Below are 226,545 nucleotides of genomic sequence, written 5' to 3'. Positions count from 1 at the left end.
CGGCGCACTCGAGGAGCTCGGCGGGCAATATGCCGATGGTGCCGATCCTCTGGCGGTGTTGCGCGATCTGGCGGAAATCACCCATTGGGTCTCGGTGATCAAGATCACCCCCGCCGCCGCCGATGATCCGACCATCGGCCCGGACGAGCGCACGCGCGGGCTGACCATGGCCGAGAAACTGCCGATGCGGGTGCTGTCGCGCATGTGGCAAATGCTTCTGAAAGCGATCGAAGAGGTGGCCAATGCGCCCAACGCGATGATGGCCTCGGAAATGGCGATCATCCGGTTGACGCACGTGGCCGATCTGCCGCTGCCGGAAGATCTGGTGCGCAAGCTCAATGAACAGAACCCGCCGCCGCGCCCGCCGTCTGGCCCCGCAGGCGGCCTGACGGGTGGCGGTGCACCGGCGGGCGGTGGTTCCGTCAATGCGCAGGGGTCCGGTTCCATGGGCGGCGGTCAGATGGCCCACGCCCCGGTGATGCACGCCGGTAGCCATGCGGTCGGCTCTGGCGCAGCGACCGCCCCGGCCCAGGCGCCCGATGTGGCGCTCGCCCGCTATGCCAGTTTCGAGACGATCGTGAACCTGATCCGGGATCACCGCGACGCGAAACTGCTGATCGATGTGGAAAACCACGTCCGTTTGGCCAATTACCGCCCCGGTTTCATCGAGTTCCAGCCCTGGGGCGATGCCCCTGCCGATCTTGCCGCCCGGCTGCAAAGCCGGCTCTTTGCCTTCACCGGCCATCGCTGGGGCGTGACCATCGCCGAAGCCCCTGAGGATGTGCGCACAATTCGTGAGATTCGCGATGCCGAGGAGCTGGCGCTCCGCCAAGAGGCGATGCAACACCCGATGGTGGCGAAAGTGTTCGAGCTTTTCCCCGGCGCCGAGATCGCGACGATCCGCACCCCGGAAAAGATTGCCTCGGAAGCCGCGCAAGACGCGCTGCAAGAGGTCGAAGATGAATGGGATCCTTTCGAAGAGGACTGATCCCACTGACAGTTTACGCAGGAGAATAAGATGCTCAAAGGTCTTGGCGGCCTCGGCGATATGGCCGGGATGATGAAAAAAGCTCAGAAAATGCAGAAGGATATGGCCGATCTGCAGGAGAAGCTCGATGAAATGACGGTTGTCGGCGAAAGCGGCGCGGGTCTGGTGAAAGCCACGGCGACGGCGAAGGGCAAGCTCACCGCGCTCGACATCGACCCGTCGATTTTCCACCCGGATGAAAAGGAAGTGGTCGAGGATCTGATCCTCGCCGCGATCAAGGATGCCCAGGCGAAAGCGGCCGCCAAATCCGAAGAGGAGATGAAAGCCCTGACCGAGGGTCTGGGTCTTCCCGCCGATTTCAAGATGCCGTTCTGAAACGGGGATGAGCGGCATGTCCCTTGCATTGGGCGGCGAGACGCGCATTGGACTGCCCGTGGGATGGCGATCCCCGGGGGGACCAGTCGCGCTTTATAGCCGTCACATCCGGGGAACATCGGCACGTCGCGAAAACCTCCCCCAATCGCCAGCCCGCCGGGACGGGCAGGCGAATGCGCGGCGGCCTGAGGCCTTGTTCCGCGCATCGGGCACAGGAACAATGTGGAGGCGCGCATGAGCAGTCAGCAGGATATCGAGGATCTCATCGATCTGATGGCGCGTCTGCCGGGGCTCGGGCCCCGTTCGGCGCGCCGTGCCGTGCTGCATCTGATCAAGAAGCGTGGCCGGTTGATGCACCCGCTGGCGCAAGCGATGCAGCAGGTGGCCGAAAGCGCGCGCGAGTGCCTGCGCTGCGGCAATATCGGCACCGGCGATCTCTGTGATTTCTGCACCGACGAGCGCCGCGCCAATGGCGAGATCTGCGTCGTCGAGGATGTCGCCGATCTCTGGGCGATGGAGCGCGCCGGCGTGTTCAAGGGCCGCTATCACGTGCTGGGCGGCACGCTCTCGGCCTTGGATGCCGTGGGGCCCGAGGATCTGCGTATCCCGGCGCTGGTGCAACGCGTCGGCGACGAGCAGGTGCATGAGGTGATCCTCGCACTCAACGCCACGGTCGACGGTCAGACCACGGCGCATTACATCGCCGACGAGCTGTCCGGACGCTGCGAGGTGTCTTCGCTGGCCCAGGGCGTGCCGATCGGCGGTGAGCTCGACTATCTCGACGACGGCACGATCTCGGCGGCGCTCAATGCCCGCAAACGCAACGCATTCTAGCACGATCTCAGGCATGAAAAACAAAACCCCGGGAGACAACTCCCGGGGTTTATGCATTCAAATGCCCTGACGCAATTACTCGTCTTCTTCGTCGTCATGCGCCCCATCGGGCAGGTTGAAGAAACTGTCGGCATCCGGCACCGAGGTATCTTCTTTTTCTTCATCGTCGCCCGAGAGCGAGAAGGCCTCGAGGCCGGCGATGGCGGTGGGGATTTTCGGCTCTGCGTCAGCGGCCAGAGAATCCTCGGTCGAGAGCAGCTTGCGACGCTCGTCATCGGTCATGCCGGCATCGCGGTTCTTCGCGGCCTTTTGCACGGCGGCGTCGAGTTCGCTTTGCTTACACAGGCCCAGCGCCACCGGATCGATCGGCTGCATATTGGCGATGTTCCAATGGGTGCGTTCGCGGATCGACTGGATCGTCGGCTTGGTCGTGCCCACCAGCTTGGCGATCTGACCATCGGTCAGCTCCGGGTGGAATTTCACCAGCCAGAGGATCGAGTTCGGACGGTCCTGACGCTTGGAGAGCGGCGTGTAGCGCGGGCCACGGCGTTTCTCTTCGCCCTGGGCAGCAGCGTTGAATTTGAGCTTCAGCTTGTGCAGCGGGTTCTCTTCCGCGGTCTTGATTTCTTCTGCGGTCAGCTGGTTGTTGGCCACCGGGTCAAAGCCCCGCACGCCGCCCGCGACATCCCCATCGGCGATGCCCTGAACTTCCAGCTCGTGCAGGCTGCAGAAATCGGCGATCTGCTTGAAGCTCAGCGTGGTATTGTCGACCAGCCAGACAGCGGTGGCCTTTGCCATAATCGGTTTTGCCATGGGTCACACTCCTTAAAATGCGGCTCTCCCCGGATACAACTTTCCCGTCGCCTCAAGGGGCTTTCCCCGGCTGGGGACGGTTCTCGTTGTCGGGGAACTTGGCGGCTGTATAGTGCGGATCGCAATCAGAGGAAAGAGAAAATGCGTAAACGGATCGTGAGTGCCTGTCTGACCGCCGCCCTGTCTCTGGCCCCCCCGGCCTTTGCCGAGGGCGAGCGCGCCGGAGATTTCGACTATTATGTGCTCTCGCTCTCATGGTCCCCCACATGGTGTGCTCTGGAGGGCGAAGACCGGGGATCGCCGCAATGTGACGGCGACTATGGCTGGGTGTTGCACGGGCTCTGGCCGCAATATGAAAACGGCTGGCCGTCGTACTGCAATACGTCAGAGCGCGATCCCTCTCGACGCCAGACCGCCGCGATGCAAGACATCATGGGCACCGATGGCGCCGCTTGGTATCAGTGGAAGAAACACGGGCGCTGTTCCGGATTGCCGGCGCAGGCCTATCTCGACACGGCGCGGGCGGCCTATGAGAAATTCACCCGCCCCGAGGTGTTCCGCAAACTCACCAAGGATGTGAAACTCCCGGCCGCGCTGATCGAGGAAGCCTTCATGAAAGAGAATGACGGGCTCGACGCCAATGAGATCACCGTGACCTGCAAATCCTACCGCATTCAGGAAGTCCGCATCTGCCTCACCCCGGATCTCGAGCCACGCAAATGCGGCGCCGACACGATCCGGGACTGTACGCTGGACGATGCGCTTCTGGAGGCGATTGAGTAACTGCCTCCGTCAATCTTTGATCTCACGCTTCAGATCTTCAACACGATCTTGCCGATATGAGCGTTGGTCTCCATCAGCGCATGCGCTTGTGCCGCGTCTGCCAGATCGAATTCGGAATGCATCACCGGGGCGACGGTGCCCGCCTCCAAAAGCGGCCAGACCTTGCTGCGCAGCTCGTCGGCGATTTTTGCCTTGGCAGCATCCGACTGCGGCCGCAGCGTCGAGCCCGTGAGCGTCAACCGCCGCAGCATCACCTGCGCGAAATTCACCTCCGCCTTCGAGCCTTGCAGGAAGGCAATGTTGACCAGACGCCCTTCCATCGCCAGCGCCTTGATGTTGCGCGGGATATAGTCCCCACCGACCATGTCGAGGATGAGGTTCATCCCGCCCTCTTGTTTGGCGAGTTCGACGAAATCCTCCTCGCGGTAATTGATCGCGCGCTCGGCCCCCAGATCCGCACAGGCCTGACATTTCTCCTCAGACCCGGCGGTCGCGAAAACCCGCGCGCCAAAGGCCCGGGCCAGCTGGATCGCGGTGGTGCCGATCCCTGACGAGCCACCATGGACCATGAACCGTTCGCCCGCCTGAAGCCCGCCGCGCATGAACACGTTGGACCAGACGGTGAAGAAGGTCTCGGGCAGGCAGGCCGCCTGTTTCAGCGTCAGGCCCTCGGGCACCGGCAGGGCATGAGCGGCGGGTGTGGCGACATATTCGGCGTAACCGCCGCCCGGCAGCAAAGCACAGACCTGATCGCCGATTTTCCAATCGGACACAGCCGCGCCAATCGCCACCACCTCGCCCGCGGCTTCGAGCCCCGGCAGATCGGAGGCGCCCGGCGGCGGATTGTAAAGCCCGGCACGCTGCAACGCATCGGGGCGGTTCACCCCGGCATAGGCCACCCGGATCACGATTTCATCGGCACCGGGCCTCGGCACGCGACGCTCGCAAAGCTGCAAGACCTCGGGGGCACCGGGGGCGGAAATCTCGACGGCGCGCATCATGTCAGGCTGGCTCATTCTGCATTCTCTCCCTGAGAGGCGGTCTGCGTCCCGGGGACATCCCCACGACGGGTGCCTGCGGGCGCTTTCACCATCGAGAGCATCGCATTCGGCAGCGCGAACATCGCCGAGAGCGCCTTGTTCTCGCGCACGCTGGCCTTGGCCTTCTCAAACTGCATGACATTGTCGATCCGCCGGTCGATGAAGGCCTTGGTGTCGGTGAACCCGTCGCTGTCATCGCCCAGCCAGAACAGCACGGTCGAGGCAAAGACCCCCGACAAGGTAGCGCGTTTGGTGTACCAGTTCACATCTTCGGAGCTGTCGCCCAGCGCCGACCAGATCGCATCCGCGGTCTCCCACAGGAGCCGCGTCCCCTCTGGCGCCAGATGCGGCAAGGAAAACAGCGACATGCCACGGCGCACCGCCTCGCGATCCACCGCCTGAAGCCGCAGCCAGACCGCATGGGCGATCCGGTCGCGAAACCGCATATCCGAGAGATCCGCCTCTTCGAGCGCCTTGACCATCTCGCGATCGCCGCGTTTGTGATAGGCGGCGGCCAGATCGACCGAACCGCGCGGCGCCGCGACCTTGGCCAGCGCCTCCGAAACCTCCGAATCGGCCACGGCAGCACGGAAGGTTTCCGGCCCCCAACCGTCGAAAACCACATGGATCAGCGCCGCATCGAGCAGTTTTTCAAGGGTCGGATCGGGATAGGCGGTCATTGGCATGGCTTTCTCCTCATGAGTCAGCCCCCATAGTAGACAAGCCGTGATGACTTTGCTATACGGCGGCCTCCTGCAATTTTTGCAAATCTAACTTAGGAAGGTGGTGACACCACATGCAGGTTAGCGTTCGTGACAATAACGTCGATCAGGCACTCCGTGCTCTGAAAAAGAAACTTCAACGTGAAGGCGTTTTCCGTGAAATGAAGCTCAAGCAACATTTCGAGAAGCCGTCCGTGAAGAAAGCGCGCGAGAAGGCCGAGGCCATCCGCCGTGCCCGCAAGCTGGCTCGTAAAAAAGCTCAGCGCGAAGGTATGCTCTAAGATCTTTTGATCCGACGTACGAACGGTCCTCTCGAGGACATAAAAGAATACAACCCCCGGAAGCTTTCACGCCTCCGGGGGTTTGTTTTGGGAACTCGCTTTTGATCGAGACTATTCGAACGTTTCGAGTTCAGAGCGAAGCCGCGCATCTCTGACGCGTGCGGTTGCGATCCCGACCGCAGACCCTCTCACTTTATCCCGGCCACCTCCGGAAAACTTCGACACGGGACGCCAACCTCGCCAAATCGCAGCCGCATGGGGACGCGTCAGCGATGCGCGGCGGCCTATCGGCCTTGTTCCGCGCCAAATGCGACGTTCAAAAGCGATCTCGGAGGATGAGAAAGAGAGTTCTCGCGGCCCCGTCTACCGTTTCCGCACCGGCACCGCGTCACCACCCTTATGCGCGGCTTTGGCGCCGCCGCCCTTGCGGTGGGGTTTCTTGCCCTTGCCTGCCGGACCGGATTTCGCGCCAAACTTGCCGCCGCCCTTTTTATCCCAGGTTTCATTCGGGCGTGTCTCGTTCGGACGCGATTTTGCCCGTGGTTTGCGCGGTTTCCCCTCACCCGCAGGTTTGCCCTTCGGCTTCTCCTGCGTTTTTTCCCGACGCGGCGCTTTGGCGGGGGCATGCACCGCCTCATCGCGTTCCTTGCGCGCGGGTTTCACGTATTTCTCGGTCTTCTCACCGTCATGGCGCGGCTTTTCACCGAAGGACGCCTCACCGCGGGCCGTCTCACGCGGTTTGTCGTACTTCGGCCTGTCATATTTCGGCCTGTCGCCCCGGGGGCCACGCGGCTTGTCGAAACTGCGCGGTCCGCGCGGTTTGGCGGGGCCACGGCTGAATGTGGGCACGCCCTCGACCGGGGTCGCCTTGACCCCGTCTTCCAGCTCGCCACCGGCACCGAGACGGTCGAGGAAACCCGCGACCACCTCTTCCTTCAGTTCCACGAAAGTCTCGCTGTCTTCCATCTTGATCTTGCCAATGGCCGTCTTGTCGAGATTACCGGCGCGGCACAGCAGCGGTAAGAGCCAGCGCGGCTCGGCATTCTGGTCGCGCCCGACCGAGAGCGAGACCCATTTCGACGGGCCAAAGGCGGCACGCGGGTCTTGCGGCCGTTTGGCCGTGTGGACATTGAGCTCTTCGGGGGCGGACAGCCCGGCACGGTAGAGGCGCAGACAGGCCGCGGCGACCTGCTCCGCACTGAACCGCTCCAAGAGCTTCGCGGCAAAGGCGTGATCCGCGTCATTCAACTCCTCGGCCCAGGCCGGATCGTCCATGATCCGGGCCTCATCGAGGGCAAAGATTTCCTCCGCCGTCGGCGCGTATTTCCATTCGGCGTCGATCTTGGCCCATTTCAACAGCCGCGCGGCTTTCTTCGAGATGTTATCCGGCGCGATCAGCACCGAAGTGCCCTTGCGCCCGGCGCGGCCGGTCCGGCCCGAACGGTGCAGCAGCCCCTCGGTGTTGGTCGGAAGATCGGCGTGAATCACCAGCTCGAGATTGGGCAGGTCGATGCCGCGGGCCGCGACATCGGTGGCGACACAGACCTTGGCCCGGCCATCGCGCAGCGCCTGAAGCGCATGGCTGCGCTCGTCCTGCGATAGTTCTCCCGACAGGGACACGACCGAGAAGCCGCGGTTGGCAAAGCGCGCGGTGAGACGCGCCACGGCGGCGCGGGTGTTGGCAAAGACAATCGAGGTCTCGCTGTCGTGGAAGCGCAGCAGATTGATGATCGCGTGCTCGGCATCGCGCGGCGCACATTGGATCACCTCGTAGGAGATATCGCTGTGCTGGCTCTTTTCCGCAATCGTGGTGATGCGCACGGCGTCACGCTGATAGGTCTTGGCAATCTCGGCGATGCTTTTCGACACGGTGGCAGAGAACAAGAGCGTGCGACGGTCCTCGGGGGCCTCGCCCAGCATGAATTCGAGATCCTCGCGGAAGCCGAGATCGAGCATCTCGTCGGCCTCGTCCAGAACCACGGCGCGAATGGCAGACAGATCCAGCGCCCCACGCATGATGTGATCGCGCAGACGGCCCGGCGTGCCGACAACGATATGCGCACCACGCTCGAGGCTCCGCCGTTCATTGCGGGCATCCATGCCACCGATACAGGTGGAAATCCGCGCCCCCGCCTTGCCGTAGAGCCACATCAGCTCGCGGGCCACCTGCATCGCCAGCTCGCGGGTCGGCGCGACGATCAGTGCCAAGGGGCTGCCGGCATGCTCGAAATGCTCCGCCTCGCCCAAAAGCGTCGGCGCGATGGCGAGACCGAAGCCCACGGTTTTCCCCGAACCGGTCTGGGCCGAGACCAGCAGATCGGCCTCGGCAAGCTCCGGGGCCGTCACAGCGGTCTGTACATCGGTCAATTTGTCATAACCGCGCTCGGCAAGCGCGTCGGAAAGGGGCGTCAGCATCAAGGGAAATCCAGTCAGGGCGCGCAGAACGGCTGCGCAAGATAGGCCCACATAGCGGATCTATCTGACCATGTCCATCATTGAGCGATGTTTGGTAAAAAGCAGCACGAAGGCGCTCAGGCCTCGAGCGCCTGCCATTCCGCGTCACTGAACACCCGCGCCTTTGACAGGAAGCACATGCCGCGGCCGGTATCGAGCGAGAAACCGGCGCCATGGCCGGGGGCGGCATCCAGGATCATCTGGCTGTGTTTCCAGATCTCATAGAGGCTTTCGGAAATCCACACCGGGGTGCCGTCCACCTCGCCCAGTCTCACGTCACGCGAACCGATGAGGTAATCGCCATCCTTGAAACACATCGGCGAGGAACCGTCGCAACAGCCCCCCGACTGCACAAAGATCACCGGGCCGTGCTCTGCTTTGATCTCCGCCAGCAATTTGCGGGCGGCCTCTGTTGCGATAACGCGGGCGGGCAGTAGGTCGGGGGACATGTCGCTTCCGGCTTTCAGGTCGAAAAAGCGCGGGGCGCCTGTGCATCCCAAAGGGGGGAGGGAGGAGAACACGGGCGCCCCGCAGGACATAAGCTCGAAAAGGAGCCGAGCTTAACTCAGGCTGAGGATTTTCTTAGAAGAAGCCCAGCTTGTTCGGGTTGTAGGAGACGAGCATGTTTTTCGTCTGCTGGTAGTGATCGAGCATCATCTTGTGGGTCTCGCGACCGATGCCGGACTGTTTGTAGCCCCCGAAGGCGGCATGCGCCGGGTAGGCGTGGTAGTTGTTCACCCAGACACGACCGGCCTGAATGTGACGCCCGAAGCGGTAGCAGGTGTTCATGTCGCGCGACCACACGCCGGCGCCGAGGCCGTACATGGTGTCATTGGCGATGGCGAGCGCTTCTTCCTCGTCCTTGAAGGTGGTCACGGAGACAACCGGGCCAAAGATCTCTTCCTGGAAGACCCGCATCTTGTTGTGGCCTTTGAGGATGGTCGGCTGGATGTAATAGCCGCCGGCAAGATCGCCGTTGAACTTGGCGGCATCGCCGCCGGTGAGCACTTCGGCGCCTTCTTCGCGACCGATGGTCAGGTAGGAGAGGATCTTCTCCTGCTGCTCGGAGCTGGCCTGAGCGCCGACCATGGTGTTGATGTCACGCGGGTCGCCCTGAATGATCGCTTCGACGCGTTTGATGCAGCGGGCGATGAACTCTTCGTAGATGTCTTCCTGAATGAGCGCGCGGCTCGGGCAGGTGCAGACCTCACCCTGGTTGAAGGCAAAGAGCACGAAACCTTCGACCGCCTTGTCGAGGAAGGCGTCATCTTCGCGCATCACGTCGGAGAAGAAGATGTTCGGGCTCTTGCCGCCCAGCTCGAGGGTCACCGGGATCAGGTTCTCGGTGGCGTATTGCATGATCATGCGACCGGTCTGGGTCGAGCCGGTGAAGGCGATCTTGGCAATGCGCGGCGAACGGGCCAGCGGGGCACCAACTTCGGCACCATAGCCGTTGACGATGTTCAGAACCCCATCGGGCAACAGGTCGGCGATGAGTTCCATCATCACCATGATCGCGGCCGGGGTCTGTTCCGCCGGTTTCAGCACGATACAGTTGCCCGCGGCGAGCGCCGGGGCGAGTTTCCAGGCGGCCATCAGAACCGAGAAGTTCCACGGGATGATCTGACCGACGACGCCCAGCGGCTCATGATAGTGATAGGCCACGGTGTCCGCATCGATCTCCGACATCGAGCCTTCCTGACCGCGCAGCACGCCGGCGAAATAGCGGAAATGGTCGGAAGAGAGCGGGATATCGGCGGCCATGGTCTCGCGGATCGGCTTGCCGTTGTCCCAGGTCTCGGCGGTAGCGATGATCTCGAGATTCTCGTCGATGCGATCGGCGATTTTCAACAGGGTGTTGGAGCGCTCGGCAGCAGAGGTGCTGCCCCAGGCGGCTTTCGCGGCATGTGCGGCGTCCAGAGCCAGCTCGACATCGGCGGCGTCCGAACGCGCCACTTCACAGACCTTCTCACCGGTGATCGGTGTGGTGTTGTCGAAATAGCGGCCGTTGACCGGCGGGGTGAACTTACCACCGATGAAATTGTCATAGCGGGATTTGAAAGGCGAAGCGTATTTGGCGCTCGCGTCGGCTTGAACGTTCATTGAATTCCTCCTCATTGCGGCGGGCCGTCTCCCACGGCACGCCTGTAAAGAAGAATGTGGACACTCGTATGCCGTCGGTCACCCCCGACTTTGGTGCCGTGCCGCAGCAATGTCTCACCTCTGAGACAGGTCGGGATCAGTTTTCGCCGTTTTCCCCAAGCCCCAGCCGTTTCATCCGGCGATAGAGCGTCGCGCGACCGATTCCCAGTTCGCGCGCCGCCGCCGACATATTGCCGCCGGCCCTCGCGATGGCGCGTTTGAGCGCGGCACGCTCGGCGCGTTCGAGCGCCGAAGCTGAGCTGTCGCGCCCGAGAATGTCGGAGGCCGGGCGCGCGGTGAGCTGTGCCTCCAGCCCAAGCCCAAAGGCCCGCCGTGCCGCACGGGTCGCCCCGACGATCAGGTCGTCCTGATCCACGGCCAGAAGCACCGCGCCTTCGGGGCGCTCTTCGGGACCGGCAATGATCCGGGCTTTCGGGAAGGCGGCGCGGAAGGCCTCGGTCTCGATCTGTTTTGCGGTCTGAGCCACGACACCGGCGATGAGCCTGGCGTAGGCTTCGGTCTGATCGGCGCGGCAGGACGAGACATCGAGCGCCGCGATCAATTGCCCGTCCGGGCCGAAGATCGGCGAATCCATACAGGACATCACGGTGTTGCGGCTCATGAAATGCTCATTGCCATGGATCGTGATATGACGGGCCTCGGCGAGACAGGTGCCGATCCCATTGGTGCCCTCGGCGGCCTCGGACCAGTCACAACCCTGCCACAGGCCCCAGGCCTGAAAGGTGTCGCTGTCGGCCTCCTTCGAGCGCTGATCGAGGATGACCCCGTCGCGATCGGTCATCAGCACCGAACAGCCGGTGTTGCCGACCATCTGAAACAGCTGGTCGAGCTTTGGCGTGGCGAGATCCATGAACCCTTCGAGCCGGGCACGGCGTTCATGCACCTCCGCCTCGGTAAAGCGCCGCGGCCCCGGATCGCGCGAGGGATCCAGCCCGTATTTCTGCAATGAGCGCCGCCAACTCGCGGTCAGACGTGTCCCGACGGACCCCGATTCGACCACGGAAATGATGTGTTCAGAGTGGTTTGTGCGCATCTTGTGCCGCCTCCTCCCAAACGCGGCAGGGCTCAGCCTTAGCACAGGTGCGCGGATTTCGCCAAATTCCGCGCCGCGTCCCTCCTGTTACCCCGTCAGACCGGCAGGGCCGTGGTCTTGAAGACGGTGCGCATGGAGAAGGAGGATTGCATGGTCTGCACCCCGGGCAAGCGCACCAGTTGACGATGCAGCTCGGCGAAGTGATCGGTATCGGCGGCCACGACCTTGAGAATGTAATCCGCCTTGCCGGCCATCAGATGGCATTCGAGCACATCGGGCACATTGCGCACGGCTTTCTCGAAGGCGGCAAGAATATCGTCCGCCTGGCTGGTGAGCGTCACCTCGACAAAGACGGTCGAACGCCGGTCGAGCGCCCGGGGGTCCAGAAGCGCAACATAGTCCTTGATGATCCCCTCCGCCTCGAGCCGCTGCACCCGCCGGTGACAGGCCGAACTCGACACATTGGCCTCCTGCGCCAGATCGGCATTCGAGATCCGGCCACGTCGCTGCAAAATCCGCAGAATTCGCCGATCCGTTTCATCGATCTTGGTCATGACGCGCAATTCTTCCTCTGAGGCTCCGATCTGCGCGACAATCTTCCATAGTTATTTTTTTTGAACAAGTCGCGACGGAAACCCATTCATGCCCCGTATTACGATTGTGTCCCCGTTGGTGGCGCAAGTCACCACCAGCGAAAAGGCCCGTTGGAGCGATCCAACGGGCCGATTTTTCGTCCGGGTTCTGAAGCCGATCTGGCGCTGGTCACTTTTTCAGCGAGTCGCGGATTTCCAGCAGCACCTCCAGCTCGGTCGGCCCTGCGGGTTCTTCCACGGCCGGGGCCTCCTCTTCCTTCTTTTGTGCCGCGTCTTTCACCTTGTTGACGTAGCGCACCAGCATGAAGACGACGAAGGCGATGATCAGGAAATTGATCACGGCCATGATGAAGGAGCCATAGGCGAAGATCGATGCCCCGGCTTCGCGCGCCGCATCGAGCGAGGTGCCCGCCGCCACATCGCCGGAAATCACCACGAAACGGTTGGTGAAATCGAGCCCGCCGGTGAAAATGCCGATGATCGGGTTGATCAGGTCGGCCACCATGGATTTGACGATCGCCGTAAAGGCGGCGCCGACGATGATACCAACGGCCATGTCCATGACATTGCCCTTGGCGATAAAATCTTTGAATTCTTTGAGCATTTCTATCAGCCTTTTCAACTGTCCCACCTTATGCCGCATCTGCAAAACACGGCCTGCACATTGCTTAGCACATTGGCGCACACGCATTAGCGGTTTTTTTTGAGAATGCGAGGCTTAGGTTGGGGGGAATTCGACTGTTGTTCACCCGCGAGGACCCCTATGACCCAGCTATCCCACCCGATCACCGGCCGTTGGCCCGCCAACCACCCGGACCTCCTGCAGCTCTATTCCTACCCGACGCCGAACGGCGTCAAGGTCTCGATCGCGCTAGAGGAGATGGGGATCCCCTATGAGGCGCATCTGGTGACGCTTGGCGATGTCGATGTGAAAAGCCCGGAATTCCTCGCGCTCAATCCGAACAACAAGATCCCCGCGATCATCGATCCGAACGGGCCGGGAGGTGCGCAGATCGAGCTCTTTGAATCCGGCGCCATCCTGATCTACCTGGCCGAGAAAAGCGGCAAGTTTCTCTCACAAGATCCGAAGACCCGCTACGAGACGATCCAGTGGGTGATGTTCCAGATGGGCGGCATCGGCCCGATGTTCGGTCAGCTGGGCTTTTTCTACAAATTCGCCGGCGCCAAGATGGAGGACCCGCTGGCCCGCGACCGCTATATCAACGAGGCGAAACGGCTTCTGGCCGTGGTCGAGCAACGTCTCGAGGGCCGCGACTGGATCATGGATGACTATTCCATCGCCGACATGATGATCGCCCCCTGGCTCAACGCGCTGGATTTCTATGGCGCCAAGGAAGTGACCGGTTATAACGAGTTGAAAAACGTGACCGCCTATGTCGAGCGTTTCTACGCCCGCCCGGCGGTTGAGAAAGCCAAGAACGTCCCGCCGCGCCCGGAATGAAGCGATGGACCCTTCTGTGTCCAAAAGCTAGGGTGCGCCCAAGATTCATCATGCAAGTGCGCACCCTATGACACATATGTCTTCCGACAGCCTCCCCAGTCCGGTCCCTGCAAACACAGGCCGGACCACACGGCTGTTTTTTCTGATCATCACAGCCTATTTCGCCGGCCAGGTCATCCTGCGACTGCTGCTTGGCGGCGCACTGGAAACCGATGAAGCAGAAATGTTGTTGATGACGCCGGGGTTTCGCTGGGGCTACGGACCGCAACTGCCGCTGTACAACTGGATTCAGACGGGGCTCTTCTCGATCTTCGGGGAGACATTATTTGCCCTCTCCCTGCTCAAGAATATGCTGCTCTGGGCGACTTACGCGCTCCTGTTCCTCGGCCTGCGCGCCTATGTTTCCGCGCGGGTTGCCGCCCTCACGGCGCTGTCGCTCTTTCTCATCCCTGACATTGCCTGGGAAGCCGAACGTGCAACGACCCATTCCAATATGTTGCTTGCCACGATCTCCGCGAGCTTTGCCGCCTTTCTCTGGGCTCTGAAAACGCGCAACTGGCGCTATTGGGCGCTTTTCGGCCTGGCCATGGGCTTGGGCGGCATCGCGAAATACAATTTCTGGGCCATCCCGACGGGGCTAACCCTTGCGGCCCTCACCCTGGCTCCGCTGCGCTCCGCTTTGCTTTCACCACGCATCTTGATCTCGCCGGTTCTTGCCCTGGCGATCGTCGCCGGCCCCTATCTCTGGATGGCAAACAACCCCGACCTTGCGCTGTCCTCGGTTGGAAAAATGGCAATCTCGGAGCAAGTCTCTCCGCTGGTTCCAGAAGGTGTCCCGCTCTATTTTCAAGGCCTCTTCATACTCCTTCTCCTGCCCATGCTCGTCAGCGCGTTGATGTGGCTTGCCTCAAGGCATCGCCCCATGCAGTCCGGCACCCGCGAGATCTCGACGCTTTTCCTCCGCGCCGGCGCGATCCTCGCCATCATCGGTCTCGCGATCGTCTGGCTGGCGGATGTCGGCCATGTCACCCCACGCTGGCTTTTGCCGATTGTCATCCCGATCGTGATTGGCGTTTTCCTTCGCCTCACACCACGTCTCTCTCCGCTGGCAATGCGTGGGTATCTGGGCGCTCTTGTTCTCTTCGCCCTTCTCGTCTGCACCGGCCTGACCCTTGATCGTTATAAGGACAACGCCCGCCGCGATCTGGACTTCGCCCCGCTCGCGCAGGCCATCGAAGAGATGGCCCTGCCCGAAGACACCCTGATCGTCACGGATTTCTATATCGGCGGCAATCTGGCGCGGCTCAGACCGGACTGGACCATTCGCTCCGACCTGCCTGCTTCGGCTCGCTCTGAAACTGCGGTGCATATTCTGCTCATCAGCCGCGCTTTGCAGACGGACGCGCAACTGCAACGGCTTGCCACGCAGGTGGGTTGGCCTCATGCGGCGCAGGCCATCTATGACAGCGGCGAGCAGATCGCCCTGCCCTTCCATCATGGTGACCGCAGCCAACCGTTGCGCCTGCTCTACGGCGCCATGGAATAGACGATGGAAACCGTGGACACGCAGAGCTCGAAAGACCAGCGATACGCCAACATCTTTCTCTTCACCGTTTTCGCCTATTTTGCGTTGCGTACCGTTTTTCGGACAGCGCTTGGGGGGGCTTTCGAATACGATGAGGCTGAGATGTTTGTCCTCGCACCGTAAGCTTCCGAGCTTGGGCCTTTGACCATTGCCACCCTGCCCTATCGTTTCGAGGATGTGAAACCCTCACCATCGCCTATGCGGTGGTGAGGGTGATGGCTGAAGGCTGAGGACACCTACCCGGGCAGCGTACCGGTCAAGACATAGGTGAGGATCTGCACCACCTGCTCCGGGGTCTCGGTCACAGCCAGCGCGGCAGCATCGACCTCTTTCAGCGCATGCTGATGTTCGGCCCCGTGCATGACGATCAGCGCCTTGCCCAGCGCCGAAGCATAGCCCGCGTCAAAGGCCGCGTTCCATTGTTTGTATTTCTCGCCAAACCGCACGACGACAACATCCGCCGCCTCGATCGCATTGCGGGTACGGATGGCGTTCAACTTGGCGCCCTTGTGGTCATGCCAGAATTTCTGATCCTCGGCGCCCATGATCGCCACACCGCAATCGTCGGACGCTGCGTGATCGGTCACAGGCGCGGAAAACGTGACATTGAGCCCCTTGGCTCCTTCGATGATCTGATCGCGCCAATCAGTGTGAATCTCGCCGGACAGATAGACTTTCATGTTTGCTCCTTCCCTATGAAAAAGGGGGCCTGAGCCCCCTCCTTGGTCCTGTGATCGCGCACGCCTCAGCCGCGCAGCGTGCCTCCGGTGGCTTTTTCCACCTTGGCGATGATCTTTTGCGACAGCTCTTCGATGTCTTTCTCTTTCAACGTGCCTTCGGTCGGCTGGAGGCGCACGGTGATGGCGAGCGATTTCTTGTCCTCGCCGAGCGAGCCGCCGACGAATTCGTCGAAGATGCGCACATCCTCGATCAGCGCCTTGTCGGCGCCGCCCGCCGCATTGACCAGATCGAGCGCTTTCACGCTCTGATCGACGACAAAGGCGAAATCGCGTTCGACCGCTTGCAGATCGTTGGTGAAGAACGCCTGACGGGCGATTTTCTTGGCCTTCGGCATCGGCGCCTCTTCGAGATAGACGGTGAAGCCCACCGCCGTGCCTTTCACACCCATCTCTTTCAGCACTTTCGGGTGCAGCTCGCCAAATTCTGCGAGCACCTTTTTCGGCCCGAGACAGATCTTGCCGGAGCGGCCCGGGTGGAACCAGGGCGAACACTCGCGCAGGATCTGGGCCTTGGCCGGGGCACCGATGGCGGCGAGCACGGCCTCGGCATCGGCCTTGGCGTCATAGAGATCGACCACACGGCGTTCGCCATGCACGTCCTTGGGTCCCGTCGCGCCGACGCGAATGCCGGACAATTGCGCGCGCTGTTCGCCCGGCTCCCCGCCATGGAAGGCGGGACCGCATTCGAACAGGTTGAGATCGGCAAAGCCCCGCGCCTGATTGCGGGTCGCGGCGGCCAGAAGACCGGGCAGGAGATCCGGACGCATATGGCTCATCTCGGAAGAGATCGGGTTTTCGAGACGCGTTGCATCCGCGCCACCGCCGAACAGCGCGGCGGAGGCCTGATCGATGAAGCTGTAGGTCACGCATTCATTGTAGCCAAGCCCCGCGGCCTGATGGCGGGCGGCGCTTTCGCGCACCTGCATCGGGGTGAGGATCTGTTTCGCGACCCCCGAGGGGCGGGTCATCGGTTTCGGTTCCAGATGGGTCAGGCTTTCGACACGGGCGACCTCTTCGACCAAATCCGCCTCGCCCAACACGTCCGGACGCCAGGAGGGCACTTTCGCCATGTCGCCATCCATCTCGAAGCCAAGACTTTCGAGAATGGCCACCTGACGCTCTGCCGGAATGTCCATGCCGACGAGGCTCTGCACCCGGTCGGTGTCGAGATGATAGCTGCGCGACACATCCGGCACTTCGCCCGCGACGACCACCTCGGAGGCCTCACCGCCGCAAAGCTCAAGGATCATCGCGGTCGCATCGTCCACCGCCTGCAGGTTATAGGCCGGATCAATGCCGCGTTCGTTGCGATACCGCGCGTCGGAATTGACCTTCAGCGCGCGCCCGCCCTTGGCGATATCCAGGACGTTCCAGACGGCGGCCTCGACAAAGACATCGACGGTCTCGTCGGTACAGCCGGTTTCCTCGCCGCCCATGATGCCACCGATACTTTCGACCTTGCCGGCGGAATAGATCACCATGGCGCCTTCGGGCATGGTGTAGGTCTTTTCATCCAAGGCCAGCAGCTCTTCGCCGCCCTTGGCGCGATCGATCACCAGACCGTCTTTCACCGTCGCGGCGTCAAAGACGTGCAGCGGGCGGTTGCGGTCATAGGTGAAGAAGTTGGTGACATCGACCAAAGCCGAGATCGGCCGCAGACCGATGGCGGTCAGCCGATCCTGCAGCCATTTCGGCGAAGGACCGTTTTTCACGCCTTTGATCAGACGCCCGGCAAAGACGTGGCAACCGTCTTTCGCGGCCTCGGTAATTTCCACCGAAATCGGGTTCGGGAATTTGCCCTCGACCGTCGACGCTTTCAGCGGCTTGAGCGTTCCCAGACCGCGCGCCGCAAGATCGCGGGCGATGCCGTGGACACCCAACGCGTCGGGGCGATTGGGCGTGATGGCGATCTCGATCGTGGGGTCAACCTTGCTTGGATCATGCTTCGCCAGCCAGTCGGCAAATTCCATGCCGATCTCGCCATCTTCCAGCTCGATAATGCCGTTGTGCTCGTCGGAGAGCTCCAGCTCACGCTCGGAGGCCATCATGCCATGGCTTTCGACGCCGCGGATCTTGCCGACGGAAATGGTGATGTCGAGGCCGGGGATATACATGCCGGGTTTCGCCAAGACGGCGGTGATCCCAGCCCGGGCATTGGGCGCGCCACAGACGATCTGGGTCATGCCCTCGTCCGTCTCGACCTGACAAACCCGCAGCTTGTCGGCGTCGGGGTGTTTCTCGGCCTCTTTGACCTTCACGAGTTTAAAGCCCTTAAGCTTGTCGCGCGGGTTCTCGACGCCTTCGACCTCAAGCCCGAGATCGGTCAGCGCGTAAAGGATGTCATCGAGGGAGGCCTCGGTTTCCAGATGCTCTTTGAGCCAGGAGAGTGTGAATTTCATGTTCGGGTCTCCTTATGGGAGAAAGAATTCTGTTCAGAGACGAGCGTCGCGCCCGGCCCGGGGTGGGCGTCTCGCGCCCGCCCATGAGGCGGGTCGGGCGCGACGCGGGGCTGGCACCCCGCGAAATTTACCCGTGAATACCACCTGCAAGCGTCGGCGTACCCAGCGCACTAAACCCATAGTGCCGCAGCCAGCGCAGGTCAGAGTCAAAGAACGCGCGGAGATCCGGGATGCCGTATTTCAGCATTGCCAGACGGTCGATCCCCATGCCAAAGGCAAAGCCTTGCCACTCTTTCGGGTCGATGCCACCGGCGGTCAGGACTTTGGGGTGCATCATGCCGGAGCCGAGGACTTCGAGCCAGTCGTCGCCCTCGCCCACGGTCACGGTGCCGTTTTCCCATTTGCACTGCACATCCACCTCGGCGGAGGGTTCCGTGAAGGGGAAATGCGAGGCGCGGAAACGGGTTTTGACCTTGGTGCCGAAAAACGCGGTGTAGAACTCTTCGAGCACCCATTTCAGGTTCGCCATGGAGATGTCCTTGTCGATGGCCATGCCTTCGACCTGGTGGAACATCGGCGTGTGGGTCTGGTCGTAGTCGGAGCGATAGACACGGCCCGGCGCGATGATGCGGATCGGCGCGCCCTGATCGATCATGGAGCGGATCTGCACCGGCGAGGTGTGGGTCCGAAGGACATGCGGTGGGCGATTGTCGCCCTCGGCGCGGTGCATGTAGAAGGTGTCATGCTCCTGACGGGCCGGGTGGTTTGGCGCAATATTCAGCGCGTCGAAATTGTGCCAGTCATCCTCGATCTGCGGCCCTTCGGCGACGGCAAATCCGAGATCGGCGAAGATCGCGTAGATCTCCTCGGAGACGCGCGAGATCGGGTGAATGGTCCCTTGCGGGCGCTGGCGGGCGGGCAGCGAGACATCGAGCCATTCCTCGGCCAGACGGGCATCCAAAGCGGCGTCTTCCAGCGCGAGTTTCTTGGCGGCCAGCGCGGAGTTGATCTCGTCTTTCAAAGCATTGAGCTTCGGCCCCATGACCTGACGCTCTTCCGGGCTCATCTTGCCCAGCTCGCGCATCTTGAGCGCCACTTCGCCTTTTTTGCCGACGGCCTGAAGACGGATGTCCTCGAGCGTCGCTTCGTCTCCCGCCGCGAGAATGGCGGTGAGGTATTTGTTCTTCAGATCGTCCATCTGAACCCCTCGTATTCATTGGTCCCCGCCTCGATACCACGAGAGACCCAAAAGACAAGAAGCCGCGAGACCCCATGAGGTCCGCGGCTTCAAAAATGTTCGTTCTCTAGGAGAGAGTAGAGAGCTTACGCGAGCGCGGCCTTCGCCTTATCGACGATGGCACCAAACGCATCCGGCTCGTGGATGGCGAGATCGGCGAGAACCTTGCGGTCCACTTCGATGCCAGCCAGCGACAGGCCGTTGATGAATTTGGAGTATGTCAGCGCTTCGTCATGCGAACGCACAGCGGCGTTGATACGCTGGATCCACAGGGCGCGGAAGTTGCGCTTGCGGGCCTTACGGTCGCGGGTCGCGTACTGGTTCGCCTTGTCGACGGCCTGGGTCGCGGTGCGGAAGTTCCGGGAACGGGCGCCATAGTAACCTTTGGCGGCCTTCAGGACTTTCTTGTGACGGGCGTGGGTAACGGTACCACCTTTGGTGCGGGACATGTGTGTCTCTCCTCTTAGCGGTCGTAGGGCATGTAGGACTTCACGATCTTCGCATCGGGTGCGGAGAGCGTGGTCGTGCCACGTGCGTCACGGATAAACTTGGTGGTGCGCTTGATCATGCCGTGGCGTTTGCCGGCCTGCGCAGCCTTGACCTTGCCGGAGGCGGTCATTTTGAAGCGCTTCTTGGCGCTCGACTTCGTCTTCATCTTAGGCATTTCCATCTCCTTTGGTTTCGATGGTTCTTCGCGCGACTCGGCATGCCATATCGCCGGACGCGCACCATGAGGGCGTGCATCTACAGCCCAATCCGTCTTTTGGCAAGTGTGAACTGCGCCCTATTGCGACAGATGCCGGAAATAATGGGCCAGCACCCGGAAAATCACCTCGGGCAGGTCCTGAAGGCTGTACCCCCCGGGATGCGCCACCACCGCATAGATCACCGCACCGGCGCCCAGCGCCAGCATGATCAGGCCTGCGGTCGGGCGGCGCGCATCGGAATAGGCGCTGAGAAATGCGGGAACGGCGAGGCAGAGGATCGCCATTCCCAGAACCAGAAAGAGATCGGTCTCCATACCACCGCTCCCGGCAAAAACCTGAATTCGATCAGGCCATTATTCGGGATCGGTGTTGAAAATCAAGCGTTCCTCACAAGGCGCGACCCGCAGGATGTTGGTCGAGCCCGGCTGATTGAACGGAATGCCGGCGATGACGACGATCTTGTCGGCCTCGGTGGCAAAGCCCGAAGTTCGCGCCGCGCGGGCGGCATTGACCACGGCCATCTTGAAGCGCTCGACCTCGCCGGTCATCACACAATGCATGCCCCAGTAGAGACAGAGCTTGCGCGCAGTGTTTCGGCGCGAGGTCATGGCGATGATCGGCACATGCGGGCGTTCGCGGGCGGTGAGCGCCGCGGTGGTGCCGCTTTCGGAATAACAGACGACGGCTTTCACGTCGGTGGTTTCGGCGATCTCGCGCGCCGCCGAGACGATGGCATCGGCGGTGGTCTGCTTGGAAATCCCGGCGCGCGAAGCATCGAGCACATCGCGATACACCGTGTCGCTTTCGACCTCGACCGCGACGTTGTTCATCGTGGTTACGGCTTCGATCGGGTAATTGCCGGCGGCGGATTCGGCCGAGAGCATGATCGCATCGGCGCCCTCATAGATGGCGGTGGCAACATCGGAGACCTCGGCACGGGTCGGCATCGGGCTCTCGATCATCGATTCGAGCATCTGGGTCGCCACGATCACCGGTTTTGCCGCACTCCGGCATTTGCGGGTAAGGCGTTTCTGGATCGGCGGCACGGCCTGAACCGGCAGTTCGACACCGAGATCGCCACGGGCGACCATGATGCCATCGGAGACCTTGAGGATCTCATCGAAGGCCTCGACGGCGGAGGGTTTCTCGATCTTGGCCAGCACAGAGGCACGACCCTTGGCCAGGTCTTTCGCCTTGAGTACGTCCTCGGGACGCTGCACGAAAGACAGGGCGAGCCAGTCGACGCCGAGCTCACAGGTGAATTCGAGATCGCGCAGGTCCTTCGGCGACAGCGCATCGAGCGGCAGCACCACATCTGGGACGTTCACGCCCTTGCGGTTCGAGATGGTCCCGCCGACGATGACGACGCAATCGGCGAAATCCGGACCGCATTCCTCGACCTGAAGCCGGATCTTGCCGTCATTGACCAGCAGGTTGGCGCCCGGTTTGAGGGCGGCGAAGATCTCCGGATGCGGCAGTTGCACGCGATTGCCATCGCCCGGGGCCTCATCGAGATCGAGACGGAACTTGTCGCCCTCTTCGAGATCATGGGCGCCGGAGGCAAAGGTCCCGACACGGAGCTTCGGCCCCTGCAGGTCGGCGAGAATGGCGATCGGACGGCCGAGGTCGGTCTCGATTTTGCGGATGATCGCATGGCGGGCACGGATTTCCTCGTGATCGCCGTGGCTCATGTTCAGGCGGAACACATCGGCGCCGGCTTCGACGAGCGCGCGGATGGTGTCATAATCATTGGATGCCGGGCCCAGAGTGGCCACGATCTTCACGTTGCGAAGGCGTCTCATACAGCCTTACTTCCTTTCGGTCGGTTATCATTCGCGGTGGGCCACCCCCTCTATGGCGCAATCTCACGCCTGTCGCAACTGGCCCTTTGTCCTGAAACCGCGTATTCCGGGCATGACAGGCCAAGGTGACGCAAAAATGAACATCCCCCCATTTCAGATCGAAGGTGACACACGCCCCGGGCGCTGGCTGATCACATGTGATCACGCGACCAATCGGGTCCCGCCCGAGATCGGCGAAATGCTGGGCATTTCGGAGGCCGATATGGCGCGTCACATCGCCTATGACATCGGCGCGCTCGGGGTGAGCCGCCATCTCGCCGAAGCGCTCGACAGCCCAATGATCCACACCGACTTCTCGCGTCTGGTGATCGACCCGAACCGTGGCGAAGATGACCCGACACTGGTGATGAAACTCTATGATGGCACGATCATTCCGGCCAACCGCCTTGCTGATGAGGCCGAGGTGGAGCGGCGTCTCGAGCTGTTTCACCGCCCCTACCATGACGCCTATGAGGACCTTTGCGCCCGACGTGAACAGGGGATCATCTGCGCCATCCACAGTTTCACGCCGCAGCTCAAGGGACGTCCCCGCCGGCCCTGGCAGATCGGTATTCTCTCGGCCTATGACAAACGGTTCACCACGCCATTCATCAAAGCGCTGGAAAGCTCGGAGACGCTCGGGGCGGAGGCCGAGCGCCTTGGCGAACGTCTGGTGATCGGTGACAACGAACCTTACGACGGCCATCTGCCCGGCGACGCGATCGACCGCCATGCGCTGCATCACGGGCGGCTGAACCTGCTGATCGAGCTGCGCTCCGATCTCATTGAAACGCCCGAGGATCAGGCCCGCTGGGCCGCGCTTCTGGCCCCCATTCTCAAAGATACGCTTACAGAAACAGGACTCTGATCATGCCTCATGTTGTCATCGATTTTTCCGAAGGTCTCGAGCGGAGCCACGATATGTCCCGGCTCTGCAACGATGTCTTCGAGGCGCTCATTCTCGACGTCGAGATCAACGCGCCAGCATTGAAAATCCGTGCCCGTCCGCAGCCCTATTTCAAGATCGGCACAGAGCCCGCCACATTCGCCCATGCAACGCTCTATCTCCTCGAAGGTCGCGATGACGAGACAAAGGCGCGACTCTCCGATATCGTGCTACATGCGATGGACGGGGTGCTGCCGACGGTCGGCAGCCTCTCGGTCGATGTGCGCGACATGAATACGGCGGCCTATGCCAAACGGGTGAAAGGGTGATCGAGATGGACAAGATCAATGAGCAAACCATGGAGGAGATTGAAGCGGCGGCGTTTCGCACGCTGCGCGATCATCTGATGAACAAACGCCCGGATGTGCAGAATATCGACCTGATGAACCTCGCCGGGTTCTGCCGCAACTGCCTGTCGCGCTGGGTCCAGGAAGCCGCCGCCGAGCGCGGTATCGAGATGTCGAAGGACGAGGCGCGCGAACTTTACTACGGCATGCCCTATGACGACTGGAAAGCCCAGAGCCAGACCCCGGCCAGTCCGGAGAAACAGGCGGCGTTCGAGAAGGCCTTCGCCGATAACGTCGGCACGGATGCGAAGGAATGAAACCTGCGGAGCAGTTGGCGCAGTTCACGCGTGAGGCGCTGATCGAAGGTCAGAGCCGCGCGGAGATCGCAAGCGCCCTGCGCACGGCCGGCTGGGCCGAGACCGAAGTGCACGATGCGCTCTCGGCCTGGGCCGAAACGGATCACATCCCGCCGGTGCCGCGCCCGCGCCCCTATGTCTCGGCGAAAGAAGCGTTCTTTTACGCGTTGATGTTCGTGGCGCTCGGCATGACCGCCTGGAATATCGTCGATCTCGGCGTCGATCTCATCAACCGCTGGATACCCGAGACCGAAGGGCTGCGCCCGGGCTACAGCACCAGTTCCATGCGCTGGTCGATCGCCGCGCTGATCGTGTTCTTCCCGCTGTTCCTTTTGATGCAGCGCAGCGAGACGCGCGCCCTGACCCGCGACCCGAGCCGGAAACGCTCCGCCGTGCGCAAATGGTTCGGCTATATCGCACTGTTCTTTTCCGCCATCACGCTTCTTGGCGATCTCCTCGGCGCGATCTATGCCCTGCTCAGCGGTGATCTGACCCTGCAATTCATCCTCAAGCTGTTGCTGGTCGCGGCCGTGTCCGGGACAATTTTCGGCTATTTCCAGATCGCCATGAAGGACGCCGAGAACGATGGCTAAGCTCTGGCCGCTTCTTGCCCTTGCCCTGCTGACGGGCGCGGTGCTGATCGCCGGGCTGATCGCGGTCGGCAGCCCCCAAGCGGCCCGGGTGGCAAAGCGCGACGATCAGCGATTTCGCGAATTGCAGGATCTCGAGCGCTATGTGCAATGTCTGGCCCGCGCCGATGCCCGCAGCCCCGAAGCGCTGGTGGACACCCCGCTGTGCACCAGCCCTCTGAGGCCGGACGCCTTGCTGGCGCAGGAAGGCTACAGCTATCGCGCCACGGGACCGCAGACGTTTCAGCTCTGCGCGCAATTCGCCGATCTCGACGGGCTGCGCACCCGGGGCTGGCAAAACCGTCTCGACGCCGAGGGCTGTCTGAACGGGATTCTGAAATAGGCCGCGCTGCCCGCATCTGACCAGCCCCCCAGCACGATATGCCCCGAATGATCGAGATTCGATCTTCGTTCAATTTCGAGAAACAATCCGCGCCAAAAATGCATTTTGTGTTGATTGGGCATCCTTATCATTTACGGAAATTTAACGACGATTGACACTCCCCGATCCCGGAGGTCTAGTGCCCCGGAACGTGGCTCATTTCAGGGCCATGTTTCTGTTGCAGAAACGCATAGATTATTAACAAAGCTCAATTTTCCGGGGGTGGATATTATGTGGCTTTTACTTTTGGTGCCGGCCATGCTCGGCGCCGCATTCCTGATTGATTCAGACGACGACCACGATGACAATGAGGCAGAGACCGAGCCGACCCCGGATACGTCCGGCGACATATCCGACGATACGGCGACGGAGGACGGCTCGGACGATGTCAACGTCATCAATGGCGACGACAGTGACGACCTCCTCTATGGCAGCAATGCCGCGGACCGGATCAGCGGCGAGGGTGGCAATGACGTCATCTTTGCCGAAGGCGGCGCCGACACCGTCTTTGGCGGCGAAGGGAGCGATGGCATTCTCGGCGGTGACGGCGACGACCGGCTGTTCGGGAATAGCGGCTCCGACCTGATCGAGGGGGGCGAAGGCGATGACACGATATTCCTCGGCGATGGCGATGATGCAAGCGGCACGACCGTTTTCGCCGCCGAGAACGAGGAAGAGCTGTTCACCGCCCTCGACTTCCAGAATGGTGACGACCTGATCCGCGGCGGCGCAGGCAACGACTACATGATGGACGTCAGCGGCAGTAATACGCTCTACGGCGAACAGGGCGACGACACGCTCATCGCCTATGAATCCGGCTTGGAATCCACCAATACGCCCGACAGCCTCAATGGTGGCGCAGGGAACGATTTCCTCGGCGCCGACAATGGCGATGAGGTGACCGGTGGTCCCGGTGCGGATCATATCGTGGTTGCCGAGGATATCGACCAGAGCGAGGAGACGGTCACAGTCACCGATTTCGACCCTCTGGAAGACACCCTCACGATCGACGTCTATGGCAGCGACCTCTCCGGCATTGGCGCGGACGAGGACATCGTGATCACCGAAACCTCGGACGGCCTGATGCTCGAGTTCCTCGGGGAACAGGTCGCGCTGCTCCAGGGGCTGACCCTTGCCGATCTGCCCGCCGATACGACCGGGCTCTTTACCCTGACAGTCTAAGCATCGCGTAGGACATATCGTGTAGCACGATTGGAAAAGCCCGCCATATGGCGGGCTTTTTTAGGTCTGTCCAACAGATATCCCTGACGATCAAAGCGCGGTTTTCGGCATTTCTTCGATGTAGATCTCGCGCAGGCGTTTCGAGACCGGGCCCGGTTTGCCGGTGCCGACGGTCACGCCATCGATCTCCACGACCGGTTGCGAGAACCCGGTGGCCGAGGTCGCAAACGCCTCGTCGGCGGCTTGCGCCTCTTCGATGGTGAAGGGGCGTTCCTCGACTTTCATCTGCGCTTCCGCCGCAAATTTCAGGATCGCGGCACGGGTGATGCCGTGCAGGATGTCATTGGAGAGCTGGCGGGTGATGATCACGCCGTCTTTGACGATATAGACGTTGTTGGCATAGCCCTCGGTCACATAGCCATCTTCGACAAACCAGGCGTCGGTTGCCCCGGCTTTCTTCGCCTGCATCTTGGCAAAGGACGGGTACAGGAGCTGCGTGGTCTTGATGTCGCGACGGCCCCAGCGCAGATCCTCGATGGAGATCACCTTGATGCCCTCATCGATCGATTTGTTGGCGGTGATCTTTTTGGCGAAGGTGAAGAGCACGATACCGCCCTGGACCTCTTCGGGGTCCGGCCAGAGGAAATCGCGATCCGCCCCGGCACCGCGGGTGATCTGCAGGTAGATGCCGCCCTCGTCGAGATCGTTTTTCTCAATCAGCTGGTGATGGATCTCGAGAAGCTCGTCCATGGTGACGGGCGAGACCATTTGCAGCTCGCTGAGCGAGCGCTGAAGGCGCGCCACGTGGCCCTGAAAGTCCAGAAGCTTGCCGCCGAGAACCGAGGTCACCTCGTAAACGGCGTCCGCCATCAGGAACCCGCGGTCGAAAATGGATACTTTGGCCTCGGTTTCCGGCAGGTAGTCGCCGTTCACATAGACGGTGCGGGTCATCATGATCTCCTTAGATGAGCGGGTTGGATACGGGGTCAGCCCCAGAGTGCGCGTTTGGGCGGGTGAACACCCTCGGCGTCATAGTGCAAAGGTTCCGGACGGTCTTCGGCCAAAAGCAAAGGCCCGTCAAGATCCACGACACGCGCCCCCTGGGCCACGATCACCGCCGGCGCCATCGCCAGAGAGGTGCCGACCATGCAGCCGACCATGATGCCATACCCCTCGGCCCGCGCGGCTTTGCGCAGTTCCAGCGCCTCGGTGAGCCCCCCGGTCTTGTCGAGCTTGATGTTGATCACATCGTATTTGCCCTTGAGATCGGGGAGGCTCTTCCGGTCGTGACAGGACTCATCGGCGCAGACCGGAAGGGGTCTCTCAATCTCCGCCAACATGTCATCCTGTCCCGCAGGCAAGGGTTGTTCCACCAGCTCGACGCCAAGCCGCAGCAGGTGCGGCGCGAGATCCGCGTAGACCTCGGCCGTCCAACCCTCGTTCGCATCGACGATGATTTTCGATTTCGGCGCGCCGCGGCGCACGGCTTCGAGCCGGGCCATATCGTCGGGCGTGCCGAGCTTGATCTTGAGAAGCGGTCGATGCGCATGTTTCGCCGCCGAGGCCTGCATCTCTTCCGGGCTGGCCAGAGACAGGGTGAACGCGGTGATCATCGGCACCGGCGCCGGCAGCTCCAGAATTTCCCAAACCCGTTTGCCCGTTTTCGAGGCCTCGAGATCCCAGAGCGCGCAATCCACCGCATTGCGGGCCGCGCCGGGCTCCATCATCTCCTGCAGCGTTGCCCGGGTGATGTCTGCCGGCAGGGCCTCGATCTCCGCCGTCACGCTCTCCAGGCTCTCGCCATAGCGGGCATAGGGCACACATTCGCCCCACCCCGTCAATTCGCCTGCCGCAGTTTTGTCCGTGGCACGCACTGTGAGCACTTTCGCCTCGGTGCGCGAGCCACGGGAAATGGTAAAGACCTCGGCGAGGCGAAACGCCTCTGCCGTCACGTCCAGTTTCATGGGACCTCCGATATGATTTGGGATGAGTTTCTGAGCTTACGCCTTACGCCGCAAGCTCAGATGTCTTTCCCTCGAGCGCATCCACCAGACGGCCGGCGCCCTGACGGAAGGGATCGATCGCGGGCAAACCCATTTCCCCCTCGACCTTGGCGAGATAGGCAATCGCCTCTTCCTCGCTCAGGTGCTGGGTGTTGACCGAGATGCCCACGACCTCACACGCCGGGTTGGCGACGCGTGCCAGGGTGAGCGCGGTATCGCGCAGCGCCTCGAGCGTCGGCAGGTCATAGCCCGGCAGACCCCGCATATGCGCGCGGGTCGGCTCGTGGCAGAGGATCAGCGCATCCGGCTGACCGCCATGCACCAGCGCCATGGTCACGCCCGAGTAGGAGACGTGGAACAGGCTGCCCTGACCTTCGATCAGGTCCCAGTGATCTTCATCATTGTCCGGCGTCAGCCATTCGATCGAACCGGCCATGAAATCGGCCACCACCGCATCCAAGGGCACACCGTCGCCGGTGATCAGGATGCCGGTCTGACCGGTGGCGCGGAAGGTGGATTTCAACCCGCGCTCGCGCATTTCCTTGTCCATCGCCAGAGCGGTGTACATCTTGCCGACCGAACAATCGGTGCCGACGGCGAGGCAGCGCTTGCCGCTGCGTTTCACGCCATTGGCGATCGGGTATTTCACCTCGGGCACGCGCACGTCATGCAGCGCCCGGCCGCAAGCCTTGGCGACGGCGGCGAGATCTTCCTCGTCGCGCAACAGGTTGTGCAGGCCCGACGCGATGTCGAAACCTTCTTCCAGCGCCGCGACCAGAACCTTTTTCCAGGCCGGGCTGATCACACCACCGCGGTTGGCAACGCCGATCACCAGCGTCTTGGCACCCGCAGCCTTGGCGGCTTTCAGATCCATGTCCGGCAATTTCATGTCGGCCTTGCAGCCGTCCATGCGATATTGACCCAGCGCGAATTCCGGGCGCCAGTCCTTGATCCCCTGCGCCACTTTCGCGGCCAGTTGGTCAGGGGCGTCTCCGAGGAAAAGAAGATATGGTGTTTCGATCATGGTGCAGCTCTCCGGTTGCGTTTGAAAAATCATGACCGAGATTCGCCGCAAGGTGCTTCGCAAATTGCGTCAGGAAAGCTGACGGATTGGGAGAATATCCCGAATATATCCACAAAACTGGGACATATATTGAAATGATTACGTTTTGAGCAGTTTGAAAACTTATTTGAGAGGTTTTTTGGGGATATGCCGCAGACGCAAAATGTGGCTTGCACCACGCAAAGCAAGATAATAACAATGCTGGCGACAATTTCGAAACATCATTGCCGACAGGAGCCACCATGTCCTTCCGTCTTCAGCCCACCCCCGTGGATCGCCCGAACCGTTGCCAACTGTTCGGCCCCGGCTCCAACACCAAGCTGTTCCCGAAAATGGCGGCTTCGGACGCGGATGTGATCAATCTCGATCTCGAAGACTCGGTGGCGCCGTCGGACAAGGACGTGGCCCGCGCCAATATCATCGAGGCGATCAACACGATTGATTGGGGCAAAAAGACCCTCGCGGTGCGGATCAACTCGCTCGACACGCCCTACTGGTATCGCGACGTCGTCGATCTTCTGGAACAGGCCGGTGAGCGGCTCGACCAGATCATGATCCCGAAAGTGGGCTGTGCCGAAGATATCTATGCGGTGGATGCGCTGGTCACCGCCATCGAGCGCGCCAAGGGCCGCACCAAGAAGATCAATTTCGAAGTCATCATCGAATCCGCCGCCGGCATCGCTCATGTCGAGGAGATCGCAGCCAGCTCTCCGCGGCTCGTCGCCATGAGCCTTGGGGCGGCGGATTTCGCCGCCTCGATGGGCATGCAGACCACCGGTATCGGCGGCACGCAGGAAAACTATTACATGCTGCACGGTGACACCCGGCATTACTCAGACCCGTGGCACTGGGCTCAGGCCGCCATCGTCGCCGCTTGCCGCACCCATGGGGTGCTGCCGGTCGACGGGCCGTTTGGCGATTTCTCCGATGACGAGGGCTACCGGGCACAGGCGCGCCGCTCCGCAACGCTCGGCATGGTCGGCAAATGGGCGATCCACCCGAAACAGATCGCCCTGGCCAATGAAGTGTTCACACCCTCCGAGGAGGCCGTCTCTGAGGCGCGCGAGATTCTCGCGGCGATGGAGCAGGCCAAGGCCAATGGCGAGGGCGCGACGGTCTACAAAGGCCGTCTGGTCGATATCGCCTCGATCAAACAGGCCGAGGTGATCGTCGCTCAGTCCGAGTTGATCGCCAACAGCTAAGCCTTTCCCTCCGGCCGGGAGGAGGACCTGACCGTTGAGGTGACCGCGCCCCGGGGAGCAATCTCCGGGGCGCTTTCCTGTCAGGCGCAAGGCCTCATGCGATGGGCGCATGGATCAGTGTCACCAGATCCTCCGGCGCGGTGTCCATCGGCGAATTCAGGTAGATCTCGAACGGCGGCCCGTCGCGCGGCTCCTCGCCGCTTTCGGGCAACCATTTGCCGTAGAGATAATCATAGGCCTGTCGCAACCCGGTATAGGGGCCGATATGGCGCAACACGGCATAGCGCCCACCGGCGAGTGAAAAAGGTTCGAGCGGCGGCGCAAGATCCATCTCACCCGTCAGGACAAATCCAGCCATACTGCGCATCTCCTCGACCGGCACCTCGCCAGGGTTGGAAAAATACACGCCCACCATCGCCCCGAGCACCGGCCCCATCCCCCGCGACAAAGCGGTTTTTGCAGCCACCTCGAAGGCCTGGCCGATCTCCATGTAATCTCCCTTATGCGCCACACCTGCAAAAGCCGCGGGCGCCCGGTCTTCAACCGTGATCTCATACATTTCGTAATCTCCTCTTTCATTGAGCCGCAGAGGCGGCATCTCAACGCCACGCGCCCGAAAGGCGGTCGGCGTCAGTCCAAAGGCATCTTGAAAGGCACGGGTAAAACTGCGCGGATTGGGGTAGCCGCATTGCAGAGCGATGCGTTCGATTTCGTCCTCGCTGCGCAGCAGAAGATGCGAGGCCTTGGACAAGCGCACCCGCCGGATAAACCCCGCGACCGTTTCACCGGTCATCCCGGAAAACACCCGGTGGAAATGAAACCGCGACAGCGCTGCGACTTCCGCCAGCGTGTCGAGCGAGAGATCGCCATCGAGATGGGCATAGACGTAATCGAGCACCCGCAAGAGCCGATCTTCATAAGAGTGCCGCACCATTTACCTCGTGTCCTTTCAACAAGTCCTCGACCGCAGAGATACCGCTTCAGCAGATCACAAATCTTGCTGAGTTGCACCCAGACCCAAAAATCGCCATATACGGGATCGAAACCCGTTCGGAGGCCCCCCGTATGACTCATTATCTCGAATTCGAAAAACCGCTCGCGGAGATCGAAGGCAAAGCCGAGGAGCTGCGCGCTCTGGCCCGCGCCAACGAAGAGATGGATGTCGAAAAAGAAGCCGCCGCCTTGGACAAGAAGGCGGATGACATGCTCAAGGACCTGTACAAGGGTCTCTCGGCCTGGCGCAAATGTCAGGTGGCGCGTCACCCGGAACGTCCGCATTGCAAGGATTACATCGAGGCGTTGTTCACCGAATACACCCCGCTCGCCGGCGACCGCAATTTTGCCGATGATCACGCCGTGATGGGCGGGCTGGCGCGGTTCAACGATCAACCCGTGGTGGTGATCGGTCAGGAAAAGGGCCATGACACCACATCGCGGATCGAGCGCAATTTCGGCATGGCCCGGCCCGAGGGCTATCGCAAGGCGATCCGCCTGATGGAACTGGCGGATAAATTCGGCCTGCCGGTGATCACCCTCGTCGACACGCCCGGTGCCTATCCCGGCAAGGGCGCGGAAGAGCGCGGTCAGTCCGAGGCCATCGCGCGCTCAACCGAGAAATGCCTGTCTTTGAAAGTGCCGCTGATCTCGATCATCATCGGCGAGGGCGGCTCCGGCGGCGCGGTGGCCTTTGCCTCCGCCAACAAGGTCGCCATGCTCGAGCATTCGGTCTATTCGGTGATCACGCCGGAGGGCTGTGCCTCGATCCTGTGGAAGGATGCCGAGAAGATGCGCGAAGCCGCCGAAGCGCTGCGGCTCACCGCGCAGGATCTGCAAAAGCTCGGCGTCGTGGATCAGGTGATCCCCGAACCGCTGGGCGGCGCCCAGCGTGACCGCGAGGCGGCGATTGCCTCGGTCGGCAAGGCGATCGAAGCGCTCCTGACGCCGCTGATGAAGAAAAAGCCCGATGCGATCCTCAAGGACCGCCGCAAGAAATTCCTGGAAATGGGTTCGAAAGGTCTGGCGGCCTAAGCGCGCCAAGCTTTCAAAAAAAGACGTCAAGGCCGGGTTCTCCCCGGCCTTTTTTATTCCCCGTTCGAGCGGCGGCTTTGCGGGACGGAGCAGACATTGACCTTTTGGGCGCGGGACGAGGCGAAGCCGCCGCGCCTGCGCCTGCCCGTCCCGGCGGGCTGGCGCATTGTCATCCCCGTGCAAGAGATTGAGCTTTCACGGATTTGGTCAGGATAAAGCGCAGACCTCATGCGTCTTGGCGCCACCCCACAGGCAGGCTTGTCACGACTCGTGACGCTCTTAGATGAACGTGCACATCGGGCTCAAAGCCCCCTCACCACATCCGGGTCTTAGCGTACTCCGGATAGTTGGCATCATAGCTTTCCGCATCAAATGCGGCGTCTTGCTCGCGGTTGAAATCGCCGGAGCTCGGCAGGTCCCCGGCATCGTCGCGCCCCCAGAGCCCGGCGCGCATCACCGCCTTGGCGCATTGGTAATAGACCTCTTCGACGGTGATGATCACCACCGTGCGCGGATGCCTGCCGCGCTGTTCGAAGGTTTCGGTGACGGCGGGGGCGGCGGTAAGCTGAGCCCGGCCATTCACCCGCAGCACATTGTTGCTGCCCGGCACCATGAACATGAGCGCAATCCTTCCGTCGCGCACGATGTTGCGCAGCGTATCGATCCGGTTGTTGCCCCGCCAATCGGGCAGCCAGATGGTTTTCTCATCGACAATCCGCACCACCGGTCCGTCATCGCCACGCGGGCTGCCGTCGACACCTTCGGGGCCGACAGTGGAGACCACGACAAAGCGCGACGCCGCGATCCATGTGCGATAGAGCGGGGTCAGCGCCGGCGCGACCTTGGTCAGCGCGAGCGGGTTCGGCGCCTCGTAAAGCGCTTCGAGCTCGGCAATCGTTTCAACGGGTTTCGGCATCACAGGTCTCCTTTTCGAGAGACGTCCTAATCTCGCCCCATGACCTTTGCGTGACAGCTCAGGCCCAGAACCTGGCTCAGCCGCGCCCCCGGAACCCGGCCTCTTCCATCAACGCGTTGGATTTGGCTTCGACCACCTCTTCCAGCTCGCCCATGACCTCTTTCATGTCGCGCCCTGCGGCAATGCGAGGCAGGAATTCCACCACCGCCGTTCCGCGTTTGCGGTAGATGCCGTGGCGTGGCCAGAACACCCCCACATTGGTGGCGGCGGGCACCAAATCCTGTCCGGTTTGCTCATAGAGCACGCCCGTGCCGATCTTGTAAGGCAGATGCGCGCCGGCGGCGACGCGGGTGCCCTGCGGAAAGATGATCAGCTGGCCGGGCAATGCGGCGCCGGATTTTACATCCGCGATCATTTTCTTGATCGCCTGTCCGCGCTTGCCACGATCCACCGGCACACAGCCGATACGCTTGGCGTAATAACCGACGATCGGGGCCCAGACGAGCTGCTTCTTCATGATGAATTTCGGCCGCGGCACGGCAGAGACGATCAGGATGATGTCGAAAAAGCTCTGATGTTTGGCCCCGATCAGCACCTCGTCCGTCGGCACCTCTCCCCGGATCTCGGATTTCAGCCCGACAAGGACGCGAGCCGAAATCCGCACCCAATGGCAATAGGTCCAACAGGCGAGATAGGCGTAATGGCGGCGCAACATCGCCAGCGGCGTGAACACCACGGCCAGAAGCGCCATGGCCAGATACATCTGAACCACGAAGATCAGGGAGAGGAGCCACTGGATCGGATAGGGCATCACATCAGCCTCCGCAGGGTTTGTGCCGCCGCGATCCTGGTGGCGACATAGGCCACCAGCGCGGCCAGAACCGGAATCAGCATGGGCCAGAGCCATTCGGGACCGGCAAAGCCCAGCCCCGTGAGGAAACTCCCCGCTTCATCGGCATTTGGCAAGAGCGCGATGGCGACCATGCCGAAAAACGTGCCGATGAGAGCACCGGAAAAACCGCGGAAGGTGAAGCGATTGACAAAGGCACGCGCGACGAACCGGTCGGTTGCACCAACCAGCCGCAGGGTGCGAATAACCTGCGCATTGGCGGCGAGCGCAGCATTGGCAGCCAATGTGATCATCCCAGCGGTGACCCCGGTGATCAATACGAGAGAAATCACCCCCAGAAGCCTGATCCGTTCCGCCGCGCGCACCAGCGGACGGCGCCAGCGGCTGTGATCGTCGAGCACGGCGCCCGGGGCCTCGCCCGCGAGACGCAACCGCAGACCTTCGGCATCGAAGCCCTCCGAGGTCTCCTGCACATCGATCAGCGCCGGCAGGGCCAGATCATCGAGCGGCAGCGACGGACCGAACCAGGGTTCGAGCAGGGCGGTCTCCTCGTCCTTGGAAAGGAGACGCGCCTCGGCCACGCCTGGCGTGGTCTCGAGCACCTTGAGTGCTGCTGCGACCTGCGCCTCGATCTGATCTTCAGGCGCGGAGATGCGCACGGTCGAGCCACGCGCCAGTTCGGTACCCCAGCGGTCCGCCAGACGTCCGGTGGCCATCGACAAGGCTAGCGCGAAGACCGCGAGAAAGGCCATGGCGGCAGCGGTGATCACGGTGAGCTGCGCGGTAAACCCGGAGGGCGGCACAACCCGGCCCGACGCACTTTCGCTGAAAGTCAGAAAGGGCAACAGAATGGTTCTCACAGATCTGCTCCCGATTGCTGAATGCGGCGATTGGAAATCCTCAAGACACGCGCCTGGACATGCGACTTGGCCTGGCGGATCAAATGCAGGTCATGGGTGGCGATGACCACGGTCTTGCCCATGCGATTGAGTTCGATCAGGAGCTGCAAGAGCCGCAGCGACATGTCCCAATCGACATTGCCGGTGGGTTCGTCGGCGAGGATCACATCGGGCGACATGATCACCGCCCGGGCCAGCGCCGCGCGCTGCCGCTCCCCGCCCGAGAGTTCCGGCGGCAGAGCTTTGGCCTGTTCCGACAGGCCGACCCAGTTCAGAAGATCGGAGAGATCCTGATCATCGCGTTCACGACCGGCAACGGAAAGCGGCAAAGCGACATTCTCGGTCAGGTTCAGATGATCGAGAAATTGGCAATCCTGATGCACGACGCCGATCTTGCGCCGCAGGTTCGCCACCTCGTCGCGCCCCATCTCGCGGGTGTCCTCGCCAAAGATCGTCACCCGGCCGGCGGTGGCCTGCAACTCGCGATAGCAGAGTTTGAGAAAGGTGGTTTTCCCCGCACCCGACGGGCCGGTCAGAAAATGGAAAGACCCCGGCGCCAGCGTCAGGGACATCTCGGTGAGAAGCTCCCGGCCACCGTACCCGTAGCCTGCGTCATGAAACTCGATCACATGTCACCCCTGTCGCTCGTTCGCGACAGTTTTGCCTCACCGCTCAAAAGCTTTCAATGCAACTGTCGCAAAAACATGGACAATCTGACGTAGTGCGGTAAGAATTACCGAAAACAGCGCGGGAGAACCCGCGTGAACTGTGGTGGCAGGGGAAAAGCAGGGGAAAATATGCGGCTGATCTGTCCCAATTGTGGAGCCCAATACGAGGTCGATGCACGTGTCATTCCGGACGCGGGTCGCGATGTCCAATGCTCCAATTGCGGACATACCTGGTTCCAACAACCTGCCCATCTCGACAATGAACTCGCCCGGGAACAGGGCTACGAGCTTTCCTCCGCCGACGCGGCGCCGGACGAGGCTGGCTCGGAGGCGGAAGCTCCCCCCACGCCAGAGGCCGATGAGGACGCGTCCCCGGAACCCGAAGTCGAACCCGAGCCCGAAGTCGGGCCTGTGTCCGAGGCCGAGCCTGCGCCCGAGGCGGCCCCCGAACCTGTCATCGAAAAGGAAGCGGAGCCCGAGCCCGAGCCGACCTCTGAGCCTGTGGCGGAACCAAGCCCCGACTTCGCACCCGAAGCGGAGTCCGAAGCCGAGCCCATGCCCGAGGCAGAGTCCCTGCCCGATTTGGAGCCCGCCCCAGTGGAGCCCGAACCGGCCGTTGCGGAGGCCGTCGCCTCCATTCTCGAAGAACAAGACACAGCTGAGGCGCCCCTCCCCTCTGACTCGGATATTGCCGAAGAATATGAGGATGAAGAGCCCGCTACCGTTGCCCCGGTCACGCCGAAACCGGCGTCCGCGCTCAAGGATAGCGTGCGTGACATTCTGCGCGCCGAGGTCGAATTCGACCACTCGATGCGGCAACCCGAAAGCGATACGCTCGAGACCCAACCCGATCTCGGGCTGGAAGAACCGGCACAGGATGCCGCGAAGAAAAGCCTGCGCGATCGCATGGCGCGGCTGCGCGGTCTCGACCCGGCCGATCCGGGGATCGCAGCCGGAAGTGTCGCCGCCGCCGCAGGCAAACGCCGCGATCTTCTGCCCGATATCGAAGAAATCAATTCCACGCTCAGCGCCTCTTCCGAGCGCGATGACGATGGTACGGTGCCCGATGAGGACACCCGGCGTGCCCGGGCCGAACGGTCCGGCTTCCGCACCGGCTTCACGCTTCTGGTACTGATCGCCGCCATGCTGATCGTGCTCTATGTTCTGGCGCCGGTGATCGCCGAGAACGTGCCCTCCCTCGCCGGAACGATGGAAGCCTATGTCATACTGGCGAACGGCTTCAGGGCTTGGCTGGATCAGATCATGTCGGCGGCGAGCACCCGGCTGACCGCACTTCTGGGGCAACTCAACAGCTGAGCCGGCGCCCGCTCAAAAGCGGACCTGGCGTGCTGTCACCGATGCCCCCGCCTCCCCCTATCAGAATTGTTCGAGCAGACGGTTCAGGTAGTCGCGCTCCTCGGCCAGACGGCCCTGATCCTCGGAACGACGGCGGATTTCATCCAAGAGCTCCTCGGCCCGGCGATAGACATCCTCACCCTCATAGAGCCCTTCGTCGCTGCCGAACCGTCCGGTGTCACCGGGGGTGCGCCCCAGCGGATCGCGACCTTGCGGCTCGGCACCGGACTGGCCGCCGGCCTCGCCCTGTTGCCCGTCTTGATTCTGCTGGTTCTGGGCCTGCTGCTCGCCCAGTCGGCGCATGCCTTCGCGTAGCGCTTCCATTGCCTCGGCCTGGCTGTCCAGCGCGCCCGAGAGATCGCCCTCGCGCAGAGCTTCTCCCGCCTCGTCCATCGCCCGATCGGCGCGATCGAGCGCGCCACCGACGCTCTCATCGGAACCACCGCCGCCACCGGGGATATTCTGGCGCTGTTGACGCAGGGCATCGCGCAGGGCCTGCTGACGCTCGGACAGAGAGCCGGAGGGCTGATCGCCCTGCCCCGGCTGCTCACCTTCGCCCTGAGCCTGATCCTGCGGACTGCCCTGCCCTTCATTCTCCCCTTGCAGGCCTTGCTGCCCCTGACCGAAACGGTCCTGCAAATCCTCGAACGTATCATCGTTGAGCTGTTGCTGATCACGCAGCATATCCTGCAAACCCTGCATGCCCTGACCTTGGCCCTGCCCCTGACCCTCACCCCGGGTCACGCGCATGTTCTCGAGCATCTCGGCCAGCATATCCATGAGCTGCTGCGCCTCGGCCATGCGGCCCTGTTCCATCAGCTCCTGAATCCGGTCCATCAGCTGTTGCAACTGATCGCCGGTGATCTGCTGCCCGTTCTGCTGGCCCTGGTCCGGCATATCGGTGTCGTCGCCCTGATCGCCCTGTTGCTCGGCCAACTGCTGAATATAGTCCTGCGTTGCTTCGCGCAGCTCCTGCATCAGCCTGTCGATCTCTTCCGGCGTCGCACCGTCCCGCATGGCCTGCGACAGGCGCTCCTGCGCCCGGTGCAACCGGGCCAGCGCCTCTTTCAACTGGCCATCCTCCAGATCCAGCGCGATGTCCCAGAGCTCGGCGGCGATCTGCTCCACCTCCTCATCGGTGAGACGGACATTCCGGCCTTCGATCTTAGCGATGACCTCGCGCAGACGAAAATACCCGCCCATATGGTCGAAGACCTCGGAGGGATCGACGGAAACGGCGCGCAGCACCTCGGCGGTGCGCGGGGCGTTGTCGCGATTCCACAGCAGCTCGCGACGCTGATCGATCAGCGCGGCGGCCAGCGGGTCGAAGAACTTGCGCGTCGGCAGCACAGCCGCGCCAAGCGCCGCGGTGCTCGCCTGACCGGCTTCGTCCCAGGCGGTGAGCGACAGGTGCACCGGCAGGCCGGCAAAAGCATGTTCGGCAAGATTGTCGGCGATCTGACCCTCGATCCGGGTCCGGTCGCCGGTCTGCGGCAGGATCACCGGCACCTCGATCGCCGGACGCGGCTCCGGATCGAGGGTGAAGCCATAGCGGCGCGCGACGCTCTCCGTATCGCGGGTGATGCTCAGGGTCGCACGCGCCACGCCGAAATCATCGGCGAGGTGGAAATCCTGCCGCGCCTCGCCCGAGGGCGCGCGGGTCATCGGCCCGACCAGCTCGGCCACCGGCGGACGGTCGGGCTGCAAAGCCACGTCCCAGAGCCGCCCGGTCGGGCCATCGACCTCGATCTCACCGGCTTGTTGCACCGGGAAGTCCATCACCGCCAGGTCCTCTGCCGTGCTGTCGTCGCCGGAGACCGTCTGACGCAGGCGGAGCACCCCGTCCTCACCGTAGAAGCGCATCGACACGGCCGAGCCCTTCGGCACGGTGAATTCGGGATCGAGATCCCCGAGATACAACGTCGGTTTGCCGGAATAGGCGGGCGGCTGTACCCAGCCTTCCCAGATCGGACCGGCGGCGATCTCCGGCCCCGTAGCGGCCAGCGGGCTCAGAGTCCCCGCGCGTTCCAGCGAGCCGAACGCGACCCCGGCGCCGAATGTGGTCAGGGCAATCAGCCGCAGCGCATAGGGATCGCGCCCCGAGAGACGCAGCAGAGGCGCCACCGCGTGAATGCCGGTCAGCCGTGCCGCCATACGTTTGCGATGCGCCAGCCAAAGGGATTCGGACGCAGGATCACCGGCGCCGACGAGCGGCGCATCGTTCAGAGCCTGAAGCGGACGGCCTGGCAGATCGGCGTCGACCCGTGTCAGCGCCTCTGCGGCCTTGGGGCGTTCGAACCGCCGCAGCCCGAGCCCCAGCGCAACAAGCAGGCACAAGGCGAAAACCCCGAGACCGGCCCAAAGCGCCGAGAGCGGCAAAAGATCCTGAACCCCGAGCATCGCCAGACCGGCGAGAAACAGCACCAGCGAGACAAACGGCCAGAAGGCCTGGCCCAGCCGCTCGACAGCGAGACCGGCGCGGGTCAGGCCGAGCGCCCGTTTCACCCGCCGGGTCAAACGCGGTCCCAAGCTGTTTTCAAGCTGTTGGTCGAGTCTCATAGATCCTGCTCGCGATCCTACCGATGGCGCTCTGATCCACCAGCATCCGCATGATGCAGGTTTAGAGCCACGCCGGGATGCTATCGCGGTTTATCATTTCGTCAAAGCTCGGTCGCGCCCGGATGACAGCGAATTGATCGCCTTGCACCAGAACTTCGGGGATGAGCGGCCGCGAGTTATACTCGGACGCCATCACCGCGCCATAGGCACCGGCAGAGCGGAACGCCACGAGATCGCCCTCGCCCAGCGCGGGCATATTGCGGGCTTTGGCGAATGTGTCCCCGGTTTCGCAAACCGGACCGACAATATCCATCGGGCTTTGTTCGGCGGCGGCTTCCGGCTCCGTCACCGGGATGATGTCGTGATGGGCGTCATACATCGACGGGCGCACGAGATCGTTCATCGCCGCATCGACGATGAGGAAATCACGACCCTCGCCATGTTTCAGATAGATCACCGAAGAGACGAGAATCCCCGCGTTGCCGGAGATCAGCCGCCCGGGTTCGATCTCGATCTCGCAGCCGAGATGCCCGACGGTCTTGCGAATGACATCACCATATTCCACCGGCAGCGGCGGCGCCTCGTTGGAGCGCTCATAAGGAATGCCCAGACCGCCGCCAAGATCGAGACGGCGGATGTTGTGGCCATCCTCGCGCAGCGCTTCGGTCAGCTCAGCGACTTTGGTGAAGGCCAGCTCGAACGGCTCGAGCTGGGTGAGCTGCGAACCGATATGCACGTCGATGCCGACGACATCGATGCCCTCCATCTCGCCCGCGCGCCGGTAGACCTCGCGGCAGGTGGCGATCGGAATGCCGAACTTGTTCTCGGATTTGCCTGTGGCAATCTTGGCATGGGTCTTGGCATCCACATCCGGGTTCACCCGAAGCGCGATCGGCGCCTTGACGCCCAGCGACATGGCGACCTCGTTGAGGGCCTCGAGTTCTGGTTCGCTCTCGACATTGAACTGGCGAATGCCGCCTTCGAGCGCGGTGCGCATCTCCGCCCGGGTTTTACCAACGCCCGAGAACACAATGCGATCGCCGGGGAGACCGGCGGCTTTCGCCTTGAGATATTCGCCGATCGAGACCACGTCGATCCCGGCGCCCAGCTCGCCCATGAGCTTCAGCACCGCAAGATTCGAATTCGATTTCATCGCGAAACACACGAGGTGATCCATGCCCGAAAGCGCTTCGTCGAACAGCTTGAAATGCCGGGTCAGGGTGGCGGTGGAATAGACGTAGAAGGGGGTGCCGACCTGAGCCGCGATATCGCTCACGGCGACGTCTTCGGCATGAAGCATGCCGTCTTTGTAGAGAAAGTGATCCATCGGGAGGCTTTCGACTGCGGGCTGAACCTGTCTCGCGACTCAGTTCAGCGGGATATGAATATTGATGTCCGTGTCGGTATAGCTCCCGCCTTTCGAGTTGACGCCCACGGTGGTGGAAACACCAACCTCGGGTTTCACTGGGTCGCCATCGGCGCCACAGGCGACAAGCCCGATCATCATTGCGAAAGCCATAAAGACACGTGTCATCCGAGCACCTCTTTCCAACGGGCGATCTGCGCGCGGACCTGTGTCGGCGCGGTTCCCCCGTAGCTTGTGCGTGAAGCGACGGAATTTTCAACCGTCAAGACGCCGTAAACCCCGTCGGTGATGGCATCGTGAACGGCTTTCATCTCGGGAAGGCTCAGATCCGGAAGATCGACGCCCTTCTTCTCGGCCATGGCCACGAGCGCGCCGGTGACATGGTGGGCATCGCGGAACGGCAGCCCCGCCTCACGCACCAGCCAATCGGCGAGATCGGTGGCGGTGGAGAACCCAGACGCGGCGGCGGCGCGCAAATTGTCGGTATTGGCGGCCATGTCGGAGACCATGCCGGTCATCGCGGCCAGCGCCAGCATCAGGTTGTCGGCGGCGTCGAACACCTGTTCCTTGTCTTCCTGCATGTCCTTAGAATAGGCCAGCGGCAGGCCCTTCATCACCGTCATCAGCGCGACATTGGCGCCGAAAATCCGGCCAATCTTGGCGCGAATGAGTTCGGCAGCATCGGGATTTTTCTTTTGCGGCATGATCGACGAGCCGGTGGAGAAGCGATCCGAGAGTGCCACGAACCGGAACTGCGCCGAGGACCAGATCACCAGCTCTTCGGCAAAACGCGACAGGTGCATGGCACAGATCGAGGCGCTGGACAGGAACTCGAGCGCGAAATCGCGATCCGCCACGGCATCCAAGGAGTTGGCCGTCGGACGATCAAAGCCCAGCGCCTCGGCGGTCATGTGGCGATCAATCGGGAAGCCGGTGCCCGCAAGCGCGGCAGAGCCCAGCGGGCTTTCGTTCATCCGGGCGCGGGCATCCTTGAAGCGCGACAGATCACGACCGAGCATCTCGACATAGGCCATCATGTGATGGCCCCAGGTGACGGGCTGCGCGGTCTGAAGATGGGTAAAGCCCGGCATGACCCAATCGGCGCCGGCCTCGGCCTGATCCAGAAGCGCGCGGATCAGCGACTCAATACCAGCGATGGCGGCGTCATATTGCTCGCGGGTCCAAAGCTTGAAATCGGTCGCGACCTGATCGTTCCGGGAGCGCGCGGTGTGCAGACGCCCCGCCGCCTCGCCGATGATCTCTTTCAGGCGCGCTTCGACATTCATGTGAATGTCTTCCAAGGCGGTGGAAAAGGTGAACTCTCCCGCCTCGATCTCTGACAAAACCGTGAGCAGGCCTTCCCGAATGGCCTCGGCATCTTTATCGGTAAGGATGCCCTGTTTTGCGAGCATCGCAGCATGGGCGCGCGAGCCTGCGATGTCCTGGGAGGCCAGCCGCTTGTCGAAATCGATGGAGGCGTTGATGGCTTCCATGATGGCGTCAGGCCCGGCGGCAAACCGCCCGCCCCACATCGCGTTGGATTTCTTATCGGTCATGGACGTGTCCCGCATGCTGAAAAAACTGATTGCCGCAACCCTTTATACGGCCCTGAGCCTGGGTGCAATTCCCGCCACCGCACTGGACCTGAGCACGGCTGCGGCGCTGCGCGAGGGAAGCCTGCAGAAACTCGGCTTTCACTCGGAACCGAAAGAGGTCTCGGCCCTGCCCTTCACCGATGGTGACGGGGCGGAAGAAACCCTCGCGGATTACCAAGGGCAATGGGTGCTGCTGAACTTCTGGGCCACCTGGTGCGCGCCCTGCCGCAAGGAGATGCCGGCGCTCGACGCGCTCTCGGCGGAATTCGAGGATCAGGGCCTGACGGTGTTGCCGATCGCCACCGGGCATAATCCGCGCCCGGCGGTCGAGCGGTTTCTCAAGGAGGCGGAGATCACCTCCCTGCCGCTGCATCTGGATGCCACCGGCGCCATGGCGCGGGACATGGGGGTGCTCGGCCTGCCGGTGACGGTGCTGATCTCGCCCGAGGGCCAGGAGGTTGCCCGCATGACCGGCGACGCCGAATGGTTTTCGCCGTCGGCACAGGCCATTGTCAGGCAACTCTTGCAGGAGACTGCCACGACGGATCAGTAATCGGCCGATCCGTAGATCGACCCGGTGAGCGACCGTGGCATGGCCTCTTCGACCAGCGCCTTGATCCGATCCGCCAGTTTCATGATCTGCTCCAACGCGGCATCGATTTCGACATGGAACGTGTCAAGCTGGTTGATCACCGGGATCAGAGAGGCCGATTGCGCCCCGAGACGCCCGGCTTCGACCCGGCACAACACCCGAATGGAATCGAGCCCGGTCACCAATTGACGCAGATCTTTCGCCGAACGGGTGAGAGCGGTCACATCGGTGAAGACCGACGACAGCACCGAACCGGATTCGAGCTTGTAGCGATCCATCAGATTGGTAAGCACCTCGACCTCGGTCTGAAAGCCGTCGCGCTCGGTGTGTTTCAACAGATCTGCGCGGGCGACCTCGCGAACTTCTCGTTGCAGTCGCGATGTCGCCACCATGAACAGACCGTTGAACACCCGGGCCATGACTGATTCGGTCAGGCTGCGCTTGCCGCCCTCGACCCGAAAACCGCCGAGATGGTTGGTCACCTCATCCGACATCAGCCGGTAATTCTGCGAAATCGCCGAGATCGGCCCCCCCGCCGGTTCGAGACGCGAGGCCACGATCCGCATGTTCGACGGAATGCTGCGGATCTTGGCAAAGGATTCGAACAGGGAATTCTGTTGCTTGTTGAGCTCCTCAAGCGTCGGCAAAAGATCCTTGAGGCTCTGCAACCGCCCGTCGGCAAGGCGGCCGAGCGCCTTGTCACGGGCCTGCATTTCTTCCGTGACCGCCAGCGAGCTGAAGGCGCCGTAGCTCGAGAAGCCGAGGGTCTTGAGCGCCTCCCGAATGGCCGCGGCACTCTCCTCCGGACTGATTCCCTCTTCCTTCTCGCGCTTCAGCATCTCGGCGTAGAGCGCCCGCGTGGTTCCGAACACCTCGGAAGACGGTTTCATCCGGACCGAAACATAGCCGCCCTCGATCGGCGACACGATCGCATAGACCCAGTAGTACCGCCCATCCTTGGCCCGGTTCTTGACATAGGCACCGGTCGCCATGCCGCGTTTGATCCGCTCCCAGAGGATATAAAAGACGCCTTTCGGCATGTCCTCGTGCCGGATGATCTTGTGCGGCGCCCCCACCAGTTCATCCCATGAATAGCCGGCAACCCGCCGGAACACCTCATTGCCCGCCGCGATCACACCGCGCTCGTCCGTTCTGGAAAAGAAAATCTCTTCCATCTCGAAAGGAACTTCATGCTGGGCCGTCGTGAAGGTTGACTTGGAATAATGATGCGACATCGCAAATCCTATTGGCTCGTTTGTCGGCAGTGGACCAAAGCTTGCTTTCAATCTGGTTAAGCTTGTCGCCCGAAAGTGCCGAGAAAATCATCTGAGCCGCGGGCGAATGACGAAATATGGCGCCGATCAGCAGACGATCCGCCAGTTGCATGGGTTTGCCGGCCCTGCGCTCCGCACATTCCTTCCTCCGCGCGCCGGCCTCCAGTCACCGGCCCCTCCGCGATTGGCCGGCGACCGGCATTGCGCCGTCACGACCGATTCCCGCAGACCGGGGAAACCGGCCCTCTGCGCGCAAATGTCGCCACGAGTATGAAAGTAAAATTTAACGAAAAATCTGAAAAATATCGCTTACAAACGTGCATGAATTCATTTTTATCACATGAATTCAATAGCTTGAAAAATTACGCTCCTCTTCACATAAATCTTCCACCAACTCGGAAAATTTACCTGATGTTATCCGAACAGCGCGAAATTGGGAGCAACGCAAATGCGAACAGCTAGGTGACAGGATGAACGACTCTTTCTACGACCACAACGAATTGGGGAGCCCCCTGTCCGCAGCCATTGCCGACCGGGACCGCCACACCATTGAGATGGTTCGGGAAGCCCTGAAGAAAAAACAGGTCATGCTGGCCTATCAGCCGATCGTACAGACCCTGCGCCCGGATCGTCCCGCCTTTTACGAGGGGCTGATCCGCGTTCTCGACAAGACCGGGCGCGTGATCCCGGCCCGTGAATTCATCGAAGTCGCCGAAACCACCGAGACCGGGCGCCAGCTCGATTGTCTGGCTCTGGAAATGGGTCTCGACGCGCTTGGTGAAAACCCCGGCCTGCGCCTCGCCATCAATATGTCCGCGCGCTCGATTGGCTATCCGCGCTGGAAAGAGACCCTGATGGCCGGCCTGTCCAAGGACCAGACCATTGCCGAACGGCTGATCCTCGAGATCACGGAAAGCTCGGCCATGGTGATGCCCGATCTCGTCTCGGTCTTCATGTCCGACCTGCAATCGATGGGCATTTCCTTCGCGCTGGATGATTTCGGCGCCGGCTACACCGCCTTCCGCTATCTGAAAGACTTCTATTTCGACATGGTCAAGATCGACGGCGAGTTCATCCGCGGCATCGCCGACAATCCGGACAATCAGGTGCTGACCCAGGCGCTGGTCTCCGTGGCCAAACATTTCGACATGTATACCGTGGCCGAATTCGTCGAGACCGCCGAGGATGCCGCTTATCTGACCGAGATCGGAATCGATTGCATGCAGGGGCATTATTTCGGGGCCGCCACCATCGATCCGGTCTGGCGCGACCGCGAGACCCAGCGCAAAGCGGGCTGAAACCGGCCGCAAGCCGCCTCGCTCTCTCCCGGGCTGAGACGAATCCCGGCCCGAACGGGCGGCAAAGCGCCTCATCTCTCTCTTCAGGCTCTATTGAAGGTTGAAAATGCTGCGCTTGCAGCATACAGCTTCTTTGGGGAGTCGCGCAACTTTGTTGCAAATATCGCGACCTTTGGGCAATCTCCCCACAACCGCAATGGGAGAGAGAGTGTCATCATGACCAATGTCGTTATCGCATCTGCCGCACGGACCGCCGTCGGCAGTTTTTCCGGGTCCTTCGCAAATACGCCTGCACATGAACTTGGCGCCACGGTGCTCGAGGCACTGGTGGAACGCGCCGGCATCGAAAAGGGCGAAGTATCCGAAACCATTCTTGGTCAGGTGTTGACGGCCGGTCAGGGCCAGAACCCCGCCCGCCAGGCTCATATCAATGCCGGTCTGCCGATCGAATCCGCCGCCTGGAGCATCAACCAGGTCTGTGGCTCGGGCCTGCGCACCATCGCATTGGGCGCCCAGCACATCCTCTTGGGTGATGCCGAGATCGTCTGTGCCGGCGGTCAGGAAAACATGTCCATGTCGCCTCATGTCGCCAACCTGCGCGCCGGTCACAAGATGGGCGACATGAAATTCATCGATTCGATGATCAAGGACGGTCTCTGGGATGCCTTCAACGGCTATCACATGGGGATCACCGCCGAGAATGTCGCCAAGCAGTGGCAAGTCTCCCGCGAGATGCAGGACGAGTTTGCATTGGCGTCGCAGAACAAGGCGGAAGCCGCTCAGAAAGCCGGCAAATTCGCCGACGAGATCGTGCCCTTCACCGTCAAGACCCGCAAGGGCGAGACCATCGTGGATCAGGACGAGTACATCCGTCACGGCGCCACCATCGAGAACATGCAGAAACTGCGCCCGGCCTTCGACAAGGAAGGCTCCGTGACCGCGGGCAACGCCTCGGGCATCAATGACGGCGCCGCCGGTGTGCTCCTGATGTCCGCCGAGAATGCCGAGAAACGCGGCATCCAGCCGCTCGCCCGCATCGTTTCCTACGCCACCGCCGGCCTCGACCCGTCGATCATGGGCGTCGGTCCGATCTATGCCTCGCGCAAGGCGCTGGAGAAAGCCGGCTGGAAGCCCGAGGATCTCGATCTGGTAGAAGCCAACGAGGCCTTCGCCGCCCAGGCCTGCGCCGTGAACAAGGACATGGGCTGGGACCCGGCCATCGTCAACGTCAACGGCGGCGCCATTGCCATCGGTCACCCGATCGGCGCCTCGGGCGCCCGCATCTTCAACACCCTGTTGTTCGAAATGCAGCGCCGCGACGCCAAGAAAGGCCTCGCCACGCTCTGCATCGGCGGCGGCATGGGGGTTGCGGTCTGCGTCGAGCGCGACTGACATCCGCTCAACTGACATAAAATCTTCTTCAGGGGCCGTCTTTACGGCCCCTTTTTCTTTGTCCATGCTCAGGAGATCCCGACCTGAGGGAGACAAAATTTTCTGCATTTGCATAAGCAATATTGTTGCGAGTGCAGAATATTTTGAGTAACAAGATTTCGAAGCGAAATTTGATTGGGAGGAATATCATGTCCAGAGTCGCTCTTGTGACCGGTGGGTCCCGCGGAATTGGCGCCGCGATTTCGATCGCGCTGAAAAACGCCGGCTACACCGTCGCCGCCACCTATGCCGGCAATGATGAGGCCGCTGCGAAATTCACCGAGGAAACCGGCATCAAGACCTACAAGTGGTCGGTGGCCGATTATGACGCCTGCGCCGAAGGCATCGCCAAGGTCGAAGCCGATCTCGGCCCGGTCGAGGTGCTGGTGAACAACGCCGGCATCACCCGTGATGCGCCCTTCCACAAGATGAGCCGCGAACAATGGCAAGAGGTCATGGACACCAACCTTTCGGGTGTCTTCAACATGACCCACCCGCTTTGGCCCGGCATGCGCGAACGCAAATTCGGTCGGGTGATCAACATCAGCTCGATCAACGGTCAGAAAGGTCAGTTCGGCCAGGCCAACTATTCCGCCGCCAAAGCCGGCGATATCGGCTTTACCAAGGCGCTGGCCCAGGAAGGTGCGCGGGCCGGCATCACCGTCAACGTGATCTGCCCCGGCTACGTCGCGACCGAAATGGTCATGGCCGTGCCCGAGAAAGTGCGCGAATCGATCATCTCGACGATTCCGGTCGGTCGTCTCGGCGAACCCGAGGACATCGCGCGCTGCGTGGTCTTCCTCGCCTCCGATGATGCAGGGTTCATCACCGGCTCGACCATCACCGCGAACGGTGGTCAGTATCTGACCTGATCAACGCTGCAAAAGCCTTGCACAGGGGGATCGCCGGATGGCGCCCCCCTTTTTTGTTGCGATCCCCGAGGGTTCCGTCTTAATCACCGCATGACCCGATCGACCGCGACATTCATCGGCTTTATCGCCGTTCTCCTCTGGGCGCTTCTGGCGCTGTTCACCGTCGGCGCCAGCGAGGTGCCGGCACTGCAACTCAACACCGTGTGCTTCACCATCGGCGGCCTGATCGGCGTGATCTGGACCACGGCCACCGGGCGCTGGCATGAGCTCAGGGGCGTGCCGCTGTCGATCTACGCCTTCGGCACGGTCGGGCTGTTTGGCTATCACTTCCTGTATTTCTCGGCCCTGAAAGCGGCACCGCCCGCCGAGGCCGGGCTGATAGCCTATCTCTGGCCGCTGTTGATCGTGCTGTTTTCCGGGCTTTTGCCCGGCGAACGCCTTCGCCCGCTGCATCTCGTCGGCGCGGCTGTGTCCTTTCTCGGCGCCGCGCTGATCGTTGCCAAGGGCGCGAGCTTTTCCGGCGGCCATATGGCGGGCTACCTGCTGGCCGCGGCCTGTGCGCTCACCTGGTCGAGCTATTCGGTGATTTCGCGGAAATTCGGCGCCGTGTCGAGCATGGTCGTGACCGTCTATTGCCTTGCCACCGCCGCGCTGTCACTCGTCACCCATCTGGCTCTGGAAGAGACCGTCTGGCCCTCGACCCAGCTTGGCTGGGCCAGCATGATCGCACTTGGCATCGGCCCGGTCGGCGCGGCCTTTTATGTCTGGGATATCGGGGTGAAACGCGGGAATATCCAGCTTCTGGGGACGGCATCCTATGCGGCGCCCCTGCTGTCGACCCTAGTTCTGGTTGCTGTCGGGATCGCGGAGCCGCGTGCAACCCTCATTCTGTCTGCGGTGCTGATTACCGCCGGGGCCGGTCTGGCCGCCTTTCAAAGCCGCCAAACCGAATAGCTTCAAGAGATATTCTGGCGTCAGGTGGTGGACAGACGCGCAATTTCTTCCTTGATCCGGAGTTTCTGTTTCTTCAGGTCGGCGATCCGAAGATCATCGATGCCCGGCGAACGTTGAGCGGTCTCAACGGCCTCCGAGAGGGATTTGTGCTTTTTCTTCAGTTCCTCGATATGGGACGTCAAGCTCATGTCTTCTCCTCTCTGTTGGGTGCAGCTTTGTAAAAGCTATGTAACAACTGCACCATAGAATTTGAGTCGTGTCACGGCCTGTTTTGGCAACAATGTGACGCATGGTGAACGAAGCGCGAAAGATTGCCAAAAGCTCAGCTCGACCAGGGCAATTCCCCGCCATCTCGCAGGATTGTTGCGACCTGTGCGCGGTAGCTCTCGCCATCGTGTTCGTGGCGGAGCCCTTCGTGCATGATCAAGGCAGATTCGAGCACGAAACCCGCGCGCCCACCCTTGCGCGCCTGCACGATCACAAGCTCGGCCACACGCCCTTCGCGCGGCTGAATCGGGCGCACACGGATCGAACCGAGCCGCCCGTCCAGCGCCGCCAATGCAGTAATCAGATCCGGCAGGCGATCCGCTTTCTGGATCATCGTCAGATAGGCCTTGGGCTTGAGCCGACGAGCGGCCACATCGACCCAGTTCCCGAGCGGGGTCTCCCCGGCCAAAGCGACATCCCGTCCGGCATCCGCCGCAGCGGTCGAACGGTGCCGTTCGTAATACGGCGGGTTGGCGATGACATGATCAAAACTTCGTGCCCGCAGATCCCCGGGCAGATGCTGAAGATCCGCCGCGACAACCTGCATCGCCACGTTATTTTCCGCCGCGTTGCGCCGCGCCAATTCGGCATAGAACGACTGCAGCTCAACCCCGGTCAGCTCGAGCCCAGACACCCGGGTTGCAAGACAAAGCGAGGCCGCGCCCGCGCCACAGCCCAACTCCAGCACGCTCTGACCGTGACGCGCTGGCGTCGCAGCGGCCAGAAGCACCGGATCAACGCCGGCACGATAGCCCATGCGGGGTTGCCACAGATGCAGGCGCCCACCGAGGAATGCGTCCCGGCTCAGCTCGGACCCAGGCTCCGCCTCGGCGGTGCTCACAGCTCCTCCAGCTCGAAATCATTGTCCTTGAGAATGCGCCGGGCCTGCATCAGATCGTCATCCCGGACCATCAACCGGCGTGGCAAAATGCCAAGGCTGCCTTCGAGGACGCTCATATGGACGTCCATTTCAAAGCAGTCTATATCCTCTCCGGACAGGAGCGCTTTGGCATAGATGATCTGGGTCGGGTCGGTTGTGCGCAGAAGCTGTTTCATCAAGACGATTTAAGGGCAGACCGAAGGGTTTGTCGAGCCGGGGAAACCGCGAGGAGGGCAAATGGGTCTGGAAAAAGCCGTCGTCAAGCCGCATGAGAGATTGGCCGCCGCCCTGGCGCCGGAGCTCGAGGCCGTCAACGCCCTGATCCGCGAGCGGATGTCCTCGAAACACGCGCCGCGCATCCCGGAAGTGACCGCACATCTGGTCGAGGCCGGCGGCAAACGGCTGCGGCCGATGCTGACGCTCGCTGCGGCCAAGGCCTGTGGCTACGAAGGCCCCTATCACATCCATCTCGCTTCGACCGTCGAGTTCATCCATACCGCGACGCTCCTGCATGACGATGTGGTCGATGAGAGCGCGCAACGGCGCGGCCGTCCGACGGCAAACTTGCTCTGGGACAACAAATCCTCGGTTCTGGTCGGCGACTATCTCTTTGCCCGCGCCTTTCAGTTGATGACCGATGCCGACAATATGCGGGTCTTGCAGATCCTCTCGAACGCCTCGGCGACGATTGCCGAGGGCGAGGTGTTGCAGCTCACAGCGGCGCAGGATCTCAAGACCGACGAGAGCGTCTACCTGCAGGTGGTGCGCGGCAAAACCGCGGCCCTGTTCTCGGCGGCAACCGAGGTCGGCGGGGTTCTGGCCGAGGCCGATGAGCGCGTGGTGAAAGCCCTGTTCGACTATGGCGATGCGCTCGGGATTTCCTTCCAGATCGTCGATGACCTGTTGGATTACTGGGGCTCTGATCAGACCGGCAAGAATGTCGGCGACGATTTCCGCGAGCGCAAGCTGACCCTGCCGGTGATCAAGGCGGTGGCGAAAGCCGACGATGAGGAGCGCGCCTTCTGGGTGCGCACCATCGAGAAGGGCAAGCAGGAGGACGGCGATCTCGCGCATGCGATCGCGCTTTTGAACAAGCACGACGCGCTGGAAGAGACCCGCGCCGTGGCACTCGAATGGGCCGACAAGGCGAAAGCCGCGCTCTCTGCCGTGCCGCAGGGCGAGATCACCGGGATGCTGTCGGATATCGCCGATTACGTGGTGGCACGTCTGCGCTGACCGGACTCTTGCCGGGTGCGAAGAGCCGCCATTGGGCGAACAAACACTAGAGGCCGAGCGTCTGCGCTGGTCCGAGGGTGAGCACTCCCCCTGTGAGGCCTGCGCTTTATCTTTGCCAAGTTCGCGTGAACTCAATCCGTTGTCCGCGGGTGGAAGTGCGCTCGCCCGCTGGGACGGGGTTATGCCGGAGGTATGCTTTCAGCATGACGCAAGCGCGGCGGCTTCGCCGTGTTCCGCGCCGGATGGTACTTCGTCCGAACGTCCACTCCGCCCGCAAAGCCGACCCTGACACGGCTCACCCCGGCAGCGTACTCGCCGATTTCACCCACCACCACGGATTGCCCTCGGCCAGCTGATGCGCAGCCGCATCGGCCTTGCTCCGGTCATCATAGAGCGCGAAACAGGTGGCACCGGAACCGGACATGCGCACCATTTGTGCCCCCGGGGCGAGCGCCAGCGCGGTCAGCGCGGCGGCCACTTCCGGCACCAGATCGATCGCCGCGCGCTCGAGATCGTTGCGCTGCGTGCTCAGCCAATCGATGAAGGCCAGAGAGTCCGGCCAGCGCGGCAAGAGATCAGGCATTTCAAGATTGTCTTTCTTGGCCAGACGTTTGAATACCTCCGGCGTCGAGACCTCGACCCGTGGATTGACCAGGACCATGTGCAAAGGCGGCAGGTTGACCGGCTCGAGATGATCGCCGATGCCGCGCATCCGTACGGGTTTGGAGCCCAGACAGACCGGCACATCCGCGCCCAATTTGAGCGCATCGCAGCGCGACACCGGGGCGGCCCCCAAACGCGCCGCACTCCGCAAGGTGGCCGCCGCATCAGCGGAGCCACCGCCGATCCCGGAGGCCGGCGGCAGATGTTTGTCGAGCGTCATCGCCATCGGGAATTCCACCAATGCGGCGGCTTTCATCACCAGATTGCTCTCATCCGCGGGGACACCCTCGGCAAAAGGTCCGGTGACGCTGAGCGAGGCCGTTTTCGCGGGCTCGGCGATGATCTGATCGCCGAGATCGACAAAGACCACGAGACTGTCCAGAAGGTGATAGCCATCCTCACGCTGGCCCGTGACATGCAGGCTCAGGTTGATCTTGGCCGGGGCAAAGGTCTTAACCGTCATTCGGGCCTCGTGTCGGCTCCTCGCCTTCCTCGATCAAGACCCGGTCGAGACCGATCTCGAGCTTCTTGCGAATCCGCGTCGCTTCCTTGTCTTCCGGCTCGAAAGACAGGGCGCGCTGCCATTGGAAACGGGCCTCACGTTCGCGCCCCACGGCCCAGTAGACATCGCCCAGATGGTCATTGATGATCGGGTCGACCGGCATCAGTTCAACCGCACGTTCCATCGGATCGACGGCCTCGTCGTAGCGCCGCAGCCGGTACAGCCCCCAGGCGAGACTGTCGGTGATATAGCCATCCTGCGGCTGTGCCTTGGCCGCCGCGCGGATCATCTCCATCGCCTCGTCGAAATTGGTCTTCATCTCGAGGAAGGAATAGCCGAGATAGTTCAGCACCCGCGGCTGGCCCGGCTCGAGTTCGAGCGCCTGACGCAAATCGGCCTCCGCCTTGTCCCATGCGCCGATCCGCTCATAGGCAGTGCCACGGGTGAAATAGATCGGCCATTGTGCCCGGCCCGGCGGCTGATGGCGGTCGATCACAACAGTGTAGGCTTCGGTGGCTTCCTCGTAACGCTCCTGACGGCGCAGGGCATCGCCCAGAGCGATATGGGCGTCGTCGAGATCGGGATGCGAGCGGGTCAGCTGACGCAGGACTTCAAGCGCGGCATCTTCCTTGCCAGAGGCCCTGAGCATATCGGCGCGACCAAGGCTGGCAATCGGGAAAGCCGGGTCATCCTGGGGGATCGTATCATAGGCCGAGGTCGCCAGATCGTAATTGCCGAGCCGCTCCAGCAGCCCCGCGACGTTGAGCACATAGGCGGACTGATCCGGGCGCAATTCCTGAGCGATCCGCGCGTAAAGCAACGTATACGCGTCATCGAGCCCGCCATTGAGCGCCATGGCCACGGCGTAGAACACATCGGCTATGCCATCCCGGGCATCGCGCACCACGTCGAAAGGCACGGTCTTGCCCGCGGTCAGATCCGCCACGATTCCGTCGAGCTCCGCATCATAGGGCCCGTCGCCGAAACTGTCGGTCAGAAGCGCCAGCGCCTCGTCATTGCGTTCGAGCTGGCTGAGGATTTCCGCCTGCGCGATCACCGAGATCCGCGAGGCCGGCATATCCGGGTTGGACAAGGCGGCGAGGGCGCTTTCGAAATCCCCGACGAGCGCGAGGGCCAGACCCTTGTTGTAAGAGCCGAAATGCTCGAACCCCTGGCCCATGCCGGAGCCCCTGTCGAACAGCTCAAGCGCCGCGGACATGTCACCCTGACCGATATGAGCCCAGGCCAGCATGAGCCCGTCGACCACGGTGCTGATGCTTTGACCACCCTCCAAGGCGGCGACGAGAGCGTCGTAATCACCGTCGCGGGCCAGCACGGTCAGCCCGGCCATGGCGGCCATCTGATTGTCCGGTTCAAGCCCGCGCAGAACCGTGGCATAGGCTTTGGTCTCGTCGAATTCGCCCATGGAAATAAAGGCGGAGATCACGGATTCGAGCAGGACCGCATTCTTCGGATCGGTCGCCAGAGCCCGCGTGGCATAGTCTGAAAGCGTGCGAAAGCTGCGATCCATGGTGGCTTGCCGTGCGGCAAGATAGGAGCCGGCATCGGCATGATCCGGGTTCGAAACGGTGCCCTGCGCCAGCGCTGTCCCCCCGAAAAGCAACCCGATGGCGGTGAGGGCGGAAAGCATGCGGCCCGAGCGTGTTGTCACCTGTAATCTCCTTGGCCGTTTCGGCAGTTGTCTTGCCGCCGAGCCTATCGCCCTCCTCCCCCCACTGCAACGCAAACGGAGGCCGCATGGGCCTCCGCTGAGATGTTTCGAAAACACGTTGCCGTTACATGTTGGGGTAATTGGGCCCGTCGCCGCCCTGCGGCACGGTCCAGGTGATGTTCTGGCTGGCTTCCTTGATGTCGCAGGTCTTGCAATGCACGCAGTTCTGGAAGTTCACCACGAACTTCGGCTCCTGCCCCTCTTCGGTCAGGTATTCATAGACGCCTGCCGGGCAATAGCGCTGCGACGGGCCGCCGAATTCCTTGTAATCGACATCGATCGCCACCTGCGGGTCCTTGAGTTTCAAATGGCACGGCTGGCTTTCCTCGTGGTTCGTGGCCGCAAAGGACACGTTGGTCAGCCGGTCGAAGGTGATCACCCCATCGGGCTTCGGATAATCGATCGGTTTGAACTTCGCCGCCTTGCCGGTCGCCTGCGCGTCAGACTTGCCGTGCTTGACGGTGCCCAGAAGCGAGAAGCCGATCTGATTGGTCCACATGTCGAAGCCGCCAAGCGCCAGCGAGGCCACCATGCCGTATTTCGACCAGAGCGGTTTGACATTGCGCACGCGCTTGAGATCCTTGCCGACCGCGCCGTCGCGCAGCTCACGCTCGTAGCTCTCGAGCGTGTCGCCGGAGCGGCCCTCTTGAATGGCGGCAAAGGCATGTTCCGCCGCCGCCTTGCCAGAGAGCATCGCGTTGTGGTTGCCCTTGATCCGCGGCACGTTGACGAGCCCGACGGAACAGCCCAGCAGAGCCCCGCCCGGGAAGGCCGCTTTCGGCATCGACTGATAGCCGCCTTCGGAGATCGCGCGGGCACCGTAAGCCACGCGTTTGCCGCCTTCGAGCAGTTCCTTGACCATCGGATGGGTCTTGAAGCGCTGGAATTCCATATAGGGGAAGAGATAGGGGTTCTCGTAATTCAGGTGCACCACGAAACCCAGGTAGAGCTGGTTGCCCTCGGCATGGTAGACAAAGCCACCACCGCCGGCGTTCGAGCCCAGCGGCCAGCCCATCGAGTGCCAGACCTTGCCCTCTTTGTGCTTGTCCGGATCGATCTCCCAGATCTCTTTCATGCCGAGACCGAATTTCTGCGCATCGCGGCCCTTGGACAGCTCGTATTTGGCGATGATCTCCTTGGCCAGCGAGCCCCGCACGCCCTCGGAAATCAGCACGTATTTGCCATGCAGCTCCATGCCCGGCTCGGTGTCCGGCCCGATCGTGCCGTCGGGCTCAAGCCCGAAGACGCCCGCGACCACGCCCTTGACCTCGCCCTTGTCGCCATAGATCAGCTCCGAACAGGCCATGCCCGGGAAGATCTCGACCCCCATCTCCTCGGCCTGTTCCGCCATCCAGCGGCAGACATTGCCCATCGAGACGATGTATTTGCCATGGTTCGACATCAAAGGCGGCAGCGGGAAATTCGGGATGCGGATCGAACCCGCCTCGCCCAGCACGTGGAACTCATCCTGTTTCACCGCGGTGGTGATCGGCGCGCCACGCTCCTTCCAATCCGGGATCAGCGCATCGATGCCGACCGGATCGAGCACGGCGCCGGAAAGAATATGCGCGCCAACTTCGGAGCCCTTCTCCAACACGACGACGCTCAGATCCTCGTCCAGCTGCTTCAGCCGGATCGCGGCAGACAGGCCCGCAGGACCAGCCCCCACAATCACGACGTCATATTCCATCGCCTCACGCTCGATATTTGACATAAAATTTCTCCCTGGCTCAGGCGCTCTCCGGCGACTACCTAACCGGGAAGCGGGGGTAGGGTCAATTTGAGAAGCGGTCTTTCGTTGCGTCTATTAAGGTTTAGACCAGAAAATCGCCCGCGCCTTGGACAAATGCGCCAGTGACAGAAATTTCTGGACCGAATGAGAAAGCCGGTCTTGCCCCCTTGCAATATCCCCCCATTCCGGGTCAGGTAGTCCGACCAGAGACAATAACCCGAAGCACGTGGGGCGCGAGAACGCGCGCCGCCGTGCTTTTTTCGTGCAGATGAGTGCCCTGATGGAAAAGATTCTCATGACCCGCGCGGGCCACACCGCGCTGAACGACGAACTGAAAAACCTCAAGTCGGTGGAACGTCCGGCGGTGATTCAGGCCATTGCCGAGGCCCGTGAGCTTGGCGATTTGTCCGAGAATGCCGAATACCATTCCGCACGCGAGAAACAGAGCTTCATCGAAGGCCGGATCAAGGAGCTCGAGGGCATCCTGTCGCTCACCGACGTGATCGATCCGAAGACGCTTTCCGGCACCGTCAAATTTTCCGCCACCGTGACCATCGTCGATGAGGATACGGATGAGGAAAAGACCTATCAGATCGTCGGCGAGCACGAGGCCGACATCGAACGCGGGCTGTTGAACATCAAATCCCCGCTGGCCCGTTCCTTGATCGGCAAGGACGAGGGCGACAGCGTCGAAGTGCGCACCCCGGGCGGCGAAAAGGCCTATGAAATCCTCAAGATCGCCTATATCTGATCCCTCTACCTGAGGCGCAGGTTTCGCGTTACACTTGGCGCAAGTGATTGACGCGAAACCTTTGGCACCTATCGAGCGGCCGAGGCGGGCGTGAGTCCCATCGGTACGGGGTTAGGGCATTCGCATTGGAATGTCGCGGTCGTGGAGGCCCATTTGGCAGAAGATACCACTCGCAAGGTTGAACTCGGCGTCTATCAACGTCCGGAAGAAGAACCGAAGATCACGGCCACCGAAATGATTGCCGCGATCCTGTCGCTTCTGTGGCTGGCGATGACCGCCGGTTATTTCATGATCATGGGAACCGGCAAGGGCACGGGCGATTTCGATTCGATCCGTTTCGTGATGATGCTGATCGCGATTTTCATGCCGGTGGCGATGATCTGGGTTGGCGCGCTGGCCGTGCGCTCCGCGCGTACCATGCGCGAGGAGAGCCACAGGCTGCAGGCGGCGATCTCGGCGATGCGGCAATCCTATCTGGCGCAGCAGTCCGGCGGCACGGTGCAGGCGAGCGTCGAACAGAAGCTCGAGGAAATCGCCGCCGCGCAGCGCAAGACCCAGAACACCCTTGCCACGTTCACCTCGATCCGCCCGGGCCAGACTCCGCCGGAGGACAAGCTCGCCATCCCGGCCCCGGCGCTCATCGAGGAACAGGGCTCGCTGGCGCTTGGCACCCCGTCGGAAACCCTGGCCCCGCCGCTGTCGGTGGCCGATTTCATCAAGGCACTGAATTTCCCGGAAACGGCCGAGGACAAGGAGGGCTTCCGGGCGCTTCGCCGGGCGCTCTCGGATCGCAAGGTCAGCCAGCTGATCCATGCCGCACAGGATGTGCTGACGCTGCTGTCCCAAGACGGCATCTACATGGACGATCTGCGGCCCGACCGCGCCAAGCCGGAAATCTGGCGCCGGTTTGCCAAGGGCGAGCGCGGCCATTCGGTGGCCGCTCTGGGCGGGGTGCGGGACCGCTCCTCTCTGGCGCTCGCCAATGCCCGGATGAAACAGGATGCGATCTTCCGCGACGCGGTGCATCATTTCCTGCGCAAATTCGACAAGACCTTTGCCGAGTTCGAACAGACCGCCAGCGACGAGGAAATCGCCGCGCTCTCGGATTGCCGCACGGCACGGGCCTTCATGCTTCTGGGCCGGGTCACGGGCACTTTCGACTGAGCTATATTGAGCGCCCTCACAGAGGGCGGCTCATCGGCATCTGCAAGGCCCGTATTCACAAATCTAGATTGGTCATGGCCGCGACACTCTCTTAGGGTGGCGCGACCTTAAAACTCCCTATTTTCCGACGGCGTCATGTCTTACTCACCCGCAGCACAACAGTTCCTCAAAGGCGCCCGGGACGGGTTGCCCTTTCACATCGTGATCTGGCCCTTTGCCGCGATCTTCGGCGCGATCGCCACCCAGGCTGGGCTGAATGTGGTCGAGGTCATGGGGTTTTCGATTCTGGTGATCGCCGGCTCGGCCCAGCTCGCAGCGCTGCAACTGATGACGGAGAACGCGCCGACGGTGATCGTCATCGCCACGGCGCTCGCCGTGAACCTGCGCATGGGCATGTATTCCGCCTCAATCACCCCGCATCTCGGCAAGGCCTCGGTCCTGACCCGCGCCTTTGCCGCCTATATGCTCTATGATCAGCCCTATGCGCTCTCGACCATCAAATATGAAAAAGAGCCGGATCTGAGCCTGTCCGAGAAGCTCGGCTATTTCTTTGGTGCCGCGATCCCGATCGCCATCGCCTGGTACGCTCTGACACTCGCCGGCGCGCTTCTGGGCGAAAAGATCCCCACCGATATGGGCATGGATTTCGCCGTGCCGATCACGTTCCTCGCCGTCGTCGCCCCGATGCTCAAGACCCTGGCCCATGTCGCTTCGGCGCTGACCTCGGTCGTGCTGGTGCTGCTTCTGGGCTTCATGCCCTATGGCACCGGGCTCTTGGTCGCGGCGGCCGCCGCGCTCATCGTCGGATCTCAGGTGGAGCTCTGGATGGAGAAAAGAAAGGATACAGCCGCATGATCGAAGCCAGCACGACACAGGTCTGGATCATCATCCTCGCCATGGCCGCGGGCACATTCCTGATCCGCTTTGCCTTTCTCGGCTTCGTCGGGGACCGGCCCCTGCCCGGCTGGGCGTTACGCCTGTTGCGCTACACGCCGGTGGCGGTTCTGCCTGCGGTGGTTGCACCGATGCTCTTGGGGGCCAAGGCCGAGACCGACCCGCTGCGCCTGTTTTGCGCCGCAGTGACGATCATCATCGGGGTCTGGACCCGCAACGTGCTCTGGGCGATCCTGACCGGGCTCGGCCTGTTCTTCGGACTTGGGGCTGTGCTCGGCTGAGCCCGTTTCGCCAAGCCTGCTCGGCGACGCGTCTCAGTTCAGCTCAGGCCGCTATGATGCAGCAAGAGCGGCGGCGCCTGAATCAACTGACCGTTCTCATCCGGGCTGTCGTCGTAATATGTGCTCTCCGTCACCCCCGGCACGGTCGCAAACCAGGTCATCAGCTTTTTCGGCGACATGGTCTGGGGCGTGGCCTCGAACCCCGGCAGGTTCGCCAGGATCGATGACACGCTGGTCGCGCATTGCGCCTTGGGCACCGCCCCGTAGGCCTGAACCCGCGCCAGAGCGAGCGTAGCCACTTCCGGGCTGACGGTGATGTCCTGACGCACCACATGCCAGGTCACGCGCGCATGATAATCAATATAGAACTCGACCGCCGCGTCGGACATGCCGAAATGCACGTCGTTCCGTTCCGGCAGATGCGGATGATAGAAGGTCCCCGCCGGATCGAAGATCACCCGCTCTGCGGGCGCGTTGACCATCAGCGCGCTGTGACCGCCAAAGCCGCTCTTGTTGCTGATCACCGTAAACAACGTCAGCTGGTAGGGCGCGCCATGCACATAATGCGAGCGCGCCACCTCGGCGTCCGGGGCCCATTTCGGCTCGGCTGCCCCGCAAGCGGTCAGCACGGCAAAGCTCAGGAGCCAAAAGACTCGTTGCAGAATTCGCAAAATCTCGGCTCCCAGCCTTGGTAATCCGTCTTAGCTATTGAAAACGGCCATGAAGATCAGGACGAAAATCGCCGCGCCGGCCACCCAGGTTGCCCATTTGATAAACCCGTCAAAGGTCTTTTCCTGAACCGTGATGTCCATTTCGCCGTGCTTGTGATCAGCCATTGTGCGTGTTCCTCCACTGTCGCGTGTCACTGTTGTTTTTCTTTGAATTAGACGATTCAGACGCGCCTGTCACCTCTCGCCATGCGCTGTTTCGGCCTCAACAGGTGCCTCCTGTTCCAGATCGGCAACAAGCCGGAAGCCGATCCGGGCCGGCGCCTCGTCATCGACCTGTTTCGGCAGGGCGCGCAACATAACGTTGAGCTGGGTGACATGCTGGATCAGCTGGGTCTTCGCGCCGGTCTCGTCAGAGCCGTAAAAGGTGACGATATCCGGGTCGAAAAACCCGATCCCCTCGATCCGCATCACGCCGCTGTCGGAGCCGGCGAATCCCATGGCGATCTCATGATCACCGTCCAGCTGCTCTTCGAAATTCTGGATATAGAGGATGAGCCGTTCATAGGCCCATTCGGCCGGGCTCTTTTCCTCGACCGGTTTGCGGGCGATCGCTTCCGGCAGGGGTTTTTGCTCGGCCGAGCTGATGTCCGGATCGGCATGGACGACACGGGCATTGGGGCGAGCCTGCGCCAAGGCCGCCTCTTCATGTGCCTCTGCCGTCGTCCGGATCTGATCGCCACCGCTCATCTGTCGCCTCCTGTCGCCTGCCACAGGATCGCACCATCCTGTCTCGGCGTGCCGGAGACAAGCCCCAGATGTTCGAGATGGCGACAATGGGCCATGGCTTCGACCATGGCGAGCCCGTATTCGCCCGCTTTGATCGGGCGTTTGAACAAGACCTCGAAACAGTCGCAGGCCGTTTTGGGCTCCATCAAGGCGTCGGTCAGCCGCGCAAGCGCATGGCGGTGATTGTCGATCAGGTGACCTAGTCGCGCCGGCAAGCCAGTGTAGGGCAGCTTGTGCCCGGTCAGCACCAATTGGCTGTCACGGGCATGCGGCACGAATCTCTCGCAAGAGGCGAGCCAGTCGCCCACCGGGTCCGCCATCGGCTCGGTCGGCGAGACCCCGAGGTTGGGGGAAATCCCGCCCAGAAGCTGATCGCCACCGATCACCAAGGTCTCGTCGCGGGACCAGAAGGTGGCATGTTCGGGCGCGTGACCATCGCCGGTGCGGATATCCCAAAGCCGCCCGCCGATCTCGATCTCGCCGCCGTCCTGCAGCCGCGTGTAGCCCAGAGGCAGCGGCGCGACCGCATCGGCGGTGTTGAACGGGCGCTCGGAAAGGCGCGTTTCATAGACGTCCGGCGCCATGCCACAGCTGCGCCAGAAGGCAAGCATCTCGGGCGTCGGTTCTTCCTGCACGTCGAGGCGCAGCATCCGCGCCATCAGATAGGAGGTCCGTGTGGTCAGAAGCTCTGCGCCATATTCGGTCATCAGCCAGCCTGCGAGACCGATATGATCGAGATGGTGATGGGTGGCGATCACCCGGGTGATCGGCCTGCCACCCAGCGGCCCGGCCATCAGATCAGTCCAAAGCGTGCGGCTCTTGCCCGTGTCCACCCCGGTGTCCACCACGGTCCAGCCATCGCCGTCATCGAAGGTAAAGACATTCACATGGGCCAGAGGGATCGGCAGCGGCATGCGCGACCAGAGCACCCCCTCTGCGATCTCGACCACGCCGCCCATTTCGGGTGGCTCGAAGGGCGTGCGGATCGGATCATGCATCAGGCGGACAAGTCCTCGGGGCTCAGGGCATAGATATCATCGGCGCCGAGACGCGCCTGCGCCAGCAATGCCGTGTGTTCGGGCAGCATACGGTTGATGTAGAAAGCTGCAAGCCGCGAACGCGGACCGTCGCCGCCTTCGAAGATCGCGGCTTTCAAATGGTAGTAGCCGCCCAACACCCGGGCAAACGCACGCAGGAAAGGCACAGCCCCGGCAAACCGGTCGTTCATCTCGAGCGCCAGCATGGCCTCGACCCCTTCGCGCAGGGTTTCGGCGGCGTTCCACACGGCTTTCGCCCGGTTGGGCAGCGTTGCTCGGGCTTCTTCGGCAAAGGCCTCGATCTCGTCGAGGATGGCAAAGGCGGCCTCGCCGCCGTCCATCAGCTTGCGACCGACGAGGTCCATGGCCTGAATGCCATTGGTGCCCTCATAGATCGAGGTGATCCGCGCATCGCGGGCATACTGCGCCGCGCCGGTTTCCTCGATATAGCCCATGCCGCCATGCACCTGCACCCCGGTCTGGGCGACCTCGTGGCCGATGTCGGTGGAGAACGCCTTGGCGATCGGAATGAGGAAATTACCCCGCGCCAGGCAATCCTTGTCATCGCGACCGAGATCGAGTGCCACACCACAGGCTAGCGCAATCGCCCGGGCGACATAGGTATCGGCGCGCATGGTGGCGAGCATGCGGCGCACATCGGCATGATCGACGATTCCCGCGTCCTCGCGCCCCAAGGGCGATTTTCCCTGCACCCGGTCTTGCGAATAGGCCAGCGCCTTTTGCGTTGCCGCCTCGGCGATCCCGACGCCCTGCACACCGACGCCGAGACGGGCGTTGTTCATCATGGTGAACATGCATTTCATGCCCTGATGCTCTTCGCCGACGAGCCAGCCTTTTGCACCCTCATATTCCATGACACAGGTGGGCGAGCCGTGAATGCCGAGCTTATGCTCGAGGCTCACGACCTTGAGACTGTTGGCCTCCCCGAGGCTGCCATCCTCATTCGGGAGGATCTTCGGCACCATGAAAAGCGAAATGCCTTTGGTGCCCGGCACCCCGTCGGGCAGGCGCGCCAGCACCAGGTGACAGACATTTTCCGAAAAATCATTGTCGCCCCAGGTGATGAAGATCTTTTGCCCGGAGATGGCATAGGAGCCGTCATCGTTGCGCTCGGCCTTGGTCCGAAGCGCGCCGACGTCGGAGCCCGCACCGGATTCCGTCAGGTTCATCGTGCCGGTCCACTCGCCGGAGATGAGTTTCGGAATATAGAGCGCCTTGATCGCGTCTGAGGCATGGTGCTCCAGCGCTTCGATCTGACCCTGGGTCATCAAGGGCTGCAGCGACAGCGACAGGCAGGCGCCGGACATCATCTCATTCACCGCGGTCGCCACGGTCAAAGGCAGGCCCATGCCGCCATTCTCCGGGTCCGCCAGCATACCGACCCAGCCCCCCTCGGCCACCTGCCCCAGAGCATCGGCAAAGCCCGGCGAGGTGTTCACCACCCCGTCGACGAGTTTGGCCGGGCTGAGATCGCCACCGCGGTCCAGAGGCGCGATCACGTCGCTCGACAGTTTTCCGGCCTCTTCGAGAATCGCCGACACGGTGTCCGCATCCACTTCGGCAAAACTGTCGCTCTCGAGAACAGCGGCGAAATTCACGATATGATCGAGAATGAATTGGTAATCCGATACTGGCGCGCGATACGTCATGTCCGTCTCCTCCTGAACGCTGTCGCCCCTGTTCCGAAGGGATCAATGGCAGTGGGCAGCTTTGAGCATAGGGTAGCGAAGCCCTTCGGCTCTCCCAACCCCGGACGCTGCGTCACGCGTGACCGGCATCGCCGGAAAGCAGCGCCGGGCTGACCCCCATCGACAGGAGTGCGGCTTCCCATTTTTCGCCATCCGGCGTGTCGAAGACGATCTCCGGCGCCGCATCGCAGCTCAGCCAGCCATTGTCGGCGATCTCGCCCTCGAGCTGTCCCGGCCCCCAGCCGGCATAGCCGAGACACAACAGCCGCTCCATCGGTCCGACCCCCTGAGCCATATCGCGCAGAATATCGCGCGACGCGGTCATCGCAAACCGCTCGCCGACATGCATCGAGGCGTGATCGGCATTGTAATCGGTCGAATGCAAAACGAAGCCCCGGCCGATCTCGACCGGCCCGCCGAAATGCACCGGCAATGGGCGCATGTCCGGGGAAGGTCTGATCTCGAGCTGTTCGAGCACATCGGAGACGGCGATTTCCTGAGAGCGTTTGTTGATCATCAGCCCCATCGCCCCTTCGGGCGTATGGGCACAGATCAACACCACCGCGTTCGCGAAACGCGGGTCCCCGATCCCGGGCATGGCAATCAGGAGCTTGCCGGTGAGGTCAGACGATTGTGCTTCCATGGCCCCACCACACCGCAATGCCGGTCCGGGTGCAAGGCTTGGCGGCGGAAAATCGCGCCTCAAATGCAACACAGGGGCCACACAGATGCGCGATCACGCAAAGTTCCTGTAAATGTGAGTTTGTTCCGGGCCACCCCAGCGCCTATATCGGCATCATGATCTACCCTTTGCCCAAGCTGTTCACCGCCGCCACGACCGCGCTTCTGTTGGCAAGCGCCACACCTGGCTTTGCCCAGGACGACGCGGATCTGGCCAAGATCGACATCCTGCCCGGCTGGCAGATGTCGAATGGTCATCGCATGGCCGCGATCCGGATCCGGCTCGAACCGGGTTGGCACACCTATTGGCGTGCCCCGGGCGAAGCGGGCATTCCCCCGTCTTTCGATTTTGCCGGCTCTCAGAACCTCGCGGGCATCGCCCTGCATTGGCCGGCGCCGGATCTCTTTGCCCAGAATGACATGTGGTATCTGGGGTTCGAACACGAACTGATCCTGCCGGTGGAGCTCATCCCGACACAGGCGGGCGACATCACCCTCAAGGGCACCATGTCGCTCGGCGTCTGTCAGGACATTTGCATGCCCCTGCAAGCCCAACTGCAGATGCAGTTGCCGGAGGGGGCGACAGGTCCGATGACCACCGAGATCAAGGCCGCTCTGGCCGATCAGCCGAAACAGATTCGGAATGCCGCCTGCGACGCCGCGCCTTTGTCCGACGGCATGCGGCTCACCGCCACGCTGACCGTCCCCGATCTGGGGCCGGAGGAGGTGGCGGTGATCGAACATCCTGACCGCGACATCTGGGTGTCCGAGGCCACGGTGACCCGCAACGGCCGCCAGATTCAGGTCGAAAGCGATCTGGTGCCTGCAAATGCGCAGCCCTTTGCCATCGACCGCTCGGACCTGACCATCACCGTGATCGGCGGCGGTCAGGCCTATGAGGCGCGCGGCTGTTCCGCCGGCTGACCCGGATTAATCAGCATCTATCCCGCAGCATCTCTTGCACAGGTCTCATTGTGCAGGTTTCTTTCATTGTGCAGGTTTCATTGTGCCGACGCACGCGGCCCGGCGCCGGAGACTGAGCCGGAGCGCAGCACGGCGACCGCCGCATAGAGACCGGCAAAGACCAGTGCCACCCCGCCAAGGAACAGGACCAGCCCGCGCCCGAACGCCTCCGTACCGAACAGGTTCGGGATCAGGCCGGGCAACAGCAGCGGTCCGATGGTCAGGACAAACCAGATTGCCGCAAACAGCGTCGCGCCGATCAGGCTGCGCCCGACCGCACCGCTGCGACGCGGCTGCGCCAGCCCCCGGCGCAGCGCAGCAACCTGACGCCCGACATCGAGCTGCATGGCGAGAATCGCCGGCACCAGGATCAGCACGATCACCATCCCGAAACCGAGACCGTAAGCAAGCGTGATGACCGTCGGTTTCAGGAATTGCGCATCGGCGGAAGTCTCGTAGAGAAGGGGCGCCAACCCCAGAACCGTGGTCAGCGTGGTCAGCATCACCGGCCGCAACCGGTCCACCGCCGCGTCGATCACCGCCGGGACGAGCCCGCGATCCCGGGCATATTCATCGACGGTGGACACGAGCACGATCGAATCGTTGATGATGATCCCGGTCATGCCGATCAGGCCGACGATGGAGAACATCGACAGCGGCACGCCCCAGATCGCATGGCCATGGATCGCGCCGATCAGACCGAATGGGATCACCGACATCACCACCACGGGCCGGGTCCAACTCGAGAAAATCCAGGCCAACGTCAGATAGATGCCGATCAGCACGCCCGAGAGGCCGAGGAAAGCATCCGAGAGAAAGCGGTTCTCCTGTTCCGAGAGGCCGGAAATCCGGTGGGTCACACCGAATTCCTCATCGATGGAGGGCAGGATCACATTGCTGATCTCGTCCTGGATCTCTGTCGCCCGCGCCGCGTTATCCTCGCTCAGATCGCCGGAGACCGACAGGATGCGCAGGCCGTTTTCGCGCCGCACGGTGGAAAACCCGGTGGTGCGGCTGACCGAGACGATATCGGACAGCGGCACATAGTCCCCGGTCGCGGTGCGCATCTGGGTCTGGTTGAGGAAATCCGCGGTTAACTCGTCTTCGGGCAATTCGACCCGGATCGTCGCGGTGCGAATACCATCCGGGAAAGTGGCGGCCTCGATGCCGCCGAGCCGGTGGGTCAGCACCGATCCCAGCGTGTCGATCGAAAAGCCCAGCGCCTCGCCCTGCGGGGTCAGTTCGAGCGACAGTTCCTCCTTGTCGTAGGACAGGTTGTCTTCGAGCGCCGAGACTTCCGGGAATTGCGCCAGCCGGGTCTTGAGCGCCTCGGCCGCGGCCTTGAGCGTGGTGGAATCCGCACCATAGAGATCGACATCGATGGCGTCGCCCCCCGGGCCGAAATGGCCGCGCCGGAAGGACACGGTTTCCGCCAGTGGGTGATTGACCACCTCTTCCTGCAGATCGCTGACGAAGGCAAAGGAGGAATAGGGCCGGAGATCGGCATCGATCAATTCGATGGAAATCCCGCCGAGCTGGTAATTTTCCTTGGCGCTGGTGCCCGAAAGACCGCGCCCGGCATTGGAGCCGACCTGCGCCACCACATAGGCCAGCGGATTGGTGCCGTATTCCTCCTCATAGCGGGTCGCCACCACATCCGTGGCGCGCTGCAATTCCTGCATCATCGCCATGGAGTCACTGCGCACGGCGGTCGGTGCCATGGCGAAATTGCCGGAGATCACCGGTTGCTCGGGCGAGTTGAAGAACCGCCATTGCACCTGCCCGGTGATCAGCAGCGAGGCCTGAAAGGCCAACAACAGGAGGGTCGCCGCCGCCACCGGATAGCGCAGCTTGACCGCCCAGGTCACGATCCGGCGAAAGACCTTTTCCCGGAACACCCGGAACACCTTGTCGACCTGACGCGACGGCCAGTCGTACCAATGGGTTCGTGCGTGCGCGGCCAGGGAATGGCTCAGGTGATTGGGCAGGATGATGAAACATTCCACCAGCGAGGCAATGAGCACCACGATCACGGTAAAGGGAATATCGGAGATCATATCGCCGAACCGCCCCGAAATCGCGGTCAGGCCGAAAAAGGCGATGACCGTGGTGAGCGTCGAGGAAAACACCGGGGCGAACATCCGCCGCGCGGCATTCTCCGAAGCTTCCACCGCCCCCTCGCCCAACCGCCTGCCCCGGAAATCGGCATGCTCGCCGACCACGATGGCGTCGTCCACGACGATGCCGAGGGTGATGATCAGCGCGAAAAGCGAGATCATGTTGAGGGTGATACCGGTGGCATACATCAGCGCAATCGCGGTCAGCATCGCCACGGGAATGCCGGCGGCGACCCAGATCGCAGTGCGGGCATTCAGGAACAGGAACAACAGCGCCAACACAAGCCCGAGCCCCATGGCGCCATTCGACAACAAGAGATCCAGCCGGGCTTTGATCGCCTCGGCACGGGTGCGGTAGAGATCGAGCGTGACGCCTTCGGGCAGGGTCAACTCCATTTCGGCGGCGACCTCTTCGACAATGCCCTGGATCTCGATCGCGTCGCCCTGATCCGAACGCGCCACCTGCACAGAGAGCGCCGGGTTGTCGCCGACATAGAAGGCCTCGTCACGATCGAGCCCCTCGGTGCGCACGTTGGCGACATCGCCAATGGTCAGCTGCGAGCCATCCTCGTTGCTCTTGAGGACGATGGCGGCGATATCCGCGGCGCCGCGTTTTTCCACGCCGGCGCGCACCCGCGCCCCGCCGGAGCCGACGCTGCCCGCCGGGCTGGTGTCCGATTCCGCGGCGATGGCGCTGGCGATATCGGACATCGAGATATCGTGTTCGATCAGGTTCAGCGTCGGCACTTCGACAATGGTCTCGGGCGCAGCGATGCCCGAGATCGTCGTGCGGGTGACACCACGTGCAAACAGCCGCGCGACAAGTTCATCGGCAAACCGCGTCAGCTGATCGAGCCCCACCGGCCCGGTGATCGCCACATCGGTGACCCGGTCCGTCCAGCCGCCCCAACGCACCACCGCGTCATCGGCCCCGTCCGGCAATTCGGTTACCGTGTCGATGGCGGCATTCACATCATCGGCCGCCTTTTGCATGTCCCAGCCCGGCTCGAACTCGAGCGTGATATTGCCGCGGCCTTCAACCGAGGAGGCCGAGCTTTCGAGCACGCCTTCGACCGCCAGAAGCGTCGGCTCCAACACCTGGATGATGCCATTGTCCACATCCTCGGGGCCGGCGCCTTCCCAGGCGACCGAGACCCGCACCGTGTCGACCACGACATCCGGGAAGAATTGCGAGCGCATCCGCGGCAGCGCCGCCAGCCCGGCCACGATCAGGATCACCAGAACCAGATTGGCCGCCGTGCGGTGACGGGTGAAATACGACAAAAGCCCCTTGGCCTGATCCATACCTCGGCTCATGGCTTAGCTCCCCATCCGGCTCTCGAGCCGTTCGACCAGATCGGCAGGGACCTCGTCGGCGGCGAGCTGTTCGCGAATACGCGCCCGGGCCTCTTCCGGCATACGGTTGTTCGTGTTGACGAACTCCAGAAGGGCCGCGCGGCGTTCCGCGCTCAGCGCAACCGTGCTGGGGCCGTCCGTCGCCGCAGCGGCGCTCAGATTGTTCACCTTCACCCGGATGCCCGCACCCAGAAGCGGCGAGCGTTCGGAAACGATCTGACGCCCGGCGAGCCCGCTCGCGCGGATGATCACATCGTCGCCCTGACGGCGCAGCAGCTCGACCGGGACCTCCTCCAACCGGCTCATCTCGGTCACGACAAGCACCGTGCCATTGGCCCCCAAGGCGGTCGCGGGCACCAGTGCCACACCGGACAAGGGCGGTTCTTCGAGCCGCACGGTGACGAAATCGCCGGGCCGGAACCCGGTGGCGCCATCGAGCCGGGCGTAAAGCGTACGACCGCTTTGCCCCGCCTCGACCGCGGCGCTTTCACGCACGACCTCACCGGTCGCCGTCAGATCGAGCCCGGCGACATCGAGCGTCACCCGCACCTGCATGCGTGGCAACGCCCCGCGATCCAGCACCAGCCGGGCATATTGTTCGGTGGAAATCCGAAAGGCGACTTCGAGCTCGGAGGGATCGATCAGCACGGCGACCTGCTCATTGTTGCTCAAAAGCGTGCCCAGCGCGCCCGAAACGTCGCTCAGCACGCCGTCGAAGGCGGCGCTGACCGTCATGTCCGACAGGGTGCGTTCGGCCTCGTCGCGGTCGATCCCGGCGCGCAGCACGGCGGTCTTGCCACTGTCGACGGCGGTCTCTGCATTGGCCAGCGCCTGACGTTTCGACAGGACAGATTGCCCGGCGGCGGCATGGGCCAGCGCGGCATCCTCGACCGAAGAGGCGCTGCCGACACCACGGTCGAACAGGTTCTGCTGACGATCGAGCGCGGCCTTGCGCAGATCGAGCTGGGCGCGGGCGGCGGTGAGATCGTCGGCGGCAATTTCACGCGCGCGTTCGGCATCACGCAGCTCGGCCTGTGCCTCCAGCAGATCGGCCTCGGCCACCCGCAGCGCCGCATCGGCCTCGGTCGGATCGATGCGCAGGATCACGTCGCCGGCCCTGACCGCGCCACCATCCTCGAATCCTTCGGTCAGATCGACGATCCGCCCGGACGCCGGCGCGCGCAGCTCGAGACTGCGCCGGGCGGCCACCTGACCATAGCTCGTGAGTTCCGGAACGAGGCGGGTCGGAGTGACCTCGGTGACATTGACCGCGAATTGCCGCTCGCGTGCCTGCGGCGGGGTGGCCTCTGCGGCACGCCGGGCCTCGAAGGCGGAATAGATCTTGTACCCCGCGCCGGCGAGCAGCGCCAAGGTGGCGCAGGTGAGGAAAAGTCCGATCAAGGAACGGCGAAGAAATCGCATTCAGGGGAACCCTTTGAGTTGTTGGTTCATGACATATCGGCCCAAGCAAACTGGCCCTGGCGGTTCAAACGAAAGGCAGGATCAGACGGCGGTCCGGGACCGCTGCGCTGAATGGCCTGCCCTTTGAATGGATATATTACGCAGGCGGCGGCAAAATTTGTCGCGGTTTTTTGTCACTTTCGCGTCAGCTTCGTGCCAGGCGCATGGAATTGCGGCTATTTACGGCGTTTGTGCTCTTCGAGACGCGGAAAAATCTGCACGAAATTGCAGGGTTTGTGACGATAATCGAGCTGAAATTTCAGGATCTCGTTCCAGGCATCCTTGCAGGCTCCGGTCGACCCCGGCAGGGCAAAGAGATAGGTGCCGCCAGCCACCCCGCCAGTGGCACGCGATTGCACGGCCGAGGTGCCGATCTTTTGCATCGAGACCATGGTGAACACCGTGCCGAAGGCGTCGATTTCCTTTTCATAGACGTCGCGATGGGCCTCCACGGTCACATCGCGGCCGGTGAGCCCGGTGCCGCCGGTGGAGATCACCACATCGATCTCCGCGTCCTCAATCCAGGCCTTGAGCTGATCGCGGATGAGCGGGCGGTCATCGGTGACGATCTTGCGATCGGCCACCACATGGCCTGCCTCCTCGATCATCTTGACCAGGGTGGCGCCGGAGCGATCCTCATCGAGCCCCCGCGTATCCGAGACGGTCAAGACCGCGATCCGGACGGGAATGAATTCCAGGCTCTCGTCAATATGGCTCATGCGCGACGCTCCGTGGCAAGTTTCAGGGCGAGCAATCCGAAGACGGATGCGGAAAGGTAGCGTAACAGGCGTTCTGCGCGCTGGCTACGCGCCAAAACGCCGCCCAGACCGACGGCGAACCAGCCGACGGCAGCATTGATGAAAAAGCCCCCGCCCGAGATCACCGCGCCAAAAATCAGGAACTGGCCCAGAACGCTGCCACGCGCCGGGTCGACGAACTGCGGGATGAAAGCGAGGATGAACAGGATCACCTTCGGGTTCGACAGGTTGACGAAGACCCCTTCGCGAAAGGCACGACCGGCGGATTTCATCTCCTGTCCCGTGGCGCCGGGCACATGCGGACTGCGCAGGGTGCGGATCGCCAGCCAGACCAGATATGCGACCCCGACCCAGCGGATTGTCGCGAAAAGATGCGGGCTGGCCGCGACCAGCGCCCCGAGCCCCAGCCCGGCCAGGGTGACATTCACCAGCGACCCGGCAGAGATTCCCGCGCTCGCCGCCACGGCGGCCCGGCGGTTGCCCCGAAGCCCCTGCGCCAGGCAAAACATCATATCCGCCCCCGGTGTCATGTTGAGCGCCAGGGCGGCGGGCAGAAACGCGGCCAGGGTCAGGGGATCGACGATCATGAGGTGCCTTTGAGACGCGCCTGAATATCCAAGAGATCGGCCCAGGCGTCGCGTTTGGCGATCGGGTTGCGCAGAAGATAGGCCGGATGGGTCATCGGCATGGCGGGTTTGCCCAGCACGGTCTGCCAATGGCCACGAAGACGGGTGATCCCCGCCCGGCCCAGAAGCGCGGTACAGGCCCAATTGCCCATCAGCACGATCACCTCCGGATCGGCCAGTTCGATATGGCGGATCAGGAAGGGTTTCAGCATGGCGATCTCGGCCGGTGTCGGATCGCGGTTCTCGGGCGGCCGCCAGGGGATCGGGTTGGTGATATAGAGCGCATGTTCGCTGTCCGGAGAAGCCCGGTCGAGCCCGATAGCGGCAAACATCTTGTCGAGAAGCTGGCCGGACCGGCCAACGAAGGGCTTGCCCTGAATATCCTCGTCGCGCCCCGGCGCCTCGCCGACGATCATCACGCGGGCTTTCGGATTGCCGTCGGAGAACACCAGATTGCGGGCGCCGCGTTTCAGGGCGCAATGCTCAAACCCCGCGAGCGCCTCGCGCAGCGCCTCGAGCGAGCCGGCGGACTTGGCGAGTTTCACCGCCTCATCGGCGGGATCGGGTTTGGCCTCCGGCGGCGGCGCCATAGCCTTGCCCGGTTTTCCCTGCCCGGCTTTCGCAGCCGGTCGCGGCGCGGTCTCGGGGATCTCGTAGCGATTGACAGGCGTCTCGGAAATCGCCTCGGCCGCGCCGAGTTCGATTTGCCACTCCAAAAGAGCATGCGCCTGCCAATAGTCGATTTGAGTCTCCATGCGGCCGAAGCTACAGGGGCGAAGCGCCAAGGTAAATCGGGGAAAGGTGAGGGACGGTGATGCAACGCGCCATTGCCCGGACCGGCCGCCTTTCCTATAAGCAAGCCAAAGCGCGATCTCAGCACGTAAGGGGGCATCATGGCATTCCGGCAAAAACACCTTCTGGGGATCGAGCCGCTTCATCCCGATGAGATCACCGCCCTGCTCGACGTGGCCGACCGCTATGTCGATCTGAGCCGTCAGCCGAACAAGCACTCGGATGCATTGAAGGGGCTCACCCAGATCAACATGTTCTTCGAGAACTCGACCCGGACCCAGTCCTCTTTCGAACTGGCGGGCAAACGGCTTGGCGCCGATGTGATGAACATGGCGATGCAGGCCAGCTCGATCAAAAAGGGCGAAACGCTGATCGACACCGCGCTGACCTTGAATGCCATGCATCCCGATCTGCTGGTGGTGCGGCATCCGCATTCGGGCGCGGTCGATCTCTTGGCGCAAAAGGTCAATTGCGCGGTGCTGAACGCCGGCGACGGACGGCACGAACACCCGACACAGGCCCTGCTCGATGCGCTGACGATTCGCCGTGCCAAGGGGCGGCTGCATCGCCTCAACATCGCGATTTGCGGCGATATCGCGCACAGCCGCGTGGCGCGTTCGAACCTGATGCTCTTGGGCAAGATGGAGAACCGCGTGCGTCTCGTTGGCCCGCCCACCTTGGTGCCGCAGCAATTCCGCGAATTCGGATGCGAGATTTACGACGACATGGCCGAAGGCCTGAAAGATGTCGATGTGGTGATGATGCTAAGGCTGCAGAAAGAACGGATGGACGGCGGGTTCATCCCGTCCGAGCGCGAATATTTCTATCGCTACGGGCTGGACGCCGACAAACTGGCGCACGCCAAACCCGATGCCATCGTCATGCACCCCGGCCCGATGAACCGCGGCGTCGAGATCGACGGCACCATCGCCGATGACATCAACCGCTCGGTGATCCAGGAACAGGTCGAGATGGGCGTCGCCGTGCGCATGGCCGCGATGGATTTGCTCGCCCGCAACCTGCGCACCGACCGCGAGGCGAACAAAGGCGTGATGGTGTGAGGTTGGGACGGTGAGCAATCCGCACGACATTCCCCAATCCGGCCAACGCCTCGTCTGGGTCCTGTCCTATGACGGGCCGGTCGAGGATCTGAATGCCGAGCTGATCTCGTCGACGGGATTTGCCGAAGCGCTGGGGCTTTGGGTGCCGCCCGCCTCCGAGGCCGTGGAATGGTTCGATCTGGCGGCGATGACGGACTACGGTTTTGCCCGTTATCTCGAAGAGGCCAGCGGCTTCGACATCGGCGATGACGCCGAGAAGCTCGACGCGCTCGAAGGCGTGGTGGTGATGCTCTATTCCACGGGCCTGAACGCCAAGGAAACACGGCTTGCGCCGGAACCGCCCTTTGCCCTGATCGGACGCTACGGCATGCCGCTCGACCTGTCCCCGATAGAGAAGATCGAGAGCGACAGCGCCGCAGGGCTCCTGCCCCAGGGCAAGCCGCCGAAATCGCCGGCGCGGATTTCCGGCATGGTCGCCACGCTGGTGCTTGTCTTCCTCGCGGCCTTCGTCGCGCTTTTCGTCTGGATCGGCGGATGACCGAGGGCTGGGGCGATATCCTGTTCCCGGGCGAGCGGGTGCTCTGGCAAGGTCAGCCGGATCGCCGCATCGAATGGCGCGGGCCGCAATTGCCTTTCGCGTTTTTCGGACTGATCTTTGCCGGCTTTGCGCTGTTCTGGATGGTACTGGCCTATCGCGCCGGGGAATTCTGGCTCTTCGGATTGATCCATTTCCTGATCGGGTTGGCGATTGCCGTGGCGCCTCTGGTCATCGGACCGCTGATTGCCCGGCGCACCTGGTATTCGCTGACCACCCGCCGGGCGTTCTTTGCCAATGATCTGCCCTTTGCCGGCAAGACGCTTCTGGCGCTGGATCTGCGCCCCTCCTTGGGGGTCGAATACGACGGGCACGAGCCCGGCACCATCCAGTTTCACGACCGGGCGGCACCCATCCTCGGCGAGCGTTTCGACAGCGCCCCGGTATTTTCGCAAATTCACGACGCCCGGAACGTGTTCGGGCTGATCCGTGACATCCAGAGAGGCACAGCATGACGATTTTCACCAATGCCCGTCTGATCGACCCCGAGGCCCAGAGCGATGAGATCGGCTGGCTGCGTCTTGACGGGGATGTGATTGCGGAACGCGGGACCGGTACGCCTCCGGAAGGCACGCAGATCGACTGCGGTGGCAAATGCCTCGCACCGGGGATTGTCGATCTCGGCGTCAAGGTCTCGGAACCCGGCGAGCGGCACAAGGAAAGCTTTGCCTCCGCCGGGCGTGCCGCCGCCGCCGGGGGCGTGACGACGATGATCACCCGGCCCGACACACAGAGCGCCATCGACACGCCGGAAGTGCTGGAATTCGTCCAGCGGCGCGCCGCAACCGATGCCGCCGTCAAGGTCAAGCACATGTCGGCTCTGACCAAGGGGCGCGACGGGCGCGAGATGGTCGAGATCGGTTTTCTCCTGGACGCGGGCGCCGTGGCCTTTACCGATTGCGACCATGTGGTCAGCGACACCAAGGTTTTGCAGCGCGCGCTGACCTACGCGAAATCCTGTGGTGCACTGGTGATCGGCCATCCGCAAGATCCGGGCCTGTCGAAAGGTGCCGCCGCCACTTCCGGGAAATTCGCGGCACTCCGTGGTCTGCCCTCTGTCTCGCCGATGGCCGAGCGCATGGGGCTCGACCGCGATCTGGCGCTGATCGAGATGACCGGGGTCAGCTACCACTTCGATCAGATCACCACCGCGCGGGCGCTGCCGGCGCTGGAGCGTGCGAAACAGAACGGCTTCGATGTGACCGCGGGCGTGTCGATCCATCACCTGACGTTGAATGAGCTCGATCTCGGCAACTACCGCACCTTCTTCAAGGTCAAGCCACCGCTCCGCTCAGAAGACGACCGTCTGGCGATGGTCGATGCCGTCGCCTCCGGCCTGATCGATGTCATCAGCTCGATGCACACGCCGCAGGACGAGGAAAGCAAACGCCTGCCGTTTGAGGAAGCCGCCTCCGGCGCCGTGGCGCTGGAAACGCTGCTGCCGGCGGCACTGCGGCTCTATCATGCCGGTCAGCTCAGCCTGCCGCAGTTGTTCCGCGCCATGGCCCTGAACCCGGCCAAACGGCTCGGGCTCGACAGCGGTCGGCTGGCAGAAGGGGCGCCCGCCGATCTCGTGCTGTTCGATCCGGATGCGCCGCTTATTCTCGATCGTTTCACCCTGCGCTCGAAATCCAAGAATACCCCCTTTGACGGGGCGCGGATGCAGGGCAAGGTGCTTGGCACCTGGGTCGATGGCCAACAGGTCTTTGAGAGCTGAGAGATTGAGGGCTGCACCATGATGTTTCTTGTCACCGCCATTCTGGCCTATCTGCTGGGCTCGATCCCGTTCGGCATCGTGATGGCGCGGCTGTTCGACCTCGGCGACCTGCGTCAGATCGGATCGGGCAATATCGGGGCCACCAATGTGCTCAGGACCGGCAACAAACTCGCCGCTTTCCTGACGCTTCTGGGCGACAGCGGCAAAGGCGCGGCGGCTGTTCTTCTGGCCCGGGCGCTCGTCGGGGAACAGGCCGCCGGCATCGCCGGACTCTGTGCCATGCTCGGCCATCTGTACCCGGTGTTTTTGCGCTTCAAGGGCGGCAAGGGCGTCGCGACCTTTCTTGGCACGCTTCTGGCGCTGTCCTTCCCGGTCGGGCTTGCCGCCTGTGCGACATGGCTCCTGGTGGCCTTCATCACCCGTTATTCCAGCCTGTCTGCGCTGATCGCCGCGCTGATGGCGCCGATCTACACCGCGGCGCTGTATCACCTGCACGGGGCCATGGTCGTCTCGGTGCTGACCGCGCTGATCTTCATCAAGCATCGCGAGAATATCGTGCGGCTCAAGAACCGCACGGAAAGCAAAATCGGTCAAAAGGGCTGAGGTCGTAAAATCGCACTCTGGCCGCCGCATTCTCGCCGTCAATTGAGTTCAGGTTAACCACGGAAGGACCGCGATTACGGTCCCGATGATGATCAGCCTGGAGAGTGCTTATGGCCGGCCCGTTGAAAGCCATCGAAAATGGCTATTTCAGAGCTTTCAACTTTTCTGGACGCGCGTCGCGGTCCGAGTTCTGGTGGTTCCAACTCTTTACACTCCTTGTCACCGGCGTTCTGTTTCTCGATCTGGCGCAAGGCGGTCTGCTGATTGTCTGGTTCTACCTGCTGAATATCATTCCAAACCTGTCTCTTATCGTGCGGCGGCTGCATGACACCAATCGGTCCGGATTTTGGTTTTTCATCAGCTTCCTGCCAGCGGGGCAGTTTGTGTTGCTGTATTTCTATATCCTGCCCTCCTATCCTGACCAAAACCATTGGGGTGGGCCGGAAGACGGGCCAAAGATATATCGGAACCGGTTCTCCGGCAGCAATGCCCAGTCCGGCTACGCCGCGCTGATGCAGGTTCCGCCGGTCAATTCCGCGCAGCGCGAAGATTTCGAGGCCGCCCGCCGCGCCGAAATTCAGGAATACTACCGCACCCGGGTGCTCGGCCAAAGGAGCTGATGTCGCGACATCGGAAGCGGCAAAAAAATAAGGGGCCCGAAGGCCCCTTTTTCCTGTCGCAATCTCGCGCGAAATCAGTAGCTGTATTCGCCAAAGACGCGGGTCACGTCGCCCTGCCAATCGCTTTCGAACCGTTCGATCAGCTCGTCGGCGGGGGCATGCCCGGTCTCGATCGAGTCCTTCAGCGCGCTGAGGAAATGCGTCTCGTCGGGGATCAGGCCGCCGGCGCCTTCGCGACCGCGGGCCTTGAGCCCGGCTTCGGCAATCTCGACGCATTGGCGCGCCAGATCGATCATTTTCACACCGCCAACCTCGGCCTGAAGCGCATCGACGGAGGCCGCCACGCGCAGCTCTTCGCGGAACTCGGGCGTCCAGCCCTTGAACAGATCGGTGGCGGCATCGAGCGCGTTCTGATCGTACATCAGACCGACCCAGAAGGCCGGCAAGGCACAGAGCCGGCGCCAGACCCCGCCATCGGCGCCGCGCATCTCCATGTATTTCTTGATCCGGGCTTCCGGGAACAGCGTGGTGAGGTGATCGGCCCAATCATCGAGCGTCGGTTTTTCACCCGGCATGGCGGGCAACTCGCCCTTCAGGAAGTCACGGAAGGACATGCCCAGCGCATCGATATATTTGCCGTCGCGATAGACGAAATACATCGGAACATCGAGCGCATATTCGGTGTAGCGTTCGAACCCCATGCCGTCCTCGAAAACAAAGGGCAGCATGCCCGTGCGGGCCGGATCGAGATGGCGCCAGATATAGGAGCGCCAGCTCTTGTGACCGTTGAGCTTGCCCTCCATGAAGGGCGAATTGGCGAACAGCGCGGTGGCCACCGGTTGCAGCGCCAGACCGACACGGAATTTCTGCACCATATCCGCTTCGGAGGCGAAATCGAGATTGACCTGCACGGTACAGGTGCGCCGCATCATCTGTGTGCCGGTGGTGCCGACCGTGCCCATATAAGCGTCCATCAGCTTGTAACGCCCCTTGGGCATCAGCGGCATGTCCTCATGGGTCCAGTTCGGCGCCATGCCGAGACCGATGAAGCGCGCACCGACCTCGTCGGCCACGGTGTGGACCTCTTTGAGATGTTCGTTCACCTCGTCACAGGTCTGGTGGATATTGTCCAGCGGCGCGCCAGAAAGCTCGAGCTGACCGCCCGGTTCGAGCGAAATATTGGCGCCATTGAGCTCGAGCCCGATCAGATGTTCGCCCTCGAAAATCGGGTTCCAGCCGTAGCGGTCCTGCAGCCCTTCAAGGATCGCCTTGATCGAATGCTCGCCCTGATAGGGCAGCGGCTTGAGTGTACCTTCGAGATAGCCGAACTTCTCGTGCTCCGTGCCGATCTTCCATTTCTCTTTCGGCTTACAGCCATCGGTGAAATAGCCCACGAGGTCGTCATAGCTTTCGATCAGGCCGCCGCCGGATTGAGGGATGGACATGAGGGGGGTGCTCCGATGGGTTAGAATTCGTTCGGGTACAGTTGGGTCATGCAGGCGGCGAAGTCAATGCAGCGCTAAGTCTCGCCCCGCAGCCTCAGTGCAGAACCCGTGTGCGTTTCCGCCAGATCACGACCGGGTGATCCGGCGTCTGTTTGATCTGGCGCAGCATTTTTTCGGTCTCCAACCCGGGCAGGGAGACGAAGACATCGAACAGCGCCTCGGCGTTATGTGCATTGAGCGGAATGATGAGCGGGGCCTCACCCGGCGCTTCGATCTGCCAATGGGCATGGCCTTTTCCGGTCGGGATCAGGGTGACGGCGGTGATCGCCTCGATCTCCACCTGACCGCCGGTCAGCGGCGAAAAGAAAGACACGACGCCCTCATCCACCTCGACCGCGCCGAAACCGCCGCCCCCGCGGTTGAACCGGGCGCGCTGGATCGCCGCAATGGCGAACCCCACGGCAAGCGCCGTAAAGCCCAGCGCAATCCAACGCATGACACCGTAAGACGACGCGGCCCACCAGCCCATCAGGGCGACCACCAGGAGCGCGACGACGACCTCGCGCCAACGCCAAAGCATGTCGCGGACTTCCGGACGGGGAAAACTCATGCGGAGACCTCCAGCGTCAGCGGGGCTTTCGGAATGGCGAGCATGTATTCGCCGAGTTGCTCGAAGCCGATCTTCTCATAGGCCCGCGCAGCATCCTTTGACGCGGCAAAGAGGATCGCGCGCGTTGCCCCTTCGGCCCGCAGCTCCGCGAGCATAGCCGCCACAACACGACCGGCCAGTCCCCGCCCGCGCAGCGCCCGCGGCACGAAAACGCCGCCGACCTGCAAGGCCGTACCAGCGCGGGCATTCAGCGCGCTCATCGCGCAGGGCTTGTCCTCGGCATCGAGCAGGATGCGGATATCCGGATTGCTCATCGCCTCGTCCGCGCGCTCTTCGGCCTCGGACAACGCCTGAGCGCCGGAAGCGAGGCCGGTGTCTTCGAAATAGTGGTGAAACCAGGTGGCGAGCAACCCGCGGTCCCCGGGAAGGACCCGGCGGATTCGTGCATCAATCTGATGCAATAGCCCGAGATCCAGCGCGTAGAGCGGCTCGATCTCCTGCATTTGCCAGCGGGCCTGCGGCACCGGCAGGACCGAGAGGAAGCTCCGAAGTTGCGCCACTTCGCCGGTCATGCCGCGAAATGTCACGCCATCGGCCAGCGCGACGAAATCCCGGACCTCAGCCCCGGTGATACCCGGGAGCTGGCACATCAGAAATCCGCCGTTGGCAATGCCGAACACGCCGGTGATCTCCTCACCCGCGAGACGCAGGTAATAGGTCGTGGCATGCGGATGGTCGCTGCCGGACACTCCATGGGCCTCGAGATTGCCCAAGAGGAACATCGAGGTCTCGATATGGCGGGTGAGAAACTCGGTGAGCTGCGGGACATCCGCCGCAACCGCTTTGCGGATCATGTCGCGCTCCAGTCGCCAAGCTGCTGTTGCCAGACGGTGAGTGCCGCGACCGCAGCCGTATCGGCGCGCAGGATGCGGGGCCCGAGCGAGACGGCATGGGCATAGGGCAAGGCATGGAGGCGTTTGCGCTCCGCCTCCGAGAACCCGCCCTCAGGCCCGATCAGGATGGCCCATTTGCCCCCCCTCACCTCACCAAGCGCCTCGGCTGCACCGACAAGTGTCTCGTCGCAGAACATGATCTGACGTTCTTCGTCCCAATCCGCCAAAAGCCGGTCGAGTTTCATGAGATCGGCGACCTCGGGCACATAGGTGCCGCCGCATTGCTCGGCGGCTTCGACGGCATGGGCCTGCAACCGGTCCTGGCGAATGCGCTCGGAATTGGTGAAATCGGTGCCCACCGGCAGGATCCGGCGCGCGCCCATCTCAGCGGCCTTCTCGACGATGAAATCCGTCCGCGCCTTCTTGATCGGGGCAAAGATCAGCCAGAGATCCGGCGGCATCTGCAATTCCCGGGTCTTGGCGATACAGGTGAGCTCGCCACCGCGTTTGCCGGCCAGGGTCACCTCAGCGACGAATTCGCCGTCGCGGGAATTGAACAGCGCGACAGGAGCGCCCTCGGAGAGCCGCATCACCCCGAAAAGATAATGCGCCTGATCCCGTTCCAGAGGAATGGATTGCCCCTCGGCCAGAGGGTGATCTACATAGAGCCTGATCTTTGCTTCAATCATGGACCCTACATATGACCGATAAGCGCGTGACGCCAGAGCAGACAGCGGCAACCGCCGGACAAGTGGCCGACGCCGTCAAAGGCAATTGGGTGGACAGATACGCTCCGGCCTGGGCCTTGCCCTATCTGCGCCTGTCGCGGGCCGACCGCCCGGCGGGAACATGGCTGTTGCTCATCCCCTGTTGGTGGGGCGCGCTTCTGGCCTCTGCCGAGGCCGGGTCGCTCAGCCCACGCGCCATCTGGATCCTGATCGGCTGTTCGCTCGGCGCCTTTCTGATGCGTGGGGCCGGCTGCACCTGGAACGACATCACCGATCGCGATATCGACGACAAGGTCGCGCGCACCAAGAGCCGCCCGATCCCCTCGGGTCAGGTGACGGTGAAACAGGCGGCGATCTGGATGGTGGTCCAGAGCCTTGTCGCTTTTGTGATCCTTCTGAGCTTCGGCAAGCTGGCCATTGTCCTCGGCATCGCCTCGCTCCTGCCGGTGGCGGTCTATCCCTTTGCCAAACGCTTCACCTGGTGGCCGCAGGTCTTCCTGGGCATCGCCTTCAACTGGGGCGCGCTGCTGGCCTATGCGGCGGTGGCCGGTGAACTCACCATGGCCCCGGTGATGCTCTACCTCGCAGGCATCGCCTGGACGATTTTCTACGACACGATCTATGCCCATCAGGACAAGGAAGACGATGCGCTCATCGGCGTGAAATCCACCGCGCGGCGGTTTGGCGAGGAGACGCCCCGCTGGCTCAAACGCTTTCTCGTGCTCACTGTCGTGCTGATGGCCGGAGGCGTGATCGAGGCGCTCTCCGAACGCTCGGTGCTGGCGCTCGTAGTGGCACTTGGCGCGCCCTGGGCGATGGGGCTGCATATGACATGGCAGATGGCCAAGCTCGACACCGAGAACCCGGATGTCTGCCTGCGGCTGTTCCGGGCCAATCGCGACACCGGGTTCCTGGCTGCGCTGTTTCTTGCCGTCGCGATCTTCCTGTGATTGCAGACCAGCGGGGAACCGCCTAATAAAAGGCCCAAATCTCACAAACAGGCGTTTCATCCCCTGATGCGTATCTCACATATACTGCCGATTTTTGCCGCCATTCTTGCCGGTGTGGTCCTCAGCCTCGCCGGAGCGACCATCGGCGCAAAGGTGATCGAAACCACCTCGACCAAGGCCGTCGTGAACGAGTTGAATCTGCAAGGTTACGATTGGGTCGATGTTCAGGGCGACGGCTTGCAGATCGTGTTGACCGGCACGGCACCGGACGAGCAGACCCAGCTCGCGGCACAACGCGCCGCCGGCCATGTGGTCGATCCGGCCCGGGTGATGAACGTGATGAATGTGGTCCAGAAACAGGCGATTGCCGCGCCGCGTTTCTCGATCGAAATCCTGCGCAATGACAGTGGCATATCGCTGATCGGGCTGGTCCCCGCCGCCTGGGATCGCGAGGCTTTCGTCGAACGGCTCAAGAAAGCCAGCGGCACCGGCTCGGTTGCGGATTTTCTGGAACAGGCCGATTACCCGGCCCCGGAAAACTGGCCGGAGACGACGGATTTCGGTCTCGATGCCATGGCGCTCCTGCCGCGGTCGAAAATCTCGCTGGCCACGGATCAGATCACACTGACGGCCCTGGCGGACAGCAAGGCGCAACAGGCAAGTTTCGAGCGCGCCTTGACCAAGGCCCTGCCGGAGACCGTGCCGGTGGAGCTCAATATCTCGGCCCCGCGCCCGGTGATCACGCCCTTTACTGCGCGGTTCCTGATCGATGAGAGCGGGCCGCATTTCGACGCCTGTGTCGCCGAAACCCCGGCCGGTCACGCCCGTATTCTCGCTGCCGCCAAGGCCGCCGGCATCGACGAGCCGAATTGCACCATCGGGCTGGGCGCCCCGTCCGGCCAATGGGCGGCGGCGGTGGAAACCGGCATGCGCGCTTTGCAGCAACTGGGTCAGGGCAGCATCACCTTCAGCGACGGCGATGTCACGTTGATCGCCGCCGAAGGCACCTCCGAGGCGCTGTTTGACGAGGTGGTGGGCGAGCTTCAGGCCGATCTGCCCGCGACCTTCACCGTGCACAGCACGCTTCTGCGCCCCGAAGAGGTGGCCGATGAGGACAGCCGTCCCGAATTCATCGTCATCCGCTCTCCGGAAGGGCAAACGCAATTGCGCGGCCGGATCTCGGACGATCGCAGCAAACTGGCGACCGAAGCTCTGGCCAAGGCCGCTTTCGGCACGCAATCGCTCTACTCCGCCATGCGGGTCGATGAGGGGCTGCCCTCGGGGTGGTCGCTCCGGGCGATGGCTGCAATCGAGGCATTGTCCGAGCTGAATCGCGGCTCGGCCACCATGAGCGAAGACACGGTCGCGATCCGCGGCGAGACCGGCAACCCGGCCGCAAAGGCCAATATCGCAAGAATTCTGGCCGAGAAGCTCGGCGATGGCGAGGATTTCACCATCGATGTCACCTATGTGAAAAAGCTCGATCCGATCCTCAACCTGCCGACACCCGAAGAATGCGTCGCCCGGGCCAATGACATCGTCGCCGCCTCCAAGATCGTCTTCGATCCCGGCTCGGTCGAGCTGAACGTCGCGGCCAATGACACGCTGGACCGGATCGCCGAGGCGCTCAAGGATTGCGAAGAGGTCGAGATTGAAATCGGCGGCCACACCGACAGCCAGGGGCGCGAGACCATGAACCTGAACCTGTCGACCCAGCGCGCCAATTCCGTCCTGGACGGGCTGTTGATGCGGCGCGTCGCCGGAGTCGACTTTGTCGCCAAGGGCTATGGCGAGAGCGAGCCGATCGCCGACAACGACACCGAAGAAGGCCGCGAGGACAACCGCCGGATCGAATTCAAACTGTTGGGCGAAACTGCCCCGGAAGAGGCCGCGGCGGCTCAAACCGCGACCGGGCAGGACGCAACGGGTGACGAGGCCCCGGCCCCCAATGACGCGGTGGCGGAAACGACCGGCAGCGACGCCACGACAGCAGACAGCACCACGGAAGACACGACAGATAGCGCGCCAGAGGCGGACGGGGACACGCAATGAACAGAATCGAATTGATCATCGCCACGGCGATTGTGCTTTTCATCGCCTTTCTGGTGGGCTGGTTCGCCCATTGGCTGATCCACCGCTTCGTGCGCGTGGCCCAGGGCGAGATGACCGATCTCGACACCATGGCGCAGCAATTGCACGAGGCCGAGGAACAGCGCGAACAGGCCATCGCCTATTACCAGCAGCGCGAGGCCGAGCTGACCAATCAGGGCAACCAGACCGAAGCGGAACTCCGCGCCGCGATGGAAGGACTGCGCGAAGCCCGGCAAGAGGCCGAAGAGCTGCGCGCCTATATCGAACGGATCAACGCCAGCTGAAAAGCCGCGCGGAAGCGCAACACGCATGCATCCAAGTCAAGAAAACCCGGCGCAAACACGCGCCGGGTTCTTTTGTTTTCGCACGACAGTCCCAAATGGCCGCAGCACATCTGAATTCGCCAGCTGTCGCTCTGCGGCTTACCAGGGCTGGTTGGCCGGGCCGACGGTGAATTCGTTCACCGTGGTGTCTTCCGGCATGTCGAGTGCGAAGCTGACCACCTTGGCGATGCGATCGGGGGAGATACCGAAGGCGTCGTAGAGCCCGGCCATGCCAGCGGCGGCGCCTTCATCGGTGATGGTGTTCAACAACTCGGTGTTGATCGCCGCCGGGTAGAGGGTCGCGGTGCGGATGTTGGTGCCTTCCGTGGCCGATTCCATGCGCAGGCATTCCATGAAGTCCCGCACGAACCATTTGGTGCCGCCATAAACGGCCGTGCCCGGATAGGCCTTGATCCCGGCAACCGAGGAAATGGCGAGGATGTGACCGGATTTCTGTTCGGTGAATGTCGGCATGACCGCCGCAACCCCGTTCAGAACCCCGTTGATATTCACATCGACCATCTCTTTCCACTCACCGGTTTTCAGCGCCGAGACGTTGGAGACCGGCATGATGCCTGCGTTGAGCAGGATCGCATCGAGCCCGCCGAATGTGTCTTTCGCCAGTTTCACGATGGCTTCGCTATCTTCGACCTTGGTCACGTCGAGCACCTGATAGACGGCTTCGCCACCCGCGGCCTTGATGTCGTCGGCGATCTGCTTGAGCTTGTCCTCGCGACGGGCACCGAGCACGACTTTCGCACCTTTGGCGGCGAGTTCCTTGGCACTGGCTTCGCCGATACCGGAGGAGGCACCGGTGATGATGACGACTTTATCCTGAATCATGATTCTGTTCCTTTATGTGTTTTGGGAGAGGCGCGCTCAGGCGCCGTATTGTTCGTCGGAGACCTGTTCCATCCAGTCGACGCTCTTGCCGTCCTGGAGTTCCTGAATCGCCGTATGGGTCATGGCGCTGTCGTGAGCCGCGCCGTGCCAGTGTTTCTCGCCGGGGGCGAACCAAACGACATCGCCCGGGTTGATTTCTTCGATCGGGCCACCCCAACGTTGCACCAGCCCCTTGCCGGCGGTGACGATCAGGGTCTGGCCCAGCGGGTGCGTGTGCCACGCGGTGCGGGCCCCCGGCTGGAACGTGACATTCGCCCCGCCAACGCGGTCCTTGTCATGCAGGTTGAAAAGCAGTTCGACCTCAACGGAGCCGGTAAACCAGTCGGTCGGCCCGGCCATGGTCGGAAAGGTGTTTGCACGTGTGATATCCATTGTCCGTTCTCCTGAGCAGTTCGATTGAACGGAATATAGCGCTGGCAAGGCCATGCGATTAGACGCTATAATTTGCATGAACTTGTGAGTGGGATTCAGCAATGGCGCGGGACGAGATGGCCGAGCTGCGCGCGTTTATCGCCGTCGCCTCGGAAAACAGCTTCACCAAGGCGGCGGCAAAGCTTGGCCTGTCGCCCTCGGCGCTGAGCCATACCATCCGGGCGCTGGAAGAACGTTTGGGGCTTCGGCTGCTGGCGCGCACCACGCGCAGCGTCTCCACGACGGAGGCCGGTGAACGGTTGCTACAGGCCGTCGCCCCGCATTTCGACCAGATCCGGTTCGAACTCGATGCCCTGAGTGCCTTGCGCGACAAACCGTCGGGCACGCTGCGGATCAGCGCCGGGTCGCATCCCGTGGTCACGCTGTTGCGTGCCCGGCTGGCGCAGTTCCTGAAAGACTACCCGGATGTGAATGTCGAACTGTCGATCAATGACGGGTTCGTCGACATCGTCGGCGAGAAATTCGATGCCGGCGTCCGGCTCGGGGAATCGGTGAGCAAGGATATGATCGCGGTGCGGATCGGGCCGGACTGGCGCTTTCTGGTGGTCGGCACGCCGGCGTATTTTGCCCGACGCTCGGCCCCGGAACACCCGCGCGATCTGACCAACCACCAATGTATCAACCTGCGCCTGACCTCGGCGGGGGGGCTCTATGCCTGGGAATTCGAAAAGGACGGGCGCGAGCTCGAGGTGCGGGTGCACGGCCAGCTGACCTATGACGGGATCATCCCGGTATTGCAGGCGGCGGTCGACGGGCTGGGGCTGGCTTTCGTGCCCGAAGATCTGGCGCAGCCTTATATCGACAGAGGAGAATTGCAAGTGGCGCTCGAAGATTGGTGCCCGCCGATTCAGGGCTATCACCTGTATTACCCGAACCGGCGCCTGGCCTCTCCGGCCTTCAGCCGCTTTGTCGAGGCGTTCCGCTATCGGGGCTGACGTCACCAGCGCTTGAGCGCCTCCTCATCGGCATCTTTCGCGGCAACCCATTCGGCGCCCTCGCGGGTCACTTCCTTCTTCCAGAAGGGCGCGCGGGATTTCAGGTAATCCATCAGGAATTCGGCGGCTTCGAAGGCCTCGACCCGATGCCGTGCGGCGGTGGCGACCATCATGATCTGATCGCCGGGGCGGAGCTTGCCGTAGCGGTGGATCACCAGACAATCGGTCAGCGCCCAGCGCGTCCGGGCCTCCTCGGCAATCTTGCCGATCGCCGCCTCGCACATGCCGGGGTAATGTTCGATTTCCATATATTCCAGCGTGCCGCTGTCATCGCGCACCAGACCGGTGAACGAGACGGTCGCACCGGTGTTGGGGGCCTTGCCAAAGCCCTTCAGGACCTGGGCGAGATCGAAATCCTCGGCTTGCACAAGGATCTTCATCTCAGCCACCGGTCATCGGCGGGAAAAACGCCACCTCGCGCACGCCTTCAAGCGGGGCGTCGAAATCGGCAAGCTCCTGATCCAGCGACACGCGCAGAGATTTCAGATCGGCGAAAGCCAGCGCGTAATTCTCGTCCCGCGCTTTCAGCTCCTCGACCAGATCCATGACCGTCGCCGCCGTGGTCTCAATCTTCTCGCGCGGCACGCCGGTACGCTCGCGCACCCATGCAAAATAGAGCAGGTCCATCATTTCGGCTCCTCCCGCAGGAAAGGTAGGGCTTTCGAGAGGTAATCCCAGCCGGTCATCACGGTGAGCAGCCCGGCGATCCAGAAGATCAGAATGCCCAGAGTAAAGAGTGGTGCGAAATCCACCGCGCCATAGGCAAAGAGCGTGGCGATGGCGACCATCTGTGCCGTGGTCTTCCATTTCGCCAGTTTCGTGACCTTGAGCGTCCCGGCGGTATCGCCGAGGAATTCGCGGAGCCCGGACACGAATGTCTCGCGCAAGAGGATCAGCGCCGCCGGCACCACGATCAGCGTGTTCACCCCGTGCAACATGGTCAGCACCGCGATGGCGGTGACCACCATGGCCTTGTCGGCGATCGGGTCGAGCATGGCCCCGAATTTCGACATCTGGTCCCATTTGCGCGCCAGATAGCCATCGATGAAATCGGTCAACGAGGCGGTGATGAACAGCACCAGCGCCAGCCAATCGGCCAAAGGCCGCGGCAGGATCAGAAAGACGAGCGCCACACCCGGCGCGCAAAGCAGCCGGAAGACGGTGAGGATATTGGGAACGGTCCAGGTCATGTCGTTCTCTTTACGCCCTCAGCCCTGTTCATGGAAGAAGTCGTAGATGGTCTGGGCCACTTTCTCGGAAATCCCGTCCACGGCCTTGAGATCCGCGAGATTGGCGCCTTCGACCGCCTTGGCCGAGCCGAAATGCGCCAAGAGCGCGCGTTTGCGGGTGGCTCCGATGCCGGGGACATCGTCGAGCCTGGTGATCCCGATGGCTTTCGAGCGTTTCGCCCGATGCGTGCCGATGGCAAACCGGTGCGCCTCGTCGCGCATGCGCTGGATGAAATAGAGCACCGGGTCGTTGCGCCTGAGCGCCATCGGGCGATGACCGATGCGGTGGAATTCCTCTTTGCCCTGATCGCGGTCGATGCCCTTGGCCACGCCGATCATCGGCACATCCGTGACTCCATAGTCGCGCATGATCTCATGCACGGCGGAGACCTGACCGGCACCACCATCGATCAGCAGGAGATCGGGCCAGAGCCCCTTGTCGCGCTCCGGATCGTCCTTGAGCAATCGTTTGAAGCGCCGTGTCAGCACCTCTTTCATCATGCCGAAATCGTCGCCCGGGGTGAGTTCGTCGCCGCGAATATTGTATTTGCGGTACTGGTTTTTCATGAAGCCCTCAGGCCCGGCGACGATCATGCCGCCGACCGCATGGGCACCCTGAATATGCGAGTTGTCGTAGACCTCGATGCGCTGCGGCACATTGGGCAGGTCGAAGGCCTCCTTGAGCCCTTCGAGCAAGCGACCCTGCGCCGCGCTTTCGGACATCTTGCGCCCGAGGCTCTCGCGCGCGTTGCGCACAGCCGACGCGATGAGTTCCGCCTTTTCACCGCGCTGGGGCACGAGGATCTCGACCCTCTTGCCCGCGCTCTCAGAGAGCGCCGCTTCCATCAGTGCGCGTTCCTCGATGTCATGCGACAGGATGAGCTGACGCGGCGCTTCGCGTTTCTCGTAGAATTGCCCGATGAAGGCGGCCAGGACCTCTTCGGCCTCTGCCCCATTGACCTTGGGATAGAAATCCTTGTTGCCCCAGTTCTGATGCGCGCGGATGAAAAACACCTGAACGCAGGCCTGCCCGCCCTCCATATGCAGCCCGATGACATCGCCCTCGCCCACCGTGCGCGGATTGATGCCCTGCGCGGTCTGGACATTGGTCAGCGCCCGGATGCGGTCGCGCAGGCCTGCGGCCTTTTCGAACTCCATCGCATCGGAGGCCTCCTGCATTTCATGCGCCAGACGTTCCTGCAGCCCCTTGTCGCGGCCTTGCAGGAACCGCTCTGCCTCTGTCACCAGTTCGGCATACTCCGCTTTCGAGATCTTGCCGACGCAGGGCGCGGTGCAGCGTTTGATCTGATATTGCAGACAGGGCCGCGTGCGGGTCTCGAAATCGATGTCCGAACAGTTCCGCAACAGAAAGACCTTCTGCAACTGGTTCAATGTGCGGTTGACCGAGGAGGCGGAAGCGAAAGGACCATAGTAGGAGCCTTTGCGTTTCTTGGCGCCGCGATGCTTGGTGATCTGCGGGAAGTCGTGATCATGGGTCACGAGGATATTCGGAAAGCTCTTGTCGTCGCGCAGCAGCACATTGTAGCGCGGCTTGAGCTGTTTGATCAGGTTCTGTTCGAGAAGCAGCGCTTCGGTCTCTGTCCTGGTGGTCAGAAACATCATCTGCGAGGTCTCGGAAATCATCTTGGCGATGCGGGCCGAGTGGCCTTGCGGCCGGGCATAGTTCGACACCCGGTTGCGCAGGTTCTTGGCCTTGCCGACATAGAGCACGTTATGCTCCGGATCGAGCATCCGATACACGCCCGGAGACCCGTCAAGCGTGCGCAGATAGGCCTCGATCACCTTGTGACCGCGGGCGGGGGCGACAAGGTGTCGCTCCGAATTCGCGCTCTCGATTTCCTCGCTCATTTTGCCTCTCTGATTCCTCCCTATGGCTGCAACCTTCTGGCTCCAAGGGCAAGGGCTAACTCATCCACCATTCCTGTGGATAACCCTGCCGATAAGTTTTCGTGAACTGGATTTTTCCCTTGGATTCACGCCTTTTCGCCACATTGCCCAATTTATGATCACTTTCTCAATGCGCTGTTTTTAAAGGATAAAAAAATACCCTCCTCACAAAGCATTGATTTACTTTACATTTTGGTAACGGAATTGAAACAATCACGGCGCAGGTGCAAAACTTTCGCGTCCCGGCTTCGCTCCAGACTTCCCTAAGGTCACTCTCGCCCCATGACGTCTTCGGTTTCCCAAGCCAGATGCTGGCCGCTGTCCGGGCAGACCAACTGCCCTGTCACGGCGGGGGCGTTGAGCAAATAGGTCAGCGCCGCACAAACATCTTCCGGGTCAACCCCACGCTGCAGAAGCGTCGCCTTTTGCTGGGCGGCAAACGCCTCTTCGGACTGGCGCGCGCCTTGCAAGGTCGGCCCCGGCCCGATGCCATTGACACGCACCCTCGGTGCCAGCGCCTGCGCCGCGGTTTGGGTCAGGGTCCAGAGCGCCGATTTCGCCAGCGTGTAGCTCATGAATTGCGGCGTCAGCTTGCGGACCCGTTGATCGATCATATTGACCACCAGCCCCTGCGACAGCGGACGTCCATCCTTGGCAAGCAGCGGCTCGGCCACCTGTGCCGCAAAGCTCTGTGTCAGGACAAAAGGCGCCCGCAGATTGCTTTCCATATGCCGGTCCCAGCTCTCGCGCGAAACCGTCTCCAACCGATCCTCTTCAAAGATCGAGGCATTGTTGACCAGCAGGCTCAAAGGCCCATCCAGGGCTTCGACCGCACGCGGCAAAAGCTCTGAAACCTCGGTCTCGTTCAGGAAATCCGCAGTGAGAACTTCGGCCCTGCGCCCCATGGCGCGCAATTCCGCGGCCACCGCCCCGGCCTCTTCCGTCGAGCTGTGGCAATGCAGCGCGACATCGTACCCTTGTTTGCCCAAGGACAGAGCCATGGCCCGGCCGAGCCGGCGCCCAGCCCCCGTGACCAGCGCGTTTCGCCTCGTCATGTCTCCTCCCTCAGTTCAGGACCGCCAGAACGTAGAGGATATATAGGGTGGAAAGCACGACACCCCAAAGCCGGGTGATATCGATGCGGCGCAACACGAAAACACCGAGAAGGACGGAACAGCCAAGCATCACCCAGATGTCGAAATCCATCAGTTCCGGTTCGACCGGCAAGGTGCCGACCAGACTCGACACGCCGATGATGCCCAGAAGGTTGAACATGTTCGAGCCAATGACATTGCCAAAGGCGACATCCGCCTGTTTGCGCAGCGCGGCCATCACCGTGGTCGCCAGTTCCGGCAAGGAAGTGCCAAGCGCCACCAGCGTCAACCCGATCACGGTCTCCGAGACGCCGTAAGCGCGGGCGATATTGGTCGAGGCATCGACAAGGATCTCCGCGCCCAAGGGCAGACCGATGAGACCCAGCATCAGGAAGATCACGATCTTCCACCATGGCATGCCCGGATCGGCGCCCTCGACCTCTTCTTCCTCCATCTCCGCCGCCTCGGCTTTCGAAGCGCTGCGATGACAACGGGCCAGATAGACCGCATGGGCGAGCATGGCGAACAAGGCCAGAAGCAGCACGATGCCGGAGATCCAGTCGAACGTGCCGCGCATCGCCAGCAGGATGAAGAGCACGGAGGCACCGATCATCTGCAGATAGGAGGCCCGGGTCGAATTGTCGATCACATGCAGGGTCGAGATCAGCGCCGGAATCCCGAGCACCAAAAGGATATTGGCAGTGTTCGAGCCGATCACATTGCCGAGCGCCAGCCCCGGCACGCCCTCGGCGATGGCCGAGACCGAGATCAGCAGCTCCGGCGCAGATGTGCCGAAGGCGACGATGGTGAGCGAGACGATCAGCGCCGGCACGCCCAGCCGCAGCGACAGGTTCACCGCGCCCCGCACCAGCATGTCGCCCGCCACCAGCAAAAGCACGAGCCCGGCAATCGCAGAAATGAAATCCATCAGGGTTTGCCCTTTTCACAGGCGCAAGCGCCCTTGCCGATCCTGTAACGCCCGCAGCGCGGGCATTTCAGATCTTTGAGTTTTTGTTGTCCGGGAAAGCGCAGGCGACCGAAAATGGCCAAGACCATCATGAAGATCAGAAAGACAGAGATGATCTTGAATATCATAGGCTCACAACCCGTAAGCCGCCCAAAGCGCGCGTTCCTCGATTTGACCGCTCATCCCGGCCGCAAGCTCGGTGCCGAAACGGCGCAGGAGCGGACGTTTCGGACCGAAAACCGAAAGCCGCACCTTGTCGCCATAGATCTCTTTCATCATCGGAACGAGATGACCGATGCCGTCCGCGAGCCCCAGTTCGACGCCCTTTTGACCGGTCCAGAAGGTGCCATCGAACAACTCGATCTCTTTCGACAGCCGTTCTTCGCGCGAGGCACGCACATGAGCGATGAAGGCCTCATGGATCTCCGCCTGCAAGGATTTGAGCCGCTCGATGTCGGAGGGGTTTTCCGGCCGGAACGGGTCGAGCTGGCTCTTCGATTTGCCAGAGGTATAGACCCGCCGCTCGATGCCATGCCGCGCAATGAAATCGGTAAAGCCGAAGCCCGCCGAGATCACCCCGATCGAGCCGACGATAGAGCTCGGATCGACGAAAATCTTGTCGGCGGCACAGGCCAGCCAATAGCCGCCCGAGGCCGCGACATCCTCGACAAAGGCATAGACCGGGATTTCCTTTTCCTTGGCCAGACGTGAGATCCGCGCTGCAATCAGCGAGGATTGCACCGGCGAGCCACCCGGGGAATTGATCGAGAGCGCCACCGCGGTCGGTTTGCCCTTGCGGAATGCGCGTTCAATCGCCGGGGCGAGGCTCTGATCGTTGAGACCGCCCTGCCGTGTCATGATCGCGCCATTGAGACGGATAACATTGACCCGAGAGGGGGATTTCAGAAAAGGAATGCGGACAGTCATGCCTGTGGATGTAAAGCCCGCATCCGGCTCAAACAAGGGCATCGCCCCCTGCCCGCCGGATTTTTTTACCAGCCGGTCGCGGCCTTGGCCGGAGCGCCTGTCCTGATGGCAAGGCACGCCCGGCCCGGCATCGGGCGCCCCTGAACGGAGCGCCCTGTCGGTTCACTTGCCGGCACAGGCGAGGAAGGCCCCGGAGATCTCCTCCATCAGGGCCGTGTAGAACCCGGCGCCGGGCTCAAGAGCGGCCCCCATCGGGTCGATCACTTCGGTGCGGGCCTCGGTGCCGTCGAGCACGGTTTTCACCATACCGGGATTGAACTGCGGCTCGGAAAAGACACAGGTGACTTGCTGCGCCTTGATCGTGTCCTGGATCTCGCGGATGCGCGCCGGGCTCGGCGCAGAAGCGTCGGACAGCGAAATCGCCCCGGCGGCCGCGAGGCCGAAACGGTTCTCGAAATAGTTATAGGCATCATGGAAGACGATGAAGCGCATGTCGGAAATCGGCGCAAGCTCACCCTCGATCCGGGCGATCACCTGATCGAGCTCCGCCTGCGCGGCCGCGGCATTGGCGCGATAGCTGTCGGCATTCTCCGGGTCCGCTTCGGAAAGGGTCTCGGCAATCACCCCGAGCCACAGACGACCATTCATCGGGTCGAGCCAGGCGTGACCGTCGGTTCCCGACAGATCATGGTCGTCGTGATCATGTTCATCATGGCCGACCTCATCGTGATCGTGTTCATCGTCATGCGCCATGGTCTCGGCGTCCTGCGCGTCACCGTGTTCCTCCGCATGGTCATCATGCTCATCCGAGTGCTCATCATGCGCATCGGCCTGCTCCTCGCCATGGTCATCCGCATGTTCCTCCGCGTGCTCATCGCCCTCGTCGTCATGGATATGGCGTTCGAAGGTCGCGCCTTCGCGCAGAGCGAGCACGGTCGCGCCCTCGACCTCGGCCAGCGGGACGGAACGTGCATGTCCCGCCACCTTGTCGATCATCTCGTCGAGCCAGGGTTCGATTCGCGATCCGGTCCAGAACACGATGTCGGCGGATTGCAGCGCTTTCGCGTCCGACGGGCTCAGCGCATAGCCATGCGGCGAGGCCCCCGCCGGCATCAGCGCCACCGGACTGGCAAGATCACCCATCACCTGTTGCACAAGCGATTGCACCGGCGCCATATCGGTGAGGACATTGGGCACCTCGGCAAAAGCGCCCTGGGTGGCGGCAAGGATCGGCAAGGAAATAAAAGCGGAACGAAGGATCATGGAGGCCTCGACTTGATGCGTTATGTTATTACATGGTTGTGGCTCATACATGTCATAGTATAACATATCAAGACATTCCTTCCCCAAACCGCCACTCGCCATAAAAAGGGCCTGGAACAGATGCCGGAAATGGACCCGAACCCGATCGGATTTGCCAAACATGATCATAGCCATTGCGTCCAGGATGCGGTGGCCGCGGCAGACCGCATGTGTCGTGACGCCGGGTTGCAACTCACCCCGGTGCGTCAGCGGGCACTCGAGATCCTGCTCGAGGAACACCGCGCGCTCGGCGCCTATGACGTGTTGGCCCGGCTGTCCGAGGACGGGTTCGGCAGCCAGCCGCCGGTGGCCTATCGGGCGCTGGACTTCCTGACCAAACATGGGCTGGCGCATAAGATCGAGCGATTGAACGCGTTCATTGCCTGCGCGCACCCCGAGGATCGTCACACCCCGGCCTTTCTGATCTGCACCAGCTGTCACGCCGTAGCGGAGGCCGAAACCGATCCCTCTCACAGCCTGATGAGCCAGATCGCCGAGGCCACCGGTTTCCGGATCTCCCGGGCCGTGCTCGAGGCCGAGGGCACTTGCCCCAATTGCCTCGAGAAGGAAGACGCATGAGCCTGGTCTCCCTCGACAGCATCTCTTTGCGCCTTGGCGGGCGGCAGGTGCTCGATCACGTCTCCCTGACCCTTGAGCCCGGCGAAATCGTCACCATCGTCGGACCGAACGGTTCTGGCAAATCCACGCTGCTGAAAGTCATCATCGGCGCGCTTCACCCCGAGAGCGGGCGTATCAATCGCCAAAAGGGGCTCAAGATCGGCTATGTGCCGCAAAAGCTGCATATCGATCCGACCCTGCCGCTCACCGTGCGTCGCTTCCTGTCCCTGCCCAATCGCGTGAGCGATGAGGCCGCCCATGCGGCACTTGACGATGCCGGCGCCGGACATCTTTGCAATCATCAGATGACCGATCTGTCGGGCGGGCAGTTTCAGCGTGTGCTCCTGGCCCGTGCCCTGCTGACCGAACCGGAGCTTCTCATTCTCGACGAGGCCACACAGGGGCTCGATCAGCCCGGCTCCGCCGATTTCTATGCCCAGGTCGAGGCCCTGCGCCGCGACAAGGGCTGTGCCGTGCTGATGGTCTCGCATGAGCTGCATGTGGTGATGGCCGCCTCGGACCGGGTGGTCTGCCTCAATGGCCATGTCTGTTGTCACGGCGCGCCGGAACACGTCGCCTCGGCGCCCGAGTATCGCGCGCTGTTCGGCACCGGCACCCATGGGGCGCTGGCGCTTTACCGACACGATCACAATCACGACCACTGCGATCTCGATCATGACCACGAGGCCCATCATGGCCAGCAAGTGCATATGCACGATCACAGTCATGATCGCACTCATGGCGACAGCCAAGACCACCCGCACGACCATGGAGAGACGGCATGAACCTGTTGGATGATTTCCTGGTCCGCGCCATTCTCGCCGGGCTGGGCGTTGTGCTCGCGGCCGCCCCTCTGGGCTGTTTCGTTGTCTGGCGCCGGATGGCCTATTTCGGCGATGCCACAGCCCATGCCGCGATCCTCGGCGTGGCGCTGGCCCTGAGCTTCAACGTCTCGATTTTCGCGGGCGTGTTGGCGCTGGCCCTGATCATGGCGCTCACCGTGTCGAACCTATCGGGCCGCGGCTTTGCCATGGACACGCTTCTGGGCGTGACAGCGCATAGTTCGCTGGCCTTCGGATTGGTGGCCGTGTCCTTCGTCCCCGGGGTTCGGGTCGATCTCATGGCGTATCTGTTTGGCGATATCCTCGCCGTCAGCAAGGGCGATCTGGCAGTGATCTGGACCGGTGCGGCGCTGGTGCTGGCGCTGCTCTACTGGCGCTGGTCGGCGCTTCTGACGACAACGCTCAACCCGGATCTGGCAATCGCTTCGGGCCTCTCGCCAAAACGCGAACAGATGGTCCTGTCGGTGGCGCTGGCCCTGGTGGTGGCCGTGGCGATCAAGGTCGTCGGCACCCTGTTGATCGCCGCGATGCTGCTGATCCCCGCAGCCAGTGCCCGGAGCTTTGCCCGCACCCCGGAACGCATGGCGCTGATCGCCACCGGCATCGGCGCCCTGTCGGTGCTGGGGGGGATCGAGGCGGCGTTTGCCTTCGACACGCCAACCGGCCCGACCATCGTCTGCATCGCCGCGCTGATTTTCGCGCTGGCCAATCTCGCCCGCTTGCTCCGCCCTCAGACGAGATAGGCTTTCAACGCCGCCTCGACCCCTTCGGAATAGAGGATCGACAACCAGCGTGCGAAAGGCGCGGCAAAGCGTGGATCGTCCTGCAGATCGCCATAGATGTGCCGCATCGACAACCAGGCTTTCGGCTCCTCCTTGGCCTTGGCGGCCAGCGCCGTGAGATCGGACCAGAAGGGGTCGTTGGGCTCGATGATGGAGCCGTCTTCCATCGTGCCGAGGCAATAGCGCGCCCAAAGCGCCGAGACGAGCGCCAGCCCCACCACCGGCATGTCGCGATCGAGACAGGCGCGGATCGAGGGCACGAGAAACCCCGGATGCCGCGACGAGCCATCAAAGGCCACGCGGCGGGTGGTGTCGACGATCTTCGGATTGGAAAAGCGCTTCTGGATCAGCGCCACATAGGTCTGCGGCGTGAATTCCGGCACCGGTGCGACATGCGGCATGATCTCTTCGCGTTCGACTTTCTCGAACAGCGCCGAGATCAGCGGGTGGTCCATACAGGCGGAAATCGTCCCGACCGACAAAAGCTCACCGGGATCGGAGATCACCTGATGTCCACCATTGAGGATGCGGATCTTCATCGTCTCATAGCCATGGACATTGTCGGAGAAGGTCGCCCCCGCCTTGTCCCAATCTGGCCGCCCGGCGCAGAAGTCATCCTCGATCACCCATTGGCGGAAATTCTCATGGGTCACCGGCACCTGATCCTCGATGCCGAATTCGGCGGCGAGCGCCAGTTCCTTCGGCCCCGTCGCGGGCACGATGCAATCGACCATGGCATTGGGAAAGCTGCAATTCTGATCGATCCAGACGGCAAGATCCGGATCGGACATCTGCGCCAGCGAGACCAGCGTCTGCCGCAGGATCGCGCCATTGCCCTGAAGATTGTCACAGGACTGGCCGGTGAACGGCCCGACACCGCGATCGCGGCGCAGTTTCAGCGCGGCAATCATCGCCCCGAATGCCGTGCGCGGCTGCCACGGGTTTTCCGCGTCATGCAGAATGTCGGGATGGCTGGCATCGAAGCCCTTGGTCGCCGGGTCGATGAAATAGCCGCCCTCGGTCACGGTGAGCGCGACGATGCGGATGTCCGGCTGGGCCATGCGTTCGATCAGCGCGCCATTGCCCTCTTCGATCGGCACGTAATCGATCATCGCGCCGACCACCTCGGCGGAGCTGCCGGCCGGGTCCAACTCGATCAGCGTGGTCAGATAATCCTGCGCCGCGAGTTTGAGCCGCATCGCCTCGTCATAGGGGCGCACACCGGCACCGATGATGGCCCAGTCCTGCGCCAGGCCCTGTTGCATCAGCCGGTGCAGATACCAGGACTGATGCGCCCGATGGAAATTGCCCAGCCCGATATGGACGATCCCGGGCGTGAGCTTGCTGCGGTCATAGGTCGGCCGTTTGATGGTTTCAGGCAGCGCATTCAGCGTCGCATTCGAGAGTTTCATGTTCTTATCCTTTCAACGCAGCCAGCTCGATTTGGTCTCGCTCTTTTCGTCTCAGCTCATCCATTGCCCGCCATCGACATTGTAGGTCTGGGCGACGATGTAATCGGCCTCGTCAGACGCCAGAAAGATCGCCATACCGGTGAGATCCGAAGGCTTGCCCATGCGGCCATAGGGGACGGATTCGCCGACCTCCTTTTTCTTCTGACCCAGAGGCTTGTTTTCATATTTGGCAAAGAAGGCATCGACCCCGTCCCAATGCTCGCCATCGACCACGCCGGGGGCGATGGCATTGACGTTGATGCCGTGTTTGATCAGGTCGAGCCCGGCCGATTGCGTCAGGCTGATCACCGCCGCCTTGGTGGCACAGTAGACGGCGACGAGCGCCTCGCCGCGCCGCCCGGCCTGGCTCGCCATATTAATGATCTTGCCGCCCTTGCCGCGGGCGATCATGTGTCTCGCCACCGCCTGAAGCGTGAACAGCGTGCCCGCGACATTGATGTCGAAGACACGGGCATAATCCTCACGCGTGATCTCGATGATCGGCGCGGCGGTGAACAGCGCCGCGTTGTTGATCAGGATGTCGACCCCGCCCAAGGCGTCGATCGTGGCCGCGACACCGGCATCGATGCTCTCCTGCGCGGTGATATCCATCTCGATGGCCACCGCAGCGTCGCCAATCTCGGCGGCGCTTTCCCGCGCGCGTTCGATATTGATATCGGCAATCGCCACCCGCGCACCCTCGGCGACATAGGCCTTGGCAAATTCAAAGCCGATGCCGCGGGCTGCCCCGGTGATCAGGGCGGTTTTTCCAGCCAGCCGCGTCATCAGATCCGCAGCCCGTCTGCGCCGAACTTGTGCAGGTTTTTCATGTCGGGGCTCAAAAACACCCGATCGCCGTATTTCAACGATACCTCGCCCGAGGCCCGCACGGTCAGCGGCTCGGCCCCGACCGCCTCGACCTTGACGTGGAAAAACGTGTCGGAGCCCAGATGTTCGGACACCCCGACAACGCCTTCCCACAGGCCGCTCTCGGCGGAGATCCCGATGTGTTCCGGGCGGATGCCAATCGTCGTCGCGCCATGCTGCGTCGCCGCGTCCCCCTCGATCAGGTTCATTTTCGGCGAGCCGATGAAGCCCGCGACGAATTTGTTGCGCGGCGTGTTGTAGAGCTCGAGCGGCGTGCCGACCTGCTCGATACGACCGGCCTGAAGCACCACGATTTTGTCGGCCATGGTCATCGCCTCGACCTGGTCATGGGTGACATAGATCATCGTCGTGGCGAGGCGTTTGTGCAGCTCTGAGATTTCCAGCCGCATGCCGACGCGCAGCGCGGCGTCCAGGTTCGACAACGGTTCGTCGAACAGGAAGGCTGCCGGTTCGCGCACGATGGCGCGGCCGATGGCAACACGCTGACGCTGACCACCCGACAATTGCCCCGGCTTGCGGTCGAGGTAATCGGTGAGGTTGAGCGCCTTGGCGGCGGAGGCGATGCGGCGCTCCTGCTCGTCATGCGGCACGCCCGCCATTTTCATCGGGAAGGCGATGTTCTTGCGCACCGACATATGCGGGTAGAGCGCGTAGCTCTGAAACACCATGGCGAGGCCGCGTTTCGCCGGCGGCAACTCGGTGGCGTCTTCGCGGTCGATGCGGATCTGCCCGCCCGAGACATCCTCGAGCCCGGCGATCAACCGCAAGAGCGTGGACTTGCCGCAGCCGGAGGGGCCGACGAAAACCACGAATTCACCATCCTCGATGGTCAGGTCCAGAGGCGGGATGACTTCGATATCACCGAAGGCCTTGCGGACTTTATCAAGCGTAATGCGTCCCATGTCGCAGGTCTCCTATGTCTTCTTATTTGACGGCGCCGAAGGTCAGGCCGCTGACGAGTTGTTTCTGGCTGAACCAGCCGAGGATCAGGATCGGCGCGATGGCCATGGTCGAGGCGGCCGAGAGCTTGGCGTAGAACAGGCCCTCGGGGCTCGAATAGCTGGCGATGAAGGCGGTCAGAGGCGCAGCTTTCGCAGCCGTCAGGTTGAGCGTCCAGAAGGCCTCGTTCCAGGCAAGGATCACGTTCAACAAAAGGGTCGAGGCAATGCCCGGGATTGCCATCGGAGTCAGGATGTAGATCAGCTCTTCCTTGAGAGAGGCCCCGTCCATGCGCGCCGCCTCGAGGATCTCGCCGGGGATCTCCTTGAAGTAGGTGTAGAGCATCCAGACGATGATCGGCAGGTTGATCAGCATCAGCACGATGACCAGACCGAGCCGGGTGTCCAGAAGCCCCATGCGGATGAACATCAGATAGATCGGGTAGAGCACGCCGACGGCGGGCAGCATCTTGGTCGAGAGCATCCACAAGAGGATGTCCTTGGTCCGGGGCGACGGCACGAAGGCCATCGACCAGGCCGCCGGCACCGCGATGATGATGCCGAGGATGGTCGAACCACCGGCGATGATAATCGAGTTGGTGAGGAAGCGGCCATAGTTGGAGCGCTCCATCACCACCGAATAGTTTTCCAGCGTCCAGTGGAAGTTGAACAGCACCGGCGGATCGGCGATTGCCGTCGCCTCGGTCTTGAAGCTGGTGAGAATGGTCCAGAAGATCGGGAAGAAGATCAGCAGACCGATCCCCCAAGCAACGGCGGTGTTGATGATCTTGCGATTGCGGGTCACTGCGCGTGCCATGGTGCCCTCCTTACGCGTCGAGATTCTTGCCGACGATGCGCATCAGGAAGATGGCAACGATGTTGGCGAGGATGATGGCATAGACACCGCCGGCAGAGCCGAGGCCCACGTTCTGGCTTTCCAGCACCCGCTGGAAGATCAGGTAGGTGAGTGTCTTGGTGCCAAAGGCACCGCCGGTGGTGACGAAAATCTCCGCGAAGATCGACAGGAGAAAGATCGTCTGGATCAGGATCACAATGGTGATCGCGCGCGCCAGATGCGGCAGGACGATATAGCCAAAACGGGCGAGCGGCGAGGCGCCGTCCATTTCGGAGGCCTCGAGCTGTTCGCCGTCCAGGGACTGGATCGCGGTCAACAGGATCAGCGTCGCAAAGGGCAGCCATTGCCAGGACACGATCATGATGATCGACGGCAGCGAGGCCTGGCTCAGCCATTCGACCGGCTGCGCCCCGAAGAATTTCCAGAGATAGGCCAAAAGCCCATAGTTCGGGTCCATGAACATGTTCTTCCACACCAGCGCCGAAACTGTGGGCATGACGAAGAACGGGGCGATCACGAGAATGCGCACAACGCCCTGCCCCCACATCGGCTGGTTGAGCAGAATGGCGAGCAAGATCCCGAGCACGACGGTGATGATCAACACGCCGCCGACGATCATCAGCGTCGCGGTGATGCTGGGCCAGAAAGAGGACGAGGACAGGAATCGGCTGTAATTCTCGAACCCGACCCAGCCGAGATCGCCACCACGCATCGGCAGGTATTTCTTGAACGAAAAATAGAGCGTCATGGTGAGCGGGATGAGCATCCAACCCAGAAGCAGGACGACGGCGGGCGCCATCATCAGCCGGGCGGCGGAGCGGGAATGCTGGGTAGCCATGAGAGAGACCTCCTGCGTTTGCAGAACGGAACTTGCGAGGATCGGCACCGCGGAAAGAGCGCAGCGATCCCCTTGTTCGAACTGAACCGGTTCAGATCGCGGACGGGCGGATCACGGATATGCAGTGTGTAATGTGCGAGCGGGGTTGGGGGGCGGTTTGACCGCCCCCCGTTCGGGAGGAGAGCTTAGCGGTAACCCGCAGCTTCCATGGCGTCGTTGGTCAGAGCCTGAGCTTTCTCAAGCGCCTCGTCGACACTCTGTTGTCCCGCATAGACCGCCGAGAATTCCTGGCTGACCTCGGTGGCGATACCGGCAAATTCGGGGATCGCCGCGAATTGCACGCCGACATAGGGCGAAGGCTCGACCGTCGAATTGTTCGGGTCCGCCGTCAGGATCGAATCCAGGGTCATCTGGGCAAAGGGCACTTCGATGTAGTTCGGGTTTTCATAGAGCGAGCTGCGTGCGCCCGGCGGCACATTGGCCCAGCCTTCTTTCGAGGCGACGAGCTCGATATAGTCTTTCGAGGTGGCCCATTCGATGAACTGTTTCGCGGCCGCTTCGTTCTGTGTCCCGGCCGGGATCGCCAGCGCCCAGGCCCAGAGCCAGTTCGAACGTTTGCCGAGACCGTTGTCGGGGGCAAGCGCGAAGCCGACGCTGTCAGCCACGGTGGAATCCTCCGGGTTGGTCACGAAAGAGGCCGCCACGGTGGCGTCGATCCACATGCCGCATTTGCCCTGCTGGAACAGCGACAGGTTTTCGTTGAAACCGTTGGTGGCATAGCCCGCCGGACCGCTTTCGTTCATCATGCCGACGAAGAATTCGAGCGTATCTTTCCACGGTTTGGTGTCGAACTGGGCGTTCCAGTCCATGTCGAACCAGCGCCCTCCGAAGGAGTTGGACATCGCGGTGATGAAGGCCCCGCCTTCGCCCCAGCCGGCCTTGCCGCGCAGGCAGATGCCGTTGATTTCGGCATCACGGTCGGTCATCGCCGCCGCCGCCTGGCGGATGAACTCCCAGGTCGGGGCCTTCGGCATTTCCAGACCGGCCTTTTCCATCAGGTCCGTGCGATACATGACCATCGAGCTTTCGCCATAGAACGGCGCAGCATAGAGCGTGCCGTCATAGCTCAGACCGCCCGCCATCGCCGGCAGGATGTCCCCGACGTCGTAGCTTTCGGACAGATCGGTGAGCGGCACGAGCCAGCCATTGGCCCCCCAGATCGGGGTTTCGTACATGCCGATGGTCATGATGTCGAAGGCACCGCCCTTAGTCGAGATGTCGGTGGTCACGCGCTGACGCAGCACGTTTTCCTCGAGCGTCACCCATTCGACGTCGATGCCGGTCTTAGCGGTGAAATCGTCGGTATAGCCCTGCATGCGGATCATGTCGCCATTGTTCACGGTGGCGATGGTGATGGTCTCGGCAGAGGCCCCGGCGGCAAGCGCACCAAGAGCGCACGCACCCATCAGGGCGCGAAAAGTCGTATTCATGGTATCCTCCCATTTGATATGAGCATTTGCTCACTTCATGAACCAATGCTCACTTAAAGGTGCATTTCTGTCAAGGGGCTTTTCACCAAAGCCCTTTGATGCCCGGAAATCACTTTCAGATCAGGAGTTAACCAGTTCCCTCGCGGTCCACTCATCGGTGAACAGCCCGTGAATCAGCCCGCCGGAGAGCGCCCCGCGCAGCGCTTCGAGCTTGGATGTGCCCGCGCCGATGCAATAGACCGGCATATCGCCGACCGGCACGCTCACCCCCACCATGCGGTGGTTGACCGGGTGATCGAGATATTGCCCCTCGCGATTGAACACATGGCCGCAGATCTCGCCAACGCCACCACCGGCGCGCAGGTCCAGAAGCTCCTCCGCCGTCAGGAAGCCATCGACATAGAGCGGTGCGTCATCGCCGAGCTGGCCGATGCCGACGATCGCCATATCGGCGGATTTCGCCAGCGCCCGCGACGCTTTCACATGCGGCAGCGAGCGATAGAGCGCCAGTTCCTCATCGCTGCGGGCAAAGACCGGTGCCGCCATCGGATAGTGCCGAGCCCGGATCTTTTCCGCCAGTTGCATGATCACTTCGTAAAACGAGGCGGAGCCGTCCGGCGCGACATTGCCGATCAGCGAGACCAGCTTGTGGCGTGCTCCATCGACCTGCTGCATATGCTCGACCACGGTTTTCAGCGTCCGCCCGGTGCCGAGCGCGAAAACCTTCGCCTCCTCGCGTTCGAACAGGCGTTCCAGCACCGGTACGGCAAAGGGCGCCAGACCGATCAGCGGATCACTGGCCCCGCTGATCTGCGGCGACACCCAGGCCGCGTCGAGCCCGAAGCGGCGTTTCAGACCGCGCTCCAACTCCAGGCATTCGGCAATCGGATGATCGATCCGCACACGGACCAGCCCTTCGGCCGAGGCGCGAGCAACGAGCCGCTGCACCCTCTGGCGCGAAATCCCCAACTCCTGGGCAATCTGGTCCTGGGTCATGCCACCGACAAAGGACAGCCAGGCCGCGCGCGCCGCGAGATCGCGCGGGGACACGTCGCTCTCATCATGCGCGGCTTGAGATTTACCCTGCGATTTACCCTGCGCCTTAGCCTTTGCCATGCCGCGGTTCCTTTTTCATAAGCTGCGCATCAGAATGGAAGAAATCCGAATAGGATGCAAATTGCCGCTGCGGGGCCGGGGCGTCGGACGACGCCAGATCGAGCCCGGCCAGATGGCTGCCGCCGGTAAAGCGCCAGACCGTCATCCCCGCCGCCAGTCCCGCCTGCACCCCCGCGAGAGAATCCTCGATCACCAGACAACGTGCGGGCACGGCCTGGAATTTTTCCGCCACGTGCAAAAACAGATCCGGCGCCGGTTTGCCGCGGGTCACCTCCGAAGCGGTGGTCGTGCGGCCCGCAAAGAGATCGTCGAGCCCGGTGATCGCCAGCGACTCGGCCAGCCGTGGCGGGCTCGAACTGGTGGCGAGCGCATAGGGGACGGCAAGCCGCAGGATCACATCGCGCACCCCGGGGATCGGCACCAACTCGGCGCGAAAGGCCGCGATCAGCCTCTGGCGATACTCCTCTTCGAAGCGCTCCGGCAGGGTGACCCCGAATTCCTCGCGGATTTGCGAGAACACGACCGGGTAGCTCCGCCCGAGGAAATTGCGCGCGACATATTCCGTGTCGATCTCGACCCCATGGCCGGCCAAGGCGGCGATCAGCATGCGCGCGGAGATTACCTCGCTGTCGATCAGCACGCCGTCGCAATCGAAAATCACCAGATCGAACATCCCGCCTCCCTTTTTGCGGCAACGCTAATTCGCGCGGCGCAGGCGCACAATCGCAAATCCGCCGCAAAGCGGAATGGCCCGGTCAGCCCAAAGCGTCTTTCAGAGACGTCGGCACCGAGGGACGATCGCTCAAATCGAGCGAGGTCAGGAGATCGAGCAGATGTTCCTTCATCGCCTGCTCCGCCGCCTCGGCATCGTGACGTTCCAGCGCCCTGAGCAGCAGATCATGGGCATGGCTTTCACAAAGCGCAGCGCGGCGCTGCCAATAGAGCGCGATGATGAGCGAGGAGCGCGACACGAGCTGCGCGATAAAATCGGCGATCGTGGTCTGGTCGGCGATCCGGGCAATTTCGATATGGAACTGGCCGGACAGATTCAGCGCCCGACCGGCATCGCCCTGGGCGAGCGCCGCGTGTTCCTCCTCGATATGGCCTTGCAGGATGGCGACATCTTCCGGCCCGCAGCGCAGCGCGGCGGAATGTGCCGTGCGCGGCTCCAGCAGGGCACGGGTCTCGAACACCTCGCGGGCCTCGCGCACTGTCGGCTGCGCCACATAGGCGCCGCGATTGCGTTTCAGCTCGACCAGATGTTCATGCGCCAGATGTTGCAGCGCGGCCCGCACCACGGTGCGGCTGACGCCATAGATCTCGCCCACCTCGTCTTCGCTCAGCTTCATGCCCGGCGCGAGACGATGTTCGTGAATCGCCATCGCCAGACTGTTCGCAACCTTCGCGCTGCCCTGTCCGAGAGCCTCCGTCACACCAAGCCCACCTTTCCACGCCTCCGGCATCCGTCACCGGTATCGACCCAATGTCCGGCCCCGGTGAAGATTGGCAAGCCTCGCACGGCGGGCAAACCGCATACGAGGCCGTATACGAAACCCGCGCATAAGAAATGCACCTTCATATACGGGATGCACAATCGGCAGGCACAGGTTGTCTGACCGACAGCCGGGGCCAAAGCCCCCTGCGGCGCCTTCCTCCGCCCTACGGCTGCGACGGCCGCCAGGTGGCATTGCCGCGCGCCAACAGGCTGTCTTCCGGCACGTGCGGCGTCGCGATCGGATCGGCCGCGACCTCGGCGGCGAGGTCATAACTCACACCGAACACCCGCAGCATCGCCGCGACGAAAGCCGCAACATCGACCTCTTCGCCGGATTTCAGACGGCGCAGCAGCGCGCTTGTCCCCGTTTCCAGAAGATCATAGACCAGCGCCTCCGGCACCGGACGAAAAGCGCCCTCCTCGATCCCCGCGGCCAGGAAATTCGGCGCGGTTTCCCGCAGCATCTCGGCGAAACTGTAGCTGTGCCGCCCGAGCCGGGCAGTAAATTCGAGAAACATCCGGTTCTGTCGCGCCACGGCAATAAAGGCGTGAATGCCCTGCGCCACCCGGGCCGGCGCCGGACGGTCGTAATCGACGGCATCCTTGACCAGAAGCATGACCTCACGCCCGAGCGCCACACGCGCCGCCTCACGCACCCCTTCGATCGTATCGAAGTAATTGTAGAAAGTGCCGCGAGAGACGCCGGCGCGCTGCACCACATGGTCGATCACCGTGCCGTTGAGCCCACGCTCGGCAAAGACCAGGATCGCCGCCTTGATCAGCTTATCCTCGGTCTTGCGCCGCCGCGCCTGGCCGATCCGGGTGCGGTGATCCACGACGTCTCTCGTCTGTTTGCCGCAATCCGTCATGCCGTCCTCCCTTTTTCCGGCCCACTCTCGGCTCTGTCATCTGGCCCGTTCTCAGGTCTCACCCGGAAGACGAGGCAATAGAGCGCGGGGGCAAAGAGCAAAGTGATCAGCGTGCCCGCGACGATCCCGCCCATCATCGCATAGGCCATCGGCCCCCAGAACACCTGATGCGAGATCGGGATCAGCGCCAGAGAGGCCGCTGCCGCCGTCAACAGGATCGGACGCGCCCGGCTGTCGGACGCCTCGAACACCGCCTCCCAACGGGATTTTCCATCGGCCCTGAGATCCTCGATCGCCTGAATGAGGATGATCGAGTTGCGGATCAGGATGCCGACGAGGGCCAGGACGCCCAGCAGCGCGACGAAGCCCATCGGCGCCGAAGCCGAGAGCAGTGAGGCGACAACCCCGATCAGCCCCAGCGGCGCGACCGCCATGACCACGAACATCAGCCGGAAGCTCTGCACCTGAATCATCGTCAGGGTGAGCATGATCAGCACCATGATCGGCATCACCGCCATGATCGGCCCCTGGCTTTCGGCGCTGCTTTCCACCGTGCCGCCGACCTCGACCATGTAGCCGCGCGGCAGGCTCTCGGCGAATTCCGCCACCCTGGGGGCGAGATCGTTGACAAGGGTCGCCGGCAGATCCGCACTGGCAATCGCCGCTTTCACCGTGATCACCGGCGCGCGGTCCTCCTGACGAATGAGCGGCTGTTCGGTCACCCAGTCGAGTGTCGCAATCGAGGACAACGGGATCGAGACCCCCTCAGTATTGGCGAATTGCAGGCTTTCGAGCGCCGACAGGGTCTTGCGATCGGTTTCGGCGCCGCGAATCTCGACATTGATCAGATCGCCGTCATCACGCAGCTGGGTCACAGTCGAGCCTTCGAACAGCGAGGCGAGAAGCCCCGCGACATCCGATTGCGTCAATCCGAGCTGGCGCAGCCGCGCCTGATCGAGATCGACCTGAACCACCCGGCTCGGCTCGTTCCAATCGAGCGTGATGGCACTCAGCCGCTCGTCCCCGGCAATCGTCGCCGCCAGGTCCCGGGCATGATCGCGCAACTCGGCATAGTCCGGCCCGGAAATCCGGTATTGCACCGGTTTGCCGACCGGCGGGCCAAGCTCGAAACTCTTCGGATAGAATTCGCTGCCGGGCTGCGCCGCGGAATAGTCTCGCACCTTGGCGATCAGCCGGTCGCGCGCCTCGAAATCCGACGTCATGATCAGAAGCTGCCCGATGTTCGGCCCCGGTGTCAGGGTCTCGAGCGTCAGGACCACCCGTGGCGCACCGACACCGACATAGGTGGTCCAGTATTCCGCCTCTTCCTGATCCGCCAGCCAGCTCTCGAAACCGGCGATCGCGCTGTCGGTGGCATAGATGCTGGCATTCTGGCGTAGGGTCACGTCGACCACCACCTCCGGCCGGTCGGAGTTCGGGAAGAATTGCTGTTCCACCTTGCTCATGCCGACCACGGAAACCCCGAAGACCGCGAGGGTGAGCACCACAGTCAGGAGCTTGAAACGCATCGCCTGGCGCAACAACCCGTGGAACCGGCGGCGCAGCCAGCCCGGCTCGCCATGTTCGTGTTTCCATTTCTTCGGCAGGAAGGTCGCGCCCAGCACCGGGGCAAAAAGCACCGCGACGATCCAGCTCAGCACCAGTGAAATGGCGATCACATAGAACAGCGTGCGGGTATATTCGCCGGCCTGCGAACTGTTGAGCCCGATCGGGATGAACCCGGCGGTGGTGATCAGCGTGCCGGTGAGCATCGGCCAGGCAATCGTCGTCCAGGCGTAAGATGCCGCCTTGCGTCGGCTTTCGCCCCGCTCCAGCCGCGAGATCATGGTTTCGATGGCGATCATCGCATCATCGACCAGAAGCCCCAGCGCGATGATCAGCGCCCCCAGTGAGATCCGTTGCAAGGTGATGCCCAGCATCTCCATGAACACAAAGGTCAGGGCGAGCACCAGCGGAATGGTCAGGCTGACGACAAAGCCCGCGCGCATGCCGAGCGAGACGAAGCTGACTCCCAGGACGATGACAATCGCCTCGACCAGCGCCTTGATGAAATGCCCGACGGATTCCTCGACCACATAGGGCTGATCCGCAACGTGGTGGACATCGATGCCGATGGGCAAGAGCGCGGTCTGTTCCGCCATGGTCGCACCCAGAGCCTCGCCGAAGCCGAGGATATTGCCGCCCTCGCGCATGCCGATCTTGAGCCCGATGGCCGGTTCCCCCTTGTAGCGGAACAGCTCGCCGGGCGGATCGTCATAGCCCATGCTGACCTCGCCGATATCCGCGAGGGTGAAGAACACATCCCCCGAGCGCAAGGGCGCCTGCGACAGCGCCTCCACCGTGTCGAACTGACCGGTGACACGCAGCAGGATGTTTTCCCCTTCGGTCGAGATCATCCCCGAAGGCACGATGGCGTTTTGCGCCGAGAGCGAAGAGAGCACAGCCTGGGCATCCAGACCGAAAGCTGCGAGGCGCCGGGCCGAGAATTCCAGATGGATGACCTGATCGCGGGTGCCGAAAAGCTCCACCTTGCCGGCATCGTCGAGCGCCTGCACCACGTCGCGGATATCCTCGACATAGTCTTTTACCTCTTCCGGCCGAAACCCGTCCGAGGTGAAGGCATAGAGCGTCCCGAACACGTCGCCGAAATCGTCATTGAAGGCAAAGCCCTGAAACTCCTGCGGGAACTCGCCCTGAATATCCGACATCATCTGTCGCACCCGGATCCACGAGGGCGTGATCTGATCATTTGCGACATCGTCGCGCAGATCGACATAGACCATGGCGATGCCCGGATAGGTCACCGAGCGGGTGCCATCGAGCGTCGGCAGCTCCTGCAACTTGCGCTCGATCCGGTCGGTGACCTGACGCACGGTTTCCTCGGCGGTGGCACCGGGGAGGCTAGCGCTGACCACCATGGTGCGGATGGTGAAGGACGGGTCCTCCTCGCGGCCCAGACGCATGTAGCTCAGCGCGCCAGCCAGCACGGCGACGATCATCAGAAACCAGATGAAGGAGCGATGCCCCAGCGCCCAGTCGGACAAGTTGAACCCTTTCATGGCTGACGCTCCCCGATCTCTTGCCCGTCTTGCAACATATGGACGCCGCGGGTGACGATTTCCGTGCCCGGCTCTACGCCCTGGGTGATCACCACCCGATCTCCAATCTCCGCGCCCAGTTCGACCGGGGTGAACACCACATGACGAGCGCCATCAGAGGCCGCGACCCGCCAGACGCCCGGCGCCGCATCGCTGCCCGCAATCGCGGTTTTCGGCAGGGTCGTCACCGGCGCGGCGTCGCTGTCGTAACGGGCCGAGATCAGCGTGCCGATACGGTAGTCTTCCGGCGGATCGATCAGAGCCAGACGAAGACGACGGGTCTCCAGGCTGGTGTCGGCGATGGGTTCCATCAGCGTCAACCGCGCCGAGACCGGCGGCACACCGATGGCCCGGTGCTGCACGATGAACGCGGCATTCTCCGGGATCACCTGAGCAAAGCTCTCGGGCACATCGATGATCGCCTCACGGCCCAGCGGATCGGCCATTTCGAGCACGCCGACCCCCGGGCTCACCAGGGTGCCCGGTTCCACATCCGTGCTCAGAATGATGCCGTCGCGCGGCGCGACGAGCTGACCATAGCGGGCGGCTTCCTCGGCCTGGGCCAGATCGGCCCGCGCGCTCAGCGCCTTGGCCGCAGTGGCGATACGATTGGCGCGGGCGGCCTCGATCTGGGCCGTGGTCGCGACATCGCGGGCCAGAAGCGTCTCGACCCGCTCATATTGGCTCAGCGCGAAATCGGCCTGGGCCTGGGCCGCGGACACCGCCGCCTCGGCAACATCGACATCCTGCGCCAGCGTGATCTGATCCAAGGTCGCCAAGACCTGACCCTTGGTGACCCGTTCGCCCGCCTCGACATCCAGCGTCGCCAGCCGGCCACTGGTCTGGAACGCCAGCGCCGAGACATCCTGTCCCCGGATCACGCCGGAGAACTGCCGCTGCACCGCTGGATCGGCGGACAGGAATTCGGAGATCACCGGACGCGGGGTCCGGCTCTCGGCCGTGGCCGTCTCTTCGGCCAGCCCCGGCAAGGCCAGACCTGTCACAAGCAGACCTGTCACGAGCAAGGCTGAGGCTCGGGAAACCTTGATCATTCTGTGCCCTCCGCGGGTTGCAAGGGCTGGACCTTCCGCCCGTCGTAGAGAAGGTGCGAACCGGCCGCGACGACCCTGTCACCCGGCGCCAAACCCTCCGCGATGGAGACCACTTCATCGGTGTAGATGCTGATGCGCACGGGATGCAGCGTGACCGTATTCGTCGCCGGGTCGACCAGCCAGACGGCGGGGCCGTCGGCATTGGCGCTGAGCACCTCCCAGGGCAGCGCGATCTGATCGACCGTCGACAGGCTGGCGCGCCCGGTAATCGAGGCCCCAAGGGGGATCTGCCCCGCCAGGTCGGCCGGAATATCGGCGTGGATTTCCACCGTGCCGGTCTCCGTCAGAACCGGCAGGACCTCGGACACCGTGGTCGAGAACGATCCCATGGAACCGCTCGGATCGAGCACAATCTCATGGCCGCGCATGTCCGAAAGCCCGGCGGCATCCGGGGCGAGAAACACCGCCTGCCGCTTGCCTTCCGGGGCGAGCTCCACCACCGCAGTGCCGGCGGAGACCACCTCGCCGAAATCGGCGAATTTCTCGGTGACGATCACATCCTGTTCCGCGCTCAGCACCGTGTCCTCGAGCGCCTGTTGCGCGGTTTCCAACAGGGCGGTCGCCTGATCCCGGCTGGCGGCGGCTTCGAGATAGGCCTGCTCGGCCTCGTCATATTGCGCCTGCGTGCCGACCCCTCGGGTCAACATGTTCCTGGTCCGGTCGCGGGCCTGTTCGGCCTGAACCAGAGCCGCTTCGGCGGCGTTGAGATTGGCACGAGCGGCATCGAGCGCGGCGCGCACATTGGTGGCATCGATCCGGGCGATGACCTCACCGGCCGCGACAAAGCGTCCGGCATCCGCATCGAGAAAGTTGATCTGACCACCGTTGCGAAACGAGGCCGGAAAGCTCTTGGTCGCCTCGACCGAGCCAACCAGACTCAATTGCCGGATCAGCGGCGCGGGCGTGGCGACAATCATTTCGACCTTGAGCGGCGCCTCCGCAAAGCCCGGGAATGGCAGGATGACCAGCCCCAGAAAGCCGAATATCTTTCGAGAAGTGATGTTCATATACCTGTCCAAACTATACCTGAGATGGCGGACAAACCGTCTCTTCCGAGACTTAACCGAAATTAACCTGTTTCGTAATGACATTTTTGTCAATATTGAATATTGCCCTGCGAGTTTCCGGCGAAATCATGATATTTCTCAATTTTTTTCGTAAGTTATAAAATACATTCCAAATGTCGTACCGTGCCATTTGTCACCTGAGGCTTCAGATTCGGCGACGGTCCGCACCGCCTTCTGCGCGATGAATCAGGCAAAATTCAGGATGTCCGGCCCGAAAGGGCGCCAAAATCAAAACGCGGTCGCAATGCCGCACATAATAGTTGACGAAAACAATCGGAAATATTAGCCTGGCCATATTCAGCTCTCCGGAGCATGACCACGATTTCAACGCACGATCCCTGGCAAGCAAAGGCGTCCCGCCCAGCCAGTCTTGGTGATCCCGACGCGTGCCAAACGCGACAGACCACAAGGCCAAAGGCACCAAAATGAACGCATATGTGACCACGATCTCCTCCGATTCCCGACAACTTCCACCGCTCGACGCCCGCAGCCTGATCGCCGAAGGCACGACCCGGGCCATCGATCTCGACGGTCAGATCTACACCCTGCGCATCACCCGCGCCGGCAAGCTGATTCTAACCAAATGACACGCGCCCGGACATTGCGGACGATGCCGGCAACACTGTCACGCGGCCTGCGCGACTGCCGCACGGCGCTGCGTTTCATCTCATCGCTGTCGCGACAGGGATGAGCGCCCCGCTTCAATCGCCAAATCTGCACGCGTAAACCCCGGCACATCCATGCCGGGGCTCTGAGTTTCAGGTACCTTCCGGTCGCTCGGATCAGTTGGCCATGGCCAGCTGTTTCGGCAGTTTGAAGGTCCAGACGGTGCCACCCTGGTTGAGGTAGTTCACCTTCTTGGCCACTTCACCGCCCCAGAGCGGCACCGCACCGCCCCAGCCGGAGACGATCGAAACATATTGTTCGCCATCCATCTCGTAGGTGATCGGCTGGCCGACGATGCCGGAACCGGTCTGGAACGACCAAAGCTTTTCACCGGTTTCATCGTCGAGCGCGATGAATTCACCCTCGGGCGTGCCGAAGAACACCAGACCGCCGGCGGTGGTCATCACCCCGCCCCAGAGCGGCGCGTCGTTCTTGTAGTTCCAGCGCACTTCGCCACTATCCGGATCAATGGCTTTCAGAGAGCCGATATGATCTTCGAAGATCGGCTTGATGGTGAAACCGGCGCCGAGATAGGCCGCGCCTTTCTTGTAGGAAATCGGTTCGTTCCAGATGTCCATGCCCCATTCGTTCGAAGGCACGTAGAAATTGCCCGTGTGCTGGGAATAGGCCATCGGCATCCAGTTCTTGCCACCCAGGAAGGACGGCACGGCAAAGACCATCTCGCCCTTTTCGGCCTCGAGCGGATTGCCCGGACGGTTGTCCTCGTTGTAGATCGGGCGACCGTTCTCATCGATGCCCTCGGCCCAGGTGATGTCCTCGACGAAAGGTGTGGCGGAGACGAATTTGCCGTCTTCACGGTTCAGCACGTAGAAGAAGCCGTTGCGGTCGGCGGTGGCAAAGCGCTTGTTGCCCGCGCGGTCGGTATAGGCCACGACCTCGTTCACCCCGTCAAAGTCCCAGCCCTCGCGCGGCGTGGTCTGGAAGTGCCATTTGATCTCGCCATTCTCCGGGTTGATACCGATCCGCGACGCGGCATAGAGGTTGTCGCCGGTGTTGCCTTCGGTCGGGGCGCCGGCGTTGCGCAGATGCGAATTCCACGGCGCCGGGTTGCCCGCGCCGAACACCAGCGTGTCGGTCTCGGCATCATAGGACCCGCCGAGCCAGGTGGCGCCGCCACCGGTCTTCCACATGTCGCCCGGCCAGGTGGCGTTGAGCGTACCGGTCATGGTGCTCTCTTCGCCCTTGTAGGTGCCCATGTGGCCCTCGATCACCGGACGGGTCCAGACAAGCTCGCCGGTCTCGGCGTCGCGCGCCTGCACTTCGCCGACGATGCCGAACTCACCGCCGGAGTTGCCGGTGATCACCAGACCGTTCACGATCAAGGGCGCCGCCGTGTAGGAATAGCCGGCCTTGTAATCGGCGATCTTCTTGCGCCATTTCACGTCGCCGGTCTTCAGGTCCAGCGCCACGATCCGCGCATCCAGCGTGCCGAAATAGAAATTGTCGCCATAGATCGCGCCGCCGCGGTTGATCACATCGCAACAGGGAAGAATGCCTTCCGGCAGGCGGGCATCATATTGCCACAGTTCCTTGCCGCTCTTCAGATCGATGGCATAGACCCGGCTGTAGGACCCGGTGATATACATCACCCCGTCGTGCACCAGCGGCTGGGTTTCCTGACCGCGCTGTTTTTCGCCGCCGAGGCTGAAGGCCCAGGCCGGCACGAGATTTTCGACATTGTCCTTGTTCAGCGTGGCGATCGGCGAGTAGCGTTGCAGACTGCGCCCCATGCCGTTGGTGAGCACGTCGCCCGGCGTCGTCGCGTCGTTCAGCAGATCCGCTTCGGTCACCCCCGCGAGGGTGCCCTGTGCGAATCCCAGCGCGAGAATGGCCGCGCTCGCGGCGGTGACAAACCTATTCATGTGATTTCCTCCCATTGTGGACTTTCCGCGACTCGACCGGTCCCGGCGGCCACGTTCAAAGCCCTCATATGATCGACGCAGGGCCGCGCGCTCCGAAATTGGCCATTGGTCGTAATTCCCATGCGACCCGCCCCTATTCGGCCCCTCCTTTGGTCGTATTTCGCGCACGGGGACTCTGCGCCAAGCTTTGAGGCCAGGGAGGACGACATATGACCAGATTCACGAAAGGCCTGATGGCCCTGACCGCCGCCGCATCTTTGACCGGCCTCATCGCGGGATCGGCTCAGGCCGAAGACCTGCCGACGCTCAAGGCCGCGCTCTATATGTCCGGCACGGTGGCCTGGGAAGTGGAGACGATCAAACAGAACCAGTTCGATCAGGCGCATGGGTTCGAGCTCGAGACCATGGATGTCGCCGGCAGCCCCGCCTCCCGTGTTGCCCTGGCGGCGGGCGAGGTCGATATGATCGTCGCCGACTGGCTCTGGGTCGCGGCCCAGCGCGCCAGCGGCAAGGACTATGTCTTTGTCCCCTATTCCAAGGCCGTTGGCGGGCTTTATGTGCCCGAGGACAGCCCCGCGCAGAGCCTCGCCGACCTGAAAGGCGGCAAGATCGGCATTGCCGGCGGGCCGAATGACAAGAGCTGGCTGATCCTGCGCGCCTATGCCGAGCAGGCAACCGGTCAGGATCTGGCCGGCGACACGGAACAGGTGTTCGGCGCGCCGCCGCTGATTTTCAAATCCGCGCTCTCCGGCGAGTTGGACGGGGCGATCAATTTCTGGCATTTCGGAGCAAAGATGGAGGCTGCGGGCATGCGGCTTCTGGCCTCGACCTCGGAGGCGGCCGTGGCGCTTGGCCTCAATCCGGACACACCGCTTCTGGGCTATGTCATGCGTGGCGAGGTGGTGAGAGACCACCCGGAGCTGGTCGAGGGGCTGATCGCCGCCTCGCGCGAGGCCAAGGATCTTCTGGCGTCCGATGACGCCGCTTGGGAGCAGCTGCGCGATCGCATGCGGGTCAAGAATGACGCCCAGTTCGAGGCGTTGAAAGCCGGCTGGATCGCCGGCATCCCGGCCCCCGGTCCGGTCTCCGAAGAGGATGCGGCAAAGATGCTGGCGATCATGGCCTCTCTGGGTGGTGAAGCGCTGGTCGGCAAGGCCACCAGCCTGCCCGAGGGCCTGTTCTACAAACCCGCCTCCTGAGGCTGGGGATGACCGCCATCGGGCATATCGCTTTGCACCCCCCGCTCGACAAAGCAACGGAGACGCTGCGCGAGAGCCGCCTTCTTTCACTGCGTCTGGAGCGGGCCCGGTACGGGCGCGCCACGGTGCTCGGCCCTCTGGCCTTCGACATCCTGCCGCGCGAGACCGTCGCCATCACCGGCCCCTCCGGGGTCGGTAAATCCACGCTCTTGCGGGTGATCGCCGGGTTGCATCGCGACTTCACCGGCACGGTGCAGCGCCCCGGGAGAATGGCCGTGGTGTTTCAGGACCCAACGTTGCTGCCGTGGCGCACGGCGCGGGACAATATCACCCTGGTGACGCGGTGCACAAACGACGCGGCGCAACAGTGGCTCGCGGCAGTCGGCCTGTCAGAGAGGGCCGAACATTTCCCGACCCAGCTCTCGCTCGGACAACAGCGCAGGCTCGCACTCGCCCGTGCCTTCGCCACAGAGCCTGAACTCTTGCTGATGGACGAACCTTTCGTCTCGCTCGACGCGGAACTGGCCGATGAGATGATGACCCTGTTCGAAGAGTTGCGGGCCCGGACCCGGGTCACCACGCTCCTGGTGACGCATTCGGACCACGAGGCAACACGGCTCGCCGCGCGACAATTGCGCCTCGCGGGGCAGCCCGCCCGGCTCCAGTGAGACGGGCGCGGCCTGGCCGGTCACTCTGCCAATCTTACTGAGAAATCGACGCCAGATAGGTGACGATGAAATCCTGCACCGTCGGGTCGGTCACACCCACGTGGCGCATTTTCGTACCCGGCACCAGGCCGTCATTGTCCTCCATCCAGGCGCGGATCGCGCCTTTGGTCCAGGTGAAGCCGGCATTGGCCAGCGCGTCGGAATAGGGGTAGCCCTCGAAGGACCCCGCCTTGCGCCCGATCACCCCGTTCAGGAGCGGGCCGTAGCTGGCGCGATCGGCATCTACCGAATGGCAGCGATGGCATTCCTTGTCGAAAAGCGAGGCGCCCGCCTCGATCTTGATCGCATCATATTCTCCCGCCAGGGCGGCGGCCGCGAAAAGGGTGGGGATCATGGCGAGTGCGAATTGTCTGGCTTTCATAGCTGTCTCCTTTGGCGCGCTACCTGTCTCATCTGTCACGAGTCAACATCGCGCCAATCCCCTTCCGCCATGTTGATTTACCTCAACAAAGCCCCCCGACATTGGTCGCAGAGACCCTACGACTTTGGTCGTAGTTTCTGGACTTTGTGGGCGGGGCAACGGCTCAGAACAGTTTCTGATAGCGCCATTCGTCGGCATCGGGCGTGACCTCGTCGAGATCGTAATCCGCGCTCTGCAGCCTCTGTGCGATCGCCAGCCCGTCGCGCGCCGCCTCATCGACGAGGGCGCGCCCGGCCTCTTCGTCCTGTGCCACGCCCCAGCCGCGCATGAGATCGAGCCCGCGGTTGAACTTGCCCACCGGATCGCCCGCCTCGGCGGCACGGCGGTTCCATTCGCTCGCGGCTTCGAGATCCTGCGGCGCCCCCAGCCCGTTGTCCTCAAGTTGGCTCATCCAGGTCATCGCCCCGGTCCAGCCTTCGTCGGCACAGCGTTCGAACAATTCGCGGGCCAGCGCATGACGTCCGGATTTGGTCAGAAGATAACCTTGGGAACAGATCACCATGCCGGTGTCGCCGTCGCGGATCTGATCCATCAGATGCGCCATGGACATTTCATGCGGGTTGAGCGTACCGTCCTCGGTCACCTCGGTGTCCTCCCCCGGAGTCATTGCCAGATCCTCGGCCCAAAGCGGTGCGGTGAGAAATCCGGTCAGAAGCAGAGCGGACAGGTTGCGTGCAGCAGGTTTCATGACAGGTCCTCCTGCGCAAATGCTGCCACAGGCGGACAAATTGCCCCATGCGACCAAGGTCGCGGGTCGCACAGGACCCGAGACCCGACGCGCCCCCAAAGGCGCACCCCCAAAGCGGGACACGGCCCCCACACGGGGAAGCAGCAATGAAAGCTCATCGCAATCCGACTTAAAAATGCATTATTTTGATTTTTTAAGAGATATATGTCGATTTATATTATCTTTTAAAAACCTATGGGCGCATTACCGCGCCCCATGGGAAACGCCCCACCTTGATGGATTGAAGCGCCTTACGGGCGGCGACATCAATCACCGTGACATCACCACTGACACCGTTGGTGGTGAACAGCCGGCGGTGATCGGGACCGAAAGCCATATGCCAGACGCGACGCCCGACGAGGATATATTCCTCGACCTCGAAACGCTCGGTATCGACCACAGCGACATGGTTCGACGGGCCCAGCGCAACAAAGGCGGTTTTCTGATCCGGGGTCAGCTCGAACCCGACCGGCTGGATCAGGTCCGGATGAACCCCTTTGATCTCGAAATGGATCTTTGCCTTTTCACGCTGTGTCGCGGTGTCGAACACGGCAATCGTGCCGCCGATTTCCGACGAGACCCAGAGCTCTGAGCCATCCTTGACGAACTCCGCATGCCGCGGCCGGGCGTCGACCAGCGTATTGGCATAGATCTGACGCGTCTCGGCGTCGATCCAATGCGCCATGCTGGTGGTCTCCGAGGTGGTGATCACCGTCTTGCCATCGGGAGAAATCGCCATGCCCTCCGGTTCAATGCCGACATCGATCTGCGAGACGACCTTGCGCGTCTCCACATCGACCACGGTCGAGACCGCGTCATTCTCATTGGCGATCCAGAGATGGCGGTCATCGGGCGAGAGCACGAATTGCTCCGGGTCTTCGCCAGACGGCAGGTTGTGCAGGATCTCGCCGGTGTCCGGGTCCATCACCTGCACCGCGTCGCTGTCGGAGGCACAGATATAGAGCCGGGTGAAATCGGAATTGAAGGTGATCCCGCGCGGCCGTTCACCGGTCGGGATGGTACGGATCACCTCGAGCGTATCGGCGTCGATCACCGACAGCGTGTCGTCCTTTTCATTGCTGATCCAGATCTCACCAGCCCGGATTTCCCCGGCAAGGAGCGGCGTGACGAGTGCGGCGAGGCAGGTTGAAAGCAGAAGCGTGGCGAATCTCATATCAGTCTCCAAAAGCGGAACAGCGGCTCTCGGCCAGATCGATACCGAGCGTGTCCAGGGGATTGCGGGCATGTTCAAACCCGTCCAGGGGCGCCGAGGCCACCTGAGCATGGGCGTTGACCACCGGGATCGGTTGCCGCATCTGACCGTTCCAATGGCGATAGCTCAGCGGCCGTCCCTGAAACCCGGCCAATTCGAAGGCGTCCGAAAGGATGTAATCACGCAGCTCTGCCGGGTCGGTTTGGCCGAGCCGGGTCACCGCCTCTCCGATCGTGCGCATGGCGGCCCAGGCGGCGTAATCTTCTGGCGTCATCTCCCGCCCGGAAAGATGTTCAAACCGGGATTGCAGCTGCGCCGCGCCCCATTGCTCGACAACCGGGGCCCAGGCGACGGCTTCGAGCCCCGAGGCCCCGGCGACCGGGCGCGGTTGCCATGTGTTATGCTCGATGTAACGGGCAAAATCGCCGTGGGCATCGGCAATGAGCACCACGTCATGGGGTTTGAAGGCTTGGGTCAACAACGGCACTTCCCGGCTGGCGGCGCGTCTGAGATCCGTGTCAAAGCTCCAGCTCGCTTCCGAGACGATCTTGAGCCCGAATTTCTGCACGGATTTACGATAGGTCTCGGCCAGCGCCTTGTCTTGCGGGGTTGGCCCCTCGATCATGGCCAGCTTGTTCCAGCCTTTCGCCAAAAGCACCTGCATGAGCGCATCCGCCTCGATGGCCAAACTGGGAATGGCGTGCAAAAGCTGCGCCCGGCAGGCGCTGTCGCGCAGGGCCGGATCGCGGCTGCCGACATTGAAGAACAGCGTCCCGGCGGGGGCGGCATCGACGATCGCAAGCATGTCCTTTGCCGCCATATCCAGAAGGATCAGATCGTGATCCGCCTCCATCGCCCTGGCGGCCGCGAAAATATCACCGTCGAAGGGCACCGAGATCACCTCGAGCCCATAGTCATGGCCCAGAAACTTGCCTGTGGTGCGATTGTCCCCGAGCGCCAGCTCCGCGCCTTCGATGCCCCGGCGTTCCGGGATCGGGTCGAGATTGGAGAGCACCGCATGAGGCGGGCGTTCGAACCGCAGATAACCGATCGACACGTCGAGCGCCGCCGCGCCCGTCGCCCATGTCGCCCCGATGGTCGCTGCGAGCATCGCGGCCATGCTGGTCATGACGGCCCTCGCCAGAGATGCCCGTGCCATGCCTGTCATCGAAAATCCTCCCTAGGCCCTCAGCCTAAGCACGCAGACCCGGCGCGGAATATTGGACCAAAGTCTCATGGCCCGCTGCCGTTTCCGGATGTCTTTGGGACCAAGGTCTAATGGCGCGCCGTGCAGTCGCAGCGATAGCCTTTTGGGAAACTGTTGGGAGGACCATCATGAAACGCATATCTGCCGCCACGCTTACCGCACTCGTTCTTGCCACTTCCGCCTTCGCCCATGGCGATGTCGCGCCGCAACCGGTCAACACCGACGCCCTGCCCGACGTGGGCGAAGAGTGGCTGAGCGAGAACCCGTACCGAGCGGAGGCGGCCGGCGACGAGGTCTGGCTCAAGGCCATCGAAATCGGATCGTCCGGCTACAACCAGAACTGCGCCCGCTGTCACGGGCTCGGCGTCGTCTCCGGCGGTCTTGCCCCGGATCTGCGTTATCTCGAAGCCGAGGAATATGGTGATGAATGGTTCGTCGAACGGTTCCAGCACGGCATGACCCAGAATGGCATCACCAAGATGCCCGCCTTTGGCGAGATCCTCGGTCAAAAGGCCGGCTGGGCCATCCGCACCTATATCGAGACCCGACCGGATGATGGCGCGCTCGATGACTATCAGACCCGCCTGACGGAGATCCGCGATCACCTCCTGGCGGGAGATCTCGAGAATCCGGAAGGCGTGAAAGAGGAGCTCTCGACCATCGCCTCGCATGTCGAAACCGGCTCCGGCGCCCCGGTCGCGGTCTCGGTGGCGTTCGAAGCGTCACAGGCCATGTCCGACGATCCGGAGACCTGGAAACACGCGGCCGATCTGTTGACCGTCGGCCTATCCGCCACGCATTGAGGGAGGGTTGATATGACCGTCGGGATCTCCAAAACCCCGGCTTCCGTCCTCGCCCTGATGGCCGGTCTCGCATGTGCGGGGCCGGCTTTCGCGCGCTGTGAGGACTATGTGCCGGGACCGAAGCCACAAAACACCGCCGCGCAGGATATCGGCCGTGAGTTCGATGACATCCTCGAATCTGGCTGGATCGAATTCGCCCTCTACGAGGATTTCGCGCCCTGGTCCTACGAGGAGGGTGGCAAAGCCCAAGGCATCGACGTCGAGATCGGCCGGATCATCGCCGAAGATCTCGGAGTCACGCCGAAGTTCCGTCTGGTGCAGGCCGACGAAAACCTCGAGAGCGATCTGCGCAATTACATCTGGAAAGGTGCGGTGATCGGCGGGCGTGTCTCCGACGTGATGCTGCATGTGCCTTACGATTCAAAGCTGACCTGTCGTGTCGAACAGGTGGTCTTCACCGGGCAATATGCGGGTGAAGCGCTGGCCATCGGCTACGACCGTGCCGAGTATCCGGATGGCGGGCCGACACCCGCCTATTTCCGCTACGACACGGTGGCGGTCGAGAATGACAGCCTGCCTGATTTCTATCTCGCCTCGATCGGGCACGGGTCGGTCGCGGAAGCGATTCATCGCTATCCGAACGCGCCGGCGGCGGTGGCGGCGATGATCGAGGGCGAGACCATGGCCTCGATGGCACCGCTGGCGGTGATCGAAGCCGAGATCGAAACGGATCAGGTGGCGGACCGCTTTGCCGTGCACCGCCCGCCGCTACCGGGGCTCGCGCGGACGGAATGGACCGTCGGTGTCGCGGTCGGCATGCAGCACCGGGATCTCGGCTATGCCGTGGATTACGCGATCGAGAAGGCACTTAATGACGGACGGATCGAAGCGATCTTTGCCGCACACGGGCTGAGCTTTCTACCACCGGAGCGGTAGGGCCGGACCGGGGTGGAGGGGCCGCTGAGCGGGACGAAACGAACGTTCGAACCATGTGCAACCGCCCGGAACAGCAACGCAGTTGCCCGGGCGTGCGCCGGACCGTCCCAGCGGTCAGGCGCATTCGAGACCGCGCGCATCGTTCTAATTCTTCTCAGATTTGGCAGGCATAAAGTGCAACGTTCGACAGCTGCAGCGCCTGCCCACGGTCCGGCGCACGCCCTTACATCCCAACGTCCCCCAAGGGGCTCAAATCGTCGTCAGATCACCGGCCTCATCGACCAAAATCACCCGTCTCAGACCCAGCACCTCCTGCACCGTCTCGATCTGTTCGCGGTCCATCAGGCACATGGCGGTCGAACAGGCATCGGCGAGTGCGGCGGAGGCGGCTTCAACCGTCACGGTGGACCAGAGCGGGCGCCCGCCTTTCGGGTGCAGGATATGCGGCGCCCCGCCGATGCGCATACCTTCCGGGCTCGATGTCGCCAGCGCTGCGCCACGTAGACTCACCTGCCCGATGCGACCGGCGGATGGATCGGACAATCCCAGCGTGTAAGGCCCGCCCAGCGCCGCATATTCGCCGATGTTGATCAGGGCCTGATCATAACCCCGCCGCGACAACAATGCCGCGATGCGATCCGTGGCATAGCCCTGGGCAATACCATTGAGGCTGAGCTTTTGCCCCGGCCCGAGCCTTGCACGTCCCAGACCAATTTCGACCTGCGAGAAATCAACCAGATCGCGTGCTGTCCCGGCCTCGGCGCCCAGCGCCAGAGCCTGCCACAGCACCTGGATCGTCGGATCGAACAGGCCCTCGGTGGCCCGGTGTACCCGTCGCGAAATCCGCAGGATCTCTTCCATCTCGATGCTGATCGCGCCTTGCCCGCGGGCGTTCAACTGCTGCAGTTCCGACATCGGCGAGAACAGGGAAAACCGCGCCTCGAGCCCTGCGATCTCGGCCACCACGGCGGCGAGATCCGCCCCGAGCCGATCCACCCGCCCGGTGAGGGCAATCGAAACGTCTGCGCCGAAAGCGCGTCCGGACCAGTGCCGTTCGGTCGCAAATGCGGGATGTGCGCACGCACAGGCCGAGAGCGTGAGAAATCTCCGACGGGTCAGGGTCATGCCGCTTCCTCCTGCCTGTTCCGTGCCCCGCGTTTCGCCGCTAGGATCAGCGGTACGCATTGCCCCGGATCGTCGTGGATGGTCACGCAGTCGAGGCATTGGAAACACTCGTCATATTGGATTTCGCCGGTTTTCCGGATCGCACCATAGGCGCATTTGACCCGGCAAAGCTGGCAAGGGCTGCCACAGGCCTCGCGCCGTTTGATCCAGTCTCGACCACGGAGGAGACCGCCGATCGCCATCACCGCGCCAAGCGGACAAAGATAACGGCAGAACCCCTTGAACAACACCATGGAGAGCAACAGAAGCCCGGCCGCATAGGCGATATAGGGCCAGCTGCGCTGGAAATAGACCGTGACGGCGGTTTTGAACGGCTCGACCTCGGCGGCCTTCTCGGCGTAATCCGGCGCGGCAAAGGCGACAAAGACGAGCCCCGCCAGCATCAGATACTTGAGCTTTTTCAGACGGTGGTCCCAGCGCGCGTTCGGCATGATCTGCGGCAGGCGCAGGCCCCGCCCGAGGTGATGCATCAGTTCCTGCATCGCCCCAAAGGGGCAAAGCCAGCCACAGAACAGCCCGCGCCCCCAGAGAAAAAAGCCAAGGATCGCGACCGCCCAGATCAACAGCGAGAACGGATCGTAAAGCAGGACAGAGAGCGATCCGTCGCCAGAGAGCGCGCGCAGCACGGCCAGCACCGTGACAATCGACAATTGCCCCTGCCCCCACCAGCCGACGAAGGTGACGACAAGCGCCAATATGACCAGACGGTAGCGGGTAAAATACCGCTGCGCGGCGAAACGATTCATCAACGGGCCGAGCAGAACAAGCAGAGCGACGAGCCCGACCGCCAGGACAATCAGATCCGGTTTGCGATTGTGCATCGCCTCGGCCCAGGCGGGCAGAGGCTTGTGCCCTTGCGGGACGATGAAGAAACGCTCGGGTGCGACATAATCCAGGGTGAAATGCCGATCACCGATCTGCGGCTGGAACATGCCATGACGACGCACCGCCTGCAGTTTCAGGGTCCATTCGGTGAGCGGGTCAAATCCCTGCCGCCGGTCGGCCCAGAGGATCATCGCCGTCTCCGTCTCTGGCGGCCCCTCGGCCAGCTCGACCCAGATATCGGCATCGCGCAGCCCCATCGGCAGGCCGCCCTGTTCCGCAGAGAGGCGATCCGGCGCGGTGTTGCGAACGAAATCCGCGGACACCAGCCCATGGCGCCCGGCATCCATCACCAGAAAGGGCTCGGCCTCCGGCGTCACCTCGAGGAAATGCTCCAGCTCCTCGCGGGTCTCTTCGGACAGGGTCGCACGCGCCACCGAAGGCGGGCCGACATCCACCAGCCAGAGATCGAGATAGGCGCCCTCGGGATCGGATTTCGCCTCCGGATCGTCCTCCGCCCAGATCGTGCCGGCAAAAGCCGTGTCGAGCTCGGCATTGCTGACGACCAGTGATCGGGCAATGCCCTGCGCCACCAGATCGGGCCAGGACAGCTCCTCACGGATCTCCGGGTCGGGCCGCGCCGGGGCCTGGGTCTTCATCCCTTTCATCTTGTCGCGCGCCACCGCCAGCGCCGCAGCGAGGATGCTCTCATGCGCGATCCGGACGGAAGCCGTCGCTTTGGTGACCCCGTCGAGATAGGTGAGATCGGAGCCCGCGCCGCCCGCGCCATAGGGCACACCGATCACCAGGCTCTGGGTGATCGACAGGCCGGGATATTGTGTGAGAAACTCGCGAAACGGCGCCTCGCCGAGGCCCGAGACAAAGACCGGTTCGCGCTGCGACAGAAGCTGCAGATCAAGGATCAGCCCCGCCTTGTCCATCATCACCAGCATATCAATCGGCGCGCCGGAGAATCCGGGCAGCGGCGCCAGAGGCCCGGTTTCGAAGACATAGCCGATCTCCGCCCCGCCCGAGTTCAGCAACAGGTAGACACCCTTGGTGCCGAGATCGCCCCCGGCCAGATCGCCAAGCGCATAGGGCGGCATGATCCGGGCTTCGATTTCCGCCCGCGGCAATGGCTCCGGCGCCTCGGCCCAAAGGGCAGCGCAGGACAGGAGCAGGGTCCACGCACTCAGCAGCGCGACGCCCCATCTGGCCAATCGAGATCTCCTCCACATGCCCCCAAGCTATGCCCGCCGCGCGCAACCGGTAATACGACCAAAGTCCAGAGCCTCATTCGACCAGAGGCGCGTTAGTCTCTCGGCACGGCAAGACAGGTCGGGAGCAGGAGATGGCACGAGAGACCACAGGCACAGGTCCGATGACCGCTCTCTCTTTGGCGGCGCTGATCGGGCTTTGGGCACTGACCTCCTGGCTCAAGGCCGATCCGATGGTCCTGCCCTCGCCCATGCAGGTCTTTGCCGTGCTCACCGAGCTGATACGCTCGGGCGCGCTCTGGCCGGATATGCTGACAACGCTCACCCGCGTCACTGTCGCCTTTACACTGGCCATGGTGCTGGGATCGGCGCTCGGTATTGCGCTCGGGCTTTCCACGCGTCTCGACCACTTTCTCGGCACTTGGGTGACGATCTTTCTCAACCTGCCGGCGCTGGTGCTGATCGTGCTGTGCTACCTGTGGATCGGTCTCAACGAGACCGCCGCGATCACCGCAGTGACGCTCAACAAACTGGCACAGGTGACGGTGACCCTGCGCGACGGCACGCGGACGCGCGACATTCGGCTCACCGATATGGCGATGAGCTACGGCATGCCCGCGGGTGATCGGCTCCGCCATGTGATCCTGCCGCAGCTTGCGCCCTATTTCGCCATCGCCGGGCGCAACGGGCTGGCGATGATCTGGAAAGTCGTTCTGGTGGTCGAATTCCTGGGCCGTTCCTCCGGCATCGGCTTTCGCATCCACCTCTATTTCCAGAATTTCGAGACCGCGCATGTGCTGGCCTATGCGCTCAGTTTCATCATGGTGATGCTGATGATCGAATGGACGATGATCCAGCCCTGGGAACGCGCTGCGGGACGCTGGCGCCCGGCCTGAGGAGGCTCAGTCCCTTGGCGACGGCGGAGCCGAAACGAAAGCTTCGAGATCGCGGGGCGCGATGGGTTTGTAGAGCATCTTGATCATCGCCAGCTTGGCCGCCTGCGCCACATCAGGCGAGCGGTTGGCGGTCACCAAACGGGTCGGCACCCGGCCATGGATCGCGCGGAAGTTCTCGATGAACCGAATGCCATCCATGCCCTCTCCGAGTTGGTAATCGACCAGCATCAGATCAGGCGAGACCTCGAGCTCTTCAAGCAGATCGAGCGCCTCTTCGCCATTCTCAGCCGAGATCACCATCAGCGACCATTTCTCCAGCAAAAGGGTCATGGCGCGGCGCACATCGGCATCGTTTTCCACCAACAGGACAATCAGCCCCGAGAGCGGACGGTCGACCGGTTCGGCATGGGCGAAACTGCCCGGCTGCTTGGCGATCCAGGCACGCGCCAGCGGCAGATCGATGCCGAAGACCGTGCCGCGACCGAGCCGGCTGTCGAGATGGATCGGATGCCCCAGTTGCGCACAGGCGCGATCGACAATGGCCAGTCCCAGCCCCATGCCGACAGAGGCCGAGGCAGAAGTGCCCAAGCGGTGAAATTCCTGAAAGATCGACTGTTGCTCGATCTCGGGAATGCCGGGGCCGGTGTCCCAGACTTCGATCCTGATCCGGCCCGATCCCTTGCGTCGCGCGCCGACCAATACCCGTCCGCGATCGGTATAGCGAATGGCATTGGAAATCAGGTTCTGCAGAATGCGCCTGAGGTAGGTCGGATCGCTTTCCACCACCTGATCGGTGCCAATGACTCGCAGATCGAGCCCTTTTGCGGCGGCGGCCGGCGTGTATTCATCCCGGAGCTGGGCCAGGAGCGGCCCCAGCGGCACCGGCATGATGTCGAGCGCCGAACGCCCGGATTCGAGCTTGGAAATATCGAGCAGGGCCGAGAGGATATTCTCGACACTGGCGAGCGCGTTTTGCGCCTTGGACAGGATGCCCCGGGTCTCTTCGCTTTCGACGCCATCCTCGGCAGAGGCGACAAACAGCTTGGCCGCAGACAACGGCTGCAGCAGGTCGTGACTGGCGGCGGCGACAAAACGCGAGCGCGCGGCATTGGCGCGTTCGGCCTTTGACAAAGCATCCTCGAGATCGAGCGTGCGCGACATCACCCGCGCTTCGAGCGTTTCATTGGTACGCGTCAACTCTTCCATGGCCTGACGTTCCGCCGTCACATCGGTGACCGACATCACAAAGCCCCCGTCCGGCAGATCCTCCGCCGAGACCACCAGCCGGCGCCCGTCCTCGCGTCCCATTTCAAAGGTAATCGGCGCCCGGGGCGGCACGCCGAAGACCCAGGTGGACAGTTCCTCCGGCGTCATGCTGCCGGACATCGACCAGGCGCCTTGCACCCGCGCATAGATGATCTCGAAACCGGTGCCTGCCTGCACCTGCGACATCGGCAGGCCGAGCAGGTAGCCGAGCCGCTGATTGACACCTGCGAGCCGCCGTTCCCTGTCGAAGATGCAGACCCCGACCGAGATATGTTCGAGTGTGGCGCGGATCATCTGCGCCTGATCGTCGAGCATGCGCCCCCGGGTTTCACGCTCCGTCAGCACCAGGTCGGTCACATCGGTCTGCAGGATCACGGTGCCATCATCGGCGGTGCGGTGTTCGGAAATCTGGATCCAGCGGTCGCCGCGCACATGCACGTTGAACACCACATGGCGGTCGCGATGCCGCTCCATCCGCCGCGCCGCCCAGGCATAGGCCGTATCGGTGTCGCTCAGGTCGAGATGCGGTGAGGCCCCCGCCAGTTCGGCATATTGGGCAAAGCTCATCCCCTCTTTCAACCCGTCGCGCACATCCGGCAGAAAGGTCGAAAAGCGCGAATTGAACAGGACCAGGCAATCGTTGTGATCGAAGAGCGCAAAGCCTTCGCGCACCGTCTCGATCGCATTGGCGAGGTTGCGCCGCGCCAGTTCCAGTTCCCTGTTGGCATCGGCGAGACAGCCATTCGACACGTTCAGAAGATCGAGCGCATATTCGAGATCCGCAGTGCGCTGCCGGACCTGTTCCTCGAGCATGGCCGCGCGCTGGAACTGCGCATAGGCGGCGCCATGCTCGTTCGAGCGATGCTCGACCTGACGCATCAGCACATCGACGATCTTGAGCAGCTTTTCGCGCGACCGCTCCGGGCTGTCTGCCGGGTTCAGCAGGTTTTCGGCAATCTCGCTCATGTCACAGGCACCATGTCGGCCGGGAGGGGCTCGCGATCGAAATCGCTGCCGGGCGGATAGATGGCGACCCCGGTGAAGGTCTGATTGACATGAATCGAGCCGATCTGTTCGCCATAGGTGGAAAAGCCGCGCACATTATGCGCCCTGAGCAGTTCGGACACGTCGCCTTTGCGTTGCCGGTGCTCGGCTTCCACGCGTCGAAAGATGCAATCGCACGCCAGGACGATTTCCGGCGCGGAATGCGCCGCCAACCCCCCCAGTGCACCGTGCAGATGCGACACGATATCCTGCGGTTCGGCCAGGGTCAGGACCAGCCCTTCGTCGATCGCGGCAAAGAAATGCATGCTGCCATCCGCTTCTGCCGATTTGATCGCCCGGACATGATGCCGCCCGCCGACACGCACCACGACGGGGTTCTCGGCAAAGACACTGTCGTTGAGATCGGCAACATCACAGCCGATCTGGCGGGCATATTCGACACTGGCCGGCTCACCGTTGATCTCGGTCACGATCCGGGCATTGGGTTCCGCCCCGGTCACCACCATGCGCTTTTCCGAAGCTTGCAAGTGATCATATGAAAACACCTTAACAGGGCAATCCGTGCGGAAAAATGTCAAAATAGCAGCATTCTCGATGATGTCGCGCCCGTTCAGGATCAGGGTTTTCTCGAACCGCGCACCGTCCGCGGCAGAACCGCCGAACAGCGGCACAGGACCGAGCCCCGAGGCCAATGCCGCAGTCAATTCATCCTCGCGTTCCGAGAGCCCGTCGACCAGCAGCATGGCAAATTCATAGGGAAATTGCGGATAGCGCTGCGACAGGATTTGCCGGGCCCGCACCAGCCCACCCATCAGATCATTCGGAACACAGTTTTTCAGATCGGAGACCATCAGCGTCTCGACCCCGAAATGTTCGACCGGAAAGGCGACAGCGACGATCTTGCCCTCGTCATAGCCGATCGAGGTCAACTCACCCGCGGTCGAGCAGCCCATGACCCGCCCCCAGGGAATCTCGGCCTTGAGCTGGCGTGAAAAGGACGCGAGATCGGTCTCCGGCGAAAAGAAGATCAGCACGATGGAAAACGGCCCCGGCCCCAGGGCCTTGACCAGTTTACGCACCGCTTCCGGGTCCTGTATGTCGACTTCTGCCTGCCGCACGAGCGGCATCGCCGACACGAATGTCGCGCCTCGGTTTTGCATGATGTTTCTCCGTCCCTGCCTTGCAGGGTGGCCGAAACTCAGTCTTCGGGCAAGAGGCTGTTGAAATTCGCCTCCTGCGCGATCAGCACCGCCTGGGTCCGGCTCTGTACCCCAAGCTTGCGCATGATCGCGGTGACATGCGCCTTGACCGTGGTCTCGGCAATCGACAGCTCATAGGCGATTTGCTTGTTCATCTGGCCTTCGCAGATCAGCTGCAGAATGCGGGCCTGTTGCCGGGTCAGGTGCGACAGACGAATGAGCGCATCCTCGCGCGGGCTCATCGGCATGTTCGGATCGGCCTCGGCGAGCGCCGCCTCAGGGGCATAGACCTCGCCGCCTGCAATCACCGTGAAGGCTTTACTGAAAGTCTCGCGGGTCGAATGTTTCGGCACGAAACCGGCGGCACCGACACGAATGGCGCAACGGATCACCCGCGGCTCGGCCATCGAGGACACGATGACGACCGGGGTCTGCGGGCATTGCTTGGTCAGCCGCACCAACCCGTCGAGCCCGTTCACATCCGGCAGGTTGAGATCGAGCAGGATCACATCCGGCAGCGGCCCGGCTTCGAGCCGGCTCAGCGCCTCTTCCAGCGTCCCGGCGGTCTCGACCGTCTCGATCCCCACGCCCGCCCGCAAGGTCATGGAGAGCGCATCGCAAAACAGCGGGTGGTCATCGACGATGAGCGCACGTCCCAGGGCGCCTGCAACTTGGATGGGGGCTTTGTCGTTCATATACCGGACCACTGTTCTTATTCTATGCGTAGACCAACCCTAGCAAAGCACGGCAGGATGAAACATTGCCTAAAGGTCTATGTTTGCGCCGGACATCCCCTGCGACAGGGTCATGTCAGAATAGCGCATTCATCGCCGATCGTCGCCTGTTCTGTTCACCCGCGCCCGAGCAACACGATCAATAGCAAAGCGCTGCGCCGTCGGCGCGGGGGTCGGTTGCGGCTTCTAAAAGCCCGCCGGGGTGGCGCAGCACGGCGCCGGCGTGGCCGGCCAGATCGGAGAAGGGCGCGATCAGCTCGACCTCGTGGCCGGCGGCCTTGAGCGCGTCGACCAGCGCCGGGTCGAACCGGTCTTCGAGCTTCAGCGACGTTGCCGCGTCGCCCCAGGTCCGGCCCAGAAGCCAGCGCGGCGCGGTGACGGCCGCTTGCAGGTCCATGCCGAATTGCACGTAGCGGCTGAACACGGCGGATTGGGTCTGCGGCTGGCCCTCGCCGCCCATGGTGCCATAGGCCAGCACACGACCGTCCTTGAGCTCGGCCAGGGCCGGATTGAGCGTGTGGAACGGGCGTTTGCCGGGGGTCAGTTGATTGGGACCCGGGGCGAGCGAGAACCCGGCGCCGCGGTTCTGGAAATAGACCCCGGTCTCGGGACAGGTGAGCCCCGAACCGAATTCCCAATAGACGCTCTGGATGAAGCTCACCACCGTGCCCTCGGCATCGGCGGCGCCCATCCAGATCGTGTCGCCTTCTCGCGGCTCATAGGGCCACTCCAAGGCTTTTTCCCGATCGATCTTGGCGGCCATCGCATCGAGCCGGTCGGCGTCGAGCCAGCTTTGGGCAGGTTCCGCCATGCTGCGCGGATCGCCAAGCCCGGCGTTGCGCTGGAGGAAGGCCTGTTTCGTCGCTTCCACCAACCCGTGGAGATGCTCGAAACTCTCACCCTCCTTGACGCCCAGCCGGTCGAACAGGCCGAGGATCATCAGCGAGGCGACGCCCTGGGTCGGGGCCACCATGTTGTAGAGCCTGCCGTGCGAGGTCTCCACCGAGAGCGGTGTGACGAACTCGGCTTCGCAGGCCGCAAAGTCAGCGAGGCGCAGCGGGCTCCCCGCCGCTTCCAGGGTGCGGGCATGGGCCTCGGCGATCGGACCCTCGTAGAAGCTTTTGAGCCCGTTTTCGACCAGCTTGTCGAGGGTCCGGGCCAGAGCCGGCTGGCGCAGGAGATACCCCGGCGGCGGGACTTCTCCGTCGATCAGAAACTGATCGGCAAAGCCCGGAACCTCCTTGAGCCCGTCGAGTTTCTCGGCGGTGGTGCGCGACTGGTTGCCGGTCACCGCGATGCCGCTTTGGGCATAGTCAATCGCCGATCCCAGAAGCCGCACCAAAGGCAGACGCCGCCCCATAGGCACCAGTGACAGTGCCTTGTCCCAGCCGCGGATCGTGCAGGGCGCGGTCAGCGCCGCCGCCCCGCCGCGGGTCGGCAGGACCTCGGCATGGCCGCGCTCGGCATACCACTCCGGCGTCGCCAGTCCGGCGGCCTGACCACAGGCGGAGATGCCCAGCGGCGCTTCGCCCGGGCGGTGGATGATCCAGAACCCGTCGCCGCCGATGCCGTTCATATGCGGATAGGTCACCGCGATGGTGGCGGCGGCGGCGACCATCGCCTCGATTGCCGTGCCGCCAGCGTCGAGGATCTCCTGCCCGGCCAGGGCCGCGGCGCGATGCGGGGCCGAGATTGCCCCCTTATATCCAAGTGCAGAATATAACATATTTTACCGTCCAATCAGCTCGGGCTTCGAAAGGGTCAGCCCCGATAACAACACGAACCCGATACACGACGGACCATGCAGGTCAGGCTCCGCGAGAATACGCACCAGAAAACAGCGTCACAAAAGTCTCTTTCATATGTTTGCAGGCTTCCCCCGGGTCAGGGCAAGTGTTTTGCGCAAAGACAGCGCCACAACGCGGAGCATCGCCGAAAACGGCAGAGCACTCCTCGGGGGCGGCGGCCCCATCGTCACGCTGCGGCCGTGCCAGATCAGGCAAGCCCGAGCAGAGACGGTTGCGCGCGGGACACGTTTTGCTTGAAACCAGCTCGGAGCATGGCTAGAGAGTTTGGCGCATGCGACGGGCGAATGTCCGATTGTCGACCTGCCAGCCTCGGGCATCGCATCCATGGTCCCGAGCCCAAGTGCGGTCCCTTAGCTCAACTGGATAGAGCAGCTGACTTCTAATCAGCAGGTTTGGGGTTCGAGTCCTCAAGGGATCGCCAACTTTAACAACAAAATCAACATGATAATTGATTTTTGAATATTCTCGTTTGTTCTAGTTTTAAATCGGGAAGCAATAAGGAAGCACGGGAAGAGGTTTTAAAGGCGTTGCTTAGAAGCAACTGCCGAGCCGCGTGGCGGTGCTTTTGGGCGGTTAGCCGCCATTCGCCGCACAGCAAACAAACGACCACATCCACAACGAAGCGAGAAACGTAGATAATTTAAAGCACAGCATTCCATGAAACGGGGTTTGTAAAAGCAAAGCGGCAGAGACTATGCTCTGCCGCTTCACCTTCCGGTGGCGCATCAACGAATGCTGATCGGCTCTATTGGAGCCTGATCGCGATCAGTTGGTCCACCGAAAACGCCATCTTCCATAGGTCATAGAGGGATGACGTTATTCTTGGACGTTTTGCGGCAAGGCTTGCCGTGTGTCCAAAGTCTTTTCCGCCGCAAGGCGCTCAAAGAAATGATGCCAACCGAGGTCGGATTTCTTCTTCTTTTGAGTAATGGTCATCATCGCAGGGGTCCCACCTGCGGGGGTCTTTTTGAGTGTCATGTTTGGCCCTTCATCGTATTCCGAAAATATCCCGGAATTTCATCTCGAGCCCATGAAATCGGCTCAAATGTTTTTCTTGTCGGAGGCAGGCGGACCGTCAGGCGCGTCCCTACCTGCATCGCGTGCCAATCGTGCCGCCTTCAGGCTGGCCGTCAGGTCTGCGCGGCGGTTGGCTTCTGTTTCGACAATCTCGCGCGCCGCAGCCGCAGTTCGGTCATGCGCCGTAGCAGGCTTCGCGGTGGTTTGGCGAAACAGGGCAGCGGCTTTGTCTTTATTGGACATGAGCCCTCCTTGGTTGTGAGACCCGGCGATGACCGCCGGGTCTGGAACCGGTCAAATCAGGCGAGTGCCAGATTGATCGCGGATTCGCGCCCGTCACGTCCGGCTTCGACGTCGAAGGTGACCGATTGACCGTCATCCAGTTGCGCGATACCGCCGCGTTCCATCGCCGAAATATGGACGAAAATATCGCGCCCACCGGATTCCGGTGCGATGAAGCCGAAGCCTTTAGTTTGGTTGAACCATTTCACAGTGCCATTGGCCATTGTGATGTCTCCTTGAGTATTTTGCAGCCCACGTGAATGCGGTTGCCCGGCTCAGTCAGATCGAAGCGGCAGACTGGAACCGATAAAGGAGACAGGATGCAGATGGAAAAAACGTTGCACTACCCGTGTACAGGACGAGCCCCGCAATAGCAAAGAAAAAGGGATCGACCGGCTGATAGCACCGGCGCGGAATGCCGCTGTTGACGCCTTGCTGCCGGGCAGATGTCACGCGATCCGATCGCTCCAGACTTCGAAGCCTGTCAGAAGGGTTTTGCCGAAAGAATGGATCAATGGCACATCCGCGGCATCGCGCCCCTGTGCCACCAGAACACGGCCGATGCGCGGCGTGTTATTGCGCGGATCGAACACCCACCAACGCCCGTCCAGCCAGACCTCCATCCAGGCGGCAAAGTCTCCGGGCGGGTAAGGGGGAGGCGTCCCGATGTCACCGAGATAACCGGTGCAATAGCGCGCGGGAATGTTCATGCAGCGGCAAAAGGTGATCGCCAGATGCGCGTAATCGCGGCACACGCCCTGTGCCTCCTGATTGGCTTGCATCGCGCTGCGCGTAGACTGTGCTGCTAGGTAGTCGAAGCGGATTTGACCGTGAACGTAATTACAGATTGCTTGCACCCGTGCGTGTCCGGGAGGTGTGTGTTGAAACAATTTCCACGCCTTATCCGATAGAGTATCGGTTTCGCAATACCGGCTTCCCAGAAGATAGACGAGCACCTCATTCGGGAGATTTTCGACCGGGGTTTGTACGCCGGTACTCGGGCGGGCGTCGGGCAAACCATTGTCTGCGATGATCGTCTGCGTCTCGATCGTGAAATTCCCTTGAGGAGCGACGATACGTGTACACCAGTTGCCAAATCTGTCCCGATAACCGCTCATGGGAACACGGGGCGTGGTGATAATATGATCTGGATATTCCAAGTCACTGACGCGAGAAAAATGCACATTCAGCAGGGCAATCATCGGCGTGGGCTGTGGCAGGTCAAATTTGAACCGGCAGCCAAGTTTGATCCGAAGCTCAGTTTGGGTCGTGATGCGGCTACTGTGCCCTGTCACCGAACATCCATGATCCCGCAAGAATTCCCCCGATCTTGTCATAATTTTCGACCGTGGCGCGACCAGGCCTTGCGCAGTTCCGCCCCGATAGGGGCATAGGACGCATCGAAAATCGAGCGACGCGGTTTCGGCGCCTCGCCAGTGGTCGGCTTGGTGGCCTTGATCTGGGGCTTTTGTGTGATGGGTGTTTTTTCGGCGTCGGTTTCGGTACTGTGACCAATGTGTTTTGTCATTTTGAGTGTCCTTTCCGGGAGCAACTTATGAATGCGGAAAAGACGCCACAGACATGTGGCAGCCTCCTCGGGATCGGCAACTTGGGACCAGTTCGTTTGGTGTGTCGTCCGGATACGAGGAGAAACTGGGGGCATATTGCGCACCGCAGCGATGGTGCGGGTCGTCGCCCGCCTGTGAGAATTTCCTTGTAACCTCAATAGATATGGGGGATCGCGCACCGCATTACCAGTGAAATGACATGCGAGCGGCGCAACTTGTCCCCTAAGTCACCGTGGGATGGCAAGACGCGGCCCCGCTTGCCCGAGTTTCAGAAAATAATAGTGATTGTTTTCCATAGCTAAGGCGGGTTTCGAGACTTTCTCAGAAAAATGCCTCGTATTTCGGCGGCAGAGCGCCTATTTCTATCACATACGTCTGACCTGTGGCACATACCCTCAATCGCCAGCAGATGTGCGCTGTCTCTCATCAAACCGAGCGAGACAGACGACGTGATTGATCGATCAATCGCAAAATTTATCACCTGACCAGAACGATGGGTCCGCAGCACGGTGCAATAATCCCGTGCTACGCAGGTGCATGGTGGAGACATTCCCCTGCGCCGCGCCCACGTTCGGTCATTTCTCTTGAGTTCATCTGAACCAAGTCACCCATAAGGGCGGATGCCGTTGGCCGCATGCCACGAGCTGCCCGAAACCGCGATCCCGTCTCCACGGCCACGCGGTTTGTATCCGAGAAAGAAAAAGATCTTGATAGAAATTTACTGGGGCACCCCCCTGTCGCTCGTCACTTCACCCGAGGGCGACGTGCAGAAATTCGGCACCATCGAAAAAGCGCGCCACTGGCTTCACCGTAAATGGCCCGTGTCAGACGACGCGCGGCAACGCGCACTGGAGACAATTGAAGCGGCAATGGATTGCATGACCCCTGTCGGCGAGGCGCGCAAAGCGTTTATGATGGCCGCGAAAACCGCAGGTTTCGTGCCTGTGGTGGCAACGCAGACAGTCGCATAGTCAGGTTATTCCTCAGATGTCTGCTTTCGGCTGCCCCCGGACATTTGCTGCTCAATGCGTGAGTGTCAGGTTGGGCCGATTGCACCAGTTTTAGGAGTTCTCGCCCCAAGGCGGGCATTATTTGCCCGCCGAATGTATAACGTGTGATTTGTGGTCACTCACCCGACAAACCGATACCTCTCCTTGGCCTTGCTGAGCTTGTTGGCGGCGCGCTCGGGGTCGGCTTGGATTTCCATCCGCAACCGCTCGCCCATGTCCTGCATGTAGCCCTGTAGATCGTCGTTCTCGACGCCTTCAAGGGCCGCTAGGGTGGTGCAATTGCCCAAGGTGAGGGCGAGGATCATTTTGATCTGATCGGCCTTGTGCACCTCCTTCACGGCGCTGGCGCCCACATGGCTGCGCATCTCGGTCAGGTCTTCGTCCGCGTCCACCTTGGCTATGTCCCAAATCTCATGGTTCGGCCAGCGGGCGCGGTTGCTGTCCGTCGGGTCGGGTTCGCAATAGCGGATTTTCTCAAAGGCTTCCGCGATCACGTCGCCGAATTTGGCGTCGAAATCCTCCCAAGTGGTGATGCCCCATCGGTCTTTCATGATCCGCTTGCCTGCCCGCACCTCAACGCGCCAAATCCGGCTCTCCGAGCGGTCTTTCGGGTCCAGAGGGGGCAAGCCCTCGGCTTTACGGGTCTCGTTCCACAGTTCCCACCAGATCGGCTTGCGCTTGTCGGTGACTTCGAGCCGCTTGTCATAGATCGTCACCTGCCGCCCCGGCATTTTGCCAACGGTGACGGAGGTGAACCGCCCGGATTTACCATTGCTCAGCCTGTGATCCTCCGGGGTCAGGTGATCGGCGCGGTTCGAGTGGCTGTGAATCACAAAATTCTCCGGCGTCAACTCAAACTCCGGGGCCAGAATATCGACGCAAAAGTCGGTGCGCCCAATGCTGACCTGACGCGGGCCATAGCGCACGCCCAGCCGTTCCAGCGTGTTAGCGATGTGGGTCCGGACATAGCCCAGCCCTCGGGTGGCGAGCATGAGCGAGCCGACGACAATGCGGATGCCCCAAGGGTCGCGGGCATTGGGCTTCTTGAAGAACCACGTGACCGGCAGAGGCCCGCTTTGCAGGATAAAGCGATAGCCCTGCACGCCATGGGGCAGCAGGTCAAATTCCGCCCCGCCATAGCTCACAGCGCGGCTCTCGCGGGCGTCCTCGGCCTCTTCGCGGATCGGGTCGAGATATTCGAACAGCTCGGGCGGAATATTGGCCTCAATCGACAATTCCAGACGGTCAAAGCCACGGTGAAGGATGTTCATTGTTTTACTCTTTCTCTTTGGCGGACGGTATTTCCAGAGGGGGGTGCTACAATCACCCCCCTCATTCGGCCGATGCCGCGCGCCTTGGTTGGGGATGTTCAGGGAAGTGCGGGCGCTGGCGCGCCCTTTAATGGTGCCTCCGGCGGGGCAGCGATTGTTTTGGGGCCGGGCTGAACGCCCGGCGCTCCAATCAGATGTTTGCGGCAAGCTGCTTTTGGGTTCCGGTTTTGGGCCGTTTCGGGGCTTTTGGGGGGTTTCGGCGGTTCTTTTTGCCGGAGGTTGGGGTTTTTGGGCCATTGGCCTTTTTGGTTTTTTTGGGGGGGGTTCGGTTGGCGGGATTGGAGCCGTTCTTTTTTCCGGTTGTTGGGGTTGTTCGGGCGGTTTTTGACCTTTTAGGGGGTTTGTTTGGCCTTGTTGTTTTCTTTTTTTTGCCGTGTTTTTTGGGTGGGGGGCGGGTGTATAGAGGGGGCGCGGTGTGGCTGTGTTGCCCCGCGCCCCTAGAGCCATCCGGCCCCAAAATCCCGCTCGTTGCTGCCAACTCCGAACGGGCAAAACTCTATTTTGTTAGGAAGGTGCGCAGGTCGTGTTGGCGACGCGCTTGGCGCTGATCCAGTCTTGCAGGTCGCGGCGCGTGTAGCGCACGGAGCGGCCCGAGACCTTGATGAACAGAGGCCCGCCCCCGCGCACGCGCCAGTTCTGCAAGGCGCGCACGGAATAGCACAGGTAGCTGGCCGCTTCTTTCTCGTCGATCAGGCGGTCGTAGTAGTCAGGATCAGGTTGTGTTTGCATGTTGCCCTCGCTGCATGTCGTTGCGTTGAGGTCTTTATGCAGCGTATTGCGAATCGCTTCTAATGGCGGAAATGGACGCGTTTTGCGCCATTAACGCCATCGCCTTATTTTCTTAGATTAAACGCGCGTCTGGCCGTGTCCCCGAGCACATGGCTGGTCGGGTTTTCGTGCCCGTACATCGACCAGAAAACGAGGTGCAGCAGATCGAAGAACGGGCCCTGATAGACTTGAGCGTCATCAATCCCGTTCCAATCGTCGAAGCGATAGCCCGTCATCGGCTCCTGCCCGGTGTATTTTTTGAAAACGTATCCGAGTTCTTTGATCGTGTCGGAAAGGGTCTCGTTCTGTTTGGGTTTGCCTTTGGGCTTGTCGTGAACGCGCTTCGCCTCGTCGAGAATATCCGAGAAGGTCGCGAGTCGATCTATCAGGAGATGGATGTGATAGCCGCCGAAGCTCAGGCCTTCGTAGTCTTCCGGTAGGGTCTCTTCGAAATCTTCCGGCTCGATACCGGTGCTGGCGGCGTCAATTTCCCAAACGATATGGTCGTGCATCTCGTCCAGCTGATCTTGCAGGCCGGCAATCGTCTTTTCGAGCTTGCGATAGATCGGCGTTCGCGTCTTGGCGTCGAGTGACACCTTTTGATCCGGGCCGGGGGAATAGAAGCTCATGGCCTCAGACATATCGACCTCGAAGGTGGCGGGGCAGTCTCCCTCAACACCGAGTGTCCGCCATGCTTTCGCAAGGTCCAGACGCGCGAAGGCTGCGGCGCGCTCTGCGATACGTTTGCGTCCGGTCTCGGAGAGGTGAATGTCGTCGTCCATTGGTTTTTCTCTGGCTGCTCGCGATACGTTCGATACGTAACGCAACCGGCAGCGAAATACCCGCCCGTATCGTAGCGATACGTTACGTTAGGAATGAGATGGGGAAACGCCCGATACGTAACCTATCGAACCACACGCAACGCGGGGCCGTCGCGGGTGTCCCTGCTACGTACCGCACGGGCAAGACGCGCGGCGACAGACCCGGCAGCTTTTTGAACCGCGTCATCGGCAAGGTGCGCATAGCGCAAAGTTGTCGTCAGGTTTTTGTGGCCCAGAATCTCTTTCAGCGTGAACGGGTCGATCCCGTCTTTCATCGCGACGGACGCATAGGTATGCCGCAGGTCGTGAATACGCACGTCATTCAAACCGGCCCGTTCCCGGATGCGTCGCCATGGGCGTTCCAAATCGGTGATATGCCCGTCCTCGGTCAAGCCCAAGATCACATAGGGATTTCCATCCCGGCGCGGCAGTTGCATCAGAATGTCGTAGGCTTCACGCGGCAGCGGAATACGCCGCCGTCCCGTCTTGCTGTCCGGCAGGTCCAGATGGGTGTAGTTCACATAGTCCCATTTGAGTTCCGCAATCTCATTGCGGCGACAGCCGGTCAGCATCAGGAGCATGAAGGCCGAGACCACATGAATGGTCTCGCTGCCCTCCTCCAAAACCTCTTCGAAGGCGACGCCCAAACGGTATTGCTCCTCCTCGGAAAGATAGCGTTTCTTTTCCTCCTCGCGATATTTCTTGATCCGGCGGGTCGGGTTGGTGCCTTCGTCGCGCAGGCCCCAATCTTCTGCCGTATTGAACATCTTGGACAGGACCATCAGCGTCCGGTTCGCGTGGTAAGGTGTGTTCCTCATATCGAAGTGCAGAGCGGCCACATCGGCGCGCTTCACGTCTTCGATCAGATAGGACCCGAGGCGCGGCTGAACATGATTGCGAATGATCGTGCGGTAGCTGCGCACGGTGGAGGGTTTGCAATGCTGTTCGGCATATTCCTCTAGGAAACGGTCGCAGAGCGCCGCCATGGTCGGAGCATGGCGCACACGCCGTTTGTCCTCGGCGGGATCGGCACCTTGCGCAATGTGCCCGAGGTGACGCATGGCGAGTTTGCGGGCCTCATCTGTGGTCAGCGGCCCATGTTGACCGAGTGTCATCCGCCGGGAACGTTTGCCGACGCGGTACTGAATGACATAGGTTTTCTTGCCCGTCGGATAGACACGAACCCCGAAACCACGCACCTCGCTATCCCATTCGAAATAGCTTTGCGGTCTCGTCTCCAACCCTTCAATCGCGCGCTTTGTCAGTTTCATTTTACTGTCTCCTCAAACCATCGGCGCGAAATCGGGAAGCTATAAGGAAGCAAAATGCGCCGAAACATGGCGTTATCTCTGCGGCATGAGCGCAAAGACAGTCAATGTAAGTTTTTGTTTTAACTATATTTTTGTCAGTGTGGCGTAGTTGAGAGAAATCGGGAGAAACCGCCTGAGCCGAGCTTCTAATCAGCAGGTTTGGGGTTCGAGTCCTCAAGGGATCGCCAATTGGCAGCCATATGCAGCAGTCGCGCATAATTCGCCTCACCGTTACTCAAACCCCTGCCGGTTTCGCCCATTTTCAGGGCGCAAAACAAATCGGGAAAATCCCCTGAGGCTTGTGACGCATTTGTACCGGATTTTTGACTTATCCCTTCTGTCAACCGGCGGGCATTCGATCAAAATCGCCTGATCGTTTTCCAAGAACCCGCTGTGGAGAATTGGGCGCGATGAGTTTTTATGATACCTCGAAGAACAGCCTGAGCGCTGTCATGAACAGGGAGGATAGTATGCCCCTCACATCGCTTCATGCCACCTGTGCTGCGTGGGTTTCTTCCAGCGCCCCGGAGCGCTATGCTGTATCTTAAGGAACGGACAGGCCGGGCCTGATGGCCCGCGCCCCGAACAGATTGACCACCTGAAATCCTCATGTTCGGCCCCATGACACAGCACGTCGAACCGAACATGTGTCTCATAACTGCCAAGCCAGACCCATCAGCTGAGGTATCCACTCATGGCTAACACTCTCAATATCCAAGAACTGGTTGATCGCCGCGAAGCTTACAAAAGCCTCGAAGCGCCGTTTTACACCTCTCAGGAGGTGCTCGATCTCGATCTCGAGGTGATTTTCAAAAATCACTGGATCTTTGCCGCGGTCGAGCCGGAACTGCCGGAGCCGGGCGATTGCATCACCGTCGAAATCGGCAATGTCTCCGTCCTGCTGCTGCGTGGCGACGACGAGGAGATTCGCGGGTTCCACAATGTCTGTCGTCACCGGGGCGCCAAGCTCATCGACGAGAAATCCACCACGATCGGCAATATCGTCTGCCGCTACCACGGCTGGACCTACAATGAGGATGGCGAACTGATCCTCGCCGAGCATATGGGCAAGGATTTCGACAAATCCTGTCACAACCTGCGCACCGTGCATGTCCGCTCGATCGCCGGCCTGATCTTCATCTGCCTGGCGGAAGAGCCGCCTGCGGATTTCGACGAGATGGCCACGACGATGGCAAAATACATCGCGCCGCATGACATCGCCAACACCAAGGTGGCCTTCCAGTCGGAACTGATCGAGGAAGGCAACTGGAAGCTGACGCTCGAAAACAACCGCGAGTGCTACCATTGCGAGGGCAACCACCCGCAGCTCACCGTGCCGCTGTCCGAATTCGGTTTCGGCTTTTCCCCGGACGAGCTCGACGAGCGCCGGTCCGAGGATGTCGCGAAATACGCCAAGGATATCGAGGAGAACCACGCCCGCTGGGAAGCCTGCGGCCTGCCCTCCGCCGAGGAAGAGCACCTTGCCGATGTCACCGGCTACCGCACCATGCGCTTGCCGCTGATGTGGGAGGGCGAAAGCCACACGGTCGACACGAAAGTCGCCTGCAAGAAGCTTCTGGGCAATTTCTCCCGCGAGACCACCGGCGCAAAGCTCGGCGGGCTGAGCTTCTGGACCCACCCGAATTCCTGGCATCACTTCATGTCCGATCACATCGTGACCTTCTCCGTGTTGCCGCTGTCCCCGGGCCGCACCCTCGTGCGCACCACCTGGCTGGTCAACAAGGATGCGATCGAGGGCGAGGATTACAACCTCGAGAATCTCACTCAGGTCTGGACCCACACCAACCAGCAGGACGCCGATCTGGTGCGTCTGGCACAGTTGGGCGCCGAAATGCCGGGCTATCAGCCGGGTCCGTATTCCCCCTATACCGAACCGCATGTTGAATCCTTTGCGGCCTGGTATATCGAACGTCTGAAGTCTCACTTTGCCGGGGACAAAAAGGTACAGGTGGCAGCCGAATGACCACGCCTTCCAATGAAAAACTGACCGAAGCGACAGGGGTCCCGCCGTGGGACCCCGAAGTCGATGATACGCTTGTCTGTCGTCATGTGCGGCAGGAAACCCATGACGTGAAGACCTTTGTCTTCTCGGCGCGCGAACCGCGCGACTTCCGGTTCTACCCGGGTCAGCACATGACCTTTGAGCTGCCGGTCGATGGCATGGTCATGCGCAGCTACACGATCTCCGCCTCGGCGGCGCGCCCCTACCGGATCGAGATCACGGTGAAACGCGTGCCGGGCGGGCCGGGTTCCAACTGGCTGCATGACAACATGTTGCCGGGCAAAGAGATCAACGTGGCCGGCCCGAGCGGCGACTTCACCACCGACGCCAATGCGGAAGAGAAGCTGCTGTTCATCTCGGCAGGCAGCGGCATCACGCCGTTGATGTCGATGACCCGGACCGCCTGTGACCTTTCGGAACCGCACGACCTGCATTTCATCCATGCCGCGCGCACCCCGTCGGACATCATCTTCCGCAAGGAGCTCGAGCTTCTGGCGAGCCGCACCCCGGCGCTGCGCCTCGGTTTCACCGTCGACACCGTATCCGCCAGCCACAGCTGGAGCGGCTATGTCGGCCGTCTCAACCTGCAGATGCTGGCAATGATGACGCCGGATTTCAAGGATCGCAAAGTCTTCTGCTGTGGCCCGGCGCGCTTCATGGAAGGCGTGCGGGACATGCTCAAGGATGCCGGGTTCGACATGAACCAGTATTATGAGGAGAGCTTTGATTTCGGGGCGGAAACCGCCGGCACCATCGAGGAGCCAACAGCGGCGCCCGAGATCAGCGGCGAGACCTTCCGCGTCTCCTTCCCGAAGACCGGCCATGTGGTCGAGGTCAGCCCCGGCATGACCATCCTGACGGCGGCGAAAGAGGCCGGTCTCATGCCCATGTCGTCCTGCCAGCGCGGCATTTGCGGCACCTGCAAATCGAAGCTCCTGTCCGGCGAGGTCGACATGCAGCATGGCGGCGGCATTCGCAAACGCGAGATCGATCAGGGCAAGATCCTGATCTGTTGCTCGACGCCAATGAGCGATGTCGAGGTCGAGCTCTAACCGCAGAAACATGCCATGCCCCGCAGCCGATGCGACGCGTCACAAAAATGACGCAGACTTTCACGGGGCATGGCGCAAAAGTCCGATAAAACCCGGGGCGAATGACGCAATCATCGCCTATCCCCACTCCCGGAGAGAAAGTCCCCACGGATGACCCGCTTCAACGCCCTCAACCTCGTCAAGAACGCCCTCACCGGGCACAAGAACTGGACCGAGCAATGGCCGGACAGCCAGCCGAAAGCCGAATACGATGTCATCATCGTCGGCGCCGGCGGCCACGGGCTGGGCGCGGCCTATTACCTGGCCAAGGAACATGGCATCACCAATATCGCGGTGATCGACAAGGGCTGGCTCGGCGGTGGCAACACCGGACGCAACACCACGATCATCCGCTCGAACTACCTCTACGACGAATCTGCGCGGCTGTTCGACCATTCGGTGGATCTGTGGCAGGGGCTGAGCCAGGAGCTGAACTACAACGTCATGTACTCGAACCGCGGCTGCTTGATGCTGGCGCATACCGTGCATGACGTGCAGAGCTTCAAACGTCACGTCCACGCCAATCGTCTCAACGGCGTCGACAACCGCTGGCTCTCCGCGGAAGAGTGCAAGGAATACTGCCCGCCGATCAATATTTCCAAGGATGCCCGCTACCCGGTGATGGGCGGCGCGCTGCAGGAACGTGCCGGCACGGCGCGCCACGATGCGGTGGCCTGGGGCTATGCCCGTGGCGCCGCAGAACGTGGCGTCGACATCATTCAGAACTGCGCCGTGCAGGCGATCCGTCGCGGCCCGGACGGGGCGGTGATCGGCGTCGACACCGACAAGGGCTTTATCAAGGCCAAGAAAATCGGGGTGTCCGCCTCTGGTCACAACTCCATGGTGATGGCCACCGCCGATGTGCGCCTGCCCCTGGAAAGCATGCCGTTGCAGGCGCTGGTCTCCGAGCCGGTGAAACCGATCTTCCCCTGCGTGGTGATGTCCAACGCCGTGCATGCCTATTGCAGCCAGTCCGACAAGGGCGAGCTGGTGATCGGCTCCGGCACGGATCAGTATATCTCCTATTCCCAGCGCGGCGGGTTGCCCCTGATCGAGCACACGATCGCGGCGATTTCCGAGGTCTTCCCGATCTTCAACCGCATGCGCATGCTGCGCAAATGGGCCGGCATCACCGACAACACACCGGACCGCTCGCCGATCATCGGCAAGACCCCGGTCCCGAACCTCTATGTCAACTGCGGCTGGGGCACCGGCGGCTTCAAGGCCACGCCCGGCTCGGCCCATGTCTTTGCGCATACGATCGCGAAAGACGAACCGCACCCGATCAACGCGCCGTTCAGCTTGGATCGGTTCCGCACCGGACGGTTGATCGACGAAGCGGCCGCCGCCGCCGTGGCCCACTAAGGAGGCGCATCAGATGCTTTTGATCCATTGCCCCTATTGCGACGAGACCCTGCCGGAGCTGGAATTCACCTATGCCGGCGAGGCGCATATCGATCGCCCGGAAAACCCGTCGGAGCAGAGCGACGCGGAATGGGAGAGCTTTCTCTTCCTGCGTGAAAACGTGAAAGGCCCGCATTTCGAACGCTGGCGCCATTTCCATGGCTGCGGTCGCTATTTCAACGCGGTGCGCAACACCATCACCGACAAGTTCTACATCACCTATAAGGCGGGCGAAGCCCGCCCCGATCTCTCCGCACTCCTGGAGGACGAGAAATGAGCAAATTCCGCCTGCGTGGAAAGGGCCGCGTCGATGCGTCCCAACCCGTCGTTTTCACCTTTGACGGCAAACCCTATACCGGGGTGAAAGGCGACACCGTCGCCTCCGCGCTCCTGTCGCATGGGGTGCATCTGATGGGGCGCTCGTTCAAATATCACCGTCCGCGGGGCGCCATCGCCGCCGGCTCCGAAGAGCCCAATGCGCTCATCGGCACCCGCCGCGGTCCGGGCCGGTTCGAGCCCAACACCCGCGCCACGGTGCAAGAGATCTGGAACGGGCTGGACGCCAGCTCGCAAAACAAGTTCCCGAGCCTGAAATTCGACGTCGGCGCCGTCAATGACGCCGCCTATATGCTGTTTTCCGCCGGGTTCTATTACAAGACCTTCATGTGGCCGCGTTCGTTCTGGGACAAGGTCTATGAGCCGTTCATCCGCGCCGCCGCCGGTCTTGGCGTCTCGCCGACCGAGGAAGATCCCGACACCTATGCCTCGCGCAACCTGCATTGCGATCTGCTGATCGTCGGCGCCGGTCCGACGGGGATCGCCGCCGCACGCGAAGCCGCGGGCAAGGGGCTCTCGGTGGTGCTGGTCGATGAAAACCCGGAGATGGGCGGTACGCTGCTGTCGGAACCGCAGGCCCATATCAACGGCAAAGCCGCCTGGGACTGGCTCGCAGACGAATTGGCCGCACTCAAGGAGGCGGGTGTCAAGCTAATGACCCGTACCACCGCGATCGGCTATTACCATCAGAACCTGATCGGCATGGTCGAGAAACTCACCGACCACCTGGCCGAACTGCCCGCCGACACACCGCGCGAACGGATGTGGCGGGTGCGCGCGAAACAGGTGCTGCTGGCCCAGGGCGCGCTGGAAAAACCGCTGGTGTTCCACGGCAACGACCGTCCGGGCGTGATGCTCGCCGGGTCGGCCCAGACCTATCTCAACCGCTATGGCGTGAAGGTCGGTGACAGCCCGATGGTGATCACCTCGCATGACAGCGCCTGGTACGCCGCCTTCGATCTGCACGATGCCGGCGCCCGGGTTCAGGCCATCGTCGACACCCGCGCCTCCGTGCGCGAGAATCTGCAGGCCGAGGCCCGCAATCGCGGCATCCCGGTGAAGCTCAACCACACGGTCACCGCCACCGGCGGACGGCTGCGCGTCAACAATGTCCGCATCAACCCGATGGACGGCAGCCGCGTCGGCCATGGCCAGTGGATCAAATGCGACTGCCTGCTCATGTCGGGCGGCTGGACGCCGTCGCTGCACCTGTTCTCGCACACCAAGGGCAAGCTCACCTGGGACGACGACATGACCACCTTCCTGCCGGATCAGACCCCGGAGGATTGCGTCATCGCCGGCGCCAGCCGTGGGCTCTGGGGCCTCGAAGCCGCGCTCGAGGATGGGTCCGCCAAGGCCAGAGAAGTGCTCGCCGCTCTGGGGACGGAGGCCGAGATCAGCGAGTACACCGTCGCCAACGACCGCCCCGGCACGGGCGTCACCATGCGCGAGTTGCCGACCGATCGTAGCGCCGGCAAGGCCAAGGCTTTCGTCGACTACCAGAACGACGTGACCGCCAAGGACCTGCGTCTCGCGGTGCGCGAGGGCATGCGTTCGATCGAACATGTCAAACGCTACACCACCAACGGCATGGCCACCGACCAGGGCAAGATGTCCAACATCAACGGTTTGAACATCGCCGCCGATGCGCTTGGCAAACGCCAGCCAGAGGTCGGTCTGACCACCTTCCGCCCGCCCTATACGCCGACCACGTTCGGCGCCTTCGCGGGCTATCACCGGGGCGATCATTTCGAAGTCACCCGCAAGACCCAGATCGACAGCTGGGCCGAGGCACGCGGCGCGGTGTTCGAACCCGTGGGCCAATGGCGCCGGGCGCGCTATTTCCCGCAAGCCGGCGAAGACATGGACGCGGCGGTGACGCGCGAATGCGCCGCGACGCGGAAATCCGTGGGCATCTTTGATGCCTCCACTCTGGGCAAGATCGAAGTGGTCGGCCCCGATGCCGCCGAATTCGTCAACCGGATGTACACCAACCCGTTCCTGAAACTGGCGCCGGGAAAATGCCGCTACGGGCTTTTGCTGGGCGATGACGGGTTCATCCGCGACGATGGCGTGATCGCGCGTGTCGGTGAGGACCGGTTCCACGTCACCACCACCACCGGCGGGGCTGCGCGGGTCCTGACCATGATGGAGGATTATCTCCAGACCGAATGGCCCGATCTCAATGTCTGGCTGACCTCGACGACGGAGCAATATTCCACCATCGCCTTGAACGGTCCGAATGCCGCCAAGCTGCTTCAGCCCTTCGTCAAGGATTTCGCCCTGACCGAAGAGAACTTCCCGCATATGTCCTGCGTCGATGTCGAGGTTGCCGGCTACCCTGCCCGCCTGTGGCGCGTGAGCTTCACCGGTGAGATCGGCTTCGAAATCAACGTTGCCGCGCCTCACGGTCGCGATCTTTGGGAAAAATTGTGGGAGGCGGGTCAGCCATATGACATCACCCCCTATGGCACCGAGACCATGCACGTGCTGCGCGCCGAAAAGGGCTATATCATCGTCGGTCAGGACACCGACGGCACGGTCACGCCCCATGACGCCGGCATGAGCTGGGCCGTGGGCAAGAAGAAAGCCGATTTCGTCGGCATGCGCGGGTTGGCGCGCCCGGACCTCACCGATCCGAACCGCAAACAGCTGGTCGGTTTGATTTCGGAAGACAAATCCAAGCTCGAAGAAGGGGCACAGATCGTCTTTGATCCGAAACAGCCGATCCCGATGACCATGCGTGGCCATGTCACCTCGTCTTATGATCAGGGCACCACCGGGCAACCGATCGCGCTGGCGCTGGTCGAGGGCGGTCATGCGAAAATGGGCGAGACGGTCTATATTCCGATGGAAGACCGCACCATCGCCGCCAAGATCACCGGGACCGTGTTTCTCGACCCCGAAAACACCCGTCTGAAAATCTAAAAGGAGGTCCGCCATGTCGATCGCAATTTCTTCCCTGACGCCCTCCACCATTGCCGAGACCTCGGCCGCGAAGGTGGTAAGCCTGCCCATGCAGGGCCGGTTGTCGCTGCGCGCCCGTGACGGGCTCGACAAACTCGGCGCCGCTCTTGGCCTGAGCCTGCCGCAGAAAATCGGTCAATGCGCCCGTGCGGACGGGATCGAGGCGGTGTGCCTCGGCCCCGACGAATGGACGCTCCTGTTGCCGCTGGATCAGGTCGCGACCGTGACCGAAGCCCTCGCCGCACTGATGCCCGAGCTGCCGCATGCGCTGACCGATATTTCCGGTCGTGAAGTGACCTTCCGCATCGAGGGCACGCGCGCCGCCGAGCTTCTGACCATCGGCTGTGCCCGCGATCTCTCCGGGGTCGCCCCGGGTGAAGCCCGCCGGACCCTGTTCGATGTCGCCACGGTCGTGCTTTGGCACGATGGCGAAAACGCCTTCCGCATGGATGTCTGGAACAGCTTCGCCCCCTTCATCGCGCAAACGCTCGAGGTGGGGTGCAAGGAACTCGCCGCCGAAGCCGCATAAGCGAAGGCCGCCATGTTCCTCTCCGTTTTCGACGTTTTCAAAATCGGCATCGGCCCCTCATCGTCGCATACGATGGGGCCGATGATCGCCGCCGCACGGTTCGTCCGTGAGCTTCGGGAGGGCAAGGGCAAATACCCCGGCTGTGGCCCGCTTTACGGTCTGACGGCGACGCTCTACGGCTCGCTGGCCTTCACCGGCAAGGGCCATGCCACCGATCGGGCGGTCATTTTGGGTCTTTGCGGCGAGCTGCCCGACACGCTCGATCTCGACGCCGCAGCTGCGATTGAACAATCGGTCTATGACGACAGGGAAATCCGCCTCGACGGCCTGCCGGTGCTGCATTTCGATCCGAAAACCGATCTGATCTTCGACTACGGTCCGGCGCTCGAAGGCCATGCCAACGGCATGATCCTGCGCGCCCATGACAAGGACGGCAATATCTATTACGCCCAGACCTATTACTCGGTCGGCGGCGGCTTCATCATGACGGATCATGAGCTGGAAGAGGCGCATAGCGGCAGCTCGCTGCATGAAGAAAAAGAAGCGCTGCATTTCCCCTATCCGTTCGGCACGGCCAAAGAGATGCTGGACATGGGGGTGAGCGCGGGCAAGTCGATCGCCGAGATGAAACGCGCCAACGAGCGCAAGGTGCATGGACATGAGCTGGAGACCAAGCTCGACCGGGTGATCGCCACGATGGACGAGTGCATCGACCGCGGCCTGGCCCAGGACGGCATCCTGCCCGGCGGGCTCAAGGTCAAACGTCGCGCCAAGTCGATCCACGAGTCGCTCAAGGCCGAACAGGGGCTCAACATCACGGCACCCCATGTCGCCAATGACTGGATGAGCGTCTATGCCATGGCGGTGAACGAGGAAAACGCTGCCGGCGGGCGCGTCGTCACCTCGCCGACCAATGGCGCTGCGGGCGTGGTGCCCGCCGTGATGCGCTACTACCGACACCATTGCCAGGGCGCGACGGATGCGAAGCTGCGCGATTTTCTACTGGTCGCCGCCGCCATCGGCGGGCTGATCAAGCATAACGCCTCGATCTCGGGCGCCGAGGTCGGCTGTCAGGGGGAGGTCGGATCGGCCGCCGCCATGGCCGCCGGCGCGCTCTGTGCCGTAATGGGCGGGACCAATGAACAGGTGGAAAATGCCGCCGAAATCGCGCTCGAGCATCATCTCGGCATGACCTGCGACCCGGCCGCCGGGCTGGTGCAGGTGCCCTGTATCGAACGCAATGCCCTGGGCGCGATCAAGGCGGTCTCCGCCGCGTCGCTGTCGCTCAGAGGCGACGGCAGCCATTTCATGCCGCTGGACAATTGCATTCAGGTGATGCTCGAGACCGGGCAGGACATGAATCTCAAGTACAAGGAAACCTCCACCGGCGGCATCGCGGTCAACCTGCCCGAGTGCTGACTGCTGGGGGCTGACGGCCGGAGTGCAGAGGCCTATTCTTCGATCTCCGAGCTTTCGATCTGCGGCACCTGCTGCGCCTGACGCAGGGCCTGAGGCGTGCCGCCGTATTTCCGGCGGAACATCCGGCTGAGATGCGACGAATCGCAAAAGCCGCAGTCCACCGCGATCTGAGCAACGGATTTCTGGCTTTTCTCCACCATGTGCTTGGCAAGATCCAACCGCATCTCGAGAAAGGCCGCCTGCGGTGAGGTGTTGAGCGACATGCGGAAATGTCGCTCGATCTGGCGTTTGCTGTTGCCCATGCGCTCGGCGATCTGCTGGACGGAAATGGGCGTGTCGATATTCTGTTGCATCAGCAAAAGCGCCCGTTGCACGATCGGGTCCTGGGTCTTCATGTTCAACGGCAGGCCGGGCTGCGGTTTGTCGGGCGACAGCGCGTCGTCAATGATCATGATATGCAGGCTCTTGCTGGCCTGCGCCCGCCCGACATGCTTGTCCACCAGATAGGCGGCGAGATGCGCGGAGCTCGCGCCGCCCGAGCAGGTCAGACGATCCCGGTCGACCACGAAAATCTGGTCGGACACCGGATTGAGCCCGTCGAATTGTTCCAGAAAATCAGAATGATGGAACCAGCTCACGCAGCAGCGATAGCCATCCAGAAGCCCCGCTTCGTGCAAGGAGAACGCCCCCGAACAGACCCCGACCAGCGGCACGCCGGCCTCGGCTGCCTGTTTCAGATAACGGGTATAAGCCGGGCTGAGGCTCGGGGCGTCATCGTCCAGGAGGCCGCCGACCACGACGATATAGTCGAAGCGGCGCGGGTCATTGAGACGCTCCTTGGGCTGTACCGAAATGCCGCAGCTCGACAGCACCGGGTCCATCGTATCCGAAAGCACCGTCCAGTCGCAGAGGATCGGCCGGCTGCGATCGCCGTCGTCGGCGGCGAGGCGCAGCACATCGACGAAATTGGCGAAAGCGCAAAGCGTGAAGCGCCGCGCGAGGATAAACCCGACCGAGAGGCGCGGGCCAGCGGGGCGCGGTTTCGCAGAACGCGGAGAAGAGAGACGAGCTGAAGGGGCCTGTGTATTCGCCATGGAACGGTCCGGAAAGCCAAGGAATGATGGAATGTCGTAGCGATAATCTGTGAATGACGCAATCCTTCTATTTTCCGGCGCAAAAGAACGGCACCCTGTTTTGAAGGATAATTTGGATTTCCGGTTCTCGTGACGTATTGCGCACCGGCTGAAGAGCTTCTGGTCAGGCGGGATATCTGTGCCGAACAGCGGACGCTGCGGCCCGGCCCCATCCGCTCTCAGGACCTCATTTGGCCAATGCCTCTGCCCCTGCGACGACCGGGATCTTCAGGGAGAAACGGTATCGCCAATGAGTTCAAAATCTTACATCCTGCGCATCGCCTGCACCGACAAGAACGGCATCGTCGCCTCCGTGTCTTCCGCCATGTCCGAACGTGGCGCGAATATCGCCGAGAGCAACCAGTTCTGGGATCGCAAGACCAACAAATTCTTCCTGCGCATGGGATGTCTCTTCCCGGAAGAGACCAGCAAGGATGCGGTGGAACTGGCGCTGAAACCGGCGGTGGACCGTTTCGATCTGAAACTCAAGGTCGAGGATGAGACGCGCAAGCCGAAGATCATCATCATGGTGTCGAAATTCGACCATGCGATGTTGCACCTGCTCTATCAGATCAAGGTCGGCTGGCTCGACGCCGAGGTCGCCGCCATCGTCTCGAACCACGAAGACGCGCGCACCATCGCCGAGCAGGAGGGCATTCCCTTCCACTGCTGGCCGGTGAACAAGGAAAACAAGGCCGAACAGGAAGAGAAGCTCGCCCAGCTGGTCCAGGACACCGGCGCCGAGCTGGTGGTTCTGGCGCGGTACATGCAGGTGCTCTCCAACGAGCTGTCGAACAAGCTCTATGGCATGATCATCAACATCCACCATTCCTTCCTGCCCTCGTTCAAGGGTGCGAAACCCTATCATCAGGCGCATGAGCGCGGGGTGAAACTGATCGGAGCGACGGCGCATTACGTGACGCCGGATCTCGACGAAGGCCCGATCATCGAACAGGAAACCGAACGCGTCAGCCATTCCATGACCGCCGAGGATTTCGTTGCCACCGGGCGCGACATCGAATCGCGGGTGCTGGCCCGGGCGGTGAAATTCCATCTCGAGGGCCGGGTGATGCTCAACGATCACCGGACCGTCGTGTTCACCCCGTAATCCTGTCCTGAACCTGCAAGTCCCGCCTTGGCGGGGCGCCGCTTTTCCCTCATCCTCCCAACATCCCTTCTCTATCCGCTTTGGATCAGAATTTCTGCAAAGGACCGAAACAATGTCCAAATTCCCCAGCAAGGCCAAGGTCGTCATCGTCGGTCTCGGTGGCATCGTCGGCGCTTCTGTCGCCCATCACCTCATCGAGAACGGCTGGGACGATATTGTCGGCATCGACAAATCCGGCATCCCGACCGACATCGGTTCGACCGCGCATGCGTCGGATTTCTGCTACGCCACCAGCCACGATCTTCTGTCGACATGGACCACCATGTATTCGATGGATTTCTACGAAAAGATGGGGAATTACGCCCGCATCGGCGGCCTCGAAGTGGCCCGCGTGGGCGATGACCTGCGGCTGGAAGAACTCAAGCGCCGCTGCGACTCGGGCCGCGCCTTCGGCTCCAACGTGCGGATGATCTCGGCGGCCGAAGCGAAAGAGAAATTCCCGCTTCTGGAAGAGGATCAGATTCAGGGCGCGATGTGGGACCCGGATGCGGGCCTCGTGGTGCCGCGGTCGCAGACCGTCGCAGGCAAGCTGGTGGACGATGCCGAGAAATGCGGCAAGCTCAAGGCCTTTGCCAACACCCCGGCGCTCGAGTTGATCACCGAAGACGGCCGCGTCACCGGCGTGAAAACCACCCGCGGTACGATCATGGCCGATCACGTCGTGGTCTGTGCCGGCATCTGGGGGCGTCTGATCGCCGAGATGGCGGGCGAAGACCTGCCGGTCATGCCGGTCGATCACCCGCTGACCTTCTTCGGGCCCTATGATGAATTCGCCGGCACCGGTCTCGAGATTGGCCGTCCGCTGCTGCGCGACCAGGGCAACTCCGCCTATCTGCGCGACACCGGCGATCCTGCGACCACCGAGGGCGGTCAGATCGAATGGGGTTACTATTACGAGGAAGAGCCGCGCATGGTGCATCCGCGCGACATTCTCGAGAAAGGTCAGGCGCGTCTCGGGCCGTCAATGCGCGACCTCGTGTTGGAAGACGTGATCGAGCCGCTTGAAAGAGCCATGGAACTGACCCCGATCCTCGCGGAACTCGGCTTCAACGAAGGTCATTCCTTCAACGGTCTCTTGCAGACCACCACCGACGGCGGGCCGTCGATGGGCGAAAGCCGCAAGCTACGGGGCCTCTGGTACGCCGTGGCGATCTGGGTGAAGGACGGCCCCGGCATGGGCAAGCTCATCGCCGACTGGATGACCAAGGGCCGCACCGACATCGACCACAACTCGATCGACTACGCCCGGTTCAACGATTTCGCGCTGACCGAAGAGTTCATCGCCGATCGCTGCTGGGAAACCGCAAAGAAAATCTACAACCCGCCGATCCACCCGCGCGAGCCCTTCGCCAACGCCCGTGGCATCCGGCGTTCGCCCTTTTACGAGCGCGAAGTCGAACTTGGCGGCTATTTCATGGAACTGGGCGGCTGGGAACGCGCGCATGGCTATGCCGCCAACGAGCATCTTCTCGAAAAATACGCCGATCAGGTTCCGGTGCGCGAAGCCGAGTGGGACAACCGTCACTTCTGGCGCGTCTCCAATGCCGAACAGCTCGAGATGAGCGCGGATTGCGGCATCATCAACCTGTCGCATTTCCACATGACCGACATCTCGGGCCCCGATCATGTCGCGCTGATGGAATATCTCTGTGCCGCGAAAATCGGTGGCGACAACATGATCGGCAAGGGGATCTACACCCATATGCTCGATGATGAAGGCATGGTGCGGGCCGACTTCACCGTGTTCCGCATGGAAGACCGCTGCCGTCTGGTGAACGGCGCCGATGCCGGTCCGCGCGATCTCATGTATATGAAGCGCATGGCCCAGGATCGTGGTCTCGACGTCACCATCACCGATGTGACCGAAGAGTTCACCACCATCGGCATCTGGGGGCCGAACGCCCGCGAAAACCTCAAAAAGATCGTCGCAGATCCGGATATGCTGGAGGTGGAGAACTTCCCCTTCGCGGCGATCAAGACGATCGAGATTGCCGGCAAGAAAGTCTCTGCCTTCCGCATCTCCTATGTCGGCGAACAAGGGTGGGAACTTCACATGCGCTATGAAGACGGTCTCGCCGTCTGGGACGCGCTGCGTGAGATCGGCGTGATGGCCGTGGGTGTCGAAACCTACGCCAACTCGCGGCGTCTGGAGAAGAGCCTGCGCCTGCAAAACGCCGACCTGAACACGCAGTACAACCTCTACGAGGCCGACCTGTCGCGTCCGAAGGTGAAAGCCGCCGATTTCCGCGGCAAGGCCAAGCACGAAGAATATCGTGCCCGCGAACATCAGCCGGCGATGCTCTGTACCCTGGTGATGCATGACAATATCGACAGCAACGGCGTGGCGCGTTACCCGAACACCACCCTGCCGGTGATGGACCCGGAAACCGATGAGGTGCTGATCGACGAACTTGGTCGCCGCTCCTACACCACCTCCGTGGCCTTTGGTCCCTCGATCGGCAAGAACATCGCGCTTGCCTATCTGCCCTGGGATTATTGCGAGATCGGTCGCAAGCTGAAAGTGACCTATTTCGACGAGCCTTACGAGGTCGAGGTCGCGGGGGTCGGTTATGCACCGCTCTATGACCCGGAGAACCTCAAGCCGCGCAGCTGAGCCGAAACAGGCAGAAAATGAAAAAGCCCGGGCGATCCGATCGTCCGGGCTTCTTCTTATGCAGCATTCTGCGAGGCGGCCTAGAATTCGTCCCAACCATCGTCAAAACTGTCGCCACTGGACACCGGCGCGCTCATCTGGCCGACCGCCACCTTGGCCTGGGTCGGTCTGGGCTTTGGCACGGCGACGGGCTCGGAGGCCGTCGGTTGGAGGGCGGTCGCTTCGAAAGCTGCGGCTGCGACCGGAACAGAGCCCCGAGCGGACACCGGGGGCGTGCTGGCCTGACCTGTCCGGAACCGTGCCGTCGCCTGGGTCAGGCTCTCGGCCTCGCGGGTCAGTGCATGGCTCGCGGCCGTGGTTTGCTCGAACATCGCCGCATTCTGCTGCGTCACCTGATCGAGCTGATTCATCGCCGTGTTGATCTCGGCGAGACCGACGGATTGTTCCTGCGACGAGGCGGCAATCTCGGAAACGTTGCGGCTGATCTCCTTGACGCTCTCGACGATGCCCTTGAGCGCTTCGCCGGCATGACCGACCAGATCCACGCCACGTTTCACCTGTGCGCCCGAGGAGGAGATCAGCTGATTGATCTCGCGCGCCGCATCCGAGGAGCGCTGCGCCAGGGCGCGCACTTCGGAGGCTACGACCGCGAACCCGCGCCCCGCGTCGCCGGCCCGGGCCGCCTCGACGCCGGCGTTCAAGGCCAGAAGGTTGGTCTGGAAGGCGATGTCGTCGATCACGCCGGTGATTTTCGAGATTTGCAGCGAAGATTGCTCGATCTCACTCATCGCCGTCACCGCCTCATGCACGACCTGACCAGAGGCCTCGGCATTCTCGCGCGCGGTGTCGACGAGCCTGTTGGCATGGGTGGAGCCTTCGGCGGCGGATTTCACCGAGCTGGTCAGCTGATCGAGCGCCGTGGCGGTCTCTTCCAATGTCGCCGCCTGCTTTTCGGTGCGCACCGAAAGATCATCCGCGGCGGAAGAAATCTCGCTCGCCTCGCCCTTGATCAGATTGGCATTCTCGACCACTTTGCCCAGCGCATCCTGAAGACGTTCGCAGGCCAGGTTGAAATCGGCGCGCAGCTGTTCGTATTCGCTCGAGAAGACACTTTCGATCCGGGTCGTCAGATCGCCCTCCGCCAATTCGCCCAGACCGGTGCGCAGCGCGTCGACCACCTCCTGTTGCGCGGCCTGCATGGCCTCTCGCTTGGCCTCGGCATCCGCCCAGGCACGTTTCTCGCGGGTGACATCCTTGCCGATCATGATGATCCGCAGGATCTGGCCGTTCTCGTCCTTCACGCCCGAGAAGGCGCCATCGATCATCACCTGCTCGCCGGTCTCGGGGTTCACCGGGCCGGGGAAAGTGCCAAAGACGGTTTCGCCCTGATGCACCCGTGTATAGACATCGGCCAGCTCCGGTGCCGCGTCCTGCAGCTTCGGCATCAGCGCAAAATGCTCGCGGGTGATGGCATAGGCTTTCAGCATCGGCGCATTGCCGTCGAGCAACTTGCCGTCCGGCGAGAAATCGGCGCGCACCTGGTTGGTATCGATCGAGGCCAGAATCGCCGCGTTCATGTAGCCGCCCGTCGCGTCCTGCCATTCCGCAACAAAGCCGATCGGTGCGCCCCCGGCATCCTCAACCGCGGAAATCCGGATCACCAGGCGGATCTCGCCCAGACCGAAGCGCAGCTCATGCGGCAGCCGGCCCGGTTCCTTCAGAACCTCATGGATCTCGGCGCGATACGCCTGCGGGAAGAGCTCCACCAAAGGACGACCGGCGATCTCATCGGCAGAGAAATTCTCGATCGCGGCTTTGAATTCGGCCTCATATTGCGTGAACAGATCGGTGATCGCCGCATTGCCATGCAGCACCGTCATATCCTCCTCGACCATCAGCATGGCCGAGCCGGAGGCCTGGAACGCGGCGCCACGGAACTGGCTTTCACGGTCGGTCTGCTGTGCCTCCGAGAGGTCATCGCGGAACTCGCCAAGCACGCGGGCAATGCCGCCGATCTCATCGCCGCGCCCGATATCCTTGATCTCGACATGATAATCGCCGCCGCGCACCACATGCATGGCATCCCGCACCCGGGTCAGCGGCTTCGAAAAGCCTCGCGCCACCAGAACGGCAATGATCGATGTCACGACGATCACGGCGAGTGCCGCGATGATCTGGACATAGATCAGATCGGAAATGAGGGCGGTAACTTCGGCTTCATCCTTCTCAACCACGAACGCCCAGGTGCGACCGAAGACATTCACCGGCGCATAGGCGGTGAACCCCATGTCTCCATCCGCCCCTGCGGACTGCAAGATCCCCGATTTTCCGCTCAGCGCCGCGATCACCGCCGGGCCTTCGACGCGGCGTTCGAGCGCGGTCGGCGTATCCGCGAACCGCATATCGGTGCGCAGGATCTGATCCGGCCCGACAAGAAAGGCATCGCCGGTCTCGCCCAGACCGCTCACATCGCTGACAATGGCATTGATCCGGTCGTTCGGAAGTTGGTAGGCCAGAACGCCGACCCGCTGGTCCTGTGCATCGAAAATCGGCGTTGCCATGAAAGCTGCGGGAGCGCCCTCGCTGGGGCCGTAAGCGGCAAAATCCGAAAAGGCCACTTCGCCCTCAGGCAGCGTTTCGGCGACAAAGGCCGCTTTTGCAAGGCCGGAGTTGCCATAGGGGCCAGTGAGGAGATTGCTGGCGAAATCCGCCTTTTTCTCCACCGAGAAGACCACATTGCCTTTCTGGTCGATGAGATAGATATCGTAATAGCCGAACAGATCGGCCAGCGCCCGGAATTCCGGATGATAAAGCGCATGCAACCCCGAATAGTTGTAGTCATCGATCGCCTCGACCGGCGCGTCGAGCAGACGACGTTTCCCCACTGGGTTGGGGTTGTCGTCGATGAAGGCCCGGTTCAGCATCTCACCAGGGCCGGTGTCGCCATATTGCGCCATCATGGTCCAGCTCATGCTGAGATCGCTGAGCGCCTGCGCCGTGGCGCCCCGCCCCGCAGCCGCCATGATATCGTTCTGGGTGCGCTGCATGAACTCGGAGAATCTCTGACTGCGATCACGAGCAAGCCCCTCCAGCTGCCGATTGGCGGCCTGTTTCAACTCACGCGCACCGATCGTGCTTTCGAGGACCGAGACCGTCGAGACTGACGCAAGAACGAGGGCGATCACAATCAGGGGCAGCTTGACCGAGATCGGCAGTTTTTTCACGATATTCATCTGGGTTCCGGGTCCATACCTGTAGTTACGGATTTGCAAATTCGTCCCATTCATTGCGCCAAACGATGAAAATCCACTTAATCAGAATGAGCTCGGCTGCAGTCTCGACAGAGGCTTTCCCGGCCGTGTTCCGTTGCAAACCGGGTGCGGCTCGGAGGCGAGCGCAGCCAGGCTCAGGACCTGCGACAAATACGGTTCATTTCGCGCATCGTGTTCCGCGCATGGCCCGTTTTGCATTGTGGCAATGAGACCGGCACTCAGGCGTGCTCCAATGCCTCCCGAAAGCCGAGAAGACCCTCCGCCAGCGCGTCGGAAACCGCGCGAATGCGGCGCGATCTTGCAAGCTCCGCATGGGTCACCAGAAAGATCGGCCGCTCCATGAGGCCACCGTCGGGAAGCGCCTCAGCCAGCAGAGAAAGTCCCGCCCGGCGTGCCATGAAATGCGGCAGAATGCCGATTCCGATACCTTGTTGCACGGCCGCAAGTTGAGTCTCCAACGTGTTGAGCATGAGTTGTCCGGCCTGCTCCGCACCCAAGGCCCGTGACCAATTGCGCCCGATGTCGAAACTCGTCCGCTGCGGCCAGATGACATGACGTTGTGGCCGCGATCCGTCGGCCGGGCCGTAGAGACCAAACCGTATCATCGCCAGCCGCCGCACCATGAGGTTGCCTCCGTCCGGGGCCACGAGGCGCAACGCCATATCAGCATCATGCCGATGCAGGTTGACCATATCCGGGGCGTAATTGATCTCGACATCGAGCCCCGGGTTCTCGGCCAAAAGCGGCGCCAGCGCCGGCAGGACCACCGGAGCGATGAGGCTTTCGATACTGGCCAACCGGACCAGACCACGCACCTCCATCTCGGCCTGTGCATCGCGATTCAGCTCCAGCACCGCCAGCTCGACCGCTTCGGCCCGCGGCAGTAGCGCCGCACCTTGGTCGGTCAGATCGTGACCCTGTTGATGGCGCAGGAACAGCGGCACTCCCATCGCCCGCTCGATACGCTCGATGCGGCGCGAGATCGTCGCCACGCCGACGCCCAGCCGATGCGCCGCCCCCAGGAGCGTGCCCTCCCGGGCAAGGGCGAGAAAAAGCCGCACGTCATCCCAGTTCAGTCGCTCCACCTTCCGTCACCCCTCAGGCTTCGCTTTCCATTTTTGGAAACCTTATCTCGGAATTATGCCATATATGCCGCATTTATGGAATGTCACTATCAGGATCATCCGCCTTACTGGAGATCCGCCATGTCCACATCTGATTTCTCTGAAACCACTTTGTCCGCATCCCGACGCCCTGAGCGCCTCGCCTTTGCCGCGAGCGCACTTGCGGCCATGTTCTGGGGCTCGAATTTCGAAGCCACCCGCATCGTTCTGGAGAGCTTGCCGTCGTGGACAGCGGCGGCAAGCCGGTTTGCCATCGCCGCCATCGCCATCCTGCTCTGGTTGCATCTGGCCGAAGGGGTGAAGCTGGAGGTCTTGCGCCGCAACGGCCCGGCCTTTGTCGCACTCGGGCTGATCGGTGTCGCCGGCTTTAACGCCGCGCTGTTTCTCGGCATGCGCAGCTCGAGCCCGGTGACCGCCGCCCTGATCATGGCCACCAGCCCGCTGACCACAAATTTGATCGACGCGGCAATCTCGCGCCGCCGCCCGACAGCGCTTTCCCTGATCGGCATGGCCATCAGCCTGTGCGGCGTCGCCCTGACCGTCGGCGCCTTTTCCGGCGCGCATTTCGGCCCGGGCGATATTCTGATCTTCGCGGGCAGCCTCGCCTGGGCGCTTTACACCGTCGGCTGCCGTCGCTGGGTCAGAGAGGCCAGCCCGCTCGAGACCTCGGCCTGGACCATGGTCTTTGGCGCGATCACTCTCGGGATCTCCGCCTTCCTCTTTGAAACCCCGGTTGCCCATCTGGCACAGGCCACGCCAGCCGCCTGGGGCGCAACGCTCTGGATGGCTCTGGCGGGCTCGGCGCTGGCCTTTGTCTTTTGGCAAATCGGCATCAAACACCGCGGCCCGGCGGCGACCTCGATCCTGTTCAATCTGGTGCCGGTGGCGGCCCTGTTGATTGCCACCGCCTTTGGCCGCTCACCACATCTCTCGCAAATCCTCGGCGTTGTCCTGGCGATATTCGGCGTGCTTCTGGCCAGCGGTCGGCTTTTCCCGAAGCGGGCGTGACGACCAACGCGTTGCGGCGACCGGATCACTGCATAACCCTTCGGCACAGAAGGGCTATGCCATTGCAGAAACGCCTCACGGCGCAAGAGAGCATTTGCACCTTCGCCCCCGGGACCGTTAATCTGATCCCGTACAGGACAGAGGATCGCCCGCATGAATATCACCGGAGCCTTCTATGCGCTCGCAGCTTTCGCGGTGTTCTCGACCCATGACGTGGTGATCAAATTTCTGGGTGGCTCCTACGCGCCGTTCCAGATCATCTTTTTCTCGACGCTGTTCTCTTTCCCGCTGGTCATGTTCATGCTGATCCGGGACCGCAGCGAGGGCCATTTGCGCCCGGTTCATCCCTGGTGGACACTGTTTCGCACGCTTTCGGCGATGGTCAACACCACGGCGGCCTTCTATGCCTTCTCGGTTCTGCCGCTGGCGCAGGTCTACGCGCTGATCTTTGCCACGCCTCTGGTGATCACCATCCTGTCCATCCCCGTGCTCGGAGAACGCGTTGGATTTCACCGCTGGGCGGCGGTGATCGCCGGTCTGATCGGGGTGATCGTGGTGCTGCGTCCCGGGGCGACCGAATTGACCCTCGGCCATCTGGCGGCGCTGTCCTGCGCCTTTTTCGGCGCCTTCACCTCGATCGTCGTGCGCAAGATCGGCCGCGAAGAGCGCACCGCCGTGTTGATGCTTTACCCGCTGATCGCGAATTTCGTGGTCATGGGCACGGTCATGACGTTCTTTTATCACCCGCTGCCATTGCTGGATCTGGGCGGTGTCGCAACGATCTCGCTTCTGGGCTTTACCGGCGGGGTGATCCTCATCCTCGCCTATCGCGCCTCGGAAGCCGCCATCGTCGCGCCGATGCAATATTCCCAGATCATCTGGGCCACGATCTTTGGCTACTTCATCTTCGGCGAGACAGTCGATCTGCCGACCGTCATCGGCGCCGGGATCATCATCCTCTCGGGCCTCTATATCGTGTTCCGCGAATCCCGGGGCGGTCATTCGGACAACACCCCGGTGCTCAGAACCCGGTCGCGCGCCTCCTCGGCCATGTCCTTTCGGATCTCTCCCTTCGTCCGCAAAGGCAAATTGCGATAGCGGGTTTTACCGGAAAAAACACCGCAAGTTTGCCTGCACGAAGATTCCCGCAAAACCGCGAGATTCTCTCTTGCAAATCCCCCCATGTCCCTATATTCCGCCCGTCACGGTCGGAGCGTAGCTCAGCCTGGTAGAGCACTGTCTTCGGGAGGCAGGGGCCGGAGGTTCGAATCCTCTCGCTCCGACCAATTCAATCATGGGGTACGCCCCATAGTTTTGCCACTTTGCCCCCCCATAGTTCTGCCACTGGCTCATAAAACAGGCTCTCTTTTCAGTGCGGATGGCTGTCAGGTGCGGAGCATCTGCTAAGCGCTGCCTGTTGTGAAGTGTTATCCGAGCATGAACTCAGCGCGACAGCCGCATACCTCAGATCAGACCTGTCTTGGTGGCGCCAAGTGCGCGGCATCGCACATGCGTTTCAGCGCCACCAACCGGGGAATTCCCCCCGGCTTTCTTACGTCGTTTCGTCGTCAGGCCGGCCTGCCCGCCAAGCGTCCACGGCTTCCTGGAAAAGCAGGGCAACATGACGTGCCCCTAGATTTGTAGACGCTTTGCTTGGTAATTTTGGAACCAAGGAGAAGCGTGGATGTCATCGCAAAATCGATTTACGGACGAGTTCAAACGGGACGCTGTGGCGCAAGTTGTTGACCGTGGCTATGCGGTCAGCGAGGTGGCTGATCGGCTGGGGGTTAGCACCAAGTCGCTCTATACATGGAAGGCTCGGTTTGCGAAGCCTGCGAAGGTTCGAGAGGCGGAGGTGGATCTCGCAGCTGAACTCAAGCGCGTGAAGAAGGAACTAGCCCGGGTCACCGAGGAGCGCGATATCTTAAAAAAGGCAACGGTGTACTTCGCGCGCGAGTCCCAATGAAGTACGCCTTCATTCGGGCGCATCGCGGAGAGTTCGGCGTCCGGGCCATGTGCCGGGTGCTGCGGGTCCATTTCTCCGGCTTCTACGCATGGCTTAAAGAACCGTTAAGTCACCGTGCGCAGCAGGATGCGCGCCAGACCGAGCTGATCCGACAGGCCTGGGAGCGGCAAGGTGTATGGCTATCGCAAGTTGACGGACGATCTGCGGGATCAGGGCGAACGAATTTCAGAGAACCGGGTGGCACGTTTGGCGTCTCTGGCCGGGATCGCTGCCCAGGTGGGCCACGGGCGTCGCCCGGGCCGACACGGCGGCAAACGTGCGGTGGTTGCCGAGAACAGGCTGGAGCATAAGTTCAGCACGACCGCACCCGATCTGGTCTGGGTGACCGACATCACCTACATCAAGACCCATGAGGGCTGGCTGTATCTCTGCGTCGTGATCGACCTGTTCTCCCGCCGTGTCGTCGGCTGGTCTGCACAATCCCGCATAACCACGGACCTCGCTCTGCAAGCCTTGCTGATGGCCGTTTGGCGACGAAAGCCCGCTGGCCAGGTCATGGTGCATTCCGATCAAGGTTCCCAGTTCACCAGCCGGGAGTGGCAGGCGTTTCTCCGCCAGCAACATCTGGAACCCAGCATGAGCCGACGCGGTAACTGCCACGACAATGCCGTAGCAGAAAGCTTCTTTCAGCTGCTGAAACGCGAGCGGATTAGACGCCGAACTTACCCGACCAGGGACGACGCCAGGAGGGACGTGTTCGAATACATCGAGCTCTTCTACAACCCGAAGCGCAAGCACACGAACAACGGCATGCTGTCGCCCGTTGACTTCGAGACCAGACAGCAGAAACTGACCGAGGCAGGTGTCTAGGAAACTAGGGGCACCTCAGTTTCGAGGAACTGAGGGTAATTGCGTCCGACCTGACGGACATTCTTTCCAAGGTGCAACGGCAGGTTATACCCGTTCGAGAAGCGGCAAAGGCGTTGGGAACTGACGCCGAGGGGATCTATGCGTTGATTGCAGCCGGAAAGCTGACTGAACAACGCCCCGAAGAAAATGATGGCCATGCTCGGGATCGCTTGATTTATCGTGAGAGCTTAGAGGGTTTTCTGAAATCGCGTGATTGAGCAGGAGGATGTCACGCATGGGCAATACCCACAGAAACGCTTGCCCATGTCGATCCTGTTATGCATGCTCTGGGTCCAAGTATTTTTCATGAACGGATTTCGTTTTGACGATCATTGATGTCATCGATTTGCTGGATCGCTTTCAGACATCCATTGTTGGGGTCATCGGCTTTTTCGGCGTCATCTGGACTTTGAGAGCAAATGCGAAGCACGACAGAGAAACGCATGAGCGACAACTGGCAACCAAACGCCAAACATTGCGGCGCATCCTTGCAGCCGAGTTTCGGAACTATGCGCGCGCTCTGAAGCAAAATCTCGACGGCCCAACTCCGGACAGCGAATTTATTTCGATTGGAAGGGTGCAGAGGCTTCTTTCTGATAGCCTGTCATCTGATTTGGGTCTGCTGAACCTGGATGAAGTCGATATTATCGTGAATGCGATAATAAGCCTTGATGGAATGAACCATTTCCTCGCGAACCATGCTGCCGAAATCTCAGAAACACGTTTTCTGATTCCAGCCACAATGTGGGGCGAGGTCAAATATTGCCTAGCCACGACAAAAGATGCTTTGGATGGGGCTATTGAGGCTTTAGCGCTGACGGGTGAGGTGTAACCGAGAGCAGTTCGTGCTGTGTGTCGAATTTTTGGCCCAATCAGAAAAGCCCATCGTTTGTAACGATCACAATGGAGTTTTCTAACGAACCTAATTGGTTATGACCTGCACTGTTTCGCATCAATGTAGTTCCATCTCTCTCAGAGAAGCATACGTCACAGAATGACACAGCCCGAAACTATCGCGTTTTCGGCATTCTCCTCACAGCCTTTAAAATCGCAGATACGGCCTGTTCCTGACGATCAACAGTTCCGGCCAGGAGCTGAGGAACAAGATCAAACGCAAGCGGCAGAAATGCATTGGCCGCAAGGAGGTAAAAGGCTTCGGCATGCGCTTCCTTTGACCAATTCGGATGTGCCATCTCAGGCCCCACGACTTTTGAAGACAGAACCCTTTGCAGCAGGCGGTTCTGACACGCCAAACACAGATGCATCGCGTCCGGCAGGTCAGGCGAGACGCGCCCCTCCAAAACGGACGCGTCGTCTATGTCCTCAAGCTCCCTGAGCATCACCTGCACAACAGCGCTCTCGGGCATGTGCAACAGGTGCTGTCGCACCCTCGCCCGCGCCTTTTCAAGGCTCATATCAAGCGCGTCTTTTCCGCATTCGGTTTTTGAGGAAACCGCCCAACTCCTCCGGCAAGGCGATCACCGAGAGGATGACGATCAGCCCCAGAACGATCAACCGATAGCTGTCAAAGCTTCTGAGGAATTCATTGCCGAGGATCACCACCACAACTCCGAGCAAAGCGCCGGGGAATCGTCCCATGCCGCCGATGGCGAGCATGACCATGGCCATCAGGAAGAACTCCGTCCCGAGGATGCGAGGCGTAACGACAGAGGTGTAATGCGCATAGAACGCGCCTGCAAAACCCGTGATCGCAGCAGAGATCGCGAAGGCGAAAATCTGATGCCGACGACCGTTCACGCCGAGTGCTTCGGAGAACGCCGGGGCGTCGCGCATCGCCAGAAGCGCCAGACCGAAACGGCTGCGCAGCGCGACAAAGTAGATCAGGTAGATGCACAGCACCGCGACGATCAGGGCCATGACGAACCATGCCTGTTTGTTGATGGCATAAAAGGTCTGACCGAAAAGCGAGATCGGCGGCAAGCCCAGAACCCCGGTACTGCCGCCTGTGCCCAAACCCCGCGTTTGTTGCAGGACCGCAGGCAAGGCGAGATGCACCGCGAAGGTAAAGAGCGCAACATATTCGCCCTTGAGACGCGCCGTTGGAATGGCGATCAGCGCGCCGACGATCCCGCCAATGACGGCGGCAAGCGGGATCGTGGCCACTGCGGGCAAGCCCGCCGAAACCGACAACATGGCACTTGCATAGGCACCCACGGCGAAGAACACCAGTTGGGCGTAGTTGAAAACGCCGGCATAGCCGATCAATAGGTCCCATCCCGCAATCACCGCGCTCCAAATGCAGATCAGGATCAGGATGTGGAACACGTAGTTTTCGCCGATCAACAGACCAAGGGCGAGGACCGCCAAAGCAGAGCCCAGAAACGCCAGGCTGTCCCGGACATAGTGATCGCCGGTGAAACGCGACGTGATGCGGGCGGGGCTGGAGTGGTCGGTGTGTGTCTTGGATTTCATCTCAGTTCTCCCATACGCCCAAAAGGCCTTTCGGTCGTATCATCAGAACGACCATGAGCACGATCAGCCACGCGGGCATGGACCAGCCTGGCCCCACTGTGGCAACGACGACAGCCTCCAGAAAGGCCAGGATAAAGGCGGCGAGCATTGCCCCGCGGGTGCTGCCCAAACCACCGAAGACAACGATGACGAAGGCTTTCAGGAATGGCGACCAGCCGCCGATTGGCGAGATTTGGAAAATCGGCGCCAGAAGGATGCCTGCGGCACCGGTCAGGACGACCGACAGCCCAAGGGCGAGACCGAACACGCGGTTGACGTTGATCCCGACCTGTGCGGCGCCCTGAAGATCCTGCGACACGGCCTGAATGGATTTCCCCGCCCGCGTGCGCGCCAAAAACAGCTCCAGCAGCACCACAAGAAGAATTGACATGAACACCAGCGCGATCTTGTAGAGCGACACGGTCGTCCCGGCGATGGAGATGCCGCCTTCGATAAACGCGGGTATGGTTTTGGTCTTGGGGCCGAACAGCAACTGCAATCCGTTTTCGATCACGAAGGCCAGCCCGAGGGTGACCATGATCGCGTTGATCTGCCAGTTCGGATGCCGCCTGAGCGGACGAATGAGCCCGGCCTCAAGCACGACACCGACGCCGAACAGGATCGGCAAAGTCGCCAGAAAGGCGAGACCGAAGGACAGGCCCGGCCCGCCGTACATCAGATACCATGCGATATAACCGCCCAAAGTGTAGAGCGCGCCATGGGCGAAATTGAGGATGCGCGACGTCCCATAGACCAAGGACAACCCCATCGCGATCACGCAATAGACGGCACCCTGCGTGGTGCCACTGATCAGGATTTCGACAATGTTCATCACTGAATCTCCCCAAGCGCCGAAAGGTCACCCTGCGTGACCACGCCTTCTTCGATGACATAGGTCCGGTCGATATGACCGGTCAGAAGGGCGGCATTCTGCTCGACAAGCAGGATCGTCATGCCCTCCCGGTTCAGTTGGTTGATCGTCTCCATCATCTGCGCCGTCAGATTGGGCGCGAGGCCGAGAGACGGTTCGTCGATGACGAGAAGGTGCGGCTTGGACATCAGCCCGCGCCCCAGAGCGACCATTTGCGCCTCGCCCCCGCTGAGACGACGGCACAGCTGATGCTGTCGCTCTTCGAGACGCGGATAGAGCGCAAAAACCTGTCGCAGCGTGTCGGCCCGCTCCGACCAGGCCCGGGTGTTGAAAGCGCCGAGCATCAGGTTGTCGAGCACCGACATATCCCGGAACAGCCGCCGATCTTCGGCGACATAGACCAATCCCCGCCGCACCAGATCCTTTGACGCAAGTTTCGTGATGTCGTCACCTTCGAAACGGGCCACGCCAGTTTGGATCGGCAACAAGCCGCAGAGCGCCTTGAGAAGGGTGCTTTTGCCGTGCCCGTTGGCCCCGAGAACAGCGACCATTTCACCTTTCCCGACACGCAAAGAGACCTCGTGCAAGACGTGAAAGTCGCCATAGCTAACGTTGATACGGTCAACCTCAAGCATCGTGTTTTTTCCCAAGATAGATTTCGACCACATGGTCGTCGTTCAGCACCACGGAGGGCCGGTCGAGACAGACGAATTTGCCGAAGTTGATGATCAGGATGCGGTCGGCAATCTCGGCCAGCGCCCGGATCTTGTGTTCGACCATGACGATCGTGACGCCGAATGCCTGTCGGGCGCGGTCGATGATCTGGACAAAATCCTGGATTTCCTCTGCGTTCAGCCCACCCAAAGGTTCGTCCATGAACACGATCCGCGGCCCGGTCGCCAAGGCCGCGCCGAGCATGATCGTCTTGCGCGCCAAAAGGTCCACGGTCCCCGCCTCCGCGTCCAGCACGGGGCCCAGTCCTGTGATCTCGACGATCTGGTCGAAATCATGTTGGTGACTGCCGCCGAAACTCCGCCCGACCAACAGGTTTTCGGCCACCGTCAGCGACGAGATCACCGTCGGGATCTGAAAGGTCATGGCGATGCCTTGCGCACATCTGGCATGGCGCGGCAGGCCCGTGATCTCGCGACCGTCGAAAAGCACCTTGCCAGAGGTCGGACAAAGCCCCCCCGTGCAAACATTGAGAAGCGTGCTTTTGCCAGCGCCATTCGGTCCCGCGACCCCAAGCACTTCGCCCGCCTTGATCTCGAAGGACAGCTCGGACAGCGCGTGAAACGGGCCGAATTGCATTCCGACACCTTCCAGCGACATGATATTTTGTGAGGTCATTTGGACACCTTTGTCAGTGGTCGCGACGCGCCCGCCAACCCCGCACATGCGGGTTGGCGGGCTCAGGTTCAGTCGGCGGAGGTCACCGGGGCAACGACTTCGTCGCCCACGACCACGCGCACCCGCTGGCCATCCTCAATCCGGAACAGCTGTGCCGGCTGCGTCTCGGTGCCCGAGGAGATGTAGTTCCGGTCGTTGAAGACATAGGTGCCCGCGATCCCAGCAAAGCTTTGCGCTTTGATCTCGGAGGCGACGGCGGCAAAGTTGCGGTCATCCCCGACCTCTTCGACCGCCTCCGCCCAGAGGTTCGCCATATCGTAGACGGCTGCGGCCAGGCTGACCGGCGGCTCCACGTCATAGGCGGCGCTCCATTCTTCCGAGAAGGCCTGCCCAACCTCATCGCTATCTTGCGCGTTCAAGGTAAAGGTGAACACACCCTCGGCCTGGCCTTGGGCGATGGCATCATCCACCCCCGGCGTGGCACCGATGTAGCCGATATTCAGCGCCGCCCCCGGCACCGGATCAAGCGCGAGCTGGGACATGAAAGTCGTCGCGACCGAAGGATCGAGCGCCTCGAAATGGATCAGACCGGGGTTGGTTTGGTTGAGTTTTCCGACGACATTGGTCCATTCCACCGTGTCATAGGGCACCTCTTGTTCATAGACGACGGCCCACCCGGCCGCTTCGGCAGCCTCGGCCATCCCTTTGGCGACATTGATGTCCCATTCGTAATCGCCATGCACAAGTGCCAGGGTTTCGGACGGGAAGTCATAGCCGCTCGCGAGCATCTGTTCGAACACGATACGCCCGTAATTCACATCGACATCCGAGGCATTGAAAATCGCACCGCAGTTCATGCGTTCGGCCAGATCGACCACGCTGCTGACCGCATCGTTGTGAATATAGGGAATGCCATAGGGGCAAAACGCCGGAATATCCGGCCCCATGCCGCCATAGCCATTGATCAACACGCTGACCTCATCACGTTCGATCAGATTGGCGGCAGCGGCAGTCAGTTTGTCCGGCGTCAGATCGCCGATGTCGAAGGTGACCACTTCAAGCTGTCTGCCAAGAACACCACCGTTTGCGTTCAAATGTGCAGCGGCCAGATCGACGGCCTCTTTCATGGTCTGACCATCGGCGGCAAAGTAGCCGGTCAACGGGATGGGGGCGCCGATCTTGATCGTGTCCTGCGCCACGGCAATCTGGGTCATGGTGCCGAGTGCGCAGATCGCACCCGCGAAAGTTTTGAGTTTCATGGTCTTTTCCCTGTTGTTTGTTTTGAGCGGACAGACCGGTGTCTTTCCGACCTGTCCCATACGAGCACGCGGATGCTTTAGCCCCAGCGCACACCTTCACAGTGCGACGTCAGGATTTCTGCGCCCTGTTCCGTCACAAGCACGTCTTCTTCGTAATTGGCCGCCCCGACACCGAGTTTGGAGACCAAGGCCTCGACCGCGATGGTCATGTTGGGCTGAAGCACCGTCTGTTCGTCCTCGACGATCCACGGACCGTCGATCCCAAGCCCGATGGCATGACCGAAGCAGGGGAACTGCTGGCTGAAGTTGTTGGTCTCATCCGCCGTGCTTTTGTGGTTGGCAAACCCATTGGCATCGAGCCAGGCCGTGCCGCGACGATAGAGATCGCAGAACCGGGTTTTGCCCGGCTCAATCCCCGCGATGATGTGGTGAATCAAGGCGCGGCTGCCCTCAAGAAGCTCCGTCTGCCCCCCATCGGCTTTGCCCCCTACGACCGTGGAGCGTGCAAAGTCGGTGTAATAGCCGAACACCGGTCCCCAGAGATCGACATGGACAAGATCGCCCGGCTCCAAGGCGCGCTGGACATTCCAATGCGGCACGCCGGAGCTGCCCATATAGTGGATCGCGTTGGGGCCGCTGGCGATGGCGATATCCTGTTGCGTTCCGCCATTGGCCGCCAGAACGGCAAGGCCCGCGCCGACGGCATTGCCTTCGGTGTTGCCCTCGACCAGCGCGGCCATGGTGGCATCCATCCATTTCTTGCCGACACTGGCCGAGTGACGCAGCATGGCAATCTCCGCCGGGCTTTTGATCAGGCGCAGATGTTCGAGAATATGATCGGCCGCCTCAAAACTCACGGAACGCCCCGCCGCCGCCTCAAGTCGCTGATGCGCGCTGACCAGATAGGACATCATGCCGACCATGCCGATCCGACGGTCCAGAAGCCCCATCTCGGCCAAAGCCTTGCCGGTGCCCGCGGCCAGATCGACCGCAAAGCGCACGTCTTTGACCTTGATGCGATCTTCGGGATCATCGAGGTAATCGGCCAACAGGATCGGCTCGCCGTCCACCGGCAGGATCAGCGCCGCATGGCCCCGGCTGCTCCAGGTCTTCCGATCCGGCACGCAGGGAAACAGCGAAACGAAATTCGTCAGGTAGAACAGATCGCCATAGGCTTCGACCGAATTGCCGCTGCGCGACCAGATCACCAGCGCGTCGAGCCCCGCGTCTTTCGCCATCTGTCGGGCGCGGGTCCGCCGGGTTTCGAACTCGGCATCGGGTATCGAGGGAAGTGTCACATCTGTCTCCTTTTCAGAATATGGGCAGGGGAAGCGGGGGGAAAATCTGTTCGAAGGCGCCGGCCAGCGCCAGCGTACGTTCGTCCTCATAGACCGGACCGACGATCTGGATGCCCACCGGCATGGACCCGGACAGCCGCACAGGCATGGAAATCGCGGGATACGCGGCCAGCATGTTGAAGGGATGCGCCATATCGAAGGCGTGGAACTTGCCGTTGGGCAGATCGCCTTCGAAATCCGCGTCCGTTTTGTCGGCAGAGGGCGCCGTGCGCGCCAGCGTCGGAGAGAGAAAGACATCGCAGGTCGCGAAGATACGGCGCATATCCGTCGCCATGGCTTTTCTCAGACGCCCGACCTCGGCCAGATCCCGCGCGGAGACGCGGCGGCCCTGCTTCAGGCAGTGCTGAAGAGAGGTGCCCATGCGGGAGATGTCTTCGAACTCTTCGGCCATCGCGGCGAGGAGCGCATTCCAATGCGTGGCCCAGAGATCATAGACCTCACGGCGCCACGGCAGTCTTGCTTCTACCACCTCTGCCCCCTGCGCCCGCAACCGGGTCAGAACCTCGTGGAATGCCTCGGCAACTTCCTGGGAGACATCGCAATAGCCGAGATCGACCGAGGCGGCGATCCGCAGCCCGTGCAAAGCGGCCGGCGCGGTCTCAGGCGTGAGAAAGGGCCGTTTCTGGCTCAGAAGATCAACGGGATCATGCCCCGCGGTCACCGACAGGAAGGTCACGGCATCTTGCACGGAGGCCGCAATCGGCCCGAAATGCGAAATCGTATCGCAAGGCGTCGGAAGAATATCCATGGGAATGCGCCCAAGGCTGGGTTTCATCCCCACCACGCCACAGGCCGCCGCCGGAATACGGACGGAACCGCCCATGTCGGAGCCTTCGGCCAGCGGTACCACGCCAGCGGCCACGGCAACGGCACTGCCGCCCGACGAGCCGCCGGAGGTGCGGTCTTGTTCCCACGGGTTTCGCGTGATGCCGTAGCGCTCGGTTGCAGTGAAGCTTGAAAACGCCAGCTCGGCAGTCGTGGTCTGCCCCAGAATGATCGCGCCGGCGCGTTTGAGGCGGGAGACGATCACCGCTTCGCCGGGATCGACACATTTGGCGCGCGCCCATGTGCCGTAGCTCGGCGGATGTCCTGCGATTGGTGTCATGTCCTTGATGCAGACCGGAATGCCGTCGAGCGGTCGCATCGGTTTACCCAGCGCCAGAGTGCGGTCCGCCTCTCTGGCGCGCTCCAGAGCCTCTTTCGCAAAGAGGCGCGTAAAGGCGTTACAGTGCTTTTGGACATCTTCTGCGCGGGCCAGTGCCTCCGTTACAATGTCCACAACCGCGCGCTCTCCTTGCAGGAGGCTGTGCTGGAGGGTGTGAACGGTCTGGCGCGTCATGCGGTCCTCGGAGCGATGGTGAAGGGTGTGTTTCGATGCCATCGAGCTAACCCGAGGACGGCATCCAAGGGTATGGTGACAACCGTCACCATCGTGCCACGAGAGGGATCAGAGCTATGCAGGAAAGAGAGTAAGACGACCATGCATGAGGATGACGAGACGGGCATGAAGGACAAGCTAGCGATTGATTTCCTCGTGGCGCTCGGCCCCGTGATCGGATGCAGTGGGCAGGATACGTTTTATCCATCCCTCGCCCGTGAACTCGCGAATTTCTTTAATACCAACAGGTATTTGGTGATCCGCTACGCGATGCACGCAAAGCCGGAATTCCTGTCGAACCATGCCATGCAGGACACCGCCGTGTCGCAATATCTGGACCAGTATTACCGGATCGACCCTTTGCTTCGGCAGGTCCGCGAAGGCGGCGTGAAACCGGTTCTGACCTTTGACGAGCTGCGCCAGAGAAGTGCCGATACGTTCTTTTACGACGCGATGTTTCGCACGGCGCAGATTCGCGATGAGCTGATTTTCATGCTGCCGATCGTCAACGAGGTCTATGTCGCGATCTGCATCGACCGGTCCAGCACGACGTTTTCGGAACAGGACATTTTCCGCGCCAAACTCATCTTTGACACCATCAACATGGTGCATCAGCAGCACATCCGCCTCAGCTTCGTCAATTATGGCACCACGGATTTGAAAAACTCAGACATCGCGATGTTGGTGAAAGACCGAAAAGATCGGGAAATTTTCAGAAATACATCCTGGGGCGCGACCATAACGGCCGCGATGCAACGGGACATCGACACGCTTGTGGCCGCCACGCCAAGCGGCGAGGCCAATCTCGGGCCCGACTGTATTCTGAAATGGTCGGAGCTGTCTGACACGAACCCTGTCGCGCCCGCGGGGCAGGTTCTGACGGTTGAACAAAAAGCACTGGGCTATGCCACTCTCGAAGCCTCCGATTTGGTCGACCAGCTCCAAGAGAAATACCAACTGACCTCACGCGAGAGACAAATCGTCTCCATGATGGTCCAGGGCGAACCCAATTCACGCATCGCCGAAGCGCTTGAAATCAGCACCGGCACCGTCCGCAATCACAAGCACCGCCTGTATTACAAACTTGATATCACGACCGAACGCGAACTGTTTATTGCGCTTTTGGAGCTGGCGCAAATTTAGGCGAGCATGTCCGTCGTCAGAGTATTTCGGAGATCGGAGGCGCTTGCCATCTCTACCAAAACAGCACGCACTGATCTTCGGAAGCGCTGTGAAGATTCCAACAAGATTCCGCGTCAGGGATGCCGCCCCCAAACTGAATAGCGAGGACACGCAGGTTCGCGACCTTTGGTATGTCCCCCAGAACCCGAGTTTGCATTGGAAAGTTTAGCTTCTTCCACGTCCATCTCTGCGAATAGGTAGCATGAGAGTTCATTGAATTCTGCGCTATGGATCAAGGTCGACTTTTGGGAAGCTGCACTGCGTCGTAAGTGAACTCATCTGGCTTTCAAGGAGCATCAGAGAGGCTTGCCCTCGAAATATCAGAAGCGCGTTTTCTTATTCCAGCCACAACAGGGGATGAGTCCAAATATTGCCCAGCCGCGTCTAAAGATCCTTTGGATGGGCTATCGAGGTCTTGGCGCTGGCGGGTGAGGTATAGCTGGGATCCGCGCAGTGACTGGGCTGGGGGCAAAAGCATTCGTCAGTAGAGGCAAACATTTTGCAATAATTGCTATACTAAAAGGGACGATTTCCGGTGTTTTCACACCCACAGAGGCAAAACTATGGGTCACCGCTCAAATCAAAATATTGAGCCATGCTCGATTCCTCTCTGTGTCGCAGAGGATATCGCGGCGGTCTCATCCAATGCCGTTGTTGGCGGCAAGGGACGGCTCGGCTGCTCGCCGAACCGCCCGGATGCATGGTGTTTATCCCAAAACCGACATGACGGCGGTTGCGGTGGCGCCGATCACCTTGTCCGCCTCTTCCTTGGTCAGGCAGAAGGGCGGCGCAAAGCCCAGAATGTCGCCTTGCGGCATGGCGCGACCGATCACGCCCTCGTTCAAAAGCGCCGCGGCGAGCGCATAGCCAACCTTGTCCTCGGGATCGAAGAAAGTGCGGCTGTCGCGATCCTTGACGAACTCGACGGCGCAGAGCATGCCCTCACCACGGATCTCCCCGACATTCACATGTTCACCCAATGCATCCCGCATGCCAGCGCGGAAGTAGGCGCCCACGCTGCTGGCGTTCTCGATCAGGTTCAGCTCATCGAGAAGCTTCAGGTTCGCCACCCCGGCGGCCGCCCCGATCGGATGCGCCGAGTAGGTCCAGCCATGGCCGATCGGACCATTTTCATCCGTGCCCTGCTCCAGCACTTTCCACATCTTGTCCGACACGATGGAGCCCGAGAGCGGCGCATAGGCCGAGGTGAGGCCTTTGGCGATGGTGATCAGATCGGGTTTCATGCCGTAATGCTCAGACCCGAACATCGAGCCCAGGCGCCCGAAGCCGGTGACCACCTCATCGGCCACCAGAAGAATATCGTGCTTGTTCAATACGTTCTGGATCGCCTCCCAATAGCCTGCGGGCGGCGGCACAATGCCGCCGGTGCCCAAAACCGGCTCCCCGATGAAGGCGGCGATGGTGTCGGCGCCCTCGCGTTCGATCAACGCCTCGAGCTTGGCCACGCACTCGGCGACGAAGGCCTCTTCGGACATCTCGAGATCTTCGCGGCGGTAGTAATACGGCGCCTCGGTGTGGATCACCCGGTCCAGCGGCAGGTCGAATTTCTTCTGGAACGCCTCGAGCCCGGTCAGGGACCCGGTCATCAGCCCGGAGCCGTGATAGCCACGCCAGCGCGAGATGATCTTCTTCTTCTCGGGGCGGCCCAAGATGTTGTTATAATACCAGATCAGCTTGATATTGGTCTCGTTGGCATCCGAGCCGGAGAGGCCGAAATAGACTTTCGACATGTGATCGGGCGCGCGGTCGAGCACCATCTTGGCCAGGGTGATCGAGGCCTCGGTGCCGTGCCCGACATAGGCGTGGTAATAAGCCAGTTCGCGGGCCTGATCGGCGATGGCCTCGGCGATCTCCTGACGCCCGTAGCCGACGTTGACACAGTAGAGCCCGGCAAAAGCATCGAGCAATTCGGTGCCGTCGCGGTCGGTGATATGCACCCCATGCGCGGTCTTGATCACCCGGCTCGGCGTCTCGCCACGGGCGTGCTGCGCCAGATGCGTCGAAGGGTGAAAGAAGTTTTCGCGGTCCCATTTCGAGAGCTGGTCGTTCGTCAACATATGCTGTTTTCCTCTGTCGGCATTGTGTCGGACTTTCGTCGGACTTCTGTCGGGCCTCACGCCCAGTCACGGCAGACGTATTTCACGTCCATGAATTCCTGCATCCCCATGCGCGCGCCCTCGCGCCCAAGGCCGGATTGCTTGACCCCGCCAAAGGGGATCGGTGCACCGGTGACCTTGGTGCGGTTCACCGCGACCATGCCGTATTGCAGCGAGCGCGACAGCCGGTAGATCCGGCGCGGGTCCTGGGAATGCACATAGGCGACGAGCCCGTATTCGCTGTCATTGGCGCGGGCCACCACCTCGTCTTCGCTGTCGAAGGGGGTGATCGGCGCGACGGGACCAAAGGTTTCCTCGCGCATGATCTTCGCGGTCTCCGGCACATCGGTGAGCACGGTCGGCTGAAAGAACAGCGGCCCGAGATCGGAGATCTCACCGCCACAAGCGAGCTTTGCCCCCTTGGCCAAAGCGTCCTCGACATGCTCTTTCTGTTTCGCCACGGCGCTCGCGTTCATCAGCGGGCCGATGTCGGGATCATCCATACCGGTGCCGAGGGTCAGAGCCTGTGTCGCGGCGATAAATTTTTCGCAAAATGCCTCGTAGATCGGGCGTTCGACATAGATCCGGTTGGCGCCGAGGCAATCCTGCCCGGAGGTGGCGAACTTGGCCTTGATCACCTCCTCGACCGCCCGGTCGAGATCGGCGCCCTTGAACACGATAACAGGGGCATGGCCGCCCAGCTCGAGCACGAGCTTTTTCACCGTATCGGCGGATTGGCGGTACAGGAGACGCCCGACCTCGGTCGAGCCGGTAAAGGACAGGGCACGCACGCGCGTGTCTTCGGTCCAAGGCCGGACCACGGTGGGCGCATGGCCGGTCACGACATTGAAGACGCCGGCGGGCATCCCGGCGCGCTCGGCCAGCTCGGCCAGAGCCAGCGCAGAATAGGGCGTCTCATGCGAGGGATGCGCCACCACGGCACAGCCCGCCGCCAGAGCCGCCGCCGCCTTGCGCGTCAGCATGGCAGAGGGGAAATTCCACGGCGTGATCAACGCCACCACCCCCATGGGTTCATACCAGAGCTCCATCTCCGCATTGGCCAGATGCGAGGTCACACCTTCGATATTCGGGCGCTTGGCCTCCTCGGCGTAGAAATCCACGAAAGAGGCAGCATAGTCGATTTCGCCGCGGGCCTCCGACAGGGGCTTGCCCTGTTCACAGACCATGATCCGGGCGAGGTCTTCTTTCGCGGCCATGATCAGCGCATACCAGCGGCGCAGCACGGCGGCGCGCTCCTGTGGCAACAGCGCCGCCCAGGCCGAAAAGGCCGCCTGCGCCGCATCCACACAGGCGCTGGCCTGCCCCGCCGACAAGGCCGCCACATCGCCCAGATGGGCGCCGGTGGCCGGGTCGGTCACGGCAAAGCTGTCCCCGGTCTCACCGGAGGTCCATTTGCCATTCACATAGGCAAAGCCACGCAACAGGCGTTTGTCTTCGATATCGGTTCGGGCAGAGATCGCTGTGTCGCGCATGGGGGCCTCCTTTCCCGGCCAGTCTGACGTGGCAGAGCAGACAGGGAGACCAAATCGCCGGCTTCAGGCGACAAAACAGACCGCATTTCGCGCCAGGGCAGTCCGATCGGACTAAACCCCCTCCCCGGAACGGTTTCACGACAGTTTGACTGGCAGGCCGCTTTGAATTCGGTCTCACAGTGAATTTATTTGGAAGATCCTTCGCGGAAAAGGCGCTAGGGAAAGCCCCAGCCTTCCTCCGAAGGTCACCAGGTGGAATGATATGTGGAACGGAGATGGTGCGTATGAGTAAAACCCAGTCCCCCCTTCAACAGGATGCCCCCGTCGACCGGTTTCACCTCGTCGCCAATCATCCGCTGGTCAAACTGGCGGTGCCGCTGATCGTGCTGACGATTGCCGGTTTCGTGTTGCAGAAGTTGGCGCAGGATGTGGACCCCGCGCATGTGTTCGCGCAAATCCGCGCCATGAAGCCGCAGACCCTCGGGCTGGCCGTGCTCGCCACCACAGCGAGCTATCTGGCGATTGCCTTTTATGACGTGATCTCGCTGCACGCGATCGCCCCGGGCGTGGTCAAACCGCGCAACGCCTATGTCATCGGCGGCGCGGGCTATGCGATTTCCAATCTTCTCGGGCTCTCCTATCTCACCGGTTCCGCGGTGCGGCTCCGCGCCTATGTCGCGGCCGGTGTGCCGTTTTCGCGCGCCGCGCTCGCGCTTGCCACCTCGTTCAGCGGCTTCTGGTCCGGGCTGGCGCTTTTGACCGGCAGCCTGATGCTGTTTCACCCGGCGGGATTGTCCGCCGTGATCAATATCCCGCCCAATCTGGAAACCCTGACCGGGGCGGGGGTGCTCCTGGTCCTGGCGGTGATCCTGATCCTGCTCGGTCGCCGGGGACGGCACCTGTCGCTCAGACTGTTCGGCGCCCGGATCGAAGCGGATCTGCCGAATGCCAGAACCGCCAGCCTGCTGATGCTCGCCGGGGCCATCGATCTGCTGTTCGCCTCGCTCACGCTCTGGCTGCTGCTGCCGCCCGACCTGGGCGGCAATTTCGCCTATTTCTTCGTGATCTTCATGGCCGCGATCGGGCTTGGCATTGCCAGCCATTCGCCCGGCGGCCTCGGCGTGTTCGAGGCCACGGTGATCGCCGGGCTCGGCGTCGGGGCGCGTCCGGACCTCTTGGCCGCGCTGGTGCTCTACCGGGTCATCTACACGCTCTATCCGTTCCTCGTCGCCATGCTGGGGCTCACCGTGAGCTGGCTCTGGGCGCGGCTGCGCCATGTCGAAATGCCTCAGGGCCTCTCGCGCACTCTGGTGAGCCCTCTGATCCCGCCGCTCTCGGGCGGCATCGCGCTGATCTCCGGCGTGCTCTTGCTGCTTTCCGGCTCCCTGCCCTCGGAAGGCTCGCGCCTCGAGCTTCTGCGCGATGTGCTGCCGCTGCCGGTGGTGGAATTCTCGCATATGACCGCCAGCGTCACCGGCATGATGCTGATCATCCTCGCCCGTGGCCTCTATCGCCGCCTGACCCGCGCCTGGATCGTGGCGCTGGTGCTGCTGGCGGCGGGGCTCGTCACCTCCGTGGCCCGTGGGCTCGAATGGGAGCAGGCTTTCACCATGGGGCTTGCCGCCGGTGTGCTGATCATCTTCAAAGACGCGTTCTACCGGGTCGAGGGCGGATCGGTCTTCGAGCTGGATCTCAACTGGTTCCTCTCGGGCGTGGCCCTGTTGGTGGCGGTTAGCTGGATCGGCTTCTTCGCCTATAAACATGTCGAATATCGCGATACGCTCTGGTGGCAGTTCTCTTGGCACGGCGATGCCTCGCGCTTCCTGCGCGGCGAGCTGGTAGCGGCGGTGGTTCTGGCGCTCATCGCCATGGCCTCGCTGCTGCGGGCACGGCACAGGCCCGATGGTCCGGTGGACATTCCGCCAAGCGTCAAAGAGATTCTGGCGCGTTCGGAGGATGCCGAGGCGGCCCTCGTGCTGATGGGCGACAAACAGGTGCTGGTGTCCGAGGATGAGCGCGCCTTTCTGTCCTATGCCGACACCGGCCATGCGCTCATCGCGCTTTCGGACCCGGTGGGCGAGGAAAAGGCCGGGCGGGCGCTGATCTGGCAGCTGCGCGAGCGGGCCGATCAGATGGGACGGCTCTGTGCCTTCTACGGCGTCTCGAACCGCTACCTGCCGAGCTTTCTCGACATGGGGCTGTCGATCGTGAAAATCGGCGAGACCGCGCGGATCGATCTCTCGAATTTCACCCTCGACGGGCCGAAGAAAAAGAATTTCCGCTATGCCCAGAGCCGCGGTGCCCGCGACGGCTACCGGGTCGAGATCATAGCGGCGGCGCAGGTGCCCGAGCATATCGACGCGCTGCGGGCGATCTCGGACGCCTGGCTGGCGCAGAAACAGGGCGAGGAAAAGGGCTTTGCCCTGGGCGCCTTTTCCGAGAGCTACGTCGAGAATTTCGACTGTGCCGTGCTGCGCAATCCCGAGGGGGAAATCGTCGCCTTCGCCAATCTGCTCGATGGCGCCGGGCAGGAGATCTGCATCGACCTGATGCGCTACGATCTGCGCTGTCCCGGCTATGGCATGGATATGCTGTTCGTGGGCATGATCCTTTGGGCCAAAGAGCGGGGTTTTACCTGGTTCCGTCTCGGCAATGCGCCGTTCTCCGGCATCGAACAGCATCGTCTCGCCTCGTTCTGGAACCGTCTCGGGGCGCTGATCTACACGCATGGCGAGCGGCTCTATCGGTTCGAAGGGCTGCGCAATTTCAAGGAGAAATGGGACCCGGTCTGGTCGCCGCATTATCTCGCCAGCCCGCGCGGGCTGGGCGTGCCCCGGGTGCTCTACGAGGTCAATGTGCTGATCTCCGGCGGCGTGCGCGGACTGGTCCGGCGCGAGAGCAAATCGCCAAAGTCATGACACGCCAGGGGCCTAGGGATGCCGCGAGAAAAGCGTTTACAGCACGCGGCTCCGATCCTACCACTTAGGCCTGTCGAATATATCGGAGCCCGTCATGACACGTTTTTGGTCCAGCCTCGCCGCCCTCACCCTGTTGAGTTCAACCGCCGCCGCAGGTCCCGTGGCCGATTTCGAAACCACCTATCGCGCCATGTATGGCACCTATCGCGTGGCGCTGTTCAAGACCAATTCCGGGGCCCAGGACGATGCCGGCAAGGCCATCGCCGGGCTGGGCCATCAACTCACGGCACTGGCCGAGACCTATGGCGCGACCCCGCCGCCGCAATATGAGGACGACCCGATGTGGGCCGAGACCATCGACGGCGCGCTGGCGCTGGTCGGCACGGCCGAAACGCAGATTGCCGCGAAAGATCTCACCCATGCGCATGAAACCCTCGAAGGGGTGCGCGATCTGTTCGGCGCGCTGCATGCCCGCAACGGGATCGAGACGTTTTCGGACCGGATGAATGCCTATCACGCCGAGATGGAGCATCTTCTGGCCATGGATCTCGCGACGCTGACGCCCGAGGGGATCGATGCGGTGCTCGAAAAGGCTGCCGTGCTGTCCTATCTCGCCGAGGATGTGCTGAGCCACCCGCCGCTCGAGGCTGCCGGGAATGCCGAATACGACGCCCTGTCGGCGGCCTTCGGGGCCTCGGTCAACACGCTTCTGGCGGCCTGCCGCGCTGGCGATGTGGATCAGATCCGCGCCGCGGCGGGCAAGGTGAAGGCGCCCTATTCCAAGCTGTTCCTGAAATTTGGCTGAACCACGGAGCGCTCAGAAGCGGAACTGTCCCTCGACCCCGGTCTCATGGCCCGAGCGGGGGGACAAGAGCGTGAATGTCGCGTTGCTGCGCTCGGCGATGATGTGAATGATCGACAGGCCGAGCCCGGTGCCATTGCCGGCGCCATCGCCGCGCATGAAGCGTCGACCGAGCCGCTCGAGTGTTTCCGCGGGGATCGCCTCGCCATCGTTGCGCACGCTCAGCAGGCAATCGGCACTGAGCCGGATCTCCACCGGACGGTCGGGGGCGCCATGCGCCCCGTGGGTCAGCGCGTTTTCCACCAGATTGCGCAGCACGATGCCGAAAGCATCCGGGTCGAGATTGCTCATCACCGGCATTTTGGGCAGGTCGAGCGTGAAATGCTCCGCTCCGTGAGCCCGGATGAAATCCTCGAGCACGATCTCGACCACGGGTCTGAGATCGGTGGGCGCATCGAGGCGCAGTCGCGCCCCTTCGGCACGTGCCAGCTGCATCAGCTTTTCGCCATAGCGGCTCAGACGTTTCAGCGAGGCTTCGATTTCGCCGGCGCGGGCCACCGCCGTCGGGTCGCCGCTTTCCGCCCGGAGCCGCTGCGCCTGGGCAATGGCGCCGGCCAGCGGCGTGCGCATCTCATGCGCCGCATTGGCGGCAAAGCTGCGTTCGGCCTCGAACCCGTCGGCGATCCGCTCCAACAGCCGGTTGCCGCTGTCGACCACGGGCAAAAGCTCGCTCGGCATGCCCTCGGAGGGGATCGGTGAAAGATTGGTCGGCCCGCGCGCGCCCATGTCGCGTTCGAGCTGACCGACCGGTCTGAGCACCTTTTTGACCAGAAGGAAGATGCCGAACAGCATCAGCGGGATGACGATCAGAAGCGGCAGCGACAGCGCCGCCATGGCCGCCAGCGCCAGATCGCGCCGCGCCGAGAGCGGGCGCGCCACGGCGATGGTGAAATCGCCGCGCTCGCCCTCGGTCACGTAAAAGCGCCAGGTGCCGTCAGAGGAGAATCCGTCACTCTCGGGAAAGGCGATGTCCCCGGCGCCGCGCGATTGCAACAGCAGACCGGATTTCTCCGAGGTGACGATGAATTCGACATCGTCCTCGTGCCGGCGCATCTGTTCGAGCTCATGCGAGCGCTCGGTGCGGGGCTCATCGTCACGCTCGCGAAACCGCTCATGGATCACGATCGGCAGGATGCGTTCCGCCGTGGCCCGAAGATCGCGGTCGAACACCTTGTTCGCCACGTCGAACAGGAGCCCGGTGGTGACGGCGGCGGCCACGAGCCAGAACACGGTGACCAGCGTGCCGGTGAAAAGCGCGATGCGCAGGCGAAGCGACCGGGGACGGGACAAAAGGCTCATGGCTGGCCCAGCCTGTAGCCAAGACCACGCGCGGTCTCGATCGTGTTGCGGCCGAGTTTCTTTCTGAGGTGGCTGACATGCACCTCGATCGTGTTGGACCCGATGCTGTCGTCGAAACTGTAGAGCGCCTCCTCGATCTGCGCCTTGGTGATGATCTGGTTCGGGCGCTGCACCAGCGCTTCGAACACCGCCCATTCGCGCGAGGTGAGCGCCACCGGCACACCGGCTTTTGTCACATGTTTCGCGGCCAGATCGATGTCGAGATCGCCCAAGGTGATCAGCGGGTTCGGGTTGCCGCTATAGCGCCGCGACACCGAGCCGATGCGGGCGGCCAGCTCGGCCAGATCGAAAGGTTTGACGAGATAGTCATCGGCACCGGCGGTCAGCCCGGCGATCCGGTCGGAGACCTGATCGAGCGCGGTCAGGATGATCACCGGGGTGACGTCGCCCCGGCCGCGCCGTTCCTTCAGAAAAGGAATGCCGCGCCCGTCGGGCAGCATCAGATCGAGCAGCACGAGATCGAAAGGCGAGGCCGCCAAGGCCGCATCGGCATCTCCGAGAAGCGTCACATGATCGACGCTGTGACCATCGGCGCGCAATTGGTCGGCCACGGCCGCCCCCAATGTGGCGTCATCTTCGACGAGCAATATGCGCAAGACGGGGTCCTCCTTGATCCAGCGGGATTACAGTCGCTTCTCGACCTGAAGGCAAGCTTAAGACAGATCGCAACCGGCTTCAGGACAGCTTCAGCTTCGCGCGGGACAAGCAGTCATCTTCAACGGGTCCTTTGTGGCCCATACGAGTGCAAACCCGCAATTTCCGGAGCTTCGAACATGAAACTGATGACCCCGATTCTCGCCGCGACCACCGCGCTGACCGCGCCCGCGATCGCCAATGCCGCCGAGATCACGCTCGACACCCAGTTGCAAAACTATGGCGGAGAGCGCGCCTATCTCGCCTATTACCTCACCGATGCCGATGGCACTTACGTGCGCCACCTCTGGATCGCCTCCGGCAAGTCGCGCTGGTGGCAACATCTGCGCAACTGGTACGCCGCGACCGATGGCGCCGCCTCCGAGATCGCCGGCCTGTCGGGCGCCTCGGTCGGTTCCGGCCGGTCGCTCAAAGTCACCGTCGAGGTCGAGGACGCGCTGATCAATGCCGGCTATCAGATCCATGTCGACACGGCGGTCGAGCATATGGCCGATGTCGCCGATGACGTGGTTGTGCCACTCGATCAGGCCAGCGCCGGACAGACCGTTTCCGGCCGCGGCTTCATCGCCTCTTTCACCTTCGACATGTGAGGTCTCCCATGTTTCGCGCTTTGCACCGTTGGGCCGGTCTCGCGGCCGCCCTCCTCCTGATCATCGTCTCTCTCACCGGCGTGATCCTGTCGTTTTTCCCACTGCTGTCCGCGGACCGTACGGGCGCGCGGCTCGACGCCGGGGCTCTGGTGGCCGCGGTTCAGGAGAATGTGCAGGGCGCGCAACAGATCCGCGTCGATGACAATGGCGTTGTGACCGTCTCGGCCTTTGGCGACACCGGCTTTCAACAGCTGCGGATCGATCCGGCCTCGGGCGATGTCCTCGGCCCGGTGCAAAGCGGCGGGCTCGAGCTGTGGTTCGAGAACCTGCACCGCAACCTGTTCCTGTCGGACACCGGGCAGATGGCGGTTCTGATCGCCTCTGTCGCGATGGTGGCGCTGATGCTTTCGGGCTTTGCCCTGGCGGCCCGGCGTCTCGGCGGCTGGCGCAAGCTTTTCGCTCGCGACCGTGGTGAGGGCGCCGGCGGGCTGCATCTCAAGATCGCCCGTATCGCCGGGCTCGGCCTGATCGTTTCCGCGTTCACCGGGGTCTGGATGGGGCTGGCGACGCTGGGTCTCATTCCCGATCCAAGCCCGATGGCACCTTTCCCGAGCGAAATCAGCACGCAAACGACATCGCCCGCCGATGAGCTGGCGGGGCTGACCGCCATCCCCGGCGACACGCTGCGCAGCGTCAACCTGCCGAGTCAGGGCATGAGCGGTCAAGCCTATGAGGTCGAAACCGATGCCGGCGCCGGCTTTGTCGATCCGGTGACGGGCGAGATGCTGAGCTGGGCGGATCGTTCCGGCTGGTCCAGGGCGATGGATGTGATCCATCTCTTGCACACCGGTCAGGGCGCGTCGCTCTTGGGCCTCCTGCTCGGGCTGATGGCGCTCTCCGTGCCGGTACTCTCGGGCTCCGGGCTTCTGATCTGGCTCGGCGGACGCTCCAGACAGGGCAAGCGCCTGCCCAATACCCCTGCCGAGGCGGCCGATGTGATCCTGCTCGTCGGGTCCGAAGGCGGCACCACCTGGCGTTTTGCCCATGCGTTTGCCCGAAGCCTGTCTGACGTTGGCAAAACCACCCATCTCGCCGAGATGAACGATTTCACCCCGGCGCAGTACAAACGGGCGCAGTCCATCGTGCTGTTCGCCGCCACCTATGGCGACGGTGACGCGCCGGAGAGCGCCCGAGAATTCCTCGAAGCGCTGGCCGATATGGAAACCCCGCCGGCTGCGCCGCTCTCGGTTCTGGGCTTTGGCGACAGCACGTTCCCCGCGTTCTGTGCCTATGCCGATACGGTCACCCGCGCCGCCGAGGCCAAGGGTTGGGCACTGCTGCTCGACACTCATCACGTGGATCGCCAGGCACCGCGCGACTTTGCCAAATGGGGCACGGAGTTTGCCGCGGCCTCGGGGTTCGCTCTGGGCGATGTCTCCACGGCGCTCACCCGGCGTCCGACCCGCTCTCTCACGCTTGTCTCGAAAAAGCTCTATGGCGAAACGGCACAGGCGCCCACGGCGGTGTTGCGCTTTGCCCTGCCGAAACAAACGCTTCTGGGCCGTCTGATGAAACGCGACTTCACCGCTTTCGAAGCCGGCGATCTGCTCAACGTCATTCCCGAGGGGGACGACAGCCCGCGCTCTTATTCGCTGGCCTCCGGCAGCAAGGATGGGTTTGTCGAGATCTGTGTGCGCAAGGCGCCGGGCGGGCTGGCCTCCGGACAGCTCTGTGCGCTCAATCCCGGTGACACGATTGCCGCATATACCACGCCCAATGCGCAATTCCATGCGCCCGAGGGCGATGCGCCGCTGGTGCTGATCGGCGCGGGGGCGGGGATCGGCGCCCTGGCCGGGATGATCCGCGGCAACACCCGCAAACGCGAAACCCATCTGTTCTTCGGCATGCGCAGCCGCGCCGGCGGCATTCCGTTCGAGATCGAATTCGAGGACTGGGCCGACAATGGGCAATTGTCCGATCTCGTGCTGGCGCTGTCGCGCTCCGAGACCCCGCGCTATGTCCAGCATGCGCTGCAGGACGAGGTGGCGAAGCTGCGCGATCTGATCCGGCGAGGCGCCCATGTGATGATCTGCGGCGGGCGCGACATGGGCGACGGTGTGCGCGCGGTTTTCGAGGACATCCTCGCCCCCCTGGGCCTGTCGGTCCGTCATCTCGAAGAGGAGGGACGCTATGCTGTCGACGTCTTTTGAAGGACTGAACCGGATCGATCTCAATGGTCCGACCATGGGCACGCGCTGGCAGGCGCAATTCTGGTTGGCAGAGGGGGCGGAGACCGCCCCGATCGAGCGGGCGATGCAAGCGGCGGTGGACCGGGTCGATGCCCAGATGTCGCTGTGGCGGCGCGAGAGCGATCTCTGTCGGCTCAATGCGGCGCCGGTCGGGGCCTGGGTCGATCTTGGTGACGAGATCACCCGCGTGCTCACGCGCGCTCTGGAGATCGGGCAGCAGAGCGGCGGCGCTTTCGAAATTGCCATGGGGCCCGCCGTGGCGGCCTGGGGCTTTGGTCCCGAGCCGGCCGATCCGGCGCGGGTGCGGGCGCTTCTCCAGGACCGTCGCCCGATGCGGGCGCGCGAGTTGCTGGAACTGGACGTCGCAAACCACCGGGCCCGCAAGCATGGTCCGGCGCGGTTCGACCTGAACGGCATTGCCAAGGGCTTTGGCACCGACCGGCTGATCGAAGTGGCACAGGAGATGGGCCTCACAGCGCGTACAGGGCTCACCGCCGGGATCGACGGCGATCTGCGCTGTCTCGGGACGCGTCCCGATGGCTCGCTCTGGCCGATTGCCATCGAAGAACCGGATTACGAGCGCCGCGCGGCGCATTCACTGATGGAGCTTGGCGACACGGCGATCGCCACCTCGGGCGACTATCGCCATTGGGTCGATGTCGGCAGCACCCGGCTGTCGCATACGATGAACCCCGATCTGAAAGCCCCGGTGACGGGTGCCCCGGCCTCGGTCACGGTGCTCGCCCCCGATTGCATGAGCGCCGATGGCTGGGCCACGGCGCTCATGGTTCTGGGACGCGAAACCGGCAGCGCACTGGCGCGCGCCAACGGCATTCAGGCGATGTTTCTCGAGCGCGCGCCCTGAGGGAAGCGGATGCCCGGAGGTTTAAACCTCCGGGTCCATGCGGCTCAGTCGGCGAGCGAACCTTCTTCGTCGCGCGGATGATGCATTTTCGATTGCACCTTGCGCCCCACGACCAGCGGCAGGATGAAGCCGATGATGGCGACGAGCCAGAGCGCGATCGAGAGCGGGCTGTCGATCAGGGTCGCCCAATTGCCATTGTCGATGGTGATCGCCCGGCGCAGGTTGTTTTCCATCGAATTGCCCAGAAGCGTCCCGAGAATGATCGGCACCAGCGGCACATCGAGCTTGCGCAACACCCAGCCCATCAGGCCGAAACCGATCATCACCAGCAGGTCGAAGGACGAGCCGGAAATGCCGTAGATCCCGACGAAAGAGACCATGGCGACGATGGGCATCAGGATGCGCGGCGGCACCATCAGGACGCGGGTGAACAGGCCCACCATCGGGATATTCATCGCCAGCAGCATGAAGTTGGCGATGAACAGCGCCGCGATCAGGCCCCAGACCACATCCGGGTTCTGCGAGAACAGCAGCGGCCCGGGGGTGATGTTCAGGGACAGCAGCACGGCCAGAAGCACGGCGGTGGTGCCGGAGCCCGGCACACCAAGCGCCAGCATCGGCACCAGCGCGCCGCCGGCGGCGGCATTGTTGCCGGCCTCGGGGGCCGCGACACCACGCGGATCGCCCTTGCCGAATGTCTTGCCGTCGCTGTCGACCATGCGTTTCTCGAACGAATAGGAGATGAAGGAGCCGAGCGAAGCCCCTGCCCCCGGCAGCACCCCGGCGATGAACCCCAGAACGGTCGAGCGCAGCATCGTCGGCGTGGTCTGTTTCAACATCGACAGCGGCGGGGTCAGACGCCCGACGCGGATTTTCTCGGCGCTGCCCTCGGCATCACCATGCCGGTGCTCGAGAAAGATGAAAACCTCGGAAAGCGCAAACAGCCCGACGATGGCGACGAGGAAATCGAGACCGTCATAGAGATGCACCTCGCCAAAGGTGAACCGCGGCACACCGGTCTGGGTGTCGACGCCGATCATCGCGAGGCCAAGGCCCAGCGCGGCGGCAAAGGCGGATTTCGCCTGATTGGTCGAGGAGACCCCGCCCAGCGTCATGAAGGCCAGAGCAAAGAGCGCGAAATATTCCGCCGGGCCGAACAGCAGCGCGATTTTGACGAGCTGCGGCGCCAGAAGGATCAGCCCCCAGGTGGCAAAGAACGCGCCGACAAAAGAGGCGATGCCCGAGAGCGAGAGCGCCTGTCCGGCCATGCCGTTTTTCGCCATCGGATGGCCGTCAAGACAGGTCATCATCGCCGGCTCGTCCCCCGGAATATTCAACAGGATCGAGGAGATCCGCCCGCCATACATGGCGCCGTAATAGACCGAAGTCAGCAGGATCAGAGACGGCGTGGCGCCTAGCCCGAGGGTAAAGGCCAGCGGGATCAGGATCGCCACACCGTTCGAGGGCCCAAGCCCCGGCAGCGCGCCCATGATCGTGCCGAGAAAACAGCCGAGCAGCGCCAGAAGCAGGTTCTGCCAGGTCAGCGCGACGGCGAACCCGTCGGCCAGAGAAATCAAAGTATCCATCATCCGGTTCCTTCAGAAACCCAGCGGGCCACGGGCCAGCGAGAGGCCGAGCACGAGGTGGAAAATCACATAGATGCCGACCGAAGTGCCGATCCCGGTGACAACCGAGGTCACAAGCCCCGATCCCAGACGCCAGGTGAGATAGGCGGCGGCAAAGGCGGTGGCGATGACAAAGCCGATCACCGGCAGCAATTCGGCATAGAGCACCATGACCACGGCGGCGGCGAGGATCTCGGCGAGGCGACCAAGGCTCGGCCAATGCGGCGCGGCATCGGGTCTGAGCGCGATGGCGATCGAGCTGAGCCCCAGCACGGCGGCAATGATCAGCGGAAAGGCCTTGGGCCCCACGGCGTCGGAGAGAAAGCTTTCCTCGATCGCCAAAGCCGAAACCGCAAAGCCGATGGCGAGAAGAAGCCCGACAACACCAAAAATGCGATCACTCATGAGGATCTCCTTTTTGAAACGAGAACGGGACGCGACGGCAAGGTCGCGATGAGAGAGGCGCCGCACGCGGGAGGTGCAGCGCCCCGGGGCGTCACCGACGGGCGGGACGCTTATTTGATGATGCCGATATCCTTGGAGATCTGCTGGATCTGCGCCACGGAGTCGGAGACGAAGCTCTGGAAGGCTTCCCCCTGAAGGTCGAGCGGCGCCAGGCCGTTGTTGGCCATCACCTCTTTCCATTCGGGGGTGGCGTAGAGATCGGCGATCTTCTGCACCCAGGCGTCATAGGCCGCGTCGCTCATGTCGCCCGGGGCGTAGAACCCGCGCCAGTTGGCGCCGATCGCGTCGACCCCTTGCTCCTTGGCGGTCGGGAAATCGGCGAACTCGCCGCCGAGACGTTCCGGCGACAGCACGGCCAGAACCCGGATGTCACCGCTGTCGACAAAGCCCTTGGCTTCGGAAATGTCGCCGGTAAAGGCCTGAACGGAGCCTGCGAGAAGCTGGGTCACCGCCTCGCCGCCACCATCGAAAGCGATGTATTTCACGGTGCGCACGTCATCGATACCATAGGCATTGGCGGCGATCAGCACCTTCAGGTGATCCCAGCCACCGACGGCGGAACCGCCCGCGACGGAGACGGTGGTCGGATCGGATTTGATCATGTCGAGCAGTGCCGGCAGATCCTTGATCTCGCTGTCGGCAGCAACCGCGATCACACCATAATCGGCGCCGATCGAGGCGAGCCAGCGCACCTGATCCATGGTGTTGCCCGGGTAGGCGCCCTGGGCCAGACGGGTGGCGGTGGCGGACGAGGCGGCCACGATCAGATCGTTGTCATCGCCGCGTTTGTTGACCACTTCGGCAAAGGCCACGCCACCGCCGCCACCGGCGAGGTTGACGACCTGCATGGTCTTGTCGAGAAGGCCCTGGTCCTGCAGCGATTTGCCGACCTGACGGCAGGTGAAATCCCAGCCGCCGCCGGGGTTCGCCGGGGCGATGCATTCCGGATTTTCCGGGGTGAAGCCCTCGGCAAAGGCGCCCAAGGTGGTGGCGCCCAGAAGCGCGGCGGCGAGGGTGAGGCGGGTTGCCTTGAAGATCATGTGTTTTCTCCTCCACACAGATATCTGTCGGGCTGTCAGGCCGCCCGATGTCCGAAGCTTTCGCACCGCAGGTTTGCGGTCTCCTCGCGAAAGGCTATGAAGGAGGTGTAATCGGCAAAGCTGTCATCAACCTGTCACGGCGGGCGGCGAGGCTCGAAGGGAGAGCGCATGCGCATATTGATTGTCGAAGACGCCGCGGATGTCGCCGAGGCGATTGCCAGCCGGCTGCGCAAATCCGGCATGGCCTGTGACCTCGCCGAAAGCTGCGAAACGGCAGAGGATTTCCTCGCCGTGCAGCGTTACGATGCGCTGGTGCTCGACATCAACCTGCCGGATCGCAACGGCACGGAATTGCTTCAGGACCTGCGCGCCCGTGGCGACCGCAGCCCGGTCTTGATGCTGACCGCGCTGTTTTCCGTCGATGACCGGGTCTCGGCCCTCGATCTCGGCGCGGATGACTATCTGATCAAGCCGTTTGATCATCGCGAACTCGAGGCCCGGCTGCGTGCCCTCGTGCGGCGCGAGGCGGAGCAGAAATCCGATGTTGTCACGCTCGGGCCGTTGCAGTTTTCCCCGGCCGGGCTCTCGGCGACCCTCGATGGCGTGGCGCTCAACCTGACCCGGCGCGAGGCGACTCTTCTGGGCTTGTTGCTGCGCTCTCAGAAGACGCCGTTGAGCAAGAAACGCCTCTATGACGGGCTGTTCGCCTTTGACGATGCCGATGTGGGCTTGAATGCGATCGAGCTCTATATCGCGCGTCTGCGCAAGAAGCTCTCCGCCTCGAGCGTCACCATCGAGACCCAACGCGGCGTCGGTTACCGGATTTTCGATCAGGGACAGACCGACCATGGATAGGTCACTCGGCAGCACGGGCACTGGCCCCGCCCCCACCGAGCGCTCGCTGCTGTCGCGGGTGATGGGCGGGGTGCTGTCGCTTCTGGCGATGGGGGGCATCCTGATCACCATCGCCGCCTTTGCCTATGGCCGGAATGCGGCGCGCCAGTCCTTTGATCGCATCCTGCTCGGCGCCGCCAATGACATCGCGGAAACCATCACCATTCTCGACGGCCAGCCGATCGCGGATATTCCCGTCTCGGCCTTTGGCCTGCTGGCACTGGCCGAAGACGACCGGATTTTCTACGCCATTCAGGGGCCCGGTGGCGAAGTCCTGACCGGCTATGAGAGCGCACCGGCAACCAATGCCCCGCGGAGCACGCTGAGCACACCGGTGTTTTACGACGGGCAATTGCAGGGCGAGCCGGCACGGTTTCTCACCGTCACGCGGCGGTTTTCGGAGCGCGATTTTTCCGGCCCGGTCTATGTCACCGTCGGTCAGACGCTCAGGGCGCGCAATGCCATGGCATTGAACCTGACCAAGGGCGCGGTGGCGGTGACCGGGATCGGCGGCATCGCGCTGTTGCTCGGGGCGTTTCTGGTGATCCGTTCGGCGATGCGACCGCTCGAGATTCTGACCCGGAACCTGTCGGGACGCGATCCTTACGATCTCACCCCGATGTCCGCCGATGGCCCGGCCGAGATCGCGATCATGACCCAGGCCCTCAATCGTTTCATGCAGCGGCTCGACCGTCAGGTGGGCGCGATGAAACACCTGATTTCCGACACGGCACATCAGCTGCGCACACCGGTCGCGGCGATCCGGGCCCAAGCCGAACTGGCCGTGGAGGATGACGAGACGCGGCGGGTTCAACGGCTCGAGCGGCTGATCCGCCGCACCCGCTCGCTCGGCACGTTGCTCGACCAGATGCTGTCCCGCGCCATGGTGATGCATCGCACCGACAATGCGCCGCCCACCGCCATCGATCTGCGCGATGTGGCGCTGCATATTTTCGAGGAGAGCGATCACGAGATCCTCGCCCCCGGCACCGAGGTCCAGCTCGCGATCGGCGATCGGGCGGTGATTGTCCTGGCCGATGAGATCTCGCTCGCCGAGGCGGTCAAGAACATGCTCACCAACGCCTTGCGATACGGCGTTCCGCCGGTGCGCCTCGGCGTGTCGTGCGTTGAGGACGAGGCGCTGATCTGGGTCGAGGACGGTGGCGAGGGGCCGCCTGCGGAGGTGATGACATCGATCGGGCAGAGGTTCGAACGCACGGCCGCCTCGAAAGGCGACAGCGCCGGGCTCGGCCTGTCGATCGTGCAGGCCGTGGCCAAAGCCTTTGACGGGACGGTCGAGATGGGGCGGACCGAGGCCGGGTTTCGGATCGCCCTGCGCCTGCCACGTCAATCTGACCAGAGGCAACCTGACAGGAGGTCCTCATGAGCCGTGGTTTTCGCGTCCTGCGTCAGGCGATGGGGGTCGCCGCTTGCCTCTTCGGCTCTGCCGCTCTGGCACAGGAGACCGCCGCAACATTCTATGCCGGCGAGGCCGCGCCGCACGCCGCGCTGCTGATCCGTTCAACCACGGATCTCGCCATCTTCGCCCCTCTGCTCGACGCCTTTGCGACGGCGAATCCGACGATTGAACTGCAGTACGAACAATGGGGATCAAACGCGCTTTATGCCGACAGCCGCAAAGCCTGCGATGGCCAGGGCGGGTCGGCCGATGTGGTGATTTCCTCGGGGGTGCATCAGATGGTGGATCTGGTCAACCGCGCCTGCGCCTCCCCCTATCGTTCGGAGCTCACCGCACAATTGCCGAGGCAGCGCAGATGGCGCGACGAGCTCTGGGGGATCAGCCGCGAAGCTGCGGTGATCATCTACAACAAGGATCTGGTGCCCGCAGGTGAAGTGCCGCGCACCCGCTTTGCCCTGCTCGACCTGATGCGACGCTCGACGGATCAGTATCTCGGAAAGATCGCCACTTACGATATCGAAACCTCCGGTCTCGGCTTTCTCTTTGCCTTCATGGACAGCCAGCAGGCGACCACATTCGGCGGTCTCATGGAAGCGTTTGCCCGGGCCGGGGCCGTCGCCACCTGCTGCTCGGCCGAGATCATCGCGAGCGTGGAGCAGGGCGAGTATAAAATCGCCTATAATGTCCTGGGCTCTTATGTGAACTCGGGGGTAAAGCAGAACATCGGCGTCATCTTTCCCGAGGATTATACCATGTTTCTGTCGCGCGGGCTGATGATCCCGAAAGGCTCGGAGAACAAGGTCCTGGCCGGGGCCTTTCTGGATTTCCTGCTGTCTGCCGAGGGGCGCGGTCTTCTCACAAGCGTCGATCTGATCCAGGAGAGCGATCGCGATGTGAATGCGCAATCCGACAGCTCTGAGCGCTACATCCCGATCGACCCGACGTTGCTCGTCGCCATGGATCGTCACAGACGCGCGCAATTCATCGCCAAATGGCGCGACAGCTTTGGCGCACAGGGCGGTTCGGAATAGGCCACTCCGGGCCCGGGTTGAATGAGGATTCGCAGCCCCAGACCGGACGGTCGGGTTTTCTGGACATGTCCCAAAGCCTCATAGCTCTACCCGTCTCGCCTCTCAGGGCGGCCGGTCTCCCGCCGCGGGATCAGAAGGTTATGTTGGCGCAATCTCAGTGGGATTCGAGCGCGCTCAGAAGATCCTCGATCTGATCCAGCAACACTTCGATTTTGTCCTGGCCAACCTTGGCCTCGATGTCCGCATATATGGCTGCGCTGGTCGGCGCGAGCTCGTGCAGAAAGGCGCGCCCGGCATTCGTCAGCTCGACCAATGTACGGCGCCCATCCGCTTCGTCCCGGTGGGCCTGAATGAACCCCCGTGCTTCCAGTGTCCGCATGATCCGCGTGAGCGACGGCGCAAGAATACAGGCCTTGTTCGCCAAAAAGCTGGCATCCGTCTCCCCCGCCTCTTCGAGCACGCGCATCACGCGCCATTGCTGTTCCGTGACATCATTCGCCGCGAGCATGGGGCGGAAGCGCTCCATCACAACCTCGCGGGCACGCAAAAGCGCGATGGGAAGCGTCCGGTGCGTTCGCGCCAGCCCGAAGCCATCGTTGCGCGTCTCCGGGGGCGTATCAGGATGCGTTTCTGGCGCCATCAGTTCGGGTTCTCCTTTTTGTCATTTTCCATCGGAGATTGTGGACGGGTTGACAAGCAGAATTACATTTAACATGTTAAGCAACAAGTAAGGGAGAGAGATTCGTGCCGCATCTAGCGATTGAATATTCAGCGGGCCTGGAGGCGCGCGCTGATATGAGAGGCGTTTGTGAAAAGGCCTACGAGGCCATGCTCAAAGCCGGAATATTCCCGAAAGCCGGGATTCGTGTCCGCGCGCACAAGGCAGATGTGGCGATCGTGGGCGACGCGCTGGCGGAAAACGACTTTGCCGCACTGACCCTCTCGGTCGGGGCCGGTCGTTCGACCGAAGCCCTGAAGGCCGCGGGAGACGAGATCTTCGCCGCCGTGCAGGAGGCGCTCAAAGGTCCTCTCTCCACCCCTCATTTCGCCCTCTCGCTCGAGATCCGGGAAATCAACCCGGAGCTGAGCTGGAAAGACACCCCCATTCACGCCCGCCTGTCGGGCAAAAGCTGAAGGAAAGACGATGAGCGCTCTCGAAGAGAACCTGTCCAAAGCCAAGGCCTATATGGCCAAATTCGCCGAAATCGGCGTTCTGAACCACATCGGCGGCGAAAGCGTGCCCGCCAAATCCGGCAAGGTCTTCGAGACCACCTCGCCGGTCGATGGCAAGGTGCTGGCCTCCGTTGCCAAGGGCGATGAAAGCGACATCGATGCGGCTGTTGCGGCTGCGAAAGAGGCTTTCAAAACCTGGTCCAAAATGCCGGGCAAAGAGCGTCGCGCCATCCTGATCAAGGTGGCCGAGGGCATCGAGGCCCGCGCCGAAGAGATCGCCTTCACCGAATGCATGGACACCGGCCAGGCGCTGCGCTTCATGTCCAAGGCCGCCATTCGCGGCGCCGCCAACTTCCGCTTCTTCGCGGATCAGGCCCCGACCGCCGAAGACGGTCTGGCGCTCCGGAACCCGAACCAGATGAACGTGACCTCGCGTCGCCCGATCGGCCCGATCGGTGTGATCACCCCGTGGAACACGCCGTTCATGCTGTCGACCTGGAAAATCGCGCCGGCGCTGGCCGCCGGCTGCACCGTCGTGCACAAGCCCGCCGAATTCTCGCCGATGACCGCGAAACTGCTGGTTGAGATTGCCGAAGAGGCCGGTCTGCCGAAAGGTGTTCTGAACCTCGTCAACGGCTTTGGCGAAGACGCTGGCAAGGCCCTGACCGAGCACAAGGACATCAAGGCGATTGCATTCGTGGGCGAAAGCCGCACCGGCTCGCTGATCATGAAACAGGGTGCCGACACGCTGAAGCGCTTCCACCTTGAGCTCGGCGGCAAGAACCCGGTCATCGTGTTCGACGACGCCGACATGGAACGCGCGGTCGATGCCGCCGCCTTCATGATCTATTCCTTGAATGGTGAGCGCTGCACCTCGTCCTCGCGCGTCCTCGTGCAGGACAGCATCTACGAAGAATTCACCGCCAAGCTCGCCGATGTTGCCAGCCGCATCAAGGTCGGTCACCCGCTCGACCCGGAAACCGTGGTCGGCCCGCTGATCCACCCGGAACACGAGACCAAGGTTCTGTCGTACTTCGACAAGGCAAAAGCTTCGGGCGCGACCATCGCCGCAGGCGGCGAAAAGGTGGGCGAAGAGGGCTGTTTCGTGCGCCCGACGCTCTTCACCAACGCGTCCAATGACATGGACATCGCGCAGGAAGAGATCTTTGGCCCGGTGCTCACCGCCATCCCGTTCAAGGATGACGAAGAGGCGCTGAAACTCGCCAATGACGTTGAATACGGTCTGGCCGCCTATCTGTGGACCAACGACCTGAACCGCGCCATGTACATGACCGACAATCTCGAGGCCGGCATGATGTGGGTGAACTCGGAAAACGTCCGTCACCTGCCTTCGCCGTTTGGTGGTGTCAAAGCCTCCGGCATCGGCCGCGACGGCGGTGACTGGTCGTTCGATTTCTACATGGAGACCGTCAACGTCTCCTTCCCGCGTCAGTATCACAAAGTGCCGAAACTCGGCGGCTGACGCGCTTCATGATCTTCGGAGAGGTGGCGTAGATCACCTCTCCCACAAACGACAATCGCACAAGAAGAAGAGAGTAAGAGACATGCCCATCCCGGCCCCAAATCTCTATCCCCCGTTCAACATCATCCGCCTGAGCCACGTTGTGTTCGGTGTGAAAGACGTTGCCGCCTCCCGCAAATTCTACGTCGACATCCTCGGCCTTCAGGTCACCGATGAAGACGCCGACACCGTTTACATGCGCGCGCTCGAAGAGCGTGGTCACCACTGCATGGTGCTGCAGAAATCCGACGTCAGCGAAGTGAAATCCCTGTCCTTCAAGGTCTTCGCCGAAGAAGAGTTGGACAAGGCCGAAGCCTGGTTCACATCCAAAGGCCACGCGACCGAGTGGGTCGAGCGTCCCTATCAGGGCCGCACGCTGGCCACCGTCGACAATTACGGCATGCCGATCGAGTTCTATTTCCAGATGGACCGCCTGTCGCCGATCCACCAGAAATACGAGCTCTACCACGGCGTCAAACCGCTGCGGATCGACCATTTCAACTGCTACTCGCCGTCGGTGGACGAAAGCGTTGCCTTCTATAACGAGATCGGCTTCCGCGTCACCGAGTACACCGAGGACGAAGAGAGCGGCAAGCTCTGGGCCGCCTGGACCCACCGCAAGGGCGGCGTGCATGACATTGCCTTCACCAACGGTCTGGGCCCGCGCCTGCACCACACGGCTTTCTGGGTGCCGACACCTTTGAACATCATCGATCTGTGCGACCTGATGGCCACCACCGGTTACGTGACCAACATCGAGCGCGGTCCGGGCCGTCACGGCATTTCCAACGCCTTCTTCCTCTACATCCTGGACCCCGATGGGCACCGGATCGAGATCTATTGCTCCGACTACCAGACGGTCGACCCGGATCTCGAGGCGATCAAATGGGATCTGAAAGACCCGCAGCGCCAGACGCTCTGGGGCGCACCCGCGCCGCGCAGCTGGTTCGAGCACGGTTCCACCTTCAAAGGCATCGCGCCGCAGGAAAGCACGCTCGCGGCCTCCCCGATCATCGCGCCGTAAGGCGACATCACACCTCCGGGACAGGCGCGACCATGTGCCTGTCCCCCACATACAAGACCTGTTTTCGAGGACATCCCCATGCTCAAAGACCCGACACTGATGAAAGAGGCCGCCCTTGTCGGCGCCGAGTGGATCGCCGCTGGCGACGACGGGATCAATGTGACCAATCCGGCCACGGGCGAGGTGATCGGTCGCGTGCCGCGCTTGGGCGCGAAAGAGACCGAAGCCGCCATTGCCGCTGCTGAGGCTGCACAAAAAGACTGGGCTGCCAAAACCGCGAAAGAGCGCGCCACCGTGCTGCGCCGCTGGTATGATCTGATGGTGGAAAACGCCGACGATCTGGCAGAAATCCTGACCCTCGAACAGGGCAAGCCTTTGGCAGAGGCCAAGGGCGAAATTCTCTACGGCGCCTCCTTCATCGAATGGTTCGCCGAAGAAGCCCGCCGCGTTTACGGCGACGTCATTCCAGGCCACGCCGCCGACAAGCGCATCGTGGTCATCAAGCAACCCATCGGTGTTGTCGCCGCGATCACACCGTGGAACTTCCCCAATGCGATGATCACCCGCAAGGCGGGCCCGGCACTGGCCGCAGGCTGTTCCATCGTGTTGAAACCTGCCGGGCAAACGCCGTTTTCGGCCATCGCGCTGGCGGTTCTGGCCGAACGTGCGGGCCTGCCCTCTGGTCTCTTCTCTGTGCTCACCGGCTCCGCGCGGGAAATTGGCGGCGTGATGACCAGCTCGGATGTGGTGCGCAAACTGACCTTCACCGGCTCGACCGAGGTTGGCGTGGAACTGATGCGCCAATGTGCGCCGACCGTCAAAAAGCTCGCGCTCGAACTGGGCGGCAACGCGCCCTTCATCGTGTTCGACGACGCCGATCTCGACGCGGCGGTCGAAGGCGCGATCATCTCCAAATTCCGCAACAACGGCCAGACCTGCGTCTGCGCCAACCGCATCTACGTGCAATCCGGTGTCTATGACGCCTTCGCCGAGAAACTCGGCAAGCGCCTGTCGACGCTGAAAGTCGGCGACGGCATGGACGCGGACACCGTGTTCGGCCCGCTCATTGACGACAATGCCGTCGCCAAGGTGCAGGAACATATCGCCGACGCCACCGGCAAAGGCGCCACCGTCATCCAAGGCGGCAAGCCGCACGCGCTGGGGGGGCTGTTCTTCGAGCCGACCGTGATCAAGGGCGTGACCCAGGACATGGCCGTGGCATCTGAGGAAACCTTTGGCCCCGTCGCCCCCCTGTTCAAATTCGACACGGACGCCGATGTCGTGGCGATGTCCAACGACACTGAATTCGGCCTCGCCTCCTATTTCTACACCCGCGATCTCGCACGCGCGTGGAAGGTCGGCGAACAGCTCGAATACGGCATGGTCGGCATCAACACCGGTCTCATCTCTACCGCCGAAGCCCCCTTTGGCGGGATCAAGTCCTCGGGTCTGGGCCGCGAAGGCTCCAAATACGGCATCGAGGAATTCGTTGAAATCAAATATCTCTGCTTCGGCGGGATCGTCTGAGAAAGGCACGCCCTATGAAACCCATTCCAGCCCGCATTGCCGCCTTTCACGCCAATGGTGCCGACCGTTACGGCGTGGTCACTGACGCCGGCATCATCGACATGACGCCCGAATACGGCAGCCGTTTCGCCACGCTGCAAGAGGTGGTCGAGGCCGGTGCGCTCGAAGAGGTGCTCAAATCCTCCGAAGGCCGCGCGCCGACCTACCGCGAAGAGGATGTCACCTACCTCATCCCGATCGCACGCCCTGAAAAGCTGATCTGTATCGGCGTGAACTTCCCGGACCGTAACGCGGAATACAAAGACGGTCAGTCGCAGCCGACGAAACCTTCGATGTTCATCCGCTTCCCGCGCTCGTTTACCGGCCATGACGGCAATCTCGTGCGCCCGCCGGAAAGCGATCAGCTCGACTACGAGGGCGAGGTCACCATCGTCATCGGCAAAAGCGGTCGCCGCATCGCGAAGGAAGATGCCTATGATCACATCGCCGCGCTGACGCTGTGTAACGAAGGCACGATCCGCGATTGGGTCCGCCACGCGAAATTCAACGTGACCCAAGGCAAGAACTGGGACAGCACCGGTTCCATCGGCCCGTGGCTCGTCCCCTTCCGCAACGCCTCCCAGCTCGACGATATCGAGCTGACCACCCGCGTGAACGGTGAAGTGCGCCAGCAGGACCGGACCTCGAACATGATGTTCGATTTCCGCTTCATCGTGAACTATGTCTCCACGTTCTGCACGCTGGTGCCGGGTGACGTCATCGTCTGCGGCACGCCGACGGGTGCCGGTGCGCGCTTCGATCCGCCGATCTGGCTCAAGCCGGGCGACGTGGTCGAGGTCGAGGCCGAGGGCATCGGCATGCTGCGCAACGGTGTGGAGGACGAGTGATGCTCGCCCAATCCGACATCGATGCGGCCGCCGCCGCGCTCCTCACTGCCGAAGAGACGCGCCAACAGATCGGGCTGTTGTCGCTCAAACATCCAGATATCACGCTGGATGACGCCTATGAGATCCAATCTGCGCAAATGGCGCAGAAACTGGCGCAGGGCCGCGAGATCATCGGTTGGAAGATCGGCCTGACCTCGAAGGTCATGCAGGACGCTCTGGGGATCACGACGCCGGACAGCGGCGTGATCTATGACGACATGGATTTTGCGGATGGCTGCACCGTGCCCGCCGACCGTTTCATCCAGCCGCGCATCGAGGCCGAGATCGCTTTCGTGATGAAATCCCCGCTCGAGGGCAAGGTCACGCGGGAGGATGTCTTGGCGGCGACGGATTTCGTCGCCCCCGCGATTGAGATCCTCGACACCCGCATCCTGCGCGCCGACCCTCAGACCGGCAAAACCCGCGTCATCTTTGACACCGTGTCCGACAATGCCGCCAACGGGGGCATCGTCTTGGGGCCACAACGCCACGCGCCCGAGGCGTTCGATCTGCGCTGGGTCGGGGCGATCCTCAGCAAGAATGACGAGGTCGTTTCGACCGGTCTTGGCGCCGCCGTGTTGAACGATCCGGTGATGGGCATCGTCTGGCTGTCCGAGCGCATGAGCCAATACGGCCAGCGCATCGAGGTGGGCCAGGTTGTGCTCGCGGGCTCCTTCATCGCGCCGATCGAATGCCCCTCGGGCACCAGGATCGAGGCCGATTACGGTCCTTTCGGCACCGTCTCCGTCAATTTCGAATAAGGGAGGACCAGATGCCTGCTTCAAAAAACACCTTCAAAGCCCGCCTCAAGGCGGGTGACGTTCAGATCGGCCTCTGGCTGGGCTTGGGCGATCCGTCAGCCGCCGAACTGGCCGCTGGGATCGGCTTTGACTGGCTCTTGATCGACGGCGAACACGGACCCAATGGGCTGCGCGATGTGCTCGCCCAATTGCGTGGCGCCGGCGACAAAAGCCAGGTGATCGTGCGCACCCGCGACGACAACCGCGCCGAGATCAAACAGATGCTCGACATCGGCACGCAAACCCTGCTGGTGCCGATGATCGAGAGCGGCGATCAGGCCGCCGAGGTCGTGCGCTCGATGAAATACCCGCCCCTTGGTGTGCGGGGTGTCGGCGCGGCGCTGGCGCGTGCCTCCGAGTACAACGGCATCCCCGATTATCTTCAGACCGCCAATGACGAGGTCTGCGTCCTCGTTCAGGTCGAAAGCATGGCGGGTGTCGCGGCGCTCGATGCGATTCTCGCGATCGAGGGCGTCGATGGCGTCTTTGTCGGCCCTGCCGATCTGGCCGCCGACATGGGTTATCTCGGCAGGCCCGGCGCGCCTGAAGTGCAGGAGGTCGTGGTCGACACGCTCAAGCGCATCAAGGCAGCGGGCAAGGCGGCAGGTATTCTGACGTCGGATCAGAAACTTGCGCAGTCCTATCGTGAGTTGGGCGTGGAATTCCTCGCCGTCGGCTCTGATGTCGGCGTGCTGCGGGCCGGGTTGACGGGGCTGAAAGCCAAGTTTTCCTGACGCCAATGTGATCGGTGCCGGGCGGCAATGCTTGCCCGCACCTAAATTAACATGTTAACTTAATTGTGGATGAGGTGCGTGTCTTCTGGCTTCGGAGGAGGAGACACATACATGAGCGCCAAGTCCCTCATCTCAAACTGGGAGGATCAGTATGAACATTACCAAACGCGCCTTTATGACCGGAACGGCGCTTGCCGCCGCGCTGAGCGCCATGCCCGCTTTCGCGGAAACCGAGCTTGTGCTCTCCAGCTGGCTGCCGCCGCGCCATCCGCTGGTCGTCGGCGCGATCAAGCCCTGGGCCGCGCAGGTCGAAGAGGTGACCGAGGGCCGCGTCACCATCCGCGTGCTGGCCAAGCCGCTGGGTGCGCCGCCCGCGCATTTTGACATGGCCCGCGACGGTGTGGCCGACATCACCTACGGTCTGCACAGCTTCACCAGCGACGACCGTTTTCTGCGCTCCCGCGTGGGTCAGTTCTCTTTCCTGGGCGATGACGCGGTGACCACCTCGACGAATTTCTGGAACGTCTACACCCAGGAGCTTGACGCCGCGGGCGAACACGAAGGCACCCATGTGCTGGGCCTCTTCACCCACGGTCCGGGCGTTCTCTTGTCCAAGGATCGCAATTTCGCCGCCCCCGACGATTTCGGCGGCTTCAAGGTCCGCACCCCGGGCGGCTACCCGGCCGATCTGATGAACGGCCTTGGCGCCACCACCCTCTTCATGTCCTCCGGCGAAGTCTATGAAAAGCTAACCCGCGGTGTGATCGACGGGCTTTGCATGGCGATGGACTCCGTGCGCGCCTTCAAACTCGACAAACACATCACCGATGTGATGACCGTCCCCGGCGGGCTCTACAACACGTCGTGGTTCCTCGTGATGAACGAAGGCAAATGGGACAGCATTTCCGCCGAAGACCAGGAGGCGATCATGTCCGTCTCCGGGGCCGCCTTTTCCGAACTGGCAGGCAAGGCCTGGGACGATGCGGATGCGACCGGCTATGACGCCACCGGCAAGGCGGGCATCAAGGTCTACCCGGCTGATGACGCCGTTCTGGCCCAGATCGAAGCCATTGCCACCCCGCTCGAAGACGCCTGGGTCGAAGCGGTTACCGCACAAGGTTTTGAAGGTGCCGCAGCGCTGGCCGCCATGCAGACCGCAAAGCCTGCACAATGAGCTCCCTCGACAATCTCAACTCGAAGCCCCTCAGGGGGCTTCGTTTCTTCGTGGAACGCGTCTTGCCCGCTTTCGCTGCGGCCCTCATCCTGATGATGGTGGCGGTGACGGTCGTGGATGTGATCGGACGCTATGTCTTTGACCGCCCCCTGCCCGGCGCGTTCGAATTGACGCAAATCCTTCTCGCCGATCTGGTGCTGACCGCGCTGCCCCTGACCACGCTCAAAGGCGCGCATGTCGAGGTGGATCTGTTGAGCCAGGTCTGGTCCAACAACACCCAGCGCCTCGCCGGGCGCTTTGGCGGCACGATGATGGCCGTGGTGTTTTTCATCCTCAGCTGGACCGTCGCCTCACATGGGCTGGGCCTGATGGAGGAAGGCGCGCGGACCAACGATCTCGCCCTGCCGGTCTGGCCCGTGGCGGCGCTGGCGGCGCTGACCTATCTGCTCAGCGGCATGGTCGCGCTCATTCCCGAACATCTGCGTCAGGAGGTCTGACATGCTGGAACCGTTGATCGCCACCATCATCTTGCTGGGGCTCGCGGTGTTCCGCGTGCCGATCGCCATCGCCATGATCGTGGTTGGCACCGTCGGCTTCGCCCTGTTGCGGGGCGTGCCCGTGGCCTTGACCATGCTGTCGACCACCGCGTTCGACACGGTGTTTTCCTACTCTCTGTCGGTGATCCCGCTGTTCATTTTCATGGGCAACCTTCTGGCACATTCGGGTGTTGCCTCGGGTCTGTTTTCCGCCACCCAGCGCCTCGTGCGGCATCTGCCCGGTGGCCTTGCCATGGCCGCCGTGCTGTCCTGTGGTGGGTTTTCCGCGGTGTCCGGCTCCTCGCTCGCCACGGCTGCGACCATGTCCAAGGTCGCCATGCCCTCGTTGCGCCGGTTCGGCTATTCCGACAGCCTCTCCGCCGGCGCCATCGCGGCGGGCGGCACGCTTGGCATTCTCATTCCGCCCTCGGTGATCCTGATCATCTACGGCATCCTGACCGAGAGCGATATCGGGCTGCTGTTCCTCGCGGGCGTCATCCCCGGTCTTCTGGGCCTCTTGGGCTATGTTCTGGCCGTCTGGGCCGCCGTTCTGGTCAATCCGAAACTGGCGCCGAAGGACTACGATCTGGACGACCACCCGGTCGAGGGTCTCTACGGGGTGATCCTCTCGGTTGCGCTTTTCGCCTTTATCATGATCGGCATCTATGGCGGGTTCTTCACCCCCATCGAAGCCGCAGGCATGGGCGCGGGCATGGCGCTTTTGATGGTGATCGTGACCGGTCACGCCAAATTCGCCGAGGTCTGGCAATCGCTGATGGAAACCGCGATCAGCACTGCGATGATCTTTCTCGTGATCATCGGCGCGGAAGTGTTTTCCAACTACATCAACCTCGCCGGTCTGCCGGATGAACTGGCCTCGTTCGTCGAAGGGCTCGACGTCAATGCCTGGGTCGTCATGGCGATGATCATCGTGATCTACCTGATCCTCGGCACCGTTTTGGAAAGCCTGTCGATGATCCTCTTGACCGTGCCGATTTTCTATCCGCTGATGTATCAGCTCGATTTCGGTCTCGACCTTTTGTACGATCCGGAATACGCGCTGATCTGGTTCGGCATCGTGGTGGTCGTGGTGACCGAGATTTCCCTGATCACCCCGCCGGTGGGCATGAATGTCTTCGTGCTCAAGGCGACCATGCCGGATCTTTCGCTCAAGACGATCTTCAAAGGCATCCTGCCCTTCTGGATCGCCGACATCCTGCGCCTGTTGATCCTGATTGCCTTCCCGGCAATCTCGCTCTGGCTGGTCGCCGGTTGACGACAACAAAACGGCTTTCCCTCCCGAAAAACATGTCCCACTTGATGTGGATCAAGGATTTCGGGAGGGGCACCACGCATATATTTAACATGTTCAATAATATTGGGAGGATACCATGGGTGAAATCGTAATGGCCGCCAAGGTCACGCATGTTCCGACAATGGTCATGTCCGAGCTGGACGGTCCGCTGAAAGGTGTGCGCCAATCCGCCATCGACGGTCATCGCGAATTGGGCCGTCGCGCCCGCGAAGCCGGCGCCGACACATTCGTCGTGCTCGACACGCATTGGCTCGTCAACGCGGCCTACCACATCAATGCCAACCATCATTTCGAAGGCATGTTCACCTCGCATGAGTTCCCGCAATTCATCAAGGACATGCCCTACGCCTATGATGGCAACGCGGCTCTGGGTGATCTGATCGCCGAAACCGCGCGCGCCAATGATGTCTACACGCTGAGCCATCAGGTCGACAGCCTCGATCTCGAATACGGCACCCTCGTGCCGATGCGCTACATGAACATGGACCACGACGAATCTCTGAAAGTCGTCTCGGTCGCCGCCATGTGCACCGTGCACTCGCTCGCCCAATCCCGCCGCTTGGGCGCCTCGATTGCCGAAGCGATCAGGAAATCCGACAGCAAGGTCGCACTCATCGCCTCCGGCTCGCTCAGCCACCAGATCTGGCCGAACGACATCTATGCGGAAAACAACGGCACCTTCACCATCTCGTCGAAATTCAACGAAGTGGTCGACCGCCGCGTGCTCGAACTCTGGCAGAACGGTGAGCACGAGCTGTTCCTCGAAATGCTGCCGGACTACGCCAAATATTGCGATGGCGAAGGCGACATGCATGACACGATCATGCTCTACGGCGCGCTTGGCTGGGATCAGTACAAGGGCAAGGCCGAGGTCATCACCGAGTATTTCCCCTCCTCGGGCACCGGTCAGACCAACGTCTTCTTCCCGCTCTGATCCGAGACCACAGAACCAAAAGCGCCCCGGTTTTCCGGGGCGTTTTTTGTGGGCGCTTCTGTTTGCCTGTTCTCGTTCAGAAGGCCTGCAAAATATCCAGCTTCAAAAACTCTTTCGGCGTCTGACCAAAGGCCTGCCGGAAACAGCGGTTGAAATAGGACAGATCGGAAAACCCTGCCTCATAGGCAATCGAGGCGATCAGGTCATCGCGCCGTCCCGCCTTGCGATCCTCAAGCCCGCGCCGGGTGTGTTCCAGCCGTTTCAGCATCAGATATTTCGTCGGCGTCGTGCCGATCGAGGCAAAGCCGCGCTGAATCTGGCGCACGGACATGCACAGATCGTCGGCCATGAGCTGCACCGACATTTCCGGGTTGCGGTAATGCGTGTCGATATAGGCCTGCGCCGCGGTGAGCGCATGCGAACTGCCAAGATCCGAGTCGATCCCCGCAAAATCCTCGCGCCCCGAGCGTTCATGCAGCATCGCCCCCAACAGCCCCATCACCGCCTCACGCAGGTAATGATTGGTCGGATTGTTGGCCTCTGTCGTGCTGAACACTTTCGCCAAAACACCATAGAGCGCCATATTCGTCGGATCGTGTCGCGGCAGGCTCAGCCCGCCCTGCAACAGATCATAGCCGAATCGCGAATGCAGTTCGGCACGCGGCAGGTGCAGCGAGAGCTGGCGGTTGAAATGGCCGAAAAAGGTGAATTCCGAGGGCGCGGCACTGTCGATCAGAACCATGTCCCCCGGCGACATCATCACCGACACATCGGCCTGGCTCATCAGCGCCTTGCCCTCTTCCTGAACGATCAGGAAATAATGCTCGCCGCTTTCCTGTTTCACGGATTTCTGTGTGCGCACAACCTGTTGCACATCCATCGCGATGCGTGCCATCTCGATGCCCGCCCGCGTGTCCAACAGCGCGCCACCGCGCATATTGACCCGCTCCTTGCCGGGACGCACGTCGAACTGACCGCAGACCGACCGCAGGTCCGCGACAAAGGCGTCAACCGAGGTTTCGGGATATTTCACAGGGGGTAACATGGACAGAGCATGCCGCGGCACCATTTAATTTACAAGTTAATTAATACGTCAATGCGACATTTCGCTGTCGCACCCCGCAAGGTTTGATGTCGCCAGAGTCCAAGACCCACCGCCTGTGTCGCAGCATTGTTACAGGTGAAATATGGGAGGAGAGACTATGCTGGAACTCGGCATGACCATCGACGGACAAAGCGTCCTCGGTTCCAAAACCTTTGATGTATTCAACCCCGCGACGGGCGAATTGGTGGGCCGCGCGCCCAATGCGACGCTGGACGACCTGAACCGCGCCGTCGCCGCCGCAAAGGCCGCCTTTCCCGCCTGGGCCGCGCTGCCCGACGCCGAACGTCAGGCGCGCTGTGCGGCGCTCGTGAAAGCGATCGAGGCCAATGCGGACGAAATCGCCCACACGTTGACACTCGAACAGGGCAAGCCTTTGAACGGCATGGGCTCGCGCTTCGAACTTGGCGGCGCCATGGCCTGGACCGGCCACACCGCCAGCCTCGAGCTGCCGGTGAAAGTGCTTCAGGACAATAACGAAGGCCGGGTCGAGCTGCACCGCAAGGCCATCGGCGTCGTCGGCTCCATCACGCCGTGGAACTGGCCCGTCATGATCGCGATCTGGCACATCGTGCCGGCGCTGCGTGCGGGCAACACCGTGGTGATCAAACCCTCGCCCTTCACACCGCTCTCCACGCTTCAGGTCGTCGCCGCGATGGCCGCGACGCTTCCGGCGGGGGTTCTGAACGTCGTGACCTCGGACGACACGCTGGACAACATCGGCGCCGCCATGTCGTCCCATCCTGATATTGGCAAGATCGTCTTCACCGGCTCCTGCGCCACCGGCGCGCGGGTGATGAAATCCGCAGCCGACACGATGAAACGCCTGACGCTCGAACTGGGCGGCAATGACGCGGGCATCGTCCTACCCGATTGCGACCCCGAAGAGATCGCCGAAAAGCTGTTCTGGGGCGCCTTCATCAACAACGGCCAGACCTGTGCCGCGATGAAGCGTCTCTATGTGCATGACGACATCCACGACGCCGTCTGTGACGCCCTCGTCGCCTATGCGCGCACGGTCAAGATGGGCAACGGTCTCGATGAGGCCAGCGTTCTGGGCCCCATCGCCAACAAGATGCAATTCGACAAGGTCAGCGAGCTGGTCGCCGATGCGGTCCAGAGCGGCAATGTCCTTTTGGGCGGCGCCCCCGACGAAGGCCTGTTCTTCCCGATCACGCTCGTCTCCGACCTGCCGGACGACGCGCCGCTCATTCATGAAGAACAATTCGGCCCCGCCCTACCGATCATCCGCTTCACCGACGTGGAAGAGGCGATCAAGGCCGCCAACGCCAGCGAAAACGGTCTCGGCGGTTCGATCTGGTCGAAAGACATCGAGAAAGCCAAGGCGCTGGCGCTCCGGCTCGAATGCGGGACGGCGTGGATCAACAGCCACGGCGGTCTCAACCCGGTTGCCCCCTTCGGTGGCGCCAAAATGTCCGGGATCGGCCGGGAGTTCGGCGAAGAGGGTCTCTTCGAGAACACCGAGATCCAGGTCCTTCATATCTAAGGGGAAGAACATGTCTCAGGAATTCGATTACATCGTCGTCGGCGGTGGGTCTTCGGGCTGTGTCATGGCCTCGCGCCTCTCGGAAGACAGCAGCAAACGCGTCCTTCTGATCGAGAGCGGCCATCGCGACAGCCACCCCTATATCCACATCCCCTCGACCTTTTTCAAAGTCATCGACAAGGGCCGCGACATCGTTCCCTACGTGGGCGAGCGCGACGAGAGCGTGAACGGGCGCGAATCCGTGGTGCTTCAGGGCCATGTCATCGGTGGCGGCTCGTCGGTGAACGCGATGATCTACATTCGCGGCCATGCCAACGACTACAACCAATGGGCGCAATTGGGCAACAAGGGCTGGTCCTACGAGGACGTGTTGCCGGCGTTTCGCGACGTCGAGAACAACATGGTGTTCTCCGACACCTTCCACGGCACCGACGGTGAGCTGCGCGTCTCGGAAGCGCCGCACAAACACCCGCTGTCGCGCGCCTTCATCCGCGCGGGTCAGGAGGCTGGCCTGCCCTACAACCCGGATTTCAACGGCGCCGAGCAAGAGGGCGTCGGTTTTTATCAGTCCACCACCCACAATGGCCGCCGCTGGTCCTCCGCGCAGGCCTTTCTGCGCAAGGCGGAAAAGCGCAAGAACCTGACGATCATGACGCAGACCCGCGTCGGCAAGATCCTGTTCGAAGGCAAACGCGCCACCGGCGTCACGCTCGAAGACGGGCGCAAAATGACCGCGAAGGGCGAAATCATCCTCTGTGCCGGTGCCATCGAGACCCCGCGTCTGATGCAACTGTCTGGCGTTGGCCCCGCCGAGCATCTGCGCGAACACGGGATCGAGGTCGTGGCCGATCTGCCGGGTGTCGGTTCGAACTATCAGGACCATATGGAAAGCACGGTGCAGGGCGAAACCTATGAGCCGATCTCGCTTTACCGCGAGGACAAGGGTCTCAAGGCCGTGCGTCACATGCTGCGCTATCTGTTGACCCACACCGGGCTCGTGGCCTCCAACGTGGTGGAATGCGGCGGGTTCGCCGATGTCTCCGGCGCGGGCCAGCCGGACGTCCAATTCCACTGCATCCCCTTCATGGCGGGTTGGGTCGACCGTGACCCGATCGAGGCGCATGGTTTTCAGATCGCCCCCTGTTTCCTGCGTCCGAAATCGCGCGGCTCCGTGCGGCTGCGCTCGTCTGACCCGAAGGACAAGGCGCTCTTCGATGCGGCGACCTTCCGCGACAGTGACGATCTCGAGGTGCTGACCCGCGGCGTGCTCAAGGCCATCGACATCATGAATGCGCCTGCGATGCAGAAATTCATCAAACGTCGTGCCCTCCCCGTTGAGGGTCTGGAAAACGACATGGATGCGCTGCGCGACTACGTGCGCCAGACCTGCAAGACCGTGTTCCACCCCAGCGGCACCGCCAAGATGGGTATGGAAAGCGACAAGATGTCGGTCGTCGACAACGAACTTCGGGTGCGCGGTCTGGAGGGGCTGCGCGTGGCCGATGCGTCCGTGATGCCGACGCTCGTATCCGGCAACACCAATGCGCCGGTGATCATGATCGCGGAACGCTGTTCGCGCTTCATCACCGGCAAGGAGAGTGTTGCGGCCACCTGAGGCCGCAACGTTAATTAGGGAGGAAAGACAATGATCAAGACACTCAAGACCGCAGGCACCGCGATGGGCCTGATCTTTGCAGCCGGTGCGGCCTTTGCCGCCCCGAGCTGTGGCGCCAACACGGGCGAGGCCGCGACCGGCACGCCGATCAAGGTGGGTGGCATCCACGGCAACGCGGCACCGGGGGACTTTTCGTCCTCGACCACCGCGGCGGGCGCCTATTTCGACTGTGTGAACGCCAATGGCGGCATCAACGGTCGCCCGATTGAGTACCTCGTGGAAAACGACCAGTGGAACCCGGAACTGGCCTCGCAAGCCGCCTCCAAGCTTCTGGTGGACGAAGAGGTCGTGGCCATGGTCGGCAATGGGTCCTTCGTGGAAATGTCCGTGAACGCCGGGCTTTACAAAGAGCAGAATGTCATGACGATGGCCTCCGCCTGTGCCGCGTCTGAATGTTTCGAGAGCTCCAACATCGTCTCCACCAACCAGGGCCCGCTTCCGTCGTCCATCGGCGCAGCGATGTATATGGTCGAGGAAAAAGGCGCGCAAAACGTGTCTTGTATCGCGCTCACCATCCCGAACTCCGGCCCGTGGTCCTGTGGCGCGGCCGTCGAATACATGGAATCCAAAGGCCTCTCGGGCACCGGTGTCTACCTCAATCCGGCCTCGCCGGACGTGAACTCCGGCCTCTTGGAAGCGATCGCCTCCGGCGCCGACACGATCATCGTCAACCTGCCCGTTGGCCTCGCCGTAGCCGTGCTCAAGGCCGCCGAGGAACAGGGGCTGGGCGACGCCTACCAATGGGCCTCCTCCACGCCGCTCTATGACCGCGACGCGCCGGCGGCTCTGGGCGACTATTGGGACGGCAAGCTCTTCGTGAACACCGAAATGACGCCCTTCGACAAGGGCGGCGAGGATGCGACGAACTGGCTTGCGGTGATGGACGCTTACGGCGACGCCAAGGACCCGCGCGACAGCTTCAGCCAGGCGGGTTTCCTGTCGGCCAAGATCTTTGTCGACACGCTTCTGGGCATGGACCCCGCCGATCTCGACGACCGCGCGAAGGTGACCGACGCCATCACCGCGATCAGCGGCTATCAGAGCGATCTGGTCTGTGGCCCCTTCTACGTCGGCGACGCCGCGCGTCACATGCCGAACCACGCGGGCACCATGGTCGTTCTCAAGGACGGTGGTTTTGAGACCGTGCGGGATTGCTACGAATACGACAGCCCGTATTTCGCGCCGATCTTCGAACAGGAAGCGGCGCTCGGCCTGCGCTGATCTCCCAACGCAGACCCGCCGCGCCCCCTGGCGCCTTTACGGCCTCCGAAACAGGGGGCGCGGCATCCTTTTGAAGTCCCGCCAGAAACGGGCAGAAATCAGGGGAAAGATCATGTGGCAAGTGCTACGGACGGCTGCGTTGTGCCTCGCAGTCTGCGCAGGAACTGCGCTTTGGTTGGGGGCGGGCAAACCCGCCATGGTTCAGGGGATGTTCATCGTCTCGGGCCTCGCCGTGGGCTCGCTCTACGCGCTTGGCGGGATCGGGCTTGTGGTGCTTTACCGCGCCACCGGCGTGCTCAATCTCTCCGCAGGCGCCATCGGCATGGCCTCCGTCATGGCCGCCTGGCAATTCGCGCAATTGGGCCTCTTCGGGCCGCTAGCCTGGGCCTTGGGCCTCGCGATCGGCGTGGCTTTGGCGCTGCTTTATGGCCGTATGATCGCGCCGCAAATGGCCTGGCGCGAACCCGTGGTCAAGGCCGTCGCCTCGCTGGGCTACGCCATCGCGATCCTTGGCGTCGTGGCCTTCATCTTTCCCGATGAGCCGCGCAAGTTTTCCCTGCCGACCGACAGCATGGCCGTGATGATCGGCGGGCTGCGGGTCACGGTGACCCGTCTGATCGTGGTCGCCGCCGCCGTGCTTCTGGTGATCGGCATCACCGTCTCGCTCAACGTCACCCGCGTCGGGCTTCAGATGCGCGCGCTGGCCAACAACCGTTCGATTTCTTCACTGATCGGCATCCCGATCCTGAGGGTCGAGACCATGGCCTGGGGCCTCTCGGGTCTGTTGTTCGGCTTTACGGGCCTGATGTTCGGCGACCTGGTGCGGCTTGAGCCCTCCGTCATCACTTTCATGGTCATCCCGAGCATCGCCGCCGCGATCTGTGGCCGCCTGCAAAGCCTGCCCGACGTGCTCATGGGCGGGCTGACCATCGGGGTGATCGAAAGCCTTCTCACTTTCTCCGACACGTTCAAACAGGTGCGCCCCATCGCGCCCTTCGTGATCGCGGCGCTCGTCCTTTTGGCGATGAACCGCGGCCGCCGCCTGACCTTCGCGGGAGACGATTGATGCGTTCGACCACCAATACGATCTGGGCCGTCCTGGGCCTTGCGCTGATCCTTGTGCTGCCGGCGTTTGCGGGCGGGCAATGGGTCAAGATCTTCACCTCGACCACCACCTTTGCTCTGGCCGCCGCGGGCGCCGGGTTCCTCTACACCCGCCTCGGCATGGTCAGCCTCGTGCAGGTCGGCCTCATGGGCGTTGGCGGCTGGGTCACGCTCAGGTTGAACCACGCCTTCAACTTCCCGTTCGAGATCAACCTGATGGTTGCGGGCGCTGTCACCATGTTCCTGGGCAATCTCATCGCGCTTCCGGCATTGAGGATGCGCGGGCTCTATCTGGCGCTGATCACGCTGATGTTTGCCGCCGGTCTCGACATCGTTTTCACCGCCAAGCAATTCCCCAATGGCGCGGAAGGCTTCTGGGGCGTCGGCACCACCTTTGCCGCCGACATGCGCCGGCCTGTCGTGGCCCAAAGCGACGCCGCCTATCTGCGCTACACGATGGTTTGGCTGGTCATTGGCTTCGTGCTGATCGAGCTGCATCGCCGCATGGCGCCGGGCCGCGCCTGGGCGCTCATCCGCAAATCCGAAGCCGCCGCGCTGGCCTCCGGCGTCAATGTCACGCTCTATAAGACCTGGGCCTTTGGCCTTTCCGGCCTGCTCGCCGGTCTCGGCGGCGGTCTTTTGGCCGGAAGCCTTGGGTTGTTGGACTCCGCCACCTTCCGCGCCAGCGAAAGCGTCATGCTCTTTGCCCTCGTCATCGTCGGCGGCGCGCGGTTCTGGTACGGGGCGGTGATCGCCGCCGTGCTGTTCCGTGTCGTGCCGGGGCTGTTGAACAACTGGGGCGTCGATGCCGACCTGTCGCTGGTGATCTTTGGCGCAGCGCTTCTGCACGCTGTGATGACCGCACCGGATGGCTTGGCCGGTCAGATCAACGGCGCCATCCGCACGCTCATCCCCAGCCGCAAATCCGACAACAAAGGAGCCAAGGCATGATTTCCATTGAGAATCTCACCGTGCGCTTCGGCGGCGTCGTGGCGCTCGATCACATCGGCGCCGAGTTTTCCGCCAATGTCTCGGGCCTGATCGGGCCGAATGGCGCGGGCAAGACGACGACGATGAATGTGATCTCCGGCTTTCTCGACGCCCACAACGGCCATGTGATTGTCGAGGGCACCGATCTGGTCAAACTCGCACCGCACAAACGCGTGCAATGGGGGCTGCGCCGGTCGTTCCAAAAGGAACAGATCGCCAATGACCTGACCGTGCGCGAGAACCTGATGGCGATCACCGATCACCTGCGCGGGGCGCGGGTGGAGAAACGTGCCGACCTAGAACGCGCCGCGGAGTTTGCCGGTGTCACCGGGATTTTGGGCAAGATGGGCCGCGATCTCAACACCTTCGAGCGCCGTCTCACCGATGTCGCCCGCTGTGTCATCGGCCACCCGAAAATGATCATGTTCGACGAACCCGCTGGCGGCCTGACGCCCGAAGAGACCGAACGTCTGGGCGATCTGATCCTCGGCATTCACGATCTGACCGGCGCGAAGGTCCTTGTGATCGACCATGACGTCGAACTGATCGAACGTATCTGCGCCGAGACGCTGGTGCTGGATTTCGGCAAACGCGTGGCCTTTGGCCCGACCTCGGAGGTGCTACGCGATCCGGCGGTTCAGGCGGCCTATCTCGGTATTGACGTGGAGGAAGAGCATGCTTGAGCTTTCTGGTGTGACCATCGAAAAAGACGGCATTGCGGTGTTGAAAGACGTCTCGCTCAGCGTCGAACCCGGCAAGGTGACGGCGCTTTTGGGCGCAAACGGTGCGGGCAAATCCGAGCTGGTTCTGGGCATCGCGGGGCTTTTGCCCGTCACGGGCGGCGAGATCCGCGCCGATGGCAAGCCGATCACCGGACAGGCCCCGAACCTCATTCGCGCCGCCGGGGTCGCCGCCGTGCCGGAGGGGCATCAGGTGCTCTCGAAGCTTTCCGTCGATGACAACCTGCGCGCGGCCGCCTCGCTTTTGTCACTCTCGGAAACCAAAGAGGCGCTCGACCGCATCTATGCGCTGTTCCCCGAGTTGGCAGAGCGCAAACGCCAGATCGCGGGCACCATGTCGGGCGGCCAGCAACAGATGCTCGCCATCGGCCACGCCCTCATGGCCCGGCCGCGCTATGTCCTGATCGACGAAATGTCGCTGGGGCTCGCCCCCCTGATCGTCAAACGTCTGGTCGGCGTGGTGTCTGAACTCGCCGCCTCGGGCGTCGGCGTGTTGTTGGTGGAGCAATTCGTCGAAGTGGCGCTGCAACTGGCCTCCGACATCGTCGTCTTGCGCAAGGGTCAGGTACGTCTCGCGAGCACCGCAGAGGCGATTGCCGAGAACCGCGAGCTGATCACGGACGCCTATTTCTGACGCCCCCGCTCACAGACAATGCGCCCAGTCCCACACCGGGCGCATTTTCATGACGACCGCCTAAACTCCACCGCAGCCTACGGCAAGTTGGCAATGCCCTGAGCCCGCAACCGCTGACGCAGACAAGGGGCACTGTGTCAAAGATCTTTCACGAGGCGCAGGGCATCGTAGATCGCTGCATGTGTGTTCCGACTGGCCACCGCATCCCCGATACGGAACAGGCGGAAACGTCCCTCGGGGTTCTTCACGACAGTCTGGGCGCTCCCGACCACGAGGGCTTCGTAATCCACTTCGCCCAGATTGCTGCTCCGCGGTTTGAGATCGAAGTAAAGGTCGTCAAGCGGGCGCGTCCCATGATTGACGACCACCTGATCAACCTCGCGCGTTTGGACAAAATCGCCATAATCGCTGCCGAGCGTGGCAATCAGCGCGTTGCCGGACCGGGCCACGGATTTCAGGCGCCATGTCACGGTGAATGTCGCATTGCGGGCTTGAAGCCTGCGCATATAGGGCACGAGATTCATTGCCATGACTTCCGGCGCAAAGCTGCGGTCCGGGGTCACGATTTCGACCGTTGCGCCAGCTTCGGACAGAAGATCCGCCGCCTGAAGTCCGGCGTGATCGCCAGCATCATCATAGACCAGAACATTTTGACCCGGCTTCACATCCCCGGCCAGGATATCCCAGGCAGAGGCGACAAGATCGTTCCCCTCTGACAACACTTCGATATGTGGCAGGCCTCCGGTCGCTATGATCACCTCGTCCGGGTTGGTGGCGAGCACGTCATCGACATCGGCAAACGTGTTGAATTCGAACACGACACCGAGCTTTTCACACTGTGTCATCCGCCAGTCGATGATGGAAATCATCTCGCGGCGCCGCTCCTGCAAGCTGGTCAAAAGGATCTGACCACCCGGCTTGTCTGCCGCTTCGAACACCGTGACATGATGGCCCCGCTCCGCCGCAACACGCGCCGCCTCAAGGCCAGCCGGCCCCGCCCCCACGATGGTGACGCGCTTTTTCTCGGTCGCCTCGGGAATGCTGTGGGGCATGGTCTCTTCGCGACCGGTTGCCGCGTTGTGAATGCAGAACGCCAAGCCCCCCTGATAGATACGGTCGAGACAGTAGTTCGCGCCGACGCAGGGGCGAATGTCGTCCTCGCGCTTCTCGGCGATCTTGCGCACGATATGCGGGTCCGTCATGTGCGCCCGCGTCATGCCGATCATATCCACCTTGCCCTCGGCAATCGCGTAGCGCGCTGTTGCCACATCCGGGATCTTGGCCGCGTGGAAAGTCGGAAACTCCGTCGCCTTCCTGATCTCGCCGGCAAAGTCGAGGTGCGGCGCGTTCTTCATCCCCTGAATCGGGATGACATCCGTAAGCCCGGCATCCGTATCGATGTGACCGCGCACGACATTGAGGAAGTCCACCAGCCCGCTGTTTTTAAGACGGTGCGAAATTTCAACCCCTTCGGTCGCGTCGAAACCACCCGGAATTTGTTCGTCTCCGGTGTAACGCACCCCCAAAAGGAAATCTTCACCACAGCGGCGGCGGATTTCTTCGAGCACGTCGAAGGTAAAGCGCAAACGGTTGTCGAGCGACCCGCCATAAGGCCCATCGAGGTCATTGGTCAGCGGCGACCAGAATTGATCCATCAGGTGGCCATAGGCCTGAATTTCGACCCCGTCGAGACCGGCGGCTTTCATGCGCTCGGCGGCATCGGCGTAATCCTCGATGATCCGCGCAATGTCCCAGTCTTCCATTTTTTTCGGGAAGGCTTTGTGAGACGCCTCGCGCTCGTGGCCGGGAGACACAACAGGAAGCCAGTCGGCCTTGTCCCAACGGGTGCGGCGGCCGAGGTGGGTCAGCTGGATCATCACCGCACAGCCTTCGTCATGACAGGCCTCGGTGAGTTTTTTCATATGGCCGACGACTTCGTCTTTCCATGCCAGGATATTGTTGAACACCGGCGGACTGTCGCGTGCGACAGAGGCCGACCCAGCCGTCATGGTGAGGGCGACCCCGGCTTTTGCACGTTCGAGATGGTACTCGAGATACCGCCCCTTCGGCATCCCGTCCTCGGGATAGGCCGGCTCATGGCTCGTTATCATGATACGGTTTTTCAGTGTCAGATGTTTGAGTTGGTACGGTTGCAAAAGCGGATCGTTCGACATGACGGGTGCCTCTTCCTCTGGTGCCTTGTTGAGCCATTTGAGACACTATTTTCACAATGTACACATATGTCAATAATAAGTTCACATATGTATTCAAGCGAATGTCCTTCAAAGAAATGAAGCCGCGATCATTCGAAATTCTCTTATAATTTCAAATTGTTGATGATAAAAATATGCTACTGAATGATCTGGCCTCCGTGTCCGGATAAAAGACCCAAAATCTTATGGACATAGCTGCACATTTTATGAACACTCACGTCATATTTGCAGCGACCCAATGAGGCTTAGATGCGCAAAGACACAGATTCAGAGCGCGCTTTGCGCGGCTCGCCGGAAATTTGGCTGGATGCAGCCTATGAGGCCCTGATCGAGACGGGCGTCGATTCGGTCAAAATCATGCCCCTTGCCACAACGCTCAATCTCTCGCGGACCAGCTTTTACTGGTTCTTCAAGAACCGGGACGAATTGCTTGCGGCCCTTCTCGGCAGATGGGAAACGACCACAACGCATCACCTTGTGGCAGCCACGACCGAATACGCCGCGACGGAAACGGAGGCGATGCTGAACGTCATTTCCACCTTTCTCTCCGACAGCGACTTCGACACGAAACTGGAACTCGCGATCCGAAACTGGGCGCAGCAGGACCCCCACGTCCAGAACCGCCTTCTGAAAGCGGATCAGGAAAGACTGAATGCGCTGCGCGACATGTTGGAAAGATGGGGGCACGAGCCGCAGGACGCCGATGTCCGGGCACGGACCATTTACCTTGTACAACTCGGCTACATTTCCACCCAGGTTCAGGAAGACATAACAGATCGTCTTGAACGCTTCCCGCAGTATGTCGAAATCTACACGGGAAAACGCCCCCCCATACATGAGATGGAGCGCTTCAAGGCCCGCATCGGCTACACCGCTCCCCCAGGGGGAAGTACTCCAGTCACCTGACAGTGGATGCCCAATCCATGATCTCGTCCGGCCCGGAATAGAACGCCGAGCGGCTGAGCCGTACCAACCGACATTGTCGGCTAATGGACAAGCGTGGGCACAGGCGCCGCAAGATCGGCAAAGAGATACCGCATCACCCCGCGAAATCCTTCGAGCGCGGCAGGTGCGATCGGCATGCCGGGAGCATCCGTTCCGGTTGGGACGATTGTCCCATGCCCTACACCTTTAAGGGCGATCTTTGCGACGTTGGCACGGAAGTCCCGATGGACCCAGCGCGAGCGCGGCCCCTTCGCCGATGACGCGATCCATGCGAACCCGGGTCACACTGCGGGTCGAGAGCATGATCGTCAGGAAGTTGTCATCAGCCAGATCGATTTCATGGACCTGTAGGCGCCACGACGGCTCGCCGTTTCGTCCCAATGTTTTGCTTCATACGACAACATGGTTTCGCAGACACTCAACCTAACACTGTGAAGAGGAGTAACATGCTTTCCCCAGTTGTCGCGCCTTTTGGCAGGATTGGGTTAGGCTTCACTGTTACGTGCCTGCGATAGCGGCGCAAACAGTCTTTGCGGGAAGACTTTTTGCACATAGCCTGAAACCTTATACAGCAAATGCGACGCGGTTGATATGACCGCCGGCAGGTGTGTTCTTGCGGCTCCAGAATGGCCGGGTCGATCGCTCTTGGACCGAAAACAATGTGCCCATCCCGCTGATCAGGCGGCGTTGGCGTTTTTGAGGACCCAGCTCATTGCCGATCTGGGGATGGCAATGGTGGGCTTGACTTTGGCCTCAGCGGCAGGCTTGCGAGTCTGCTGTGCTACCGGAAGTGTCCCCGCTTGGGGCTAAATTTTCCGCCCTTTGATCACGCAGACGGGCTGGATGCGTCTGGCAATTTCATCAGCGCAGCTGGGACGTTGTTCCCAATTGCGCTGTGCGGTCTTTCTTCGTTGTAGTCTCTACGCCAAGCCTCCAACTTTTCGGCTGTATCTTCAAGGCCCATGAACCAATGAGCGTTCAGGCATTCGGATCGAAGTTTGCTGTTGAACGCCTCGATGTAGTCTACCGCAACCAAAGTGCTACATTTGAGTTCAGCCCAACTCAGATGCCCCGGTCCCTTCCACTTGCTCGCGGAAAAGGTCACAGATCGACGATTGGCAGCGAAGGGCCTCGCGAGAGGTTCCTGGGCGCATTATACATAACTCTAATTTTTGACCAGTCATTTCGACCCTGTTAAATCACACGTCCAACCAGATTGAGAAGCCTATGTTCGAAGTCGCGACAGATCTCAATCGGCCTCCCGTCCCTGAGCGAGTCAAAGACGTAAGGCGCTCCGGTGAAGCCGAATTCTGTAACGCGATTTTCAAGAAGCATGATGAGTGCAGCCCAAGCTTTCCTGCGCTCAAAGAGATGGCTCACTGAGACCGGATATTTGAGATGTCGGGTCGCGATACTGAGCCGCTTGAAGCTCGGGAAATACCGGCTCTCGATCTGATCACTGGGCCTGTTTGGGTTTCCCGCCTCGGAGCGCACCGTCTGCGCGCTAAACGCAGAGCAGACCGGGCGCTCCGGTTGCGATCTATCTGCTGGTCTGGATCGCCCCAAGGGTGTCTTGCCCCCATTCGGCCCAGGAACCATCGTAGAGCCGAGCGCCGAGCCCAAGCCGGGCCAGCCCGAGGGCAAGAACACAGGCGGTCATGCCGGAGCCACAGGTGACAATGGGCGCGCCGCCATCGACCGCGGCAAACAGCTCTTTCAGCGTCGCCACATCGGCGAAACGACCATCTTCCCCGGTCAGGGCCGGGAAAGGCAGGCAGCTGGCTCCGACCATATGGCCCGAGGACAGACCCGGACGCGGCTCCGGGGCCGTGCCGTCGAAACGCTCCTGCGAACGGGCGTCGATCACCGTCTCACCGCCGGCGGCCACCCGTTCGGCCAGCTCCGCCCCCGACAGGACCATGTGGCGCGCCAGGGTCCAATCGCGCGCGGCGACGGCAGCGTTCTGGCACGCCCCGGCCTCGACTGGATGACCGCCCTTGATCCAGAGCGGCAGACCGCCATCGAGCACATAGCATTCGTTGAGGCCGAACAGGCGCAGCGTGTACCAGACCCGCGGAGCGCTGAAATGGGTCGCGCTGCGGTCATAGACCACAACGGGCTTCGTACCGTCGATGCCGAGCTCCGCCATGGCTGCAGCGAACCTCGCCTCATCGGGCAGCATGTGCGGCAGATCGCTGGCCTGGTCGGCGATCTCATCCACCTCGAACAGACGAGCCCCGGGAATGCGGGTGGTCTCGAAATCGAGACGGCTCTGCGCCGGGTCCGGCGGCAGGTAATAGGTCGCGTCCAGCACGATCACCTGATCAAGATTCCGGGCAAGCCAGTCGGCGGTTACAAGCGGGTCACTCATTGGGCTGGGGTCTCCATCGGGGGCAGAATTTTATCGGGGTTCATCAGGTTTTCAGGATCGAGCGCGGATTTGATCCGGCGCATCAGGCTCAGCGCGGGACCGTGCTCGGCCTCCATATATTTGCGTTTGCCGAGCCCGACCCCATGCTCACCGGTGCATGTGCCGTCGCAGGACAGCGCCTGCTCGACCATGGCGGAATTGATCCGCGCCACGGTCTCGAGCTCCTCCGGCGCGGTCGGATCGACGGAAAAGACCACGTGAAAATTGCCGTCGCCGACATGTCCCATGATCGAGGCCGGGATGCCGCAGCTTTTCATCAGCCCCTTGGCATGATCGATACACTCCGGCAGCCGGGAGAGCGGCACGCAGACATCGGTGGCCCAGCCCCGGCAGCCGGGACGCTGATTGACCGTGGCAGTATAGGCACTGTGGCGGGCTTTCCAGAGCCGGTTGCGATCCTCTTCACGCTCGGCCCAACGGAAATGCGCGGCGCCATTGCCGGTCGCGATCTCTTCGAAAAACGCCACCTGCTCGGCCACCCCGGCCTCGGAGCCGTGGAATTCGACGAAGAGCGTGTCGGCCTCGGTCTCTTCCAGATGCGAATAGGCATTCACCGCGCGGATGCAGCCATCATCGAGATATTCGACGCGGGCGAGCGGGATGCCGACCTGAATCGCCTCGATCGCGGTGCGCGAGGCAGAGGCCGGATCGGAGAAGGTGCAGACAGCGGCACGGACCGCTTCCGGGCGGCCGTAGAGTTTCAGTGTGACCTCGGTGATGATGCCGAGCGTGCCCTCGGAGCCGACGAAAAGATGCGTCAGATCATAGCCGGCGGAGGATTTGCGCGCGCGGCGTGCGGTGCGGATGATCTCGCCCTCCGGGGTGACCACGGTCAGGCACAGGACATTCTCGCGCATCGTGCCATAGCGCACGGCGTTGGTGCCGGAGGCGCGGGTCGCCGCCATTCCGCCGAGCGAGGCATGCGCTCCGGGGTCGATGGGAAAGAACAGCCCGGTGTCGCGCAAATGGGTGTTGAGCTCCTCACGGTTGACGCCGGCCTGCACCGTGCAGTCGAGATCCTCGGGCCGCACGTCGAGGATCTGGTTCATGCGGTTGAGATCGACCGACAGGCCGCCCTTCACCGCCGAGGTGTTGCCTTCGAGCGAGGAGCCTGCGCCATGGGCCACGATCGCCACGCCGTTGCCGCGACAGATCCGGACGATCTCGGCCACCTCTTCGGTGCTTTCCGGCCAAGCCACCGCCTCGGGCGGCGCGGGCCGATGGTGGGCCTCGGTGCCGGCATGGTGATCGCGGTCGGCCTGTTTCTCGGAAAACCGCTCGCCCAACAGGGCGTTCAGGGCCACGCGGGCGTCATTGGGAAAGGTCATGTCAGGCCTCTTTCGAGCTGTTCTGTGGAGTTTTACGCATGAGGCGCAGAAGCGGCGGGACGATCTGGACCAAGAAGACCAGCACGATGCAGCCGAACAGAACGCCGCTGATCGGACGGGTGACGAAGGTCGAGAAGTCGCCGTCCGAGAGCATCAGCGAGCGCCGGAAATTCTCTTCCATCAACGGGCCGAGCACGAGGCCCAGCACCAGAGGTGCCGCCGGGAAGGACAGCAGTCGCAGCACATAGCCGAGCACGCCGAAACCCAGCAGCTGATAGATGTCGAAGATCGAGTAGCGGATCGAATAGGTGCCGATCACCACGAGCACGAGGATCGCCGGATAGAGCAGCCGGTACGGGATGCGCAGCATTGACACCCAGAGCCCGATCATCGGGATATTGAAGATCAGCAGGATCAGGTTGCCGAGCCAGAAACTGGCGACTAGCCCCCAGAACATTTCCGGCGTCTCGGCCAGCATCTGCGGTCCCGGCGTCACGCCATGCACGATCATCGCGCCCAGGAGCAACGCCATCACCGCATCGCCCGGCACCCCCAGAGTGAGCGTCGGGATAAAGGCGGTTTGGGCGGCGGAATTGTTCGCGGCTTCCGGACCGGCGATGCCCTCGACGATACCCTGACCGATGCGGTCGCGGTTGCGGGCGACTTTCTTTTCCGTGGCGTAGGAAAAGAACGAGGCGATGGTCGAGCCGGTGCCCGGGAGCGTGCCGAAAAATGATCCGATCGCCGAACCGCGCCAGATCGCCGGCAAACTGTCTCGCAACTCCTGTTTGCTCGGCACCATCGACCGCAGGGTCACCTTGCCCGAGGGTGCCGGACGGTTGCCCTGACCGATATTGGTGATGATCTCGCCAAGACCGAACAGGCCCATGGCGGAGGCGACGAGGCTCACCCCGTCCATCAGTTCGAACTGACCATAGACAAAACGCATGGAGCCCGAGGTAATGTCCAGCCCGACAATTCCCAGGAGCACGCCCAGCACCACCATGGCCAGGCCGCGCACGGCGGAGCCTTCGGACAGGGTGGAGGCGGCGACGAGGCCGAGCGCCATCAGCAGGAAATATTCCTGACTGCCGAATTTCAGTGCAAATTCCGCCAACACCGGGGCAAAGCCTGCCATCAGCAGAATGCCGATCGAACCGCCGATGAAACTGGCCACGGCGGAGAGGAACAGCGCCGCCCCGGCGCGGCCGTTCTTGGTCATCTCGTAGCCATCCATACAGACCACTGCCGAGGAGGCTGTCCCCGGCAGGCGCATCAGGATCGAGGCAACAGAACCGCCATATTGCGCGCCGTAATAGATGCCCGCGAGCATCACCAACGCGTCGGTCGGCGAGATGTAATAGGTCAGCGGCAGCAGCATGGAGATCGCGGCCAGCGGTCCGACCCCGGGCAGAACGCCGATGAACATGCCGATCGAGACACCGGCGAAACAGAACATCAGGGTTTCCCAGGAGAGGGCGACCTGAAAGCCAAGGAGCAGGTTATCGATCATGATGTCCCCCATGTCGGCAGCATGTTGAGTTGCAGATCCAGCGCGACCACAAAGATCAACCAGACCAGAAGGACGACGACGGCGACCAGCCCGGCCAGCTCACGCGGGCTGCGGCCACGTTCGGCCAGAGCCGAGACCACCACCAGCGCAGCGATTGCGATCGCGCCGCCGAGCAGACGATAGAGCAGACCGAACAGGATGATCCCGGCCAGCAGCATGACCACCGGGCGCATGCGGCCGAAATAGATCCGGTCCTGCGGGTTCGCCCAGGCCTCGACCGAAAGAATGATACCGAACAGGACGAACAGGCCGCCGAGGATGGCCGGAAAATAGCCCGGTCCCATCGCGCCCGGGTTCCCCAGTCGCAGCCCCGACACTTCTTTGAACGTGATACCGGCAAAAATGAACAGAAGCAGCGCACCGAGGCCTGACCTCGATGTGGATGCCGCGATCAAGCGGTCTAACATGGCGGTCTCCTCCCTACCGCGAGTTTCCGTTACCGGCCGTTGAAAACCGGTTTCTGCTTGTTGCGGAAGGCGTCGAGCGCATCCGCAGCGTCCTGGCTGTTCATGACTTTGTCGACCCGGTTGGTTACGTCGAACAGCGACTGGATCGGCGTTGTACCCACCGTCTCCAGCGACAGACGTTTGAGCATCTCGACCACCAGCGGTGCGTTCGCGGCCAGTTGCTCGGCCATGCGGCGCGCCTCCGCCACATGTTCGCCCGCAGGCACCAGCCGGTTGGCCATGCCACATTCATAGGCGCGTTGTGCCGGAAGCGGATCGCCCAGCAACATCATTTCCATCGCCACACGCATCGGTCCGCGCTTGAGCAGCGCCGTGACCGCGCCCTTGGCGACACCGATCCTGGCTTCAGGGTAGATCAGCTCCGCATCTTCGCTCAAGACCACGAAATCACACATCATCGCCAGCACCATACCGGCACCGATGGCCTTGCCGCTGATCGCCGCGATGATCGGTTTGTCGCAGTGAAAGCCGAATTCCGGCACGCCTTGCCAGAACTGCTCCGGCGGATCGGTCAGGTCGGCCCCGGCGCTGAACACCTTGTCGTCACAGGCCTTGAGGATGGCCACACGGGCCTCGCTCTCGGCAAAGCGTTGCCAGCACCGGCGCAGCTCCGCGAACATCTCTGCCGTCATGGCATTGCGTTTTGCGGGGCGGCAGATGGTGATCTCCGCGATGCCGTTTTGTTCTTCGTATTGGATATGCGCGCTGCTCATCCGTCATTCCCCGAATTTCATGATGTCAGATCTCAAAAGACGGGCCGCCCGCCATCCGACGCGCCGCCCGGTGATCTTTGCTTTAGTTGATCGAGATGCCCGCCGAGTCGCGGATCGCGGTGAACACCTCGAGATCCTTCTCGACCACCGCATCGGTGGCGGCGGCATCGCGATAGGTCGGCAGAAGCCCCATTTTCAGGACCTGATCCTGATAGGCATCGCTGGCGACCAGATCGGCCAGCGGCGCGCTCATCTTGGCGATGATCTCCGGATCGGTGCCTTCGGGGGCAAAGATGCCGAACCAGCCGGTCAGTGACAGATCATAGCCCTGCTCCTTGGCGGTGGGCACGCTGTCATAGGCCGGGTGACGCTCTTCCGAGAGTGCGGCGATGACGTTCATCTTGTCGCTGTCGATCTGACGGGTCACCGCCGGGTCGACCATGAATTCGATCTCGCCCGAGAGGATGGCGGCCACGGCGTTGTTGCTGCCCTGATAGGGGATATGCTTGGCCTCGGTGCCGGTCTCCTGCAGGAAATATGTGGCCGAGAATTGCCCCATCGAGCCGACGCCCGCCGAGCCGAACTTGGTTTTGTTGGCTTTCAGATAGCTGACGAATCCATCGAGATCGGTCATGCCGGTGCCGGCGCCCACACCGACAAAGACCACGGCGTCGGCGGTGGTCGCAACCCCGTCGAAGCTGTCGAGCGGGTCATAGGACACGTTCGGGTTGATCAGTGGCTGCACAACATTGGTGGCGTTGTTGCCGAAAAAGATCGTGTAACCGTCATTCGGCGCGCCGGCGGCCAGAGTGGCGCCGACGACACCGGCCGCACCCGGTTTGTTTTCGACCACGACCGGCTGGCCGATTGCCGCAGCGATCGCGTCCGCCGCAAGGCGCGCAAGATTGTCGGTGGTGCCGCCCGGATTGTAGGGCACGATCATGGTCACCGGCTTCGACGGCCAATCCTCGGCCATGGCTTGCCCTGCGAGCAAAGACAGCCCTACGGCCGCGAGTACGAATCTTCTGGAAATCATAGCATCTCCTCCCTGTGCTAATGTTTCGTGCGATTGCGCGGCTTAGAACGCCGCTTGTCCTCATTCTGACGCTAACATGCGGCATTTTGTTGCGCAATAATTTATTCCGTTCTATATATTAGAACAATTGCATGGGCGGCCGGGTTTTGTCATAGCTGTCCGACGGGAGGCTGAATGGACAGTACATTATTGAAAGGCTTGATGGTTCTCGAACGCGTGGTCGCCGCTGACGCCCCTGTCGGCGTCTCCGCCCTTGCCCGGGATCTCGGCTTGCCGAAGAGCAATGTGCATCGCACGCTGAGCTCGCTGCGCGAGGCTGGCTATGTCGGCTACGATGCCGATTCGAGGCACTATTACCCCTCGTTGAAATTGGCGCAGATGGGCAACCGGATCGCCGCCCGTTTCCCGTTTCAGACCGCCCTGCTGCCCCTGTTGCAACAGCTGGTCAGCGGCACTGGCGAGAGCGCGCATTTCGTCTATCTCGACGGCGAGAGCGTGATGTTTGCCTGCAATGCCCTGCCGCCGACCAGCGTCGCCTCGGTGATCCCGGACAATCTGACGCTGCGCTGGGACGATACGGCCTTTGGTGTCGCGATCGCATCGGCGCTGCCCGATCATGCCGTCAAGAGCCTATTGGGGGCGGCCAAGGTTGATCCGATGGCGCGGGCCCGGCTCGACGCCGCCCGCGCCGAAGGGGTTGCCGTCATCCGGCGCCATGACACCCGGCGGATCTTTGAGATCGCCGCCCCGGTGCGCTCCGGTTGGGACACGGTCATCGGCGCCATCGGGATCACTGGCCCGGCGATGCGCTTCTCCGAAGACCGGCTCGAGGTGTTGCAACAGGCAGTGCGCGACTTCGCAGAGCAGGCCTTCGCCGAGACCGCGCGCCTCCGCCAGGCTGACCGCAAGACGGCGCAAGAGACTGAGAAGGTAACGGGATCATGATCAAATCGGTGGAAAAGGCGCTGCGGCTGCTCGAGATCCTGTCTCAGGAAGACGGGGCCATGCGGTTGCGCGATGTGGCGGAACGGGCGGACATGACGCGCTCCAACGCCTTTCGGATGCTCCAGACCCTGCGCGACCTCGGCTATGTTCAGCAAAATGAGAGCGGATCGCATTACGAACCGACCCTGAAACTGTTCGAGATCGGCGCCCGCAAAGTGGCCTCCAACACGCTGATCGGGGCAGCGCACCCGATCCTGCAGCAATTGTCGGAAAAAGTCGACGAAAACGTCATGCTCAGCATTCGCGAAGGCCTGACCAGCCTTGTCGTGGACCGGATCGAGAGCCGGGCCTTTGTGCGGACCTTTGCCTATCTCGGCGCGCGCGCGCCGCTGCATGTGGTCTCGGGCGGCAAGGTGCTGCTGGCCTACGCGCCACAGCCACTGATCGACGAGATGCTGGGGCAGTTGACCCGGTTCACCGAGAACACGATCACCGATCCTGCCCGCATGGCCGAAGAGATCGAAACGATCCGGGCGCGCGGCTATGCCACCGCCTTTCATGAGGTCAATGAGGCGGCGCGCGGGATTTCCGTGCCGATCCGTTCCCGTCATGGCGATGTCCCGGCGGCGATCAGCATTTCCGGCCCGATGGAAGATCTCGACCAGGCCCTGATCGAGCACTACGCGGGGCTGCTCCGAGAACATGCCGCGCTGATCGAACAGGCCTGGCCGGATGGACGCCCGCATTCCCGGGCGTAATCCGTTTTCTTATGCGCCCTTGAGCGTTCCGCGCCCGTCCAACGCATAGGCGCCGGTCTCGGTGATGCGGAACGGGTTGACCTCAAAATCGACCAGACGATCGCCGAGATCCGGGCCGAGCCAGGACAGACGCGCAATCGCGTCACAGGCCGCGTCGACGGCCATCGGGGCCTGCCCGCGCGCGCCATCGAGAAGCGGCCAGATCCGCAGCGCCTCCAGCATCTCGCGCACCTCCGACGGGCTGACTGGTGCGCTGCGCTGCACCACGTCGCAGAGTAGCTCGACATGGATGCCACCGGCACCGAGCACCAGCTGCGGTCCGAACCCCGGCTCATGAGTCAGGCCGACGATCAGCTCCACACCGGGAGCGATCATCTGTTGCACGTCGATCTGCACCGGCGCGCCCGGCGCGGCGGCGGTGATGGCGGCCTCGACCTCGGCATAGGCCTGACGCAGCGCGGCTTCGTCACCGAGCCCCACTTTGACCAGGCCGAGATCGCTCTTGTGAACGACATCCGCGACGACGCCCTTGAGAACCACCGGATAGCCGCAGACCGCTGCCGCGGACAGAGCGTCTTCCACCGTTCCGGTCAGTGTGGCGCTGGGCACTGGCACGCCATAGTCCGACAGGATGGCCTTGGCCTCCGGCTCGGTGAGGAACCCCTGTCCGGCAATCTTCGGCGCCACAAGATCCGCGGGTCGCTCGGGCGCCTGCATCCGGGGCGCGGCGGCCAGCAGATTGCGGTAAAGTTCCAGCACGCGGTATAGATCATCGGTGCGGGTGAGGAAGGGAATGCCCGCGGCAAAGGCCTGATCGCGCAGCTCCGCCCCGAACCGCGACAGGTTCAGCACGAGCACGACCGGCTTGTCCTGACGCTGCCAGAGCGCGATGATGTGATCCAGAGTCTGCGGCATCATCGGCTGCGGCGTCATGACATAGACGGTCACGCCGGTCTCGGGATCTTCGTGAACCGCTTCGATTGCGCGTTCAAAAATGCCGAATTCGAGCCCCCCCTTGTGGCCGCCCAGATCCAGCGGGTTGTTGGCATGACTCGCTGGGTAATCCTGCGCCAGTCGATCGCGGGTGATCTCGGCAAAGGCGCCGGCGGGCAGATCGCGCAGCTCCATCTGGTCGGCCATGATCGCGGCACCGCCGCCCGAGGCGCAAATGATGCCGGTGCGCGGAGCCTTGGGCATCGGGTTGGCCGAGAGCACGCCCGCCGCCATGATCATCGCATCGGGATCGTCCATCAGCATGACACCGCATTCCCGGCACATGGTCTCGAAGGCGGAAAAGGATCCGGCGAGGCTGGCGGTATGCGATTGCGCCAGATGCGACCCCGCATCCGTGCGCCCGGCCTTGACCGCCAGGATCGGCTTGCCAGCCGCATGGGCCCTGGCACAAAGGTCGCGGAAACGCTCGGGCGATTTCAGCCCCTCGATATAGAGGCAGATCACCTTGGTCTTGGGATCGGCAATGAAACCTTCGAGGAAGTCGCAAAGCTCGAGATCCGCCTGATTGCCGATGCTGACCATGCCCGACAGGCCGACGCCGTGGTCATGGCTTTGCAGGAACAGCGTGCCCATCATCGCGCCCGACTGGCTGACGAAGGCGACGCCACCTTTGCGCATCTCGCCGGCGTAGCGCAGGGTCGGCGTCGAGGAGAGAGCCAGATTTGCCTGCGGCACGATCATCCCCATGCAATTCGGCCCGATCAGCCGCATGTTGTGGCTGCGCGCGATCTCCACGAGACGCTGCTCCAGCGCCGCGCCTTCCGCGCTGAATTCACCGAGCTGGGCGGTGATGATGACACAGGCGCCGATCCCGGCCGCACCACAGGCCTCAACCGTCGTCTCAAGCGCCTTGGCGGGCACCGCCACCAGCGCCAGATCCGCGGGCTCCGGAAGCTCCGCCACGGATGGGTAACAGGTCAGGCCAAGCACCGTGTCCCGCTTCGGGTTGATCGGATAGATCTGCCCCTCATAGCCATGCTCAAGAACATGGTGCAGGATGCGCCCGCCGAATTTGGCATAGTCCTCGGAGGCCCCGATCAGTGCCAGTGACTTTGGTGAAATGACGTGCTCCATCGCCATCGGTTCCGTGCGTTTCGTCATGGTCCCCTCCATGCGTTCCAAATAATGGAACATAAATTCATATTGTGATACATTTCACCCAAGTCACCCACAACTGTCAAGGCAACACGGCGCCTCAACGGCGAATGCCTGGCTCGTCACCCGCGCCGCAATCTCGGACGTGCCGCCGGATGAGTTCTACGACTTCACAACCGTTGAGCACGCTCCACATGCTTCCAGGGGGGATTTTGGGGCGCTGGTCCAGAAACGCAGAAAGCCGCCCTATGGGCGGCTATA

The 226,545-nt window shown here is 62.1% G+C and carries 211 protein-coding genes, 2 tRNA genes and 2 pseudogenes (1 of these 215 only partly in view); 93 read left to right on the top strand and 122 right to left on the bottom strand.

Features of this window, described 5'->3' with window-relative positions; translation table 11 throughout:
* The 3 genes from BM151_RS15560 to recR all read left to right on the top strand — a co-directional run.
* On the top strand, window positions 1-988 hold the 3' portion of the coding sequence (locus tag BM151_RS15560; protein ID WP_090061665.1) for a DNA polymerase III subunit gamma/tau. It extends 815 nt beyond the left edge of the window; 988 of the gene's 1,803 nt are visible here — the last part of the coding sequence; the start codon falls outside the window, past its left edge; the stop codon is at window positions 986-988.
* A gap of 30 nt (window positions 989-1,018) precedes the next feature.
* Window positions 1,019-1,363 (top strand): YbaB/EbfC family nucleoid-associated protein, encoded by a 345-nt coding sequence (locus BM151_RS15555; RefSeq protein WP_090061664.1) that lies wholly within the window; start codon window positions 1,019-1,021, stop codon window positions 1,361-1,363.
* Window positions 1,364-1,597: 234 nt separating this feature from the next.
* Complete coding sequence (gene recR / locus BM151_RS15550) at window positions 1,598-2,197, top strand: recombination mediator RecR (protein ID WP_090061663.1); 600 nt, start codon at window positions 1,598-1,600, stop codon at window positions 2,195-2,197.
* 75 nt (window positions 2,198-2,272) lie between these two features.
* Here the strand turns inward: recR and BM151_RS15545 are convergent, their stop codons facing one another.
* The gene (locus tag BM151_RS15545) at window positions 2,273-3,010 is read right to left on the bottom strand and encodes a DUF1013 domain-containing protein (RefSeq protein ID WP_090061662.1); all 738 of its coding nucleotides are present in this window, start codon (window positions 3,008-3,010) and stop codon (window positions 2,273-2,275) included.
* Between the two features lie 141 nt (window positions 3,011-3,151).
* On the opposite strand from BM151_RS15545, the gene BM151_RS15540 reads away from it, so the two are divergent.
* Window positions 3,152-3,793 carry a ribonuclease T2 family protein gene (locus BM151_RS15540; protein ID WP_090061661.1) on the top strand — a complete coding sequence of 214 codons (642 nt, stop codon included), beginning with the start codon at window positions 3,152-3,154 and terminating at the stop codon, window positions 3,791-3,793.
* A gap of 29 nt (window positions 3,794-3,822) precedes the next feature.
* On the opposite strand, the gene BM151_RS15535 is transcribed toward BM151_RS15540, so the two are convergent.
* Together BM151_RS15535 and BM151_RS15530 are read right to left on the bottom strand one after the other, a co-directional pair.
* On the bottom strand, window positions 3,823-4,809 hold the full coding sequence (locus tag BM151_RS15535; RefSeq protein WP_090061660.1) for an NAD(P)H-quinone oxidoreductase: 987 nt from the start codon (window positions 4,807-4,809) through the stop codon (window positions 3,823-3,825).
* Window positions 4,806-5,519, bottom strand: a complete 714-nt coding sequence (locus BM151_RS15530) for a COQ9 family protein (RefSeq protein WP_090061659.1) — start codon at window positions 5,517-5,519, stop codon at window positions 4,806-4,808. Before BM151_RS15530 ends, BM151_RS15535 begins: the two co-directional genes overlap by 4 nt.
* Before the next feature lie 110 nt (window positions 5,520-5,629).
* Between BM151_RS15530 and rpsU the strand changes: the two genes are divergently transcribed.
* On the top strand, window positions 5,630-5,836 hold the full coding sequence (rpsU, locus tag BM151_RS15525; RefSeq protein ID WP_066602373.1) for a 30S ribosomal protein S21: 207 nt from the start codon (window positions 5,630-5,632) through the stop codon (window positions 5,834-5,836).
* A gap of 363 nt (window positions 5,837-6,199) precedes the next feature.
* On the opposite strand, the gene BM151_RS15520 is transcribed toward rpsU, so the two are convergent.
* The 6 genes from BM151_RS15520 to mscL all read right to left on the bottom strand — a co-directional run bounded on the left by BM151_RS15520 (window position 6,200) and on the right by mscL (window position 12,683).
* A complete protein-coding gene (locus tag BM151_RS15520) occupies window positions 6,200-8,251 on the bottom strand; it encodes a DEAD/DEAH box helicase (RefSeq protein WP_090061658.1) in 2,052 nt (683 codons plus the stop codon).
* Window positions 8,252-8,367: 116 nt separating this feature from the next.
* The gene (locus BM151_RS15515) at window positions 8,368-8,739 is read right to left on the bottom strand and encodes a DUF779 domain-containing protein (protein WP_090061657.1); all 372 of its coding nucleotides are present in this window, start codon (window positions 8,737-8,739) and stop codon (window positions 8,368-8,370) included.
* A gap of 133 nt (window positions 8,740-8,872) precedes the next feature.
* Complete coding sequence (adh, locus tag BM151_RS15510; RefSeq protein WP_090061656.1) at window positions 8,873-10,393, bottom strand: aldehyde dehydrogenase; 1,521 nt, start codon at window positions 10,391-10,393, stop codon at window positions 8,873-8,875.
* 136 nt (window positions 10,394-10,529) lie between these two features.
* Window positions 10,530-11,486: a helix-turn-helix domain-containing protein gene (locus BM151_RS15505; protein ID WP_090061655.1), complete on the bottom strand. Its 957-nt coding sequence runs from the start codon at window positions 11,484-11,486 to the stop codon at window positions 10,530-10,532.
* A 95-nt stretch (window positions 11,487-11,581) separates the two neighbouring features.
* Complete coding sequence (locus tag BM151_RS15500) at window positions 11,582-12,040, bottom strand: Lrp/AsnC family transcriptional regulator (RefSeq protein ID WP_090061654.1); 459 nt, start codon at window positions 12,038-12,040, stop codon at window positions 11,582-11,584.
* A gap of 208 nt (window positions 12,041-12,248) precedes the next feature.
* Window positions 12,249-12,683 carry a large conductance mechanosensitive channel protein MscL gene (gene mscL / locus BM151_RS15495; RefSeq protein ID WP_090061653.1) on the bottom strand — a complete coding sequence of 145 codons (435 nt, stop codon included), beginning with the start codon at window positions 12,681-12,683 and terminating at the stop codon, window positions 12,249-12,251.
* 159 nt (window positions 12,684-12,842) lie between these two features.
* Here mscL and BM151_RS15490 point away from each other — a divergent pair, with 159 nt between their 5' ends.
* From BM151_RS15490 to BM151_RS21695, 3 genes are all read left to right on the top strand, one after another.
* Window positions 12,843-13,541, top strand: coding sequence for a glutathione S-transferase N-terminal domain-containing protein (locus BM151_RS15490; RefSeq protein ID WP_090061652.1), 699 nt, complete (start codon window positions 12,843-12,845; stop codon window positions 13,539-13,541).
* A 76-nt stretch (window positions 13,542-13,617) separates the two neighbouring features.
* On the top strand, window positions 13,618-15,087 hold the full coding sequence (locus tag BM151_RS15485; protein ID WP_177213178.1) for an ArnT family glycosyltransferase: 1,470 nt from the start codon (window positions 13,618-13,620) through the stop codon (window positions 15,085-15,087).
* Between the two features lie 3 nt (window positions 15,088-15,090).
* A complete protein-coding gene (locus BM151_RS21695; protein ID WP_177213177.1) occupies window positions 15,091-15,249 on the top strand; it encodes a hypothetical protein in 159 nt (52 codons plus the stop codon).
* A 113-nt stretch (window positions 15,250-15,362) separates the two neighbouring features.
* Here BM151_RS21695 and BM151_RS15480 read toward each other — a convergent pair whose 3' ends face one another.
* The 7 genes from BM151_RS15480 to pyk all read right to left on the bottom strand — a co-directional run bounded on the left by BM151_RS15480 (window position 15,363) and on the right by pyk (window position 22,011).
* Window positions 15,363-15,806, bottom strand: a complete 444-nt coding sequence (locus tag BM151_RS15480; protein ID WP_090061650.1) for a YtoQ family protein — start codon at window positions 15,804-15,806, stop codon at window positions 15,363-15,365.
* 65 nt (window positions 15,807-15,871) lie between these two features.
* Window positions 15,872-18,265: a phenylalanine--tRNA ligase subunit beta gene (gene pheT / locus BM151_RS15475; RefSeq protein ID WP_090061649.1), complete on the bottom strand. Its 2,394-nt coding sequence runs from the start codon at window positions 18,263-18,265 to the stop codon at window positions 15,872-15,874.
* Between the two features lie 127 nt (window positions 18,266-18,392).
* Window positions 18,393-19,463, bottom strand: a complete 1,071-nt coding sequence (gene pheS / locus BM151_RS15470; protein ID WP_090061648.1) for a phenylalanine--tRNA ligase subunit alpha — start codon at window positions 19,461-19,463, stop codon at window positions 18,393-18,395.
* Window positions 19,464-19,588: 125 nt separating this feature from the next.
* Entirely contained in the window at window positions 19,589-19,951 is a 363-nt protein-coding gene (gene rplT, locus BM151_RS15465) for a 50S ribosomal protein L20 (protein WP_090061647.1), read from the bottom strand.
* A 14-nt stretch (window positions 19,952-19,965) separates the two neighbouring features.
* Entirely contained in the window at window positions 19,966-20,166 is a 201-nt protein-coding gene (rpmI, locus tag BM151_RS15460) for a 50S ribosomal protein L35 (protein ID WP_090061646.1), read from the bottom strand.
* 120 nt (window positions 20,167-20,286) lie between these two features.
* Window positions 20,287-20,523 (bottom strand): hypothetical protein, encoded by a 237-nt coding sequence (locus BM151_RS15455; RefSeq protein WP_090061645.1) that lies wholly within the window; start codon window positions 20,521-20,523, stop codon window positions 20,287-20,289.
* A gap of 39 nt (window positions 20,524-20,562) precedes the next feature.
* The gene (gene pyk / locus BM151_RS15450) at window positions 20,563-22,011 is read right to left on the bottom strand and encodes a pyruvate kinase (RefSeq protein ID WP_090061644.1); all 1,449 of its coding nucleotides are present in this window, start codon (window positions 22,009-22,011) and stop codon (window positions 20,563-20,565) included.
* A gap of 136 nt (window positions 22,012-22,147) precedes the next feature.
* Here pyk and BM151_RS15445 point away from each other — a divergent pair, with 136 nt between their 5' ends.
* The 6 genes from BM151_RS15445 (at window position 22,148) to BM151_RS15420 (ending at window position 25,832) form a co-directional block, all read left to right on the top strand.
* The gene (locus tag BM151_RS15445; RefSeq protein ID WP_090061643.1) at window positions 22,148-22,918 is read left to right on the top strand and encodes an N-formylglutamate amidohydrolase; all 771 of its coding nucleotides are present in this window, start codon (window positions 22,148-22,150) and stop codon (window positions 22,916-22,918) included.
* Window positions 22,919-22,920: 2 nt separating this feature from the next.
* A complete protein-coding gene (locus BM151_RS15440) occupies window positions 22,921-23,265 on the top strand; it encodes a 5-carboxymethyl-2-hydroxymuconate Delta-isomerase (protein WP_090061642.1) in 345 nt (114 codons plus the stop codon).
* A 5-nt stretch (window positions 23,266-23,270) separates the two neighbouring features.
* Entirely contained in the window at window positions 23,271-23,600 is a 330-nt protein-coding gene (locus BM151_RS15435) for a DUF1244 domain-containing protein (protein ID WP_425429562.1), read from the top strand.
* Complete coding sequence (locus tag BM151_RS15430) at window positions 23,597-24,232, top strand: DUF5671 domain-containing protein (protein ID WP_090061641.1); 636 nt, start codon at window positions 23,597-23,599, stop codon at window positions 24,230-24,232. Before BM151_RS15435 ends, BM151_RS15430 begins: the two co-directional genes overlap by 4 nt.
* Complete coding sequence (locus BM151_RS15425; protein ID WP_090061640.1) at window positions 24,225-24,611, top strand: hypothetical protein; 387 nt, start codon at window positions 24,225-24,227, stop codon at window positions 24,609-24,611. Before BM151_RS15430 ends, BM151_RS15425 begins: the two co-directional genes overlap by 8 nt.
* Before the next feature lie 270 nt (window positions 24,612-24,881).
* On the top strand, window positions 24,882-25,832 hold the full coding sequence (locus BM151_RS15420; RefSeq protein ID WP_090061639.1) for a calcium-binding protein: 951 nt from the start codon (window positions 24,882-24,884) through the stop codon (window positions 25,830-25,832).
* Between the two features lie 90 nt (window positions 25,833-25,922).
* On the opposite strand, the gene BM151_RS15415 is transcribed toward BM151_RS15420, so the two are convergent.
* The 3 genes from BM151_RS15415 to dgcN are packed head-to-tail and all read right to left on the bottom strand — an operon-like array spanning window position 25,923 to window position 28,859.
* The gene (locus BM151_RS15415; protein ID WP_090061638.1) at window positions 25,923-26,783 is read right to left on the bottom strand and encodes a D-amino-acid transaminase; all 861 of its coding nucleotides are present in this window, start codon (window positions 26,781-26,783) and stop codon (window positions 25,923-25,925) included.
* Between the two features lie 35 nt (window positions 26,784-26,818).
* Window positions 26,819-27,796, bottom strand: a complete 978-nt coding sequence (dgcA, locus tag BM151_RS15410) for an N-acetyl-D-Glu racemase DgcA (protein ID WP_090061637.1) — start codon at window positions 27,794-27,796, stop codon at window positions 26,819-26,821.
* Window positions 27,797-27,839: 43 nt separating this feature from the next.
* On the bottom strand, window positions 27,840-28,859 hold the full coding sequence (gene dgcN / locus BM151_RS15405; protein WP_090061636.1) for an N-acetyltransferase DgcN: 1,020 nt from the start codon (window positions 28,857-28,859) through the stop codon (window positions 27,840-27,842).
* 281 nt (window positions 28,860-29,140) lie between these two features.
* Here dgcN and BM151_RS15400 point away from each other — a divergent pair, with 281 nt between their 5' ends.
* On the top strand, window positions 29,141-30,100 hold the full coding sequence (locus BM151_RS15400) for an L-malyl-CoA/beta-methylmalyl-CoA lyase (RefSeq protein WP_090061635.1): 960 nt from the start codon (window positions 29,141-29,143) through the stop codon (window positions 30,098-30,100).
* A gap of 94 nt (window positions 30,101-30,194) precedes the next feature.
* Here BM151_RS15400 and BM151_RS15395 read toward each other — a convergent pair whose 3' ends face one another.
* Window positions 30,195-31,034, bottom strand: a complete 840-nt coding sequence (locus tag BM151_RS15395; protein ID WP_245781231.1) for an AraC family transcriptional regulator — start codon at window positions 31,032-31,034, stop codon at window positions 30,195-30,197.
* Between the two features lie 131 nt (window positions 31,035-31,165).
* Between BM151_RS15395 and BM151_RS15390 the strand changes: the two genes are divergently transcribed.
* Window positions 31,166-32,128 carry an acetyl-CoA carboxylase carboxyltransferase subunit alpha gene (locus BM151_RS15390; protein ID WP_090061634.1) on the top strand — a complete coding sequence of 321 codons (963 nt, stop codon included), beginning with the start codon at window positions 31,166-31,168 and terminating at the stop codon, window positions 32,126-32,128.
* A gap of 313 nt (window positions 32,129-32,441) precedes the next feature.
* Here BM151_RS15390 and BM151_RS15385 read toward each other — a convergent pair whose 3' ends face one another.
* The 4 genes from BM151_RS15385 to BM151_RS15370 form a co-directional block, all read right to left on the bottom strand.
* Window positions 32,442-33,044, bottom strand: a complete 603-nt coding sequence (locus tag BM151_RS15385; protein WP_090061633.1) for a pyridoxamine 5'-phosphate oxidase family protein — start codon at window positions 33,042-33,044, stop codon at window positions 32,442-32,444.
* Between the two features lie 76 nt (window positions 33,045-33,120).
* Complete coding sequence (locus BM151_RS15380) at window positions 33,121-33,855, bottom strand: lysophospholipid acyltransferase family protein (RefSeq protein WP_090061632.1); 735 nt, start codon at window positions 33,853-33,855, stop codon at window positions 33,121-33,123.
* Window positions 33,855-34,754, bottom strand: coding sequence for a cell division protein FtsX (locus tag BM151_RS15375; protein ID WP_090061631.1), 900 nt, complete (start codon window positions 34,752-34,754; stop codon window positions 33,855-33,857). The genes BM151_RS15380 and BM151_RS15375 overlap by 1 nt, the downstream gene beginning before the upstream one ends.
* Complete coding sequence (locus BM151_RS15370; protein ID WP_425429565.1) at window positions 34,751-35,365, bottom strand: cell division ATP-binding protein FtsE; 615 nt, start codon at window positions 35,363-35,365, stop codon at window positions 34,751-34,753. The genes BM151_RS15375 and BM151_RS15370 overlap by 4 nt, the downstream gene beginning before the upstream one ends.
* 225 nt (window positions 35,366-35,590) lie before the next feature.
* On the opposite strand from BM151_RS15370, the gene BM151_RS15365 reads away from it, so the two are divergent.
* Window positions 35,591-36,778 (top strand): zinc-ribbon domain-containing protein, encoded by a 1,188-nt coding sequence (locus tag BM151_RS15365; protein ID WP_090061629.1) that lies wholly within the window; start codon window positions 35,591-35,593, stop codon window positions 36,776-36,778.
* 60 nt (window positions 36,779-36,838) lie between these two features.
* On the opposite strand, the gene BM151_RS15360 is transcribed toward BM151_RS15365, so the two are convergent.
* The 4 genes from BM151_RS15360 to argH all read right to left on the bottom strand — a co-directional run bounded on the left by BM151_RS15360 (window position 36,839) and on the right by argH (window position 42,298).
* The gene (locus BM151_RS15360; RefSeq protein ID WP_090061628.1) at window positions 36,839-39,376 is read right to left on the bottom strand and encodes a DUF4175 domain-containing protein; all 2,538 of its coding nucleotides are present in this window, start codon (window positions 39,374-39,376) and stop codon (window positions 36,839-36,841) included.
* Between the two features lie 61 nt (window positions 39,377-39,437).
* Window positions 39,438-40,703 carry a diaminopimelate decarboxylase gene (gene lysA / locus BM151_RS15355; RefSeq protein ID WP_090061627.1) on the bottom strand — a complete coding sequence of 422 codons (1,266 nt, stop codon included), beginning with the start codon at window positions 40,701-40,703 and terminating at the stop codon, window positions 39,438-39,440.
* Window positions 40,704-40,742: 39 nt separating this feature from the next.
* Window positions 40,743-40,910 (bottom strand): hypothetical protein, encoded by a 168-nt coding sequence (locus BM151_RS21690; protein ID WP_177213176.1) that lies wholly within the window; start codon window positions 40,908-40,910, stop codon window positions 40,743-40,745.
* Window positions 40,907-42,298 carry an argininosuccinate lyase gene (argH, locus tag BM151_RS15350; RefSeq protein WP_090061626.1) on the bottom strand — a complete coding sequence of 464 codons (1,392 nt, stop codon included), beginning with the start codon at window positions 42,296-42,298 and terminating at the stop codon, window positions 40,907-40,909. The genes BM151_RS21690 and argH overlap by 4 nt, the downstream gene beginning before the upstream one ends.
* Window positions 42,299-42,311: 13 nt before the next feature.
* Between argH and BM151_RS15345 the strand changes: the two genes are divergently transcribed.
* On the top strand, window positions 42,312-42,890 hold the full coding sequence (locus tag BM151_RS15345; RefSeq protein ID WP_090061625.1) for a TlpA disulfide reductase family protein: 579 nt from the start codon (window positions 42,312-42,314) through the stop codon (window positions 42,888-42,890).
* Here BM151_RS15345 and BM151_RS15340 read toward each other — a convergent pair.
* Window positions 42,884-44,164 (bottom strand): PAS domain-containing protein, encoded by a 1,281-nt coding sequence (locus BM151_RS15340; RefSeq protein ID WP_090061624.1) that lies wholly within the window; start codon window positions 44,162-44,164, stop codon window positions 42,884-42,886. The genes BM151_RS15345 and BM151_RS15340 overlap by 7 nt on opposite strands.
* Window positions 44,165-44,673: 509 nt before the next feature.
* Between BM151_RS15340 and BM151_RS15335 the strand changes: the two genes are divergently transcribed.
* From BM151_RS15335 to yddG, 4 genes are all read left to right on the top strand, one after another.
* Window positions 44,674-45,501 (top strand): EAL domain-containing protein, encoded by an 828-nt coding sequence (locus BM151_RS15335; RefSeq protein ID WP_090061623.1) that lies wholly within the window; start codon window positions 44,674-44,676, stop codon window positions 45,499-45,501.
* A 216-nt stretch (window positions 45,502-45,717) separates the two neighbouring features.
* Complete coding sequence (locus BM151_RS15330) at window positions 45,718-46,893, top strand: acetyl-CoA C-acetyltransferase (RefSeq protein WP_090061622.1); 1,176 nt, start codon at window positions 45,718-45,720, stop codon at window positions 46,891-46,893.
* Window positions 46,894-47,081: 188 nt separating this feature from the next.
* The gene (phbB, locus tag BM151_RS15325) at window positions 47,082-47,804 is read left to right on the top strand and encodes a beta-ketoacyl-ACP reductase (protein WP_090061621.1); all 723 of its coding nucleotides are present in this window, start codon (window positions 47,082-47,084) and stop codon (window positions 47,802-47,804) included.
* Between the two features lie 90 nt (window positions 47,805-47,894).
* Window positions 47,895-48,758 carry an aromatic amino acid exporter YddG gene (gene yddG, locus BM151_RS15320; RefSeq protein ID WP_090061620.1) on the top strand — a complete coding sequence of 288 codons (864 nt, stop codon included), beginning with the start codon at window positions 47,895-47,897 and terminating at the stop codon, window positions 48,756-48,758.
* A gap of 20 nt (window positions 48,759-48,778) precedes the next feature.
* On the opposite strand, the gene BM151_RS15315 is transcribed toward yddG, so the two are convergent.
* The 3 genes from BM151_RS15315 to BM151_RS15305 form a co-directional block, all read right to left on the bottom strand.
* Complete coding sequence (locus BM151_RS15315; RefSeq protein ID WP_090061619.1) at window positions 48,779-48,946, bottom strand: YdcH family protein; 168 nt, start codon at window positions 48,944-48,946, stop codon at window positions 48,779-48,781.
* A gap of 134 nt (window positions 48,947-49,080) precedes the next feature.
* Window positions 49,081-49,866, bottom strand: coding sequence for a tRNA1(Val) (adenine(37)-N6)-methyltransferase (locus BM151_RS15310; protein WP_245781230.1), 786 nt, complete (start codon window positions 49,864-49,866; stop codon window positions 49,081-49,083).
* Complete coding sequence (locus BM151_RS15305) at window positions 49,863-50,081, bottom strand: putative signal transducing protein (protein WP_090061618.1); 219 nt, start codon at window positions 50,079-50,081, stop codon at window positions 49,863-49,865. The genes BM151_RS15310 and BM151_RS15305 overlap by 4 nt, the downstream gene beginning before the upstream one ends.
* Before the next feature lie 61 nt (window positions 50,082-50,142).
* On the opposite strand from BM151_RS15305, the gene BM151_RS15300 reads away from it, so the two are divergent.
* The gene (locus tag BM151_RS15300) at window positions 50,143-51,141 is read left to right on the top strand and encodes a polyprenyl synthetase family protein (protein ID WP_090061617.1); all 999 of its coding nucleotides are present in this window, start codon (window positions 50,143-50,145) and stop codon (window positions 51,139-51,141) included.
* A gap of 295 nt (window positions 51,142-51,436) precedes the next feature.
* Here BM151_RS15300 and BM151_RS15295 read toward each other — a convergent pair whose 3' ends face one another.
* From BM151_RS15295 to BM151_RS15285, 3 genes are all read right to left on the bottom strand, one after another.
* A complete protein-coding gene (locus tag BM151_RS15295; RefSeq protein ID WP_090061616.1) occupies window positions 51,437-52,267 on the bottom strand; it encodes a 4-(cytidine 5'-diphospho)-2-C-methyl-D-erythritol kinase in 831 nt (276 codons plus the stop codon).
* Entirely contained in the window at window positions 52,257-53,978 is a 1,722-nt protein-coding gene (locus tag BM151_RS15290) for a tetratricopeptide repeat protein (RefSeq protein ID WP_090061615.1), read from the bottom strand. The genes BM151_RS15295 and BM151_RS15290 overlap by 11 nt, the downstream gene beginning before the upstream one ends.
* A 124-nt stretch (window positions 53,979-54,102) precedes the next feature.
* A complete protein-coding gene (locus BM151_RS15285; RefSeq protein WP_090061614.1) occupies window positions 54,103-55,752 on the bottom strand; it encodes an electron transfer flavoprotein-ubiquinone oxidoreductase in 1,650 nt (549 codons plus the stop codon).
* Between the two features lie 298 nt (window positions 55,753-56,050).
* On the opposite strand from BM151_RS15285, the gene greA reads away from it, so the two are divergent.
* From greA to BM151_RS15265, 4 genes are all read left to right on the top strand, one after another.
* On the top strand, window positions 56,051-56,521 hold the full coding sequence (greA, locus tag BM151_RS15280; RefSeq protein WP_090061725.1) for a transcription elongation factor GreA: 471 nt from the start codon (window positions 56,051-56,053) through the stop codon (window positions 56,519-56,521).
* 153 nt (window positions 56,522-56,674) lie between these two features.
* Complete coding sequence (locus BM151_RS15275; protein WP_245781229.1) at window positions 56,675-57,685, top strand: hypothetical protein; 1,011 nt, start codon at window positions 56,675-56,677, stop codon at window positions 57,683-57,685.
* 135 nt (window positions 57,686-57,820) lie between these two features.
* On the top strand, window positions 57,821-58,540 hold the full coding sequence (locus BM151_RS15270; RefSeq protein WP_090061612.1) for an AzlC family ABC transporter permease: 720 nt from the start codon (window positions 57,821-57,823) through the stop codon (window positions 58,538-58,540).
* Window positions 58,537-58,860 carry an AzlD domain-containing protein gene (locus tag BM151_RS15265; protein WP_090061611.1) on the top strand — a complete coding sequence of 108 codons (324 nt, stop codon included), beginning with the start codon at window positions 58,537-58,539 and terminating at the stop codon, window positions 58,858-58,860. Before BM151_RS15270 ends, BM151_RS15265 begins: the two co-directional genes overlap by 4 nt.
* Window positions 58,861-58,898: 38 nt before the next feature.
* Here BM151_RS15265 and BM151_RS15260 read toward each other — a convergent pair whose 3' ends face one another.
* The 6 genes from BM151_RS15260 to BM151_RS15235 form a co-directional block, all read right to left on the bottom strand.
* Window positions 58,899-59,531, bottom strand: a complete 633-nt coding sequence (locus BM151_RS15260; RefSeq protein ID WP_342714583.1) for a hypothetical protein — start codon at window positions 59,529-59,531, stop codon at window positions 58,899-58,901.
* 30 nt (window positions 59,532-59,561) lie between these two features.
* Window positions 59,562-59,696, bottom strand: coding sequence for an aa3-type cytochrome c oxidase subunit IV (locus BM151_RS15255; protein WP_090061610.1), 135 nt, complete (start codon window positions 59,694-59,696; stop codon window positions 59,562-59,564).
* A 69-nt stretch (window positions 59,697-59,765) separates the two neighbouring features.
* On the bottom strand, window positions 59,766-60,278 hold the full coding sequence (locus BM151_RS15250) for a DUF6173 family protein (protein ID WP_090061609.1): 513 nt from the start codon (window positions 60,276-60,278) through the stop codon (window positions 59,766-59,768).
* Window positions 60,275-61,315, bottom strand: a complete 1,041-nt coding sequence (locus BM151_RS15245) for an MBL fold metallo-hydrolase (protein WP_090061608.1) — start codon at window positions 61,313-61,315, stop codon at window positions 60,275-60,277. The genes BM151_RS15250 and BM151_RS15245 overlap by 4 nt, the downstream gene beginning before the upstream one ends.
* On the bottom strand, window positions 61,315-63,024 hold the full coding sequence (locus tag BM151_RS15240; RefSeq protein ID WP_090061607.1) for an acyl-CoA dehydrogenase: 1,710 nt from the start codon (window positions 63,022-63,024) through the stop codon (window positions 61,315-61,317). Before BM151_RS15240 ends, BM151_RS15245 begins: the two co-directional genes overlap by 1 nt.
* A gap of 112 nt (window positions 63,025-63,136) precedes the next feature.
* Entirely contained in the window at window positions 63,137-63,706 is a 570-nt protein-coding gene (locus tag BM151_RS15235) for a YqgE/AlgH family protein (RefSeq protein WP_090061606.1), read from the bottom strand.
* A gap of 155 nt (window positions 63,707-63,861) precedes the next feature.
* On the opposite strand from BM151_RS15235, the gene BM151_RS15230 reads away from it, so the two are divergent.
* Window positions 63,862-64,668 (top strand): protein-disulfide reductase DsbD domain-containing protein, encoded by an 807-nt coding sequence (locus BM151_RS15230; RefSeq protein WP_218151377.1) that lies wholly within the window; start codon window positions 63,862-63,864, stop codon window positions 64,666-64,668.
* A 77-nt stretch (window positions 64,669-64,745) separates the two neighbouring features.
* Here the strand turns inward: BM151_RS15230 and BM151_RS15225 are convergent, their stop codons facing one another.
* The 5 genes from BM151_RS15225 to BM151_RS15205 form a co-directional block, all read right to left on the bottom strand.
* Complete coding sequence (locus BM151_RS15225; protein ID WP_090061604.1) at window positions 64,746-68,141, bottom strand: efflux RND transporter permease subunit; 3,396 nt, start codon at window positions 68,139-68,141, stop codon at window positions 64,746-64,748.
* A gap of 3 nt (window positions 68,142-68,144) precedes the next feature.
* Window positions 68,145-69,602: an efflux RND transporter periplasmic adaptor subunit gene (locus BM151_RS15220; protein WP_090061603.1), complete on the bottom strand. Its 1,458-nt coding sequence runs from the start codon at window positions 69,600-69,602 to the stop codon at window positions 68,145-68,147.
* A 215-nt stretch (window positions 69,603-69,817) separates the two neighbouring features.
* The gene (gene moaB, locus BM151_RS15215) at window positions 69,818-70,360 is read right to left on the bottom strand and encodes a molybdenum cofactor biosynthesis protein B (RefSeq protein WP_090061602.1); all 543 of its coding nucleotides are present in this window, start codon (window positions 70,358-70,360) and stop codon (window positions 69,818-69,820) included.
* On the bottom strand, window positions 70,357-70,986 hold the full coding sequence (locus BM151_RS15210; protein ID WP_090061601.1) for a LysE family translocator: 630 nt from the start codon (window positions 70,984-70,986) through the stop codon (window positions 70,357-70,359). The genes moaB and BM151_RS15210 overlap by 4 nt, the downstream gene beginning before the upstream one ends.
* The gene (locus tag BM151_RS15205) at window positions 70,983-71,780 is read right to left on the bottom strand and encodes a uracil-DNA glycosylase (protein WP_090061600.1); all 798 of its coding nucleotides are present in this window, start codon (window positions 71,778-71,780) and stop codon (window positions 70,983-70,985) included. Before BM151_RS15205 ends, BM151_RS15210 begins: the two co-directional genes overlap by 4 nt.
* A 138-nt stretch (window positions 71,781-71,918) precedes the next feature.
* Between BM151_RS15205 and BM151_RS15200 the strand changes: the two genes are divergently transcribed.
* From BM151_RS15200 to BM151_RS15175, 6 genes are all read left to right on the top strand, one after another.
* A complete protein-coding gene (locus BM151_RS15200) occupies window positions 71,919-72,878 on the top strand; it encodes an aspartate carbamoyltransferase catalytic subunit (protein WP_090061599.1) in 960 nt (319 codons plus the stop codon).
* A gap of 10 nt (window positions 72,879-72,888) precedes the next feature.
* Complete coding sequence (locus tag BM151_RS15195) at window positions 72,889-73,416, top strand: hypothetical protein (protein WP_090061598.1); 528 nt, start codon at window positions 72,889-72,891, stop codon at window positions 73,414-73,416.
* Window positions 73,413-73,928, top strand: a complete 516-nt coding sequence (locus tag BM151_RS15190; RefSeq protein WP_090061597.1) for a hypothetical protein — start codon at window positions 73,413-73,415, stop codon at window positions 73,926-73,928. The genes BM151_RS15195 and BM151_RS15190 overlap by 4 nt, the downstream gene beginning before the upstream one ends.
* On the top strand, window positions 73,925-75,190 hold the full coding sequence (pyrC, locus tag BM151_RS15185) for a dihydroorotase (protein WP_090061596.1): 1,266 nt from the start codon (window positions 73,925-73,927) through the stop codon (window positions 75,188-75,190). Before BM151_RS15190 ends, pyrC begins: the two co-directional genes overlap by 4 nt.
* 18 nt (window positions 75,191-75,208) lie before the next feature.
* Window positions 75,209-75,793 (top strand): glycerol-3-phosphate 1-O-acyltransferase PlsY, encoded by a 585-nt coding sequence (plsY, locus tag BM151_RS15180; RefSeq protein WP_090061595.1) that lies wholly within the window; start codon window positions 75,209-75,211, stop codon window positions 75,791-75,793.
* Window positions 75,794-75,903: 110 nt separating this feature from the next.
* Window positions 75,904-76,413, top strand: coding sequence for a DUF805 domain-containing protein (locus tag BM151_RS15175; RefSeq protein ID WP_090061594.1), 510 nt, complete (start codon window positions 75,904-75,906; stop codon window positions 76,411-76,413).
* Window positions 76,414-76,487: 74 nt separating this feature from the next.
* Here the strand turns inward: BM151_RS15175 and BM151_RS15170 are convergent, their stop codons facing one another.
* The 4 genes from BM151_RS15170 to BM151_RS15155 all read right to left on the bottom strand — a co-directional run bounded on the left by BM151_RS15170 (window position 76,488) and on the right by BM151_RS15155 (window position 80,047).
* A complete protein-coding gene (locus BM151_RS15170; protein ID WP_090061593.1) occupies window positions 76,488-77,858 on the bottom strand; it encodes a glutamate--cysteine ligase in 1,371 nt (456 codons plus the stop codon).
* A gap of 94 nt (window positions 77,859-77,952) precedes the next feature.
* On the bottom strand, window positions 77,953-78,468 hold the full coding sequence (locus tag BM151_RS15165; protein ID WP_090061592.1) for a hypothetical protein: 516 nt from the start codon (window positions 78,466-78,468) through the stop codon (window positions 77,953-77,955).
* A complete protein-coding gene (locus BM151_RS15160; protein WP_090061591.1) occupies window positions 78,465-79,322 on the bottom strand; it encodes a GNAT family N-acetyltransferase in 858 nt (285 codons plus the stop codon). The genes BM151_RS15165 and BM151_RS15160 overlap by 4 nt, the downstream gene beginning before the upstream one ends.
* Window positions 79,319-80,047 carry a 16S rRNA (uracil(1498)-N(3))-methyltransferase gene (locus BM151_RS15155; protein ID WP_177213183.1) on the bottom strand — a complete coding sequence of 243 codons (729 nt, stop codon included), beginning with the start codon at window positions 80,045-80,047 and terminating at the stop codon, window positions 79,319-79,321. Before BM151_RS15155 ends, BM151_RS15160 begins: the two co-directional genes overlap by 4 nt.
* Window positions 80,048-80,061: 14 nt before the next feature.
* Between BM151_RS15155 and ubiA the strand changes: the two genes are divergently transcribed.
* The 3 genes from ubiA (at window position 80,062) to BM151_RS15140 (ending at window position 83,414) form a co-directional block, all read left to right on the top strand.
* Window positions 80,062-81,039 (top strand): 4-hydroxybenzoate octaprenyltransferase, encoded by a 978-nt coding sequence (gene ubiA / locus BM151_RS15150; protein ID WP_090061589.1) that lies wholly within the window; start codon window positions 80,062-80,064, stop codon window positions 81,037-81,039.
* 66 nt (window positions 81,040-81,105) lie between these two features.
* Window positions 81,106-83,091, top strand: a complete 1,986-nt coding sequence (locus tag BM151_RS15145; protein ID WP_090061588.1) for an OmpA family protein — start codon at window positions 81,106-81,108, stop codon at window positions 83,089-83,091.
* Window positions 83,088-83,414: a hypothetical protein gene (locus BM151_RS15140; protein WP_090061587.1), complete on the top strand. Its 327-nt coding sequence runs from the start codon at window positions 83,088-83,090 to the stop codon at window positions 83,412-83,414. Before BM151_RS15145 ends, BM151_RS15140 begins: the two co-directional genes overlap by 4 nt.
* Window positions 83,415-83,552: 138 nt before the next feature.
* On the opposite strand, the gene BM151_RS15135 is transcribed toward BM151_RS15140, so the two are convergent.
* Together BM151_RS15135 and BM151_RS15130 are read right to left on the bottom strand one after the other, a co-directional pair.
* Window positions 83,553-84,296, bottom strand: a complete 744-nt coding sequence (locus BM151_RS15135) for an SDR family oxidoreductase (RefSeq protein ID WP_090061586.1) — start codon at window positions 84,294-84,296, stop codon at window positions 83,553-83,555.
* A 36-nt stretch (window positions 84,297-84,332) separates the two neighbouring features.
* Window positions 84,333-84,728 (bottom strand): (R)-mandelonitrile lyase, encoded by a 396-nt coding sequence (locus BM151_RS15130; RefSeq protein WP_090061585.1) that lies wholly within the window; start codon window positions 84,726-84,728, stop codon window positions 84,333-84,335.
* 101 nt (window positions 84,729-84,829) lie between these two features.
* Here BM151_RS15130 and BM151_RS15125 point away from each other — a divergent pair, with 101 nt between their 5' ends.
* Window positions 84,830-85,723, top strand: a complete 894-nt coding sequence (locus BM151_RS15125; RefSeq protein WP_090061584.1) for a LysR family transcriptional regulator — start codon at window positions 84,830-84,832, stop codon at window positions 85,721-85,723.
* A gap of 2 nt (window positions 85,724-85,725) precedes the next feature.
* Here the strand turns inward: BM151_RS15125 and BM151_RS15120 are convergent, their stop codons facing one another.
* The 8 genes from BM151_RS15120 to BM151_RS15085 all read right to left on the bottom strand — a co-directional run bounded on the left by BM151_RS15120 (window position 85,726) and on the right by BM151_RS15085 (window position 93,171).
* Window positions 85,726-86,163 carry a molybdenum cofactor biosynthesis protein MoaE gene (locus tag BM151_RS15120; RefSeq protein WP_090061583.1) on the bottom strand — a complete coding sequence of 146 codons (438 nt, stop codon included), beginning with the start codon at window positions 86,161-86,163 and terminating at the stop codon, window positions 85,726-85,728.
* 1 nt (window position 86,164) lies between these two features.
* Complete coding sequence (gene moaD / locus BM151_RS15115; protein ID WP_090061582.1) at window positions 86,165-86,410, bottom strand: molybdopterin converting factor subunit 1; 246 nt, start codon at window positions 86,408-86,410, stop codon at window positions 86,165-86,167.
* Window positions 86,410-86,973 (bottom strand): CDP-diacylglycerol--glycerol-3-phosphate 3-phosphatidyltransferase, encoded by a 564-nt coding sequence (pgsA, locus tag BM151_RS15110; protein WP_090061581.1) that lies wholly within the window; start codon window positions 86,971-86,973, stop codon window positions 86,410-86,412. Before pgsA ends, moaD begins: the two co-directional genes overlap by 1 nt.
* An 18-nt stretch (window positions 86,974-86,991) precedes the next feature.
* On the bottom strand, window positions 86,992-88,881 hold the full coding sequence (gene uvrC / locus BM151_RS15105) for an excinuclease ABC subunit UvrC (RefSeq protein WP_090061580.1): 1,890 nt from the start codon (window positions 88,879-88,881) through the stop codon (window positions 86,992-86,994).
* Between the two features lie 308 nt (window positions 88,882-89,189).
* Entirely contained in the window at window positions 89,190-89,975 is a 786-nt protein-coding gene (locus BM151_RS15100) for an SDR family oxidoreductase (protein WP_090061579.1), read from the bottom strand.
* Between the two features lie 10 nt (window positions 89,976-89,985).
* Window positions 89,986-90,942, bottom strand: a complete 957-nt coding sequence (locus tag BM151_RS15095) for a calcium/sodium antiporter (protein WP_090061578.1) — start codon at window positions 90,940-90,942, stop codon at window positions 89,986-89,988.
* 171 nt (window positions 90,943-91,113) lie between these two features.
* Window positions 91,114-91,908 carry a S49 family peptidase gene (locus tag BM151_RS15090; protein WP_090061577.1) on the bottom strand — a complete coding sequence of 265 codons (795 nt, stop codon included), beginning with the start codon at window positions 91,906-91,908 and terminating at the stop codon, window positions 91,114-91,116.
* Window positions 91,909-92,070: 162 nt separating this feature from the next.
* On the bottom strand, window positions 92,071-93,171 hold the full coding sequence (locus tag BM151_RS15085; protein ID WP_090061576.1) for a zinc ABC transporter substrate-binding protein: 1,101 nt from the start codon (window positions 93,169-93,171) through the stop codon (window positions 92,071-92,073).
* Between the two features lie 129 nt (window positions 93,172-93,300).
* On the opposite strand from BM151_RS15085, the gene BM151_RS15080 reads away from it, so the two are divergent.
* The 3 genes from BM151_RS15080 to BM151_RS15070 are packed head-to-tail and all read left to right on the top strand — an operon-like array spanning window position 93,301 to window position 95,413.
* Window positions 93,301-93,789: a Fur family transcriptional regulator gene (locus tag BM151_RS15080; RefSeq protein ID WP_090061575.1), complete on the top strand. Its 489-nt coding sequence runs from the start codon at window positions 93,301-93,303 to the stop codon at window positions 93,787-93,789.
* Window positions 93,786-94,613, top strand: coding sequence for a metal ABC transporter ATP-binding protein (locus BM151_RS15075; protein WP_090061574.1), 828 nt, complete (start codon window positions 93,786-93,788; stop codon window positions 94,611-94,613). Before BM151_RS15080 ends, BM151_RS15075 begins: the two co-directional genes overlap by 4 nt.
* Window positions 94,610-95,413 (top strand): metal ABC transporter permease, encoded by an 804-nt coding sequence (locus BM151_RS15070; protein ID WP_090061573.1) that lies wholly within the window; start codon window positions 94,610-94,612, stop codon window positions 95,411-95,413. The genes BM151_RS15075 and BM151_RS15070 overlap by 4 nt, the downstream gene beginning before the upstream one ends.
* Here BM151_RS15070 and BM151_RS15065 read toward each other — a convergent pair.
* The 13 genes from BM151_RS15065 to BM151_RS15005 form a co-directional block, all read right to left on the bottom strand.
* The gene (locus BM151_RS15065; RefSeq protein ID WP_090061572.1) at window positions 95,401-96,864 is read right to left on the bottom strand and encodes a mannitol dehydrogenase family protein; all 1,464 of its coding nucleotides are present in this window, start codon (window positions 96,862-96,864) and stop codon (window positions 95,401-95,403) included. The genes BM151_RS15070 and BM151_RS15065 overlap by 13 nt on opposite strands.
* 51 nt (window positions 96,865-96,915) lie before the next feature.
* Window positions 96,916-97,689 carry an L-iditol 2-dehydrogenase gene (locus tag BM151_RS15060; protein ID WP_090061571.1) on the bottom strand — a complete coding sequence of 258 codons (774 nt, stop codon included), beginning with the start codon at window positions 97,687-97,689 and terminating at the stop codon, window positions 96,916-96,918.
* Window positions 97,689-98,693, bottom strand: coding sequence for an ABC transporter ATP-binding protein (locus BM151_RS15055; protein ID WP_090061570.1), 1,005 nt, complete (start codon window positions 98,691-98,693; stop codon window positions 97,689-97,691). Before BM151_RS15055 ends, BM151_RS15060 begins: the two co-directional genes overlap by 1 nt.
* 22 nt (window positions 98,694-98,715) lie before the next feature.
* Window positions 98,716-99,546 carry a carbohydrate ABC transporter permease gene (locus tag BM151_RS15050; RefSeq protein ID WP_090061569.1) on the bottom strand — a complete coding sequence of 277 codons (831 nt, stop codon included), beginning with the start codon at window positions 99,544-99,546 and terminating at the stop codon, window positions 98,716-98,718.
* A 10-nt stretch (window positions 99,547-99,556) separates the two neighbouring features.
* A complete protein-coding gene (locus tag BM151_RS15045; RefSeq protein ID WP_090061568.1) occupies window positions 99,557-100,423 on the bottom strand; it encodes a carbohydrate ABC transporter permease in 867 nt (288 codons plus the stop codon).
* Window positions 100,424-100,608: 185 nt separating this feature from the next.
* A complete protein-coding gene (locus tag BM151_RS15040) occupies window positions 100,609-101,913 on the bottom strand; it encodes an ABC transporter substrate-binding protein (protein ID WP_090061567.1) in 1,305 nt (434 codons plus the stop codon).
* A gap of 120 nt (window positions 101,914-102,033) precedes the next feature.
* On the bottom strand, window positions 102,034-103,029 hold the full coding sequence (locus tag BM151_RS15035; RefSeq protein ID WP_090061566.1) for a sugar-binding transcriptional regulator: 996 nt from the start codon (window positions 103,027-103,029) through the stop codon (window positions 102,034-102,036).
* A complete protein-coding gene (locus BM151_RS15030; RefSeq protein ID WP_090061565.1) occupies window positions 103,016-103,702 on the bottom strand; it encodes an HAD family hydrolase in 687 nt (228 codons plus the stop codon). The genes BM151_RS15035 and BM151_RS15030 overlap by 14 nt, the downstream gene beginning before the upstream one ends.
* Before the next feature lie 82 nt (window positions 103,703-103,784).
* Window positions 103,785-104,462: a GntR family transcriptional regulator gene (locus BM151_RS15025; protein WP_281245319.1), complete on the bottom strand. Its 678-nt coding sequence runs from the start codon at window positions 104,460-104,462 to the stop codon at window positions 103,785-103,787.
* A gap of 226 nt (window positions 104,463-104,688) precedes the next feature.
* Complete coding sequence (locus BM151_RS15020; RefSeq protein ID WP_090061563.1) at window positions 104,689-105,393, bottom strand: TetR/AcrR family transcriptional regulator; 705 nt, start codon at window positions 105,391-105,393, stop codon at window positions 104,689-104,691.
* Window positions 105,390-108,473, bottom strand: a complete 3,084-nt coding sequence (locus tag BM151_RS15015) for an efflux RND transporter permease subunit (RefSeq protein WP_090061562.1) — start codon at window positions 108,471-108,473, stop codon at window positions 105,390-105,392. The genes BM151_RS15020 and BM151_RS15015 overlap by 4 nt, the downstream gene beginning before the upstream one ends.
* Window positions 108,470-109,564, bottom strand: a complete 1,095-nt coding sequence (locus BM151_RS15010) for an efflux RND transporter periplasmic adaptor subunit (RefSeq protein ID WP_090061561.1) — start codon at window positions 109,562-109,564, stop codon at window positions 108,470-108,472. Before BM151_RS15010 ends, BM151_RS15015 begins: the two co-directional genes overlap by 4 nt.
* On the bottom strand, window positions 109,561-110,631 hold the full coding sequence (locus BM151_RS15005) for an efflux RND transporter periplasmic adaptor subunit (RefSeq protein WP_177213172.1): 1,071 nt from the start codon (window positions 110,629-110,631) through the stop codon (window positions 109,561-109,563). Before BM151_RS15005 ends, BM151_RS15010 begins: the two co-directional genes overlap by 4 nt.
* 485 nt (window positions 110,632-111,116) lie before the next feature.
* On the opposite strand from BM151_RS15005, the gene hemP reads away from it, so the two are divergent.
* Window positions 111,117-111,278 (top strand): hemin uptake protein HemP, encoded by a 162-nt coding sequence (gene hemP, locus BM151_RS15000; RefSeq protein ID WP_090061559.1) that lies wholly within the window; start codon window positions 111,117-111,119, stop codon window positions 111,276-111,278.
* 195 nt (window positions 111,279-111,473) lie between these two features.
* On the opposite strand, the gene BM151_RS14995 is transcribed toward hemP, so the two are convergent.
* Window positions 111,474-113,240 carry a PQQ-dependent methanol/ethanol family dehydrogenase gene (locus tag BM151_RS14995; RefSeq protein ID WP_090061558.1) on the bottom strand — a complete coding sequence of 589 codons (1,767 nt, stop codon included), beginning with the start codon at window positions 113,238-113,240 and terminating at the stop codon, window positions 111,474-111,476.
* Between the two features lie 209 nt (window positions 113,241-113,449).
* Here BM151_RS14995 and BM151_RS14990 point away from each other — a divergent pair, with 209 nt between their 5' ends.
* Together BM151_RS14990 and BM151_RS14985 are read left to right on the top strand one after the other, a co-directional pair.
* Window positions 113,450-114,439, top strand: a complete 990-nt coding sequence (locus tag BM151_RS14990; protein ID WP_090061557.1) for an ABC transporter substrate-binding protein — start codon at window positions 113,450-113,452, stop codon at window positions 114,437-114,439.
* Between the two features lie 8 nt (window positions 114,440-114,447).
* Window positions 114,448-115,107, top strand: coding sequence for an ABC transporter ATP-binding protein (locus BM151_RS14985; RefSeq protein WP_090061556.1), 660 nt, complete (start codon window positions 114,448-114,450; stop codon window positions 115,105-115,107).
* A gap of 34 nt (window positions 115,108-115,141) precedes the next feature.
* Here the strand turns inward: BM151_RS14985 and BM151_RS14980 are convergent, their stop codons facing one another.
* The 4 genes from BM151_RS14980 to BM151_RS14965 all read right to left on the bottom strand — a co-directional run bounded on the left by BM151_RS14980 (window position 115,142) and on the right by BM151_RS14965 (window position 118,696).
* Entirely contained in the window at window positions 115,142-115,528 is a 387-nt protein-coding gene (locus BM151_RS14980) for a c-type cytochrome (RefSeq protein ID WP_090061555.1), read from the bottom strand.
* A 163-nt stretch (window positions 115,529-115,691) separates the two neighbouring features.
* Entirely contained in the window at window positions 115,692-116,276 is a 585-nt protein-coding gene (locus BM151_RS14975; protein ID WP_090061554.1) for a tetratricopeptide repeat protein, read from the bottom strand.
* Between the two features lie 232 nt (window positions 116,277-116,508).
* The gene (locus BM151_RS14970) at window positions 116,509-117,489 is read right to left on the bottom strand and encodes a YVTN family beta-propeller repeat protein (protein WP_090061553.1); all 981 of its coding nucleotides are present in this window, start codon (window positions 117,487-117,489) and stop codon (window positions 116,509-116,511) included.
* Between the two features lies 1 nt (window position 117,490).
* Window positions 117,491-118,696 (bottom strand): ABC transporter substrate-binding protein, encoded by a 1,206-nt coding sequence (locus BM151_RS14965; RefSeq protein WP_245781228.1) that lies wholly within the window; start codon window positions 118,694-118,696, stop codon window positions 117,491-117,493.
* Window positions 118,697-118,863: 167 nt separating this feature from the next.
* On the opposite strand from BM151_RS14965, the gene pedF reads away from it, so the two are divergent.
* Window positions 118,864-119,538, top strand: coding sequence for a cytochrome c-550 PedF (gene pedF / locus BM151_RS14960; protein ID WP_090061551.1), 675 nt, complete (start codon window positions 118,864-118,866; stop codon window positions 119,536-119,538).
* Window positions 119,539-119,550: 12 nt separating this feature from the next.
* Window positions 119,551-120,474, top strand: a complete 924-nt coding sequence (locus tag BM151_RS14955; protein WP_090061550.1) for a substrate-binding periplasmic protein — start codon at window positions 119,551-119,553, stop codon at window positions 120,472-120,474.
* Window positions 120,475-120,723: 249 nt separating this feature from the next.
* On the opposite strand, the gene BM151_RS14950 is transcribed toward BM151_RS14955, so the two are convergent.
* Window positions 120,724-121,599: an FAD:protein FMN transferase gene (locus BM151_RS14950; RefSeq protein ID WP_090061549.1), complete on the bottom strand. Its 876-nt coding sequence runs from the start codon at window positions 121,597-121,599 to the stop codon at window positions 120,724-120,726.
* Entirely contained in the window at window positions 121,596-123,719 is a 2,124-nt protein-coding gene (locus BM151_RS14945; protein WP_090061548.1) for a 4Fe-4S binding protein, read from the bottom strand. The genes BM151_RS14950 and BM151_RS14945 overlap by 4 nt, the downstream gene beginning before the upstream one ends.
* 113 nt (window positions 123,720-123,832) lie before the next feature.
* On the opposite strand from BM151_RS14945, the gene BM151_RS14940 reads away from it, so the two are divergent.
* Window positions 123,833-124,594: an ABC transporter permease gene (locus BM151_RS14940; protein WP_090061547.1), complete on the top strand. Its 762-nt coding sequence runs from the start codon at window positions 123,833-123,835 to the stop codon at window positions 124,592-124,594.
* A gap of 6 nt (window positions 124,595-124,600) precedes the next feature.
* Here the strand turns inward: BM151_RS14940 and BM151_RS14935 are convergent, their stop codons facing one another.
* From BM151_RS14935 to BM151_RS14920, 4 genes are all read right to left on the bottom strand, one after another.
* Window positions 124,601-126,826: a hybrid sensor histidine kinase/response regulator gene (locus tag BM151_RS14935; protein WP_090061546.1), complete on the bottom strand. Its 2,226-nt coding sequence runs from the start codon at window positions 126,824-126,826 to the stop codon at window positions 124,601-124,603.
* Window positions 126,823-128,025 carry an FIST N-terminal domain-containing protein gene (locus BM151_RS14930; RefSeq protein ID WP_090061545.1) on the bottom strand — a complete coding sequence of 401 codons (1,203 nt, stop codon included), beginning with the start codon at window positions 128,023-128,025 and terminating at the stop codon, window positions 126,823-126,825. The genes BM151_RS14935 and BM151_RS14930 overlap by 4 nt, the downstream gene beginning before the upstream one ends.
* A 38-nt stretch (window positions 128,026-128,063) precedes the next feature.
* Window positions 128,064-128,759 carry a response regulator transcription factor gene (locus BM151_RS14925; protein WP_090061544.1) on the bottom strand — a complete coding sequence of 232 codons (696 nt, stop codon included), beginning with the start codon at window positions 128,757-128,759 and terminating at the stop codon, window positions 128,064-128,066.
* A gap of 178 nt (window positions 128,760-128,937) precedes the next feature.
* On the bottom strand, window positions 128,938-130,524 hold the full coding sequence (locus tag BM151_RS14920) for a gamma-glutamyltransferase family protein (RefSeq protein ID WP_090061543.1): 1,587 nt from the start codon (window positions 130,522-130,524) through the stop codon (window positions 128,938-128,940).
* Window positions 130,525-130,950: 426 nt separating this feature from the next.
* On the opposite strand from BM151_RS14920, the gene BM151_RS14915 reads away from it, so the two are divergent.
* Window positions 130,951-131,027: transfer RNA gene (locus tag BM151_RS14915), tRNA-Arg, on the top strand.
* 395 nt (window positions 131,028-131,422) lie between these two features.
* Here the strand turns inward: BM151_RS14915 and BM151_RS21680 are convergent.
* From BM151_RS21680 to BM151_RS14895, 5 genes are all read right to left on the bottom strand, one after another.
* Window positions 131,423-131,584 carry a hypothetical protein gene (locus BM151_RS21680; RefSeq protein WP_177213171.1) on the bottom strand — a complete coding sequence of 54 codons (162 nt, stop codon included), beginning with the start codon at window positions 131,582-131,584 and terminating at the stop codon, window positions 131,423-131,425.
* A 63-nt stretch (window positions 131,585-131,647) separates the two neighbouring features.
* Window positions 131,648-131,866: a hypothetical protein gene (locus tag BM151_RS14910; RefSeq protein WP_090061542.1), complete on the bottom strand. Its 219-nt coding sequence runs from the start codon at window positions 131,864-131,866 to the stop codon at window positions 131,648-131,650.
* A 56-nt stretch (window positions 131,867-131,922) separates the two neighbouring features.
* Complete coding sequence (locus BM151_RS14905) at window positions 131,923-132,129, bottom strand: cold-shock protein (RefSeq protein WP_090061541.1); 207 nt, start codon at window positions 132,127-132,129, stop codon at window positions 131,923-131,925.
* Between the two features lie 225 nt (window positions 132,130-132,354).
* Entirely contained in the window at window positions 132,355-133,107 is a 753-nt protein-coding gene (locus BM151_RS14900) for a transglutaminase-like domain-containing protein (RefSeq protein ID WP_090061540.1), read from the bottom strand.
* Window positions 133,108-133,238: 131 nt separating this feature from the next.
* The gene (locus BM151_RS14895; protein ID WP_090061539.1) at window positions 133,239-133,433 is read right to left on the bottom strand and encodes a hypothetical protein; all 195 of its coding nucleotides are present in this window, start codon (window positions 133,431-133,433) and stop codon (window positions 133,239-133,241) included.
* 747 nt (window positions 133,434-134,180) lie between these two features.
* Between BM151_RS14895 and BM151_RS14890 the strand changes: the two genes are divergently transcribed.
* Window positions 134,181-134,444 carry a DUF982 domain-containing protein gene (locus BM151_RS14890; protein WP_245781227.1) on the top strand — a complete coding sequence of 88 codons (264 nt, stop codon included), beginning with the start codon at window positions 134,181-134,183 and terminating at the stop codon, window positions 134,442-134,444.
* A gap of 158 nt (window positions 134,445-134,602) precedes the next feature.
* On the opposite strand, the gene BM151_RS14885 is transcribed toward BM151_RS14890, so the two are convergent.
* From BM151_RS14885 to BM151_RS14870, 4 genes are all read right to left on the bottom strand, one after another.
* Window positions 134,603-135,754, bottom strand: coding sequence for a hypothetical protein (locus BM151_RS14885; protein ID WP_090061537.1), 1,152 nt, complete (start codon window positions 135,752-135,754; stop codon window positions 134,603-134,605).
* A 564-nt stretch (window positions 135,755-136,318) separates the two neighbouring features.
* On the bottom strand, window positions 136,319-136,543 hold the full coding sequence (locus tag BM151_RS14880) for a helix-turn-helix transcriptional regulator (RefSeq protein WP_090061536.1): 225 nt from the start codon (window positions 136,541-136,543) through the stop codon (window positions 136,319-136,321).
* Between the two features lie 104 nt (window positions 136,544-136,647).
* A complete protein-coding gene (locus BM151_RS14875; protein ID WP_090061535.1) occupies window positions 136,648-137,364 on the bottom strand; it encodes a hypothetical protein in 717 nt (238 codons plus the stop codon).
* Between the two features lie 122 nt (window positions 137,365-137,486).
* Complete coding sequence (locus BM151_RS14870; protein ID WP_090061534.1) at window positions 137,487-138,674, bottom strand: site-specific integrase; 1,188 nt, start codon at window positions 138,672-138,674, stop codon at window positions 137,487-137,489.
* A gap of 733 nt (window positions 138,675-139,407) precedes the next feature.
* Between BM151_RS14870 and BM151_RS14865 the strand changes: the two genes are divergently transcribed.
* The 7 genes from BM151_RS14865 (at window position 139,408) to BM151_RS14835 (ending at window position 148,482) form a co-directional block, all read left to right on the top strand.
* On the top strand, window positions 139,408-140,697 hold the full coding sequence (locus BM151_RS14865) for an aromatic ring-hydroxylating oxygenase subunit alpha (protein ID WP_090061533.1): 1,290 nt from the start codon (window positions 139,408-139,410) through the stop codon (window positions 140,695-140,697).
* Window positions 140,694-141,788 (top strand): FAD-binding oxidoreductase, encoded by a 1,095-nt coding sequence (locus BM151_RS14860; RefSeq protein WP_090061532.1) that lies wholly within the window; start codon window positions 140,694-140,696, stop codon window positions 141,786-141,788. The genes BM151_RS14865 and BM151_RS14860 overlap by 4 nt, the downstream gene beginning before the upstream one ends.
* A 150-nt stretch (window positions 141,789-141,938) precedes the next feature.
* On the top strand, window positions 141,939-143,192 hold the full coding sequence (locus tag BM151_RS14855; RefSeq protein WP_090061531.1) for a sarcosine oxidase subunit beta family protein: 1,254 nt from the start codon (window positions 141,939-141,941) through the stop codon (window positions 143,190-143,192).
* 13 nt (window positions 143,193-143,205) lie between these two features.
* The gene (locus BM151_RS14850) at window positions 143,206-143,508 is read left to right on the top strand and encodes a sarcosine oxidase subunit delta (RefSeq protein WP_090061530.1); all 303 of its coding nucleotides are present in this window, start codon (window positions 143,206-143,208) and stop codon (window positions 143,506-143,508) included.
* Complete coding sequence (locus BM151_RS14845; RefSeq protein WP_090061529.1) at window positions 143,505-146,495, top strand: sarcosine oxidase subunit alpha; 2,991 nt, start codon at window positions 143,505-143,507, stop codon at window positions 146,493-146,495. The genes BM151_RS14850 and BM151_RS14845 overlap by 4 nt, the downstream gene beginning before the upstream one ends.
* A 13-nt stretch (window positions 146,496-146,508) precedes the next feature.
* Window positions 146,509-147,063: a sarcosine oxidase subunit gamma gene (locus BM151_RS14840; RefSeq protein ID WP_090061528.1), complete on the top strand. Its 555-nt coding sequence runs from the start codon at window positions 146,509-146,511 to the stop codon at window positions 147,061-147,063.
* A gap of 12 nt (window positions 147,064-147,075) precedes the next feature.
* Window positions 147,076-148,482, top strand: a complete 1,407-nt coding sequence (locus tag BM151_RS14835; RefSeq protein ID WP_090061527.1) for an L-serine ammonia-lyase — start codon at window positions 147,076-147,078, stop codon at window positions 148,480-148,482.
* 32 nt (window positions 148,483-148,514) lie between these two features.
* On the opposite strand, the gene BM151_RS14830 is transcribed toward BM151_RS14835, so the two are convergent.
* Window positions 148,515-149,576 (bottom strand): GlxA family transcriptional regulator, encoded by a 1,062-nt coding sequence (locus BM151_RS14830; RefSeq protein WP_090061526.1) that lies wholly within the window; start codon window positions 149,574-149,576, stop codon window positions 148,515-148,517.
* Window positions 149,577-149,865: 289 nt separating this feature from the next.
* Here BM151_RS14830 and purU point away from each other — a divergent pair, with 289 nt between their 5' ends.
* Both purU and BM151_RS14820 read left to right on the top strand, forming a co-directional pair.
* Complete coding sequence (gene purU / locus BM151_RS14825; RefSeq protein WP_090061525.1) at window positions 149,866-150,723, top strand: formyltetrahydrofolate deformylase; 858 nt, start codon at window positions 149,866-149,868, stop codon at window positions 150,721-150,723.
* Window positions 150,724-150,835: 112 nt separating this feature from the next.
* The gene (locus BM151_RS14820; RefSeq protein ID WP_090061524.1) at window positions 150,836-153,397 is read left to right on the top strand and encodes a GcvT family protein; all 2,562 of its coding nucleotides are present in this window, start codon (window positions 150,836-150,838) and stop codon (window positions 153,395-153,397) included.
* An 80-nt stretch (window positions 153,398-153,477) separates the two neighbouring features.
* On the opposite strand, the gene BM151_RS14815 is transcribed toward BM151_RS14820, so the two are convergent.
* Both BM151_RS14815 and BM151_RS14810 read right to left on the bottom strand, forming a co-directional pair.
* On the bottom strand, window positions 153,478-156,630 hold the full coding sequence (locus BM151_RS14815) for a methyl-accepting chemotaxis protein (protein ID WP_177213170.1): 3,153 nt from the start codon (window positions 156,628-156,630) through the stop codon (window positions 153,478-153,480).
* Between the two features lie 257 nt (window positions 156,631-156,887).
* Window positions 156,888-157,754, bottom strand: coding sequence for a LysR family transcriptional regulator (locus tag BM151_RS14810; protein WP_090061522.1), 867 nt, complete (start codon window positions 157,752-157,754; stop codon window positions 156,888-156,890).
* 120 nt (window positions 157,755-157,874) lie between these two features.
* On the opposite strand from BM151_RS14810, the gene BM151_RS14805 reads away from it, so the two are divergent.
* The 5 genes and pseudogenes from BM151_RS14805 (at window position 157,875) to BM151_RS14780 (ending at window position 162,508) form a co-directional block, all read left to right on the top strand.
* Complete coding sequence (locus BM151_RS14805) at window positions 157,875-158,801, top strand: DMT family transporter (RefSeq protein ID WP_090061521.1); 927 nt, start codon at window positions 157,875-157,877, stop codon at window positions 158,799-158,801.
* A gap of 153 nt (window positions 158,802-158,954) precedes the next feature.
* Window positions 158,955-159,899: a DMT family transporter gene (locus BM151_RS14800; protein ID WP_090061520.1), complete on the top strand. Its 945-nt coding sequence runs from the start codon at window positions 158,955-158,957 to the stop codon at window positions 159,897-159,899.
* Between the two features lie 111 nt (window positions 159,900-160,010).
* Window positions 160,011-160,087 (top strand) — tRNA-Pro (locus tag BM151_RS14795).
* 398 nt (window positions 160,088-160,485) lie between these two features.
* Window positions 160,486-161,637: pseudogene (locus tag BM151_RS14790) on the top strand (IS3 family transposase).
* Window positions 161,638-161,998: 361 nt separating this feature from the next.
* Window positions 161,999-162,508, top strand: coding sequence for a hypothetical protein (locus BM151_RS14780; protein ID WP_090061518.1), 510 nt, complete (start codon window positions 161,999-162,001; stop codon window positions 162,506-162,508).
* Window positions 162,509-162,686: 178 nt separating this feature from the next.
* Here the strand turns inward: BM151_RS14780 and BM151_RS14775 are convergent, their stop codons facing one another.
* From BM151_RS14775 to BM151_RS14740, 8 genes are all read right to left on the bottom strand, one after another.
* Window positions 162,687-163,091, bottom strand: a complete 405-nt coding sequence (locus tag BM151_RS14775; RefSeq protein WP_090061517.1) for a hypothetical protein — start codon at window positions 163,089-163,091, stop codon at window positions 162,687-162,689.
* Window position 163,092: 1 nt separating this feature from the next.
* On the bottom strand, window positions 163,093-164,109 hold the full coding sequence (locus BM151_RS14770; RefSeq protein ID WP_090061516.1) for a branched-chain amino acid ABC transporter permease: 1,017 nt from the start codon (window positions 164,107-164,109) through the stop codon (window positions 163,093-163,095).
* A 1-nt stretch (window position 164,110) separates the two neighbouring features.
* On the bottom strand, window positions 164,111-164,980 hold the full coding sequence (locus BM151_RS14765) for a branched-chain amino acid ABC transporter permease (protein WP_090061515.1): 870 nt from the start codon (window positions 164,978-164,980) through the stop codon (window positions 164,111-164,113).
* Entirely contained in the window at window positions 164,980-165,654 is a 675-nt protein-coding gene (locus BM151_RS14760; protein WP_090061514.1) for an ABC transporter ATP-binding protein, read from the bottom strand. Before BM151_RS14760 ends, BM151_RS14765 begins: the two co-directional genes overlap by 1 nt.
* Window positions 165,647-166,369: an ABC transporter ATP-binding protein gene (locus BM151_RS14755; RefSeq protein ID WP_177213169.1), complete on the bottom strand. Its 723-nt coding sequence runs from the start codon at window positions 166,367-166,369 to the stop codon at window positions 165,647-165,649. The genes BM151_RS14760 and BM151_RS14755 overlap by 8 nt, the downstream gene beginning before the upstream one ends.
* 68 nt (window positions 166,370-166,437) lie before the next feature.
* Window positions 166,438-167,628, bottom strand: a complete 1,191-nt coding sequence (locus BM151_RS14750) for an ABC transporter substrate-binding protein (RefSeq protein ID WP_177213168.1) — start codon at window positions 167,626-167,628, stop codon at window positions 166,438-166,440.
* A gap of 77 nt (window positions 167,629-167,705) precedes the next feature.
* Complete coding sequence (locus tag BM151_RS14745; RefSeq protein WP_177213167.1) at window positions 167,706-168,926, bottom strand: M24 family metallopeptidase; 1,221 nt, start codon at window positions 168,924-168,926, stop codon at window positions 167,706-167,708.
* 13 nt (window positions 168,927-168,939) lie between these two features.
* Complete coding sequence (locus BM151_RS14740) at window positions 168,940-170,265, bottom strand: amidase (RefSeq protein ID WP_177213166.1); 1,326 nt, start codon at window positions 170,263-170,265, stop codon at window positions 168,940-168,942.
* A gap of 201 nt (window positions 170,266-170,466) precedes the next feature.
* Here BM151_RS14740 and BM151_RS14735 point away from each other — a divergent pair, with 201 nt between their 5' ends.
* Complete coding sequence (locus tag BM151_RS14735) at window positions 170,467-171,507, top strand: helix-turn-helix transcriptional regulator (protein WP_177213165.1); 1,041 nt, start codon at window positions 170,467-170,469, stop codon at window positions 171,505-171,507.
* 746 nt (window positions 171,508-172,253) lie between these two features.
* On the opposite strand, the gene BM151_RS14725 is transcribed toward BM151_RS14735, so the two are convergent.
* Window positions 172,254-173,624 (bottom strand): aspartate aminotransferase family protein, encoded by a 1,371-nt coding sequence (locus BM151_RS14725; protein WP_090061507.1) that lies wholly within the window; start codon window positions 173,622-173,624, stop codon window positions 172,254-172,256.
* 56 nt (window positions 173,625-173,680) lie between these two features.
* The gene (locus tag BM151_RS14720; RefSeq protein ID WP_090061506.1) at window positions 173,681-175,156 is read right to left on the bottom strand and encodes an NAD-dependent succinate-semialdehyde dehydrogenase; all 1,476 of its coding nucleotides are present in this window, start codon (window positions 175,154-175,156) and stop codon (window positions 173,681-173,683) included.
* A 284-nt stretch (window positions 175,157-175,440) separates the two neighbouring features.
* Between BM151_RS14720 and mprF the strand changes: the two genes are divergently transcribed.
* The gene (gene mprF, locus BM151_RS14715) at window positions 175,441-178,074 is read left to right on the top strand and encodes a bifunctional lysylphosphatidylglycerol flippase/synthetase MprF (protein WP_090061505.1); all 2,634 of its coding nucleotides are present in this window, start codon (window positions 175,441-175,443) and stop codon (window positions 178,072-178,074) included.
* 94 nt (window positions 178,075-178,168) lie between these two features.
* Window positions 178,169-178,879, top strand: a complete 711-nt coding sequence (locus BM151_RS14710) for a hypothetical protein (RefSeq protein ID WP_090061504.1) — start codon at window positions 178,169-178,171, stop codon at window positions 178,877-178,879.
* A gap of 12 nt (window positions 178,880-178,891) precedes the next feature.
* On the opposite strand, the gene BM151_RS14705 is transcribed toward BM151_RS14710, so the two are convergent.
* A complete protein-coding gene (locus tag BM151_RS14705; RefSeq protein WP_090061503.1) occupies window positions 178,892-180,235 on the bottom strand; it encodes an ATP-binding protein in 1,344 nt (447 codons plus the stop codon).
* Window positions 180,232-180,891, bottom strand: a complete 660-nt coding sequence (locus BM151_RS14700; RefSeq protein WP_090061502.1) for a response regulator — start codon at window positions 180,889-180,891, stop codon at window positions 180,232-180,234. Before BM151_RS14700 ends, BM151_RS14705 begins: the two co-directional genes overlap by 4 nt.
* A 177-nt stretch (window positions 180,892-181,068) precedes the next feature.
* Here BM151_RS14700 and BM151_RS14695 point away from each other — a divergent pair, with 177 nt between their 5' ends.
* The 3 genes from BM151_RS14695 to BM151_RS14685 are packed head-to-tail and all read left to right on the top strand — an operon-like array spanning window position 181,069 to window position 184,653.
* On the top strand, window positions 181,069-181,539 hold the full coding sequence (locus BM151_RS14695; protein WP_090061501.1) for a DUF2271 domain-containing protein: 471 nt from the start codon (window positions 181,069-181,071) through the stop codon (window positions 181,537-181,539).
* Between the two features lie 8 nt (window positions 181,540-181,547).
* On the top strand, window positions 181,548-183,749 hold the full coding sequence (locus BM151_RS14690) for a PepSY domain-containing protein (RefSeq protein WP_090061500.1): 2,202 nt from the start codon (window positions 181,548-181,550) through the stop codon (window positions 183,747-183,749).
* Complete coding sequence (locus BM151_RS14685) at window positions 183,730-184,653, top strand: FAD:protein FMN transferase (RefSeq protein WP_245781226.1); 924 nt, start codon at window positions 183,730-183,732, stop codon at window positions 184,651-184,653. The genes BM151_RS14690 and BM151_RS14685 overlap by 20 nt, the downstream gene beginning before the upstream one ends.
* 44 nt (window positions 184,654-184,697) lie before the next feature.
* On the opposite strand, the gene BM151_RS14680 is transcribed toward BM151_RS14685, so the two are convergent.
* The 3 genes from BM151_RS14680 to BM151_RS14670 all read right to left on the bottom strand — a co-directional run bounded on the left by BM151_RS14680 (window position 184,698) and on the right by BM151_RS14670 (window position 187,783).
* On the bottom strand, window positions 184,698-186,239 hold the full coding sequence (locus BM151_RS14680) for a tripartite tricarboxylate transporter permease (RefSeq protein ID WP_090061722.1): 1,542 nt from the start codon (window positions 186,237-186,239) through the stop codon (window positions 184,698-184,700).
* A 12-nt stretch (window positions 186,240-186,251) separates the two neighbouring features.
* Window positions 186,252-186,683 carry a tripartite tricarboxylate transporter TctB family protein gene (locus BM151_RS14675; protein WP_090061499.1) on the bottom strand — a complete coding sequence of 144 codons (432 nt, stop codon included), beginning with the start codon at window positions 186,681-186,683 and terminating at the stop codon, window positions 186,252-186,254.
* Between the two features lie 110 nt (window positions 186,684-186,793).
* Window positions 186,794-187,783 carry a Bug family tripartite tricarboxylate transporter substrate binding protein gene (locus BM151_RS14670; RefSeq protein WP_090061498.1) on the bottom strand — a complete coding sequence of 330 codons (990 nt, stop codon included), beginning with the start codon at window positions 187,781-187,783 and terminating at the stop codon, window positions 186,794-186,796.
* 168 nt (window positions 187,784-187,951) lie between these two features.
* Between BM151_RS14670 and BM151_RS14665 the strand changes: the two genes are divergently transcribed.
* Genes BM151_RS14665 through BM151_RS14655 form a run of 3 tightly spaced genes read left to right on the top strand, consistent with a single transcriptional unit; the run spans window position 187,952 to window position 191,128 of the window.
* Window positions 187,952-188,638: a response regulator transcription factor gene (locus BM151_RS14665; RefSeq protein ID WP_090061497.1), complete on the top strand. Its 687-nt coding sequence runs from the start codon at window positions 187,952-187,954 to the stop codon at window positions 188,636-188,638.
* Window positions 188,631-190,064 (top strand): sensor histidine kinase, encoded by a 1,434-nt coding sequence (locus BM151_RS14660; protein ID WP_090061496.1) that lies wholly within the window; start codon window positions 188,631-188,633, stop codon window positions 190,062-190,064. Before BM151_RS14665 ends, BM151_RS14660 begins: the two co-directional genes overlap by 8 nt.
* The gene (locus tag BM151_RS14655) at window positions 190,061-191,128 is read left to right on the top strand and encodes an ABC transporter substrate-binding protein (protein ID WP_245781225.1); all 1,068 of its coding nucleotides are present in this window, start codon (window positions 190,061-190,063) and stop codon (window positions 191,126-191,128) included. The genes BM151_RS14660 and BM151_RS14655 overlap by 4 nt, the downstream gene beginning before the upstream one ends.
* Window positions 191,129-191,282: 154 nt before the next feature.
* On the opposite strand, the gene hpaR is transcribed toward BM151_RS14655, so the two are convergent.
* Window positions 191,283-191,768: a homoprotocatechuate degradation operon regulator HpaR gene (gene hpaR / locus BM151_RS14650; protein ID WP_090061495.1), complete on the bottom strand. Its 486-nt coding sequence runs from the start codon at window positions 191,766-191,768 to the stop codon at window positions 191,283-191,285.
* Window positions 191,769-191,872: 104 nt separating this feature from the next.
* On the opposite strand from hpaR, the gene BM151_RS14645 reads away from it, so the two are divergent.
* From BM151_RS14645 to hpaD (BM151_RS14595), 11 genes are all read left to right on the top strand, one after another.
* Window positions 191,873-192,262 carry a 5-carboxymethyl-2-hydroxymuconate Delta-isomerase gene (locus tag BM151_RS14645; RefSeq protein WP_090061494.1) on the top strand — a complete coding sequence of 130 codons (390 nt, stop codon included), beginning with the start codon at window positions 191,873-191,875 and terminating at the stop codon, window positions 192,260-192,262.
* Between the two features lie 10 nt (window positions 192,263-192,272).
* Window positions 192,273-193,784 carry a 5-carboxymethyl-2-hydroxymuconate semialdehyde dehydrogenase gene (gene hpaE, locus BM151_RS14640; RefSeq protein WP_090061493.1) on the top strand — a complete coding sequence of 504 codons (1,512 nt, stop codon included), beginning with the start codon at window positions 192,273-192,275 and terminating at the stop codon, window positions 193,782-193,784.
* A gap of 82 nt (window positions 193,785-193,866) precedes the next feature.
* Window positions 193,867-194,847, top strand: coding sequence for a 3,4-dihydroxyphenylacetate 2,3-dioxygenase (hpaD, locus tag BM151_RS14635; RefSeq protein WP_090061492.1), 981 nt, complete (start codon window positions 193,867-193,869; stop codon window positions 194,845-194,847).
* Between the two features lie 78 nt (window positions 194,848-194,925).
* Window positions 194,926-196,374 (top strand): NAD-dependent succinate-semialdehyde dehydrogenase, encoded by a 1,449-nt coding sequence (locus BM151_RS14630; protein ID WP_090061491.1) that lies wholly within the window; start codon window positions 194,926-194,928, stop codon window positions 196,372-196,374.
* 14 nt (window positions 196,375-196,388) lie between these two features.
* Window positions 196,389-197,261 carry a fumarylacetoacetate hydrolase family protein gene (locus tag BM151_RS14625; RefSeq protein ID WP_090061490.1) on the top strand — a complete coding sequence of 291 codons (873 nt, stop codon included), beginning with the start codon at window positions 196,389-196,391 and terminating at the stop codon, window positions 197,259-197,261.
* Window positions 197,261-198,061 (top strand): 2-oxo-hept-4-ene-1,7-dioate hydratase, encoded by an 801-nt coding sequence (gene hpaH, locus BM151_RS14620; RefSeq protein WP_090061489.1) that lies wholly within the window; start codon window positions 197,261-197,263, stop codon window positions 198,059-198,061. Before BM151_RS14625 ends, hpaH begins: the two co-directional genes overlap by 1 nt.
* A gap of 11 nt (window positions 198,062-198,072) precedes the next feature.
* Window positions 198,073-198,834 (top strand): aldolase/citrate lyase family protein, encoded by a 762-nt coding sequence (locus BM151_RS14615; protein WP_090061488.1) that lies wholly within the window; start codon window positions 198,073-198,075, stop codon window positions 198,832-198,834.
* A 151-nt stretch (window positions 198,835-198,985) separates the two neighbouring features.
* A complete protein-coding gene (locus BM151_RS14610) occupies window positions 198,986-200,008 on the top strand; it encodes a TRAP transporter substrate-binding protein (protein WP_090061487.1) in 1,023 nt (340 codons plus the stop codon).
* Window positions 200,005-200,505 carry a TRAP transporter small permease gene (locus BM151_RS14605; RefSeq protein WP_090061486.1) on the top strand — a complete coding sequence of 167 codons (501 nt, stop codon included), beginning with the start codon at window positions 200,005-200,007 and terminating at the stop codon, window positions 200,503-200,505. Before BM151_RS14610 ends, BM151_RS14605 begins: the two co-directional genes overlap by 4 nt.
* A gap of 1 nt (window position 200,506) precedes the next feature.
* Window positions 200,507-201,820: a TRAP transporter large permease gene (locus tag BM151_RS14600; protein WP_090061485.1), complete on the top strand. Its 1,314-nt coding sequence runs from the start codon at window positions 200,507-200,509 to the stop codon at window positions 201,818-201,820.
* A 115-nt stretch (window positions 201,821-201,935) separates the two neighbouring features.
* On the top strand, window positions 201,936-202,793 hold the full coding sequence (hpaD, locus tag BM151_RS14595; protein WP_090061484.1) for a 3,4-dihydroxyphenylacetate 2,3-dioxygenase: 858 nt from the start codon (window positions 201,936-201,938) through the stop codon (window positions 202,791-202,793).
* A 76-nt stretch (window positions 202,794-202,869) separates the two neighbouring features.
* On the opposite strand, the gene BM151_RS14590 is transcribed toward hpaD (BM151_RS14595), so the two are convergent.
* Window positions 202,870-203,826 (bottom strand): helix-turn-helix domain-containing protein, encoded by a 957-nt coding sequence (locus BM151_RS14590; protein WP_177213164.1) that lies wholly within the window; start codon window positions 203,824-203,826, stop codon window positions 202,870-202,872.
* A gap of 169 nt (window positions 203,827-203,995) precedes the next feature.
* Here BM151_RS14590 and BM151_RS14585 point away from each other — a divergent pair, with 169 nt between their 5' ends.
* The 7 genes from BM151_RS14585 to BM151_RS14555 all read left to right on the top strand — a co-directional run bounded on the left by BM151_RS14585 (window position 203,996) and on the right by BM151_RS14555 (window position 211,766).
* The gene (locus BM151_RS14585) at window positions 203,996-205,402 is read left to right on the top strand and encodes an aldehyde dehydrogenase family protein (RefSeq protein ID WP_245781223.1); all 1,407 of its coding nucleotides are present in this window, start codon (window positions 203,996-203,998) and stop codon (window positions 205,400-205,402) included.
* Window positions 205,403-205,412: 10 nt separating this feature from the next.
* Complete coding sequence (locus BM151_RS14580) at window positions 205,413-207,017, top strand: GMC family oxidoreductase (RefSeq protein WP_090061482.1); 1,605 nt, start codon at window positions 205,413-205,415, stop codon at window positions 207,015-207,017.
* 30 nt (window positions 207,018-207,047) lie between these two features.
* Complete coding sequence (locus tag BM151_RS14575) at window positions 207,048-208,298, top strand: ABC transporter substrate-binding protein (protein WP_090061481.1); 1,251 nt, start codon at window positions 207,048-207,050, stop codon at window positions 208,296-208,298.
* 196 nt (window positions 208,299-208,494) lie between these two features.
* A complete protein-coding gene (locus tag BM151_RS14570) occupies window positions 208,495-209,364 on the top strand; it encodes a branched-chain amino acid ABC transporter permease (protein ID WP_218151376.1) in 870 nt (289 codons plus the stop codon).
* Window positions 209,364-210,353: a branched-chain amino acid ABC transporter permease gene (locus BM151_RS14565; protein ID WP_090061479.1), complete on the top strand. Its 990-nt coding sequence runs from the start codon at window positions 209,364-209,366 to the stop codon at window positions 210,351-210,353. Before BM151_RS14570 ends, BM151_RS14565 begins: the two co-directional genes overlap by 1 nt.
* On the top strand, window positions 210,350-211,075 hold the full coding sequence (locus tag BM151_RS14560) for an ABC transporter ATP-binding protein (protein WP_090061478.1): 726 nt from the start codon (window positions 210,350-210,352) through the stop codon (window positions 211,073-211,075). Before BM151_RS14565 ends, BM151_RS14560 begins: the two co-directional genes overlap by 4 nt.
* Window positions 211,068-211,766 (top strand): ABC transporter ATP-binding protein, encoded by a 699-nt coding sequence (locus tag BM151_RS14555; RefSeq protein WP_090061477.1) that lies wholly within the window; start codon window positions 211,068-211,070, stop codon window positions 211,764-211,766. The genes BM151_RS14560 and BM151_RS14555 overlap by 8 nt, the downstream gene beginning before the upstream one ends.
* Before the next feature lie 137 nt (window positions 211,767-211,903).
* Here BM151_RS14555 and hpbA read toward each other — a convergent pair whose 3' ends face one another.
* On the bottom strand, window positions 211,904-213,940 hold the full coding sequence (hpbA, locus tag BM151_RS14550; RefSeq protein ID WP_090061476.1) for an N-methyl-L-proline N-demethylase HpbA: 2,037 nt from the start codon (window positions 213,938-213,940) through the stop codon (window positions 211,904-211,906).
* Window positions 213,941-214,228: 288 nt separating this feature from the next.
* Here hpbA and BM151_RS14545 point away from each other — a divergent pair, with 288 nt between their 5' ends.
* Window positions 214,229-214,885 (top strand): TetR/AcrR family transcriptional regulator, encoded by a 657-nt coding sequence (locus tag BM151_RS14545; RefSeq protein ID WP_090061475.1) that lies wholly within the window; start codon window positions 214,229-214,231, stop codon window positions 214,883-214,885.
* 865 nt (window positions 214,886-215,750) lie between these two features.
* Here BM151_RS14545 and BM151_RS14540 read toward each other — a convergent pair.
* The 7 genes and pseudogenes from BM151_RS14540 to BM151_RS14510 form a co-directional block, all read right to left on the bottom strand.
* Window positions 215,751-215,945 (bottom strand): annotated as a pseudogene (locus tag BM151_RS14540) (integrase core domain-containing protein); the annotation flags it as partial.
* A gap of 519 nt (window positions 215,946-216,464) precedes the next feature.
* Window positions 216,465-217,295: a sulfurtransferase gene (locus BM151_RS14535; protein ID WP_090061474.1), complete on the bottom strand. Its 831-nt coding sequence runs from the start codon at window positions 217,293-217,295 to the stop codon at window positions 216,465-216,467.
* Entirely contained in the window at window positions 217,292-218,683 is a 1,392-nt protein-coding gene (locus tag BM151_RS14530) for an FAD-binding oxidoreductase (protein WP_090061473.1), read from the bottom strand. The genes BM151_RS14535 and BM151_RS14530 overlap by 4 nt, the downstream gene beginning before the upstream one ends.
* Window position 218,684: 1 nt before the next feature.
* Window positions 218,685-220,196 carry a tripartite tricarboxylate transporter permease gene (locus BM151_RS14525; protein WP_245781222.1) on the bottom strand — a complete coding sequence of 504 codons (1,512 nt, stop codon included), beginning with the start codon at window positions 220,194-220,196 and terminating at the stop codon, window positions 218,685-218,687.
* Window positions 220,193-220,663, bottom strand: a complete 471-nt coding sequence (locus BM151_RS14520; RefSeq protein ID WP_090061471.1) for a tripartite tricarboxylate transporter TctB family protein — start codon at window positions 220,661-220,663, stop codon at window positions 220,193-220,195. The genes BM151_RS14525 and BM151_RS14520 overlap by 4 nt, the downstream gene beginning before the upstream one ends.
* Before the next feature lie 29 nt (window positions 220,664-220,692).
* Window positions 220,693-221,436: an enoyl-CoA hydratase/isomerase family protein gene (locus BM151_RS14515; protein WP_090061470.1), complete on the bottom strand. Its 744-nt coding sequence runs from the start codon at window positions 221,434-221,436 to the stop codon at window positions 220,693-220,695.
* An 82-nt stretch (window positions 221,437-221,518) separates the two neighbouring features.
* Window positions 221,519-222,472 carry a Bug family tripartite tricarboxylate transporter substrate binding protein gene (locus BM151_RS14510; protein ID WP_090061469.1) on the bottom strand — a complete coding sequence of 318 codons (954 nt, stop codon included), beginning with the start codon at window positions 222,470-222,472 and terminating at the stop codon, window positions 221,519-221,521.
* Between the two features lie 174 nt (window positions 222,473-222,646).
* Between BM151_RS14510 and BM151_RS14505 the strand changes: the two genes are divergently transcribed.
* Window positions 222,647-223,417 carry an IclR family transcriptional regulator gene (locus BM151_RS14505; protein ID WP_090061468.1) on the top strand — a complete coding sequence of 257 codons (771 nt, stop codon included), beginning with the start codon at window positions 222,647-222,649 and terminating at the stop codon, window positions 223,415-223,417.
* A complete protein-coding gene (locus BM151_RS14500; RefSeq protein WP_090061467.1) occupies window positions 223,414-224,175 on the top strand; it encodes an IclR family transcriptional regulator in 762 nt (253 codons plus the stop codon). The genes BM151_RS14505 and BM151_RS14500 overlap by 4 nt, the downstream gene beginning before the upstream one ends.
* A gap of 9 nt (window positions 224,176-224,184) precedes the next feature.
* Here the strand turns inward: BM151_RS14500 and BM151_RS14495 are convergent, their stop codons facing one another.
* On the bottom strand, window positions 224,185-226,290 hold the full coding sequence (locus tag BM151_RS14495) for an acetate--CoA ligase family protein (protein WP_177213163.1): 2,106 nt from the start codon (window positions 226,288-226,290) through the stop codon (window positions 224,185-224,187).
* Between the last annotated feature and the right edge of the window lie 255 nt (window positions 226,291-226,545).

This window comes from Celeribacter neptunius (genome assembly GCF_900113955.1).
In the GTDB taxonomy this organism is placed as follows: Bacteria; Pseudomonadota; Alphaproteobacteria; order Rhodobacterales; family Rhodobacteraceae; genus Celeribacter; species Celeribacter neptunius.
Note: the sequence above shows the minus strand (reverse complement) of the source record. Positions and strands in the feature narration are given on the sequence as shown.

What these genes read in the sequence shown, in the direction of transcription:
- BM151_RS15555 (WP_090061664.1), top strand. Translation starts at nt 1,019, where the DNA reads ATGCTCAAAGGTCTTGGCGGCCTCGGCGATATGGCCGGGATGATGAAA.
- recR (WP_090061663.1), top strand. Translation starts at nt 1,598, where the DNA reads ATGAGCAGTCAGCAGGATATCGAGGATCTCATCGATCTGATGGCGCGT.
- BM151_RS15545 (WP_090061662.1), bottom strand. Translation starts at nt 3,010, where the DNA reads ATGGCAAAACCGATTATGGCAAAGGCCACCGCTGTCTGGCTGGTCGAC.
- BM151_RS15540 (WP_090061661.1), top strand. Translation starts at nt 3,152, where the DNA reads ATGCGTAAACGGATCGTGAGTGCCTGTCTGACCGCCGCCCTGTCTCTG.
- BM151_RS15535 (WP_090061660.1), bottom strand. Translation starts at nt 4,809, where the DNA reads ATGAGCCAGCCTGACATGATGCGCGCCGTCGAGATTTCCGCCCCCGGT.
- BM151_RS15530 (WP_090061659.1), bottom strand. Translation starts at nt 5,519, where the DNA reads ATGCCAATGACCGCCTATCCCGATCCGACCCTTGAAAAACTGCTCGAT.
- rpsU (WP_066602373.1), top strand. Translation starts at nt 5,630, where the DNA reads ATGCAGGTTAGCGTTCGTGACAATAACGTCGATCAGGCACTCCGTGCT.
- BM151_RS15520 (WP_090061658.1), bottom strand. Translation starts at nt 8,251, where the DNA reads ATGCTGACGCCCCTTTCCGACGCGCTTGCCGAGCGCGGTTATGACAAA.
- BM151_RS15515 (WP_090061657.1), bottom strand. Translation starts at nt 8,739, where the DNA reads ATGTCCCCCGACCTACTGCCCGCCCGCGTTATCGCAACAGAGGCCGCC.
- adh (WP_090061656.1), bottom strand. Translation starts at nt 10,393, where the DNA reads ATGAACGTTCAAGCCGACGCGAGCGCCAAATACGCTTCGCCTTTCAAA.
- BM151_RS15505 (WP_090061655.1), bottom strand. Translation starts at nt 11,486, where the DNA reads ATGCGCACAAACCACTCTGAACACATCATTTCCGTGGTCGAATCGGGG.
- BM151_RS15500 (WP_090061654.1), bottom strand. Translation starts at nt 12,040, where the DNA reads ATGACCAAGATCGATGAAACGGATCGGCGAATTCTGCGGATTTTGCAG.
- mscL (WP_090061653.1), bottom strand. Translation starts at nt 12,683, where the DNA reads ATGCTCAAAGAATTCAAAGATTTTATCGCCAAGGGCAATGTCATGGAC.
- BM151_RS15490 (WP_090061652.1), top strand. Translation starts at nt 12,843, where the DNA reads ATGACCCAGCTATCCCACCCGATCACCGGCCGTTGGCCCGCCAACCAC.
- BM151_RS15485 (WP_177213178.1), top strand. Translation starts at nt 13,618, where the DNA reads ATGTCTTCCGACAGCCTCCCCAGTCCGGTCCCTGCAAACACAGGCCGG.
- BM151_RS21695 (WP_177213177.1), top strand. Translation starts at nt 15,091, where the DNA reads ATGGAAACCGTGGACACGCAGAGCTCGAAAGACCAGCGATACGCCAAC.
- BM151_RS15480 (WP_090061650.1), bottom strand. Translation starts at nt 15,806, where the DNA reads ATGAAAGTCTATCTGTCCGGCGAGATTCACACTGATTGGCGCGATCAG.
- pheT (WP_090061649.1), bottom strand. Translation starts at nt 18,265, where the DNA reads ATGAAATTCACACTCTCCTGGCTCAAAGAGCATCTGGAAACCGAGGCC.
- pheS (WP_090061648.1), bottom strand. Translation starts at nt 19,463, where the DNA reads ATGGACGATCTGAAGAACAAATACCTCACCGCCATTCTCGCGGCGGGA.
- rplT (WP_090061647.1), bottom strand. Translation starts at nt 19,951, where the DNA reads ATGTCCCGCACCAAAGGTGGTACCGTTACCCACGCCCGTCACAAGAAA.
- rpmI (WP_090061646.1), bottom strand. Translation starts at nt 20,166, where the DNA reads ATGCCTAAGATGAAGACGAAGTCGAGCGCCAAGAAGCGCTTCAAAATG.
- BM151_RS15455 (WP_090061645.1), bottom strand. Translation starts at nt 20,523, where the DNA reads ATGGAGACCGATCTCTTTCTGGTTCTGGGAATGGCGATCCTCTGCCTC.
- pyk (WP_090061644.1), bottom strand. Translation starts at nt 22,011, where the DNA reads ATGAGACGCCTTCGCAACGTGAAGATCGTGGCCACTCTGGGCCCGGCA.
- BM151_RS15445 (WP_090061643.1), top strand. Translation starts at nt 22,148, where the DNA reads ATGAACATCCCCCCATTTCAGATCGAAGGTGACACACGCCCCGGGCGC.
- BM151_RS15440 (WP_090061642.1), top strand. Translation starts at nt 22,921, where the DNA reads ATGCCTCATGTTGTCATCGATTTTTCCGAAGGTCTCGAGCGGAGCCAC.
- BM151_RS15435 (WP_425429562.1), top strand. Translation starts at nt 23,271, where the DNA reads ATGGACAAGATCAATGAGCAAACCATGGAGGAGATTGAAGCGGCGGCG.
- BM151_RS15430 (WP_090061641.1), top strand. Translation starts at nt 23,597, where the DNA reads ATGAAACCTGCGGAGCAGTTGGCGCAGTTCACGCGTGAGGCGCTGATC.
- BM151_RS15425 (WP_090061640.1), top strand. Translation starts at nt 24,225, where the DNA reads ATGGCTAAGCTCTGGCCGCTTCTTGCCCTTGCCCTGCTGACGGGCGCG.
- BM151_RS15420 (WP_090061639.1), top strand. Translation starts at nt 24,882, where the DNA reads ATGTGGCTTTTACTTTTGGTGCCGGCCATGCTCGGCGCCGCATTCCTG.
- BM151_RS15415 (WP_090061638.1), bottom strand. Translation starts at nt 26,783, where the DNA reads ATGACCCGCACCGTCTATGTGAACGGCGACTACCTGCCGGAAACCGAG.
- dgcA (WP_090061637.1), bottom strand. Translation starts at nt 27,796, where the DNA reads ATGAAACTGGACGTGACGGCAGAGGCGTTTCGCCTCGCCGAGGTCTTT.
- dgcN (WP_090061636.1), bottom strand. Translation starts at nt 28,859, where the DNA reads ATGATCGAAACACCATATCTTCTTTTCCTCGGAGACGCCCCTGACCAA.
- BM151_RS15400 (WP_090061635.1), top strand. Translation starts at nt 29,141, where the DNA reads ATGTCCTTCCGTCTTCAGCCCACCCCCGTGGATCGCCCGAACCGTTGC.
- BM151_RS15395 (WP_245781231.1), bottom strand. Translation starts at nt 31,034, where the DNA reads ATGGTGCGGCACTCTTATGAAGATCGGCTCTTGCGGGTGCTCGATTAC.
- BM151_RS15390 (WP_090061634.1), top strand. Translation starts at nt 31,166, where the DNA reads ATGACTCATTATCTCGAATTCGAAAAACCGCTCGCGGAGATCGAAGGC.
- BM151_RS15385 (WP_090061633.1), bottom strand. Translation starts at nt 33,044, where the DNA reads ATGCCGAAACCCGTTGAAACGATTGCCGAGCTCGAAGCGCTTTACGAG.
- BM151_RS15380 (WP_090061632.1), bottom strand. Translation starts at nt 33,855, where the DNA reads ATGCCCTATCCGATCCAGTGGCTCCTCTCCCTGATCTTCGTGGTTCAG.
- BM151_RS15370 (WP_425429565.1), bottom strand. Translation starts at nt 35,365, where the DNA reads ATGTCCCTGACGCTGGCGCCGGGGTCTTTCCATTTTCTGACCGGCCCG.
- BM151_RS15365 (WP_090061629.1), top strand. Translation starts at nt 35,591, where the DNA reads ATGCGGCTGATCTGTCCCAATTGTGGAGCCCAATACGAGGTCGATGCA.
- BM151_RS15360 (WP_090061628.1), bottom strand. Translation starts at nt 39,376, where the DNA reads ATGAGACTCGACCAACAGCTTGAAAACAGCTTGGGACCGCGTTTGACC.
- lysA (WP_090061627.1), bottom strand. Translation starts at nt 40,703, where the DNA reads ATGGATCACTTTCTCTACAAAGACGGCATGCTTCATGCCGAAGACGTC.
- BM151_RS21690 (WP_177213176.1), bottom strand. Translation starts at nt 40,910, where the DNA reads ATGACACGTGTCTTTATGGCTTTCGCAATGATGATCGGGCTTGTCGCC.
- argH (WP_090061626.1), bottom strand. Translation starts at nt 42,298, where the DNA reads ATGACCGATAAGAAATCCAACGCGATGTGGGGCGGGCGGTTTGCCGCC.
- BM151_RS15345 (WP_090061625.1), top strand. Translation starts at nt 42,312, where the DNA reads ATGCTGAAAAAACTGATTGCCGCAACCCTTTATACGGCCCTGAGCCTG.
- BM151_RS15340 (WP_090061624.1), bottom strand. Translation starts at nt 44,164, where the DNA reads ATGTCGCATCATTATTCCAAGTCAACCTTCACGACGGCCCAGCATGAA.
- BM151_RS15335 (WP_090061623.1), top strand. Translation starts at nt 44,674, where the DNA reads ATGAACGACTCTTTCTACGACCACAACGAATTGGGGAGCCCCCTGTCC.
- BM151_RS15330 (WP_090061622.1), top strand. Translation starts at nt 45,718, where the DNA reads ATGACCAATGTCGTTATCGCATCTGCCGCACGGACCGCCGTCGGCAGT.
- phbB (WP_090061621.1), top strand. Translation starts at nt 47,082, where the DNA reads ATGTCCAGAGTCGCTCTTGTGACCGGTGGGTCCCGCGGAATTGGCGCC.
- yddG (WP_090061620.1), top strand. Translation starts at nt 47,895, where the DNA reads ATGACCCGATCGACCGCGACATTCATCGGCTTTATCGCCGTTCTCCTC.
- BM151_RS15315 (WP_090061619.1), bottom strand. Translation starts at nt 48,946, where the DNA reads ATGAGCTTGACGTCCCATATCGAGGAACTGAAGAAAAAGCACAAATCC.
- BM151_RS15305 (WP_090061618.1), bottom strand. Translation starts at nt 50,081, where the DNA reads ATGAAACAGCTTCTGCGCACAACCGACCCGACCCAGATCATCTATGCC.
- BM151_RS15300 (WP_090061617.1), top strand. Translation starts at nt 50,143, where the DNA reads ATGGGTCTGGAAAAAGCCGTCGTCAAGCCGCATGAGAGATTGGCCGCC.
- BM151_RS15295 (WP_090061616.1), bottom strand. Translation starts at nt 52,267, where the DNA reads ATGACGGTTAAGACCTTTGCCCCGGCCAAGATCAACCTGAGCCTGCAT.
- BM151_RS15285 (WP_090061614.1), bottom strand. Translation starts at nt 55,752, where the DNA reads ATGTCAAATATCGAGCGTGAGGCGATGGAATATGACGTCGTGATTGTG.
- greA (WP_090061725.1), top strand. Translation starts at nt 56,051, where the DNA reads ATGGAAAAGATTCTCATGACCCGCGCGGGCCACACCGCGCTGAACGAC.
- BM151_RS15270 (WP_090061612.1), top strand. Translation starts at nt 57,821, where the DNA reads ATGTCTTACTCACCCGCAGCACAACAGTTCCTCAAAGGCGCCCGGGAC.
- BM151_RS15265 (WP_090061611.1), top strand. Translation starts at nt 58,537, where the DNA reads ATGATCGAAGCCAGCACGACACAGGTCTGGATCATCATCCTCGCCATG.
- BM151_RS15255 (WP_090061610.1), bottom strand. Translation starts at nt 59,696, where the DNA reads ATGGCTGATCACAAGCACGGCGAAATGGACATCACGGTTCAGGAAAAG.
- BM151_RS15250 (WP_090061609.1), bottom strand. Translation starts at nt 60,278, where the DNA reads ATGAGCGGTGGCGATCAGATCCGGACGACGGCAGAGGCACATGAAGAG.
- BM151_RS15245 (WP_090061608.1), bottom strand. Translation starts at nt 61,315, where the DNA reads ATGCATGATCCGATCCGCACGCCCTTCGAGCCACCCGAAATGGGCGGC.
- BM151_RS15240 (WP_090061607.1), bottom strand. Translation starts at nt 63,024, where the DNA reads ATGACGTATCGCGCGCCAGTATCGGATTACCAATTCATTCTCGATCAT.
- BM151_RS15235 (WP_090061606.1), bottom strand. Translation starts at nt 63,706, where the DNA reads ATGGAAGCACAATCGTCTGACCTCACCGGCAAGCTCCTGATTGCCATG.
- BM151_RS15230 (WP_218151377.1), top strand. Translation starts at nt 63,862, where the DNA reads ATGATCTACCCTTTGCCCAAGCTGTTCACCGCCGCCACGACCGCGCTT.
- BM151_RS15225 (WP_090061604.1), bottom strand. Translation starts at nt 68,141, where the DNA reads ATGAGCCGAGGTATGGATCAGGCCAAGGGGCTTTTGTCGTATTTCACC.
- BM151_RS15220 (WP_090061603.1), bottom strand. Translation starts at nt 69,602, where the DNA reads ATGCGATTTCTTCGCCGTTCCTTGATCGGACTTTTCCTCACCTGCGCC.
- moaB (WP_090061602.1), bottom strand. Translation starts at nt 70,360, where the DNA reads ATGAGCCATATTGACGAGAGCCTGGAATTCATTCCCGTCCGGATCGCG.
- BM151_RS15210 (WP_090061601.1), bottom strand. Translation starts at nt 70,986, where the DNA reads ATGATCGTCGATCCCCTGACCCTGGCCGCGTTTCTGCCCGCCGCCCTG.
- BM151_RS15205 (WP_090061600.1), bottom strand. Translation starts at nt 71,780, where the DNA reads ATGGAGACTCAAATCGACTATTGGCAGGCGCATGCTCTTTTGGAGTGG.
- BM151_RS15200 (WP_090061599.1), top strand. Translation starts at nt 71,919, where the DNA reads ATGGCATTCCGGCAAAAACACCTTCTGGGGATCGAGCCGCTTCATCCC.
- BM151_RS15190 (WP_090061597.1), top strand. Translation starts at nt 73,413, where the DNA reads ATGACCGAGGGCTGGGGCGATATCCTGTTCCCGGGCGAGCGGGTGCTC.
- pyrC (WP_090061596.1), top strand. Translation starts at nt 73,925, where the DNA reads ATGACGATTTTCACCAATGCCCGTCTGATCGACCCCGAGGCCCAGAGC.
- plsY (WP_090061595.1), top strand. Translation starts at nt 75,209, where the DNA reads ATGATGTTTCTTGTCACCGCCATTCTGGCCTATCTGCTGGGCTCGATC.
- BM151_RS15175 (WP_090061594.1), top strand. Translation starts at nt 75,904, where the DNA reads ATGGCCGGCCCGTTGAAAGCCATCGAAAATGGCTATTTCAGAGCTTTC.
- BM151_RS15170 (WP_090061593.1), bottom strand. Translation starts at nt 77,858, where the DNA reads ATGTCCATCCCTCAATCCGGCGGCGGCCTGATCGAAAGCTATGACGAC.
- BM151_RS15165 (WP_090061592.1), bottom strand. Translation starts at nt 78,468, where the DNA reads ATGAGTTTTCCCCGTCCGGAAGTCCGCGACATGCTTTGGCGTTGGCGC.
- BM151_RS15160 (WP_090061591.1), bottom strand. Translation starts at nt 79,322, where the DNA reads ATGATCCGCAAAGCGGTTGCGGCGGATGTCCCGCAGCTCACCGAGTTT.
- ubiA (WP_090061589.1), top strand. Translation starts at nt 80,062, where the DNA reads ATGACCGATAAGCGCGTGACGCCAGAGCAGACAGCGGCAACCGCCGGA.
- BM151_RS15145 (WP_090061588.1), top strand. Translation starts at nt 81,106, where the DNA reads ATGCGTATCTCACATATACTGCCGATTTTTGCCGCCATTCTTGCCGGT.
- BM151_RS15140 (WP_090061587.1), top strand. Translation starts at nt 83,088, where the DNA reads ATGAACAGAATCGAATTGATCATCGCCACGGCGATTGTGCTTTTCATC.
- BM151_RS15135 (WP_090061586.1), bottom strand. Translation starts at nt 84,296, where the DNA reads ATGATTCAGGATAAAGTCGTCATCATCACCGGTGCCTCCTCCGGTATC.
- BM151_RS15130 (WP_090061585.1), bottom strand. Translation starts at nt 84,728, where the DNA reads ATGGATATCACACGTGCAAACACCTTTCCGACCATGGCCGGGCCGACC.
- BM151_RS15125 (WP_090061584.1), top strand. Translation starts at nt 84,830, where the DNA reads ATGGCGCGGGACGAGATGGCCGAGCTGCGCGCGTTTATCGCCGTCGCC.
- BM151_RS15120 (WP_090061583.1), bottom strand. Translation starts at nt 86,163, where the DNA reads ATGAAGATCCTTGTGCAAGCCGAGGATTTCGATCTCGCCCAGGTCCTG.
- moaD (WP_090061582.1), bottom strand. Translation starts at nt 86,410, where the DNA reads ATGGACCTGCTCTATTTTGCATGGGTGCGCGAGCGTACCGGCGTGCCG.
- pgsA (WP_090061581.1), bottom strand. Translation starts at nt 86,973, where the DNA reads ATGACCTGGACCGTTCCCAATATCCTCACCGTCTTCCGGCTGCTTTGC.
- uvrC (WP_090061580.1), bottom strand. Translation starts at nt 88,881, where the DNA reads ATGAGCGAGGAAATCGAGAGCGCGAATTCGGAGCGACACCTTGTCGCC.
- BM151_RS15100 (WP_090061579.1), bottom strand. Translation starts at nt 89,975, where the DNA reads ATGACGAGGCGAAACGCGCTGGTCACGGGGGCTGGGCGCCGGCTCGGC.
- BM151_RS15095 (WP_090061578.1), bottom strand. Translation starts at nt 90,942, where the DNA reads ATGGATTTCATTTCTGCGATTGCCGGGCTCGTGCTTTTGCTGGTGGCG.
- BM151_RS15090 (WP_090061577.1), bottom strand. Translation starts at nt 91,908, where the DNA reads ATGACTGTCCGCATTCCTTTTCTGAAATCCCCCTCTCGGGTCAATGTT.
- BM151_RS15085 (WP_090061576.1), bottom strand. Translation starts at nt 93,171, where the DNA reads ATGATCCTTCGTTCCGCTTTTATTTCCTTGCCGATCCTTGCCGCCACC.
- BM151_RS15080 (WP_090061575.1), top strand. Translation starts at nt 93,301, where the DNA reads ATGGACCCGAACCCGATCGGATTTGCCAAACATGATCATAGCCATTGC.
- BM151_RS15075 (WP_090061574.1), top strand. Translation starts at nt 93,786, where the DNA reads ATGAGCCTGGTCTCCCTCGACAGCATCTCTTTGCGCCTTGGCGGGCGG.
- BM151_RS15070 (WP_090061573.1), top strand. Translation starts at nt 94,610, where the DNA reads ATGAACCTGTTGGATGATTTCCTGGTCCGCGCCATTCTCGCCGGGCTG.
- BM151_RS15065 (WP_090061572.1), bottom strand. Translation starts at nt 96,864, where the DNA reads ATGAAACTCTCGAATGCGACGCTGAATGCGCTGCCTGAAACCATCAAA.
- BM151_RS15060 (WP_090061571.1), bottom strand. Translation starts at nt 97,689, where the DNA reads ATGACGCGGCTGGCTGGAAAAACCGCCCTGATCACCGGGGCAGCCCGC.
- BM151_RS15055 (WP_090061570.1), bottom strand. Translation starts at nt 98,693, where the DNA reads ATGGGACGCATTACGCTTGATAAAGTCCGCAAGGCCTTCGGTGATATC.
- BM151_RS15050 (WP_090061569.1), bottom strand. Translation starts at nt 99,546, where the DNA reads ATGGCACGCGCAGTGACCCGCAATCGCAAGATCATCAACACCGCCGTT.
- BM151_RS15045 (WP_090061568.1), bottom strand. Translation starts at nt 100,423, where the DNA reads ATGGCTACCCAGCATTCCCGCTCCGCCGCCCGGCTGATGATGGCGCCC.
- BM151_RS15040 (WP_090061567.1), bottom strand. Translation starts at nt 101,913, where the DNA reads ATGAATACGACTTTTCGCGCCCTGATGGGTGCGTGCGCTCTTGGTGCG.
- BM151_RS15035 (WP_090061566.1), bottom strand. Translation starts at nt 103,029, where the DNA reads ATGGCAAAGGCTAAGGCGCAGGGTAAATCGCAGGGTAAATCTCAAGCC.
- BM151_RS15030 (WP_090061565.1), bottom strand. Translation starts at nt 103,702, where the DNA reads ATGTTCGATCTGGTGATTTTCGATTGCGACGGCGTGCTGATCGACAGC.
- BM151_RS15020 (WP_090061563.1), bottom strand. Translation starts at nt 105,393, where the DNA reads ATGACGGATTGCGGCAAACAGACGAGAGACGTCGTGGATCACCGCACC.
- BM151_RS15015 (WP_090061562.1), bottom strand. Translation starts at nt 108,473, where the DNA reads ATGAAAGGGTTCAACTTGTCCGACTGGGCGCTGGGGCATCGCTCCTTC.
- BM151_RS15010 (WP_090061561.1), bottom strand. Translation starts at nt 109,564, where the DNA reads ATGATCAAGGTTTCCCGAGCCTCAGCCTTGCTCGTGACAGGTCTGCTT.
- BM151_RS15005 (WP_177213172.1), bottom strand. Translation starts at nt 110,631, where the DNA reads ATGAACATCACTTCTCGAAAGATATTCGGCTTTCTGGGGCTGGTCATC.
- hemP (WP_090061559.1), top strand. Translation starts at nt 111,117, where the DNA reads ATGAACGCATATGTGACCACGATCTCCTCCGATTCCCGACAACTTCCA.
- BM151_RS14995 (WP_090061558.1), bottom strand. Translation starts at nt 113,240, where the DNA reads ATGAATAGGTTTGTCACCGCCGCGAGCGCGGCCATTCTCGCGCTGGGA.
- BM151_RS14990 (WP_090061557.1), top strand. Translation starts at nt 113,450, where the DNA reads ATGACCAGATTCACGAAAGGCCTGATGGCCCTGACCGCCGCCGCATCT.
- BM151_RS14985 (WP_090061556.1), top strand. Translation starts at nt 114,448, where the DNA reads ATGACCGCCATCGGGCATATCGCTTTGCACCCCCCGCTCGACAAAGCA.
- BM151_RS14980 (WP_090061555.1), bottom strand. Translation starts at nt 115,528, where the DNA reads ATGAAAGCCAGACAATTCGCACTCGCCATGATCCCCACCCTTTTCGCG.
- BM151_RS14975 (WP_090061554.1), bottom strand. Translation starts at nt 116,276, where the DNA reads ATGAAACCTGCTGCACGCAACCTGTCCGCTCTGCTTCTGACCGGATTT.
- BM151_RS14970 (WP_090061553.1), bottom strand. Translation starts at nt 117,489, where the DNA reads ATGAGATTCGCCACGCTTCTGCTTTCAACCTGCCTCGCCGCACTCGTC.
- BM151_RS14965 (WP_245781228.1), bottom strand. Translation starts at nt 118,696, where the DNA reads ATGACAGGCATGGCACGGGCATCTCTGGCGAGGGCCGTCATGACCAGC.
- pedF (WP_090061551.1), top strand. Translation starts at nt 118,864, where the DNA reads ATGAAACGCATATCTGCCGCCACGCTTACCGCACTCGTTCTTGCCACT.
- BM151_RS14955 (WP_090061550.1), top strand. Translation starts at nt 119,551, where the DNA reads ATGACCGTCGGGATCTCCAAAACCCCGGCTTCCGTCCTCGCCCTGATG.
- BM151_RS14950 (WP_090061549.1), bottom strand. Translation starts at nt 121,599, where the DNA reads ATGACCCTGACCCGTCGGAGATTTCTCACGCTCTCGGCCTGTGCGTGC.
- BM151_RS14945 (WP_090061548.1), bottom strand. Translation starts at nt 123,719, where the DNA reads ATGTGGAGGAGATCTCGATTGGCCAGATGGGGCGTCGCGCTGCTGAGT.
- BM151_RS14940 (WP_090061547.1), top strand. Translation starts at nt 123,833, where the DNA reads ATGGCACGAGAGACCACAGGCACAGGTCCGATGACCGCTCTCTCTTTG.
- BM151_RS14935 (WP_090061546.1), bottom strand. Translation starts at nt 126,826, where the DNA reads ATGAGCGAGATTGCCGAAAACCTGCTGAACCCGGCAGACAGCCCGGAG.
- BM151_RS14930 (WP_090061545.1), bottom strand. Translation starts at nt 128,025, where the DNA reads ATGCAAAACCGAGGCGCGACATTCGTGTCGGCGATGCCGCTCGTGCGG.
- BM151_RS14925 (WP_090061544.1), bottom strand. Translation starts at nt 128,759, where the DNA reads ATGAACGACAAAGCCCCCATCCAAGTTGCAGGCGCCCTGGGACGTGCG.
- BM151_RS14920 (WP_090061543.1), bottom strand. Translation starts at nt 130,524, where the DNA reads ATGTTATATTCTGCACTTGGATATAAGGGGGCAATCTCGGCCCCGCAT.
- BM151_RS21680 (WP_177213171.1), bottom strand. Translation starts at nt 131,584, where the DNA reads ATGACACTCAAAAAGACCCCCGCAGGTGGGACCCCTGCGATGATGACC.
- BM151_RS14910 (WP_090061542.1), bottom strand. Translation starts at nt 131,866, where the DNA reads ATGTCCAATAAAGACAAAGCCGCTGCCCTGTTTCGCCAAACCACCGCG.
- BM151_RS14905 (WP_090061541.1), bottom strand. Translation starts at nt 132,129, where the DNA reads ATGGCCAATGGCACTGTGAAATGGTTCAACCAAACTAAAGGCTTCGGC.
- BM151_RS14900 (WP_090061540.1), bottom strand. Translation starts at nt 133,107, where the DNA reads ATGATTGCCCTGCTGAATGTGCATTTTTCTCGCGTCAGTGACTTGGAA.
- BM151_RS14895 (WP_090061539.1), bottom strand. Translation starts at nt 133,433, where the DNA reads ATGACAAAACACATTGGTCACAGTACCGAAACCGACGCCGAAAAAACA.
- BM151_RS14885 (WP_090061537.1), bottom strand. Translation starts at nt 135,754, where the DNA reads ATGAACATCCTTCACCGTGGCTTTGACCGTCTGGAATTGTCGATTGAG.
- BM151_RS14880 (WP_090061536.1), bottom strand. Translation starts at nt 136,543, where the DNA reads ATGCAAACACAACCTGATCCTGACTACTACGACCGCCTGATCGACGAG.
- BM151_RS14875 (WP_090061535.1), bottom strand. Translation starts at nt 137,364, where the DNA reads ATGGACGACGACATTCACCTCTCCGAGACCGGACGCAAACGTATCGCA.
- BM151_RS14870 (WP_090061534.1), bottom strand. Translation starts at nt 138,674, where the DNA reads ATGAAACTGACAAAGCGCGCGATTGAAGGGTTGGAGACGAGACCGCAA.
- BM151_RS14865 (WP_090061533.1), top strand. Translation starts at nt 139,408, where the DNA reads ATGGCTAACACTCTCAATATCCAAGAACTGGTTGATCGCCGCGAAGCT.
- BM151_RS14860 (WP_090061532.1), top strand. Translation starts at nt 140,694, where the DNA reads ATGACCACGCCTTCCAATGAAAAACTGACCGAAGCGACAGGGGTCCCG.
- BM151_RS14855 (WP_090061531.1), top strand. Translation starts at nt 141,939, where the DNA reads ATGACCCGCTTCAACGCCCTCAACCTCGTCAAGAACGCCCTCACCGGG.
- BM151_RS14850 (WP_090061530.1), top strand. Translation starts at nt 143,206, where the DNA reads ATGCTTTTGATCCATTGCCCCTATTGCGACGAGACCCTGCCGGAGCTG.
- BM151_RS14845 (WP_090061529.1), top strand. Translation starts at nt 143,505, where the DNA reads ATGAGCAAATTCCGCCTGCGTGGAAAGGGCCGCGTCGATGCGTCCCAA.
- BM151_RS14840 (WP_090061528.1), top strand. Translation starts at nt 146,509, where the DNA reads ATGTCGATCGCAATTTCTTCCCTGACGCCCTCCACCATTGCCGAGACC.
- BM151_RS14835 (WP_090061527.1), top strand. Translation starts at nt 147,076, where the DNA reads ATGTTCCTCTCCGTTTTCGACGTTTTCAAAATCGGCATCGGCCCCTCA.
- BM151_RS14830 (WP_090061526.1), bottom strand. Translation starts at nt 149,576, where the DNA reads ATGGCGAATACACAGGCCCCTTCAGCTCGTCTCTCTTCTCCGCGTTCT.
- purU (WP_090061525.1), top strand. Translation starts at nt 149,866, where the DNA reads ATGAGTTCAAAATCTTACATCCTGCGCATCGCCTGCACCGACAAGAAC.
- BM151_RS14820 (WP_090061524.1), top strand. Translation starts at nt 150,836, where the DNA reads ATGTCCAAATTCCCCAGCAAGGCCAAGGTCGTCATCGTCGGTCTCGGT.
- BM151_RS14815 (WP_177213170.1), bottom strand. Translation starts at nt 156,630, where the DNA reads ATGAATATCGTGAAAAAACTGCCGATCTCGGTCAAGCTGCCCCTGATT.
- BM151_RS14805 (WP_090061521.1), top strand. Translation starts at nt 157,875, where the DNA reads ATGTCCACATCTGATTTCTCTGAAACCACTTTGTCCGCATCCCGACGC.
- BM151_RS14800 (WP_090061520.1), top strand. Translation starts at nt 158,955, where the DNA reads ATGAATATCACCGGAGCCTTCTATGCGCTCGCAGCTTTCGCGGTGTTC.
- BM151_RS14775 (WP_090061517.1), bottom strand. Translation starts at nt 163,091, where the DNA reads ATGAGCCTTGAAAAGGCGCGGGCGAGGGTGCGACAGCACCTGTTGCAC.
- BM151_RS14770 (WP_090061516.1), bottom strand. Translation starts at nt 164,109, where the DNA reads ATGAAATCCAAGACACACACCGACCACTCCAGCCCCGCCCGCATCACG.
- BM151_RS14765 (WP_090061515.1), bottom strand. Translation starts at nt 164,980, where the DNA reads ATGAACATTGTCGAAATCCTGATCAGTGGCACCACGCAGGGTGCCGTC.
- BM151_RS14760 (WP_090061514.1), bottom strand. Translation starts at nt 165,654, where the DNA reads ATGCTTGAGGTTGACCGTATCAACGTTAGCTATGGCGACTTTCACGTC.
- BM151_RS14755 (WP_177213169.1), bottom strand. Translation starts at nt 166,369, where the DNA reads ATGACCTCACAAAATATCATGTCGCTGGAAGGTGTCGGAATGCAATTC.
- BM151_RS14750 (WP_177213168.1), bottom strand. Translation starts at nt 167,628, where the DNA reads ATGAAACTCAAAACTTTCGCGGGTGCGATCTGCGCACTCGGCACCATG.
- BM151_RS14735 (WP_177213165.1), top strand. Translation starts at nt 170,467, where the DNA reads ATGCATGAGGATGACGAGACGGGCATGAAGGACAAGCTAGCGATTGAT.
- BM151_RS14725 (WP_090061507.1), bottom strand. Translation starts at nt 173,624, where the DNA reads ATGTTGACGAACGACCAGCTCTCGAAATGGGACCGCGAAAACTTCTTT.
- BM151_RS14720 (WP_090061506.1), bottom strand. Translation starts at nt 175,156, where the DNA reads ATGCGCGACACAGCGATCTCTGCCCGAACCGATATCGAAGACAAACGC.
- mprF (WP_090061505.1), top strand. Translation starts at nt 175,441, where the DNA reads ATGAGTAAAACCCAGTCCCCCCTTCAACAGGATGCCCCCGTCGACCGG.
- BM151_RS14710 (WP_090061504.1), top strand. Translation starts at nt 178,169, where the DNA reads ATGACACGTTTTTGGTCCAGCCTCGCCGCCCTCACCCTGTTGAGTTCA.
- BM151_RS14705 (WP_090061503.1), bottom strand. Translation starts at nt 180,235, where the DNA reads ATGAGCCTTTTGTCCCGTCCCCGGTCGCTTCGCCTGCGCATCGCGCTT.
- BM151_RS14695 (WP_090061501.1), top strand. Translation starts at nt 181,069, where the DNA reads ATGAAACTGATGACCCCGATTCTCGCCGCGACCACCGCGCTGACCGCG.
- BM151_RS14690 (WP_090061500.1), top strand. Translation starts at nt 181,548, where the DNA reads ATGTTTCGCGCTTTGCACCGTTGGGCCGGTCTCGCGGCCGCCCTCCTC.
- BM151_RS14685 (WP_245781226.1), top strand. Translation starts at nt 183,730, where the DNA reads ATGCTGTCGACGTCTTTTGAAGGACTGAACCGGATCGATCTCAATGGT.
- BM151_RS14680 (WP_090061722.1), bottom strand. Translation starts at nt 186,239, where the DNA reads ATGGATACTTTGATTTCTCTGGCCGACGGGTTCGCCGTCGCGCTGACC.
- BM151_RS14675 (WP_090061499.1), bottom strand. Translation starts at nt 186,683, where the DNA reads ATGAGTGATCGCATTTTTGGTGTTGTCGGGCTTCTTCTCGCCATCGGC.
- BM151_RS14670 (WP_090061498.1), bottom strand. Translation starts at nt 187,783, where the DNA reads ATGATCTTCAAGGCAACCCGCCTCACCCTCGCCGCCGCGCTTCTGGGC.
- BM151_RS14665 (WP_090061497.1), top strand. Translation starts at nt 187,952, where the DNA reads ATGCGCATATTGATTGTCGAAGACGCCGCGGATGTCGCCGAGGCGATT.
- BM151_RS14660 (WP_090061496.1), top strand. Translation starts at nt 188,631, where the DNA reads ATGGATAGGTCACTCGGCAGCACGGGCACTGGCCCCGCCCCCACCGAG.
- BM151_RS14655 (WP_245781225.1), top strand. Translation starts at nt 190,061, where the DNA reads ATGAGCCGTGGTTTTCGCGTCCTGCGTCAGGCGATGGGGGTCGCCGCT.
- hpaR (WP_090061495.1), bottom strand. Translation starts at nt 191,768, where the DNA reads ATGGCGCCAGAAACGCATCCTGATACGCCCCCGGAGACGCGCAACGAT.
- hpaE (WP_090061493.1), top strand. Translation starts at nt 192,273, where the DNA reads ATGAGCGCTCTCGAAGAGAACCTGTCCAAAGCCAAGGCCTATATGGCC.
- hpaD (WP_090061492.1), top strand. Translation starts at nt 193,867, where the DNA reads ATGCCCATCCCGGCCCCAAATCTCTATCCCCCGTTCAACATCATCCGC.
- BM151_RS14630 (WP_090061491.1), top strand. Translation starts at nt 194,926, where the DNA reads ATGCTCAAAGACCCGACACTGATGAAAGAGGCCGCCCTTGTCGGCGCC.
- BM151_RS14625 (WP_090061490.1), top strand. Translation starts at nt 196,389, where the DNA reads ATGAAACCCATTCCAGCCCGCATTGCCGCCTTTCACGCCAATGGTGCC.
- hpaH (WP_090061489.1), top strand. Translation starts at nt 197,261, where the DNA reads ATGCTCGCCCAATCCGACATCGATGCGGCCGCCGCCGCGCTCCTCACT.
- BM151_RS14615 (WP_090061488.1), top strand. Translation starts at nt 198,073, where the DNA reads ATGCCTGCTTCAAAAAACACCTTCAAAGCCCGCCTCAAGGCGGGTGAC.
- BM151_RS14610 (WP_090061487.1), top strand. Translation starts at nt 198,986, where the DNA reads ATGAACATTACCAAACGCGCCTTTATGACCGGAACGGCGCTTGCCGCC.
- BM151_RS14605 (WP_090061486.1), top strand. Translation starts at nt 200,005, where the DNA reads ATGAGCTCCCTCGACAATCTCAACTCGAAGCCCCTCAGGGGGCTTCGT.
- BM151_RS14600 (WP_090061485.1), top strand. Translation starts at nt 200,507, where the DNA reads ATGCTGGAACCGTTGATCGCCACCATCATCTTGCTGGGGCTCGCGGTG.
- hpaD (WP_090061484.1), top strand. Translation starts at nt 201,936, where the DNA reads ATGGGTGAAATCGTAATGGCCGCCAAGGTCACGCATGTTCCGACAATG.
- BM151_RS14585 (WP_245781223.1), top strand. Translation starts at nt 203,996, where the DNA reads ATGCTGGAACTCGGCATGACCATCGACGGACAAAGCGTCCTCGGTTCC.
- BM151_RS14580 (WP_090061482.1), top strand. Translation starts at nt 205,413, where the DNA reads ATGTCTCAGGAATTCGATTACATCGTCGTCGGCGGTGGGTCTTCGGGC.
- BM151_RS14575 (WP_090061481.1), top strand. Translation starts at nt 207,048, where the DNA reads ATGATCAAGACACTCAAGACCGCAGGCACCGCGATGGGCCTGATCTTT.
- BM151_RS14570 (WP_218151376.1), top strand. Translation starts at nt 208,495, where the DNA reads ATGGTTCAGGGGATGTTCATCGTCTCGGGCCTCGCCGTGGGCTCGCTC.
- BM151_RS14565 (WP_090061479.1), top strand. Translation starts at nt 209,364, where the DNA reads ATGCGTTCGACCACCAATACGATCTGGGCCGTCCTGGGCCTTGCGCTG.
- BM151_RS14560 (WP_090061478.1), top strand. Translation starts at nt 210,350, where the DNA reads ATGATTTCCATTGAGAATCTCACCGTGCGCTTCGGCGGCGTCGTGGCG.
- BM151_RS14555 (WP_090061477.1), top strand. Translation starts at nt 211,068, where the DNA reads ATGCTTGAGCTTTCTGGTGTGACCATCGAAAAAGACGGCATTGCGGTG.
- hpbA (WP_090061476.1), bottom strand. Translation starts at nt 213,940, where the DNA reads ATGTCGAACGATCCGCTTTTGCAACCGTACCAACTCAAACATCTGACA.
- BM151_RS14545 (WP_090061475.1), top strand. Translation starts at nt 214,229, where the DNA reads ATGCGCAAAGACACAGATTCAGAGCGCGCTTTGCGCGGCTCGCCGGAA.
- BM151_RS14535 (WP_090061474.1), bottom strand. Translation starts at nt 217,295, where the DNA reads ATGAGTGACCCGCTTGTAACCGCCGACTGGCTTGCCCGGAATCTTGAT.
- BM151_RS14530 (WP_090061473.1), bottom strand. Translation starts at nt 218,683, where the DNA reads ATGACCTTTCCCAATGACGCCCGCGTGGCCCTGAACGCCCTGTTGGGC.
- BM151_RS14525 (WP_245781222.1), bottom strand. Translation starts at nt 220,196, where the DNA reads ATGATCGATAACCTGCTCCTTGGCTTTCAGGTCGCCCTCTCCTGGGAA.
- BM151_RS14520 (WP_090061471.1), bottom strand. Translation starts at nt 220,663, where the DNA reads ATGTTAGACCGCTTGATCGCGGCATCCACATCGAGGTCAGGCCTCGGT.
- BM151_RS14515 (WP_090061470.1), bottom strand. Translation starts at nt 221,436, where the DNA reads ATGAGCAGCGCGCATATCCAATACGAAGAACAAAACGGCATCGCGGAG.
- BM151_RS14510 (WP_090061469.1), bottom strand. Translation starts at nt 222,472, where the DNA reads ATGATTTCCAGAAGATTCGTACTCGCGGCCGTAGGGCTGTCTTTGCTC.
- BM151_RS14505 (WP_090061468.1), top strand. Translation starts at nt 222,647, where the DNA reads ATGGACAGTACATTATTGAAAGGCTTGATGGTTCTCGAACGCGTGGTC.
- BM151_RS14500 (WP_090061467.1), top strand. Translation starts at nt 223,414, where the DNA reads ATGATCAAATCGGTGGAAAAGGCGCTGCGGCTGCTCGAGATCCTGTCT.
- BM151_RS14495 (WP_177213163.1), bottom strand. Translation starts at nt 226,290, where the DNA reads ATGACGAAACGCACGGAACCGATGGCGATGGAGCACGTCATTTCACCA.